Here is a 230,686-nt window from a genome sequence, read left to right as displayed (position 1 = left end):
ACAGGATCAAACGGTTCCAGGCTCAGCGACATCCTTCAGTATGGTGCAAGATAAAGCTCCGGAAGAGAATCAAGCCCAAAGTGACCAGGACGCTTCTTAATTCAGACAAATTTTTTTATAAAATAGGCATTAATCATTTGGGTTAATGCCTATTTTATTGATTTAAAGCTTTATATTTGTATTATGCAGACTTGGGTTGATCGATAAAAAACTTATAGAAAACCAGACTCAGTGCGGTGATTGCTGCACAAAGCAGATAGGTAAAACTATAACCTTGATGGGCAATGACAATCCCTAACAAGATTGAACCAATAGCGATACCAATATCGTAAAAGGTAAAAAAGGTGGAGGTGGCATGTCCAATGCGGTCTTTGGGTGAGTGCTGAATGGAAATGGTTTGTAAGCAGGGTTGAGCTGAACCAAATCCCATACCGACAAAAACTGCAGCCAGCATTAATCCAGTCACTGTATTAACTTGGCTTAAAACCATCAGCCCAATAGCAAATAAGGCAATAGCGGGATAAACCACGTAATTTGCACCTTTTCGATCATAAATTTTACCAGTAATAGGACGTAAGCTCATCATCGAAATGGCAAAGATCACAAAGAATAAACTTGCATAAGCTAGTAAATTTTTTGACTCTGCAAAGGTCGAAATGAACGACATAATGCTGGCATAAGAAAAAGAGATGATCATGGCCATAATTGAAACTGGCAAAGCTTTCTTTTCCACAAAATCATGAATGGATAATTTACGTTTCACTGTTTCAGGCTGTACTTTTGGCATTTTTTGAATTGGAATCAGGAAGCAAAAAGCAAAACCCAGACAAATGATGGCAGCCAAAATAGCAGTCACAGTTGAATAAGAAAATTGCTGAATTAGCGTCAGACCGATTAATGGGCCGAGTACAATCCCCAAATTGATTGACATGACAAAATATCCCATGCCTTCACCCTTACGCTGTGCAGGAATAAAGTCATTCGCAATAGGCACAGTGACCGTGGTTAAAATACTGAACCAGATACCATGTAATAGCCGAATGGCCAAAAGTACGTTCAGGTTATCTGCAAAAATATAGGCAAATGAAAACAGACAGAATAGCGTTTCAGAAATATAAAGTGCTTTCTTGCGTCCGATTTTTTCAATAATCAAACCGCTAAAGGGACGAACCGCAATTGAGGATGCCATAAACAGGGTCATGGCTAGACCGGCTTGCGCCAAACTGTCATGCAAGTCTTTTAAAATATAAATAGGTAAGATGGTGGTTTGGGCAAAATAAAAGATAAACAAAAATAAATTGTTAGCCAGACATAGAATAAAGGATTTATTCCATAAATTTTCAGCATTTACAGCAGAGGACATAATTTACCTAGATAATCATCAGTATTAGACGACGCAGCAGACTTAAGGTAAGAATGAGGGTGACTCAGTTTTTATAGTTATAAAGATAAGGGAGCTGGTCGAATGAATGCTCGAATTTTAGCTAATTTTAATGGAAAAGTATACCTATGTAAGAATTAATCAATAAAAAATATTTATTTTTAAATTTATTTTGTTGTTAATATCATATTGTGATTTTTTCCCTTTTTTATGAGAGATCTATGTCTTAAAAGCCATCATTTAAAATAAAAAAATCAGCCACCAAGGCTGATTTTTCTTATTTAAGGCAGTCTTACAAACCTGCTTCGTATTCACTGCTTGAAAGTAATTTTTCAACGTCTGCCATATTGTCTGGCTTAATTTTATAAATCCAGCCCTTGCCATAAGGGTCATCATTAACAAAATCAGGATCATCTTCAAGTGCTGAATTCACTTCAACTACTTCACCTGAAACAGGCGCATGAATATCAGACGCGGTTTTAACCGACTCAACTACACCAGCCTGTTCACCGGCAGTGACTTGCTGACCCACTTCTGGGGCTTCTACATAAACCAGGTCGCCCAATGCATCCTGTGCATGGTCCGAAATACCGGTAATAACCAGATCACCTTCAATTTTGACCCATTCGTGCGTACTGGCGTACTTTAATTCTGAAGGGTGATTCATGGATGACTCCTTTAAAATATTCAAATCATTTTTGCCATGTTTTATACATGTTTTTTGATGAAAACAAAAGTTTATAGATAAGGATCTTTACGCCAGTTGCTTGGGCTGCGACCACTCCAACGCTTAAAGGCCCGGCTGAAATTGGCAACATCGCTATAGCCAATTTCATCGGCAATCTGCTCCAGGGTGTAATCGGTACGTGAAAGCAGGGAAGTTGCATGCCGATAACGCACTTCATCCACCAAAGTGGAAAAGGAGGTGCCTTCAGCTGCCAGTTGGCGTTTCAGGGTGCGATCTGACATATGCAGCCGATCCGCCACATTTTCAATACTTAAATAGTGCTGTTCAGAATTGGTCAGAATGTCACGCACCCGCATGGCCAGACGGCGACGTTCACCCAGTGCAGAAAGTTCAGCTTCACACTGGTTAATCGCAATCTGGCTGGCAATTGGGTCTGCATTGACCATCTTTAGGCCCAGATATTTTTTATCAAAACTGGACAACAAATGTGGCTGTTCAAAACGGAACTGATGCGACGGAAATTTTGCCATGTAACGTTCAAAACCGGCAGGTTTGGGAAAATCAAAATCAATTTCCCCGGACAGATCTTCACAACCGGTCAGGGCTTTGGCCATGGTGATAATACCAAAGGTCAGGGCAATGGCAATTTCAGTCCTTAAAGGTTCAATGTCGAAGTCACATTGCAACTGTAAGGTTGCTTTTTCGCCAAAGGTGGAAAAATAAAGCTGTAAAAAGGGCATACGCAGCTGGATAAACCGGTTCGCCAGAATCAGGGCATCGCTAATATCACGCGCCGTCATAATGGCATAACCAATAAAGCCATGAATCGAGATACGCATCTGGGTGCCCAAATGGAAACCCAGTGTCGGCTCACCGGTTAAACGTAGTGCATGTTTGACCAGTTCATTGGCAACGGGTGTGGGAATACGAAAGTTGGGGTCTGCCAGCTGTTCACTGTTTAAATGAAACGGGGTAAAGAGCGCTTCAGCAGTATAGCCCCAGCGGGAAACTACATCTAAAAGCAGCAGTCCATAAACACCCGGTATGCCTTGATCCTGTCTTGGAGAAATCGTTTTCATGCGCCATCCATTGCATTCATTCGTTTTTCTAGTTGTAAGTGCCATATTGGCACGAATGGGAAGACTATCCTGTTAAAATTGTTGGACAATATTTTTAAAGCCTGAAAATTATTCAGGCTGCATGTCTTTTTTAAAGACCACAATTTTAGTGGTGGAAATAAGTAACATATCATGATTCTGATTGAATGCCTGGGTCACATAACTGACTATAGCGCGGTCATTTTTACTTTTTGATGGCGTAATTGCCACAATTTCGACCTCGACATGAATCTTATCGCCAGGACGGGTCGGACGCGGCCAGCGCAGACTGGACTCTGAACCAATCAGGCCGTAAGCGACCGGAAAACACTCAGTCCATAAACGCATGGTGACTGCACAGGTGTGCCAACCACTGGCAGCAATGCCCTGAAAAACAGGATGTGCCTGGGCTTCATGTTCATCGGTATGAAAAACTTGAGGATCATAAGCATGTGCAAACTGTTTAATTTCTTCTAAGGTCATTTCATATTCGCGGCTAATGAAACGATCACCTACTTTTATATCTTCTAAATACAGCATCAATGCATATCCTTTTTCTTTAATGCTTGTTGTTCTATCAAAAAACTGCCCGTCTGTCTTTGCCACAAATGTGCATAAATACCGCCCAGCGCGACCAGTTCATCATGCGTACCTTGCTCGGCAATGTGACCTTCATCCAGCACAATCAAGCGGTCCATTTGTGCAATGGTAGAGAGGCGGTGCGCGATGGCAATCACGGTTTTGCCTTCCATCAATTCATCCAGACTGGATTGAATTGCCGCTTCCACTTCAGAATCTAAGGCACTGGTGGCTTCGTCTAAAATCAGGATTGGCGCATCTTTTAAAAACACCCGGGCAATGGCGATACGCTGACGCTGACCCCCAGACAGTTTGACGCCACGTTCACCCACATAGGCTTCATATCCAGTTTTGCCACGTAAGTCTGTGAGCTGTGGAATAAAATCTTCCGCCTTGGCTTTGCGTACGGCTTCAAACATCTCTTCATCTGTTGCATCGGGTCGGCCATATTTAATATTTTCGGCCACGGTACGGTGTAACAAAGAGGTATCCTGAGTGACAAAAGCAATATTTTTTCGCAAACTGTCCTGAGTCACATCTTGAATATTTTGACCATCGATCGAAATACGACCTTGGTTGATATTGTAAAAATGCAATAACAGTTGAATCAGGGTTGATTTTCCTGCACCAGAACGGCCGACAATGCCAATTTTTTCACCCGGTTTAATGGTCAAATTAAAATGATCAATCACATTTTTATTTTGATAAGCAAAACTGACATCTTCAAACTTGATTTCTCCATGCCGTACCTGCAAGGGTTGCGCATCCGGTTTGTCCTGAATATGAATCGGACGTCCCATAGTTTTCATGCCGTCCTGGATGGTACCGACATTTTCAAACAGAGCGGATGACTGCCACATCATAAATTCGGCAATACTGTTGAGTTTTAAGATCATAGCTGTTGTGGCAGCAATAATACCGAGTTCAGCCTGGCCGTTAATCCAGAGCCAGATAGCCGTACCTAAGACCCCACCATATAAAACCACACTGAGTAAATTGATGCTGATCTCATACTGTGCACCCAGGCGCATTTGCTTATATACCGTGACCATGAAGTCTTGCATGGACGCTTTGGCATACTTGCTTTCACGGCCGGCATGGGCAAATAGTTTCACGGTTTGAATATTGGTATAGGCATCCGTAACACGACCGGTCATGACTGCACGGGCATCGGCCTGCTTACTTGAAATCTGGCTTAAACGGGGAATAAAAAAGCAGGCAGCGCAAATAAACAGCACCAGCCAAAGCAAGAGCGGCACAATCAGCAGAGGGGAAATTGCCGCCAGGACCAGACTAATGGTGGTAAAGTAGATGAGAACATAGGCCACCATATCCCCTAAAATCACCCAGAATTCACGTACTGCAAGCGAGGTCTGCATCACTTTGGCAGATAGACGTCCGGCAAAGTCGTTGTGAAAAAAGTCCAGGCTTTGCTGTAACAGTAAATTATGGAAACGCCAGCGTAAACGCATGGGAAAAGTACTGTATAAAATTTGATGCTTGATAATCGATTGCAGGCTGGCAAATAGAATGTTGGCCAGCAGAATGCAGCTCAGGATTGTAAGATTCTGGCTATGTTGAGCCAAAAAAGTCTCAGGTTGGCTTTTGCTTAGCCAGTTGACCAGATCGCCGATTTTAGAATAAAGAAAGGCTTCAAAACTTGCAGCAGCTGCGGTAAACAGCACCAGCAACAATAAATAAGGCCGCACACCTTGGGCGGCTTGCCAGACAAAAGGGAAAAAACGGGTAGGCAGGGGTTCGTTTAAACCTTTGGATGGATAAGGATCGACGAGTTTTTCAAACCACTGCAACATGCGGATTTCCTTGAGTAAACGTGAATCAGAACGAATTTTTTGCAACTTTGATAGTATAAATAATAATTTAACCAATATCTAAAAGCTTGTTGGAATTGGTGAAACATTTCATTTGAACTGTAAACCTGTTATCTCAGTGAGCACAAATAAAGTGGAGAAAGGCTATCGAGTATAGGACTGGAGATAGAAAGTTCCGTAAGATATCAGAAAGAAAATTCATTTACTGTAACAGTAAAACTCAAGATCTTAATTTTCAGTTTCATAAACTATTGATAATTCATTAAATAAGTCGAGCATTGAAATATTCTAAGGGGCTGATTTTTAAAATTTAAAATGAGGATATTAAGATGTGTTTTGAATTCTGGGTTTACTAAAAAATTGCTGTAATTAAAAATGACTTATAAAAGTCGTTTAATGCATAAAATTAAAATTTCAACATATATCTTTAATTTTTGATTAAAAAACATATAATATTGCAAGGTATTTTAGAATATTAATCAACATTTTTATAAAAATAATAAATAGGCTTATTTTATAATTGTTCACACTCCCCCTTTATTTTCTTCCATAGGGAGAAATAAAGGGATTTATTAAAGAAATCTAATAGCCTCATTAATGATTTTAAAGTTATATCGGGTTTATTTTATCAGTCAATTTTTATTGGTCAATTAAAATTATTTAACCTTAAATATATATTTAAATACATATGTATATATAAATTTAACACCCTTCAGCGGTATTTTTCTATATTTTGTTAAACTTAATCATAATAAGAGCGAAAAAATGCCTAAAATTCTGATTCTAAAAGAAGTGTCTGCAAAGAGTGAATGTGGCACTAAGATAATTGTTGAGCAGATTTTTGAAAAGATTTTAAATCAGGAAGGTTTAATCTGGTTGCGATTACCTAAAATAGTCATAACTAAAAAGATTATTGATTTAAATGAAAACAATGCTTTTACGCATCCTGCAACAGGAAAGGTTTTTGAGGTGATGAAAGAAAAAGAACTATTCAAGTTTAAAAAGAGAACTCAATCTTTATATTGAGCTTAATTTTAAAAATATTGAAGAAAACAAGCATTTAATAAGACTAAATTACCTTATTCATAATGCTTTATCCTATGAATAAATAGCAATTACTGGTCTTTTCTTCTATAAAAAAGAGCCTAAATCTGCTTAATTCTTTGATCAGGCAAATTTTATTTTAAAATACCAGTTGAAACCCCGATTTGGGATTCGCTCCGGAACATTAAAGCAACTTTCAGCCGAAATGAGCTGTAAGTTGCAGTGTTTTCAGCTTTTTTGAGCAGGGTAGCTTTAAAATATTGCTCAAGTCAGATCGTCTTAAAAACCTCTATGGCACGTTTGCGCGATGAATTTAAATCCACTATTGCACGTGGGTAATTTAATTTTCGCACCTGTGCAAAAGCATAAGGATCATGAATTTTTTTAGCATCCAGATGCGCCAGCTCCGGTACCCAAGTGCGAATATAATCGCCATCTTTATCAAACTTTTGCGATTGAGTTATGGGATTGAAAATTCGAAAATAGGGTACGGCATCGGTTCCAGTCGAAGCACACCATTGCCAGCCACCATTATTCGCTGCCAGATTGCCATCAATTAAGTGCTGCATAAACCATTTTTCACCCAGCCGCCAGTCAATCAGCAGGTTCTTGGTCAAAAACATTGCCGTAATCATACGTACCCGATTATGCATCCATCCAGTTTGCAGCAACTGACGCATACCTGCATCTACAATGGGAATTCCGGTCTGACCTTGTTTCCAGGCAAGCAGGTCTTGATCAGTATTACGCCATTTAATCTTTAAAGTATTGTTTTTAAAAGGTTGATGTTTGGAAACGGCAGGGAATTGATAAAGTATATGTTGATAAAACTCTCGCCACAACAATTCATCCAGCCAGGTTTGTTGTCCTGCATTGTCTATATGGAAATGGCCGTTTTGCTTTCTAAACACCGCTTGCAAGCACTGCCGGATGGAAACCGCACCAATATTTAAATACGGAGACAGTTGACTGGTCGAATTGAGGTGAGGGAAATCACGCTCCTGTTGATAGTGTTCCAGTTTAGTGTCAATAAAGTGATCTAAAATAGTCAATGCATAGTTTTCCGTCACAGGCCAAAGCTGCTGTAACTGATCTGATGCAGAGCTTTGCATATAGGTTAATGCACTGATTTTTGTATTTTCTGATTCCAGGTTCAGCTCTATTTTTTCCTGCTTTGCGACTGCTGGATAACATTGCGGTAGGCCAATGCTAAGGAGTTCATAACAGCGCTTTTTAAAAGCACTAAACACTTGATAAGGTTGATTGGATTTATTACAGATTGAACCGACAGGAAAAATTGTCTGATCATGATAAAGCTCAAACGGGATTTGATGCTTCTCCAGTTTTTCTTGCATCTGAGCATCGCGTTTTAATTCATTCACGCCAATTTCAATATTGGCATGCACAGCGTCAATACCCAATCGCTGACAAAGCTGCAGCATTTCATGCGGGACATCTTTCCATAAAGGAATATGTTTAGTCAGCAGGGGGATGTTCAGCTGATGAAGCTGTGATTTGAGCGTTTCCAGTTGGCGTAAATAAAATATTTGTTTGGCAGGACTGTCATCATGCTGTTGCCATTGCTCCGGTGAGAGAATCACCAGGGCAACACAGTTTCCAGACCGAGTTGCATGCCAAAGCGCAGCATGATCTTGTATACGCAAATCCTGTCTAAACCATATCAATTGCATGAACGGGGGATGCCTTATTTTCAGTTAAACGCTTCAAGTATAAATAAAAACAACAGTAATATGCTTTAAAGATTGCATCACCCGCCAAGTTTTAAATTTCGGCCTGATTTGCCGAACGTGCCGTGAATTGCCTGAAATCAGCACCGGAGGGCGCCTGATAAACGCTTAAACCGAATTCCGGAACAATAGCAAGTAAATGATCAAAGATATCAGACTGTATCGCTTCATAATCCTTCCATACGGTGGTATTTGCAAAAGCATAAATTTCCAGGGGTAAACCTTCACTGGTCGGTTGTAACTGTCGAATAATCAGCGATTGATTTTGCGCAATGCCGGAATGCTGTTTTAAGTAAAATTCAACATAGGCACGGAAGGTACCTAAATTGGTTAAACGGCGCTGATTGTATAAAGATTGGTTCGAGAGTTGCTGATTAAAGCGTTCCAGCTCATCATGTTTGCTATTTAAATATTGATCCAGCAATAAAAATTCTTTCAGCTTTTGCTGTTCAGTCAGGGTCATAAAATGCACGCTGCTTTGATCGATAAAGATTGATCTTTTAATCCGCCGGACTCCCGCATAAGCCATACCACGCCAGTTTTTAAAAGTATCGGTCACCAGCTTGTTGGTGGGAATAGTAGTTAAGGTCTTGTCAAAATTCTGAACGGTAATGGTATGTAATGACATGTCAATGACATCGCCGTCAGCATTCAGTGACGGCATCTCTATCCAGTCACCAATTCGCACCATGTCATAAGATGAAATTTGTACTGATGCGACCAAAGAAAGAATGGTATTTTGGAAAACCAACATCAATACTGCTGCCATGGCACCAAAACCTGCCAGCAAGGTAAACACATCTTTTTTAAGGAAAGTACCTAAAATCATCAAGCCACAGACAATAAAGATAATCAGCTTAACCAACTGTAAATAACCTTTAATCGGTTTGTTTTTTGATTTGGGATTACGTTGATAAACCAGATTGAAAATGCTTAAAAATTCACTGATGGCCAAAGCAAGGGTGAGAAAAATAAACGCCTGTGCCGCCATCTGGATAAAAACAGTTACTTTTTCTGAAAGATGCGGAACAGTGACAATACCGTTCATAATCACAATGGCTGGCACAATGTTGGAAACCCGGCGAATAACATTGTGCTGGGTAAAAATGTCCTGATTGAAAAATTTCATCTTGGAAATCAGTTGGCGGATACCGCGAACCACGACTTGCTTGGCAATAAAATTTGCCAGGAGGGCCAGTAAAATTAAAATACTAAGAGAGGTAAGCATTTCTAGCCAGGGATATTGATCTGACCAGTCCCGAATATTTTGTATAAATGCCAATTGTTCCAAAAACTTAACCTTAAATTTTAAAATTATGGAATAGTGTATAGCGTTATTTTTTTATTATTATAAAGATAACGTTTTACATACATGAACTAAAACAAAATTCACCAGCTGGCCTGATGCTCGAATGGCTTAATTTTTTCTTATTATTCTATTCTTGTAGTCTATGCCAATACGAATACTGGCATAGGGAATTCCTTTAACTGTTGATGAACCGGGCTTACCACATTAAATCATCAGGAATGACGTAAGCTGCATATGGATCGTCTTCATCTGTAGTCTGTTCATTTTTTTCAGAATTGTTGACAATAATAAAGCCTTCCATTTTTTGATTAATTCGCTCTGCCAAGGCCTTAGGTAAAACAGCATAACCCTCGGTTTCTTTGGCAATAATGAGTGAACCTGCAACCAGGGCATTATAAATCTGCTGATTGAGATAAATCTTTTTGACTTTATTGTCATCAATAAACTGGTAGGCCATTTCGCCATCGGTATCTTTAATTTTGTGCTGGTTGATCATTTGAACAATAGCAGCTTTTAATTCTTTACCCTGTAACAGGCGTTTTTTCTCTAAATCCAGTGCCTGATCGCGAGCCAGTTTTTCCTGCTGGTCTTGGGCAATTTTGGCCTTTAATTCAGCTTCGTTGCTTTGTCCGGTACGTTGCTCATGGACTGCCTGTTTTGACAGTTTTTTAGCCTTTTTATTATCGACTAAACCCGCTTTTAGCAATTGAGCCTGTAATGCATTTTTGACCATAATAAATTCCGATATTACTCTTGAGTCTGCCGATAACGATAATAAATTACCCAATAAATCGAGCTAAGTGTCCAGCTTAATATTGCTGGGACGAGGTAGGCATTCAATTTTAAATAAGGATAAATCATGCTGGCAAGTAAACCACCAATGAAAAATCCAAATAAAATGAGCAAGTGCAGAATAATGCGTCTACGTTCTACCTTTAGTCCCCGTAACCTGTAGCCTAAAGCCAAGCCCAAATCGGTCAAAACACCCGATAAGTGCGTGGTCCGAATAATGGTACCTTTATAATGGCTGACCATAGCATTCTGGATACCCATGGCAGCACATGCCCAAAGTAAGGCATAACGCGGGAAATAGGGAAGTAAAAGCCAACACAACAGGATAAAAAAAGCCACCAGGCTTAAAGGCAAACCGTAGCGGCTTCCCAACTTGAACTGGCTATTGCCCAGAATAAATCCACTATAAAATGAACCAATTACATAGCATAGAATAACCAGAATCAAGTAAAGGATGGTTTCAGGTTGCCACTTGAGTAAGGCCATGGCCAACATGCTGACATTTCCGGTCATATGGGAAACGGACTGATGCAGCACGGTCACCAGTCCGAGAACGTTAATCATCCCTGCATTAACTGCAAGAAAAAAAGCCCCTAATTGAACCCACAGCGGTAAAGTTTGAAAAGGCATAACGTCACAAAAAAATACTTAATAATGACTATCTTAATCCAAACCGCGGTCAACGGCAGCAGTAAATAGCACATCTGTTGAAGAATTTAATGCAGTTTCGGTCGAATCCTGCAATACGCTAATCACCATACCAATGGCTACCACTTGCATGGCAATATCCGAACTGATCCCAAACAGGCCACAAGCAACAGGAATCAGCAATAAAGATCCGCCGGCTACTCCGGAAGCACCACAGGCTGAAATGGTTGCCAGTACCGATAAAACCAGCATGGTGGTGAAATCAACCGAAATACCCAAAGTATTTACAGTGGCTAGGGTGAGCACGGTAATGGTAACAGCAGCCCCTGCCATATTAATCGTTGCTCCTAAAGGAATGGCAACGCTGGCTGTAGATTCATTCACACCTAAGCGTTTGGCCAAATCCAGGTTAACCGGAATATTGGCTGCCGAACTACGGGTAAAGAAGGCGGTAATGCCACTTTCGCGCAGGCACTGAAAAACCAGTGGGTACGGGTTGGTGCGAGTAACAAAGGCCACCATCATGGGATTGACCACCAAGGCTACAAAGAACATGGTACCAATCAATACGGCTAACAATTGTGCATAGCTTTCAAGCGTACTTAAACCTGCTTCAGCAAAAGTCACGGCGACCAGGCCAAAAATACCGACAGGGGCGAAGTTAATGACCAGACGAATCACCTGGTTTACTGCAGTGGCAGCATCGGTTAAAAAGGTTTTGGTGCTGTCCGATGCATGACGGAAGGCAGCCCCCAAAGCAACAGCCCAGGCCAAAATACCAATAAAGTTGGCTTCGCTAATCGCAACCACAGGGTTTGCTACAAAGCTGAGCAGCAGATTTTTTAAAATCTGTACCAGGCTACCCGGTGCTTGCAGGTCAGCTTGTGCAGGGACATCCAAAAATAACGTACTTGGGAACAGCATACTGGCAACCACGGCACTTAATGCGGCCAAAAGCATACCAACTGCATACATCAGCATAATGGGCTTGATTTTCGCACTATGTCCGACTTTAAAATTAGCAATGGAAGATAAAACCAGGACAAAAACTAAAACGGGTGCAACAGATTTAAGTGCTTTAATAAACAAGTCACCCAACAGGCTTAAATAAGGAGCCAGATTCGGGAACAAAACAGCAACACCAATACCTAAAATAATGGCGATAATAATTCGGGAGACTAAACTCAAACGCATTAAAGCAGAAAACATAAAGATGCCTTGTTACAAATACGAGGGCTAAAAAAATCACAGAGATAGGTGGCATTTTATACCTAAAAGTGTTATTGCTAAAAAATAATTTCCATATAAAAACTAACTGTTTATTTTTAAAGTCGATATTCTCAGTTTTTAATCAAATTGGTGCATTTTTTTAAATATTCAAATAATACAGATACTTCTGATCATTCTGCTCAGTTTTATACTGTTAAGCCATTCTTTTTTAGTTTTTAATTCAAACATCACCGGCTATTTTTAAATAGCACCCCCGAAATTGAGGGTGGCCATATTTATCCAATTTATCTTAAAAAACTTCCGGGGAAAGTTCTTGCATGGCCTGAAAATGGGACAGATAAATCCGGCCACTTAAATGATTCAGCAGTTTTGAATGCCGTAGTTTATCCATCACTGGACCCTTAATTTCGGAAAAGTGCAGTTTAATGTCCAGTTTATTGAGCTCGGCATTCAGGTCTTCTAGCATTTCCAGCGCACTTAGATCAATGGCGCTGATACTGGAACAGTTAATGACCACATGCTCTAAATCCGCGTACTGACTCATGACATTAATCAGAAAACCTTTAAAAGTATTGGCATTTAAAAAGGTCAGGTTTTCATCTATACGCATGGAAAGGACTTTGTTTGACGTTAGCACATGATGGCGCTGAATGTTTCTAAAATGCTGGGTTCCTTCGACCAGACCAATGACGGCAATATGCGGACGGCTGATCCGCCACAGCAGCAGAATAAAGGTTGAAACAATGCCCAGTAGCAAACCGGTAGAAATATCGATGCAGAGCACGCCAAAGAAGGTAATCCACATGGCAATGCCATCTGCTTTGGAATAACGCCAGGTTTCAATAAATGGCTTAAAATCAACCAGTTTCCAGATTGAGACGATGATGGTGGCTGCCAAAATGGCCAAAGGCAGGTCACGGAAAAAACCGGTAAAATAAAGGCTGACCACCACAATAAGCAGGGATGAAATGACCCCTGCCAGCGGTGTCTTGGCACCGGCATCTGCATTGACCACCGTGCGCGATAGGCTTCCGGTGACCGGAAATGCTGAACTGAGGCCAGCACTTAAATTGGATAATCCTAACGCGACCAGTTCCTGGTTGCTATTTAAATGACTGCGCTGCTGTAAGGCAGTCGCTTGAGCAATAGATAAAGACTCGACAAAGCTGATCATGGCAATCATGGCTGCACCGGGAAACAGGGTGATGACCAGATCCAGATTCCAGTAGGGCATACTCAGCGGTGGAAAACCGGAAGGGATTTCTCCTACCGTTTTAATGCCTACGGCTTTTAAGTCCAGAAAATACACCGCAGCAATCGAAATCACCACCAAACTTAAAGGCAAGGCTTTGGTCAGAAATGCCGTCGAACCTATTCGACTTTGCACTGCATTGGACTGTAAAACTTTAGGAAGATAAATCAGAAAAATGAGCGCAAGCAGGCCAAAGATTAAAGATGCCGAATTGCTATACCTGATATATTGCCAAACGCTGAGTACAAACTCAGGAATATTATTGGCCTTTAAAGGCACATCGACCAGAAATTTGAATTGGCCCAAAGCAATCAGCAAGGCAGAGGCAATAATAAAACTTTTGATGACCGGATGACTAATCAGCTGTATCAGAAATCCAAATCGAAAGACGCCTAATAAAAGTGAAATAACACCCACCATCACGGCAAGCAGACAGGCAGCCTGGATGTAAACGGGCGAGCCGACCTCAAACAAGGGATTGAGGGTCGCGAAGGTCATCATGGATATAATTGCGACCGGGCCAATAGAAAGCGTCGGGCTGCTTCCGGCCATGGCATAAATAATCATGGGCAGAATACTGGCATACAGTCCCATAATGGGCGGTAGTCCGGCCAGTATGGCATAGGCCATGCCTTGCGGAACCAGCATGGCAATGACAATAAGAGCGGAAAGAAGGTCAGATTTAAACTTGTCTGGACTGTAGGTGCGTAACCAGCGCCAAGCGGGTAATAGCGTCGTTAATCGAGAATTTAAATCTGACATATCTAAAGCTAAATCACTATTTTAGATATATTATGCATAAAAAATGCTAAGAAGTCTTATCTGGACGGTGATCTCGACTCAATTTTCTTTTATTTATAGGATTAAATTAAATTTTTAGGACAATACAGTTGATAGAGGGTATTGAGCACCTGAACTAGTTTATCATCTTTAATGGAATAAAAAATCTGTTTGCCTTCGCGGCGTGTGGTCACCACATCGCTTTTACGGAGCATCATCAGTTGCTGTGATAAGGTAGGCTGGCTTATTTGTGTCATCTGTTCTATTTGCGAGACATTTAATTCCTGTTTGGCAAGATGACATAAAATAAGTAAACGATCTGGATTGGCTAATGATTTTAATATTGTGACAACAAGATCAATAGACTCATGCATAGAAGCAATTTCAAGATCGGTATTCATACAGCATTTCCATACTACGCAACAGTAACCTAGGCAGTATACTGCCTGATTAATCTCATATAGGATGAAAATGTAACATTTTCAATGGTTTTTAATGAAGGTAATTATCAGATATTCTTATATCCATTGAAATAAGGCATTTAATCTAAATTAAATGCTTTATAAGGGTACAAAAGATGTCTTTCATAAATCAAAAAATGTTCAATATTAGAATTTTTAAATCAGCACGGCCTCATTTAACTGATTTAATNAAGGGTACAAAAGATGTCTTTCATAAATCAAAAAATGTTCAATATTAGAATTTTTAAATCAGCACGGCCTCATTTAACTGATTTAATTTTTTTACCTTCTCGTAGGCAATCTCTCTACTTTTGAAAGGTCAAAAGTAGACAAAAACCTTTTGTTTCCCATACACGACATCCTTGTCGTGATGGGAAACGTGTGGCATCCATGCCACACTCATGAATCTAATATCGACTAAAAATTTATTTACAATTTCAGCTTTATGAACAATTTTTAGTTTCTAAAATGATTTATGTAGGAAGTTTAAAATAAAGCCTATTAATTTTTATGGCTTTGTTTAAATCCTTTTAATTCTTTTTCATTAAAATGAACTGCTTCAGTAATGGCTTGGCGTGTTTCAGGATCATACCAGTTAAAAATGGCAGACATTTTTTCTTCAAAATCATCACTAATGACAAAATGATTTTCTTGAGTACTGAGCAGACCATTTTCTTTAAGAATAGCAATAAAGCTTTTCAAGGTGGCGCTGTCAAAATAATAACCGGCCTGAATCTTTTTGGTTTGCGACAGCTTGTTCAGTACTGCCTTACCCATCTTCTCCAGTTCTTTCAGGCTCAGTGCTTGCAGCGGAGCATAGTGCTGAAGTAATGTAGCAATCATGGTCATGTTATTCAGGCTGGAAGCAGACAAATGTGCCAATGTGACAAGCTGGTTTTGCATGTGTTCATCGGCTGGAATAGAAAGAATTTGCTCCTGATGAACAATCCAGCCTAAATGTTCTAAACTGCCTATAATGATGGTGATTTCTTTTTCTAATTCATCCATAGACCATTTTAAGAAAAATTCTTCCTTAAAATAAGGGTAAATATTTTTAAGGGTATCGGTTAAATAATGGATAGAAATTTTTTTATACGAATGCACCAGCATTGCAATGAGTGCCGGCAGAATAAAACAGTGCAGAATATTATTACTAAAATAACTTAACAGAATTTTTTGACTTTCAGCAACGCGCACCCAGTTTTGATCATTTTGGCTAAAGATCTCAACCTGTTTTAATTTTGCAGCATATTGAATAATCTCTGCACTCGATAATTCCGTCATGATCATTTTTGCATCATATTTCGTTGTTTTTAATACATGACGATATTGATCAATTTTGGCAATTAAATCATGTTCAGTTAAAGCATGATGTTCAGCATTCAATAAGATCAGTGAGATTAAAGAGATCGGATTAATCACTACGGCTTTATTAATATTTTCCAGGATTGAATTGGCCACCTGATTGACGGTTTGAATCACCGGTTGAGGTAATTCATCATGAATATTGAGTTTAATTTGCTTGGCCTGATGCTCAGCTAGAACCTGATCGAGAAAAACCGGTTCACCAAAATTGACATGTACCTGGCCAAAAACTTTTTCAATTTTACGGACTGAACTCAAGATGCCCCAGATCGATTCGGCTTCTTTCGGTTTGCCATTCAGTTCATTTAAATAAGAGGTGCCTTCAATCAGCTTTTCATAACCAAAATAGGTGGGAATAAAGGCAATTGGCTTGGTTGCACCACGCAAATGACTTTGGACCGTCATCGACAGCATGCCTTTTTTCGGAGGCAACAGCAGACCGGTACGTGAACGGCCGCCTTCAATAAAGTATTCCAAAGGGGTGTTGCGAGATAATAAACTGTGGAGATATTCTTTAAAAACAGAAGTATAGAGTTCATTTCCGCTAAAGGTACGACGGATGAAATAGGCGCCGCCACCACGCATGATCTGACCGACCACAGGTAAGTTGAGGTTAATGCCTGCGGCAATATGCGGCACCATCAAGCCACGGTTAAAAATCACATAGGACAGCAATAAATAGTCAATATGACTGCGATGGCAAGGGGTATAGACAATTTCGTAATCTTTGGCCAGCTCGCGCACGGTATCGAAATTATGTACTTCAATTCCATCATAAAGTTGCGTCCAGAGTTTGGTCAGCGCCAGTTCGGCAAAACGCAGGGTAGAATAGGAAAAGTCCGAAACCACTTCGGTTAAATAGCCCTTGGCACGGTTTTCCGCTTCAAACATGCTGATTTTGTTGTCAATACTTTCTTTGCGAATGGCATCCTGCACCGTTTCGGTTTTCATTAACTTGTTAATGAGATTACGGCGGTCGGATAAGTCGGGACCTAAAATCGCCTCTTTATATTTATTAAAATTGCTATTGAGTTCCTTGACCACAGAATGGGCCGGAGAAAAGTTTGGATATTCAATTTTAGATTTTTCTATAGCCGTTTTTAGGGATATTGGTTTGTGAAATTCAATATAGTTTTCACGGCTATATAAAGAAATATTCAAGGCCTGCTTTAATTTGGACGGTGTTGCCCAGGCATCGGCAAACAAGGCTTTAAACCAGGAATCTTCATATTCTGGGGAGCGGCCCCATAAAACCGTTACCGGAACCAGTTCAATATCGTATTCGGGATATTTTTCCAAAGCTTCAATGAGGCGAATCAATTTTGCTGAATAATGATAGGCCTCATTTTTCGAGTTGGGCACATTTAAAGCCAGAATGGAATCATCTTCCTGATATTCCTGAATGCTTAAAGGTGCAAAAACGGAAGGCAATTGACGTGCCTTGGCTTCAGTATCAATTAAAACCGTATTACTCAGGGATGCATCTTGTAATACATAACAAATTATTTTTTTATCTAACTGATTTTTTATATTATTTTCTAATTCTTCAGTATTGCCCAAGACTTGAGGAGTCACGATTTTATCTAAAATTTTCTGTGTAAATTGTCGATAGAACCGGCTATAACTCTTATGAGACATTTGATTCCCTAAATCAGTTTTCATTTGCTGGATATTGTGTGCAATTGCATGAATAAATACAAACTTTATTGATGACAATTGCGTCATTTAAGTTGTAACGATTTGGTGGATATTACAAGCTTATGGGTTTAAAAAATATTGTTTTTTAAATTGAAATTGCACCTTAAGTTGAATAGGTCTAACAAGAGAAAAACTTATCTTGAAGGTCTAAATGGCTTATGATGAGCGCATAACTTTAAAATCAAAAGACAGCTCAAGGAGTTCAAATGAGTACTGATTCTGCTTTTCCAGCACCGAACAATTTAGGTATAGCGGTTTATGGTAATAATGCTGAAGCAATTGGCAATACCCCATTAATTCGCATCAACCGTGCCATTTCATCCGACGCAACCGTATTGGCAAAAGTTGAAAGCCGTAATCCGGCATTCTCGGTGAAGTGCCGGGTAGGTGCTGCTTTAATTGCAGATGCTGAAGAAAAAGGCTTGCTTAAACCGGGCATGCATATTGTCGAGCCAACCAGCGGCAATACCGGTATTGCTCTGGCATTTGTTGCGGCTGCCAAAGGTTATGACATTACCTTGACCATGCCGGCAAGCATGAGTGTTGAGCGCCGTAAGGTTTTAAAAGCGTTTGGTGCAAATCTGGTGCTGACAGAACCGGCCAAAGGCATGAAAGGTGCGGTAGATGAAGCGGTACGTTTAGCCACTGAACAACCGGATGTGTATTTTTTACCGCAGCAGTTTGAAAACCCGGCTAACCCGAAAATCCATGAACAGACCACAGGCCCTGAAATCTGGGAAGCGACTGGCGGTAAAGTCGATATTCTGGTGTCTGGCGTCGGTACAGGCGGTACCATTTCCGGTATTTCGCGTTATTTTGAGCAGGTAAAAAATCAGCCGCTGTATTCGGTTGCTGTGGAACCTGCGGAATCACCGATTATTGGCCAAGCGAAACGGGGTGAGCCATTGACACCGGGACCGCATAAAATCCAGGGCATTGGCGCCAACTTTATTCCTAAAAACTTGGACCTGGATTTAGTGGATGAAGTGATTGCCATTGAAAGTGCTACGGCTATTGAATGGGCACGCAAAACAGCCACCCATGACGGTATTCTGGTCGGTATTTCAAGTGGGGCAGCCATGGCAGCTGCCGCTCAACTGGCAGCACGTCCTGAAAATGCGGGTAAAAACATTGTGGTGATTTTACCGGATGCGGGTGAGCGTTATTTATCTTCAGTGTTATTTGAAGATATTTCAGCAGAATAATTGTTCATACCTTAAGGTTTGACTTGAATTTGAAGCGTTCAGGTTTAAGTCAAACCGTTTGATTGATGTGTTTCTTTAGACTTCTTCCATCCATCCCTTTGATTTTTCTTATACAGACTTGAAATACATTTCAAGTCTGCTCAGGGAGAAAAATAAAGAGGGTGCAAACAATAATGAAAGCGGTCTTTTGTGTTATTTTGATTTTTATTGATAGAATTTATTTTATAGGCTTCAGCTGAAGCGTATCCGCATGACAGGCTATTTTCGGTATAAATGGACATTGGAAATAGCCCGTAAAAGGCAGATGATATATTGCCTCTACAAATTGAAGATTTAGGGATTTGAATCGGTGTTTGAGCTCGACTGTAAATTACTCAGTGTTTTTCTTTATATTTATAAATATAAAAGTGTTTCTGTCGCGGCTGAATATCTGGCCATGAGCCAGCCCACGGTCAGCAATATCCTGAATAAAATCCGTCAGCATTATAATGACCCGCTTTTTTTGAGAATCGGCAATGAAATGGTGCCGACTGAACTGTCGAAACAGCTGTTTCCACTGGTCAGTGAAGCCTTAAGCAAAGTTGAAATCATTAATAATTTTACCGTTGATTTTGACCAGACCACCTCACAGCAAAAATTCACCATTGCCATGACCGATGTGTCGCACTTGGTTTTATTGCCGAAGATTTCCCAATATTTAAAACAGCATGCTTCGCATATCCGTTTAAATGTCCGGGCCATTACTTCTGAAACCAGTTATCAAATGGCCAATGGGGAAATTGATCTGGCGATCGGTTTTCTGCCCAATCTGGAAAACGGTTTTTATCAGCAGAAACTGTTTGAGCAATATTATGTGGTGATTGCCGCCAAAAATCATCCGCGGCTCAGCGAAAACAGCTTAACCACCGAACAATATATCAATGAACCCCATATCGATATTGATGCCGGAATGGGGCATTACCATATTGAGAATGAACTGTTAAATTTAGAACTGAAACGTAATATCTTGATGCGCTTGCCGAGTTATCTGGGCGTTGGACTGGTGGTTCAGGAAACCGATGCCATTGCCACCGTACCTTATTATTTAAGTGAAGTGTTATTGTCGCGCGGCAATTTGCAGATTTTTGACGCACCGATTACTTTTCCCACTTACGCCGTCAAGCAATATTGGCATATGTCCTGCCATCATAAGACCAGCCATCAGTGGCTGCGGCAGATGTGTTACGAGTTGTTCTCGAAAATGAATGACCTGGATGACCCTATGCATAAAATCATTCATCAATAACTGATTTATTGAAACCCGGATATCAAGAAATTTTATCCGGGGTCATTAAGGCCTGGTTGATATACAGCTTGATCAGGCGTTCACGTGAACCAATGGCTTTCTGGTAGTGGGTCGAATTGAGCAATAATGAAGCGCCATAAGTGACGGTCCAGATATAAGACAAATAATCGCGAATCGACATGGCACTATTAAAGGACTTCAGATAATCATCGGTCATGTCTTTAATTTCGATAATCCGTTCTTCACGGACTTTATAGAGTTGTTCAAATAATTCTTTTAGCTTGCGTTCATTATTGGTTAAGCGTTCTTCAATTACATGCAATAAAATGGTCCGGTTGGAATTTAACATGTTGTAGAGCATGTACTGTGAAACATAGGTTTTAATATTATTTTTATATTTTTTCGAAATTTCCAATAATCTTTTTTCATTCAAAATAATGAGTTCTAAATAGAGCTGATTCTTGCTTTTAAAATGTTTATAAATGGTGCCTTTGGCAATATCCAGTTCAGACGCCAGTTCTGCCAAGGTAATGTCCTGATTATTATCCAGTAACAGTGTTTCTGCCATGGCTAAAATTTTCTCTTTGCGTAATTGAAAATTTTGTTGGCGTACCGTATTCATCGTAAGTCCCAGAAAGACATAAAAAAAGCCAATTCAACATATACCGATCTTATGCATATGACAACTCAACTAATGTCTGATATGAGCTAAAAAACAAAGCACTGCTTTGTTTTTAGCGCAAGAGAATAATAAAAAGCACTGCTTTGTTTTTGACGTAAGAAATTAACAAAGCGCTTTTTTGTTTTAGTACAAGAGAGACAATATAGACTGAAGGTCAACGAAGCGCATTCAATCAGCTTAGATTTGCAATGGCATAGCCAAAAATAAAAGTCAATCTGGCAGAACCTGAGAGGTCAATAATCATCAATAAAATTCCAATTAACGCATAATTATTTTATTGTCTTTTTACGTTGAAAAAAGGGACTAGCCCATAAAACGCAAAGAGCAGATATGCTGATTTAACCGTATTCCATTCATGTATTTAAGCTTCGGTTTGAGGGTGGATGGTTCAGTTTAAAGTGATTTACAGAAACCATGTTTTATTCATTGCTCATTGGAGTAATGATGAATAGATTCTTAATATTCGAGCTGATGAGTAAAGTATTTTAACCTGATTTTCGCTACGTTCATTTCTCCTCATGGATGCTGAAAACCACGGAAATACCCGGAATTTGCTTAGAAAGATGGACGTTGGAATAAATCCGTTATTTCAGTATAGGTTCTTACAACTTTAAAAAGCACTTCACTATTTTTAATGCGAAGTCTTCACATAAGGAAAGCAACATGCCTATTTATAACGCCCCCCTTAAAGACATGGAATTTATTTTAAATGATGTATTTAAGGCAGATGAATTCTGGCAGGGGAATGAAAACCTCGCTCATTTAGATATGGCAACGGCTAATGCGATTTTAGAGGAAATGGCCAAGTTTTCTAAAAACGTCATCCTGGATTTAAACCGCAGCAGTGATGAAGAAGGTGGCGCACAGTTCAATAATGGTGTGGTGACTACACCTAAAGGTTTTAAAGAAGCATTTAAACAGTTTGCCGAAGGTGGCTGGGTTGGCCTGGGCGCGCCTGAAGAATGGGGCGGTCAGGGCATGCCTAAAATGCTGACGGTACTGGCGGATGAAATGATCTGGAGTACCAACCCGTCATTTATGCTGTATCCCTTACTGACTGTGGGTGCAGGCATGGCGATTAATGACCGTGCTTCCCAAGAACAAAAAGAGACGTATCTGCCAAAATTCTACACTGGTGAATGGTCAGGTACCATGTGCCTGACAGAACCACATTCTGGTACCGATTTGGGCATCATTAAAACCAAGGCGGAACCGAATGAAGATGGTTCTTTTAACATCACCGGGACAAAAATCTTTATTACCAGCGGTGAACATGATCTGTGTGAAAACATCATCCACCTGGTTTTGGCAAAAACACCGAATGCACCGGCTGGCTCACGCGGTATTTCCTTATTCATCGTGCCGAAATTCCATGTCAATGCAGATGGCTCGGTGGGTGAGCGCAATGCCGTGTCTGCAGGTTCCATTGAACACAAGATGGGGATCAAGGGTTCTGCGACTTGCGTAATGAACTTTGACGGTGCCAAAGGTTATATCGTGGGGAAAGAAAACGAAGGCCTGGCCGCCATGTTCGTGATGATGAACTACGAACGTTTATCCATGGGTATTCAAGGCATTGGTGCGGCTGAATTTGCCTACCAGAATGCTGCACAATATGCCACAGACCGTTTGCAAGGCCGTGCCGCAACTGGTGCAAAATCGCCTGAAAAACCGGCAGATTCCATTTTAGTGCATGGTGATGTGCGCCGCATGTTGCTGAATGTCCGCGCCAACAACGAGGCATCGCGTGCCTTTGCGGTCTATGTAGGTCAACAGCTCGACATTACCAAATACTCAACCGATGCTGAAGCAGTACGTAAAGCCAATGACCGTGTGGCATTGTTAACACCAATTGCTAAAGCATACCTTACCGATAAAGCTTTGGATTCGGCTTTAGAAGCCCAAATGTGCTTTGGTGGTCATGGTTATATTCGTGAATGGGGCATGGAACAGTGTATTCGTGACTTGCGTATTTCCCAAATTTACGAAGGCACGAACGGCGTTCAGGCCATTGACCTGATTGGCCGTAAGACCATCAAATGTGGTGGAACATACATAGGTGAATACATTGCAGAAATTCGTGAATTTGCACAAGGTCTGGATGATGGCTTGAGCATTAAAGCCGCTGTACTGGATGTCTGCACACAGGTTGAAGACATTACTGCCTTCATTGTGGATCAGGCAAAAACAGCCCCTGATTTCTCCAATGCCGTGGCAGTGGATTACTTGCATGTGGTGGGATTACTCAGCTTTGTCTATATGTATGCACGTATCAGCCAGGCCGCCCAACCGAAAGCTGAAGCGTTCTTCCAGAACAAACTGGTGTTGGCGCAGTATTATGTAGCCAAGGTTTTACCTGACCTGGCAGCACGTGTACAACGTATTCAAGCCGGTGCCGATGTAGTGATGCAGTTACCCGAGGAATATTTTACTGCCCAATCTTAAGTTTGGCACATAGCTTTAATACAGGTTGAACAAAGATGGAAATGACATGAGCTGAGGGTATAAGTTCATGTCACACAACAAAATTCATAAATTAGGATGAAAAAAATGATTGTTATTGTAAATGGTGTTCGTACCGCAATGGGTGGCTTCCAGGGCTCACTTTCTTCATGTACAGCGCCAGAACTAGGTGCAGCAGCCATTAAAGAAGCTGTAGCGCGTTCAGGTTTGCAACCCACAGATATTGATGAAGTCATTTTTGGCTGCGTTCTTCCAGCCGGCTTAAAACAGGGACCGGCGCGTCAGGCCATGCGTCAGGCAGGTTTACCTGACAGCACGGGTGCAACCACCATTAATAAAATCTGCGGTTCGGGCATGAAAGCAGTGATGCAGGCTGCCGATGCAGTGAAAACAGGCTCAGCAGAGATTGTCGTCGCAGGCGGCATGGAGTCGATGAGTAATGCGCCTTATTTGCTGGATAAAGCACGTGCCGGTCACCGTATGGGACATGGCAAAATCACCGACCATATGTTTCAGGAAGGTCTGGAAGATGCTGAAACCGGTCTTTCCATGGGTATCCTTGCCCAAGAAATGGCCGATAAAAAAGGCTATACCCGCGAACAGCAAGATAACTTTGCAATCAGCTCGTTGAATAAAGCAGTAACAGCCATCAACAATGGCTATTTTAAAGAAGAAATCGTGCCTGTAACCGTGTCTTCACGTAAGGGGGATGTGGTAATTGAGCAAGATGAACAACCACTGAATGCCAAGGTCGACAAAATTGCTACTTTACGTCCGGCCTTTAAAAAAGATGGCACCATTACTGCTGCCAATTCCAGCTCTATTTCAGATGGAGCTTCTGCTTTAGTCATTACTTCAGAGGAAATTGCTGCAGAGCGCGGTTTGGCGCCAGTGGCGAAAATTGTGGCTTATGCATCTCATTCACAGCACCCGACAGAGTTCAGCATTGCGCCAGTCGGAGCGATTGAAAAAGTGTTGAAAAAAGCCGGTTGGGATGCACAAGAGGTTGATCTTTGGGAAATCAATGAAGCCTTTGCCATGGTGGCTATGGCGGCTATGGATGCTTTCAATTTAGATGAAGCAAAAGTGAACATTAACGGTGGTGCTTGTGCACTCGGCCATCCTTTGGGTTCATCAGGCTCACGCATTATTGTGACTTTATTGCATGCTTTAAAACGCACCGGCGGCAAAAAAGGCATTGCCAGCTTATGTATTGGTGGTGGTGAAGCAACTGCGGTTGCAGTTGAACTGATCTAAGACGTTTCCGTATAGCAGAACAATAAGCGACGAATTGGAATTCGACAAGCAATAAAAGCCACCTTTTTAGCAGGCTGGGAGGGTGGCAACCAATAAGTTTATTTTTGAGATTTTTATTATGAATGGTTTAGATCGCATTCGCTTAGTCTCCCTTCGCGACAAAGTTATGTCAGCTGAACAGGCGATTGAATTGATTCAAGACGGTGCTGTAGTGGGTTTAAGTGGTTTTGGCGGTGCAGGTGAAGCAAAAACGGTACCGCTGGCCCTGGCTGAACATGCCAAACAACATCCCTTAAAGATTACCCTGGCGACAGGTGCAAGCCTGGGCAACAAGATTGATGGCCGTCTTAATGAAGCCCATGCGATTGTGCGCCGTTATCCTTATCAGGCTGATCCGGGCCTGCGTAAAGCGATCAATGCGGGTGAGGTGATGTATATCGATCAGCATTTATCGGAAATGGCAGATAATATCCGTCATCACAACTTGCCGCGAATTAATGTTGCCGTGATTGCAGCAACAGCGATTACTGAAGATGGTCAGATTATTCCCACCGGTTCATGTGGTAACTCCGCCAACTTTGTGGAAATGGCAGATCATGTAATTATCGAAATTGACAACACCATCCATCCAATCCTCGAAGGGGTACATGATATTTATGTGCCTAAAGCCCGTCCAAACCGCGCACCGATTCCCTTGATTCATGCAGGAGAACGGATTGGGACACTCGGCATTCAGGTCAGTCCGGAAAAGATTTCTGCCATTGTCCTGAACGACCTTCCCGACACTTCATTCAATATGGATGAACCGGACCAGGATACGTTGGCGATTGCCAAACACCTGATTCAATTTTTTGAAGCTGAAGTGGCAGCAGGGCATTTACCGCAAAATCTGGGTCCCTTGCAGTCTGGAGTCGGTTCAATTGCGAATGCCGTTTTTTCAGGTTTTGAACATTCCAATTTTCATCATCTGGAAATGTATTCCGAAGTTCTACAGGACTGTACGTTTGACTTGATTGATTCGGGTAAAATGACATTTGCTTCGGGTTGTTCCATGACCTTGTCCGATTCTTGTGCACAACGGGTGATGCAGAATTTTGAGCAATACAAAGACAAGATTGTGCTGCGTCCGCAGGAAATTTCCAATAATCCTGAAATCATTCGCCGTCTGGGGATTATTGCCATCAATACCGCACTGGAGTTTGATATTTACGGCAACGTGAATTCTACTCATGTGAGCGGAACCAAAATGATGAACGGAATTGGCGGTTCGGGCGACTTTACCCGCCATGCACATATAGCGATTTTTGTGAGCAAATCGGTGGCCAAAGGTGGAGCCATTTCATCTGTAGTCCCGATGGTCAGCCATACTGACCATACCGAACACGACATTGATGTTTTGGTGACAGAAAACGGTCTGGCGGATTTACGCGGTCTGGCTCCGCGTGAGCGTGCCCGCAAGATTATCGATTTATGTGCGCATCCGGATTATCGCGATGAACTGAATGATTATTTTGAACGCGCTTGCCAGCGTGGCGGGCAAACCCCGCATCTTCTTGAAGAAGCCTTGTCCTGGCATGCGAAATTTGAAGAGACCGGAAACATGCATAAAACTGCATAAATACCGCGGATTGTGTAGAACAAAACCCATCTCATGATGTAATGCTGATCAGTTAAGGAGTTTAGAAATAAACTCCTTAATTTTTAGTGAGTCATGGCGGAGTCTTCCCATTTTTAATCAAACTCTTGCAGCTCATTTGTTACTTTGGTTTCGCCCAAAGTAACCAAAGGCATTTGTCATCCGCAAAACTCGTCAGCCACTATCTACTAGCAAATTTATCGCAGAAACAATCATTTTTTAATGTAGTCCTGCCTCAAACAGTTGCGGATGACTTTCCCACATATCAAATACAGGCATGAATTTAAAAAAGAAAATGTCAGTCAATTTCTTAACTGACTGGCATTAATCTCATGATGGGTTTTTAAATTGCCAATTTCAGTTTTTATGGATGAAATGTGGATATAAATTTCAAAAAATGACGAAAGCAAAACAGAGACCGTACTGCCGAAACGCTTTGCCTACAACAAGCCCCTTAATCAGCAGCGTGTTCTTTTTATAATGGCCGCGTCGTAACATTCAAGGTCTTAGTTTTGAAATATCTTCAATATTTTTCAGCAATCTCACTATTACTATTATTAACGGCTTGTACCAAGGAAGCACCGGATTATCAGGGAACCTGGAAAAATACCGTGGAAAATCCAAAACTTGAAAATTCTCTGGTGATTGCCAAAAATGGTGACCATTATTTCATTACCAATACTTTAAAAGATAAAGAGACAGGTAAAATTGAAAAGAAAAATCCTGTTCCTGCTTCAGTGGGTGAAAATGGTTTTCTTGAGGTGAATGCAGGTGCCGGTGTGGTTGATTTTGCGATTGACGAAAAAACCGGAAATCTGGTGGGTTCTGGCTCTATCTATAAGAAAGCAAAATAATCATAGACACATACATCTACAGAAGATGTCATGAATGCGTATGATTCATGACATTTTTTGCTGAAAAAGCGAATAAGGTCGCATCATCTTCAAACCAATAATCGACTTTCGCTCGAATTTTCTTTATTTTATATGCTGAATCTTGATTATAGATCAATGATAGCGATGCTTATGTCATGGTGAAAGGGGAAATGGTGAAAATGGATTTAGGCGATGTAATATATTTAGCGTCATCGTTGAGAGCAGAATGACATTGCCGTTTGACATAACCGATTAAGCCAGCATTTTGCGATCGCAGATTTCTGGCCAAACCATCGTCAAAATTATCCGTGTGACCTTTAATGAACCAGATCAGGTCAAAAATCTGCAAGACCAGAAGCTAAGGAAACAACTTGGTGCAATAGCCTGACATCAAGATATAAGATTTAATTCAAATATAGATGGATTCCACTGAAAAGCCTCATATTTTAATTTGGGGCTTTTTTATTTTGCAGAAATCATTCATTTTGTTTTTTTGGCATAGTTTCTGCTTTATATAAATTACCAAATAAACAGAGGAGAGCCATTCATTTGATCACTCAAAAACAATCATCGGTCAATTCCGTATGTATAAAAAAAACCGTACATGCGCTATAAAATGAAAGACCTTGATGAATCCATCAAACTTAGTTTAAAGCAAGTTTCAAACAGCCCCAAGTTAAGCGCTAGGGGCTTTTTTTCTGTATCTCATTTTTATTCTTATTTATCTCAACAATCTGAAAATCTTCCCAGCTGAATGTAACAGAATGGGTCTTCGTTATTTCTTATGATCATTGCTAACAGCTTTTATTATGCAAATGTATAAAATCAGTGAGATAGGATATTCAAACTGAAAAATATAATTAATCTGAAACAGAAGTAAACCGTAAAACTAGAGCATTGATAGGCTTGTTTGAGGAGAAAAATGATGACAGATAATCAAAATCGCGAAAAATTATGGAAATTGATTAAAGAAGTACGCTTTTCCATGATCAGTCATATTACTGAAACGCAGGAAATCCATTCCCAACCCATGACCATGCTCAACTCTAAGCAGATGGATGAACACCAGAATCTGTATTTTATCTTGCGAGATAGCAATGATCTGGTGAATGCGATTGAGTCGGGCAGGAATCATATTGGGCTCTCCTTTGCCAAGCCTTCAGATGAGATTTATGTGTCGATTAGTGCGCATGCACAAATCAGTACAGACCCTAGCTTGATTGATGAACTCTGGAATCCATGGGCTGAAAACTGGTTTAAAGGAAAGGATGATCCGAGTGTACGGGTTTTAGTGGCAAGAGCCATTAGCGCAGAATACTGGAATGTCACTGACAATAAAATCACTCATCTGTTTAAGGTGGTAAAAGGAAGTATCACGGGTAAAACTGATGAACCGGATGCAGACCATCAAAAAATGAATCTGTAACACTTTAACCTTGCTTGATTGAAAATCATTAGCCTAAAAAATAAATCAAAATACTGGTATTTAAAAAATGAGCTCTGTAGCTATAAAACCTATAGAGCTTTTTTTATCGAATCATCGATATAATTGAATAATCATTTTACTTTTCAAAGGAAAGGTGAAAGAAGGTTATTCACCGATAAAACTTGGTCGATGTGAGTATTAAAAAATGAGCTAAAGCTGTGTTCATGCCTGCAGCTAGAGAGGCTTACCATAAAATTAAGATATTGAATCTTCGGGTGATTTTAGGATTAAGTCTTATATTCTATAAAATAAATATAAAAAATAGTGATGAACAACAAATTTAAATTTAGTTTTTCTTCTAAATAATGGCCATAAAATTCTGTGAGAAAATCAGGAAAATTTTTGGAATAATTTTTATAGTAATTTCAATCACCTTATGAGATGGATAAAAAATTAAAAAATATAAAACATTGTTTTATTTAAATTATCTTAATTTTAATTAAAGCTTTTAGTTTATTTATCGCCTAACGCTATGAGCTGATTATATCTCCATGTCAGTTACAAAATATTTTTTAAAATGGCTAAAAAATAGGATTGATTTGTTCTTTTTTTGTGTATAATTTCGCCAAATTAAAGCCCTTGTAAATTTATAGAAAATATCTATAAGTCTGCAGGGGTTTTTCTCTGGGAATTATCCTGAAAAGGGACGGCCAAAAAACCTATTTCTTGTGGTGGCACACATATGTTTTTAACTAAAACAGCACATCTGGATCATGCAGCTCAGCACTCTGCACAGCGTTTATCGACTTTACTAAGCTTCTTTAGTTTAGGTCTGAGTACCGCAGCATGGGCTCCGCTTATTCCTTATGCGCAGCAGCGACTTCACCTGAATCATGCCGATTTTGGTACTTTATTGCTATGTATCGGTGCAGGTTCCATGCTGGCAATGCCTGCAACAGGTTTACTGATCCAGAAAGTGGGGTGTCGTGCCATTATTTCCGTAGCCGTTTTATTGTTGCTCATGGTTTTACCCACCTTTGCCTTAAGCAGTAGTATTTTGATCATGGCCATTGCTTTGTTCCTGTTTGGTACAGCTGCGGGTAGCCTGGGTGTGGCAATTAATTTACAAGCTGTGATTGTGGAAAAAAACAGTGCCAAAAGCATGATGTCGCAGTTTCATGGCATGTGTAGTTTAGGTGGTCTGGCCGGAGTCATGACTGTTACTGCCTTACTTGCAGCGGGTGTGAGCCCCTTGATGAGTGCTTTGGCAATTTGTCTTTTATTGATGGTTTTGAGCGTCATGGCTGTGCCTAACAGTTTAGCGGTCATTGAAAAGGAAGCAAAAAACGATACTACTGAAGTTGAAAGCAAGACCAAAAAATTCCCCAGTCCGTTAATCATTTTAATGGGTCTGGTGTGTTTTATTGCTTTTCTTTCAGAAGGTTCGGCAATGGATTGGAGCGGAATTTATCTGATCAATGAATACGGCGTAAAACCTGCTTTAGCTGGTCTGGCGTATACCTGCTTTGCAATTGCCATGACTTCGGGGCGTTTTGCAGGTCATTATTTAATTAAGGCTCTGGGTGAAAAAAATATCATCATCTACAGTGCAGTTTGTGCAGCGCTTGGACTGTTTACGGTGGTGGTTGCTCCACACTGGATTGTGGTTTTATTAGGCTATGCTTTACTGGGCTTGGGTTGTTCGAATATTGTTCCGGTGATGTTTTCACGTGTGGGCCGTCAAAGTGTCATGTCTAAAGCAGCCGCATTGTCATGTGTTTCTACCATGGCGTATACAGGCTCTTTATTGGGACCTGCTTTGGTTGGGATTAGCAGTGAAATGATGGGCTTGTCTGTGGTTTTTGGGTTTATTGCGACATTACTGTTAACCATTGCTTTCTTGAACCATTTTACTCAAGTTAAAACAGCCTGATGTTTTAATTGACCTTGTTAAATTGAACGAGCATATCCAAATGGATATGCTCGTTTTTTTACAGGTCAAATATAAAATTTTCTTTTTCGATAATTTAATAATTTGCAATTTTAGAAAGGAATTTTTTAGTGACAGGCGGGAGGATATTCACTTTTTCAACGCCTTTCAGGTCGGCTAAAAATGCATTACGCCAGTCATTGATATCAAAGCTTTTTAAACCATTCATCAATTGCTGATAACGTTCCAAGCGTTCAGATTTTGCCATGGTTAAAGCTTTTTTTAATGCCTGAATCATGCTGTTGCAATTTTCAGGATCGACGATTAATGCTTCAGACATCTGCGCTGCTGCACCCGTGTATTTTGAAAGAATCAATACCCCGGGATTTTCAGGATCCTGTGCGGCGATAAATTCTTTAGCCACCAGATTCATCCCGTCACGCAAAGAATTTACCCAGCAAATATTGGCCTGCCGATAAATTTTCATTAATACATCATGTGAAATGGTAGCATGGGTACAGTTGATCGGTAACCAGTCATCTTGTGAAAATTCCTGATTAATCCAATCCACCTTGGATTGTAAATGCTCAAATAAATCTTTATATGCAGCAATTTCCATACGGCAGGGACAGGCAATCTGGATGTCGGTAAGATGCTTATGATATTCAGGATTGCTCTGTAGAAATGCTTCCAGGGCATTAAACCGTTCGATTAACCCTTTGGAATAATCAATGCGATCGACACTAATAATGGTTTGCTGATCATTTAGGTTCTCAAACTCAAATACGGCAGCAGTATTTTCATCTTTTTGCCCGGCGACTTTTTGAATCAGTTCAGGGTTAACCCCGATGGGATAGCATTGCACAGTAACCTGATGATGATTAAAGTTTAACATGTGGGTATTGATAGGCTGGGTAGCCAGGTAATGACTACACACTTGCATACACTGCTGTTGGTCATGTTCAGTTTGCAGACCTACCACATCATACTGGCAAAGGTCCTGAATCAAGGAAAGGGCCGTTGGAATTAAACTCCAGATTTTTAAGCCGGCAAAAGGGATATGCAAGAAAAACCCAATTCTATTTTTCATGCCCATTTCACGACAATAACGCGCCACACTTAAAAAATGATAATCATGCACCCAGATTAAATCGTCGGGTTCGGCCATTTGTTTGAGCTGTCTGGCAAATAGCTGATTAACCTGTTGATAGGTCGTATATTGCTGAGCCTGGTATTCAATTAAATCGGCGCGATCATGCATTGCCGGCCATAAAGTATTATTGGCAAAACCGCAATAATAATTTTGGTACTGTTCTTCGGTTAAAGGACATGTAACGTATTCCACACCTTTATATTCGGTTTGATTAAAGTGCGGATCTTGATGATTGGCAATTTTTTCACCATTCCAGCCCAACCAGATTCCACCAATATCTGCAAGTGCATCCTGCAATGCCACTGCTAATCCGCCAGCGGTAGACTTATCGGGATGGGGTAAACTGACACGATTCGATAATACGATTAATCTAGACATGCTTTTTCTCCATCTGATACTTGAGACAGTCTCAAACAATGTGTTTTTAAGAATTGTGAAAATAAGTCAAGAAAATCAGCAACATCTTCAACATTTTTCAGTCGGTAATGTGCCTGGGTAGGTTCTGGTCCAACTTTTATACTGATCCCTTTCAAATGATTGATTACCTTGAAACCGGATTCGTCGGTTTTGTCATCCCCAATGAAAACAGGTAAAACATCCTCAAAATTTAAATATTCCAATAGCGTTTGAATCGCTTGGCCTTTATCTGCCTGTTTGGGCAGCAATTCAAATACACATTTGCCTTCATTTATTTTTAGTCCAGGATGGGTATTTAGGACCTCTTCAGCAATTTGTCTTGCAATATCGGCCAGTTCAGGATATTGACGATAATGAATGGCAACAGAATAAGTCTTGTTTTCAATCAACAGTTGAGGGTAGGGACGACAACGTTTCTGAACATCATGTTGCAGTGAAGAAAAATGAATGGCATCTGTCGCAATGCTGAATTGAGTGTAGTCATCGATTTTTATTTCCAGACCATGCGTACCCGCAATAGGCATTTGTAAAGGAGACAGGAGTTCTGAGGCAGCCTGGACTGAACGGCCCGTAAGGAAGATGACCGAAACATTCGAATCACTTAACTGCTGTAAAGTGTTTAAGGTGGTGAATGGAATAAAGCTTTGAGCGGGATCAGGATGAAATTCTGATAATGTTCCATCAATATCCAGAAATAAACAGTACTTTTTATCACGGGATAAATAAGGGATTATAAACTGTAACAAGTTATGAGAATAATATTGATCAGGGGGGTAATAATTACTTGAGCTACACATATTAACTGTCTATTAATTGTTCGATTAATTTATAAATATCATTAAAAAAATGATTGAGGGATAAAATTATTATTAAAGCTACATAAAATAAATAAATTTTACATAATTTATTCTTATTTTATTTTTATCGAATTTTGCATCTGTGCCCGATTAAAGGTTGAAAAATTTTAAATTTTAAGGTGTTAAAGAGTGAAAGTGTAGATTAGGTCTCATTCTAATTATTTTATTAGATTTGAAATTCGATTAAAAATACTTGCAAAATTCGCAAGAAAACAAATTGTAAGCTTTGATATTTAATGAATATATAGTTGAAAAATAAAGTATTAAACTTTCCATTTAAATATTGTTCTATTACATAGTTACATTCTATATAACTTTGATTACAAGAATGTACATTGACGCATATTTGTCACAATGCAATATTTTTGCAATGAAAATATATTGAAATATTAAATGCATCATTGAATTGGATATAAAACTGCTTTCATAAATTCCCTTTAATTCTTCCTATGGTAAAAATAAGGAGAGTGTAAACAATTATGAAAGAGATTATTATCTTTAAGCTTTTAACTGGTGTTATTTTGAAATAATTTTTCAAAATATTAGGAATGTCTTCGGCTTGATTATAAATTTTAATTAAAAAATCATTACCATTTTTAGGAGGAAGTTAAAATTTATTGTTCTTAATTATTTTCGTGAGCAGATGCTTATTTATTTGGTTTTCATTTTAATTTATAGAAATTTTGACCATGATTACTTTAGAAAAAATATTGTTATGGGATTTATCCTGTTTAATTTGCAATTTGGTTAAATCTGAATGTGAGACAAATAATATTTATGAAGATCAAGCTGAGTACTTCACCAGATGTTTAATAAAATATACAGAAATAAAAGGCTACCAATATTTAATTGTTAAAACACATTTAACTATAACATTGATCATTAATGAATTTAAATTTACTTTCTGGGTTGTCGAAATTCCTGAAATTCAATCATGGAGATTATTTAAAAAATACGTTTTTAAAGAACTCAAATATAATTTCTATAAAATCTAGTTAAATCAATCTAAACATATTTACACAGGCGATAAGCATGAATATGCAAAATGAATTATGTACTCTGGAACAAATCTATAATTTTTTACTTATGCGTCCTTATTTTCATAAGCACAGCCAGTTTGAGAAGTTAAAAGAATTTTTTTATGAAATCCATGAAATGAATGGCGGTTTTTTTGAAGTTAAAAATTCTTATAGCTTTTTAGGGACATTTAACGGTAAGCAAAAAGTCATAGATTCAACTCATTCTCCTGATTTTCTTGATAAAAAAATATTTTTACAATGGGTGATCAAACAGATCAATTAAAAATGGGACAAAAAGCATTTTATGCTCTCTAGCTTGGAAATGTGATGGATGGAATAAATATGGTCAAAAAATATATAGGCTTGGTTGCAATCGCACTCCTTGGATTAGGGGGATGTCAAACGCATAATATGGATAACCCCCCTTTGGTTACGATTACAAAATCATTAGGAACCAAACAGTGTTCGGGAGTGAATGCCGATAATCAGCTTCAGCAACTGAAGCGTGAATTAGAACAGGCAAATATTAAAGTTTTTGCTGCTGAAATCGGTACGGATCAAATGTCGCATATTGCTTTATGTGGTGCAGACGACGGTAAAATAGCGATTTTCAAAATTAGACAAAAATCAGTCATTAGCGCTGAAAACATGGGTTATAAAATAGCGAATGAATAATGATTGCCGATTTAATTTTATTGAAATGACAAGTCAACAAGCTTAGGGAAAGATAGGAGTACGGCTTTTAGGAGAGCTGTTTCAGAAAGATTGTGTGATTTGCAATGAAAAGCGACTGATGAAAGTCGCTTTTATTTGATTCAATCTCATGCCGTTAATGAATACGTACCCAGGTCTGGCTTCGACCTAGGGCAGATACGCCAATATAGCCACGGCCATTTAAGGTTTTGCCATCTTCCGAGAGTCTGGCATTAAAGCTATAAGTTTTACCATTTTTAGGATCGGTAATTTTTCCGCCATCATAGCTATTGTTTCCGGCCTTTTTCAGTCCGGATACAATCTGTACGCCTTGAAGCGGTTTATTAAAAAATTTCCCCTTGCACTTGGTACATTTTTCTCCTTCAGTGCCTTCCAATACATCTACAATCTTTGCTGAAAGCACGCCCTTGGATGTTTCAGTAAATTGAACCACAGATAATGGTTTCTTGGTCACATCATCAATCGTTTTCCATTTGGTTCCATGTAATGGATCGGCAGCCAGAGCCAGTGTGGAAACGAGCGACAGTCCGATTATGCTTAGCGTTGTTTTTATCATCATTTGACCTCAACTGATTTGAGTAAACTTTTTTTGTAGAAATGCTTGAAGTCAGGGTTCGAGTTCAGACTTCAACAGGCACAAAATGCAGGCTTGCAGTTTGTAGCTCAAATCTTATTGAAAGATTTGGTATCTATTGTGGAAATTTTTATGCGCTTGTGTGTTGAACCCTTTAATTGGATGTAATTTTTATTTTCTTTTTCTACATAATTTGATTGAAATTTACTTTATTTCACAATTCATGCTGAAGCTCCACATCATGTCCAGTCATGGTTTATGCCTGAGTAAGACTTATAAGACCTATATATAGTAAAGGGTCTGGAAATATTGTCTTGATACTGCTTGCTCTAAATTGTCCTGTTTTAAGCATTTCTCATCAATAGGCGAGAACAGCAGACAAAAGTTATCAATCAGGCAAAATCCCTCTATAATACCGTCCATCATTTCTAGGGTCGGTCGTTTACTCTGCTATACGAATGGCACTAGTCACACTATTTTTTTAAGCCAGTTTCCTGTCTGTGATTCGGCTTATATTTTATTTTCTGATTTTTATGTGTTGCACTGACACATAAGAATATTTAGGTGCCCGCATGGAAATTAAGGTCAATTATCTTGACAACCTTCGACAAGAAGCCAAGTTCGATGATTTCACGGTAATCGCCGATCAGCCCATCCGCTATAAAGGGGACGGTTCAGCGCCAGGTCCCTTCGACTATTTTCTCGCCTCATCAGCCTTATGTGCCGCTTACTTTGTAAAGGTGTACTGTGCGGCGCGTGACATTCCAACCGATAACATCCGTTTGTCGCAAAACAATATTGTAGATCCGGAAAACCGTTACAAGCAGATTTTTAAAATTCAGGTTGAATTACCGGCTGATATTTCCGAAAAAGACCGCCAGGGTATTTTGCGTTCCATTGATCGCTGTACGGTAAAGAAAGTGATTCAAACTGGTCCGGAATTCGTGATCGAAGAAGTGGAAAGCATTGATGCCGATGCTCAAGCTTTGCTGATGCCGAGCTTGACTTCGGAAAGCAGTACCTATATTCCGGGTAAAGACTTGCCATTAGAAGAAACCATCGCCAATATGTCCGGTATTATGGCGAACCTGGGGATGAAAATTGAAATCGCATCATGGCGCAACATTGTACCGAATGTGTGGTCTTTACATATTCGTGATGCCCAATCGCCAATGTGCTTTACCAACGGCAAAGGCTCGACCAAAGAAAGTGCCTTGGCTTCAGCTTTGGGTGAATTCATTGAGCGTTTGAACTGCAACTTCTTTTATAACGACCAGTTCTGGGGGCAAGATATTGCCAATGCTGAATTTGTTCATTACCCGGATGAAAAATGGTTCCAGCCAGGTTCAAATGGGGAATTGCCAAAAGAAATTCTGGATGAATACACTTTAGAAATTTATAACCCTGAAGATGAACTGCTGGGCACACATTTGTATGATACCAACTCGGGTAATACTATGCGCGGAATCTGTTCATTGCCATTTGTGCGTCATTCTGATGGTGAAACGGTTTATTTCCCATCCAACCTGATCGAAAACCTGTATCTTTCCAATGGTATGAGTGCGGGGAATACCTTGGCCGAAGCCCAGGTCCAGTGTTTATCTGAAATTTTTGAGCGTGCGGTAAAACGTGAAATTTTAGAAGGTGAGCTTGCACTTCCGGATGTGCCTGAACATGTACTGGCAAAATATCCAAAAATTGTTGAAGGGATCAAAGGTCTGGAAGAGCAAGGCTTTCCGGTACTGGTGAAAGATGCTTCTTTAGGCGGCCAGTATCCGGTAATGTGCGTGACCCTGATGAACCCGCGTACGGGCGGTGTATTTGCCTCTTTTGGTGCACATCCGAACTTTGAAGTGGCCCTGGAGCGCAGCCTCACTGAACTGCTGCAAGGCCGCAGTTTTGAAGGCTTAAATGATCTGCCTAAACCGACATTCAGCAGCAACGCTGTCACCGAGCCGAATAACTTTGTCGAGCACTTTATCGATTCCAGCGGTGTAGTGTCATGGCGTTTCTTTAGCGCCCAGTCTGACTACACGTTTATGGAGTGGGACTTTACCAACCAGGGTCAAAACTCCAATGCTGAAGAAGCGGCAATGCTGTTCGGCATTCTGGAAGATATGGGCAAGGAAGTATACATGGCCGTGTATGAGCATTTAGGTGCAACCGCTTGCCGTATTTTGGTACCGGGTTATTCGGAAATTTATCTGGTTGAAGATTTAATCTGGGATAACACCAACAAAGCCTTATTGTTCCGTGAAGATATCCTGAACTTGCACCGTTTGGATGAAGACCAGCTGGTCGCTCTGGTGGAACGTCTGGAAGATGTTGAAGTAGATGATTACACTGAAATTAGCACCTTGATTGGTATCGAGTTTGACGACAATACGGTATGGGGCCAGCTCACCATTCTGGAATTAAAACTGCTGATTTATATTGCTTTGCAAGAGTTTGAAGAAGCCAAAGAGCTGGTGGAAACTTTCCTGCAATACAATACCAATACCGTCGAGCGTGGCTTGTTCTATCAGTGCATGAATGTGGTGCTCGAAGTAGAACTTGACGATGACATGGACCTGAATGATTACGAAATCAATTTCCGCCGTATGTTTGGTGATGAGCGTATGGATGCGGTAATCGGCTCGATGGACGGCAGTATCCGCTTCTATGGTTTGACTGAGACCAGCATGAAGCTTGAAGGGTTGGACCGTCATTTACGTCTGATTGATAGCTACAAAAAACTGCACGCAGCGCGAGGCAAAGCTGTGTCGAAGTAAACTCTTATTGAGGAGGACTCGGGTTTTCCTCTAATAACGAATATCCGCAAAAAACGGCTTGTTCATAATGAATAAGCCGTTTTTATTTTCGAAGCCGTTTTAATTATTTCCTGATGTTCTTTAAAAATTAACTTTATGAGGTTGAGAGGTGTAGAGGATTGAATGCTAAATTCTATTCAAATTTTGTTCCAGATACGACAAACCCACATTTAATAACTGGAACCTTGTGTTTTATACATTTCTGAACAGTAAAAATTCTTTTTCTATACATCTCTTTGCAGTCTGATCTTTCAATATAGAAAAGGCACAGCAGCCCAAAAATTTAAAACAATATTTACACCTTCCCGTCTACTGCACAATAAAACCAAGAGGAATAAATCATGCGCGCACTTACCTATCATGGTAAACATGATGTCCGAGTTGAGTCGGTTCCCGATCCTGTAATTCAGGAGCCGGATGATGTCATTCTAAGGGTGACGGCTACGGCGATCTGCGGTTCAGATCTGCATCTGTATCGGGGAAAAATTCCTGCGACCGAAGAAGGGGATATTTTTGGTCATGAATTTATGGGAATTGTGGAAGAAGTAGGGCCAGCAGTAACAGAAGTCAAAAAAGGGGATCGGGTGATTATTCCTTTTGTGATTGCCTGCGGCCAGTGCTTTTTTTGCGAGCACGAGTTGACTGCTTCCTGTGAAAATACCAATACCGGTCGTGGTGCCATTTTAAACAAGAAACAGATACCACCGGGTGCCGCCCTGTTTGGCTATAGTCATCTATATGGCGGAGTTCCAGGCGGGCAGGCCGAATATGTACGGGTACCGAAAGGAAATGTAGGACCGTTTAAAGTACCGGGATCTTTATCGGATGAAAAAGTCCTGTTCCTGACCGACATTTTACCGACGGCCTGGCAGGCAGTGACCAATGCTCATGTAACTAAAGGCTCTACAGTGGCTATTTATGGCGCAGGTCCGGTGGGTCTGCTTTCAGCGGCATGTGCACAAATGTTGGGTGCTGAGCAAATTTTTATCGTAGATCATAACCATTACCGACTGGAATATGCTCGAAATACTTATAGGGCAATTCCTGTGAATTTTGACAAGGTGGATGCAGCAGAGTTTATTATCGGCAATACGCCGGGTCATCGCGGTGTAGATGCGGTCATTGATGCCATTGGCTTTGAAGCCAAAGGCAGTACGCTGGAAACCGTACTCACCAATCTGAAGATTGAAGGTTCAAGTGGAGCTGCTTTACGGCAATGTATTGCAGCGGTTCGTCGTGGTGGTGTAGTGAGTGTACCGGGTGTTTATGCTGGGCCGATTCATGGTTTTCTGTTTGGCGATGCCTTTGACAAAGGACTGACCTTTAAAATGGGGCAGACCCATGTGCATAGATTTTTGCCGCAACTTTTAGAGCATATTGAAAATGGAGACTTGTCTCCAGAAATCATTATTACCCATCGCATGAATCTTTCCGATGCGGCTGAAGGTTACCGTATTTTCGATCAGCGAGAGCAGGAATGCCGTAAAGTGATTTTAACTCCTTAAAACCTTAAGATTGCCAAGCAGACCTGAAATGACAGCCCTGCCTGGATAAAACTGTTTAGGCAAAGCGGTTGCTTTCAGGTCATCATAGGCAAGTTTTATCTATTCAATACAGATGCATCCTTATATTTTCAGCTCACGTTTCAAGTCTGGAATAAGTGCTTTGATTGAAAGTGTTCAGCCGCTGCAAATAAATTTTAGCAACTTGGGAAGGCTGTAAATAGTAAGTAAACATATGAATTTTTTTTGGTATTAATTATAAGCCTGATACGCTGTGTAAGATTAAATTTTTGAAGCTGAAAATAGCCAGTGCTTAATATTTTTTTATGGTTCAGGGTATCAAACCAAACTTTGCGCTATCAAAGCCCATCCCATTTTTAATTAGTCATGCCTTCGGCTAGAGCATAGAATGAGTTCACTTTTGTTGTAATGGCGCTAGGCATATGGCAGTGAGCTGGATTTTCTTCACTTTAATGGCAGCATTTATGCAGGCCTGGCGTAATGCCTTTCAAAAACAGCTGAGTACCACGGTGGATGTCTGGGGAGTCACACTGGCTCGGTTTATTTTTGGATTGCCATTTGCTGCTCTTTACCTCAGCAGTCTGTATTATTTCAATCCGGTTGAAAATATAGTCCACTTCACGCCAAAGTTCTGGGTCTATATTGTGATTGCAGCTTCCAGCCAGATTTTAGCCACTGCACTGATGGTGCAACTGTTTAAGCAAAAAAATTACGCGATTGGGGTAGGACTGGCTAAAAGTGAAGCAATACTGGCAGCGATTATTGGGGTAACTTTCCTGGCGGATCATTTGTCTTTTTTGGCCTGGGTCGGGGTGGCACTGGGGGGTTATGCGGTATTTTTGCTGAGTAAAGGCCAGCAGATGACCGGTTTTTCAGCCAAAACGCTGGCAATTGGCATCGGAAGCGGTTTAAGTTTTGCTATTACCTCACTGCTGGTACGGGAAGCCAGTCTGGAGCTCACAAATTTACCAAATTTATACCGTGCAGGCTGGGTATTACTGCTGGTGATCAGTTTCCAGTGTATCAGCATGCTGCTTTATCTGGGGCTGTTTAGTCGCAGCACTTTAATTGCCATGTGGCAACGTCTGGGTCTAACCTTTCAGGTAAGTGTATGCAGTTTTATGGCATCGCTGGGCTGGTTTACTGCCATGAGCATAATGAATGTACCGGTGGTCAAAACCTTAGGCCAAATCGAGATTCTGTTTAGTATGCTGATTTCTGCTTATTTCTTTAAGGAAAAACTGGCCCGTGCCGAGCATTGGGGATTGGCCCTGGTAGTGATTGCGGCAATTTTAGTGATTTGGGCCTGATGCGAGAAAAGATTGAAAAGGTAAAAAGCCACTTCGAAAAGTGGCTTTTTTGCTCTTGCTCTGTGCTTTTTAAGCTGCAATAAATTTTTGCACCGCCTGATTAAAGGCTTCAGGTTGCTCTACATTGGAAATATGTGAAGCATTGATTTCAAACAGCTGGCTATGGGTAATGCGTTCTTGCATGAACTGGCCATCAACCACTGTGGTTACCGGATCTTGTTGACCTGCAATTACCAGTACCGGCACCTTAATATCTTTCAGCTGTTCACGTAAATCCGCTTTAGCCAAAGCTTCACAACAGCTTGCATAACCTTCGGTGCTGCCAGCTTCCAAGTCGTTTTGAAGATTTTCAACTACTGTTGGGTTGCTTTGGATAAAGGGTTCGGTAAACCAGCGTGATGCTGCAGTAGACGCAATTGGTAGTAGACCTTGCTGACGTACCAATGCGGCACGCTCATTCCAAGCCTGTTCCTGACCAATTTTGGCTGCCGTGTTGCAGACAATCACATGGCTAAAACGTTCGGGTTTATTAATCGCTAACCATTGACCGGTTAAACCACCCATTGAAATACCACAGAACGCAGCTTTTTCAATTTTTAAATGATCAAGCAGGTTGATAACATCTTGACCCAGCTGATCAAGGCTATACGGACCTTGTGGTGCAGATGAAGCCCCATGACCACGGGTGTCATAGCAAATCACAAAATAATCCTGTTTGAAGTGATTAAACTGTTTTTGCCACATACCGTAATTGGTGCCGAGTGAATTAGAAAAAATCAAGGCTGGCTTGGATGCATCACCAAAGGTCTGGTAATTGATCTGGGCATCGTTAGATGTAAAAGTTGGCATTTTTTTAGAATCCTTAATCCTCCCTCGATCCCTCCTTTACGAAAGGAGGATCGAGCGAGCATTTAATAATTAAACACGTTCAATAATCAAAGCGATGCCTTGACCGACACCAATGCACATAGAGCATAGTGCGTATTTACCACCAGTCTGTTCCAGCTGGTTCAGTGCAGTTGTCACCAGACGAGCGCCTGAAGCACCGAGTGGATGACCTAAAGCAATCGCACCGCCGTTTGGATTCACTTTCTCTGAACCATCTTCAATGCCTAAGTCACGGGTACAGGCCAGTGCTTGTGCAGCAAAAGCTTCGTTCAGTTCAATCACGTCCATCTGCTCTAAAGTCAGTCCGGTTTGCGCCAATAGTTTCTTGATGGCCGGTGCAGGACCAAAGCCCATAATACGTGGCTCAACGCCGACTACTGTCGAACCGATAATTTTGGCACGCGGTTTTAAACCGTGTTGAGCAACAGCTTCGTCAGATGCAATGAGTAGGGCAGCCGCACCATCATTGATCCCGGAAGCATTACCTGCCGTTACCGTACCATCGGCTTTCACCACAGGTTTCAGTTTTGCCAAAGCTTCTGTCGTGGTCGCACGTGGATGTTCGTCTTTATCAACGATAACAGCATCACCTTTACGCTGCGGAATCACCACAGGAATAATTTCTTTATCAAAGAAACCACGTGCTTGGGCAGCAGCGGTACGTTGCTGGCTGGTCAAGGCAAACTGGTCCTGATCGGCACGGTTGATGTTGAACTGTTCCGCCAGGTTTTCAGCGGTTTGCGGCATGGTTTCCACGCCGTACATTTCTTTCAGTTTCGGGTTAATGAAACGCCAGCCCATGGTGGTGTCTTCAATTTTTTGGCTACGACCATAGGCAGATTCAGATTTACCCATTACAAATGGCGCACGGCTCATTGACTCGACACCACCGGCAATAATCAGTTCAGCTTCGCCCGCTTTGATGGTACGTGCTGCCATGGCAATCGCATCCAGTGATGAACCGCAAAGGCGGTTAATCGTCGTTGCTGGTACTTGGTACGGTAAACCCGCTAAAAGAGCCGACATGCGACCCACGTTACGGTTATCTTCACCGGCCTGGTTGGCACAGCCGTAAATCACGTCATCGACCTGTTCCCAGTTCACTGATGGATTGCGTTCCATCAAGGCCTTGATCGGCAATGCTCCCAGGTCATCGGTACGTACAGGAGCGAGGCCACCGGCATAACGGCCGAATGGGGTACGGATGGCATCGATGATATATGCGTTTTTCATGGAGTATTCTCTTCTTTATAAAGTTCCCTCTCCTTTGAAGGAGAGGGTTAGGGAGAGGATGTCTGGAAATTCCCCTCATCCTAGCCTTCTCCCAGAGGGAGAAGGAACGTTCAATCTCTATTCAATGCGTCGTTTAAAAATAGTGATGTCTGTCTATTTATACTCATTGAGTCGCATCAATCAGTTTGGCACCGGTCATTGACTGTAATTCTTCAAATGACAGACCTTCAACTTTCTCAATCACTTTCATGCCTTCAGGGGTGACATCAATCACGCAGAGGTCAGTGTAGATACGGTCGACACATTTCAGGCCAGTCGCAGGGTAAGACAGCTCAGCCACGATTTTTGGCTCGCCTTTTTTGGTCACGTGATCGGTGGTGATAAAGACTTTTTTGGCACCAACAGCCAAGTCCATTGCACCGCCTACTGCAGGAATCGCATCCGGTGCACCGGTATGCCAGTTGGCCAGGTCACCATTTTCAGCGACCTGGAAAGCACCGAGTACGGCAATGTCCAGGTGACCGCCACGCATCATGGCGAATGAATCACCGTGATGGAAGAAAGAACCACCGGTCAGCATCGTGACAAATTCTTTCCCGGCATTGATCAGCTCTGGATCACGGTCTTCTTCAGCAGGAGGAGGACCAAAAGCCAATAAACCATTTTCAGAATGCAAAAACACGTCTTTATCGCTTGGCAGGTAGCTGGAAATTTTGGTCGGTAAGCCAATGCCGAGGTTGACATAGGCACCATCAGGAATGTCTTGTGCCACACGTTCAGCGATCTGGTCACGGGTCAGTTTGCTATAGCTCATCTTTTTATCCTCGCGTGATTAAGCAGATTGCTCAAGTTGTTTAGTGCCAACAGCAACAACATGCTGTACAAAAATTCCCGGGGTAATGATGTGTTCAGGATCAAGCACACCCAGTTCAACAACTTCAGACACCTGGGCAATGGTCACGTCAGCTGCCATTGCCATGATCGGACCGAAGTTACGCGCAGATTTACGGTACACCAGGTTGCCCCAACGGTCGCCTTGATGTGCTTTAATCAAAGCAAAATCCGCCTTGATCGGGTTTTCCAGCACGTAGTCTTTGCCTTCATAGTTCAGGGTCGGTTTGCCTTCAGCCAGCAATGTTCCGAAACCAGTAGGCGTGTAGATTGGACCCAAGCCCATACCCGCAGCCTGAATACGGCACGCCAGGTTGCCTTGAGGGACCAGTTCCAGTTCGATTTTTCCGGCACGGTAAAGTTCGTCAAACACCCAGGAATCCGACTGACGCGGGAAAGAGCAGATGATTTTACGGACTGCGCCAGCCTTAAGCAGTTTCGCCAGGCCGTAATCGCCATTACCAGCGTTATTGTTGACAATCACCAGATCCTTGATGCCCAGCTCAATCAGGCCATCAATCAGCTCTGCCGGCTGACCCGCTGTACCAAAACCGCCAATCATGATGGTTGAACCATCTTTAATTTGAGAGAGGACTTCCGTTAATGAAGCCACGCTTTTATCGATCATAATCGTTCCTAACGCTAAAATTATTTAGTTTCAGTTTGGGAGAGGGAAACAGTGTTTGACACTGTCGGACCTGTTTGGGGTTTGCTTAATAAAAGATGGGCGACGAGACCGATACAAATGCCCCAAAACACCGAACTCAATCCAAGGAAATGCATACCGGATGCCGTGGCTAAAAAAGTGATTAAGGCTGCATCACGTTCGCTTTCATCTTTCATGGCTACTGAAACATTGGTGGCAATGGCACCCAACAGGGCAAGGCCTGCAAGCGCTGCAACCAGTTCTTTCGGCAGCAGGCTAAACAGCATCACGATGCTGCCGGCAAATAATCCACCTAAAATGTAAAACACACCATTGGCAATGCCTGCAATGTAACGTTTATCTTTCAGCTCATGTGCATCCTTACCCATGCATAATGCAGCGGTAATGGATGCCAAGACAATGGTGATGCCACCCACGCAAGCCACAGCAAGCGATGCAATACTGGTGGTGGTGATAATCGGTTTTGCAGGTGTGTCATAACCGCTGAGTTTTATAATGGCCATGCCGGGCAAAAACTGTCCGGTAAGACTGACCAGGATTAGTGGAATCGCCAGATTCAGCATGCCATTCATCGACCATTCAGGGCTAATCCACTGCGGAATGGCAAGGCTGAAATCAACAGTGACAGGATTCATTTTGCCGAGGACTAAACTGAGTAAAACCCCTGCAAGCAGTACCCAAACCATGCTGTAGCGTGGATTTATGCGCTTGGATACTAAAAAAACCAGCACCATGCCAAACACGATCAGGGGCATGCTGTTTGTAGCGGTAAACAGTCCCAGGCCAAATTGAAATAGAATCCCGGCCATCATGCCCGCCGCAATGGATTGGGGAATCCACTTCAGCAGCTTGTCGAAATAGCCTGTCAAACCAATAACAAGAATTACCAAAGCGGCCGTGATATAGATAGGCAGCGACCGCTTCATTTAAAGAAATATTGGGAAATAACGTGACCAAAAGTGCCGTGCCGGGCGCTGACCAGGCAGTGATAACCGGGACTTTGTACTTGATTGATAAAAAAATCCCTGCAACTGCTGCACCAATGGAGATTCCCCAGATCCATGAAATCATCATGCTGGGGTCAACATTGGCTTTTTGTGCCGCCTGGAAAAAGATGATCAACGGCCCGGAATAGGAAATCAGCACGGCTAAAAATCCTGCAACCGTTGCTGACACAGACCAGTCATCTTTTAAGCTTTTAAACAGGGTCGTCATTGCTACTGCCTCCATGCTGATAAATCAATGATCCTGTACCACGTTTATGATCGGGGGGTTAGCCCTGATCACCACCACCAACAGGAACCACTGTTCCCGTCATATAAGACGATTCGTCAGATGCCAGGAAAGTGATGGCATTCACTTGTTCCTGAATCGTGCCATAACGTCCCAGGAAAGTACGGTCAATGGTTTGATCGACTACCTGCTGCATCCACTCTTTTTCTGATTCAGAAAGTGGGTTGGCATTGCGCGGCACTTTACGCGGCGGGGCTTCTGTTCCACCGGTTGCCACTGCATTGACACGAATACCGTCTTTGGCATGTTCAAAGGCGAGGGAAGCGGTTAAACCGTTCACGCCACCTTTCGATGCCGAATAAGGCACACGGTTAATGCCGCGTGTGGCAATAGAAGATACGTTGACAATGGTACCTTTCTGGTTCTTGATCATTTCAGGCAACACGGCACGGCAGCACCACATGGTCGGGAACAATGAACGGTTCACTTCCTTGATGATTTCCTCTTCAGAAAATTCCTGGAAAGGTTTCATCCAGATCGCGCCACCGACGTTGTTGATCAGCACATCGACACGGCCATAGGTCTCAATCGCTTTGGCAACCACAGATTCTGCACCTGCAAAAGTTTCCAGATTGGCTTTCACCGTAATTGCATCACCGCCTGTGGCTTTAATTTCAGCCAGAACTTCTTCCACATAAGGAGAAAGGTCAGCCATCACCACTTGAGCACCTTCACTGGCGACTTGCAGCGCGACACCGCGACCGATGCCTTGAGCGGCACCGGTCACGATCACAACTTTGTTTTCAAATCTTTGACGATTAGACATTGAAAAATCTCCTTGAATTAATTTGCAGAGAATTTTTCAAACAGGAAGCTTGCAGGTTTAACACCCTCTGCTTCTAACCAGCCGCGCACCGCTTCCACCATAAGTACTGGACCACATAAGTAGATGTCTACGTCACCACCATTGAGCCATTCATTTTCGATGTGACCTGTCACATAACCTTTACGCTCATGTGCAGATTCCGGGTTAGCCACAACAGTGCGATACTCGAACCACGGGAATTTTTCTTGCAATTCGTTCAGCTTTTCAATAGCCACCAGATCGAAGTCATTGGTCACACCAAATACCAGACGTACAGGCTGCTCTGAACCTTTTTCTTCCAGTACTTGCAGCATAGACATAAACGGTGCGATACCAGTACCGCCTGCCAGCATCAAGACAGGGCGAGCCACAGGACGCAGGTAGAAGCTGCCAAATGGACCGGTAAAGGTTATTTTGTCACCAGCTTTGGCATTGGCACTCAAGAATTCGCTCATTTTACCGTTTGGCACGTTACGTACCACAAAGCTGGTTAAGCGGTTACCCGGTTTAGAGCTGAATGAATAAGAACGGGTTTCAGTTGTACCTGGAATGCCGACATTGACATATTGACCTGCCAGGAAGTGAATGTCCGGTTGACCTTCATCAAGCTGAATGTCAAAAGTAATGGTCGAGTCAGACAGGTTTTCGACGCGAGCCAAAGTACCCTGGAATTCATGAATTTCAGTTTTACATACTTCAGAAGAAGCTTGAATCTGGAATACGGCGTCTGAAGTCGGTTTACATTGACATGCAAGAATGTAGCCTTCAGCTGCTTCTTCAGGAGTCAGTGCATCTTCAATATAAGTTTCTTCAGGCATGTCATACGAACCTGATTCACAAAACGCACGGCACGTTCCACATGCACCGTCACGGCAGTCCAAAGGAATATTGATCTTTTGACGGTAAGCTGCATCTGACAGGGTTTCACCTTGTGCAACAGAAATAAAACGTGTAACGCCATCTTCAAATTGAAGTGCAACATTGTGGTTTGACATGGCTGAATATCCTATATAAATCTTTAAAACTAGACCTTTCAGCCAAATTTCCATATGGCTGAAAGGTTTTACCTTGCTGTAGAACAGTCTTAGAGGTGATAAATATCAATGACTTGGTTGATATAATCGTTTTTCAGCACCACGTACTTGCTTAAAATTTGTGGTTTGTCGCCAGAAAAATCGATCACATAACGTGACATACCGAAGTAGCTGTAGTTGGTTTTGTAACGGAAACTCAAGGTGTTCCAGTTAAAACGAACCGTTACTTTGTCACCATCACGCTCAACAATTTCAATGTTGTTGATGTTGTGGCTGGTACGGGTATCTGGCATGGTTGCAGACGAGCGTTCAGTCTTGATACGGAACACGCGGTCCTCCAAACCTTGACGGTCCGGGTAATAAATCAAAGAGATTTCAGACTGCGGATCTGTGGTCAGTTTGTCGTCATCATCCCAAGCCGGCATCCAGAAAGAGGCGGTAGGGGCATAGCACTGTAACCAGTCATCCCATTGCTCATCATCTAGAAAGCGAGCTTCCTGATAAAGGAATTGAGCAATATTTTCTAAAGTGATGTCGCTCATGCGTTTTCTCCTTCAGTAGATGCCGCAATTTCTTTCTCAGTCGCAATGCCTTTCTTGATCAGTTCTAACCAGTACTGGTGCTGAGCCAGGTATAAACCTTCGTCTTCCGTTTTAATACCAGACAGTTTTGGTTTTAAACCGATTTCGTTGGCAGCATCATCCGGACCTTGGATCCAGTGTTTAGAACCACGGCACATGTCGTTCCATTCAAGCGCGATACCTGCGTAACCCGCCTGACAGGCACGGAATTCTTCCAGGTCGTCTGGAGTAGCCATACCTGAAGCATTAAAGAAGTCTTCGTACTGGCGGATACGGCGTGCGCGAGCTTCTGGCTCTTCACCTTTAGGCGCGATACAGTAAATGGTCACTTCAGTCTTATCGACAGAAAGTGGACGCAATACGCGAATTTGTGAACCGAACTGGTCCATGAAATATACGTTTGGATAGAGGCACAGGTTACGTGAACGTTCGATCATCCATTTCGCCATAGCTTCACCGTATTGCTCGGTGTATTCATCTTTCTTGGCAAAGTTTGGACGGTCTTCCGGGTTGGCCCATTGTGTCCATAGCAACATGTGACCGTGTTCAAAGCCGTAAGAACCGCCACCTTGTTTGCCCCATGAACCTGCGCTCATGGCACGGATGTTGTCACCGGCTTCTTTCTCTTTACGTTGCTGAGTTGTTGCAGCGTAGTTCCAGTGTACGGCAGACACGTGGTAACCATCGGCACCGTTTTCGGCAGTCAACTTCCAGTTACCTTCATAGGTATAAGTCGAAGAACCGCGTAAAACTTCCAGCCCTTGCTCTGACTGGCCTACAATCATGTCGATGATTTTGGTCGCTTCGCCCAGGTATTCTTCCAGTGAAGGAACGTCCGGATTCAAGCTGCCGAACAGGAAGCCTTTATAGCTTTCAAAACGCGCAACTTTTTTCAGGTCGTGTGAACCGTCTTTGTTGAAGCAGTCTGAATAACCTGCTTCGCTTGGATCTTTCACTTTTAACAACTTGCCAGAGTTGTTGAATGTCCAGCCGTGGAATGGGCAGGTATAAGTCGCTTTGTTTCCTTTCTTGTTACGGCACAATTGTGCGCCACGGTGAGAACAGGCATTAATCATGGCATTCAGTTCGCCATTACGGTTACGCGCAATGATGATTGGCTGACGGCCAATATAAGTGGTATAGAAATCGTTGTTGTTTGGAATCTGGCTTTCATGGGCCAGATAAACCCAGTTGCCTTCAAAGATGTATTTCATCTCCAGGTCAAACAGGGCTTGATCTGTAAATACAGAACGGTGAAGCTTAAATTCGCCACTTTCAAAATCGTCAACTAAAAGTTCATCAATACGATCAAGATGGCTGGTGTTAATTACTGGGATACGAGGCATGTCCGTTCTCCGACTGTCCAACTTTGGGCAAGTCACCGAGATGTCATGAAACTGACATCTCGATTTCCTATCATAAGGTCATTAAGCGCTTGCGCGACGACGTTCAACTTCAGTAGAAGGAGCACCAGCTTTGTCTTTCTGAAGTACTACATCGAACTGGATGTGTTTGAAAGGACCTTTCAGGCCACGACGTGCGATTTCAGCTTCATCAGTTACGTCCACAGCAGTTGCAACCAGACCTTCACGTGTACCGAATGCGAAGTCATCCCAAAGGTACTTGTCGCCTTCGATGTTGAACTGGGTGGTTAGCTTACGGTAGCCCGGTGCAGAGATGAAATAGTGCACGTGAGCAGGGCGCTGACCATGACGGGAGATCATGTTAAGCACACCTTGAAGCGGACCTTCAGGATTCAGGCCATAACCTACCGGCATGGTAGTAAGGGCAGTGTATTGGCCTTTTTCATCTGCAAAGATTGAGCGACGCAGGTTAAAGTGGCTTTGTGATTTGTCAAAGAATGAATAGTTACCGTGACTGTTGGCATGCCAAACTTCAACTTTAGCACCAGGAATGATGTTGCCTTCTGTATCAGTTACAGTACCGTCGATGATTAATGTCGGGATTTTGCCTTCTTCAGAACCATCATCCATACGGGCAAAACCTGTAGACTCAGGTGCACCAGCAACATACAAAGGACCTTCAATTGTACGTGGCGTACCACCCGTTAAGCCTGCTTTCGCATCAGCTTCATCAGCACGCAGGTCAAGGAAGTGTTCCAGACCGACTGCAGATCCCATCAATGCAAACTCATCAGCTTTTGCGATATCAATAATGGTTTCAATACCTTTCCAAACTTCAGACTGGCTGAGATCCAGGTCTTCAATCGCTTGGAACAAATCTGTAACCAAACGCACCAGTACCTGTTGTACACGTGCATTTACTGGACCTTCAGAAGTGTCTACGTTACAAGCTTTAACTACATTTTCAATGGTTTGACGATCCATTTTGTTACTCCTTGGAAGTATGTTTTTGGGTGGCTCATTTCTCAATATTTGTTGTGAGAGTACTGGCTGCCCCATTCCTTGTTTGAATTACGTTTTGCTTTACAGAAAAGGAATAAATTTACCTTCCTTTTCCAGTTTATTGATCAGCTGTCATCGTCACGAACTGAAGAGGGGTGACGATTTAAAGCCATCACTTCGATATTCATGTATGGATAAAGTGGAAGACCCTGCAAAATGTTGTGCAGTTCTTCATTACTCTCCACATCAAAAATACTGATGTTGGAATACTGACCAGTGATGCGCCAGATATGTCGCCATTTACCCTGGCGCTGTAAATCTTGTGAATAAGCCTTTTCAACTGCTTTAATTTCATTGGCTTTTTCCGCTGGCATATCCAGTGGAATGTTCACGTCCATACGTACCTGAAAAAGCATGTGAAACTCCTTTCTCTTCAATTAGTGACGACGTAAGTTATCAATCTTGTCTTCATCCAGCTCGATACCCAAACCAGCACCTTTAGGAAGGGCAAGCTGAAAATTCTGATATTGAAGCGGGGTCTTTAAAATTTGTTCAGTAAGTAGCAGAGGGCCAAACAGCTCTGTGCCATACGCCAGGTTTTCAAAAGTCGAGAACACGTGTGCAGATGCAATCGTGCCCACAGGACCTTCCAGCATGGTGCCGCCATACAGGTCAATTCCAGCCAATTGGGCAATTTTGCCCACCACGCAGCCTTCCATCAGTCCACCAGACTGCGCAACTTTGACGGCAAATACCGATGCCGCGTTGCACTTGGCAAGCTGGTATGCACTTTGTGGTCCCATCAGCGATTCATCGGCCATAATGGCAATGTCAAATTTACGGGTCAGACGCTGCATGGCATCAATGTTGTCAATTGCACAAGGTTGCTCAATCAGGTCAACACCGCCATCCTGCAACAGCTGAATGCCTTTAACCGCTTGTAGCTCTGACCAGGCACGGTTCACATCTACACGAATAGAAATGTCTTTGCCTAGCGCCTTTTTAATGGCCAGTACATGTTCAACATCGGCTTCGACCGCACGTGAACCGATTTTTAACTTGAAAATGTTATGGCGTTTGGCCTCAATCATTTTCTTCGCTTCAGCAATATCTTTATCGGTATCGCCAGAAGCCAATACCCAAAGTACCGGCACGCTGTCACGTAAACGACCGCCCAGCAGTTCACTTACTGGAATACCGAGACGCTGTGCCTGAATATCCAGTAAAGCTGTTTGAATGGCACATTTGGCAAAACGGTTGCCATTGATATGCTTTTTTAAAGTCTGTACAGTTTGCGCAACATTTAGCCCTGTTAAACTTTTTAATAGAGGCGCAAAATAAGTGTCGATATTGGTTTTGATGCTCTCCGGGCTTTCGTCACCGTAGCCTAGTCCACCAATGGTTGTTGCTTCGCCCCAACCCACAAAACCATCTTCTGTGCTGATTTTGACCAGTACCAGTGTTTGGGTCTGCATCGTCGCCACCGCCATCTTGTGTGGGCGAATGGTAGGAATTTCGACAAGCAACGTTTCTATGGATTTATACATCTTTGATCTTCTCAATCTTGCTTTGTGTATCTCTTGTGATATACCTTAAAAGAATAGATACTCACTGTCTAAGATCAATTTTGCATTTTAGTATGCTTTAAAGGTATGGAATATCATGGAACTGAGACATTTACGCTACTTTGTAGCCGTCGTAGAAGAGCAGAGTTTCACCAAGGCGGCGGAAAAACTGTTTATTGCTCAACCACCTTTAAGCCGGCAGATACAGAACCTTGAATCAGAGCTGGGAATCCAGCTTTTTGAGCGGGGTAGCCGACCATTATTAACCACTGAAGCCGGGCAATTCTTTTATCAGCATGCGGTTAAACTTTTGTCTAATGCAGAAGAAATTAAAGCCATGACCCAGCGGGTAGGAATGGTAGAAAAGACCATTACCATGGGTTTTGTGGGTTCTTTGCTCTATGGCTTATTACCCAAAATTGTCTATCTATTCCGCCAGCAGCAGCCGCATTTAAAAATCGAACTGATTGAAATGAGCACCAAAGACCAGATTCAGGCCTTGAAAGAAGGGCGGATTGATGTCGGTTTTGGTCGTCTCAGAATTTCCGACCCGGCGGTTCGGCGCATCCTGTTGCGTGAAGAGCCGCTGATGGTCGCCATGCATTCCAGCCATCCACTTGTACAACATAAAAAGGGAATTTTCCTGACAGATATTGTTGACGAAAACCTGTTTCTGTATCCGAGCCATCCCAAACCGAATTTTTCTACCCAGGTCAGATCGCTGTTTTCAGAATATAGCCTGGACCCGAAAAACTTGAAGGAAGTGCGTGAAATCCAGCTGGCTCTGGGGCTGGTGGCTGCCGGGGAAGGGATTTGTATTGTCCCGGAAAGCGCCAAAACCATTCAGTTACCGCATTTGCATTATATTCCCTTACTAGATGATGCCGCGGTCAGTCCCATCTTTCTGGCGATTCGCAGCATGGATGAAAGCGAACATATCCGTTCGCTGTTTGACTGTATTTATCAGGTTTATGACCTGGAAGCGATTGCTTATGACCGCAGTGTAATCTGAACCTCGGCTGTCATTCATCGTAAATTCGGGCTGGATTAACTCAAAATTTTCAGCGGTATCCAATTATGCAGACGCATCCTCAAGGGGGTGAGGGTTCTGTATTTTTTTAAAAAAAAGAATGACTAAAGCAGCACTCAGGCTGAATTAGACCTTGTGAAGATATCTTTAAAGTATTGCACCCACTCCAAACAATGGGCATTCAACTTTTAAGGTATGAATATATATGCAATCGGTTTTGGACATTTTTTCGCATTTTCTGCATTGTGATGGCACAAACAGGACTTCACAGAAAGGAGGTGAAGCATGTCCAATAAGATAAATATCAATACACTCATTGATGAAGCAAAATTTACACCATTTCATTGGGGCGTCTTATTCTGGTGCCTGATGATCATTATCTTTGACGGTTATGATCTGGTGATTTATGGCGTGGCGCTACCCTTGCTCATGCAGGAATGGGCGCTCAATACCGTACAGGCGGGTTTACTGGCCAGTACCGCATTGTTTGGCATGATGTTCGGTGCCATGAGTTTCGGAACCCTGTCCGATAAAATTGGCCGTAAAAAAACCATTATGATCTGTGTAACACTGTTCAGTGGCTTTACCTTTTTAGGTGCTTTTGCCAGCAACCCGACTGAGTTCGGTATTCTGCGCTTCCTGGCCGGTTTGGGAATTGGCGGCGTGATGCCAAACGTGGTCGCCCTCATGACCGAATATGCACCAAAACGTATCCGCAGCACGCTGGTTGCCCTGATGTTTAGTGGTTATGCGATTGGTGGAATGTCCTCTGCATTATTGGGTGCATGGTTGGTACCGCAGTTTGGCTGGAAAATCATGTTCCTTCTTGCCGGTACGCCATTATTACTTTTGCCGGTAATCTGGATGTTCCTGCCTGAATCGTTGATGTATTTAACTGCGAAAAATGAGACTGCAAAATCGCATGGCATTATCCAGAAAATCGCACCTCAACTCAGCATTCAACAGGGTACGCAATTTGTTCTGAATGACGTGTTAAAAGGCGACGAAGCTCCACTTAAAGCATTATTCCAGCAAGGCCGTAGTTTCAGTACCTTCATGTTCTGGATCGCATTCTTCATGTGCCTGTTGATGGTGTATGCCCTAGGCAGCTGGTTACCAAAACTCATGATCCAGGCCGGCTATTCACTCGGTGCCAGTATGATCTTCCTGTTTGCCCTCAATATTGGCGGCATGATTGGCGCGATTGGTGGCGGTGCCTTGGCAGATCGCTTCCACATTAAAAAAGTACTGACCATTATGTTTTTATGTGGTGCAGCAGCGTTAATTTTACTCGGATTTAACAGCCCGCAGTTTGTGCTCTACAGCTTGATTGCTGTGGCAGGTGCAGCGACCATTGGTTCCCAGATTTTACTGTATACCTTTGTAGCACAGTATTATCCAACCACAGTACGTTCAACCGGTATGGGATGGGCGTCAGGTATCGGTCGTATCGGTGCAATCGTTGGACCGGTATTGACAGGTGCATTATTAACCATGAATTTACCGCACCAAATGAACTTCTTTGCTATTGCGATTCCCGGTGTAATTGCAGCGTTAGCAATCTTCATGGTGAACCTGAAAGCTTCTGTAGATGCGAAAGCGCTTACAGCGTCTAATGTGAACAACAATTCAGTTGCACAAAAATCAACTCAATAATTTATTTACCTTTTCATTAACTTACTGTCATCAATGATATAGATTGCCATCGTAAGCGATGGTGATCTGTTGCTAGAATTTGATTGCAAAATAACAAGCGAGTTTAGGATGAACGCGAAAACTTTAACCCCAACAACTGATTTACAAACAACAACGGTTCGACCGAATATGCAGCGTACGCTCATGATGAGCATGATTGCATTAAGCATGGGCGGTATGAGTGTGGCAGCGCAAGCACAAACCAAGCAGCAAAATGAAATTGAACAACTTAGACAGGAAGTTCAGGCTTTGCGCAGTTTGGTTGAGCAACAAAAAGTACAAAATGCACAAACCGCGACTGCAATTGCTAACGTACAACGTACTGCAGCAACTGTGCCAGCAAACCCTGTATTGAAAACTGCCAAAGGCGCCGAGTTTAATTTATACGGTAATGTGCGTTTAGATGCCTCTTATCAGGTAGAAGGCGGCGCTAAAGATATGCCATATAACCAGATTAACAGTGTACCGCTTGAAGGCAATGCAGAACAAAGTGACCGTTTAAGATCGACACTTTCTGCAACACGTTTAGGTTTAGATTTCAAAAGCCCGGTGGGTGATCAAGACGTCAAAGGTAAAATCGAAGTGGATTTCCTGGGTGGCGCTAACCTCGATAACTTACGTATTCGTCATGCCTACTTAAATTATGGCAACTGGTTAATGGGTCAAACATGGTCAAACTTTGCCATTCCAGATTATATGCCAGAAACGATTGATGCTTTAGCGTTTGTCGGTGGTGCTGTAAAACGTACACCGCAAGTTCGTTATACTGCCAAATTTAATCCAAAAACCAATTTAGTCGTGGCTGCCGAAGATCCTAAAGACAGCACAGTGAGCCAGCGTTTACCTGCACTCACTGCACGTTTAAATCACCAGTTTGCAGATAACTTCAATGTCAGTGTACGTGCCATGGGCCATGAAAAACGGATCAATTCTGAAGAAGAAATGGCATGGGGCGTAGGTGCGGGTGCCAAGTATGATGTGCTGCCAGGAACAACCCTAAAAGCCGATTACTATCATGTGAAAGGGGACAGCAGCTTTGTATCATTTACCAATACTGGTGTAATTGCTCGGACAGATGGTAGTCTGGTTCAAAATGAATTTGACTCAATTATGCTTGGTGTGACTCAAAAATTTGGTGACAAACTCCACGGTACACTAGGCTATGGCTATATGAGTTTTGATGAAGACCAAAACTATATTAATGCGCTCGCAGATAAAACCAAAGCCAACAAAGAGCTTTGGCAAGCATGGGCAAATATTTTCTATAGCCCAACCAAGCCTTTAAGTTTTGGTCTTGAATATGTTTATGGTGAACGTGAGGCATTTGGGGCTGCACCAAATGGCAGTAAAACTGGTGAAGATAATCGTTTAAATGCAGTTGCAATCTACAATTTCTAACAGTCGGTAAATCAAAAAGGCCTTACTATATAATAGCTTATAGTAAGGCCTTTATTTTTGTATTTAATTTTTCCTGAATAAGCATCCATGCCATAACTGGTATGATAAGAAAATCCCATCAATGGTAATAACGGTTTATTTTGAATAGTTCTACCGGTTCGGGTTGATGCAGCCAGGCCAAGCCTTAATAAAATGGCCAACACCCGCAATCTTTAAAACCCAGCCCATCCTCTTCATCTTAAATTGCTGACCGTATTCAAGATCAAGATAAGTAGATGCTTTACCCTGACCGGCTCGCAAGGCAGCTTGAAAGCAATAATTTCACTGTAGGACATCCTACTGTTTTTTTTAGATGTTTTCTCTTTGCAAAAAAAGCATGGACGAAATTTGTCCAGTCTGGAATTTTGATGGTTATTCGGCTTATGATAAATTATTTTATCAATTTAAAAAAGAAGCCAAGAATGCAGGTATAAGCAGAGCAATTTTTCGTTTATTTTATCCGGCTCATTCGGATAATCATTCGAATTAGACAATTTACCATGAACAGACCACGACCAAAGTTTAATAGTTTAAATTCATCAGGCTTTTCAAAAAAATATTATTGTTAATAACAGGTTGAAGCATACAATTCTACAGAGCAACAGTACTTGCTGTTAGATGTACCAAGCTCTTAAGCTGAACTGGAGAGATTCATTGCGCGTTGTTCGCTATAAATTTGTGCTGATTATCCTGCTGCTCATACTTGCAGTAGCTTATGCTCTGTTTCGATGGTGGCAGGGACCGCTATTGCCAGCCTATACCTTGACATACAGGCCGCTGGTGCAAAATGTGGTCGCGACCGGCCGTGTAGCGACCGTATCACGTGCCCAGGTGGGTAGTGAAATTACCGGTATTGTTCTCGAGCGGCTTGTACAGGAAGGGGATCAGGTCGTTCCGGGGGATTTGCTGCTCGTCCTGAAATCGGATGAACTGCTTGCACAGGTACGACAAGCCGAAGTGGCACTGACCGAACTCGCAACCAGTCGGCGTCCCCAGGCAATGGCAGAACTGGCCACTGCCAAAGCCCAGCTTGAACAGGCCAGTCGGGAAGCGGCACGCAGGCGTAATCTAGAAGCAGGCATACTCTCAGCAGAAGAAATAGAACAGGCCGTGGAAGCGGAAAGGGTCGCCCGCAATAATTTTGAAACAGTCCGACTAAAAACGGCAGCATTGGCACCCGGTCAAGTCGAGGAAGCCAAGCTTCGTGAGCAACTTGCTGTGGCCCAGGCCCAACTGGCCAAAACTAAAATTCGCTCTACAGTCACAGGTACGGTACTCACACTGGATGTGGAACCGGGCGATCTGATCCAGCCGGGCCAAACCTTATTTACTATTGCATTGAAGGGCAATACAGAAATTCGGGTGCCTTTAGATGAGCGAAATTTACCGCAACTTGATTTACAGCAAAAGGCTACCGTCATTTCCGATGCCTATCCGGATCAACCTTTTCCGGCCCGGATCAATTTCATTGCACCCAGCATAGACCCGCAGCGTGGTACGGTAGAGGTTCGCTTAGCCGTCGATCCGGTGCCTGATTTTCTGCGTCAGGATATGACGGTGTCGGTAAATGTCGAGACCAACAGGCGAGAACGGGCATTGGCTATACCAAACGATGCTTTAAGCGGTATTAAAGGCAATAAGGCCGTTGTGCTATTGGTACGTGATGAAAAGATACAGCGTCGTCAAGTTACTTTAGGTTTACGTGGGCTGGCGATGTCGGAAGTGGTTTCGGGTTTGCAGGATGGTGATCAGGTGCTGGCCGATGCCGAATCCTCCTTGGCAGAGGGTGCGCGGGTACGCTTAAAACAGCAAAACACACCCTTGAATCATCAGGCTGATGATACAGATAGCAAAAATGAATTACCGGTGAAATTCGATTGAAAAACTTTTTCGGGCGGCTCTGGACAGAATGGACAATCGCAATCAGCTTTTTGCGTGAAGGTCGTGCACAGTCCATCATGATTACTGTGGGTGTCGCAGTGGGGGTGGCTGTCATCATTTTTATCAGTGCTTTAATTCAAGGATTGCAGTCGAATATTGTCGAACGTACTTTGGGTACTCAGGCCCATATCCGTTTGCTGTCACCGGATGAGGTCAACCAGATTGTGCAGCCTGCTGCAGGAACGGTGCAATTATTGCAGGAAGACAAGCGGGCACAGCGGTTGCGCTCGATCAACAACTGGCAGCAGATTACCGAAACCCTGGATCAGTTGCCGGTATTGACCGCCGTATCTCCGGTGGTATCCGGGCCGGCCTTTGTGCAACGCGGCGATGCCATTCAATCAGTTGCCTTGGTGGGCATTAATCTGGAGCGTTATCAACAGATCATTCCGCTGAAAGAATATCTGCTGAGTGGCCAGCTGCGCATCGGTGCAGACGATGTAATGATTGGCAGCCAGCTTGCCAAAGATCTGGGGGTGCAGGTGGGAAGCAAGTTGCGGCTGGATACGGGGCGGGAGAACAGTGCACTGGTCAATGTGGCCGGGATCTTTGAACTTGGGGTACGCGAACTGGATGCGCGCTATGTGTACCTGGACTTGAAACAGGCGCAGTCCTTACTCAGTTTGCCTGGCGGCGTTACCGTGATTGACCTGACCATCGCGGATATTTTTGAGGCAGACAATATTGCTGCACAGATAGGACGCCTGACCTCACTAAAAGCCGAAAGCTGGATTAAAACCAATGCCCAGCTGATGAATGCGATTACCGCTCAGAGCCTGTCGACCAATATGATTATTATCTTTGTGGCAATTTCGGTGGCATTTGGAATTGCCAGCGTCATGTCAGTCAGCGTGGTGCAGCGTACCCGGGAAATCGGTATTTTACGTGCGACGGGCGCGACCCAGTTGCAAATTTTACGAATTTTCCTGTTTCAGGGCGCAATATTTGGCCTGCTGGGTTCGATTTTAGGCAGTGCGGTCAGTTATGGACTGGTGTGGATATTCAACACCTTTGGCCCCGGTCTGTTTTACATTCCGCTTTCGATCAATCTGGTGATACTGGCCTTGTTGCTGGCGACGCTGACTGGCGTACTGGCTGCTGCGATACCCTCGCGCCGGGCAGCAGCACTGGACCCTGTGGAGGCAATTCGTCATGTCTGATCAGTCTCAGGAAGTACTGCGCCTGGAAGCGCTGCGTAAATCCTATAATATTGGCCAGCCCAATGAAGTTGAAGTATTGCATGGAATTGATTTGCGTATTGAACGCAATGATTTTGCTGCGCTGATTGGTCCTTCCGGTTCCGGCAAAAGTACCTTATTGAATATTTTAGGTTTGCTGGATAAACCCAGCAGCGGTGAGCTGTATTTGCTGGGTCAGCCGACCAGTGGCATGGATGATGCGGGACGAACGGCGCTACGCGGCAACAGTATCGGTTTCGTGTTTCAGTTTCACCATCTTATTCAGGCTTTTACGGCCTTAAACAATGTACTCATGCCATTGATGCTGACACATGGCAAGCCGGACAAACAGGCACTGGAGCGGGCGCGTGAACTGCTTGCTGCGGTCGGTTTGGAACAGTTTGCTGACCGTAAACCGAATGAGCTTTCGGGCGGTCAGCAACAGCGGGTGGCGATTGCCCGTGCGCTGATTACGGAACCGGCACTATTATTGGCCGATGAACCGACAGGGAATCTGGATACCCAGACGGCTGCAGACATGTTTCAATTATTCCGTAAAGTACATCGTGAACGGGATTGTGCGGTACTGCTGGTGACGCATGATCCGCGTCTGTCTGCCACCTGTGATCGCACCATCAATCTGGTCGATGGCCGTATTCAAAGTGATTCTAGAGCGCAGGTGATAGAGACAGTATCTGACAGATAGCTATCTATAAGAAGAGGAAGCTTTCATTTGGGTAGTGTTCAAAAATCTGTGTCATTTCAATAAACTGAATCAAACAGGAAATGACACATCATGGCAAACAACTTTGATTTCGAAGCAGCTTTAAAACAATTACAGTCAGGACAACCCCTCACTGGTGAAAACGGTATCCTGACACCACTAATCAAACAGCTGACAGAAGCGGCTTTAAATGCTGAAATTGAAAACTATCTGGAAGAAAATCCTAAACCATCCAATCGCAGGAATGGTTACTCTCGCAAGACCGTAAAATCATCCTCCGGTTCATTTGAACTGGAAACACCTCGTGATCGCACTGGTGATTTTGAGCCTCAACTCGTCAAGAAAAATCAAACCAAACTCTCTGAAGAGATCGACAGTAAAGTCATCTCACTGTTTGCGCTCGGCATGAGCTACCGTGATATTCAAAAACATATTGCCGATATGTATGCACTGGATATTTCCGAGGGTGCCATTACCAATATTACAGACAAGCTAATTCCCCAATTACGTGCCTGGCAACAGAGGCCGCTTGATGCCGTATATCCCTTTGTGTGGCTCGATGCCATCCATTACAAGATCAAGGATGAAGGCCGTTATGTCAACAAAGCCGTTTATACCGTACTGGGATTAAATACCGAAGGCCATAAAGAACTGCTGGGTCTTTACCTATCAGAAAGTGAAGGTGCTAATTATTGGCTCAGCGTACTCACAGATTTGCAGAACCGTGGCATACAAGACATTCTGATCGCCTGCGTTGATGGGCTTAAAGGCTTCCCTGAAGCAATTGCTGCGATATTTCCGCAGACAGAAGTGCAGTTATGTATTATTCACCAAATCCGCAATAGCTTGCGTTATGTGGCCAGTAAGGATCAAAAAGCCTTTATGGCTGATCTGAAGCCTGTTTACCGAGCAGATACCAAGCAGGCAGCTGAAATGGCGCTAGATGAGCTGGAAGCCAAATGGGGGGATAAATACGAGAAAGTCATTCGTTCATGGCGTGAAAAATGGCATTTACTCAGTGCCTATTTCAAATATCCGAAAGCGGTTAGGAAGCCAATTTATACCACCAATGCGGTTGAAGCAGTACATCGCCAATTCAGAAAACTGACCAAAACCAAGGGGGCTTTCCCGAATGAAAATAGCCTGCTGAAATTGCTGTATATTGGCATTCAACAGGCTTCTGAAAAATGGACAATGCCGGTGACAAACTGGGGGCAAACCATCACACAGTTATCGATTTACTTTGAAGGCAGGCTCGATGATATAATTAAACTCTAGCCAATTCGGCTGACACAGAATTTTGAACGCTCTCTTCATTTGTTCCTCAGATGAATCAACTCATTCAAAACTATAGATTCTGATCCTCTTCATCCTGATGCTCCTGACGGATTTGGTCTCGTTTTATCTGTGGGTCTTTGTCTACGCCTAACTGACCACGCTGAATTTCACGATCCTGCTTTTCTTGCGGGTCTAATTCCTCTTCTGGAAACTCTTCATTTACTTCTTCATCTGTTTCTTTATCTGGATTAATCATAAGCATTTACCTTTTTAAATGTTGATAGCCCATGTTTTCAGTTGAGCCTCTGCCTCAATATTCTTGTTATTGTATTGCAGGACTGTGATTACACTGTTGTATTTATAACCTGCTTGATTCTATAAATTGTGGCTTGTGTTAAATGTATGTGCTGGATCTTCTTCATAACCTGTTGAGATAGTCAGTTTTGATGACCAGGTTTATTCAACATAGAGGGTTTGGGTCTCCTTATATCCAGCTGTTTGGATATAATTAGGCAGGATGAATATGTTGATACTTTCTCATCTTAAAATGAGTTAAATTCAATATTGTTGCTTTTATGGACGTGATGCAATAAGTGTTGTCACTTATTTAAACAACAGCATATAAATGCCTTATAGAGAAATTTTTCTGTCCCCTAGAGAATTCAATTGATGGGCTTTCAAGTCAATTTTTTTGAGCGCACATGCGCCCTGTTTTGATAGATATATTTTATTAAGATGTTGTAATTTATAATTTTTTAATTATTTAAACAGACGAATTTTAAATTCTTATTTTCCAGCATTTTATATAGATTGAATTGACTTAAACTATCCAAGATAGAGCAGTCATTTTGCTTCGCTTATTTCTCTTGCCAATACCCTAAAATCTTTAAAGTGAATTTCTCTCAGTTTGTAATTAGATTAAATCATTTTTATTCATGTTTTGATTCCAGTATAAATGACTGCATACAGAAATTTTGATTTTATTGAAAAAATTAGGGCAGTGAATCTCCATGAGTAATAAATTTGCATGTTCAATTAAGCGCATCCGTTTTGACGAGAACTATCAGCCAGCAGACAACACACGTTTAACGACAAACTTTGCCAATTTGGCACGTGGCGAAAGCCGTCAAGAGAATCTTCGCAGAACTTTAGCGATGATCAATAACCGTTTTAACAGTCTGGCCAGCTGTGATAATCCGAAAGGTGACCGATATTCACTTGAAATCGATATCATCTCTGCTGAACTAGACGTTGAAGGCAAAGGGCAAACTTTCCCGTTCATTGAAATGCTGAAAAGTACCATTACCGACCATAAGACCAATGAACGTATTGAAGGCATGATTGGGAACAGCTTCTCATCTTATGTACGTGATTATGATTTCAGTGTGGTATTACCGTCACTCGGCTGTAAAACAGATGAAAAACCTGAAAATTTTGGCGATTTGCACGGTAAATTGTATCAGCATCTCGTCCATTCAGCAGCCTTCAAAGCCGAGTTTAAAAAGCAGCCTGTGATTTGTCTCAGTGTTTCGACCACTAAAACCTATTACCGCACAGCCCATGTGCATCCAGTGTTAGGCGTGGAATACAAAAATGACGAATATTCACGTACCGATGATTATTTTAAAAAAATGGGCTTAACAGTTCGTTACTTCAAACCTGAACATGGCAATGCACCTTTGGCATTTTATTTTGCAGGCGACTTGCTCCGTGACTACACCGATTTTGAGCTCATCAGTGCCATCAGCACCATGGAAAGTTTTCAAAAAATTTATCGTCCTGAAATCTACAACACCAATTCACCGGCAGGTTTGGTGTATCAGCCAAGCTTAAACTATCAGGATTTTTCATTGACGCAAATTGTCTACGACCGTGTTGAGCGTGGTCAATTGGCCGTCAAACAGGGTAAATGGACGGAAGAAAACTTCATCAAGCCTTATAAAGACATTCTGGATGCGTGGGCGGCGAACTTTAGGGTTGCAAACGCAGATCAAGCGCAGGCTGCCTGATTCACAGCATCAATTCACGAATTTAGAGAAAGAAGATTACACATGGCGCTTTTACAACCCAAAACTCTGCTCCCGACCTCAACCGCTGGCAGCTTACCGAAACCTTCCTGGCTGGCTGAACCTGAGAAACTTTGGTCACCCTGGAAACTAGAAGGTGAGGAGTTGCTACAAGCAAAACGGGATGCCTTAAGTCTGTCATTGCATGAGCAACTGCAAACCGGTATTGATATTGTCAGCGATGGTGAACAGACCCGTCAGCACTTCGTCACGACCTTTATTGAACACCTTGAAGGTGTGGACTTTGAAAAGCGGGAAACAGTTCAAATCCGTAAGCGTTACGATGCCAGCGTGCCATCTGTGGTAGGTGCGGTATCTCGCAAACAGCCTGTGTTTGTAGAAGATGCAAAATTTTTACGCAGTCAAACCAACCAAGCTATTAAATGGGCGCTGCCGGGTCCAATGACCATGATTGATACCCTATACGATGGTCATTATAAGAGTCGTGAAAAACTGGCTTGGGAATTTGCCAAAATTCTGAACCAGGAAGCCCTTGAGCTTGAAGCAGCAGGGGTGGACATCATCCAGTTTGATGAACCTGCATTTAACGTTTTCTTTGATGAAGTCAATGATTGGGGGGTAGCGACTTTAGAGCGCGCGCTTGAAGGTCTGAAATGTGAAACTGCAGTACACATTTGCTATGGCTATGGCATTAAAGCCAATACCGACTGGAAAAAAACATTGGGTTCGGAATGGCGGCAATACGAATCAGTTTTCCCGAAATTACAACAGTCTAAAATTGATATCGTATCGCTTGAATGTCAAAACTCACGTGTACCGATGGATTTGATTGAAATGATTCGTGGCAAGAAAGTGATGGTGGGTGCAATTGATGTGGCGACCAATCAGATCGAAACGCCTGAAGAAGTGGCAGATACCTTACGTAAAGCGTTGCAGTTTGTCGATGCCGACAAACTTTACCCTTCAACCAACTGCGGTATGGCGCCACTCTCTCGTCAAGTTGCGCAAGGCAAGCTGAATGCATTAAGTGCAGGTGCCGCTATTGTGCGTCAAGAACTGACAGCTTAATTGCGGGCTGTCTCAAAATAAGGAAAGGGCGCGCTATTTTTCGGTTAAATCATTCAGATCAATCGAATAATCAAGCGCCTTGCCTCCAGCTAGAGATAAGCAAAATTCAAATTTGAGATTTACGAGATGATTGAAGCAACCGATTTTCGAAATGCAATGTCTTTGCTAACCACTGCAGTGAATGTAATCACGACAGAGGGCGTAGCAGGCATGCATGGATTTACTGCATCGGCGGTATGCAGTGTAACCGATACACCACCGACCTTGTTGGTCTGCATGAATCAATCATCTCGCTCACATGCACATTTTATTCAGAATAAAATTCTGTCTGTAAATGTTTTAGGCGCACAGCATGAAAACCTTTCCAATGCATTTGCTTCCAGCAAATTCAGCTCTGAAGAACGATTTAAGCTGGGGTCTTGGACAACGCTGGAAACGGGTTCTCCTGTTCTGAAAGATGCATTAGCGAGTTTTGATTGTGAAATTGAGCAGATTCAACAGATGGGAACGCATAGTATTTTTATCTGCAAAGTGGTGGCGATTCAACAAAGCCAGCAAGAAGAAAGTTTGGTGTACTTTAATCGCGCTTATCACCATGTAGGGCAAGTGGAAATTGTTTAAATTTTTATTGAATATCAAAGTCTTAACTAAGTAATTATATCGTGGAATTAATCATTTTTTTAGTCATCGGCGCCGTGGCTGGATTTGCTGCCGGGCTCTTTGGTGTGGGTGGAGGTACTATCATTGTGCCATTGCTGTATATTGTCTTTAGTCAAATGGACTATAGCCCTGATGTGATTATGCACTTGGCCTTAGGCACTTCATTGGCCACTATTATCGTGACCTCTATCAGCTCTTTAATGGCACATCATAAAAATGATGCCGTGATTTGGCCTGTCTTTAAAAATCTGGCACTGCCAATGGCAATCGGCTGTTTTGCAGGCGCAGGCATTGCAGGCTGGCTCTCAGGTCTACATTTGCAGATCATTGTTGGCATTTTTTTACTTTGGGTTGCTTACAGCATGTTTAAGGGGGCAAAGAAAGCAGTTGATCCCAGTAAAACATTACCATCTACAGGCAAGCAAATTGCTGCGGGTTCAGGCATCGGTGTGGCATCAGCTATCTTTGGGATTGGCGGCGGAAGCATTACCGTGCCGTATTTAACGGCAAATGGCGTAGTGATGCAAAAAGCTGTCGGAACATCTGCGGCATGCGGTTTACCAATTGCGATTGCCGGTGCATTAGGCTTTATGTTCTTTGGCATGCAGCAGCATGTTGAGATTCCAAACACCATTGGCTTTATTCATGTTTATGCTTTTCTGGGTATTAGCATAATGAGTTTCTTTACCGCAAGTTTAGGTGCCAAAGCTGCACATGCATTATCACCCAGCATGCTCAAAAAATGTTTTGCAGGATTGTTATTGATTGTAGGATGTTTTTTTGTTGTTAAGGGATTATTTTGAGATATGGTAGATGTCTGAGAATCAGACATCTTTTAAGTCTGCGACACGCCACTGTGCGTATCCTCGCCTATTGTTTCGGCAGAAATTTGCCATATGAAGCGAATACTTTTTCAGTAAGAATGAAAGGCTGGTCATCTCTGTTTAGCTTGATCTTGGAATTAATGAGAACACGAGAAGACAGGAAGCGCCTTTCTGGAGAGGGCAAGGTATTTTCTAAGCATTTTATTTACATATTCAGGGAGAAATTTTACTAAACAGCAACAAGAATTATGGGGTGTGTCATTTAAAAGGATGTCGTATTTTTTTTCATCCTTCACCTTGGCGTTTACCCATCAAAGATGTCGTTACCTTGTACGTAATTTAGAGTAATTTAAGCTCCGATTGTTGGTTTGCGGATGCCTGATTTTTTACTTAATAAATCAGTAAAAACAAAATGTTAAATGATAAAAATAGGATCATTGAGATTTAAATTACCCGTTTAAAAAAAGATAAGCGCTGATTTCGAGAGGCATAATCAACTTTAATTTGACCCTCATTCATTTTCTCTAGCTCAACTTATTAAGCCTGAAATTGCTTAAAAATACGCCTTCGATAGTGTTAAGTGTTTTTTAAGTTTACAGGCCTAATGTGATCACCAAGCTGTTTATGTGTGGTGAAAAGAGAATGAGGAAATTCAATTTGGATGATCGTTCATTTAGTAAAACCTACTATCTGGATCGCAATATTCATCCATTAAAATTTAAAAAAAACATCAATAATCAAAAACTTTTAGAACAAAAAAATCATCCTGCTTTTCCTGTTGTGGTCTTAAAAAATTCATCACTTCGCCTCATGGTGAAAACCGTGCAACGAAGCGAGATCCCTGAACGAAACATATTGGAAAACTTTATTCGTGAGAAATACCGCCAAGTCCATCAGGCCTCGGTCTGTGAGTTTTCTTCGACCCTGTTTGCCGGTTATGCGGGGGCAGAGATGCAGGTCGTGATCGGCATGGAGCATTTAAGCGCGGTCGATGCTTTTCTTGAACGGTATCTGGATGCGCCGATTGAACAGATACTCACGCAATTAAGTAATGTACCGGTGCAAAGATCGCAGATTGTTGAAATTGGCAATTTGGCAGCTTTGGATATGGAAAAAGCCAAACTGATGGTGGCTTTTCTGGTGTTTCATCTATCGAAAAAAAATATTGATTGGGCTGTGTGTACCGGAACCGCAGCAGTTCGTTATGTATTGCAAAAAATGGGGTTGCAGTTTCATGTCATTGAAAAAGCTGACCCGGAAGTGTTGGGCAAAGCGAAATTTCAATGGGGCAGCTATTACCAGCAGAAACCTTATGTGCTTGCCATTGATGTAGCTGCAGCATTGCAGGTTACTCAGCAGTTTTACATTTTTTCTGAATCAATTGATCAGTAGTTCGTCTTTGTAGATATACGGAATTTTAAAATGATGAGTCATTTGTTTAAGGCCATTTCAGCCTATGCCCAGCAGGATCCGGGACGTGAAGCGATTGTTACTGATAGGGATAGGCTTAACTATGTCGAGCTGAAAAATCAGCTTGAACAGCTTCATGCCGAGTTAATGCAGCTAAAGATTCAACGCCTGGCACTCTGGGGTGTGAATAGTGTGGATTGGATTATCATTGATCTCGCTGCCCAGTTAGCTGGTGTAACTGTAATTCCTATTCCCTTGTTTTTTACTCCAGAACAGGTTCTTCATCTGCTACAAGACAGTCAGGCAGATCTGCTTTGCTTGGCAAGTGAAAAGACAGGGGATACGCCGCAGTGGCTAATGGAGTTAGTTGATGCAATAGGCAAGCATGAGGTTTCTGTATCTGTCGATATGCATGCTCAGTTTTTTCGTTTAGCTCAGTCTCAAACACCGCACCATAGCTTACTTCCTTGCCAATCCCGGCAGCTGGCAAAAATTACCTATACCTCGGGCAGTACTGGAACGCCGAAAGGGGTATGTCTGGCAGAAGACACTATTGAGTCGATTACTCATTCACTGAGTCAGGCACTGGCCAGCAGCCAGCTTGGACGGCATCTGTGCCTGATTCCATTTGCCACTTTACTGGAAAATATTGCCGGCATTTATGTTGCACTAAGCATGGGACGCGCCGTAGTGGTAGGTGAGGTGAGCCAGTTTGGTCTGGTCTCTAATCATATTTTTGATGTACAGCGTTTTGTGAATGCTGTACAGACTTATCAAATTGAAAGTGTGATTTTACTGCCGCAAATGTTGAAAGCTGTTGCGGAATATAGCGCTAAATACGGCAGTACAGGTTTCAGTACGCTGAAATTTATTGCCGTCGGTGGCGGGAAAGTATCTGCTAATTTGCTTCAACAGTGCCAGCAGCTAAAACTCCCGGTCTATGAGGGGTATGGCCTGTCCGAGTGTGCCTCGGTGGTTAGTCTGAATCTGCCGGGTGCACGGCGGATTGGTAGTGTGGGTCGTGTTCTGCCGCATGTCGAGGTTGAGATTGCGGCTAACAGCGAAGTGGTGGTCAAAGGCAATGCCATGCTGGGTTATGTCAATGATTTGGTAGCCACTCCCTATATTCATACCGGCGATGCCGGCTATTTTGATGAAGATGGCTATTTATACATTACCGGGCGCATCAAGCAGATCATTGTCAGCAGTTTTGGACGCAATATTTCCCCGGAATGGGTGGAGTCCAACAGTCTCACCGAACCGGAAATCCAGCAGATTGCCATTTTCGGGGAGGCACAGCCATATCTGTCGGCCGTGATTTATGCCGCCGATTCTACACCCGACCAGCAGCTGGCAGCAGCAATTCAGCGGGCCAACACCCGCATGCCGGATTATGCCCAGATCAAACACTGGTGTCGTGCTCCCGAGCCATTTTCCCTGAGTAACCAAATGCTGACCGATAACGGCAAGCTGCGCAGGCAGCAGATCCAGCTGCATTTTCAGGCTGCTTTAGCACAACATTAACCGAAATTTTTTTGTCCATGCAAATCTAAAATATGGACTTAATATACAAAATTAGAGAGCAAAACCCATGAATATGGCACAACAACAGGTTTTAAGTACTACGCATTCACAGATCAAACAGCGTCTGATAGAACAGGGTTGGGTCTTGTTGAGACATGAACACTATGACGTGACATCTTTTAGTGAACTCATGAATGGTTTATGCCAGCGTCTGACCTATGATCCTGCACGCGAAAACATCACCCGTCAGTCGCAGAAAGTTGATGCCGGCACCCAGGCCATGGGGCTGCATATTGAAAATGGCAGCACCCCGCTACCACCTGACATCATCGCCTTTTTCAGTGAAAAAAGTGCTTCACGCGGTTCACAGACCACCTTATGTGATGGGCATGAAGTCTGGAAAAATCTGCCAGACTCCCTCAAGCAGAAATTTGCCGAGCCGATGACCATCAGCCGTTATTTACCCAAGCCGATCTGGCAGCAGTATGTGGCTACAGCCTTGAATATTGAAAATGCAGAGCAGGTCGGACAGCAGGAACTGGAGCGCTTTATCCAGATGGTTCCTGGACAGCGCATTAGCCCCGCACATGATGAAGGCGTGCAATACCATTTAAGCATGAATATGGTCCGTCATGACAATCTCAAGGGGATTCCGGCCTTTGCCAACACATTGCTGGGACCTTCTTATAATTACGAAAAACCCCGTTTTTATTTTGCTGATGGTTCAGAAATCAGCCCCGATTTACTGGTTGAACTGGCCGAACGCTGTGAAGCCCAGACCTCGGAAATTGACTGGCAGGATGGTGATCTGGTGATTATCGACAACAAACGTTTTATGCACGGCCGACGTGAAATAATGGTGCCACTTGAGGAACGTAAACTGTATATCTGTATGGGGCTGAGTCTCAATCCTGCTTTTTAAAACCAATATGAACTCACATTAAAAACTTAATAAAAAGAGAAATGATCTATGGCTAATTTAACAGCAGTTATTCTAGGCGCAACTGGTGGCATCGGTCAGGCCATTGCCAATATTCTTGGACAAAACGGGCTGAATCTGGTTCTGATCGGTCGCAATGAGCAGGCTTTGCACAAATTGCGCGATAATCTGGCACAGCGCTATCCGCAGTTGCAACTGCAGTTAATCCGCTGTGACCTGGCCGAGCAGCACAGCCGCGACGAGCTGATTCATGCGCTGGCCGCGCTGAATACTCCGATTCACTACTATATCAACAATGCCGGCATTAACGATTTCAGCCTGTTCTCTCAGCAGTCACAAGACACCATGGAACAGATGATGCTGATCAATGTGGTCTATCCATTACAATTGGTCCAAGGCATCATTCCGTTGATGTCGAAAACTCAGCCGAGCCAGATCATTCATATCGGTTCAACCTTTGGCAGCATTGGTTACCCGGGCTATGTCAGCTACTGTGCCAGTAAGTTTGCTCTGCGCGGCGCGACTGAAGCACTGGCACGGGAATACACCAACACTCCGCTCAAATTCCGCTATTTCTCGCCGCGGGCCACCAATACCGAAATGAACAATCCTGATGTGGTTGAAATGAATATCCGGCTGGGTACAAAGATTGATACACCAGAATTTGTAGCACAGGAATTTTATCAATTCCTGCAGAAAGACTGTCAGTCCTATCAGGTCGGCTATCCCGAGAAAATCTTCGTCAAGGTCAATCAAGTCCTGCCAAATATCGTGGCCAATTCTCTTTATAAAGATCTGGATACTATTTGCCAATATGCAGACAAACAAAAAGGGGGATGAGGTTTTAATGCCGTTGGATATGAAGTCTTTATTTCGGCTCTCTTGGTGTACGGTCACAGGCTTGATTTAAAGCCTGCTTAAATTTTGGTTTGGGATTAGACGACTTAATATTCAACTTTGACCAGCTGTGTTGACTGATGAGTGAGGTTAAAGCAGGGACCAAAAGTATGATGCAGTAGGTGTTGGAATATATCAGTTAGACTGATTGCAAAACGCTCCGGACAAAAGTGGACAGGTTATACTCATTGACAGCAGATATGCTGACAGGAGGCAAGCATTCAATCCATGGTTTTTGTGTGCTGGTCTAGAGCGGTTTAAAAATGTGAACAAGATGTTTTTGGGTTTCACATAAAATTCACTTTGAAATCACTATGATCAAACCCGAAATGTAATATTTCGAAGATACGAAAATACTGAATCAATCTTAATTTAGATATGACAAATCTTTTATTTTTGATGAACAGTGTTTTTACTGACTCTTAAAATTTAATTGGATGAATCAGTGGTGATACAATTTGTTTCTAAATCTAAATTACCGACTGCTTTCGGTAATTTTGAGATTATAGCATTTCAAGATCAAACGACGGGTGAAGAACATATTGCTCTTGCTCAAGGATTAGAAACGGTTCCTGTAAAACCTGTATTAGTCAGAATGCATTCTGAGTGTCTCACAGGGGACGCTTTTGGTTCATTAAAATGTGATTGTGGCCCACAATTACATGCAACCATGAAAATGATTAATGATGCAGGGCAAGGGGTAATCTTGTATCTACGTCAGGAAGGTCGGGGCATAGGATTGACCAATAAAATTCGTGCATATGCACTGCAAGATCAAGGTCATGATACGCTTGATGCCAATCTGTTGTTAAACTTACCAGCAGATGCACGGCAGTATGACATGTGTAGTATTATGCTGGATTACCTACAAATTAAAGATGTCCGGTTGATTACAAATAATCCACTTAAAATCAGGGCATTGACCGATTTAGGCATTAATGTGGTTAACCGCGTTCCCTTGACGGTAGGCTTAAATCATTTTAATCAGGCGTATTTAGAAACAAAACAGAAGCGTATGGCGCATCTGTATGAAAACAGTGATTTTTAGCCTAACTTAGGCCTCTCAATTCTTCTTGTCGTCTTGTGCAAATTCGATGAGGATTACATAAATTCTGATTTTGACTGTATTCGAGGAAGCTTTGCCTAGACAAAGCTTTCAGCAACCACAGCTTAGCACTTATATGAATGATTCATCCGTTTATCCCCTTTTGGGTACAAGGTATAGATATAAACAGGGATATCTAGATCTGCTAAGTGTGTATAGATGAGTGGGCGTCCATCTTCCCCATCTAAACTGCCAGCTTCTGTGGCAAGGCGAGGTAATGCCAGACTTTCAATTTTCTCTTGTTCAATTAAATCTTTTAAGTTTTTTAGGCTACGGTTTACATATTCGATAGACGCCTTGCCTGGTTTTAAACCGTTGTCATAAGCTGCTTCTTGTGTCATCAAGTTTACGATACGTTGACCTTCAGCATTCACCCATGTCGATTGCAAATATGGCAGTAGTTACGGAAGTCTTTATACAAGGCCGGCCAGTGCTCACGCAGACTTAAAACAAGACCTGTAGCGAAGTTATCATTGGGGGCAACACCGTAAGCAATCGCATGTGCATCACTGAGTAAAATATCTCCAGATACTTCATAAATCATAGATGTGACTCCTGTTTTAATGGACTGGACTGCTCCTAGTATCCTAGACAAAGCAGAATCTAATCCTCCAGGCGTGATTTGGGTAGTCTAGCATTTAGCTAGAACATGCTTATGCAATTGCTCAACCATTAAATAAAACGTTGACCATGAGATGCTCGTAATCGCTTAAGCTGTGTTTCAGAAAGCTGTTTTGAGTCGATGTATTTCATCTAAAAATTATGCATGAATGTTAAAAATTCTACGGTACAAATAATCAACAACAAGTAGCTTAATTTTTGATTTATGAAAGAGATCTTTTATATATCACCTCTTCTAAAATTTTATTTTATGGAAATAAGGCGGTTACGAAACCTTGCTGATTGGTTTAAATTCTGAAATCTATATTTATAAGGTATTATCTTTAACCCGAATCTCGGATAAGAAATTGACTTGAAAAAAAGATGACTAGAGCCATCAGTTGAGTTACCACACCAAACTCACAACTCTAGTCACCATGTTTGATTTTATTACTTTATTCTGAGCAATTGATGATTTCTTTCAAAAATTTGAATCAACTTATTGGAATTTTCTAAAACAAGGAAAAAAACGCTTAAGAGTGCGCTCATCCGTATTGAGCCTTTCTGAAATCGTCTTTATTGCCATTTGGTATAAATGTTCACATTTCAACAACTTTAAAGCATTCTTTGCATCTTTAAGACAAGATAATAGTCATTTATTTAAAAGCCTACCTTGTTACCAACGCATGATTCATCTGATTCAATCACATCAATTAGCATTACATGCTTTGCATTTTGCTTTGATGAAAGATCAGCAAAACGCTTATTTATGGGTTGATTCAACCACACTGCCAGTATGTAAAAATCAACGCATTCAGCGACATAAATCTTTAGCTAAAATTGCATCTAGAGGCAAGAGCTCTATGGGCTGGTTCTATGGCTGTAAGCTGCATTTAATCATGAATCAACCAGGAGATATTGTCCGTACAGCTTTATCCAATGGGCATACAGCAGATATTAAAATGGTTGAACAGTTGGTAGACGGATTAAAAGCAAAACTCTATGCGGATCGTGGATACATCAGTCACGAATTGAAATCCAAGTTGAAGAACAAAGGTGTTGATTTAATTACATATCATCGTAAAAACATGCAAGCTGTTGGTTTATCCAAAGCAGATGAATACAATTTAAAGCAGCGGAATAAAATAGAAACTTTATTTAGTTTACTGAAAGGTCAATATCATTTAGTGACGACTAAAGCGAGAAGCCTTGAAGGCTATTTGGCAGGTATTTATGCAACTTTGTGTGCTTATCAGCTCTGCCATAAAAATAAGCCAATGATCAAAGTTAGTGAAGCATTGGCTTAAACAGGATTCGGGTTATCTTTAGTTTAAAAGTTTAAAAGTTTAAAATTAAAAAGATAGCCTCTTCATCTGAACGCTAGCTTAAAATCTCATACATTGACAAGACAATGGATAATATAAAAATAATGGATCATGGATTTTTAATTTAGTAAATAAAATTAATGTATAAGATGTGAAAGGCTAAAAGCTTGCTATAGTGTGCTGAATTTAGCTTTTTATATAGACTAATGTTAAATAATACTTATATTTTCTTTGGGGCAGTTTTAGGTTTAACGATTGCAAATGCGGCAGGAGCTGCAACTATAAGCATGAAGAATGATCGGTTGGGCTATTTAATACAACAGGTAGATTATCAGCATATAAATGACTCTCTTGAAAAATCTGAAAATCGGTTATTGGGGCGTGCAAGCTGGGATATTCAATGCTGGGTAAAGAGTAGTGAAAATACTAAAATTTGCACAATGCGTAAAAACCATATTACGGTAATGCGTATGAACGATTCTTACAGCTTAAGTGTTGGCATAAACCATGCCAAAAATTCTATTACACTACTTAAAGTAGACAATAATAGTGTTTTGCAGGCACGTGAGGGTTTATACCGTGACGCTCAAGCGATTATAGATCAGTTCAAGCGTGGCTTTGAGGTAAAAACCGAGTTTAATGTATCTCATAGTGCTAAACCTATTGTAAATGAAGTTTCATTAATTGGTTTTTCTGATGCATTTAATGATATGCAGCAGCAGTATAGTAAGCTGAATCATTTAGATTTACAGCGCAGGCTTTAAAAAACGAATAGCCTGTTATCTTTGAATAAAAGGCACAGGCTAAGCAATACCGTCCTTGTGATTTAATGCCAGGTCCAATCAAAACACAATCAATAGAAAAAAAGGCCAAAATCAAACTTGGCCCGAGGCGATTCAGTGTTCTCAAATCAGGTCTCAGGTATATGCAGGTATGGCGGTATTCAATCAGCTAAAATGAGGTAGACCTTTCACCCAAGTCGCGGCTTAAATTTGAATAATGGGAAGATAAACCCAACCCAGAAATCCTGATATAAAAAGCCGTATCGGAACCATAATAAAAAAATCTCGGATATGTGGTAGAAATGCTTGTTCAATCTGAGAAAATTGTGAATACTCATGCCCGCAAAATGCATGCTGCAAGATTATCTTTTGGGGTTGGACAACTACTGTGAAAACGTATTCATTTTCTCATTTACATAAAGCATTACTCACTGCAGGTTCATTTTCATGTCTAGGCTTAAGCCCGGTGTGGGTATATGCTGCAAATGGGAATGAGATCCCACAACTGGCAACGCTCACAGTGACGGCTGAAACGGCCTATGACCAACCCCAGGTCAATTTATACGGTTTTAGCCAGCAAAACCTGGCTGAAATTCCTGCATCAATCAGCACAATCACAGCCGAACATATTGCCGATCAGCATGCGAAAACCCTGACGGATGTGGTTAAAAATGATGCTGCAGTAGGGGATGGCTATGCCCCGATTGGCTATTATCCGAACTTTATCATGCGCGGTTTTGCCTTAAATCTGGGGTCGAGCTATTTAGTCAATGGTCATTTGCTGCGCGGTGAGCAAAATGTGGCGCTTGAAAACAAAGAGCAAGTCGAAATTTTAAAAGGCATCAGTGCACTTCAAAGTGGCATTGCAACCCCGGGTGGTGTGGTGAACTATGTGACCAAACGTCCTCAAGACATGCGCTCAATTACTGTTGAAGCCGACAGTCATGGCGGCAACCGTGTGGCAACGGACTTGGGTGGCTGGCTAGGTGAAGATCAGCAGTTTGGCTATCGCGTCAATTTGGCGCATGAAGAGATTCATCCTTATGTGGAACATGCCGATGGCAAGCGCGTGTTTGGTGCTTTGGCTTTAGACTGGAAAATCTCGGATCGTTCAAAACTGGAATTTGATATCGAATCACAGCGCCAACGTCAGCGCTCCGTACCCGGCTATCAGTTGCTGGATGGTAAAACAGTACCCACTGGCGTTGAATGGGACCGTTTGCTGGGTTATCAGAGCTGGAGCCAACCGGTGACCAATGAAAGTTTGAATACCGGTTTAAAATATATTCACCAGCTCAATGACAACTGGACAGCCAATCTGGCTGCTTCGCAAAGCCGTGTGGTGGTGGATGATTATTCAGCATTCCCGTGGGGTTGTTATAGCAGCATCTGCCAATACTCAGGTTTAGGCAATAGCTTTGACCAAAATGGTAACTATGATATTTATGATTTCCGAAGTCCGAATGACAGCTATCTGACCAATCAGTTTAAAGCAGGATTAAATGGTCAGTTCAACACTGGCGCATGGCAACATAAGCTTAATCTGGAACTGTCACAGACCTACAAACGTCATGCACAACATGATGCCATCAACCTGCCTGTAACAGATAATCTTGAATCGACAGGAAATATTTATAGTGACCCGATTACCTACACACCAAGTGATAAGACTTTAGGCAATCATTACAAATCATTGGATAGCCAGCACACGGCCTTGAACTTACTCGACCAGATTGATTTCAATGAGGCATGGTCCGTGTTGGTGGGTGGCAAACTCTTGCATGTCAATGAAAGTGCTTATAATGCCAATGGCAACAACATCCGGGATACCGATTTGAACCGCTTCCTGCCGCAGCTGGCCTTAATGTATCAGCCGGGGGAACATACCCATCTGTATGCTTCCTATGCCAAAGGTTTAAGTGACGGTGGACAGGCTCCGTGGTATGCCAACAATGCTTTTGCAACTTTAGCCCCCCTACATTCCACCCAGTATGAATTGGGCATTAAGCAGCAGTGGCAGAAGCTACTCTTTACCGCGGCAGTGTTTGATTTAACCCAAGACAACCAATATACCAATGCTGCAAGTGACTATGTCTCGGATGGTGAACAGCATAATCTAGGTCTGGAACTGGGTCTACAAGGGCGCGTAGGTCAGCATCTAGATGTGATGTCCAGTTTGGCGCTCACCCGTTCACGTCTCACAGGAATACAAACAGCTGAGTATCAGGGTCATCAAACTCAAAATGTACCTACTGTCCGCTTCGCCAGCCATCTGTCTTATCAAGTGCCGCAAGTGGAAGGATGGCGTTTATTGGCCGGCATGCAGTACAGCAGCAGTAAATATGCCAACAAAACAGGCACTGTAAAAGTACCTGGTTATACCGTATTTGATGCAGGTACAAGCTATAACTTCCGGGCTTATGGCTATGACAATATGCTGCGCTTTAACATTGATAACCTGTTCAATAAGAAATACTGGCGAGATGCGGGCAGTTTCTTCGGCGATGACTATTTATTCCTTGGGGCACCACGTACAGCGCAGCTGTCCTGGACTGTAAATTTCTAATTTGGCCTTAGATTTTGCTATAGAAAACTGTCTGAGTGTTTCGCTCAGGCAGTTTTTTTATTTTGGTTATCTTTTGCTACTCGTCAGAAGTTCATTAACTGTATGTATCCGGTAAAACCGGTTTGAGTCAAACCTGCTGCCATTTATGAGGTAAAGCTGACTATGACCTGATCCACTCTCTAGACATGAGACAGCTCTACTGGAAAGCGGCATCAAATGATTGTGGACTTAGGTTATCAGGTGAATGCTATAAACTCATATATTTCATATTGCGAATATCCGTATATTCATATATAAAGCTAGGATTCATTTATAGGGGAAAGTTCATGAATCAAATGCCCAAAGTCCAGATTTATCATAACCCGGCCTGTGGCACGTCAAGGAATACACTGGCGTTAATTCGCAATGCAGGCATTGAGCCAGAAGTGATCGAATATCTGGTGAACCCACCTTCGAAAGAGCAGCTGGTCAACATGATTCAGGACGCCGGTTTAACGGTTCGTGAAGTCTTGCGTAAAAATGTCGATCCCTATACTGAGCTGAACCTGGATGATGCCAGCTGGAGCGATGAGAAACTGCTTGATGCCATGTTAGAGCATCCGATTCTGATCAACCGCCCGTTGGTGGTGACGGAGCTTGGAACCCGCTTATGCCGTCCCTCAGAAGTGGTGCTGGATATTCTGCCTTTACCGCAATTAAAAGCCTTTGCCAAAGAAGATGGTGAAGTGATTATTGATGAGCAGGGCAACCGGCTGAAATAAAGCCCTCCTCAATATAAAAAACATTGACGATGATCAATATAATTTACATACTGAATGCAATAGGTCCTTGATGCATAAGAGAATTAGATCATCAGTAGGCAGTTTCCCCGTATCCGGTTTTAACGGATATCAGCTATCTTCATCTCTTGCAGATGCGACAGTGCGGGGAATGTTGTGCCGGTGAACTGCTCAAAAATCTGTGAATGAGTCCATCGGCCTGACTTCATTCCAGGCGCTATTTTCCCGCCCAAACCAGGAGCTTTGAATGGAAAGCATAATTGCGATTTTTGCCTGGCTCAATGATGTGTTGCTTAAAATGACCTGGCTCTCGGATGGGGTGCGCTGGCTGGTTGAAAATGTCTTCGGTCTATCGGTCGCGACCCGCCTCGGTGGCAGTATTCACTTCTTTATCTATGATGTCATCAAGATTTTTATTCTGCTCTCGGTCCTGATTTATACACTGTCTTATATCCAGAGTTATTTTCCGCCTGAACGTACCCGACAGATTTTAGGCCGGATGACCGGAATCAAAGCCAATATCATGGGGGCCTTACTCGGCACCATTACGCCATTTTGTTCCTGTTCTTCCATTCCGCTGTTTATTGGTTTTACCCGTGCCGGACTGCCTGTGGGGGTGACCTTTTCATTTCTGATTTCATCTCCATTAGTCGATCTGGCTTCGATTATTTTATTGGCCAGTATTTTTAACTGGAAAATCGCCATAGTGTATGTACTGCTTGGTTTGGTACTGGCAGTATTGGGTGGCTCCTTGATTAGCTACCTGAAAATGGAAAAGTATGTGGCGGAATTTGTGACCCAACATCAGGCGATTCAGGGAGAAGACGAAGATTTCAGTATGACCGCGAAAGAACGGCGTACATTTGCCTGGGAACAGGTGGTGGAAATTTTCAGCAAGGTCTGGATGTATGTATTGATTGGCGTAGGGATTGGCGCGGCGATTCATAACTGGATTCCTGCACAGTGGATTAGTGCCTTGCTTGGTCAGGAGCATTGGTATTCTGTGCTGATTGCTACAATCGTAGGCATACCGATGTACGCAGATATCTTTGGCACCCTGCCGATTGCAGAAGCTTTGGTGGCGAAAGGCGTGGGTCTAGGTACGGTATTGGCCTTTATGATGGCCGTCACCGCACTTTCCCTGCCATCTCTGATCCTGTTAAAGCAAGTGGTCAAAACCCGCTTATTGAGCCTGTTTGTTGCGATCATTTTTGTGGGTATCTTGATTATTGGCTATAGCCTGAACACTTTGGGTAACTGGTTTTTATAAAACGTGTGGAGAATAAAATATGCAAATTAAAGTTTTAGGTACAGGTTGCCGTAAATGTAAAGCACTGTTGGCTGCAACTGAAGAAGCGGTGAAAAGCAGCGGTGTGCAAGCAGACATTGAGTATGTTACGGATATGATGCAGATTGCTGAGACAGGACTATTAAGCACTCCGGGGCTAATAATTGACAATAAAATCGTTTCGAGTGGTAAGGTTCTGGAAGCGCAAGCCATAGCAGAACTGATCGAGAAAAATAAATAGTTTCAAAATTGCAGCTGTAGGAAGAAAACCGGTGGTTTAAGTCACAGGTTTTCTTCTAGCCTGGAAAAAGTGGGCATTTTTTTAAATTTAATGTTTTCTGGTCGCTCGATGCCGATTTGGCGACAATTTTTGACAGGTCGTCTTTACTGTATATATGGATATGTGTATATTTGAATAATAGAATTGGAGCAACTATGGACCACGTTCAGTTTTTTAAATGTTTATCGGATGAAACGCGTCTCAGTATTGTCCTGCTGATTGCAGAAAACAAAGAGCAGTGTGTCTGCGATCTGACCGATAAACTCCAGTTAAGCCAACCGAAAATTTCACGGCACCTGGCCTTGTTACGGTCTTGCGGTTTGCTCAACGATCGCCGGCAAAGCCAGTGGGTGTATTACAGCATCAATCCGCAATTACCGGCCTGGTGTTTTGAAATTCTGGACGTGCTGAAACGTAGTGAAGTTCCGGTTTTATTTAATTCTACCACGCTAACGATTCAGAGCCATTGCGAGTAAATTTTCATGAAATTTTTGTTTTTATGCACGGGCAACAGTTGCCGCAGCATTCTGTCTGAAGTTTTGTTCAATAGTCGTGCGCCTGAAGGCTGGGTCGCTTACAGTGCCGGCAGCAAACCTTCCGGTCAGGTACATCCATTGACGCTGGAAACCTTACACAATCTGGGCTTATCGACTGATGGCCTGTCCAGCAAAACCATTGCTGCCTGTGAACAGTACCAGCCAGACGTCGTGATTACCGTGTGTGATGCGGCGGCACAGGAAGCGTGTCCATTGTATCTGGGTGGAGCGATCAAGGCACACTGGGGCTTGTCTGATCCTTCACATCTGGATTTACCCAAAGAAGAAAAATTACAGGCCTTCCTGACCACGGTGGATCACATCAATAAATGCCTGGATGCCTTATTTGCCTTGGATACCGAAAAAATGAGTCGTCCGGAGCTCATTGCCAGCATCAATCAAATTTCCCATCTTTAATCGAGCCGATCATGTCTAAATCCGGATTGTCCTTTTTAGATCGTAACCTGACTCTGTGGATCTTTGTAGCCATGGCTTTGGGGGTTGCGATTGGGGTGGTGTTTCCACAAGCATCAACGGCGCTGGATGCCATGAGCGTCAATTCGGTCAATTTGCCGATTGCAATTGGCCTGATCCTGATGATGTATCCGCCGTTGGCGAAAGTGGACTACGCAACATTGCCGCAAGTGTTTCAGGATAAAAAAACCCTGGCCTTGTCCTTGATCCAGAACTGGCTGATTGCCCCGGTCCTGATGTTTGTGCTGGCAATTGTATTCCTGAGCGATTATCCGGAATATATGACCGGCCTGATCCTGATCGGTTTGGCGCGCTGTATTGCCATGGTGCTGATCTGGAACGGTCTGGCATGTGGGGATAGCCAGTATGGTGCGGCACTGGTGGCGTTTAACAGTATTTTCCAGATTCTGTTCTTTAGTAGTTATGCCTGGTTCTTCCTGACTTATTTGCCGCCATTTTTTGGGGTAGAAGGTCATGTGATTAATGTGGATTTCTGGACCATTGCCAATGCCGTCCTCATCTACTTGGGCATTCCTTTCCTGATGGGCTTCCTGACCCGTCTGTCTTTAGTCAAAGCCAAAGGGCTGGACTGGTATCAAACCCGGTTTTTACCGAAAATTGGCCCGCTCAGCTTACTGGCCTTACTGTTCACCATTGTAGCCATGTTTAGCTTGAAAGGCGGTGATGTGCTGAGTTTGCCGATGGATGTGCTGCGCATCGCGATTCCATTGACGGTTTATTTTGTGCTGATGTTCTTTGTCAGCTTCTTTATGAGCAAATGGATGGGCAATGATTACCCGAAAACCACCGCAATTTCTTTTACCGCAGCGGGCAATAACTTTGAGCTGGCCCTGGCGGTCGCGATTGCTACCTTTGGTCTGGCTTCGCCCATCGCTTTTACCACCATTATTGGGCCTTTGGTGGAAGTGCCGGTGCTGATTGCGCTGGTCAGCGTATCCTTGTGGCTGAAGAAAAAATATTACCCTAATTCTTAAGAGGCAGAGATGATCCTCCCAAATCTTGAATCTGATCTTTTACCGACGCCGACCTTTGCCGAGGTACAGGCTAAAGAACTCGACCATCCACCACGGATGTTATTGCTGTATGGCTCGAACCGCGAGCGCTCGTACAGCCGTCTGGCGGTGATGGAAGCCGGCCGTATTCTGGAACGATTTGGCTGTGAGGTCAAAATCTTTCATCCCAAAGGTTTACCTTTGCCTGAAGATAGCGATCTGCAACATCCTAAAGTCAAGGAACTGCATGAACTGCTGGCCTGGTCCGAAGGCATGGTCTGGTGTTCACCGGAGCGGCACGGTTCGATGAGTTCAATCTTTAAGGCACAGATTGACTGGATTCCACTGGCGGCGGGGGCCATTCGTGCCACGCAGGGCAAAACCCTGGCACTGATGCAGGTCAGCGGCGGCTCGCAATCTTTTAATAGCGTGAACCAGATGCGGATTCTGGGGCGCTGGATGCGCATGATCACGATTCCGAACCAGTCTTCCATTCCCAAGGCCTTTTTGGAATTTGATGAAGAGGGGCGAATGAAACCGTCATCTTTATATGACCGGATTGTCGATGTGATGGAAGAGCTTTATAAGTTTACCTTGCTGACCCGTGGACAAAGTGCTTATCTGACCAACCGTTATTCGGAACGCAAGGAATCTGCTGAAGAGCTCTCCAAACGGGTCAATCAGCGCAGTTTGTAAAACAGAGTTCGTTTTGATTGATGCTGTCCTATCAATAAGATAAAGAGGCTGGAACCTGCTGCAAAAGCGGGATTCGGCCTGAAGAACACCAGAAAAATGCAAGGGGAAAAGCTTTTGGACGCAACACAGACTGTAACGGAAGTGATCATCATTGGTGCTGGACAAGCCGGTTTGTCCATGGCTTATTTTTTAAAGCGCAAGAACATTCCGTTTATCCTGCTGGATGATCAGTCCCAGCCCGGAGGTGCCTGGCGGCATGCCTGGGAGTCCTTGCGTCTTTTCTCCCCGAACAGCTGGAGTTCGCTGTCGGGCTGGATGATGCCGGCGACCGAACAGACCTATCCGACGCGTAACGAAGTAATCGATTATTTGACGGCTTATGAACAGCGCTATCACTTTCCCGTGGTCCGTCCCGTGCATGTGGATCGTGTAGAAAACAAGGACCAGTATTTAGAGGTCTATGCCGGAGAACGATGCTGGAAAGCCAAAGCAGTGGTGAGCGCCACGGGAACATGGAGCCAACCCTTTATTCCCGAATATGCCGGTCGTGAACATTTTCAGGGTATGCAACTGCATTCGGCAGATTATCTGAATGCCGAACCCTTCAAGGGCAAAAAAGTCATGGTGGTGGGCGGCGGAAATTCTGGTGCACAAATCCTGGCAGAAGTATCTTTGGTTGCCGAAACGCTGTGGATTACCCAGACACCACCGCAGTTTCTGGCGGATGATGTCGACGGCCGTGTCCTGTTCTTAAGGGCAACCGAGCGCCTGAAAGCCCAGCAGGAAGGAAGAAGCATCGAGCAGCCGGTTGGTGGGCTGGGCGATATTGTCATGATTGATTCAGTCAAAGATGCGCGTGAGCGAGGCGTTTTACAGAGCAAGCGTCCATTTTCGGCGTTTACAGAACATGGCGTGATTTGGGACGATGGATCTGCTCAACAGGTGGATGCAGTGATCTGGTGTACCGGATTTAAGGCGGCACTGAATCATCTGAACAGCCTTGGGATTATTCAGCAGGACCAGACCATTGCTGTTCATAATGGCCGTTCGGTTCAGGTGCCGAATTTATGGCTGCTGGGCTATGGGGAATGGACCGGTGCTGCTTCGGCAACGCTGGTCGGGGTTTCCCGTACAGCGAGGGCGGTAGCGGAAGATATTGCTGTATTTCTAGCCTAAGATATTCGTTCCTGTCCCAAAGTAGAGCAGATTGGGTACATATAAAATCTGCCTACTATCAGCCCTAAACAATTAATCAGCCTGGTATAAGGATCTGTCCCAAAAAAACCAGCTTGCCGTAAATTTTTCAGCACCAAAATCACCGCTTAAACAAGCTCGTTGATTTACCTTCCTTTAGAGAGTCTAGCAGTCTTGCCTTTAGGCCTTTTGGGATAATCCCCAACTCTTTGCAGAGAGCAGAAATTCATAGTTTAAAGCCATGAGAATGCTCTGCATGTTAAAGCTGTTGCGGTCTTCAGGTAACTGTATCAAAAGCGGTAAACGCGTTACGCCATTTTCACCATTGGCAAAGGCATAATGTCGTACTTTAGAGTCAATCACCGGAATTAAATTCTTCGCTTCCAGATAAACACTCTCTTGAGCGGCCAGTTTTTGAATAGCAATAATCTTAAGATAGCAATGATCTCGAACTTCGATCAGATTCTGTTTTAATTGATTGATCTTCAATTCATGATGTTCAGATTTTTTAAACAGCCGTTTAAGAAAACTGCTGTTTTCGGCATTTTGCATTTCGCGCTCTAACTGGCGTATGTGCTGCTGGATCTGGCGGGTTTGTTCCATCGCGCTATTGAGCAGTTCCCTGATTTCCTGAGTGGGGGCGGAAACTGCTTGTAGCTGTTGCTGATAGAGAAATTCATCGTGAAAGATCACAAAGATTTGGGCACGACGTTGTTCCAGTAATTTTAAATAGGCAATTAAGCGATATTTAAACAAACGCGCATGCTGATTAAACTGCAGCATCGGTTGCTGCGACAAAATTTCCAGTTGATGCAGAAACTCATTGATTAACCTTAAAATATTTAAATAGCAATATTCCAGTTCGTCGGTATGTTGCACACTGTTTTTTAAACCTTTTAGGAAAGGTTCGAGAATATTCAAGGATAAATCTTTTTCCAAGATTTCCAGATGCTCTTTCACCAGGTGGTCGACGGAAAAACTTTGAATATTTAAAACTTCTTTTAAACTTGGAATGAGATTTTGCTGATTATATTCATGTAGGGATTCAACCAGTTCTACAATATGCGGATTCATTTTGCGCTGAATACCAATGATCCGGTTCATCAGCTGTTTAAAATTTGCAAAATAATCTGCTTGATCCAGCTGTTGCGGGTCAAGAACCAGACCACTGATATAGAATCGATTTTCTTTACCAAAGTTTTCTTCGGTTAAAAAACGGCGAATTGAATAGGCAGAAACAGAACTGTCGTAAGTGCTGCTCAGGACAAAATAATATTGAAAGGTTTGGATAATTTCAAAGTCGCGAACATGTTGTTGCTGAATAAAATAATCCTGAAAAATGGCCAGTTCCTGCTCGGCATATTCACTCGGCAAAATATGAGCAAACCAGCTTCCCAGAATTTCACTTTTCATGAAGATTTCAAAGATAAAAGTTCGAACCTGCTCAATATCCAAATGCCGGTGATTTTCAGAAACAGTAAAATCCAAGTCACGAATAATCAGGGCGGCGTCATACAGAAAGGCTTTTTTGATCAGTTGCTGTGCCTGAATATCTGCTGGATGTTCCAGATCAATCTGGTTAATTTCACGCACAATACTTTCCAGGTAATCTGCAATCTGAAAGTCGGTCTGATAGCCTTGCAGATAGCTGAATGTGCTCTTTATTCTGTGCGCAAGTTGCAGCAATTCGGAGTTTTGCGTTTCAAGCTGAAGATTTTTCAGGCCAGAATGACCTTTAAACTCAAAGGCCTGGGTCAGGTAATTCCACGCGATATTCTTGGCTTTCAGGTATTGGTCTTCTATTTTCTGATGCAATGCCTGCGGTGTCGTCGAGAGGATGGACTGTAGTTGTTGTTGCCAATGCTTATCCAGAACAGGATCAATTTGTTTTAATTTTACCCGCAGCTGATAAGGAATATATGTTTGCATGGAAATCCAAAAACCTTGTAATAAGTTCAAACTTTTAGGGAAAATAAGTCGTGTGATTTATATCACAAAACTAAGGGTTAATTGGCAATATGACATAAAAAAATTCGATATCAGCGCTGTTCATTGCTGGTTAAATGATCTAAGCCTGTGCTGAGATTAAAAATGCAGGAACCCCGAGATTTCCCTTAATCTGGTACACGGTATGTTCAGGCACATTTTCCCGGAATCATCAGCTCAGGCAGAAACAGCAATGAATACTCAGAACATACTTCGGCACGCATTGACATTCCTTCAGGACCATATTCAAGGCGCATTGGTTCAACGCTCGGTAAAACAAATAGGGTCGGGAAAATTGACGGCCATTTCAGGGTGATTTGATTCATATAGATGTTGTTGAAATAAACCGTGTTTTTTCATTATTTTGTGATATAAGTATCATAAATAATAACTTGGAATTACCCTATTGAGACAGGTTTTACTGGCGCCTCGTTTAAATCTGCGCAGCTTAATCTTACTTTTAACGGTTTTAAGCGTAACCTGTCTGTTTGTCTTTGCCTTATTTTTTGTTAACTATACCGTGAAAGAGCGACTGATCGACAACTCTCTGGCCTTGAATGCCGAATATTCTTCCAGGATTGCTAAGCATACCAACTATCAGTTTGAAGAAATTTTAAAAAATTTAAGATTTAGCGCCAATGTATTGGGAAAAAACTTTTTTAATGAAAACTTGAGGAGCAATGAAGTATTAAGACTAAAAAGCCAGTCAGGAAATTTTAACAGTGTTTTTCTGGCTGATGGGGAAGGGCATATCATTTCATTTTTCCCGACCACCTTAAAGATTGATTCTAAACAGATTTATAAAACTTATGGCATCACCGAGTCAATCAAACGCAAGCAAACTTATATTTCTTCTCCATACTGGTCTTCAACCAAAAGACTGATAGTCATTGTTTCTGAACCGATCTTTAATGCCCAAGGGCAATACTTGGGCTTTATCGCCGGTACGATTTATCTACAGAGCAAGAATCTGGTCAGTGAAATGCTGGCATCCAAATATGGTTACAAGAAAAATTATACCTATGTGATGGATGACCAGAAACGCATCATTTTCCATGCCGATGCTCGAAAAATTGGCCAGAAAGTCCAGGTCAGCGATGGCTTAACCTCGATGCTTCAGCAACAGGATGGGGCTTTCCGTCTGATGAACAGCCAAGGCATAGATAGTCTGGTCGGTTTCTCACATATTCCCAGTGTGAACTGGATTGTGGTATCGCAGCAGCCGATAGACGAGCTGTTTGCTCAAGCCAACATTATTATTATCAACGTCTCCATCGGAATTACCCTGTTCTATTTTTTCATTTTCTTCGTGGTCTGGCGTTTATCGGGTTTGATTGCACTGCCTCTAAACCATTTGGCGAAAATGGCCAGTATGCTCAGTCGGCCGGAGGTTCAGGAAAAAATTAACAAAATTGCCCCCGTATATTTTGAGGTTGATCAGTTCAAAAATTCCCTGATGCTCAGCTCTCAAAATTTTAATGAAAAAATTGATGAGCTGAATCAGTCGGTGAATACCGATCCGCTGACCGGTTTATACAATCGCCGTGGGATGAAGCTGTTTCTTGAAGAATTTGTGCGTATGCGTACCGAATTTGCGGTGCTGGCAGTGGATATCGATTTTTTTAAAAAGGTAAATGACAGCTATGGCCATGACAAAGGCGATATTGTTTTACAAAGACTGGCCAGACTGATGAAATATCATTTTCGTGATAATGACATCTGCTGCCGTTCAGGGGGAGAGGAATTTATTATTTTAGTGGCTGCTTCAGACCCGGTCACCGTTTTTCAGGCGGCAGAACGGCTAAGAAAAGCGGTTGAAATCACCGAAATGGATAACATGGGAAGGGTGACCATTTCAATTGGTATCGCTTACTGGCCGCATAGTTCTGAGGATGTGGAGGAGGTACTGAAACTGGCAGATCAGCAGCTGTATCAGGCCAAGCGTGAGGGACGTAACTGCACGCGTTAATTTCAAGTATCTAACTGATGCAAACACGACGGAGAGAGTTGAGGTATTTGATATATAAAATTAGCTGTAGGCAGCTCTCATGCAAGGTATTCACGGATTATTTACACTGGCCTAATGTTATAATAAACATGTGAATTTTCAGACAATACAAAACTTTAAACAGCGCTATGACATAAGGCCATTTTCGAACTTTATTGGGGAACTTTATGCCTAAATCATCTCGTGACTTGTTTTCACCGGATGTATTCGACCTCAAGTCGTTTATTTCTCCTTATATGATGATCATTCCTCCGACGATTTTTGCCTTGCTGATCTGGTGGACCAATCAAAGTTTTGGCTTCCTGTTTACCCATACCGTGGCGGAACTGATTTCCATCATTATCGCGCTTACGGCGCTGATAGTGACTGTAGTATCGCGGCATTTTACTAAAAATTATTTTGTAGTTTTCATTGCGATTGCCATTGGTTGGTGTGGATTTATTGATCTGTTCCATACCTTGCTTTACAAAGGCATGCAGATTCTCCCGGTGGACAGTGCCAACCAGGCCACGCAATTATGGATTGGCGCCCGCCTGTTGCAGGCCTTTGCCATGCTTGCCGCACCGTTCATGCTGACACGGGCCATCAAGCCTGTCCCGCTTAATCTGTTTTTTGGCCTGCTCAGTGCCGGGATTGTAACTGCGGTCATGCTGGGTTTCTTCCCCACGGCCTTTGTTGATGGGCAGGGCCTGACCCCTTTTAAAATTTACAGTGAATATCTGATTATTGTGGTGCTGACACTGGCGCTGATACTGGTCTGGCACCGCCGCGAATATTTATCGACCCAACTGACGTTTGGGGTCAGCCTTTCCATGCTGACCATGATGGCCTCTGAATTTACCCTTACTCAATATGTGTCCGTATATGCCGATGCCAATCTGCTGGGGCATATCCTGAAAGTCTATTCCTACTGGTTCATTTATATGGCACTGGTCGAGTCGACCATCAAAGAGCCTTTTAGCATGCTGTCCAAGGCGGCCAGTACTTATGACACCATTCCGGATCCGACCTATATTGTCAGTTCCAGCCAGACCATTCAGCAGGTCAATCTGGCGGCAGCCCGGCTGCACGGTATTGCTGCGGCACAATTGACCGGACGTTCAGTGCACGAACTGGTGCATGATCCTCGCGTAAAGGCCGAGGATTGTCCGGTCTGTTCCAGACTGCAGCAGGCACCACAAGAGTTTTTAACCCAGCTGAGCTTGCCGGACCGCAAAACGGTCGAGTGTCATGTCGCACCTTTTGCGGAACGCCTGGGCCAAAAACCGGTCTGGGTTATGGTAGTGCACGATATTACCGACCGCCAGCTTTTGCTGCAGGATGTACAAAAACGGGTTAAAGAAGTACGTTGTCTGAACCAGATTAACCAGCTCTGCAATAACACGCATACAGGCATGACCGAGCTGTTGCAGAAAGCCATGGAAATCATTCCTTCCGGATTTTCCTCTCCGGAAAGGATTCATCTGAGAATTGACAGTGACTGGGGCATTTTTGGTACCGAGCTTTCGGCCCAGACGCCCTGTCTGCAGTCGGTATTTGGCAATGATGCCCAGAAATTTGGAAGCCTAACAATCTGGTATGCTGAGGCACCGGATATGCCCGCTTTTCTGGATGAAGAGCAGAGTTTAATCGATCATATTACCAGTCAGATTACCGATGTTTATATCCGCTTACAGTCACAGGCACGGGTCGCCCGTTTAACCTATCTGTACCAGCTGCTCAGTGAAACCAACCGGGTGATTGCGCATAGCCAGAACCAGAAGCAGTTGCTCACCGAGTTGCAGCAGGTACTGCTGAAGCTGGGTGGTTTTGCCAAAATTCTGATTGCGCTGAAAGCTGATGATCAGGCGGACAGTCCACTGGTGCTCCAGTTCCATCATAATATTAGCGCCAATATCTTGCCAGCCTTGCAGATCGTTTTACAGCAGGATCAGAATCCTCCGTTGAAGCATGTGAAAAATACCAGCCCGGACGTGGATGTTTATAGCTATACATTGGTAAATGATCCTGATAAGAGTGTTTCTCCAGAATACCGGACCTGGATACACTATTTAAAACAGGAGCAGATCCGTCAAGCGGCATTAACTCCATTGCTGTTACAAGGCCATTTCTGGGGACTGGTCGGGCTGTATACCACGGGCCAGGTGGAATTTGACCAGGAGCAAATTCAGCTACTGCAAAATCTCTCCAGAGATATTTCATTTGCGCTGGAGCGTTTTGCAGCGGAGCAGCGGCGTCAAACAGCCGAAACCTATTCACAGCAGATGGAACAGCGTTTCCAGCAGGTGTTTTTACAGTCACCTGTACCCATGCATATTATTTCCATGCAGGATGAACGTATTCTTGCAGTCAATCTGGCCTATGAAAAATGGCTGGGATACAGTCTGGATGATTTTCAGAATCGGGAAGCCTGGCTGAAAAAAGTGGCACCGGATGCAGAGCAAAGACAGTTGATGCAACAAAACTGGCAAGCGGCCTTGCAGCTGGCGAAACAGGGCAAACAGGTGCAGTTTCCTGAAATTACCCTGCTGGCAAAAGACGGTAGTCAGCGGATTGCGCAGCGCACGCTGGCGATTGTCGGCAATGATGCGATTCTGGCCTGGACGGATCTGACTGCTATCCGGCAAACCGAGCAGGCATTAAGGGACAGTGAGCAGCGTTTCCGTGGCATGGTGGAACACACCGTGGTCGGGATGTATGTGATCAGAGGTCATCACTACTTATATGTCAATCCAAGTTATTCTAAAATGCTGGGCTGGTCTGCCGAAGAGTTAATTGGCCATAGCCTGCAGGAGTTTCATGACATCAGCGCAGAAAAAATTCAACTGGAAGAAGGAAAATTACTGGGAACAGACCATCCGACGCTTTCCTATACGGTTCCTGCGCGGCACAAAAATGGCCAGATACGAGAATTTGCTTTGCATGCCCGTAGCATTATTTGGGATGATGGCTTGCCTGCAGCGATTGTCATGGCACAGGATATCACCGAGCAAAAGCAGGCACAGGAACAGATTGCTAAACATGTTAAACAGCTGGAAGCCACCATGTACGGGACCTTGCAGGCGGTCGCCACTATGGTGGAAATGCGTGATCCGTATACAGGCGGACATGAACGCCGTGTCGGCTTGATTGCCAGTGCCATTGCCAAAGAAATGGGTTGGGATGAAAAGCGCTGCATGCAAATGGAAGAAATTGGACTGGTACATGACATTGGAAAAATCTCTATTCCTTCCGAGATTCTGACCAAACCTACTCGTCTGACCTATCTGGAAATGGAAATGATGAAAGGCCATGCACAGGCCGGTTATGACATTCTCAAGGATGTTCCTTTCAATATTCCGATTGCTGAAATCATTGGCCAGCATCACGAACGGATGGACGGTACCGGCTATCCTAAAGGATTAAAAGGGGATGAGATCCATCCTGAGGCACGTATTCTGACCGTGGCAGACGTGATTGAATCCATGGCTTCGCATCGTCCTTATCGTGCGGCTTTGGGGGTTGAGGTGGCCCTGGCAGAAATCTTACGTGGACGAGGGACGATTTATGATGCGGAAGTTTGTGATGCAGCAGTACGTTTAATTAATGAAAAGGGATATGTCCTGCCCAGTTAAACAGACTGGATAATCATCAGGTGAATAGCAGCTAAAACGCTATTCACTCTTTAAGCTTAATGGAAATTGGGAAGACTGATATTTTCAAATGCTTTAAATTGAAGTGCTAGTAACCTTATGTTATTTATAACTCAATAGAAGATTAATATTTGGAGTTTCACCGATGTCATACCAGAATATTTTAGTACCCGTCGATGGTTCAAAAATTTCATTCTCAGCGGTAAAACATGCGGTCGAAATTGCTCAGGTCTTCAATAGCAGGTTGACCTTAATTAGTCTGGTTTCAGAAGATCCATTTACAGATGCAGATTTCTATTACTATTATGTATCTGCTCCAATGAAAGAACACTTTATCCAAGCCTATGCAAATGCAGAAGCGGTATTAAAACAGGCAAGTGAAATTGCATATGCGGCGGGCGTTCAGGTAGAAACAAAAGTCCTAAAAAGCGTAATGCCGGAAGAAAGTATTGTTGAAACGACCAAACAGCTTAAAACTGATCTCATTGTGATGGGATCGCATGGTCGTAAAGGTTTTAAAAAATGGCTACTCGGAAGTGTCGCCACAGCTGTACTTTGCTCCACGGAATTGCCAGTCATGATCATAAAATCTTAATGTCTATATAGCATATATAATTAAAATGTAAGGAGTCTTAAAAATGGCGAGTTCTAAAAAAGAATCTAAAGCGGTGAAAATTGATATTGGTATCTCTCATAGTGATCGTGCCAAAATTGTTGAAGGCTTATCCAAACTGCTAGCGGATAGCTATACCTTGTATTTGATGACCCATAACTTTCATTGGAACGTGACTGGGCCACAATTCAATAGTTTACATAACATGTTTATGACTCAATACACGGAGCAATGGAATGCCCTGGATATTATTGCCGAGCGAATTCGGGCATTGGGATTTCCTGCGCCAGGAACCTATAAACAGTTTGTAAAATTAACTGCAATTAAAGAAGTAGAAGGTGTTCCTAAGGCCGAGGAAATGGTCAGCCTGCTGGTGAATGCACATGAAACTGTTGCACGCACTGCTCGAAGCCTTTTTCCCATCGTGGATGAAGTTAATGACCAGCCTACAGCGGATCTGATCACACAAAGACTTGAAGTTCATGAAAAAACAGCCTGGATGTTAAGAAGCCTGTTAGAAGAGTAACAATCTAGAATTAGTCTGCCAATTTTTATACAAATTGGCAGATAGACCATTGTTCATTTAAGAAAGTAATTTTGCTTTGCTGATTAAATTTATTTCAATAAAGATTAACAAAGCGTATCCATTTAGGCTTGAGCCTGATGCAGAACAGGCGGTGGTTTTAAATAAGCTCTTTGACTCTACACGTCTGTTTGGAATCAGATTTTAGCGATGTCATTTGAGATGTTTGCGAAGAACAAGTTTCTTAGAGCAACCAGCTTAGTGAATCAATTTACCGATCTAAAAAGAATCCTGAATACACTGCTGTCCCACAATTTGAATTTTATTTCAGCACAGAATCAATATCAGGATATTTTAAATTTAAGTATTTGATATTTATTTTTTTCACAGCCTTGTCTTTTCTTTAAAATTTTAAGTCTCTTTGTGTAGGCTGAACCCTACTTTTGACAGACTAAAATGAGAACTCAAAATATATCTTGAGTTCGCAAGAAAAGTCTTTATTCCCCATACACGACGTCCTGAGCCAGTTTTAAGCACTGCTTTAAAACGCAGCGCAAGGATGGGGAATGTGTGGCATCCTTGCCACACTCACATATCTAACACCTGGAATTCAACTATGGGACAGCAGAATCCTGAATATACTTTTTTAGCCACCCGCTCAAATGCTGTGTCGCCACAACTACGGTTTTGTTATCTTGCTGAATAGTCTAAACATTTTAATGACCAGACACGCCAAATGGTCTGTGGAGGGGCGTTAAAGGTCGCCCAGTGAAACAGAAAGCAAGTGAAATCCATGAGCAAATCAACTAAAGGCTTTTGCTTTTAGAATCCCTGAAAAACCTGTTTGGCCAGGAGTGATCTGAAAGTGGGGGAATTATGTCAATCACAATCCTGGCTGCAGTACACTTCATATAGGGTCTGCATGATTTTTAGCACCCGTGTATCGCTGAACTGATAAAAAATCTGTTTGCCTTCCCGTCGTGTCGATACGATCTGGCTGTTTCTTAATACGGTCAGCTGTTGTGACAAGGTAGGTTGATGGATACCCGTACGTTGTTCTATGTGCTGTACATTCAGCTCGCCATCGACCAAGACACAGAGAATTTTAAGACGGTCAGGGTTGGATAAAACTTTCAGACAATCACTGACCAAATCAACTTGTGAAAAGTCCATTTGTGCTTTTAACGGTGCAGCGTTCATGTAGGTGTCCTGATAAGCAATGATGGGATACAAAAAAATCAGCATTTCCGCTTGAATATTTTTATTTATTATATAATATAAAAATATATATTGTAAATGAGCAGATTTACTATGCATGATTTTCTCATCGCATTTATCGGTGGACTATTACTGGGCGTAGCGGTAGTCGGCTATCTCTATGTGCATGGCCGTATCGCAGGGATCAGCGGATTGATTGGACAGGTACTGAATCCACACACAGTGTTTAAAACCCCTGCAATCTGGTTTATGTCAGGGTTGATCGTCACGCCCTTTATTTATGGATTATTTGTCCAGCCCGAGATCGAATTGAATGCAAGTCCGCTGATGATGATCATCGCGGGTCTGCTGGTTGGCTTTGGTACGCGCCTGGGTTCAGGATGTACCAGTGGTCATGGAATTTGCGGGATGAGCCGTTTATCGAAGCGTTCTATCCTGGCCACCATGAGCTTTATGTTTGCCGGTTTTGTTACGGTTTATATCATTCGCCATATCACAGGAGCTTTCTAAATGAAGAATATTCTGGCTTTTATTTTCGGCGGTTTGTTCTCTGTGGGGCTGATGGTCTCCGGAATGTCGAATCCGGAAAAAGTGCTCGACTTTCTGGATCTGTTTGGCGACTGGGATGCCAGCCTGGCCTTTGTGATGATGGGTGCAATTGCTGTGGCATTTATTCCCTTTCAGAAAGCGCTACGCAGTCAGGCACCGAAAACGATCTTTAATGAACCGATCGATTTGCCAAAGAATAACAAGATTGATCCTAAACTGATTTCGGGCAGCCTGCTTTTTGGTATCGGTTGGGGGATTGCCGGAATCTGTCCTGCCCCAAGTTTTACCCTGATTGGTCTCGGGCATTATCAGGTCCTGTATTTTATTGTCGCGATGTTTGCAGGCGTGGTGATTCACCGTAAGTGGGTAGGAGTTTAAGCATGTCAAATTTCCCAGTTGTAAAAGACTTTTTCCATGAAGATACCAATACGTTCAGTTATGTGGTGAGTGATCCTTCAACCAAAGCCTGTGCAATTATTGACAGTGTACTGGATTATGATGCTGCATCTGCCAGCACCTCGACCACACATGCCGATCAGATCATTGCCTATGTCAAGGCGCAGGGTTTAACCGTCGAGTGGATTCTGGAAACCCATGTCCATGCTGATCACTTGACTGCAGCGCAGTATCTCAAAGCTGCGCTCGGGGGCAAGACTGCCATGAGCCAAAAAATTGCGCTAGTCCAGGAAACCTTTGCTGCGATCTATCATCTGGATATCAAGCAATGGAATGCCCAGCAGCTGTTTGACTACCTGTTTGAGGATGATGAGAAATTCCAGATTGGTTCCATCGAGGCATATAACATTCCCACCCCTGGACATACGCCGGCCTGCCTGAGTTATGTCATCGGTGATGCCGTGTTTGTGGGCGATACCTTGTTTATGCCGGATTATGGCACGGCACGCTGTGACTTTCCGCGCGGCAGTGCAGCCATGCTGTTTGATTCGGTACAACGCCTGTTTCAATTGCCGGAAAGTACTCGGGTATTTCTATGCCATGACTATTTGCCAGAAACGCGTGATCGCTATGTGTGTGAGACGGATATCCAGACACAAAAAAACCGCAATATTCATATTCATCAGGGCACGAGCAAAGCTGAATTTGTTGAGATGCGTAACAAGCGCGATGCAGGTTTGAGTATGCCCAAACTGATTCTGCCTTCAATTCAGATCAACATGAAAGCAGGACAGTTTCCTGAACCGGAAGAGAATGGGGTTTCTTATTTAAAGCTTCCGCTGAATTACTTCAAATAGGCAAGTTTCAGGATTAAACCGGCAGGTTCTTTTGTTGAACCACTGGAGTCAAGAGAGGTATAGGGGTGATGTGGTTGATACTGGAAGGGCTGGCCATCGGTGGCTTGCTGGGTTTAACCGGTGCGGGTGGCGGTATTCTGGCTGTACCGGCACTGATGGCAAGTCAGGGCTGGACGGTAGCACAGGCTGCACCTGTAGGCTTGCTGGCAGTGACCCTATCAGCACTGGTTGGAACATTTGAAGGTTTGTCCAAGCGCATCGTGCGTTATCGTGCCGCGCTCTGGATTGCGCTGATCAGTATTCCTTCAGCACGTTATGGCGTGCATCTGGCTGGAATTATTTCTCCCGTATGGCTCACGCTGGCTTTCAGTCTGGTGATGCTGATCATCGCTTACCGGATCTTCTTTAATAAAGTCCATGATCATGTAAATGCACCGTGCAAGGTGAATCAAACGACTGGTCGTCTGATCTGGAATATGAAAACAGCATTGTCTCTCGGCGCTATTGGTGTCGTGGCAGGTCTGCTGACCGGTTTGCTTGGAGTAGGCGGGGGATTCGTGATTGTTCCGGCACTGCGTAAAGTGACTGACCTGGATATGCGCAGCATCGTTGCAACTTCGCTGATGATTATTTTCCTGATTGGCGGTGTCAGTATTTCTGCACACGTACTGGATGGCTTTCAATACCCTGTTTCGGTCACACTGACTTTCGTTCTGGCCTGTATTGTGGGTATGTTAATAGGACGTCGTGCGATGCACCGGATAGACAGTCATCAGGTGCAGAGAATTTTTGCCACGACCGTGATTGGGGTAGCGATATATTTAATCTATTCAGCACTCATGGGCTAAAACAGCGGGTTGGGAATTTAAACTAAAACCGCCTTTAATCTACCTGATCATAGTTTATAAAATATAAATATGATTTTAATGGCTGAGGAACAATGAAAATGATGAAAACTGCAGAACAATTGATCCAGAATGCAAAAAGCCGGATTCAGGAAGTGAGCGTAGATGAACTGTTTGAGGCGATGAAAAACCATAAAACCATTCTGATTGATGTTCGGGAACCGGATGAATTTCAGGCGGCAGCGATAGACCGCGCGGTGAATTATCCTCGTGGTGTTCTAGAAATGAGAATTCACCAGCATCCTGTAGCGAGCCATCATTGCGATACCCTGCAGGCACTGGAACATCTTAAAGATCAGCCGATCTATCTGATCTGTGGCACGGGTGGACGCTCAGCATTGGCAACCGATACCTTACAGAATATGGGTTTTACCCAGGTCAAGTCTGTGCAGGGTGGTTATCAGGCCTGGCTGCAACAGGGCTATCCGGTAGAAAAATAAGCTATGGAATAGGTGAACAACCTTATAGTTGATTGTTGAATGCGAGAGGCAGTGATGAAATACAAAGAATTAACCCAGAACATTTCAGGCAGTTTAAGAACCCTAACTCAGGATTCACCTGATTTAATGAAAAGTTTTAATCAGTTGTCCCAGACGGCTATGCGCGACGGCGTGATTGATCCCAAAACCAAGGAAATGATTGCTCTGGGGATTGGTGTTGCATCGCGTTGTGATGGTTGTATCGGTTTTCATGTCAGAACCCTGGTTAAAATGGGGATGACCCTGCAGGAGCTGGAAGAGCTTTTAGGTGTGGCTGTATATATGGGTGGCGGACCGTCATTGATGTATGCCGCAAATGCACTGGATGCCTTTAAAGAGTTTTCCAGCTGATTGGATATGGGTCCAAGGGAAGGCTGGCGATCCTGCCGAGCATAGAATGAAGCTCATGCAATAACAGCTGGATAAATCACAAAAAGCTGATGATTGGGGCTTCCTGGTATTGATCTTGATACTATTTCCTCATGCTAAAAGTGCGCTTCAACAAGCGCACTTTTTTTGGCTGTATCTTAAAACTTAACCGACCACTTCTTGAGCAGGTTTACTGATCCGGTTGCTGCATATGCTATTTTGATGAATCTGAACAGATCCTCTGCATCTCCCCTCAAAACGACATATTGATAAGAGCTTGTTTCTACACCTGACTTGACTCTATTGGAGTAATTTTAGCAGTGCTTCTGCGGTTGCGGCAGAAGAAGCCGGGTTTTGTCCGGTAATCAGCAAGCCGTCTTGCTGTACATGCACCTGCCAATCCTCAGCTTTAGAATAATGCCCGCCATTTTCCCGGAGCATGTCTTCGACCAGAAAGGGAACAATTTCGGTCAGGCCAACCGCTGCTTCTTCAGTATTGCTAAAACCTGTCACTGATTTGCCTTTTACAATAGGCTGGTCATCAGTGCTTTTTACATGACGGAGTACACCGGGTGCATGACACACCAAGGCCACCGGTTTATTCGCTTGCAGGGTTTGCTCAATCAGGGAAATCGAGGTCTGGTCTTCGGCCAGATCCCATAGTGGACCATGACCACCCGGATAAAATACCGCATCAAAATCGGCAATAGAGATTTCACTTAGTTTCCGGGTATTCGCCAAGGCTTGCATGGCCGATGAATCTGCTTCAAAACGCCGGGTAGTTTCGGTTTGGGCATCTTTTTCATTACTTTTCGGATCTAACGGGGGCTGGCCGCCTTTTGGAGAGGCCAAGGTGACTTCTGCACCGGCATCCACAAAGGTGTAGTAAGGCGCAGCGAGTTCTTCCAGCCAGAAGCCGGTTTTCTTACCGGTCGTGCCCAACGTGTCATGTGAAGTCAAAACCATCAGAATGTTCATATTATTTTCCTGTCTTTTTTAACGTTTATATGCATCATCGCAAGTTAATTTAACAATTCGCGGGCATGTAGATTGTTGTGATCCGTTCATTTGCTGTATCGGGATGTTGTTATTGAAATTGATGCAAGCTGTGATTTATCTGCCCATTAACAGTCCTTGCTGAACATCGGCCTGTTTACGCAAAAAATCCCACACTAACTTAATTCTAGGCTCATGTTGTAAATCAACTAGGGTGAGCATCCAGAAAGTATGGGTAAAGCTCAGCTGATCGCCCAGAACTTCTTCCAGTTCGCTTTTATCATGCACTAGAAATCGCGGCAAAATGGCCAGTCCGGCACCTGCACGCACTGCAATCTCCTGCGCCAGAATGCTGTTACTGCGAAAACAGGCGCTGACTTGCAGAGGCAGACGTTCCAGCGAATACAGCGCCGCGCTATAAACCAGGTCATCAATATAATCGACAAAACGGTGCTGTTTCAGATCCTCCAGTTTTTGAATGGGCGGATTTTGTTGTAAATAATGTTTACTGCCATACAGCTTTAGACAGTAATTGGACAGCCGGGTAATGATATACGGTCCGGATTTGGGCCGGTCGATGGAAATGACGATATCCGCTTCACGATGCGAGAGCTTGATGGTTTTCGGCACCGGAATCAGGTCAATGGTCAGCAACGGATAATGCTGGGAAAATTCTGCCAGCAGACCTGCCAGAAATGCCGTGCCGAAGCCTTCCGGCGCGCCGATACGCACCCGACCTTGCAAGGGGTCATGGCGCTTGTCAATCTGGATAAAAGACTGTTCCATCTGTTCCACACGCGGTACCAGTGCCAGACCTTCCGAAGTCAGCTCATAACCTGTTGCTTCGCGCTTAAACAGCTGCGTACCAAGGGTATTTTCCAGTGCCTGAATGCGCCGTGCCACGGTGCTGTGTTCGACCCCGATCAGGCGGGCTGCGTTGGTGAGCGTTTTAGCACGCGCCAAAACCAAAAAAAAGCGTAAATGATCCCAATCTACTTTCATCTTCTATTTAACATCCTGTTAAATCCTGTGCATATTTGCACAACCATCGTGCATCAATTTCTATTGGTGGTCAAAGTGTTCTTTGTTAGTCTGCTGAAACAGCGTAAAAAAATACGTTAAAAAAAGCCAGTAAAGGCAGAGACAACGACAATAACAAACCAGCACGGAGCGACCATGAACGCTATTCATCATCCACAGCAAAGTACCGGATTCACCACGGCCAAATTATTGATTAATGGTGAATTTGTCGAATCCAAAACCAGCCATTGGCAAGATATTGTCAATCCTGCGACTCAGGAAGTTTTGGGTCAGGTCCCATTCGCAACCCCTGAAGAAGTCAATGCTGCGATTGCGGCTGCGCAAAATGCCTTGGCCAGCTGGCGCCAGACCCCAATTCAGGCTCGTATGCGCATTATGCTGAAACTGCAGGACCTGATCCGCAGTAACTTGAAAAGCATTGCCCAGGTCTTGACTGCTGAACAGGGCAAAACCCTGGCCGATGCCGAGGGGGATATCCAGCGTGGCCTGGAAGTAGTGGAGCATGCCTGTTCTATCGGTACGCTGCAAATGGGGGAGTATGTGGAAGGCGTGGCACGTGGGGTCGATACCTATACCTTGCAGCAGCCGCTGGGTGTCTGTGCCGGCATTACCCCGTTTAACTTCCCGGCAATGATCCCACTTTGGATGTTTCCGATGGCGATTGTTTGCGGTAATACCTTTGTATTAAAGCCTTCGGAACAGGATCCCCTGTCGACCATGATGCTGGTTGAGCTGGCGATTCAGGCCGGTATCCCTGCTGGTGTGCTGAATGTGGTGCATGGTGGTAAAGAGGTGGTCGATCTGCTGTGTACCCATCGTGATATCAAAGCCATCTCTTTTGTCGGTTCAACCGCAGTCGGTACGCATGTGTATAACCTGGCAGGCCAGCATGGCAAACGTGTGCAGTCGATGATGGGCGCCAAAAACCACGTGGTGGTGATGCCGGATGCCAATAAAGAACAGACCCTGAATGCCTTGGTCGGTGCAGCTTTTGGTGCAGCAGGTCAGCGTTGCATGGCACTTTCGGTGGCGGTGATGGTCGGTGAAACCAAGCACTGGGTCGATGAACTGGTCAATAAAACCAAGACCTTAAAGGTGAATGCCGGACATGAACCGAATACCGATGTGGGACCGGTGATTTCAACCCGTGCCAAAGCTCGTGTAATCGATTTGATTAACAGTGGTGTTGAACAGGGCGCAGAACTGCTGCTGGATGGCCGTAATGTAAAGGTTCCAGGTTATGAGCAGGGTAATTTTGTTGGACCAACGATTTTTAATCAGGTCACGACCGAGATGCGCATTTACAAGGAAGAAGTGTTTGGTCCGGTACTGGCCATCATGCATGTCGATACTTTGGAACAGGCGATTGCACTAATTAATGCCAATCCCTTCGGTAATGGCGTTGGACTGTTTACCCAAAATGGCAATACGGCGCGCACTTTCCAAAACCAGATTGATATCGGTCAGGTCGGTATTAACATTCCAATTCCGGTACCTGTGCCTTTCTTCAGCTTTACCGGATCACGCGGTTCAAAACTCGGCGATTTGGGTCCTTATGGCAAACAGGCAGTGCAGTTCTATACCCAGACCAAAACCATTACCAGTCGCTGGTTTGAAGATGACCAGGAAACCACTGGTGTGAATACCACCATTAGTCTGCGTTAAGGGGCATCAGCATGAAAATTGCATTTATTGGTCTAGGTAATATGGGCGGCTCGATGGCGCAGAACCTGCTCAAGTCGGGACATCAGGTGCTGGGTTATGACCTGAGTGAAACAGCGCTACAGCAGTTTGCAGCAGCCGGTGGCATTGTCTGTGACAGTCCGCAAGCTGCCGCCAAACAGGCAGAGGTCGTAGTCAGCATGCTGCCTGCCGCCAAGCATGTCCGTGAAGTTTATCTGGGTGAAAATGGCATTCTGGATGTGCTTCAAGCCGGCAGCCTGTGTATCGACAGTAGCACCATCGACCCGCAAACCATTCAGGACATTGCCGCAGCAGCGCAGGTCAAACAGGTTCGCGTCTGTGATGCACCGGTATCCGGCGGCACTTTAGGGGCCAAAGACGGCACTTTGACCTTTATGGTCGGTGCCGATGATGCCACCTTTGAAGCCGTCAAACCGGTCCTGAGCTGTATGGGTAAAAATCTGGTGCATTGTGGTGCTGTCGGAACAGGACAGGTGGCCAAAATCTGTAATAACCTGATTCTGGGCATTTCCATGACTGCCGTTGCAGAAGGGATGGCGCTCGGGGCCAAGCTGGGCATTGATCCGCAGGCACTGGCTGGCGTGATCAACAGCTCCACCGGTCGTTGCTGGAGTTCTGAAATCTATAATCCCTGGCCGGATATCTGTGCCAATGCACCATCATCACGGGGGTATACCGACGGTTTTGCCGCACAACTGATGCTGAAAGATCTGGGCCTGGCGGTCGATGCCGCAGAGCAGGCCGGGCAGCCGGTGGTTTTGGGCAGCATGGTACAAAAACTTTACCAACAGCTGTGTCAGGACGGTCATGCCCATCTGGATTTCTCCAGCATTATGCATCAATACACCACACAAGCTTAAAAACTTAGTAATCCAATGGAGCAAGGATTCGCTTCATCAATAATACCTTGTCAGTAATAACGATAAATTCAGGCTGAGGTTGAACATGTTAGATTATCAAAAAACGGTTGAAAATTTTGATTTAGATGCGGTGGCAAAGCAGTATTTGTCCGGTTCAATGCAGGCGGTGAATGCCTGTTATGAATGCTGTGACCGGCATGCCGATTCCGATGCGATTGCCTTGTACTGGTATGGCAAAGATGGCCGCAAAGAAAAATACAGCTTCCGCGAACTGAAGAAGTATTCCATTCAGTTTGCCAACTTTTTAAAGTCACAGGGCATTGGCAAAGGCGACCGCGTTTCCGGCTTGTTGCCGCGCACCCCGGAACTGATCATCACCATTCTGGCAACATGGCGCATTGGTGCAGTCTATCAGCCTTTATTTACCGCCTTTGGTCCCAAAGCCATTGAACATCGCATCCAGCTAGCGCAAAGCAAGCTGGTAGTCACAGACCTGGCCAATCGGGAAAAATTATCCGAGATTAGCCACTGCCCCCCGATTGTGACGGTACAGGCTGAACTGCAGGCCGAAGTCTATCCGCAGGATCTCAGCTTCTGGAGGGTGCTGAACCGGCAAGCGGAAAACTGTGAACTGGAAATGCTGGGTATCGATGAGCCATTTTTATTGATGTTTACCTCGGGTACCACCGGCCCGGCCAAACCGTTAAAGGTTCCGCTGAAAGCGCTGATTGCTTTTGCTGGCTATATGCACAATGCCATCGGTCTCACTAAGGATGACGCCTTCTGGAATATTGCCGATCCAGGCTGGGCCTATGGTTTGTACTATGCGATTACCGGGCCTTTACTGCTCGGACACTCGACCCTGTTTTATGAAGGCGGTTTTAATGCTGAAAGTGTCTGCGATATTGTCCAGGAATATGGCATCACCAATCTGGCTGGTGCACCAACCGCTTACCGTATGATGATGGCAGCGGACCCTGCGCAGATGGCCCAGCTGCGCGGCAAGTTGCGCGTGGTCAGTAGTGCCGGAGAACCGTTAAATCCGGAAGTGATCCGCTGGTTTAAAGAGGTGCTGGATGTGCCGATTTATGACCATTATGGCCAGACCGAAGTCGGGATGGTGGTGTGTAACCATCATGCGCTGGAACATCCGGTGCGTTCAGGTTCGGCAGGCTTTGCCAGCCCGGGTTACCGGATTGCCGTCGTCGATGAACAGGGCCATGAATTAGCTTTTGACACGCCGGGTATTCTGGCGGTGGATATCAGCCAGTCGCCAATGATGTGGTTCTCGGGCTATGAAGAAAGCCGCAAATCACCTTTTGTCGGACACTACTATTTAACCGGAGATACTGCGGAAATTCATGCCGATGGCAGTATGAGTTTTGTCGGGCGTAGTGATGATGTCATTACAACGTCAGGCTATCGGGTCGGGCCGTTTGATGTGGAAAGTGCTTTGCTGGAGCATGACGCGGTGATCGAAGCGGCGGTGATTGGCGTACCCGATCCAGAGCGGACCGAAATCATTAAAGCTTTTGTGGTTCTGGCCAGCCATTCTCCTGCAACTGCCGAGCTGCAACAGGAACTGGGACAGTTTGTGAAAAAGCGTCTGTCTGCGCATGCCTATCCGCGCCTGATTGAGTTCGTCACTGAATTGCCGAAAACCCCGAGTGGCAAGATTCAGCGCTTTTTACTGCGCAATCAGGAAATCAACAAGCAGCAGGCCAAGACAGCATAAGCAGCCAAATTCAGCAGCTTGAATAAAAGACCGAATTAAAGAGATTGAAGGAAGAATCGATGCAATTTACGGAAGAACAACAACTGATTCAGGATATGGCAAAAAGCTTTGCCCAGGAACAAATTAAACCGCATGCCGGTGAATGGGATCAAAAAGGCATTTTTCCTAAAGATGCCTTGGCTCAAATGGGAGAACTGGGTTTTCTGGGCATGCTGATTCCAGAAGAATGGGGCGGTTCAGGCACAGGCACGCTGGCCTATGTGCTGGCCTTGGAAGAAATTGCCGCAGCCGATGGCGCCACCTCTGCCATTATGAGCGTGCACAACTCAGTCGGTTGTGTGCCGATTCTCAAGTTCGGGACAGAGCAGCAAAAGCAGCAATTTTTAAAACCTTTGGCCCAAGGGGAAATGATAGGGGCCTTTGCCCTGACCGAACCGCATACTGGCTCGGATGCTGCCGCCATTAAAACCCGTGCGGTCAAGGACGGCGATCACTACATCATCAATGGTGCCAAACAGTTTATTACCTCCGGGAATAATGCCGGGATGATTATTGTCTTTGCCGTAACCGATCCGGCTGCGGGCAAAAAAGGCATGAGTGCATTTTTAGTGCCGCGTGATACCCCAGGTTATGAAGTAATCCGTGTAGAAGAGAAACTGGGCCTGCACGCTTCGGATACCTGCCAGATTGCCTTAACCGATGTACGCATTCATGAAAGCCTAAGACTCGGTGCAGAAGGTGAAGGCTTAAAAATCGCTCTGGCCAATCTAGAAGGTGGCCGGATCGGTATTGCGGCACAGGCGGTGGGACTGGCTCGCGCTGCTTTAGAAGAAGCCAGCAAATATGCACATGATCGTGTGGCCTTTGGCAAGCCAATCTTTGAACAACAGGCGATTTCTTTCCGGCTGGCCAGCATGGCCACCGAAATTGAAGCTGCGCGACAACTGGTCCATTTTGCGGCCCGTAAAAAAGAAGCCGGTGAAAACTGTTTGACTGAAGCCTCCATGGCCAAGCTCTTTGCTTCGGAAATGGCAGAACGTGTCTGCTCCAAAGCCTTACAGATTTTTGGTGGCTATGGCTATCTGAAAGATTTTCCAATCGAACGCATCTATCGCGATGCACGGATTTGTCAGATCTATGAAGGCACCAGCGATATTCAGCGTCTGGTGATTGCACGCAGTTTATAAGGAATTACAAAGGATTTTTATCATGCAATGGCAAACCATTTTACTCGAACAACGTAACGGTGTAGGACTGATTACCTTAAACCGTCCTCAGGCGTTGAATGCACTGAATAACCAGCTGATTGTCGAGGTCAATCAGGCCCTGGATCAGCTGGAAAAAGACCCGGCCATCGGCTGTATCGTGATTACCGGTTCGGAAAAAGCTTTTGCTGCTGGTGCCGATATTAAGGAAATGGCAGATTTAACTTTTCCGCAAATTTATCTGGATGATTTTTTCAGTCTGGCTGACCGGATTGCCCAGCGCCGTAAGCCTTTGATTGCCGCGGTGAGTGGCTATGCCTTGGGCGGTGGTTGCGAGTTGGCCTTAATGTGCGACTTTATTTATTGCGCCGACAATGCAAAATTTGGTCTGCCTGAAGTTACCTTGGGCGTGCTGCCCGGCATTGGCGGGACCCAGCGGTTAACCCTGGCCATCGGCAAGGCCAAAGCCATGGAAATGTGCCTGACTGCACGGCAGATGGGGGCGCAGGAAGCCGAGCAAAGCGGTCTGGTGGCACGGGTATTTGCCAAGGAAGAACTGCTAGAGCAAACCCTGCAAGCCGCGGAAAAGATTGCCGAGAAATCCTTGCCGGCAGTGATGATGATTAAAGAGACGATTAACCGCGCCTTTGAAGTCAGCCTGGCCGAAGGTCTGCGCTTTGAACGCCGGGTTTTCCATTCCATTTTTGCCGGTGCAGACCAGAAAGAAGGCATGCAGGCCTTTGTGGAAAAACGCCCAGCCCAATTTACCCATCAATAAAAATCATAATAGGAAAAAATAATGAGTGATGAAAATAATTTAGCGATTCGGGTTGCAGGAGGTTTGGGCATCATCAGCCTGGACCGCAGCAGCCATTTAAATGCCTTAACCCTGCCGATGATTCAGGGCATTCAGGCACACCTCGATCAATGGCGTCATGACCCGCAGGTGCAAGCCGTGCTGATCAATTCCAACAGTCCGAAAGCGTTCTGTGCCGGAGGCGATATCCGTTATCTGTATGACAGCTATCAGGCCGGAAATACCCGATACCAGGATTTTTTCGCCACTGAATATGCCATGCTGAGCACATTACGTCAGTTCCCCAAACCCGTGGTCGCGATGATGGATGGTTATGTCCTGGGTGGCGGCTTTGGACTGGCTCAGGCCTGTCATATCCAGGTCACCAGTGAAAAATCACGCTTCGCCATGCCAGAAACCGCGATAGGCTTTTTCCCTGATGTCGGTGCGACCCATTTCCTGTCCCGACTCGATGAAGTCGGTGTATATATGGCACTGACCGGTGAGCAGATCAGCAGCAGTGATGCGCTGTATCTGGATTTGGTCGACTATCATGTTCCGGGTGAACGTTTTGCTGAGTTAGAAGCGGCATTGAGCGCTGCGCATATTTTAAACCCGGTGGAAATCCGCAAAATCATCAGTGCGTTTATCACCCATCCGCAAGAAAGCGAATTACAAAAACGTATCGACCTGATTAACCAGCATTTTTCCTATCCACATCTGGACGAAATTGAACACAGTCTGGCCCATGCCAGCGATGCCCTCAATCAGGACTGGGCCAAGAAAATGTTGGCCATCTTGCAGCAACGTCCGCTGATGGCAAAACAGGTCAGTCTGAAATTGCAGCAGACCGGTCAGAACCTGTCGCTGGAAAAATGTATGCAGTTAGAACGGGATTTGCAGGATATCTGGTTAGATCAGGGTGATTTCATTGAGGGTGTACGGGCACTGATCATTGATAAAGACAAAAATCCGCAGTGGCAAACAGACAATGCAGAATTTGAAAAAACGCTGGAAAAATGCTGGCCCGTCTGGACCAGGCAACATATAGATTCGCTTTGTTATAAATAATCGGAGTTTATTTTAAATAACAAAGTGGGTCACGGATGACGCAGCTCAAAAAAATATAAGAGGGATAGATATGAAACCTGTACAAGAATTACATGTTCAAGCTAAAAAGCCTTCACACCGTTTGGCCGGTATATCCAGTATGGTAGGTACCACCATTGAATGGTACGATTTTTTTATTTACGGTGCCGCGGCCGCATTAATTTTCAATAAACTCTTTTTTCCTCATCTAGATCCATTGATGGGTGTAATGGCTGCATTTGCCACTTATGCCGTTGGCTTTATTGGTCGGCCTCTGGGAGGCATTGTGTTTGGTCATTTTGGAGACAAAATTGGCCGTAAAGCCATGTTGTTGACTACCCTGATTATGATGGGTATTCCCACCGTGCTTATTGGTTTATTGCCGACCTATGAAAGTATCGGCTATTGGGCGACCGTGTGTCTGGTCATTCTGCGTTTTATTCAGGGCATGGCCATGGGAGGAGAATGGGGCGGTGCCGTTTTAATGGCAGTTGAGCATGCACCTGAAGGAGGCAAAGGGTTTTGGGGCAGCTTACCTCAGGCCAGTGCGGGTGGCGGCCTGATGCTCGCATCAATTGCTCTGGGGTTGGTGTCCATGCTGCCAGAAGCCAGTCTATTCAGTTGGGGGTGGCGAATTCCATTCCTTGCCAGTATTGTCTTACTGGGCGTTGGCTGGTACATACGGGTCAAAGTGCCAGAATCCCCCGATTTTGAAAAAGTGAAAGACCAGGCGCAAGAGATTAAAGTACCGGCTTTGCAAGTTTTCAAAAACCATCCTCGAGAGCTTTTAACCATTATTTTTGCTCGTGCCGCCGAGAATGCATGGTTCTATATTGCATCCACTTTCGCACTGGCCTATACCACCACAAAACTGGGGATTCCCCGTCAAAACATTCTGTTTGCCACGATTTGTGGAGGTGGCTTGATTATGATTATGACGCCTTTATTTGGACATCTTTCAGATAAGGTGGGTCAAAGAAATATGTTTATGTTTGGTCTGCTGGTCCTTGCACTTTATTGCTATCCATTTTTTAGTATGTTGGACACAAAAGATCCGCTATTGGTCTGGACGGCAATCGTATTGGCGATTGGTGTGGTTTTCCCGCTGATGTATGCACCGCAATCCCAGTTGTTTGCCCGACAGTTTCCGACTGAAATTCGCTATAGCGGCATTTCAATTTCTGTGCAGTTTGCCGGAGTCATTGGCGGAGGATTAGCTCCCCTGATTGCAACCAAGCTTTTGAGTGTGGGTGGGGGGAGTCCTCATTTGATTATTGCCTACATTGTAGGCATAGCTATATTTGCAATCTTCTGTACATGTTTTATGAAACGTGACAAGTTCAATACTCACCATTCCACAGTGACGGTAAAAAATGCAGCAGAAACCGATTTATCCAGTCTTTAATATCTCTTAAATATCTTAGACTCTGAAATGAAGTGCAACAGAGCATAATTTACTGGGAGGAAGCAAGATGAGCCAGCATCTTGCTTCCAACTGGCCAAAGTCAAAGTTGTACAATCAACTACATTCATCTTGGTCAAGAAGAAAAAGATCAGATTTATCAGCTAGCCATGCTTTAATTAAAACTACTTTTTTTACAGACTTTTATTCAACTGATTTGTTATGCTGTCAAAGGATTGATGGGCATCGTAAAAAACCTGAAAAACATGGATAGCAATCATAAAAAACCTAAACATTCAATTGTATGGCGGGATCAGCTAGAAGCGCAGGATTATCCTGCCGCGAGTTCTGATTTATGTTTATTGTTGCATTCTCCTTCACCGATTGAAAAACTGCTGAACCGGTTACAAGCCGAAACCATCCTTCCGTTTAAAGCCAAAGATATTTTTCATGTGGCACGTGATTTAGGACGGCATCAATTAATTATCGCCGATGGTGATCACCACTTTATGCGTTGTATCTGCAGAATGAAGATGCCCTCATTCCTTGCCAGATGCTTTCACTGACTGTACAAGATTTGGCTAGTGTATGACGGCTGCTAAAAAACTCCCGATTTTTGATGTGATTGCAGGTTTATCTATTGCAGGTTTACTGCTGCCTGAAGCGGTCGCCTATTCCAATATGGTCGGGTTGCCACCGCAAAGTGGTCTGGTGGCACTGGTGCTGGGTTTAGTGCTGTATGGTCTGATCGGAAATAGCCGTTTTGCGATTGTTTCTGCAACCTCATCTTCTGCCGCGGTCATGAGTTCAGGACTGGCAACCATGGTCATGTTTTCTTCACCGGAACGGGCAGGTCTGGCTTACGCCCTGGTATTTCTGTCGGGCATTTTACTGGTCATCGCGGGGTTGTTTAAGCTTGGAGATGTGACTCATTTTATTGCCAAGCCTGTGCTGAAGGGTTTTTCCTTTGGTCTGGCACTCAGCATTGTGGTGAAACAGCTTCCTTCAGTATTACAGGTGCATCCCGTACACAGTGATTTTTTCCGCCAGTTGTGGGAAATGTTGCAAGCCTATTCAAGCTGGAACTGGCATGCCTTAAGCATGGGACTCGGTGTCTTTTTCACCTTACACTTCACCCAGCGCTATAAAACCATTCCAGTGGCTTTATTGCTGATTATTTTAGGTATCAGTTTCAATGTGATGGGCTATACCCAGGCATGGGGAGTCCGTTCTGTTGGGCATTTTGAGCTGGTTTTACCGAGTATTCACTTGCCTCAGTTGAGTATGAATAGCTGGTTGCAACTGGTAGAACTTTCAATGGCCGTTGCACTGATTATTTATGCCGAATCTTATGCTTCCATTCGTACCTCGGCACTAAAACACCATGATGCAATCCAGCCAAACCGTGACCTGATTGCATTGGGCGTGAGCAATATCTGCTCAGGACTGTTTAAGGGAATGGCGGTTGGCGCAGGCTATTCCGCAACTTCAGCCAATGAGTCTGCAGGGGCAAAGAGCAAAAAATCAGCCTGGGTCGCAGCACTGGCCGTGGTGATTTTTTTGCTGTTTTTTCGCCAGTATATCGCCAATATTCCTGAGCCTGTTTTGGCGAGTATTGTGATATATGCAGTCAGTGGACATATTCGTTTTGCCCCATTTAAACAGTATTTTATCTGGCATAAAGATCGCTTGCTGTCGATTGTTGCAATTTGGGCCGTGATTATTTTTGGTGTGCTCAATGGGTTGCTGATTGCAGTGCTGGTGAGCGTTTTAATGTTGTTGAAAAGCTACGCTGTTCCTCGAATTGCCTGGCTTGGACGTCTCAATGGCGGGCATGATTTTGTTGATATCAACCGTTTTCCTGAAGCTGTAGCACCAGATGCTATTTTAATTGCACGACCTGATCATCCACTGTTTTTTGCCAATGCAGAAAAAATCTGTCATGCGATTCTAAAGAAGGTTTCTGAGCAAAATTATCAGTATGTGATTTTAAGTCTTGAAGAATGTCCCAGCCTGGATAGTACCAGTATTGAAGCCTTGTTATTGCTGGCTGAACATTTGCAGGAGGAGGGGATTGAGCTGAAATTGGCGCGCGTACGCCGTTCAGTCGCAGAAACTTTATTGTATGTGAATAGTCCTTTATTCCCCCGCTCGAGTTATGATGCACAAAGTGTCGATGATGCCGTGAGCCAGATAGAAAATCATCGTTCGACAGCAACTTAAGCGCACGGCGTAAACCACGCGTACGATACAACTCTGTAAGAAATCGATCGAGAGTACACCTATACCTGATCGTCCAGTTACAATCAGCAAAATGCGAATCTTGCTGGATGGAAAACAATACACTGATACTTATGGGCAGAACATTTTGCTGTCAGCACACATGCAGTATTTAAAGTATATACTTGTTCAAAGCTGATCCTGACAGTGTGCTATTTTTATTATATCTGTCAGGTTATATCGGGCAATTGATCAAGAGCAATGACATAAAATAATTTACAAGTTTATTAAAAATTTTGCACTTCTTACTTTACTTTAAAATGATGTTTCTCAGGAATAAGTTTGATTTTTATTTTTTTATAAAGTCGTTCTTCGGCATTTTCTGCTGATTTGGTCACTTTATCCGCAAATTTCTGATCAGACATAAGCATGGCATACGTTTTATAGCCTATTTCAAGCGCTTGCGTTTTATTGCCTGCCTGTTCAAACTGTTCAATTAATTTGTTGATTTTTTTAACACTGATATCGTTCATGTAACTGACTCATTCCCTCTTGATTTTTACTTTAGGATTTGATTGTTACAATTTGGTTAAAATGAATTTAAATCACTACAAGTGATTGTCGTTTATACAATAACTTGCAAATTTCCGTTAAAAAATCTGATTCATTAATTGTTGCTGGGCAATGTACACTGCCTGTCCATTACTCGGCTGGCATTGGATCCAGGTTCCATCGGCTTGTAATTCCCATGCACGCCGATTATCTTTGAGATAATTATTCAATCCATCTTCAAGAATTTGTTTGCGAATTTTTTTATTCTCGATCGGGAAACAGGTTTCGATGCGAGAAAATAAATTACGTCCCATCCAATCCGCACTGGCGCAATACAGTTTGCTGTCACCATCATTATAAAAATAATACACTCTGGTATGTTCTAGATAACGTCCGACGATTGATCGTACACGAATATTGTCGGAAAGACCTGCAACTTGTGGTCGTAAGCAACAAATTGAACGAACGATTAAATCGATCTGTACACCCGCTTGGGATGCTTTATACAGTTCATGAATCAGTTGCGGTTCAGTTAATGCATTGACCTTAATAATGATCTGCGCTTTTTTTCCTGCCTTACTGTTTTTAATTTCCTGCTGTATGAGTTCAAGCAATTGTGAATGCAGGGTAAATGGCGCGTGAAACAGTTTTTCCAGTTTTATGGTTTTTCCCATACCGGTTAATTCTTGAAAGATTTTATGGACATCTTCACAAATATCAGCATCACTGGTGAGTAAGCCATAATCGGTATAGATTTTGGCATTGGTCGCATGATAGTTCCCTGTGCCTAAATGAACATAACGTTTAATTTTGTCTATTTCACGACGCACAATCAGAATCATTTTGGCATGAGTTTTATAGCCGACAATCCCATATACAACAACCGCCCCAGCTTCTTGTAGCAGATTGGCAACTTCGATATTTGACTCTTCATCAAAGCGAGCACGTAATTCAATCACTGCTGTGACTTCCTTGCCATTTCGTGCTGCTTCAACAAGGACTTGCACAATTTCAGAATCTACACCGCTGCGATAAAGGGTTTGTTTTATGGCCAACACATGTGGATCACGCGCTGCCTCTTTCAGCAACTTAATGACCGGAGCGAAAGAATGAAAAGGGTGGTGTAATAAAACATCTTCGGTTTTTAATACCTCAAATATGGATTTGTTGCCATACAACGCTTTTGGCAATTTTTGTACATAGGGAGGGAAACGTAACTCTGGCAAATTAAAGTTCGATATAAAGCGGGCCAGGTTAACAGGGCCATTCACCAGATAGAGCTGGTCTTGATCAAGATCAAATTGTTCAAGTAAATAATCGGTAATCATTTCTGGACAATCTTTATTCACTTCAAGTCTGACAGCACGACCAAAACGCCGGGATGAGAGTTCTCCTTTTAAAGCGATTGCTAAATCTTCTACATCCTCTGATACGGTGAGGTCAGCATTTCGCGTCACCCGGAATTGATAACACCCCGTGGTGGTCACCCCGGGAAATAATTCATGAATATGTTGCTGAATGATCGCGGAAAGTAAAATGTAGTGCTCAGCCTCACCAGAAACATGGGTAGGCAATTTAACTAATCTTGGCAATGACCGGGGTGCAGGAACAATCGCTAAATCAATTTTTCGTCCAAAGGCATCGTTGCCTTCCAAAGTGACAATAAAGTTTAGGCTTTTATTGGCTAAACGGGGAAAAGGATGTGCGGGGTCCAGACTGATGGGAGTGACAACAGGTTGAACTTCATGATGAAAATAATCTTTAATCCATGCTTTATGTTTTTGAAGGATATCGCCATGCTGAATAAAATTAACCCCATTTGCTTGAAGTTGCGGCAGGATATTATAGTTCAGTATTTTATACTGTTCCTCGACTGCCTCATGGGCAAGCTTAGAAATTGTCGCCAGTATTTCTGAGATGAATAAATTATCCGGACGGGTCTTGTTATTGCTGGACAGCTCAAATTGCTGTATCAAACTCGCGACACGTATTTCAAAAAATTCATCGAGATTTCGTGAAAAAATAATTAAAAAATTGAGCCGTTCAAGTAAAGGGTATTCCGTATCTTTCGCCTGTGCCAATACTCGCTTATGAAATTCAAGTAAGGAAAGATCCCGATTAATATAAGTTTTTAATGTATGTAGGGGAGAAGTTGAAGGCACATTCAAAGCAGTCATTTATGGCTCTTATATCATTAGATAACAAGGTTCAAATCAATTGAATAAACATTGCTAAAACCCTTAGATGAGACAAATTGATTTTCAGTAGGTTTAAAGAAAATTATTGTATTAATAAAAGGTTAGAATGGAATTCTATGCAATTTAGTATTTTGCGGATATTAAATTACAGATTTGTGAAATTGCCTGTTATTTATTATTTAAGTGTATGTTATTTATACTTTTAGGGAATATATTGCACTATTTATCTAGTTTTTTTAGAGTTACTTAAACCTAGAGCCATTTACATTTGTTCATAAAAAAATCAGTCGCCTGTAATCGAGCCTTAACATAGAAAGGGTTAATTTAAGTCCAGATTCCAAGGAATCTTTGTGAATTCACTCAACCATTTTTCGATTTGCTAAAGGTAAAGATATGTCCGAAAGAAAAGTCGCATTTGTGACAGGGGCACTCGGTGGTATTGGTAGTGAGATTTGTCGTCAGCTGGTGAAGGCAAATTATAAAGTGATTGCAACGGTTGTGCCTCGAGAGGAAGACCGTGAAAAGCAGTGGTTAAAAAGTGAGGGGTTCCAACACGAAGACGTCCGTTTTGTCCTAACCGATCTCACCCATCATGCTGATGCGACGAGCGCGATCCAGGAGGCGATAGAGGCTGAAGGTCGTGTAGATGTGTTGGTGAATAATGCAGGTATCACGCGCGATGCAACATTCAAGAAAATGTCATTCGAACAGTGGTCACAGGTCATCGATACCAATTTAAAGACACTATTTACCGTGACCCATCCAGTCTTTAATCAAATGCTGGAGCAAAAGCAGGGACGCATTGTCAATATTAGTTCGGTCAATGGTCTGAAAGGACAGTTTGGTCAAGCGAATTATTCAGCCGCAAAAGCGGGCATGATCGGTTTTACCAAGGCCCTGGCTCAGGAAGGTGCACGTTCCAATGTTTGCGTGAATGTTGTAGCCCCGGGCTATACGGCAACACCGATGGTGACTGCCATGCGGGAAGAGGTCGTAAAAAGTATTGAAGACCAGATTCCTTTGCAGCGTCTTGCCCAGCCTGAAGAAATTGCAGCGGCAGTCATGTATCTGGTCGGTGAGTATGGCACCTATATTACGGGTGAAACCTTATCGATCAATGGCGGTTTATACATGCAATAAGTCCTGTGCTCACTGAGCCAGTTTTTTTCATTTATTTTAACAATAACTAAATTTTAAACACTATAAATCAATGGAGTAATACCACATGCTATACGGTGATATCTTTGCAAACATGAACACTCAGTACAAAAATATGTTTGAACCTTATGCAAAATTTAACAGTCTGGTGGCAAAAAACTTTGCAGATCTGACCAATTTACAACTCAATGCTGCACGTCATTATGCCGATATTACGTTATCGCAAGTGTTTGCCAACAGTGAAGTCAAAGACATGCAAAGCATGATGAATTGTGGCATGAAGCAAGTGGAAACCATGAGCAAACTCAGCCAGCAAATGATTGATGATGGCCAAAAACTGGCGAGCTTGGCCACTGAATTTAAAGCCGAGTTTGACAAGTTAGTTAGCGAATCGATGCCGAACAATAAATAACGGTTAACACTTTAATGAAGATTGAAGACTAGCGAGCGGGGAAGTGGAGATCACTTCCCCGTTTTTTGATTCCATTCCTGATAGGAAAGTGAGGAATGACCCAGTATGCGGAGTGGTGCAATGCAGCAGAATCTTTTTCAGTTTAATCAGAACGTCCAGCGTTTTTTCGATGTGCATGAAGAAATCTGGAAAAAAGTGCAAGAATTTTACTATGGCGATAATCCGCTCAATGATGCATTAAGCAAAGTCAACAGTGAAGATATGAACCTGTTCTTTCAGGCATTAACCAAAAATCCGGCACGCTTGATCGAGATGCAGAGCAAATGGTGGATCGGTCAGATGCAGATTTACCAGAATATCATGCTGCGCAGTGTGAACAAGGATATCCAACCGCTCGTGAAACCTGAACCGGGTGATCGCCGTTTCAAAGATACACTTTGGCAAGAACCGAATTACGATCTTTTGACCCAGTCTTATCTGCATTTCAGTCAGTTGGTGCAAGAAATGCTCGACGAGGTGGAAGGCATTCCGGATAAAGTCCGCCAGCGGATTCACTTTTTTACCCGGCAAATGGTGAATGCCTTTTCACCCGGCAATTTTTTGTGGACCAATCCGGAAGTCATTCACCAGACTGTAGAGGAAAACGGGCAAAACCTAGTGCGTGGCATGGAAATTTTCCATGACGATATTATGAACAGTAGCAAATATCTGTCCGTACGCATGGTCAATAATGACTCTTTCCGATTGGGAAAAGATCTGGCCTATACTCCCGGTGCTGTAGTCTTTGAAAATCCGGTTTTTCAATTGTTACAGTACGAGGCGACCACCGAAACTGTATATCAGACGCCTATTTTGCTTATCCCGCCCTTTATTAATAAATACTATATTCTGGATTTACGTGAACAGAATTCTTTTGTGAACTGGTTACGTCAGCAAGGGCACAGCGTATTTTTAATGTCCTGGCGTAATCCGGGGGCTGAGCAAAAGGACATGCGCTTTGAGGACCTGATTACGTCCGGTACGGTTGAGGCGATGCGTGTCATTGAGGAAATGACCGGAGAAAAAGAGGTCAATGCCATTGGTTACTGTATCGGCGGAGCAGTGCTTGCTGCGACGCAGGCGTACTATGTAGCGAAACGCTTGAAGAATCCCGTCAAGAGTGCAACCTACCTGGCAACAATGTTGGACTTTGACAACCCAGGCAGTTTGGGTGCCTTTATTAATGAGCCGGTCATTCAAGGTATTGAAACTTTGAATCAACAGGTGGGCTATTTTGATGGCCGTATGTTGGCGGTGACATTTAGTCTGTTACGTGAAAATACCCTGTACTGGAACTATTACATTGAAAACTACCTGAAGGGCAATCATCCATCTGACTTTGATATTTTGTACTGGAATAGTGATGGCACCAACATTGCCGCACATGTGCACAATTTCTTAGTGCGCAATCTGTACTTGAATAATGAACTGATTCAGCCGAATAAGGTCAAGGTCAATGGTGTGGGTTTAAACTTGTCGAAAGTAAAAACACCAAACTTTTTTATTTCGACCCAGGAAGATCATATTGCACTGTGGGATATGTGCTTTAAAAGTTCTACCTATCTGGGTGGGGAAAGCACACTGGTACTCGGCGAATCTGGACATGTAGCAGGCATTGTCAATCCGCCAAACCGCAACAAATATGGCTGTTATACCAATAGTGTACCCTATGAAAACCCGAAACAGTGGCTAGCAGATGCCCAGTTCCATCCAGAATCCTGGTGGTTACGCTGGCAGGAATGGATAGCACCTTATACTGGAGATCAGGTTCCAGCACGTACATTAGGCAGTGCAACCTATCCTGTCAAGGAAGCTGCACCAGGCAGTTATGTTCAGGTCAGTCTATTTTAGCATTTAGGGATTCTCACTGCCGGTCTATAGTATCGAGGCGGGAGTATCAAGCAAGATGTAAGTTAAAAAATAGGAAATAAAAATGAAAGAAGTAGTGATTGTTGCCGCAAAACGTACTGCGATTGGAAGTTTTTTGGGTGGCCTGGCTAGCGTCAGTGCACCGCAGTTAGGAAAGGTGGTGATTGGTGCGGTATTAGACGCTGCCGGAGTGAAGCCAGAACAGGTAGATCAGGTCATTATGGGGAATGTATTGACTGCAGGTGTGGGACAGAATCCGGCACGACAGGCGGCAATTGCTGCGGGTATTCCGGTTTCAGTACCCGCTTCAACCTTGAATGTGGTATGTGGTTCGGGACTGCGCGCTGTTCATTTGGCCGCACAGGCCATTGCTACTGGTGAAGCCGATATTGTCGTGGCAGGTGGTCAGGAGTCGATGTCACAAAGTGCTCATATTATCCAGATGCGTAATGGACAGAAGATGGGCAATGCGCAGTTGGTGGATAGCATGGTCTATGATGGTCTGACCGATGTGTATAACCAGTATCACATGGGAATGACCGCTGAGAATATTGTGGAAAAACTGTCGATTAGCCGTGAATATCAGGATGCTTTGGCACTATCGTCTCAGCAGCGTGCAGTCAAAGCACAGGTAGAAGGGAAATTTGATGCGGAAATTGTGCCGGTTCAAGTGCCACAACGTAAAGGTGATCCCTTAGTTTTTGACCGTGATGAATATATCAAGGCCGAAACGAATGAACAGAGTCTAGCCAAGCTGCGCCCAGCCTTTAAAAAGGATGGCACTGTGACTGCAGGTAATGCCTCGGGGATTAATGATGGCGCAGCAGCCGTATTGGTGATGAGTGCCGATAAAGCAGCAGAGCTCGGTTTACAGCCACTAGCTAAAATTAAAGCTTATAGCATGTCGGGTATTGAACCGGAAGTGATGGGACTCGGTCCTGTAAATGCTGTGAGAAAGACGCTGGAAAAAGCAAGCTGGTCTTTGGATGAGGTTGATCTGGTTGAAGCCAATGAAGCCTTTGCCGCACAAGCTTTAGGGGTTGCGAAAGAACTGGGCCTGAATATGGACAAGGTCAATGTCAACGGCGGTGCCATTGCCTTAGGCCATCCGATTGGAGCCTCAGGCTGCCGAATTCTGGTCACGCTGTTACATGAAATGCAACGCAGTGAAAAGAAAAAAGGACTGGCGACCTTATGTATTGGTGGTGGAATGGGCGTTGCATTAGCAGTTGAGCGGCCTTAAACATTATTTCTGATTGCGAGAAACTTTGTTGCATAAAGATTTTCAAACCTACATATAAAAGCAGAGGGCGGCTTTCGATGTTAACGTTCGGCCAGCACCTTGGATAATCTTTTGGTATGGGCGATTAATCGGTCGAGCCAGCGTTTTGCAGCCAGCAGTTTTAAACTTCTGGCTGCACTCAACCGGTTCAATGTGGCATATTGCATCACTTCCTCACGTAAGGCAGCACGATGCTCATCGCTCCACTGTTTAAGATTGGCGACTTCCTGCTTGAAATTTTCAATCTTTTCAGCATTTTCTAAAAAATCCGGACGGGTGACATAATGCTCGAGAAGATTTAAAAAATCTAAAGCCACTTGATAAATCTGGGGTTGGGTGCGAATAGCCAGTGCATAGGGAACACCTTCCAGATCACTACGCAGAACCCGAATATAAACCATCATGCGTAATAAAGAGGTCAAGCGCTGTTTATCTTGTTGATACTCTGGCACCACAATTTTCTCTAAATAAAATTCAAGATGCTCGATTTCATCATCTAATTGCGGTAATTCTTTTGGGCTCAAATTGACCCCATCCTGAAAAGCACGACGTAATATCTCAAACATCTGCATCAGGATTTGATAGGCAACTTTTTCTGCAGCAATGATGGCCACGCTTGGCATCTCCAGATTGGATTCATCCAGAATTTCGAGCACACCGGACTTTTTCTGAGGCAAAAACTTGCATATGAGCTGATTAAAGGGATGGATCAAGGGCATAAAAATACATGCGCCCAGCAGGCTAAACAGGGTATGGAATGCCGCCACAATCACGACATCATCCCATGCCGCAATATATTGAACATGACGGTAGGCCCAGTTCAATAAGGGAATCAGCAAAAAGAAAGCAAATACGGCACTGATGAGGTTAAAAATCACATGCACCGCTGCAGTCCGTTTGGCATTTACTGAGCCGCCAATCACGGCCAGTACTGCAGTGGCAACTGTCCCGATATTTTGCCCGATCACCAGGAACAAGGCCTGCTGCAGGTCAATCGCACTACTGGCTAAAGCAGCCAAAGTCGCGGTAATGGCGGCACTGGAAGACTGCAGCAACACCGTCATGATCAGTCCGATCCAGACCAGAAACAGCTTCTGTCCAAATGAATCATAGTGAAAAATGGACAAATCAACTTGTTGAGCAAGACCTGACATCGCAAACTGTAATTGCTCAATCCCAAAGAAAATCAGGCCAAAACCTGCAAGCACAAAACCGGATAATGCCAAACGGCCATGCGTTAACAATTTGAGCAACGCGCCTACAGCAATCATGGGTAAGGCAAAAGTGGCGATAGAAAACTTCACCCCCAGCAAAGCCACCATCCAGCCGGTACTGGTTGTTCCGATATTGGCGCCAATAATCACTCCAATCGCCTGGGTAAAACTCAATACTCCAGCTCCGACAAAACCGATCGTCGCAAGTGTGGTGGCTGTAGAGGACTGGACAATCAGGGTCAGGCCAATACCGGAACAGAGTGATTTCAACGGCGTTCCGGTAAATTTGGTCAACCATACCCTTAAGGTTTCACCAGCCATATCTTTTAGGCTGTCGGTCATTAAAATCATGCCAATCAAGAACAAACCAATCCCGCCACAGAGCTGAGCAATAATTTCGAGCACAATTTCCCCAAGGTGTTTTTTAGCATCAGCATACCGTCTGCTACAGGGGATGTCATTAACATCGACCTGGGGTATAGGCTTTGGTAGTAGGTGCTTGGAGCACAGGTTGATCCCGAAAGCCATACAGGACTAAAAGAAAATAGAATCCCTAAAAATCACAAAATATTCATCTCCAGTTTTTTAGGATTAGGATGAATTTGGCCAGTTTCATCTGACCAAGACACGCAGAGAGATAAATTTAAATCTTATCTCTTAAATTTTATTTAAAGAATGAAAACAATCAGGGGCCTGTGGTGCGTCGAGTAATTGAATATGTGGGAGCGGACCTATCACGGATTATTGAAATGGCTTGGGAAGATCGAACCCCATTTGAAGCCATTCAACGTGAATTCGGTTTGAATGAAGCGGCGGTAATCCGCTTGATGCGGCAAAATATGAAACCCAGTAGCTTTAAAATGTGGCGTGAACGCGTGACTGGTCGAAAAACCAAGCATCTGCAGCTGCGTTCACCCGATGTGATCCGGGCCTATTGTTCACGGCAATACAAGCGTTTCTAAGCGTTTGATTTTGGCCGCCGTCTGGACTCACGTTTACATCGTTCAGAACAGTATCGTACTTCCTCCCAGCAGCGTTGCCATTTTTTGCGCCAGGTAAAAGGGCGTAAGCAGTGGATACATATTTTTTCAGGGAGATGCTGTTTTTTCATCGTTTATAACTCATCAATCCGGCTAAGAAGCTGCTGGGCATGGCTGATGATCTGCTGCCGATCTTTAAGTTTATCCAGCTGCCGATAGATCATACCCATACGTGGATGGGTACGGAATTTCACCTCGTGCCGGATCATGAAATACCAGTACAGGCTGTTGAACGGACAGCTGTCTGGCTCGGTACGGGTTTTGACATTGTAGCTACAGTGTTTGCAGTAATCTGACATCTTATGGATGTAATTGCCCGAAGCGGCATAGGGTTTGCTGGCCATCAAGCCGCCATCGGCATGCATCACCATGCCCAGCGTATTCGGCAGTTCTACCCATGCATAGGCATCGGCATAGACTGCCAGATACCACTCGCTGATCTGCTGCGGGTCTATACCAGTTAATAAGGCAAAATTGCCAGTCACCATCAAACGCTGGATATGATGTGCATAGGCATGCTGAAAGGTATTACCGAAACACTCCGCCATACAGTTCATCCGGGTACGGCCAGTCCAGTAAAATTGTGGCAGCGGTGCTGAGTGCTGTAGTGCATTGCGGCTGGCATATTCCGGCATGTACAGCCAGTAAATTCCGCGGACATATTCGCGCCAGCCGAGAATCTGCCGGATAAAACCTTCCACTGCATTCAGTGGTGCATGACCGGCATGGTAGGCAGCTTCTGCCGCATCACAGACTTCTCGGGGCAGCAGCAGTCCACAGTTCAGATAAGGCGAGAGCAGACTGTGAAACACCATGTCTGCGCCCTGAACCATGGCATCCTGATAATCGCCAAAATACGGCAAACTGTGGACAATGAAATGTTCCAATGCAAGCAGGGCATTGCTGCGCGTGGTGGCCCAGCGGAAATCGGCAAGGCTTCCAAGGTGATGGGAAAACTCGCGTTCAACCAGTTCCAGTACATCCAGATCAATCTGATCGCGTTCAAAGTGGAGTGGTATCGGCAATGGAGGATTGCCTGACCAGGCCTTGCGATTGGCACTGTCATAGTTCCATTGTTGTCCAAGCGGCTGTTGTCCCTGCATCAAGTAGCCGGTCTGTTTGCGCATTTCCCGATAAAAATATTCCATGCGCAGCGTCTGGTAGCGGCTGGCCCAGTGTCGGAACTGCTCCGGACTGCAGAAAAAACGCTCATCATTCAGGCACTGTACCGGCAGTTGCAGATGCTGGCTCCAGTGCTGTTCAATCTGCTGCTGCAGGCGGTATTCTCCGCATTGGGTCATGACCAGTTCTGTGACGGGGAACAGCTGTTGCTGTGCCTGCACAAAATCCAGCAGGCTACGAATCGGACTGCCGGACTGAAAAGCATGGTAACGTACACGCCAGCCTTCTGCCTTGAGCTCTTTGGCAAAATGACGCATGGCGCTAAAAATCAGGGCAATTTTCTGCGGATGATGGGCGACATAAGTCGCTTCCTCAACCACTTCGGCCATCAGGATCACATCCCGGGTACGGTCCAGCGCTTTGAGCGTAGCAAGCTGATGATGAAGCTGGTCACCCAGAATTAAACCGAAACGCATACCGATCTCAGAACCAGGGAAAGTGAACGCAGTGTAAATCCAGACAGTTCAATTTTTTGTGAAAATAAAGATCAACCCGCATGTTGAGTCAATTCAACTCTGCCAATTGAGCCGCTGGCATTGTACAGTAATCATGATTACTGCAATAACAGACCGTTCATCCCTATAACGCCAATGCCCGTTGATGAAACTCACTTCGCATGATTCCTTAATGCATATGCAGTGTGAAAATTATGTGATTTTAATCAAAAAGATACAAATTATTATGGTTGTAATTCAGGCAGCTTGCGCCTAGTATCTGGCTAGAAGTTACTCCATGTAAGCTTCCTTAGTTTTGTCCCATACACCCCTCTGTATGGGATTTTTTTTAATCAGGGAATTGTCATGAGCATGCATTCAAAAGCGTATATTTTTAGACAGCAGCAATTACTGGTGGATGAGCATTTTCAGTTGCCGCAGGTAGCCAGACTGCAACACGACCTGAACCTGACGGAAAATGGCGAGGTCATTGCTCGTGACCTGAAAGAAGACGAACCGGTGCCGCAAGGTTATCAGCTGGTTCCGATTAGACAACTGGTGCAAGTCTGGAGCAGACCGCAGTTTGAACAGGCCAGCCGTGCGGTACAATTACTGGAATGGCGCCGTAACCACCGCTTTTGCAGTAAATGCGGTCACGCCACCCAGCAGCACGTCAGCCAGTATGCCATGGTCTGTCCATCCTGTGGCTATAACCAGTATCCGCGGGTGAACCCCTGTGTGATTACCATCATTACCCGGGGTGCAAATGAAATTCTGCTGGCAAAAAATGCCCGCAACAAAACCCAGATGTACAGCCTGATTGCCGGCTTTGTTGAAGTCGGGGAAACCCTGGAAGAGGCAGTCCGCCGTGAAACGCTGGAAGAAGTGGGGCTGCAGATCAAGAATATTCAATATCTGGCCAGCCAGCCATGGCCGTTTCCCAGCAACCTGATGATGGCTTTCAAGGCGGAATATCATGCAGGGGACATCCAGATTCAGGAAAATGAACTCAGCGATGCGCAGTTTTTCAAATTTGATCAGTTACCCGAAATTCCGTTCAAGGGCAGTATCGCCTATGCCATGATTCAGCATGTGATGCATGGAACGCCTGTTGCAGATGACAGCAAAGAGTGGCTTTGAAACAGCAATCCTGTTTGGGGCTCTCAAATAAACTGCGCTAACGCACTGGGTCCTGAATATTCAGATGGCATTTCCTGACCAATAGACCCTGAATCGCAGCATTTGATCTTCACAGTTTGTTCACATCTAGCTGGGTTATCTTAAGGTTGTAATCAAACAAGGCTAAAAAATGAACATTCTATTCAAGTCTGTTTTTGCAGCGACGGTACTGGCCATCATCAGCTTAAGTACCACGACCCGAGCAGAAACTGCTGCGCCTCAGGCAGTCGATCAGGTGGATATCCAGCAGTATGCAGGCAAGTGGTATGAAATTGCGCATTTACCGATGTATTTTCAGCGTAAATGCGTCTCGGATATCACGGCGCAATATCGCCTCAATGCCGATCAGACCATGCGGGTCTTGAATAGTTGCCGGATTGGCAACGGTGAGATGATCAGTTCTGAAGGAGTTGCCTATCCGCAAAATGCGGGCAACAGCAAACTGAAGGTCAGTTTTTTGCCGCAAGGCTTAAGATGGATGCCATTTAGCAAAGGTCATTACTGGGTATTACGAGTAGACCCAGAATATAAAGTGGCACTGGTAGGTGGGCCAAGTAACAAATACCTGTGGATCTTGTCGCGTGAACCGCAACTGGATGAAGCCACTTATCAATCCTATCTGGAAACTGCAAAACATTATGGTTATGACGTGACAAAACTGATCAAATTGCCGCATTAATCTGTTACCCTTTTGCCGAACTGACCACGCTCTCTACACAGTTCGGCTTTTTTTTATTTACTTCACATAAAATTCATATCTGACTGATTACACTCATCAAATAGAATAAAGACAATCGCTTGAAAGTAGGATGAGTCCATGTTGAAAAGTCTGATGCGATGGATAGACAGCTGGTCTACACCCACACAGCCCAAAACACTGACAACTGAAAACAGTAAGATTCAGTGGCTGAGGATTTTACCCTTTATTCTATTACATCTGGCCTGTCTCGCCGTGTTCTGGGTGGGAGTGTCTTGGTTTGCGCTGGGATTTATGCTGCTGTTCTACCTGATCCGCATGTTTTCCATCACGGCGTTTTTTCATCGCTATCTGTCGCATAAAACCTTTCAGACCTCGCGCCCGGTACAGTTCCTGTTTGTATTACTGGGCACCATGAGTGCACAGCGTGGTCCACTATGGTGGGCGGCGCATCACCGTTATCACCACCGCTATACCGATACCTTGCAAGACCCGCATTCATCCACGCATGGTTTTTGGTATAGCCATGTCGGCTGGTTTCTGAATGAATATAATTTTGCTACGCGTAAAGAGGTGGTCAAGGACTGGCTGAAATATCCAGAACTGATCTGGCTGGACCGTTTCAGTTTGATTGTGGTACTGCTGACTGCGGGCGGGATTTATGCACTAGGCGAATGGCTGGCCATGGCTTTACCACAACTCGGCACCTCCGGCCTGCAATTGCTGGTCTGGGGCTTTGTGGTCTCCACCGTATTGCTGATCCATGCCACCTTATGTATTAACTCACTGGCGCATCATTACGGCAGCCGTGATTTTGATACGGACGATCACAGCCGCAACAATTTATTCCTGTCCATCATTACCTTGGGCGAAGGCTGGCATAACAACCATCATTACTATGCCGGTAGTACCCGGCAGGGTTTTTACTGGTGGCAGATTGATGTGACCTATTACCTGCTGAAACTCATGTCTTTGTTCGGGCTGGTCTGGGGACTAAAGCCGATTCCGGCACGGGTCTATGAAGCCAGTAAAATTGCCCAGGCTCGGAAACAGAAAAAAGCCGCTACGGCAGACACTCACACGATTCAATCGAAGGAATCACCATGAAAATTGCGATTATTGGTTCAGGTATTTCCGGTCTGTATGCCGCCTGGAAACTCAGCAAAGTGCATGACGTCACGGTGTTTGAAAAGAATAATTACTTTGGCGGTCATACCGATACCCATCAGTTCAACATAGACGGTGAACAGGTCGCAGTGGACAGTGGCTTTATTGTGTTTAACGAGCATAACTATCCGCTGTTCTGCGCCATGCTGAAAGAACTCGGGATTCAATCGCAAAGCAGTGACATGGGCTTTTCGGTGAACAATCAGGTCACGGGCTTGCAGTACAATCCATCGAAAAAATTCTCGCTGCTGTTTAGACCGCAAAACTTTTTAAAGGCTGATTTTCGCGCGATGTTGTCGGATCTGTTCCGCTTCTATGCGGCTAATAAAGATCTGGATGTGGAGCAGCTTGATGCACAGCTCAGTATTGATGAGTATCTGAATCAGCATGGCTATTCTGAAGCCTTCCGTCAGGAACATCTCTATCCGATGTGCGGGGCACTGTGGTCCTGTCCGGTGGAGCAAGCCGGACAGATTCCCTATAAGTTTGTGGTGAGCTTTTTCCAGCATCATCGCATGTTGCAACTAAAAGACCGTCCTTTGTGGCTTACGGTCAAGGGGGGATCAGCTCGCTACGTTCGTGCGATTCAGTCCCAGGCGAATATTACCTTCCGCAAGATGGGTGTTCTGCATGTATCCCGCAGTGCCAATGATGTACTAGTTGAAACAGCACAGGGCACCGAACGTTTTGACTGGGTCGTGTTTGCCAGCCATGCTGATGATAGTCTGAAATTACTGAAAGACCCTTCTGCGCAGGAACTGGATGTACTCGGTAAGTTCCGCTATCAGGATAACCGTATGGTGGTGCATTCCGATACCCGCATCATGCCCAAATCCAGACGCCAGTGGGCCAGCTGGCATGTGCATGTGACGCCGAGTCAGGCTGCTGAACATACCCCATTCCAGCACAGCGGCATTCATTATGGTTTTAGTTACTGGATGAACCAGCTGCAGAACCTGAAATGCAAAACCCAGGTCTTTGCCACCCTGAATCCTAATTTTGCCCTGGATCCGAAAAAAGTCTGGGTAGAGCGGTATTACCGCCATCCGGTGTTTGATGCCCCGGCGATTGAAGCACAACAACGCTGGAGCGAGGTCAATGCCCAGAACCGCACCTCATACTGTGGCGCCTACTGGGGCTGGGGCTTTCACGAAGATGGGGCGCGCAGCGCAGCCTGGGTGGTCGATCAGCTATTGCAGCAGACTGAGCAGGTGGCCTAGGAGCACATGATGCAGATCTATCCACTGGCGATCGCCGCTGCCGAAATTCGGCATCGCCGTTATTTGCCCAAAGCCCATGCTTTTGAGACCCAGCTGACCTATTTATGGTTTGATCCGGATCAACTCTCGACCTTTACCCGAAAATCCTGGCTGTGGTCCTCTAGCCGCTGGAATTTCCTGACCCTGGATGAGCGTGACTTTCTGACCATGGAATGTGGTTCGATTCGGCAGAAGGTCGCACGCCTGCTGATCAAGCGGGAAAACTATCTGTTATCGCATGCCGCTTCCATCCGGGTGCTGGCTTTGCCGCGCACACTCGGCTTTCGCTTTAATTCCGTGGTGTTTTATCTGGTCTTTGGTGCCACCGATCAACTGCTCTTTGTCCTCAGCGAAATCACCAACACACCGTGGAATGAACGTCAGGTCTATATCCACGACTGCCGGAACAATACAGCTGAACATGCTCCGTACCAGAGCCACCAGTTTGATTTTAAAAAGGCTTTCCATGTATCGCCGTTCATGCCGATGACACTGGATTACCGCTGGCGCTTCAGCTTCTCCGATCAGCAGAACGTGATTCATATGCAGCTGTTTGAGCAGGACGTGCTGCAATTTGACGCCACCCTGAAATTTTCCCTGCAGGCCATCACGGTTCCTTCACAGCAGCATCGCTATGCTGTGCTGAAAGTTCTTGAACCCTTCAGGATGGTCAGCGGAATTTATTTGCATGCCTTTCGTTTATGGAAAAAGAAAATTCCGTTTTACCGGCATCCTAAAAAAGAAAAAGGAAACACATTGCAATGAAAACACTATTCATGGGAGAACAAAGCACACTGCCGGTGGTATTACGGCATTTGCTGAAATTACGGCATGGTCAGCTGATTTTTAAAGGCGTCTGGAACGGGCCGGTCGGGGAAAACAGCGATCTGCAGGCCGTGATTCAGGTGCATGATGCCCGTCTGATGGAACTGTTGTTCCGTAATGGTGTGCTTGGTGCAGCAGAGGGTTTTATCCGCGGTTACTGGAGCAGTGAAGATCTGGTGGATGTGATCCGCATTCTGGCACGAAACCGCGATGTACTGGACCGGATGAACCAGAATGCCGTGGCCAAGGCCAGCCAGTTGCTGTTAAAGCTCTGGTACCAATCGCGCAAGAACTCGATTGATGGCAGCCGCAAAAATATTGCCGAACATTATGACCTGAGCAATGACTTTTTCAAGCTGTTCCTGGATAGCAGCATGATGTATTCCAGTGCGGTGTTTAAAGAGCCGGGCATGAGCCTGGAACAGGCTTCGGATTATAAAAAAGAGCTGATCTGCCAGAAACTCAAGCTGAAACCGATGGATCATTTGGTCGAAATTGGCAGTGGCTGGGGCGGTTTTGCCATTTATGCCGCACAGCAGTATGGCTGTAAAGTCACCACCATCACCATTTCCAAGGCACAGTACGATGAAGCCGTAGCTCGGGTCGCTGCTGCCGGACTGTCACATCGCGTCACTGTCCAGCTGAAAGATTACCGTCTACTGGAAGGCAAATACGACAAGCTGGTGTCGATTGAAATGATCGAGGCCGTGGGTGAGCAGTATTTGCCGACCTATTTCCGCAAATGCCGTGAATTGCTAAAGCCGAATGGTCTAGCGCTGATTCAGGCCATCACCATTGAAGATGCCCGCTATGCCAAAGCCCTGAATACCGTGGACTACATCAAGCGCTATATCTTCCCGGGCAGTTTTATTCCTTGCATCAGTGTCATGACCCAGGCCGCGTCCGAGCAAAAACTGCGTCTCAAGCATCTGGAAGATATCGGTCTGAGCTATGCCCAAACCTTGAACTGCTGGCGTCAGCGTTTTCTGGAGCAGCGTGATCAGGTACGGGCGCTTGGCTTTGATGAGCGCTTTATCCGCATGTGGGATTTTTATTTGTGTTATTGCGAAGGTGGCTTCCGCGAAGGCGTGATCAGTGATGTGCATCTGCTGTTCGAAGCCAGTGCTTACTAAGCCGAGATGAAACAGGAGGGCGAACATGCTGCTGAATTTACTGGTGCTGAATGTCTTTATCATGTTCTGTAGCTGGCTGCTGGTGACCTATAACCAGCGTGCAGGACTGGTCGATGTGGCCTGGAGTTTTAGTATTGCACTCAACGTCATTATCGCGGCCTGGGTGATGGAAACTGCACCGCTGCTGGTTCGGGTATTTCTGGGCGTGTTTAGCGGCATCTGGTTTTTACGCCTGACCTGGCATCTGCTGCGCCGTTATGCCAATGAAACCAAGGAAGACACCCGCTATGCCAATATGCGCCGGGCCATGGGCAGTTATCAGCATCTCGGTTTTCTGGCTTTTTTTCTGTTTCAGGCCGGGCTGGTGGTGCTGTTTTCCTATCCGATGCTGGAGCTGCTCAGCATTCCGGTCCAGCAATGGAATGACTGGACTCCCTATGCCGTACTGATAGCAGGCCTGATTATGCTGCTGGCACTGATCGGGGAAAGCACGGCCGACCAGCAGCTCTACCGTTTCAAGCTCGATCCGCAAAACCGGGGCAGAACCCTGGATCGGGGACTGTGGAAATATTCACGCCATCCAAACTATTTTTTTGAATGGCTGCACTGGTTTGCCTATCCGGTTCTCGGTCTGGCGGCAGGTGTGTATGGATTATGGCTGTATCCGCTGCTGATGTGGCTGTTTCTGTACTACATCACCGGTATTCCCTTTAGTGAACAACAGGCGCTGGCCCATCGCGGCGACAACTATAAAGACTATCAACGACGAACTTCAATGTTCATTCCGTGGCCACCCAAAGAGTAGGTAAATACATGGACTTTATGATTCAACAATCTTTAAAACTGGTCGAAAGTGGCAAACTGCCCGATCCGGTGATTCGGGCCGGCATTCGCAGCTTAAGCAAAAAACGTCTGGCACAGGAAGGACGCTTCGACCCGGCACTGGCAGCCCGGCGCTATATGGATGTGCTGCATATGCTGAAAAACAGCGAGATTGCCATCGAGACCGACAAAGCTAATGAACAGCATTATGAACTGCCCACCGCATTTTTCCAGGCGGTGCTGGGCAAGCGTCTGAAATACAGCGCCAGCCTGTTTGAACATGCGCATACCACGCTGGATCAGGCGGAAGAAGCCGCGCTGGCCAGCTATTGCCAGCGTGCACAGCTGCAGGATGGACAGGATATTCTGGAAATAGGCTGTGGCTGGGGTTCTTTCAGTCTGTACATGGCCGAGCACTATCCCAAGGCCCGCATTACCGTGGTGTCGAACTCCTCGACCCAACGCCAGTACATTCAAGAACAGGCCAATCTGAAAAAACTAGAAAACCTGACGGTGATGACCTGCGACGTCAATGTACTGCAACTGGAAGCTGCTGCTTTCGACCGTGTGGTTTCGGTGGAAATGTTTGAACATGTACGTAATTACCAAAAACTGTTTGAAAATATCAGCACCTGGCTGAAAGCAGATGGCTTGCTGTGGTGCCATATTTTCTGTCACCGTTTCCTGCATTATCCGTTTGAAGTGAAAAATGAATTTGACTGGATGTCAAAATATTTCTTTAGTGGCGGTCTGATGCCTGCAGCCTCAACCTTCCTGCATTTCCAGCAGCATTTGCAGCTGGAACAGCACTGGCAATGGGCAGGCACCCAATATGAACGCACCGCAAATGCCTGGCTGGAGAATATGGACCAAAAGCAGGCCGAACTGCAGCCCTTGTTTGAACAGACCTATGGTGCAGATGCTGCAATCTGGTGGCAGCGCTGGCGAATTTTCTTTATGGCCTGTGCCGAACTATTTGGTTATGACCATGGTCGTGAATGGGTGATCGGCCACTTTCTGTTTAAGAAAAAAGTCATATAATTGAACGATGAATCGGATGGGCCAGCGGGGAATAGACCAATGTTAAGGCTGTTTAGGGACAAACGCGATCATCCGCTGGGTGAGGTGTTTAACCGCTACTACTGGCTGCAAATCGGATTCATTGCCCTGTCTGTAGTGATCGGGATAGGCTGTAGTGCCTGGGTAATCAAGGGTTCCTTGCTCAGAACTGCGCTGGAACAGGAAATGTCACACTACTGGCAGCGGCTGGAACGTAATCCAGCTGCTGAACTGCCCGACACCAAAAACCTGTATGGTTACCGCTGGAACGATGTGCCGCCGGTCCAATTTCGCCACATGCAGCTTGAGCAAGGGGTGAACCGGCATTTTGTCGATGGCAAGGAGCGCATGACCGTTTATGGTGAAAAAGACGGACAGCATGTGCTGCTGGTGTTTGGCGAAAGCAACGTCAACAAGCTGGTCTGGCTGTTTGGTCTAGCACCGCTGATGGTCAGCCTGTTTGTGCTGTATAGTGTGCTGTGGTGGTGGAACCGCCGTGCGCGGCGCTATTTTTCCCCCATTACCCGCCTGGCCAATGCACTGGAGCATATTGACTGGGAACACCAAAAAAATCAGGCTTCGCCGTTTCAGGACATCCGTACCGACTCCAATCTGGAAGCGGAATATCTGAAACAGGCGCTGGAAAAATACCATCAGGTGCTTAGTGAGTTTATTCATCGTGAACGCGAATTTACCGGTGATGTCAGCCATGAACTGCGCACGCCACTGACCATTTTAAAGGGCAATGTGCAGCTGTGTCAGGCACGCTATGGCGACAACAAGTCCTTTACCCGCCTGCATAATACCATTGAGGACATGCAGCTATTGGTCGATACTTTGCTGGCGATTGCCCGCAATACTACTAATACCTTAACCGCTGAACCGACCATGCTTTCAGAATGTCTGGACAATCTGGTGCAGGATCTGGACAGTGTCAGTCATAACAAAGGCATACAGATTGAGCTGCAAAAAGATCTCGATGAACAGCCGCGTAAACTTTATCCGTCGATGACCAAAATGGTGTTTGGCAATATTCTGCGCAATGCGCTGAACTATTCACAAGGCACAGAAATTGATGTGATTCTGCAAAAAAATAAAGTGCTGATTGCTGACAATGGGGTCGGCATTCCTTTACCAAATAACGCCAAAGTCCAGGAGCTTTCCGGGCAGCAGCTGCAACTGGAAATCAAGGGACATGGCATTGGCCTGCAACTGGTACAGAAGCTGTGCAAGCAGTTGGGCTGGCGGGTGGAGCTGTTTGACCGGCAGTATTATCTCGGCACCCATCAGGATGTCGATCTGGCGATGACCACCGGACTGATTGTGGTGGTGTATTTAAACGAGGTTTCCGCCTGAACAGTTTAAGGCTCTAAAGCAATCTTTAAACCGACACCGGATATGGTATGAATCAGCTTCTGCTCAAAAGGCTTGTCGACCATCTTACGCAGATTATAGATATGACTGCGTAAAGCATCACTTTCCGGCTCTTCATCGCCCCAAAGCTCCATCATGATTTCCTGTTTGGTCAGCACTTTAGGTGAATGGCGCATCAGCAATTTTAGCAGTTTAAACTGAATTGGAGGCAGCTCAATGCTCTGACCAGCCCGGGTCAACTGCTGTCTGGCCGGGTCCAGAACCAAATCGTGAATTTGCAGACGGCTACTAGAAACTTCACCCAGCGAACGCTTGATCAGGGCTCTGACCCGCACCACCAGCTCGTTAAAGTCAAAGGGCTTGACCAGGTAATCATCCGTGCCGGAATTGAAGCCTTTGAGCTTGTCATCCAGGGTATCCCGGGCAGTCAGCATCAGCACCGGCAGGTCCAGACCTTCTTCATGACGCAGCCATTCACACAGTTCATAACCGGAACCGTCCGGCAGGTTAATATCCAGCAGCAAGATATGATAGCGCTGCTGTTTCAGTAACTGGCGCGCAGCATTCAGATTCCGTGCATGATCCACCACAAAATCATGTTCTTCCAGAAACTCGCATAAGGTAGAAGCCAGTTCATAATGGTCTTCAACCATCAGGATAAAATGTTTGGACATAGTCGCGGATACTAATTTAATAATTGCTGTTTTAATTTAGCACTAAATGGCTGCGGACCAAGCCATATATTAAAATATTGCTGGGCCAGCGGATGCTGCAGCTGTCCTAAATTTTTCCGGTTGAGGGATAAACTCAGGGTTTGCGTGACATGGCTGTATTTCAAGCGGTACAGATCACCTGATCTGACCGGACGATACAAATCGCTGATCGGCTTGAAAATGACCTGGATGTTGGGGTCTTTGACGTTACGCTTGAGCAGATGCGTGGCGGCACGCTTGAATGCCCATTCCGGAATATTCTGGGTATAGGCAAAGTCCATCTGGATGGTCTGCTCTTGCCAGGACTGGCTACAGTTTTGGGCAAAATAACTGGCCATACCAACCTGTTTTTGACCCACCATCAGCGGACCATTGCCACATTCATTCAAGTTTTGTGCCTGCGCCCATGGACTGAAGCTACATCCCAGCAGTAACGCCGTGCTGACCGCTATTTTTTGAAAGGCAGTAGCCATGAATAGACCCCTCCGACATAAGGCAGGGAACGGTACAGGCCATTCGCAGGGTCCCAGAAATCCTGCTGGAAAATAATCTTGTTGTCCGCGTTGACCTTAATTTCGCTGATGCCAAAAGAATCCATGCTGCGGGTCGTGCCGAACATCTTAAAATCATAGGCCATATGCCAGTGCACATAGGCAGAATCCTGATGATAAGAGGTGTTTAACAGCTTGACACTGACATTGCTGACCCGTTTGTTCATACCCTGAAAATGCTGGACCAGATTTTGCTTGGATGAAAACTGCGACAGGGTATCGTTAATGAACAGTTTATCGGCATACAGCGAGCCGGCTCGTTCCACAAAGGCCGGTGTGCCCAAAGTATTAAATGCTGAGGTAAACCGGGTGCCAATATCCAGCGCTTTTTCCCCATCCAGGGCTACCCCCTGAACAGCGCTTCTGGATTTTGCATAATCGGCTGAATAACTGGAAATACTTTGACATCCGGTCAAAGATAGTAGCGGTAAGGACAAGGCCGCTGCCATTATTTTCTTAACATGTTTCATCATCACTGTCCGGCTTAAATTTATGTATTCACTCTAGATAAAGAGTCGTGAACAGAATGTGAAGAGGAAAGCTGTCCCTATTGTTAGGATAGGGAGATTCCAACCTTTGCTTCTAACAAAGATGGGCTTAAAAATAATGCATCATTGCGCATGATGAAAGAGAGCTAAAAATGGCGCTGTACGTTCTGCTATCGTTGCACTGTGTCCATTGATTCATGTTCGGATTTGAACTTTTTCACATCGATCTTATTTTAAATTCAACTTAATAAAAGACCACAAATCAAGTAAAATAAAAGTTAGATCAATACTTTATGGGATGCTTGCCGACAAGAAATTTTAAATGCTGTAAATGACCTGTTGTTCAACCTATTCCATACACATATTTGAGATACGCTTTTCTATGGATCAATTACATCCCACTAAAAATTCTCAAAATGCAGCACTGATCGAAATAGACGAGGGCATTCGGCTACATATCGCCTGGGCGCAAAAAGTATTTCAATATCTCGTTTTAAAAACACCTGCCGAGCCACAATTTTCCGCGAAAGAAAGCCATTTATTGTGTCATTTTGGCAAATGGTTTCAATCCAATCGCGCCAAGTTTGAAAAAATCAATCCTGATAAAACCCAGGAACTGGAGCAGGCGCATTATTTTGTGCATCATCATTTGCATCATATATTTTCCAGGCTCAGTGACAATCAATCCGTAGAGGCAGTCTTAGTCAGTCAATATCAAAAAAGCCAGAGTGATCTACTGGAACTGCTGATTTATTTTAGAACCCAGTTTATTACCCAGTCATTGCAGTATGATCCTTTAACCGGTTTGGCTTTAAGATATGGAATGGAGAATCAATTCAGTGCCTTGCGTCAGAGTGCTGAAAAAAACCAGAAAATATTGGCGCTCGGTTTACTGGATCTGGATCATTTTAAAGTGGTCAATGATCAATATGGACATCAGGCGGGTGATGAAGTTCTTGCCCATACGGCGCAGTTACTGCGAGATTCTCTTCGAGATACGGACAACATTTTTCGCTTTGGTGGCGAGGAATTTTTAATCTTTCTGGAAGTGGATAATGCTGATTCTCTGCATGAGATTATCGACAGAATTTTTCAGTCATTGCATAGCAATCCGACCCGATTAAAAAGTGGTGAAGTGATCTATATCACCGCCACGGTCGGTATTATCCACGTCGAGGCTGATGAAAGCATGGAAAAAGCCATTGCAAGAGCAGACCAGGCGATGTACTTAGGAAAGCAGCAGGGAAGAGACCGGGCGGTCTTTACATGACGAGATATTTTGCAGGTTGCTTGTCTGCTTGGTATCTCAATCATAGATATAGCGAAGTTACGCTACGCAGGCTTGCCGGTGATAAAATTTTTCCCATTTATAACATGCGGGTTACGATTGATTAGAATTAAATCAAAATAGGGGGATAAATCTGATTGATGCATTACGTTTTTGGGGAATTATGACGGGCTTTTGTAATCATGTTTTCTATTTTTTATTTAGCTGATTACTTAGGAATAATAAAGTTGGTTGATTACTTGAGAGATAAATGATTGATAAGAAGCAAAGAGCTGTTTTTATTTGGCAAGGAATGCTTGTTGGTTTCTTATTGGGTTCGGGTTTAGTTATGGCAGTATTAAATAAATTTACGGAATTAGTCCGACCTCATACCTAAATTGTCACTTAAACATGAGTAGACTCGGGTAGCTATAATCTTTAAATCTTTGTGCAACAAAGCCATGATAAATTATAAAATATTACGCAGTTCTCGAGCTGTTTCTTGGAGTAAAGGTAGAATATTTTGAACCAAATATTCCTTGGTTGTTCGCATGGTGGGGGAGACAATATTTAAGGCTGCGATCACTTTAGACCTATGGTCATAAATAGGAACAGCAAGCGCATGCACACCTAGCTCATGTTCTTCACATGAATAACACCAGTCAAATTCCTTGATCTCATGTAAAAGTTCTAGAAACTCCTCATTTTCAGTATGCGTATATTTGGTTAATCGTTGTAAAGGATACTTCTCTAGCCATTCAAGCTGTTCATTTAATTCTAAATGTGCCAATAGAATTTTTCCTGCAGAAGTTGCATGTGCGGGCAAACGATTACCAAGATGCAGGCCGTAAGGATTAACTCGGTCGGTTTGTTGATGGGCTGCACTGCGAGCAATTGTAATAGCCTCATATCCATCCAGTACCATAACTGAAAAGATCAAAGATGTCTGATTGGTCAACAAATTGAGTAAGGGTTGAGAAATTTTAGGAAGCTGAGCGCCCCCAAGATAAGAACCTGAAAATTTTAAAATTTTAGGGGTTAGGTAGAAATAATGACCATCAGATTCTAAATAACCTAAATATTCAAGGGTAAGCAAGTGACGCCGTGCAGCAGCCCGTGTCATGCCTGTTCGTTCTGCTGCCATAGAAATATTTAAACGATGTCGGTCAGTACCAAAGCTGTCCAGAATCGCCATACCTTTACTGATACCGGCCACAAAATCTTCATGTCGAATGGTTTTTTTATTGTCTTTATTTAGAAGTAGCTTTTCAGTTTTTCTCAATTTCTCATTCATACTTAATATCCTGCATATTTTTTGTTTCTCTCTTAGTTTTTACTATAGCGTGAAATCAGACTAAAAAAATCAGGTTTTGTACGATAAGCAATAAAGTTGTTCGATAATCGAACGAAAACTAAACTTACCAACTAGCCTAAAACATAGAAATTATAAAAAATGAACATATAAGGAAATCGAACTAAAAAACTAGGGAATGTCGTTTTAGCTGAATCGTCCTCCAGTACAAGTTAGTTTTCCGCGCCTTTTCAAATTTGCATGATGCACAATGGAGTTATCTAATGATAGATAAAAGTGCGGCATCCCTCGAGGAAGTGCTCTCCCAAATCACCGACGGCTCAACCATCATGATTGGTGGTTTTGGTACAGCAGGACAACCTGCTGAACTAATTGATGGCTTAATTCAACTCGGTATTAAAGACCTCACCATCGTTAGCAACAATGCAGGCAATGGTGACTATGGTCTGGCAAAGCTGCTGAAAGCTGGTGCAGTAAAAAAAGTCATCTGTTCGTTCCCGCGTCAGTCCGATTCTTGGGTTTTCGACGAACTCTATCGTGCAGGAAAAATCGAATTGGAATTGGTGCCACAAGGCAATCTGGCCTGTCGTATTCAAGCAGCTGGTATGGGACTTGGTGCAGTTTTCACCCCAACAGGCTACGGCACCTTATTGGCCGAAGGCAAAGAAACCCGTCATATCGACGGTAAAGATTATGTGTTGGAATATCCAATCAAAGCCGACTTTGCTCTGATTAAAGCACAGCAAGGCGACCGTTGGGGCAATCTGGTTTACCGCAAATCGGCACGTAACTTCGGCCCGATTATGGCAATGGCAGCAGGCGTGACCATTGCACAAGTCTCTGAAGTGGTGGACTTAGGAGCTTTAGACCCTGAGCACATCATCACCGCAGGTATTTTTGTTCAACACGTGGTGCAGGTTCAACCTGAACCTGTTGCTGTGTAATCGGGAGAACATCATGAGCTATCAAAAACTCAGCCGTAACCAAATTGCAGAACGTGTGGCACAAGATATCCCCGATGGTGCGTATGTCAATCTCGGTATTGGCTTACCGACCAAGATTGCCAGCTACCTGCCTTCAGACAAAGACGTGTTCCTGCATTCTGAAAATGGTTTATTGGCTTTTGGTCCACCACCAGAAAAAGGCCAAGAAGACCCTGAACTGATCAACGCAGGCAAAGAATATGTAACCATGCTGCAAGGCGGCAGCTTTTTCCATCATGGTGATTCTTTTGCCATGATGCGTGGTGGGCATTTGGATATTGCAGTACTCGGTGCCTTTCAAGTGGCGGCGAATGGTGATTTGGCGAATTGGCATACCGGTGCACCAGATGCGATTCCTGCGGTGGGCGGTGCGATGGATTTAGCTGTAGGTGCCAAAAAAGTATTCATCACCACCGATCATGTCACCAAACAAGGTGAGCCAAAGATTGTGGCAGAGCTGACTTATCCAGCAACAGGGCTGAAATGTGTTGACCGTATTTACACAGATCTGTGTGTGATTGATGTTACGTCCGAAGGTTTAAAAGTGATTGAGAAAGTGGATGGCTTAAGCTTTGCAGAATTGCAGGCAATGACGGGTGCTTCGCTGATTGATGCGACACAACAGAATTAACGGATGAAATCTCCTTAAATCCCTCTTCAGTGCTTCTCACCCTTTTATAAAGGGAAGAGCTACACGGAACGGATTGAAGAAATGAATGAATACCCCCTGAGAAAGTCCCCCTTGATTAAAAGGGGATTTAGGGGGATTCAAAGGGAAAATGAAATATGAAAAATGCGTATATTATCGATGCTATCCGCACCCCATTTGGTCGTTATGCTGGGGGTTTAGCCCCAGTCCGTGCTGATGACTTAGGTGCATTACCTATTCAAGCCTTGATGCAACGTAATCCCAGCGTGGACTGGAAACAGGTGGATGATGTGATCTACGGCTGTACCAACCAAGCCGGTGAAGATAACCGTAATGTGGGTCGTATGTCGGCACTATTGGCAGGTTTACCGGTCGAAGTCCCAGCAACCACCATCAACCGTCTATGTGGTTCATCGCTGGATGCGATTGCCATGGCAGCTCGTGCGATTAAAGCCGGCGAAGCAGATTTAATCATCGCAGGAGGCGTCGAAAGTATGTCTCGTGCACCTTTTGTTATGGGTAAATCAGAAAGCGCTTATGGCCGTAGTCAGAAGATTGAAGACACCACCATGGGCTGGCGTTTTATCAATCCAAAGCTGAAAGCCATGTATGGTGTAGACACCATGCCGCAGACGGCTGAAAACGTGGCGCAACAATTTAATATTGGTCGAGCAGATCAAGATCAGTTTGCCTTGACAAGTCAACAGCGTACAGCAGCCGCTCAGGCCCAAGGCTTTTTTAAACATGAGATCGTCCCTGTGAATATTCCACAGCGTAAGGGTGATCCGATTGTGATCGATACCGATGAACATCCACGTGCATCGACCACCTTAGAAGGTTTGGCAAAACTGAAGCCAGTCGTCACAGCAGAAGGCACTGTCACTGCGGGGAATGCATCAGGCATCAATGACGGTGCAGCTGCTGTACTGATTGCTTCAGAACACGCGATTCAAGAGTACCAGCTTAAACCACGTGCCAAAATCATTGCTTCAACAGCAGTGGGTGTAGAACCACGTATTATGGGCTTTGCACCTGCACCTGCCATCAAAAAGTTACTGAAACAAGCCAATCTGACATTAGAGCAGATGGATGTGATTGAGCTGAATGAAGCGTTTGCGGCACAAGCACTGGCCGTTACCCGTGACCTAGGTCTGGCTGACGATACGACTCAAGTGAATCCAAATGGCGGTGCGATTGCGATTGGTCATCCACTGGGTGCATCGGGTGCACGTTTAGTCACCACAGCATTAAATCAATTGGAACAAACGGGTGGAAGCTATGCGCTATGTTCGATGTGTATTGGTGTCGGTCAAGGTATTGCAATGATTATTCAGCGGGTTTAAAGCAGAGTTAAGGATAGCGATCATGAGCCAGTTATATGCCAGCTTATTTTACCAAAATGAGGTGACTGAAATTTTCAGTGATCACGCGTTGGTGTCTTACATGATTGAGGCGGAAGTTGCCTTGGCACAAGCGCAGGCTCAAGTCGGTGTTATTCCAGAATCTGCCGCAACCGCAATTTCCAACATTGCAGCAACTGCACTCGATCAGATTGACTTTGATGCTTTAGCTGTTGCTACAGGCTTGGCGGGCAATATCGCGATTCCTTTTGTGAAGCAATTAACTGCAATTGTGAAACAAAACGATGAAGATGCTGCACGTTATGTACATTGGGGTGCAACCAGTCAAGACATTTTAGATACAGCCTGCATTTTGCAATGCCGTGCGGCAATGACGCAGGTTGAAGCTTTAATTCAGCAATGTTATCGCACCACAATGACCCAAGCGGAACAGTATCGCTCGCAAGTCATGATTGGGCGCACGTGGTTGCAGCAAGGTTTACCCATTACCTTAGGTCATAAATTAGCGCGTTGGGCTTCGGCCTTTCATCGTGATTTGGCCCGTATTGAAGCCATGAAAACGCGTGTGTTTACTGCTCAATTGGGTGGTGCAGTCGGTTCATTGGCATCTTTGCAGCATCAAGGTACAGCCGTCGTTCAAGCCTTTGCAGCGCAGTTACAACTTTCTGTTCCAAGCTGTACTTGGCATGGTGAGCGCGACCGTATTGTCGAAGTGGCAAGTGTTCTCGCAATAGTGACAGGTAGCTTGGGCAAGATGGCACGTGACTGGTCTTTGATGATGCAAACTGAAATTGCTGAAGTGTTTGAGCCAACCGCAAAAGGTCGTGGTGGCTCATCCACTATGCCACATAAGCGCAATCCTGTCGCGGCGGCATCTGTATTGGCCGCAGCCAATCGTGTCCCTGTGTTGATGTCGAGTTTGTATCAAAGCATGGTGCAAGAACATGAGCGCAGTCTAGGGGGATGGCATGCGGAATGGCTAGCATTGCCTGAAATTTTTCAACTCTGTGCAGGTGCTTTAGAGCGAACTTTGGATGTTTTACAAGGGATGCAAGTTAGTGCAGAGAACATGCAGCGCAATTTGGAATGTACTCAAGGCTTAATTATGGCAGAAGCGGTGATGATGGCATTGGCGCCACACATCGGACGTTTACAGGCTCATCATCTGGTAGAGGATGCGTGTAAAACAGCTGTTGCAAAAGGCGTGCATTTAAGAGATGTGATTGCTGAATTGGATGAAGTTAAAGACTTATTCAGCGTAGCTCAGGTTTTAGAAATTTTTAAACCCGAATCTTATCTTGGCAATATTCATGACCAGATTAATGCGGTGTTGCAAGAAGCAAAAGGAGAGGCAAAGTGAATATCACGATGACCAATCGTCAAGGCAAGACTTTAGCCGTTGCGATCAGTGGGCAAGACAATGCGCCTGTGATTGTATTTTCAAACTCGTTAGGTACAGATAAAAGCATGTGGCAGCCACAAGTTGCTGCTTTTGAACAGCAGTTCAAAGTGGTGACTTATGACACGCGTGGTCATGGGCAAAGCGATGTGATTGAGCAAACCACTGTACAAAATCTTGCAGAAGATGTGATTGATATTCTTGATGGTTTAAACATTGAAAAAGCGCATTTTTGTGGAATTTCGATGGGCGGCATGACGGCTTTGTGGCTCGGTATTCATCATGCAGATCGTTTTCATAGCATAACTGTGGCGAACTCAGCAGCTAAAATTTGGACTGAAGAAGGTTGGAATGCGCGTGCAGATGCAGTGACAGCCAATGGCTTAGCAGATTTGGTCAAAACTACGCATACCCGTTGGTTCAGCGAACAGTTTGATTATCAACATGATGCTTTGGCACAGCGCACCATTCAGTCTTTAGCGACTACGCCAGCAATGGGTTATGCAGAATCTTGCCGTGCATTGGTGCAAGCAGATTTGAGCGAAGAAATTCAACAGATTCAGATTCCTACTTTATTGATTGCAGGCGCATTTGATCCAGTCACGACAGTGGCAGATGGCGTCTTTATGCAACAACAGATTCAAAAGAGTGAACTTGCGGTGATTGATGCATCGCATCTTTCCAATATTGAGCAACCTGAGCTGTTTACCCAAACCCTCAGCCAGTTTATTGGATCGATTCAATAGTTTAAGGATTTTAAAAGGACTTTCAGCCCAAGGAGGCAGGTATGGCGTCTCAGGAATACGCTACTCAAAAAACGAGTATAGACGCACAAGCACTGATTAATGATGCACCGATTAGCAAATATCAGTGGCTTATCGCAATTGTATGTTTTCTCATTGTTTTTGTTGACGGTATTGATACTGCGGCAATGGGTTTTATTGCTCCCGCTTTAGCACAAGACTGGGGGATAGACCGTTCGCAACTGGGTCCAGTCATGAGCGCGGCTTTAGGCGGCATGATTATTGGTGCGTTGGTGTCTGGTCCAACCGCTGACCGCTTTGGGCGCAAGATTGTTTTAAGTGTTTCGATGCTGATTTTTGGTGGTTTTACTCTGGCATCGGCATTATGCAACTGACTTAAACACTTTAGTGGTACTGCGCTTTTTAACGGGTATTGGTTTGGGCGCAGCCATGCCAAATGCAACCACGCTATTTTCTGAATATTGCCCGCAGCGCTCCCGCTCATTACTCGTGACCTGCATGTTCTGTGGTTACAACCTGGGTATGGCGACGGGTGGTTTCATCAGCAGTTGGTTAATCCCAACCTTTGGTTGGCATAGCCTGTTTTTACTGGGCGGTTGGTCGCCATTGATCTTGATGATCTTGGTGATTTTCTTCCTCCCAGAGTCTTACCGTTTCCTGATTGTAAAAGGTCGTGATAATGCCAAAGTCCATCAAATTTTGACGCATATTGCACCTGAAAAGGTACAAGGTGTCACTGAGTTTCATGTGCCAGAGGAAAAAGCGGAAGGTGCAGAGAAGAAAGGCGTGTTTGGCATGCTGTTCTCTCAGAAATATGTCAAAGGTACAGTTTTATTGTGGCTGACCTATTTCATGGGTTTGGTGATGATTTACCTGCTCACCAGTTGGTTACCAACCTTAATGCGTGAAACAGGGGCTTCTTTAGAGCGTGCAGCATTCATCGGTGGTTTGTTCCAATTTGGCGGTGTACTCAGCGCTTTATTTATTGGCTGGGCAATGGATCGCTTCAATCCGAACCGTATTATTGCAGGTTTCTATTTTGTCGCTGGAATCTTTGCCTTCGCTGTGGGGCAGAGCTTAGCAAACCCGACATTACTTGCCATTTTAGTGCTTTGCGCAGGTGTTGCAATTAATGGTGCACAGTCGGCTATGCCAGCACTCAGCGCTCGTTTTTACCCGACGCAATGCCGTGCAACAGGTGTGGCTTGGATGTCTGGAATTGGTCGTTTCGGTGCGGTATTTGGTGCTTGGATTGGTGCGGTATTACTCGGCAATGACTGGTCGTTTACTGCAATTTTGAGCTTACTCATGATTCCTGCAACGGCAGCGGCTGTCGCAATTTTTGTTAAATCACTTGTTGCACATACTGACGCAACTTAATTGAGGATTCTCCCATGAATGATGAACAACGCTATGAACAAGGGATCAAAGTCCGAACTGAAGTGCTAGGTGAAAAGCATGTGAATCGTTCGATCGAGAACCTGAATGATTTCAACGCAGATTTTCAAAACTTTATCAGCCGTTTTGCATGGGGTGAAGTGTGGTCTAGACCAGGTTTGCCCCGCCACACCCGCAGTTTAGTGACGATTGCAATTTTATTGTCTCTAGGTCGTGAAGACGAATTACGTATGCATTTACGTGCTTGTTTTAACAATGGTGTGACTAAGGATGAGTTAAAAGAATTGATTCTGCACTGCTCACTCTATGCAGGTCTACCGGCAGCCAATGCAGCCATGCATATGGCAGAAGAGGTATTTGCAGATTTGGGCATTGCACCAAAAAAACTCAGTGAACTGCAATCTGATTCAGAACAAACCAATCAAGAGTAATGGAACAAGATTAAGAGGGACGTCACATGTCGCAACTTATTTTAGGTGCATACGCACAACGCAATACCGATGATCATCCGCCAGCATACGCACCTGGCTACAAAACCAGTGTATTACGCTCGCCTAAAAATGCATTGATCTCAATTGCAGAAACTTTAACTGAAGTGACCGCACCGCATTTCAGTGCAGACCAGTTTGGTCCTAAAGATAATGATTTGATCTTGAACTATGCCAAAGAAGGTTTGCCGATTGGCGAGCGCATTATTGTGCATGGTTATGTCCGTGATCAGTTTGGTCGCCCAGTCAAAAATGCTTTGCTCGAAGTGTGGCAAGCCAATGCTTCAGGGCGCTACCGTCATCCAAATGACCAATTTATTGGTGCAATGGATCCGAACTTTGGCGGCTGTGGTCGCATGATGACTGATGCCAATGGTTATTTTGTATTCCGTACCATTAAACCGGGTCCGTATCCTTGGCGTAACCGTATTAATGAATGGCGTCCTGCACACATTCATTTCTCTTTGATTGCTGATGGTTGGGCGCAACGTCTCATTTCGCAATTCTACTTTGAAGGCGATACGCTCATTGATTCGTGTCCAATTATTAAAACCATTCCTTCGGAAGAACAACGTCGTGCATTGATTGCTTTAGAAGACAAGAGCAACTTCATTGAAGCAGACAGCCGTTGTTACCGCTTTGACATCACTTTACGTGGTCGTCGTGCGACTTATTTCGAAAATGATTTGACTTAATTCAGGGAGAACAACATGAACAATTGGAACTTTCAAGAATTGCATGAAACTCCATCTCAAACAGGTGGACCATATGTTCACATTGGCTTGTTGCCACAACAAGCCAACATTGAAGTCTTTGAAAACAACTTCAACAATCAGTTAGTCCAAGAAAAAACCTTCGGCGAACGTATCCGCTTGGAAGGTCAAGTATTTGACGGTTTGGGCTTACCGCTTCGTGATGTATTGGTTGAAATCTGGCAAGCTGATGCCAATGGTGTCTATCCAAGTGATGCCGATACTCAGGATAAACAAGCAGACCCTAATTTCCTTGGTTGGGGACGTACAGGCGCAGACTTCGAAACAGGTTTCTGGAGTTTTAATACCATTAAGCCGGGTGCTGTTCCAGGCCGTAAAGGCACAACTCAAGCCCCCCATATTGCACTGATCATCTTTGCTCGCGGGATTAACATGGGTTTGAATACCCGTGTGTATTTCGAAGATGAAGCTGAAGCCAATGCACAAGATCCAGTATTGAAAGGGATTGAATGGGCACCTCGTCGTCAAACCCTCATTGCTAAGCGTGAAGAGCGTGATAGTGAAGTGGTGTATCGCTTTGATATCCGTATTCAAGGTGAAGATGAAACTGTTTTCTTAGATATCTAATTGTCGGAATTGGCAAGAGCAGCTAGTTCATTATTGCTCTTGTTGAAATGAATCAAGTTTATGCGTGGTGATGGTATGACCCATTTCATCCATCCCACGTATATTTGCCGTTTACGACAGAAGTCAGGCAATAAGTTTGTAAATACAAGGAAATGTAATGATTAAGATTAAAAAAATTGCGATGCAACTTTGCTTAAGCAGTGCAGTTATCGCAGCAATGCCAGCGACATTTGCAGCTGAAACAGCTCAATCTCATGTACAACACTATATGGTCAAAAACGTCAATATTGGTGATTTGCCTGTTAAAACCATTGTACCCATTACTGCAAAAACGGCTGAACAAGCACTTGCACAAGCCAAAGTAATTGCCAGTAATCCCAATGCAGATGTGGCTGAGTTTCGCATCGACTTACTGGAATTTTCTGCCGACACGAAAAAAGTGATTGCACTGGGTCAGCAGCTGAATCAAATCCTAAAAAATAAACCGTTGATTGCCACCATTCGTACCCATAACGAAGGCGGAAAAATGACGGTGTCTGACCAAGACTATGAAAAGATTTATCGTGAATACCTGAAAAAGCCATTTATGCAATTGCTAGATATCGAGATGTTCCGCAATGCTGGAAGTGTAGCGAAATTAACGAAGTTGGCACATGACAAGAAAGTGTTGGTGATCATGTCAAATCATGATTTTTCCAAGACACCCGATCAACAAGACATAGAAAGCCGCTTATTGAAACAAGATCAGATGGGCGCAGACATTCTCAAAATTGCGGTAATGCCGAAGTCAAAACAAGATGTCTTTACCCTCATGAATGCCACTTTAGCAGTCAGTCAAAAAAGTCAAAAACCACTGCTGACTATGTCTATGGGACAGTTGGGCACGATTTCACGTGTGGCAACTGCCAATATGGGCGGCAGTCTAAGTTTCGGTATGATTGGTGAAGCGTCTGCGCCAGGTCAAATTGATGTGACTCAATTGAAGCAGTTGCTGAAAACAGTACAGCCAACCCCTTAATGCACTGCGATATTCATCTTCAAGGATAGAAAAGGATTTAAAATATGAAACCATCAACTTTACGTTTGACCACATTGGTTTTTAGTTTAGCGGCATCAGGTTTGGCCAGTGCAGAAACTTATATTGTGGATCGTTATCAGGACGATAGTGCAAAAGGTTCACTGCGTTGGGCGATTGAACAATCGAATGCCAATGCGACGCAGGAAAATGAAATTCACATCCAAGCTGTGGGGCAAGCCCCCTATGCAATTAAACTAAATCAGCCTTTGCCGCCAATTAAGTCTTCAGTGAAGATCATCGGGATGCAATGGGACAAAACAGGCGAGTTTATTGCGATTGATGGTTCAAATTATATTAAAGGTGAGGGTGCGAAAGCGTGTCCGGGGGCAAACCCTGAACAGTACGGCACCAATGTCCGTACCACGACTTTGCCCGGTCTGGTTCTGCAAGATGTAAATGGCGTGACTTTAAAAGGTCTTGATATTCATCGTTTCTGTATTGGTGTTTTAGTGAACCGCTCAAGCAACAACCTGATTCAACATAACCGTATCAGTAATAACTACGGTGGTTCAGGTGTGATGCTGACTGGTGATGATGGCAAGGGCAATCCAACCTCAACCACCACCAATAACAACAAAGTTTTGAACAACCTGTTTGTGGATAATGGGGATGGTCTTGAGCTCACCCGTGGTGCGGCATTTAACCTTGTGGCCAATAACTTGTTTACTTCAACCAAAGCTAATCCAGAGCCATCTCAGGGTATTGAAATCCTGTGGGGTAATGACAATGCAGTAGTCGGGAATAAATTTGAAAATTACTCTGATGGTTTGCAAATCAACTGGGGTAAGCGCAACTACATCGCTTATAACGAACTGACCAACAACTCAATTGGCTTTAACCTCACTGGTGATGGCAACATTTTTGACAGCAATAAAGTTCATGCTAATCGTCTTGGCATTGCCATTCGTTCAGAAAAAGATGCCAATGCTCGCACAACCTTGACCAAAAACTTAATTTGGGACAATGGCAAAGACATTAAACGCTGTGAAGCAGGTGGTTCATGTGTGCCAGATCAACGTTTGGGTGCCATTGTATTTGCAGTGCCTGCACTAGAACATGCTGGCTTTGTCGGTTCTCGTGGTGGTGGTGTGGTGATTGAAGCAGCAAAACTGCAAAAAACCTGTACACAGTCGAATGAACAAGGCTGTAATGCGATGCCAAACCAAAACATTCAAGCGCCACGTTTAAGCTATAGCAAAGCACGAATTACCGCGACAGTCCAAGGGCAACCAAATCAACGCTACCACGTTGAATTCTTTGCCAACCGTCGAGCGAATGCTCAAGAAGCTGAACAGTATTTAGGAATGCAAGTTTTAACAACCAATGCACAAGGTCAGGGTCAAGTCACTTGGAAGGCACTGAGTGGTGCTGCAAGTGTGACGGCGAATGTCACAGACCACTTGGGCGCAACTTCTGAACTAAGTCCAGCCGTTCGGATTAAATAATAAAAACCGCATGGAAAGCTCACCTGAGTTGAGCTTTCCTCACAGAAAAGGATGTTTGGTATGCAACAACTATTAAAACTAGGCACATTATCTTTGGCACTTTTAACTTGCCAATTGGCTTCAGCCAATGAGTTTTATTCGGCAGACCGCCAATGGTTATTGGGTGATTGGAACGGTGAACGGAAGCAACTGGAAGATCAAGGTTATAAATTTACCGCTGCAATTATGAGTCAGGCAGCAACCAATTTGGCTGGTGGCTATAACGATGACAATAGTTTTGACAATGCCGCGCAGCTCACACTGGGTGCCAATTTTGATTTAAATAAAATTGCAGGTTGGGAAAACACCACCGCAGGTTTAATGATTACCAAACGTGATGGTAATTCTTTAACTCTAGAACGGATTAAAGATCCGCGTGCCAGCACATTAGGCAATACCCAAGAAATTTACGGGCGTGGAAAAATCTGGCGCCTCACCCAAGCATGGATCAAAACGGGATTTGACGACAATAAAGTCCAATTCAAGATTGGTCGTATGGGGATGTCGGATGACTTTAACAGCTCACAATGTGAATTCCAGAACTTGCTGCTTTGTGGTGGTCAGTTAGGTAAATCCATTGGCTCGATCTGGTACAACTGGCCTGTAGGACTCTGGGGTACCAATCTTAAATACCAATTTGCACCTGCATGGTCACTTGGTCTGGGTGTGTATGAAGTCAACCCAGACAATGTCAAAACAGACTCAGACAGTGATGGTTTTAACCTTGATATGGACAATGTTGAGGGTGCCACCATTCCTGTAGAGTTGGCTTGGAAACCAAAGTTAGCCGCGTTTAATAGCTTGCCTGGTGAATATAAAGTAGGTGCACTGTATTCCACTGCCGAAGCAAAAGATATACGCAGTGGCGAAATGCAAGATGGTAAATACAGTTTTTGGTTGAATGCGCAACAGCAACTCACACAGCATGGGGCAGATCCGAAGCGTGGTTTATACATTAGCTTTAATGGCGTCGTGAATGATAAGGCCACAACATTTGTAGAAAGTACACAACAACTCGCGCTTTGGTACAAAGGTCCTTTTGATAGCCGTCCAAATGATTCCATCGGTTTTGGCTTAGCCAATTATGTCGTGAATGATCGTGCGACGGACAAGCAAATCGCCACCAATGAAGGTCGTGGTTATTACAGTTACGATGCCATTGCCAGCGACTACGTTCCGATTCAACGTGACGAGCTGAATGTCGAGCTGAATTACACCTACCAATGGTCACCAGCGGTCATGCTCAGACCAAACTTGCAATACATCTACCAACCAACAGGGGTTAAAGAAGTAGAGGACGCGTGGGTCGCAGGTTTAAGTATGAAAGTTAATTTTTAACAGCACTTAGATTGTGAAAATGATTAAAATATAAACAGTAGTGCTGTTTTGTTTAAACACTTAAGTCATGGCTTTCGTAACCCAGTTGCGAAAGCACGAGAATTTATTCGTGAAGATAAATGATACTCAAAGGAGAGAGGGAGTGGTCATTTAAACGCACGGCACTTGGAGTAAGATGTATGTCTGAAGCTCAATCTAAGCCAGGAGCCATATTTAAAATATGGTGCTTTATCCTAGGTTTGGCCTTATTGTTAACAGGTCTATTTTATTTAATTGGTGGCGGAAAGCTCATCAGTTTAGGTGGCTCTTGGTACTTCTTTATTGCAGGCTTAGTGACGATCGTTTCAGCGATTTTCATTTTTCGAAAAAAAGCCCTTGGGGTCGGATTATTCTGTTTAGTCTTTATTGGTACTGTCATTTGGGCATTGATTGATACTGGCTTTGAATTCTGGCCACTACATTCACGCTTAATGTTCCCCGCAGGCTTATTTGCTGCTGTGTTATTCACATTGCCATCCATTCGTAAATACCAGCAACAGACAGCAATGTCAGCACCAGCTTATGTGGTGGGGGGATTGACTGTTTTGGGTATGTTCGGTGGTTTATACGGTATGTTCATTCCACATCCAACCGTTCAAGCATCGGGTGAGGAATTGCCACTTGTACCTGTGGAACCAGGTAAACAGCAAGTGAATTGGGATCATTACGGTAGTGATGCAGGCGGTAGCCGTTTCGCTGCACTCGACCAAATTAACCGTAATAACGTATCTAAGTTAAAAGAAGCTTGGCGTTTCCAAACGGGGGATATGACCACAGGTTCGGGTAATGGTGCAGAAGATCAAATGACACCATTACAGGTCGGCAATAAAGTCTTTTTATGTACCCCGCATAACAACATGATTGCTTTGGATGCGGACACAGGTAAACAAATCTGGAAAGCCGAAGTCAACTCTAAAGCCGATGCTTGGGAGCGTTGCCGTGGCGTTGCTTATTTTGATTCGACGCAAGCATTGGTACAGCCAACCTTGGCAGGCGCAACCGCCGTAACCGCAGTCGCGACCAATACAGCTTGCCCTCGTCGTGTATATACCAATACACCTGATGGTCGTTTAATTGCAGTCAATGCCGATACAGGTGAGCGTTGTAAAGACTTTGGTATCGATGGTACGGTAAATTTACTTGAAGGCTTAGGTGATGGCACCAAAGCACCACGTTTTGAAGTGACTTCGGCACCGACCATTGCAGGTACGTCGATTGTCATTGGCAGCCGTATTGCCGATAACGTAGGTGCAGACATGCCGGGTGGTGTAATTCGTGCATATGATGTCATTACAGGTAAACTACGTTGGGCGTTCGATCCGCGTAATCCAGATCCGAACTATGTGTTAAAACCAGGTGAAACTTATAAACGTAGTTCAGCCAACTCATGGGCGGCAATGTCTTATGATCCTCAAATGAATACGGTGTTCTTACCAATGGGAAGTTCATCAGTTGACCTTTGGGGTGCAAACCGTCAACCATTGGATCATAAATACAATACTTCGGTATTGGCACTTGATGCGACCACAGGTAAAGAAAAGTGGGTCTATCAAACAGTACATAATGATTTATGGGACTTTGACTTGCCAATGCAACCAAGTTTAGTCGATTTTCCACTGAAAGATGGTTCGACTAAACCTGCTGTAGTCATTGGTACGAAGTCTGGTCAGTTCTTTGTGCTTGACCGTGTTACAGGTAAACCATTAACCAAAGTCGTTGAACAGCCTGTGAAAGCTGCAGATATTCCAAATGAACAATACAGTTTGACCCAACCACGTTCTATTGAAATGCCACAAATTGGTAATCAAACGCTGACTGAATCAGATATGTGGGGTGCTACACCATTTGATCAATTGATGTGTCGTATTAATTTTAAATCGATGCGTTACGAAGGTCTATTTACTGCACCAGGTACGGATGTGTCATTAAGCTTCCCAGGTTCGTTGGGTGGCATGAACTGGGGTTCTATTGCTTTCGATCCAACGCATCGATATATGTTTGTGAATGACATGCGTTTAGGGCTTTGGATTCAGTTGATCAAACAGACTCCTGAAGACTTGGCGATTCAAGCCAATGGCGGTGAGAAAGTAAATACGGGTATGGGTGCAGTACCAATGAAAGGTACCCCATACAAAGTCAACAAAAACCGTTTCTGGTCAGCGTTAAGCATTCCTTGTCAAAAACCACCATTTGGTACCATGACTGCAATTGATATGAAAACTCGTCAAATTGCATGGCAGGTTCCGTTGGGTACAGTCGAAGATACAGGTCCAATGGGCATCAAAATGGGCTTAAAAGCACCGATTGGTATGCCAACCATTGGCGGTCCAATGGCAACACAAGGTGGTTTGGTGTTCTTCGCAGCGACACAGGATTACTACTTACGCGCCTTCAATTCATCCAATGGTGAAGAATTGTGGAAAGCCCGTTTACCTGTGGGTAGCCAGGGTACGCCAATCAGCTACATTTCACCAAAAACAGGTAAGCAATATGTAGTGATTTCCGCAGGCGGTGCGCGTCAGTCACCTGATCATGGCGATTATGTGATTGCGTATAGCTTAGGCGAATAATCAACAAGAAGACACAGAAAGCCCTTCGGTACTAGAGGGGCTTTTTACACTCTACCAGATGATAAGAAAAGAATATCTTGTGAGATTACTGAATATGACTCCATTTCCCTTTCAATATGCATTATTGACTGCTGTGATATTGCAGTCGATGGCACTACATGCCCAAGACACTACCGAATACCAGCAACTTCCTGTAATTAAAGTGCAAGCGGTGCGTACTGATAGTGAATTGTTACAGACCCCAGCCACTATACAGAAAATTCAAGTACCGCAGATGCAAGAAAATACCAATGTAAATCTTTCTGAACTACTGCAAGGTGTCGTGGGCTTACAAATCAATAATCGTGAAAATTACGCGCAAGATTTGCAAATTTCCATGCGTGGCTTTGGGGCTCGTTCTACTTTTGGTGTGCGGGGCATACGCCTGTATGTCGATGGCATTCCTGCCACCATGCCCGACGGTCAGGGGCAAAGTTCCAATATTGACTTAGACAGCTTGGACAACATTGAAGTTTTGACAGGTCCATTTTCTTCCATTTATGGTAACTCATCGGGTGGAACCATTCTAATCGAAACCAGAGAAGGACAAGGGAAAGACTCGATTCAAGTGGGTCTAAATGCAGGCAGCCACCATAAACAACAAGCCAATATCCAAGTGCAAGGTGGTTCAGACCAAGCCCATCAGCCCGCTTATGTGATTAGTTCTTCCTATTTTGATACGGATGGTTTTCGTGATCATAGCGCTGCGAAGAAAGTGTTGAATAATGCCAAGCTCACTTGGAATCTGGAGGATGGTAGTAAGATTAATTGGCTGATGAACCGTACAAAAATTGAGGCCGATGATCCTCAAGGCTTAAACCGTGCGCAATGGCAAGCCAATCCGAAACAGGTCAATGACAGCCAGAATATTTATGATGTGCGTAAAGAAATTGAACAAACCCAAACAGGGCTGATATGGAACAAACCCCTGAATGATCAGCAAGAGTTGTATGGCATGGTCTATTTTGGCAATAGACAGGTTGTGCAATATCAGTCGATCTCGAGCAGTGCACAAAAAAATCCACGTCATGCTGGTGGCATGATCGATTTTAATCGGGACTATTATGGTGCAGACTTCCGTTGGACGGGGAAAGAGCTCTTGCCGAATACTACATTTATTGCAGGTTTGGCATTTGACCAAATGCGGGAAGATCGTCAGGGGTATGAAAACTTTGATGCGACAGGGCGTTATGGTTTGAAAGGTGAGTCACGTCGTAATGAAATCAATACCTTGTGGAATCTCGATCCTTACGTCCAAGCCTCATGGCAGTTTTTACCACAATGGCATTTAGATGCAGGTTTACGTTATAGCAATGTCAATTATGAGTCTGCAGATCATTACATCACCACAGGCAATGGTGACGACAGTGGTTCAATAGATTATCAAAAGTTACTTCCAACTGTCGCTTTAGGTTGGGAAATTTTACCCGAGCTTTACGCCTATACCAGTTATGGCAAAGGCTTCGAAACACCAACCTTTACCGAGATGGCTTATCCTACAGTAGGGACTTCAGGCATTAACTTTAATTTAAAACCTGCGACCAGTGATACCACAGAACTTGGATTAAAATCGCAGAATAGCTTAGGGCTGTTTACTTTTGCTGTATTTCATACTGAAACTAAAAATGACATTGTGCCTGACGATGCCAATGGCGGGCGTAGCACATTTCGCAATGCAGAAAGAACCTTACGTAAAGGTTTAGAGTTATCGTGGCAAAAACAGCTCTGGCAAGCACTCAATGTTCGAACCAGCTATAGTTATTTAGATGCGACTTTTGATGCTGATATTCCAGCGACCACAACCAAACCGCTGATACAAAAAGGAACATACATTCCTGGTATTGCCAAGAATCAAGCTTTTGTAGGCTTGGCATGGCAACCTGGGCAGGGCTTTCATGCAGGCTTGGAAGCACGTTATATGGACAAAATTTATGTCGATGATATCAATTCCGATACTGCACCAAGTTATACCGTTGTTGCAGCAAATGTTGGCTATTTGTGGGTCAATAAAGACTGGAAAGTAAATACTTATGCACGAGTCGATAATTTGTTTGACCGTAACTATATTGGCTCAGTAATTGTAAATGATAGCAATAGCCGTTTCTTTGAGCCCGCAGATCGAAGGAATTTTAATGTGGGGCTATTGATAAAGAAAGTATTCTAACATAGCAGTAAATGGATTAATGCACCTGTAAGTCAGTGGACAATAAGATACATCACTGGAGAGATTAATATTGTTGTGAATCTCTCCAGTGAAGTTGCGCCAACGGCTGAGTTATGTAGGGCGCAATCTTGGATATCCTATTTAACTTATGTTCACCTATAATATAGTTCACAATTAAATTTATCTTTAATAAACAACAAATTTAATTACTTAGAGTACTAAAGTTATAACTGGTAAAATATTTGGTTCATGAACCTAGCTATGAATAGATATTTTCCTACTAAAAAGGTCTTAAGAATAGACTAAATTTGTCTAGAAGAGTGGGGGCTATTCACACCTCATTGAAACCCCTTTAAGAAAGGGGATGCCGATCCTCTATATCACCAACGGTGGATGAAGCTTGTCAGCATTCTTAAATATTTATCGTCACCATCACGGCATAGACGTGCGCTTATGGTAAGTCACACTTACATAACTTAGACTTAGAAGATTTGGTGGCTTTAACTATTAAAGCTGTAGTAATGGCATGGGTACACCATCCAGCGACAAACTGGGTGTCAAAGCTAGGTAAGTGAATTACTAGACTTCACTGTAGTTAGTTCTCAATTTTAAATTTTATTAAAGGAAGTATGAAAGTCATACTTCCTTTTCAATCTTCTACACAATAAAACTTTAGAGTTGAAGCCAAAAATAATATTTAAATTAGGTTTGAAAAATAATTACGGTGGGCGCTATCTTGTGGTAAGAGTTCTAATAAGCGTTGTATTGCATCAATTCGATCATGTGTTTGCCCAATAATTCGTAATAATTGATCGATATCCTTTATTTGATAGATCAACTGGCTTAAACGGGCATCAAAACAATGTCTCCATGTGCTGAGTAATGGGCTTTCTGATTTAGATAAAAAGCTACCTTTATATAGCGAGAATGTACTGGATATAAGATTTGCATTTAATGATTGTTCAGCACGTAAAAAATCACATTGAACTTCACAGCTAAGCCTATAAATGCGAGCCTCAATTGAATGGGGTAATAAGCTACGAAGTTGTGAAAGCTCAGCCTTTAGGGTTTTTAGGCTGACACTACGCTCACCATAAAGGGCATAGTGTAACTCTTCTAAACAAATGCCATGGGGATACAAAGCTAAAATGCATAGTATTTCAATTTGACGGTGAGTCAAGTTCAATGTATGCCCATTAAATTGAACCCAAGGCGAGCCTAGTGCCTTAATGTATAAAAAATTTTGCTGTTCAAGTTTTATGGCGCGTTGTATTAAATCTGCACAGCGTTCAACTGCAAGCAGCCCTAAAGGCGTATGTTTTTTATATTTTGTGGAAAGGTTAATAATGCCATGAAATTGACCTGATGCTGGATCCCAGATCGGTGCGGCATAACAAACCCAATCACGAACACTGTCCATTTGGTTTTCATGAGAATAGACGCAACTTGAAATTTGGCTGTTCAAGGTCATACCAATCGCATTGGTTCCAACTGCCTGTGTAGACCAATGTCCGCCCTCAATAAAATGTACCTGTTCAGCAGAAGAAAGCATGGCTGAACTACTCCATGTCCATAAGAGAGTCCCGTGATGATCTGTAAGACCAATCGCCATATCTGAATCATCCGCTATTTTGAGTAAGTCAGCATAATTATGTTGAATAGAGCGGCGGAATAAAGACGTTTGATCTTCTTGAGGCAATGCTAAAACAGGGGCAGCATGCACAGTAGTTTGATTAATTAAATGGGTTGTTTGCAGCTTTTTTGCAGGTGGTGTATTGAACAGGTTCATATCATATTCCTTTATGATGAGACTGTAATATTTTTAAACTTTAGAAATGAGCTTCCAAATTTATAGTCATTTACGTCATTTCTTCTTGCTTCGATTTTAAATGCTTTTATCTTTGCTTGGTTAAATCATATCTTTTGGCTTTACCAGTCCTTGAGTTACTTTAAAAGTGTTCGTATGAGCTGAAAATGACTATTTCCATCTGAAATGTTAATAAACGTAAATAGGATAAAAATTCATTCGCTCATGTAAGGGTTAGGCACAGCCTCACCATGATACTGACGATCGGCAAAATAACTTGATCGTACCAATGGCGCACTCCAAATATTTTTAAACGCTAAGCGCTCTCCATGTGTTTGATAGTGCTTAAACTCTTGCAACGTAACAAAACGATGAATTGGCGCATGAGACTTAGATGGCTGTAAGTATTGACCGATAGTGACATAGTCAACGTGGTAATCTTTCAAATCATTCAATAACACAATAACCTCAGCCTCAACTTCACCTAAACCGACCATCAAACCACATTTGGTTGGGATGTCAGGACAGTAGTGTTTAAATTTTTTGAGCAAATCCAATGAATGCTGGTAGTTAGAGCCTGGTCGCATGGCTTTATACAGACGTGGAACGGTTTCAATATTATGATTAAAAACATCGGGTGGGTTTTGGCTCAGAATCTTCAGGGCAATATCTGCACGACCACGAAAATCAGGAACCAAAATTTCAATCAAAGTATTTGGGCTAATCTCACGAATTTCTCGAATGCAATCGGCAAAATGCTGTGCGCCACCATCTTTTAAGTCGTCTCGATCAACCGAAGTAATCACAACATACTTTAAGTTTAAATTCTTGACTGTTTCAGCCAAATGCTTTGGCTCATTAATATCTAAAACATGAGGACGACCATGAGCGACATCACAGAATGGACAGCGTCGAGTACAGATATCTCCCATAATCATAAATGTTGCTGTTCCACTGCCGAAACATTGCGGCAAGTTAGGACAAGCTGCTTCTTCGCAAACCGTATGTAGTTTTTGTTGCCTTAATAAATCCTTAATGATTTGGACTTCCTCAGGTTGACTAATTTTAGTCCGAATCCATTCTGGCTTTTTCGGTGTCGTTTCCGTTGGAACAACTTTAATTGGAATACGTGCCATTTTTTCAGCGCCACGTAACTTCTTTCCTGTTAATACTGTGTTATTTAAATCCATTTCAAACACTCCGTCGTTTAAAATAATTAATATAGACCCTGATATTAAATAAGCTGCTTTAAATGCATTAATAATATTAAAACAGAGCAAAAAACTTATCATATAAAACAAAGGTTGGTTAAAGGTTTGTTTTTGTATGTGATTGAACTATTGTAAAATTTTACAAAAATTTTTAATTTCATAACCTTCTGTTTTTAATATTTATCTCATCTTTTTATGCATTATATTTTTTTAGTCTAATATGAAATTAAATAAAAATATTCTTATATAAATATACGATTTAAAAATCCAATTATTCAATTTTGGGTTTTCTTTTAAGCGTAGTGAATAAGGAACAAATATATGCAATTAACGGAAGAGCAATTGCTAGCAGCATACAAAAGAATGCGCGACATTCGTGAATTTGAGGATCGACTTCACGATGAAAACAATACAGGTGATATCCCTGGTTTCATCCATCTCTATAGCGGTGAGGAAGCTGTTGCCGTAGGGATTTGTGAAAATTTAACAGACAAGGACTTCATTACATCAACACATCGTGGTCACGGACATTGTATTGCTAAGGGCTGTGACATTCACGCCATGATGCTAGAAATTTTTGGCAAAGATGATGGTTTGTGTCGTGGTAAAGGTGGCTCAATGCACATTGCAGACTTAGATAAAGGCATGCTTGGTGCAAACGGTATTGTGGGCGGTGGCCCACCTTTAGCGATTGGTGCTGCTTTAAGTGCCAAAACACTCAAGAATAGTGGTATTGGTCTGTCATTTACTGGTGATGGTGGGTCAAATCAGGGCTTAACTTTTGAAGCCATGAATATGGCTGTGGTGTTAAAGCTTCCTGTCATTTTTGTTTTTGAAAATAACGGTTTTGGTGAAGGTACTGCACATGATTATGCAGTAGGCAGTAAAGACATTGCAGGCCGAGCAGCAGGTTTTGGCTTACCCGCTGAAAAAGTAGATGGAACAGACTTTTTTGCTGTGTATGAAGTTGCACAAAAAGCCATTGAACGTGCCCGCCGTGGTGAAGGTCCGAGTGTGATTGAAACGGTAACCAACCGATTTTATGGACATTTTGAAGGTGATCCGGGGCTTATCCGTTCTAAAGAGGAACTGGATTATGTCAAAGAACATAAAGACCCATTGAAAATATTCCGTGAAAAAGTCAAAGGCAAAATTGACGAAGCCAAACTGGATGCGATTGATGCTCAGTCTAAAGCCAATGTAGACGATGCCGTTGCAAAAGCACGCGCAGCTAAGTACCCAGAAGTCTCTCAGTTACTTACTGATGTTTACGTCTCTTACTAAAGGAATAGTAGAAAAATGCCAAATAAAAGTTATCGAAATGCGATTAAAGAAGCAATTGAATTAGAAATGCGCCGAGACCCAAGTGTCATTGTGGTCGGTGAAGATGTTCGTGGTGGGCATGGTGGCAAAAATACCGATGACAATAAACTGGAAGGTTTTGGCGGTGTACTTGGTGTAACCAAAGGCTTATGGACTGAATTTGGTTCTGAACGAGTCATTGATACGCCAATTACAGAATCAGCGATTATTGGTATGGCGGCAGGTGCTGCTGCAACGGGTTTAAGACCTGTGGCAGATTTAATGTTTATGGATTTTTACGGCGTGTGTTATGACATGCTGTATAACCAAGCAGCTAAATTTCGCTACATGTTTGGCGGCAAAGCCAAAGCGCCACTCGTTGTACGAGGCATGATCGGTGCAGGTTTTTCTGCCGCAGCACAGCATTCTCAGTCGCCATATAACGTGTTTGCCTCAGTACCTGGCTTAAAAGTGGTGGTGCCTTCGAGCGCCTATGATGTGAAAGGGTTATTGATTCAAGCCATTCGAGATGATGACCCAGTAGTCTTTTGTGAACACAAGTTATTGTACGACATTAAGGGCGAAGTACCAGATGAGGCCTACACTATTCCTTTTGGTGTCGCAAATTACACACGTGAAGGTACTGATATCACCATTATTGCCTTAAGCCTGATGGTGCATCGTGCCAATGAAGTTGCTGACAAGCTCGCAAAAGAAGGCATTTCGGTTGAAGTGGTTGACCCTCGAACCATTTCTCCATTAGACGAAGATGGCATTTTAGAGTCAGTGGCTTCAACAGGTCGCGTAGTTATTGTGGATGAATCAGCAGCGCGTTGTGGTTTCGGACATGATGTGGCTGCCCTCATTGCACAGAAGGGCTTTCATTATCTTAAAGCACCAATCGAGTTAGTCACTCCACCACACTCACCCGTACCATTTTCACCAGTACTAGAAAAAGAATGGCTACCAAGTGTAGAACGCATCGAACAGGCTGTACGCAAGACGTTGGAGGCTTAGGATGAGCGAAATTAAAACTTTAGAAATCCCAAAATGGGGTTTGTCCATGGAAGAGGGCACGATTGCCCAATGGCTGATTCAGGAAGGTACGCAATTTAGTAAAGGACAGGAAATTTGTGAAATTGAAACCACAAAAATCGTCAATGTTCTAGAAGCGCCTTTCGATGGCTTGCTACGAAAAATTATTGCTAAAGATGGTGACACACTGGTCGTAGGTGGAATCATTGCAATTTGTGCAGACGCTCAAGTTTCCGATGCAGAAGTTGAAGCATTTGCACAGTCTTTAGGTGGAACACCTGCTGTAACTGAAAATAAAGCGGTAGCAGCGGTTCCTGAAAAAGTCGATGTGGCTCAAGTTGAAACCAAAGTACAAGCTGCTCCTAAACAGAACAGTGTTGGTAATGGATCAAAAGCGGTGACTCATCAGGGCGGATATTCTATTCCTGCTGCGTTACAAGGCTACCAACAAAGCGATGATATTTTTGCAACGCCACATGCCTTGAAATTGGCTGAAAAGCATAATGTAAATTTGGCTCAGATTACGGGTTCTGGACGTGAAGGCCGTATCAGCGTTCAAGATATTCAGGCCGCAGTTCAAGCTGCTGGTGGTTCTTGGCCAGATGTACGTCATCAAGCCAGCACGAAAGCCGCGAAATCTAAAGCAGATGACAGTGATGTTCTGGCGACACCTGTTGCCCGCCGTTTGGCAAAACAATGGGGCATTAATTTGCATGATTGTCGTGCATCGGGTTCACGTGGACGAGTCTGTAAGGAAGATGTTGAAGCTGTATATCAACGGGAAAATCCTGTACAAGCTCAACATACTGAGTATACGCATCCAACAGAGTCTGCAAAATTCACCACCGTAGCTATGAATGGTATGCGTAAAGCAATCGCTGCACGGCTACAAGCGGCAAAACGCAATGCACCACATTTTCGCTTAACGATAGACTTAAATGTTGAGTCTGTTCAGGCTTTGCGTCAGCAAATTAACAGTACTGTACCGCAAGTCAAACTGTCCATTAACGATATGCTGATTAAAGCTGCTGCTGCTGCACTGATTAAAGTTCCACAAGTTAATGTTCAGTTTGATGAAGAGAATCAGCAGATTTTACAGTTTGAACAGGCTGATATTTCGGTTGCTGTAGCCATCGAAAATGGACTGATCACGCCAATTATTAAAGCAGCGAACCGTAAATCTTTGGCGCAAATTTCCAATGATATGCGTGATCTCGCGACACGTGCCAAAACTGGAAAATTGGCACCTAATGAGTTTCAAGGGGGCAGTTTCAGTATTTCCAATTTGGGCATGCTTGGTATTCCACAGTTTGATGCCATTATTAACCCGCCTCAAGGTGCAATTCTAGCCTTAGGTGCAGCAGAGAAACGTGCTGTCGTTGAAAATGATGAGATTGTTGTTCGTGAAATGGTGACCGCAACATTGTCTTGTGATCATCGTGTCATTGATGGTGCGTTGGGTGCTCAATTCTTATCGGCATTGAAGCAGTTTGTCGAAAATCCTGCATTAATTTTGGTGTAGGAGGAATAGCCATGTCAGATACACAATTTGATCTTGTGGTTATTGGTGCTGGTCCTGGAGGATATGTCGCTGCGATTCGCGCAGCGCAACTGGGATTAAAAACGGCAATCGTTGAAAAACAACACTTAGGTGGAGTGTGTCTTAATTGGGGATGCATTCCAACCAAGGCTTTATTGAGCGGAGCTGCGCTTGCGCAGCAGTTCAAACATGCTGGGCAGTTTGGCTTTACGCTTAACGCGATTGATTTTGACATTCAAAAACTGGTCCATCATAGCAGACAGGTTTCTGAGCAACTCGTGCAAGGTATCGGTCAACTATTGAAAAAAAATCAAATCACTGTTTTTAACGCAGCAGCTCAGTTTATTGCCAAAGAGCAATTAGAGCTTACAGATGCGAATGGTCAAAAACAGCAGATTTCTGCACCGCATATTATTGTCGCAACAGGCGCACGTGCGGCCAATTTGCCTCATATTCCTGTAGATGGCCATCAGGTCTGGAGTTATAAAGAGGCTTTAGTTCCGGAACAATTACCAAAATCTTTACTGGTCATTGGTTCGGGGGCTATAGGCAGTGAGTTTGCAAGCCTATACCAAGACTTAGGCTGCCAAGTTACCTTGGTTGATATTGCAAAACAGATTCTCCCAAGCGAAGACATTGAAGTTGCGAAGTATGTACAAAAGCAATTTGAACAGCAGGGTATGCAGGTTTTAACCGAAGCGACTGTAAAAAAAATAGAAACTGATCAGGCTCAAGTACATTGTCATATTCAAACTGCCACAGGTGTGCAAATCATTACTGTTGAAAAGGTGCTTTCAGCTATTGGCGTGAAACCGAATGCTGAAAATCTTGGCCTAGAAGCTTTGGGAGTTGAATTTGAGAATGGTTTTATTAAAGTCGACTCATGGTGTAAAACCAATGTAGTGGGCATTTATGCAATTGGTGATGTCGCAGGTGCACCGTGTTTGGCACACAAAGCCAGTCATGAAGCCATTCTTTGTGTGGAGAAAATTGCAGGCCTAAGTCATGTACATGCTTTAGATCGTACACAAATTCCGGGCTGTATCTTTACCCATCCACAAGTGGCCAGTATTGGTTTGACAGAACAGAAAGCGAAAGCTACGGGCTTGAATATCAATGTGGGTAAGTTTCCTTTACAAGCGAATGGTAAAGCATTGGCTTTAGGCGATAGCGCAGGATTTATTAAAACCATTTTTAGTCAGGAAACGGGTGAATTGTTGGGTGCTCACATGGTTGGACATGAAGTCACCGAACACATTCAAGGTTTTGCCATCGCGAAATACCTAGAAGCTACAGATGAAAGCTTAGCGCAGGTCATTTTCCCTCATCCTACTTTGTCTGAGGCGATGCATGAGTCGGTCTTGTCGGCGATGCAACGTGCAATCCATATTTAAGGAGTCGCAACATGCCTAGAGGTTTAAACAACAAAGTTGCTTTAATTACGGGTGCGGCACAAGGCATTGGACGTGGTATTGCCTTACGTTTAGCACAAGAAGGTGTTCATATTGCCTTGGTCGATCTTCATCAAGAAAAGTTAAATAGTGTTCAAAAAGAGGTTGAAGCCTTTGGCGTAAAAGCCTCCACATTTATTGCGGATATTTCAGATCCAATACAAATCAGTGACGCTATTAATCATGCAGAATCGACACTTAATGGTTTTGATATCATGATTAATAATGCAGGTATTGCACAAGTCAAAGCTTTGGCAGAAGTAACGCCGAGTGAATTTACCCAAGTTATGAATATCAATGTCGGTGGTGTACTTTGGGGGATTCAAGCCGCAGCAAATAAATTTAAACAACGCCAACAGGCTGGAAAAATTATTAATGCATGCTCAATAGCAGGTCATGAAGGTTTTGCTTTGCTCGGTGTTTATTCGGCAACTAAATTTGCAGTTCGTGCATTGACGCAAGCTGCGGCTAAAGAATATGCCAGTGCTAAAATTACTGTAAATAGTTATTGTCCGGGTGTTGTGGGTACAGACATGTGGGTCGAAATAGATCAGCGGTTCTCTGAAATTACAGGTGCACCAATTGGTCAAACGTATAAAAAATTTGTAGATAGTATTGCTTTAGGACGTGCTGAAACACCAGATGACGTGGCTGCATTAGTTGCATTTTTAGCCAGTGAGGATGCAAACTACATTACAGGTCAGTCTATTTTGACAGATGGTGGAATGGTTTACCGTTAATATCAACATAAGGAATACAAAATGAAAGCAGCTCGTTTTTATGACCGAGGGGATATTCGAATTGAAGATATCCCTGAACCGAAAGTACTTCCAGGCACAGTTGGAATTCAAGTTGCGTGGTGTGGTATTTGCGGTACAGATTTACATGAATTCATGGAAGGTCCTATTTTTATTCCACCTTGTGGTCATCCACATCCAATTTCGGGAGAATCTGCACCTGTAACAATGGGACATGAATTTTCAGGCGTAGTTTATGCAGTTGGTGAGGGTGTAGACGATATCCAAATTGGACAACATGTCGTAGTTGAACCCTATATTATTGCGGATGATGTCCCGACTGGCCCCAATGATAAGTATCATTTATCAAAAAATATGAACTTTATTGGTTTAGGCGGACGCGGTGGTGGTCTTTCTGAAAAAATTGCAGTTCAGCGGCGTTGGGTACATCCTATTTCAAATGATATTCCTTTAGACCAAGCAGCATTGATAGAACCTTTATCTGTCGGTCATCATGCCTATGTCAGAAGTGGCGCAAAAGCTGGCGATATCGCACTGGTTGGTGGAGCAGGCCCAATAGGCTTACTTTTATCTGCTATTTTAAAGGCTAAAGGTCTCACGGTCATCATTACTGAACTGAGTGCAAAACGTAAAGAAAAAGCGATAGAAGCGGGTGTTGCCGATTATGTACTAGACCCATCTAAGGTTGATGTAGTTGCTGAGGTAATGAAAATTACAGAAGACCGCGGTGTAGATGTCGCTTTTGAATGTAGTAGTGTCAATAAAGTCATGGATACACTCGTTGCAGCAATGAAACCAACTGGTGTAGTCGTTATCGTTTCTATTTGGAGCCATCCTGCCACAATTAATGTGCATAGTGTGGTCATGAAAGAGCTCGATATTCGTGGAACGATTGCTTATGTCAATGACCATCAGGAAACCATCCGTTTAGTCGAGCAAGGTAAGATTAATCTAGAACCTTTTATTACCCAACGTATTGCATTAGATGATCTTGTTTCTAAAGGCTTTGAAACGCTGATTCATAATAATGAGTCTGCTGTAAAAATTATTGTTCATCCATAGTAAAGCCTAATTTGAATAAGCTAGAAATAAACTCTATGTAGCTATTTCTAATATCTTTATCGATAGAGAATGAGTCTGTACGTACAGATTCATTCTCAAATTTACAGTGTTGAGTGCCAGTATGATTTTGATCATAGAGCCTAGTAAAGATAGAAAATAAGTTTTTAAATAAACCATAGGGATATAGACTAAATTTTGCCAGGAGAGTGGTGGCAGTCCACCACTAATTAAAAGGTGTCTACAAAATCATTGGCTATTCAAAACTTTCATTGAGAACAACATCGGATAAAGACATGGGCAAGAAGAATCAACATCAAACAATAGAATCAATTGATTCTTATTTGAAACTTTTTTTGTTAAATGAACTGTTTTTAAAGCAAACATAGTAAAGTTTATGAAGTATTCGTTATGTCAACATATCATAATTCATAATAAAAAGAATACTATTCTAAGTTATTGAATTACAGTGATAGCAAAAGAAGTATGAAGTTATTGTTAGGTGTATCGGATTTAACATAATAGTTACGTTATGCGACATTCGTCAGAGCAAAAAGAAGGGCCTATAAAAGGCCCTTTATTTTTTATAATTCTAATAATCTGGATCAATATAAATAATTAATCGTCTTTTTTAAGAACTTCACTTCTATACCTAAGTACTTCTTCTGCTGTTAGATTTTTCAGATGATATTTGATCAAAGCGTGGATCACATCCGTTTCTTTCATGATGGTTTTTTTATTCACAACAAATTTCATCAAGGCTTCTTTTACTTCCTCAACTTCATCAGTTCGTAATTTATAGACTTTGCTCATAACTAAGTTACCAAGTAGATTTTTTTCATATTAACAATATTTAAAGGTTGACAAGTTTACTTTAAACAAATGATAATTCTTTAAACAAAGTTAAAAAGTAACTTTTGCATGAATAACTATCATTTTAATAGTCCTCAAGATTTCACCCAAGCAGCCTTTAACCGAGTTGCTGAACTGGTGTCTCAACATGGCCAATGCGCTTTAGAGAACTTTGTCCCTGCTTTCTCCACAGAGCAGTGCTTAGAGCATTTGGCTTTGGTTGCTAGTGAAATGGCTTATGACTATTCATACATTGATGCTTATGCAGATCTCTATAAGAAAACAAATGCTGAATTAAAAGAAGAAATGGGGGATTGCTGATTATGCTTCGTTCTCCTCTCATATTTGTTCTTCTAGTTGTTTTTATCATCGTTGTTTCATTTGGCGTTGTTGCTACTTCATTTTTTATGAGGTCTTACTAAATGAAAATTAATTCAGTTCACCAGATCGACCTGGCTGAATGTCCTCGCTGTCATTCAATCATGATTAGAAATCTTATTTCATTTCATTTAACGCGTTGCTTGGGGTAGTTGTTATGCATATGCCTTCTTACGCTCTCGGTGTTGTTTTGGGTTTTATCTCTGGCTTTTCAGTTGCTATTGAGTGGTTCTAATTATGAAAAAAATTACTGATCAAAAAACCATCAAAACCCGTAAAAACACGGGAGGAAGCATCCTAAATAAGCAATTCCATAGTCCTGAGTCTAGTCTCCTGACTGATTTTTCCACCCCCATTTATAACATGCGGGTTACGATTGACTAAATTTGAATCAAAATAGGGGTGTTTTATTAAAATTTTAACTATTCCAATACCTGAAGATATTGCATCAAAAACAATTTCATTCATGCAGGATCATATTGAATTTCTTCTGAAAGAATCTGATTTAGGTGTTTCTGAATGCCAGAGGCTTATTTCATTGGTCCAGCAGGGTGAGATTTCTTATGGGCCAGCTTCAACTTTAAGAATGTATTTGGAGTTTAGAAAAAGACAATTAATTCTTACTGGTGATCATTCGTATCGGGTTAAAAATAATATTGCTGAATTAAATGTATTAATTGATTTTTATGACAGCTCACGGATTTCGGCATAACGTATATTATGTTCATTAAGGTACTCAGCATCGTGAATATAATTTTGCAGATTCACGATGCTGAGCTGTGGCAACAACTGAGGTTGCATAGGCCACAGTCTTGGATATCTTATTTAACATAATAGTTACGTTATGCGACATTCGTCAGAGCAAAAAGAAGGGCCTATAAAAGGCCCTTTATTTTTTATAATTCTAATAATCTGGATCAATATAAATAATTAATCGTCTTTTNTATACATTATACGAAATGTTATAAATTAAACCTTTAATACTTAAGGGTTTTTCTTAGGTACTGGCTTAACACTGAAAATTTGCATCTGTGCACCAAACTTGGTTTGTTGCTCTACAAACTGAATTTCTACTTCTTGTGCATTGTCTGCACATTCTTCTAATACAGCTTGAATCTGTTCAACTGGCATAACTCCAGCCGTTGGCGTTAAGTTATATTTTTGTGGTGAAAATACCGTAGTTGATAAATATGCTTTTTCCTTACCGTCTTTTTCAGTACGGTAAACAGATGGCAAAATGGTACGTGTATTAAATTGAACTTGCATGGTAAAAGCCTCCTCAGGCAACTAAATGTAAGCCCTTACTTGGGCTGTATTGTGAAACTGGAATTTGATAGTCAGATGGCTGCTGATCGCACATCTTAAGTTCAAGCAAACGAACGAATGGAATGACTTTGCCGTTTGGATTTTTATTTAAATTCTGTAGGTGTGATTTGCTAATATCGCAGTCTAAAAGTGAATTAACGCACTTATAAAATTGTGCTTCGCTATAAAGGTCTTTAGTAGCCTTTAAACCCATTTGACGAACCAATGAATAAAACTTCATTGCGTTAGTAGCTTTGGTATAACTTGGTTTACCAGTCTTGGTATAAGTAACTAACTTGGACTTAAGCAAATCCAAGATTTCTCCATCAGATGAAAAATTCATATATTTGCCCTTCATTGTGTCTAAGATCGGGTCGAAAGCTACGTGCCAGAGTCGTAGCAATAATTCTGGCTGTTCATGTTGCAGCTTGATTAGCTGAAATAAATTTGACGGATAACCGTTTTTAGTTAGATAGGTTTTACAAATACGTCCTTCTAAACGCAGAACGGCATTGGCAAAAGGCAAAGCATCATGCATAGCCATAACAAGTGATTTAGAGCGCATACAGCCCTTGTCTGCTTGTTTCTGAATCTTGTTTAACTGGCTTTTTACTTCTTCAAATTTGCCATAGGCTTTAGGACGGACACTGGCACCATCATTACCCCAGGTAATATAATTATCATATTTAACTTGGCGAGCTTTACGATGCCCAGATGCAAGGTTAGCCATGTAATCTAAAACAGGTTGAACCATGTTCTGATGTGGCAATCTGAATAAATATGTTGTGTCGAGGCAAAGGACTTCTGTTTTCTCTACATCAAGAATTGATGACAATTTCGGGAACGCTTCAAAAAACATTCCAAGCATATGAAATGCGCCCAGTTCTATAGACTCAAAACCAAAAACATTGTGACCCTGTAAAAGCTTAAGTGGAGAAGCTTTCAATTCAACGTAAGGCACAGTGTTCATCGTATTTGTATAAAACTTAACAGCCATATCTGTGTAATCACTAGGGAGAGCTTCATAAGGGTGATACAAGTCCCCTGTTATGGTCTGTCCGTCATCTGTCTTACTTACATGTCGAGTTGCTGCTGGAACTCCATAATCACGAATATCACCATTAAATTGATGGTGATTATCAAAACTACGAACATGCGTAGGAATGATTGGAATCGCTAAACGGAGGAAATCGAGCATAATTATAAAACGATATATCGTTTGTTTAATACATTAATTCGTTTTATAAAACAATTTATCGTTTAAATCAACGAAATAATTCAATATTTCGTTTTAAATACGTCTAAAGTTATAGATAACAGAGTTTTTAAAACGGAATATCAGTTTAAATGAGCGTTTCAGCAAACATTAAGCGCATAATGAAGGAGTTAAACTTAAATCAAAAAGAATTAGCAAAACTCGCTTCATTATCTCCAAGCACAATCAGCAGCGCATTAAAAGATGATAGTGACCCAAGAGCATCTACAATAAAAAATATTGTAATTGCACTAGGTATAAGCTCGGATATGCTTCTGTTCGATGATGAGGAATTAGGAGTAAATGGAGATTTGAAAATACTATTCAGAGAAGTAGAACGCTTTGAAGGTAAAGAAAGAGAACAGTTAAAAGATATGCTAAAGATGATGATTGTACATAACAAAAGCAAGGAACTTATGCGGAACTAAAAAGGATAATAAATAACCAAAAATAAGATCAAATGCGAAACGTTATTAATAACTCTGAAAGCTCCGTTATATATAGCTCATAGAGCGAATTGCAAAAAACTTTCGAGAGTCAGGCACACTATTAGACAGCAGTGTGCCTCCTCTAAAACGTCTAATTTCTAGGCGGTGCGTTCTGCGAGCCCTCGACCCGCCACCGCCTAGAAAACGACTAATTTCGTATAATGCAGATTGATGTTAAATGCACTTCTCTGCCCTCTACGATCCTAGCAACATTGACAAATAAAAAGCCCACTGGAGAGATTTACCAATGGGCTTTTTATTTGTAGCAATGTGAAGTGCAAATAACATAATCGTGGCTACATTATACGAAATCAAATATCTTCGGAAAATCCCCAGTATTACTGACTACTACTTACTTGTTGCTTGGACAACTTCAATTTATTTATTGAATGAATACACTACAGCAGCTGCAAATGAACAACTATAACTGTTATATAAATATTTCACTTTTTTGTATCTATAGATGTTCTATTACATCGTCAATAATCAATCTAACAGATAGACAAATTGAGACAGTCTGATGAACAATCAAGAGCCAAAAAAGCAGCAAAAATACGCTGACAGTGAAATTTCAGATAAGGCTTTCAAACGAGCCATTATTTGGTTTGGAATTTACGCTTTATTGTTCTGTATTGGTGTGGCATTTGTGGTTGGTGCAGATAACTCATATCTTCCCTAATTCCTCTATCACTAAATTTATGATCAAGCAGCATATTTAATGAAAACATGCTGCTTTTTAGTTCAATGATATTGAATTTTAGTTTGCATATATTCACCATAAACTGAAAGCTTTTCAAAAATATGTTCTGAATAAAACATATCATCTATCAGCAATTGCGCTTGGTCAAAGCTATATAAATTTAAAATTTTCAGCAACTTGGCATTAATTTTTGAAAACTTTGTACAAAGCTGGATATATTCATCATTTTTATTCTTAAATAATAGTTGTAACATATTGATTTTATTTATATCTAAGTATTCAGATTGTTGTTCCAGCGCAATGACCTGTATTTGTACATGTAAAAAATAAGCAATGAAATCAATCAGTTCCAGATTAACATTTAAACGTGTAATACAGATTATTCTCGATACTTTTGAATTACATAAACTATTGATTAAATTTAGATAAAATGAATCTTCAGTTGTCATTTCTTCATCATTTAATTGTAAAGACAATCCCAGACTGTCCAATAATTCATCAAAGTTAAAGCTAAGGTTGTTATGGTTCGCCTGATAATAACGCGACAAAATGCTCAAACTTTGTTTATTTTTGACTGTGTGATAAATCACCTTCTGGTTCAGATTCGCCAATATAAAGGGTGAGAATAAATAGGCTAAATCTTCAAGCTGCTCTGTAATAGGGTCTTGCAGGATCACGATCTGCCCTGCTTTCTCTATCTCTCTGAGTTTTTTTGCTCTTACTAATGTGGCTTCAACATTTACATATTTTTGCTTGAGTAAGCTTTTAACCTGCGAAGAAATTTCGTATCCTGCCAGCAACTGATTGATCAAATTAAGTTGCGATATTTCAAACATTTGTTACTCCATTTCAACCTTTTACACACCTTCATCACACGTTTGCATGAAGTGTTCGCCAGTATCGCAAATTTTTTTAAACTTCATAGATACAGCATTAATCATAAAATTTATAACAGATCAGTATTTTTAAAAAAATCTGTTATAAAAATACTTTAATATTAATTAAATATCGCTATATTTATATACAGTCACTTTTCATCAGTCATCTTTCAATATGTATAAGTCAGAACAGCTTGCTCATCAATTAAGACAATTGATAGAAAGTGGCACACTGAAAGCCCATGAAAAACTTCCTTCTTTACGTGAACAAGTACAGCTTTCCGGTTTTAGCCTGATAACCGTGATGAATGCTTATCAAGAGCTTGAATCTAGAGGCTTGATTTATGCGAAAGAAAAATCTGGCTACTACATTGCAAATACATATGCCGAGCATGACTACAATGCACCTTTAATTGTTTCTCTCAATTCCAATATTGAAATCAATTCATTAATTTTTAAATATCTGAAATCCATTCAAGGCGAACACATCGTTCCTTTTGGTTCAGCATTTCCCTCCAGGGATTTGGTCTACTCCAAAAAACTGACCCAGATTATGGGACAAATTGCGCGTAATAAAAAAAGCTATGATGCCATTGATAACTTGCCACCGGGAAATTTTGCCTTACGCAAACTGATTGCGCAACGCTATTGCATGCAAGGTATACCCACTGATCCTGATGACATTGTCATTACATCGGGTGCTATGGATGCGCTGAATTTGGCTTTACAGGCGATTGCCAAACCGGGTGACTATATAATCCTGCAGCAAAATATTTTTTATGGCGCCTGGCAAGCAGCCGAACGCTTAGGCCTGAAAGTGGTGACTATTCCTGAACATCCCAAACATGGATTTGATCTGGACGCTTTTGAACATATCTTAAAAACCTATCCGGTGAAACTCTGCTGGTTCATGCTGAATAGCCATAATCCGGTAGGTTTTACCGTTTCAGAGGATATAAAGTTTCAAATTTCAAAATTATTGCATCAATATCAAGTTCATATGATTGAAGATGATGTATATGAGGAAATGTATTTTGGGCATAAAAAGCCTTTGCCCATGACCTATTATGATCAAAATAATTTAGTTCTACACTGCTCTTCTTTTTCGAAAACCCTGGGTGCGACGTTTCGGGTGGGTTGGGTGCATGCCGGAAAATATTCACAGCATATTCAGCACCTGCAATTAATGAGCACGATCTCGGTCAACTCTTTACTACAAACCGCATTAGTGGAATTTTTGTCCAACTTTCATTATGAAAAACATCTGCGCAATCTACGAAAAAACTTACAGCATAATAAATTATTATTTTATAGATATTTAGAGTTAAATTTACCCCCTGAGTGTAAAATCGAATATCACCCGAGCGGCTATTTTTTATGGCTAAAACTGCCCAAAAATATAGATAGCATGCCTATTTATGAAAGCCTGATCCAGCAGAAAATTGGCATTGCACCAGGACAACTTTTTAATATTACCGCACAAAAACAGCATTATTTAAGAATAAACTGTTCATTTGAGTGGTCAGACTCAGTTCAGCATTCACTTGATCAGGTAATTGTTACGCTGCAAAAATTTATAAGAGATGAATAGTTTAAATTGACAGCGAGTATTGTCATGACTATGTTGTAAAATGATTTTGATCGGCATGGTTTTGTTATGCTGATCGCTATTAAGACAAAATGAAAAACAAAAAATATAGGAAAATACAGGATTATCACGAAATGGAATCGCAAAATTCTAAACGTATTCATGCATTTGATAATGATGTCATGTCAGATCTAGATGCCGTAGGTATCGCACAATTGATTCGCAACAAACAGGCTTCTGTACAAGAAGTCACCGCAGCGGCTATTGCACGTGCACAACGTGTCAATCCGCATCTCAATGCAATTCAGCTTGAATGTTTTGAGCGTGCTTTAGCAAAGCCACATTTCAATCAAACGGGAATTTTTGCCGGTGTTCCCTTCTTTTTTAAAGACAATACCGATTATCAGGGCTTGACAACCAATCATGGCTCTAAAGCTGTAAATGGTAAAACCGTATTAATTAATCCCAAGATCAGTCAACAATTTTTAGATCAGGGCTTTGTGGTTTTAGGCAAAACGACCCTGCCAGAATTTGGTTTAAATGCCACCACCGAGTTTCAGGATGGCAGTGCGACTTTCAATCCATGGCATACTGACTATTCTTGCGGTGCATCTTCGGGTGGTTCGGCTGCCCTGGTTGCCTCAGGTGTCGTACCGATTGCCCATGCCAATGATGGTGGCGGTTCAATTCGCATCCCTGCTGCCTGTTGTGGCCTGATTGGTCTTAAACCGAGTCGCGGTCGTACTTTTGACAGTGATGCCGCACGTTCTTTGCCGATTAATATTATCAGTGAAGGTGTGGTTACCCGTAGTGTCCGGGATACGGCTTATTTTTATGCAGGTATGGAACAAAGATTCCATAATAAAAAACTGCCTAAAATCGGTTTAATTGAACACTCTAACCAGCGCCGTTTACGTATTGGCCTGGTTACCCAATCCATCACCGGTCAAATTGATCAGGAAACTTCATTCACCCTCAACCAGACTGCAAAGTTACTTTCAGATTTGGGACATCATGTTGAAGAATTCCAGTTGCCTATCTCCATTAGCTTTGTTGATGATTTTAGTGAATATTGGGGCTTTTTGTCCTTCATGCTGCAAACTTTTGGAAAAAAGGCTTTTGGTGCCGGATTTAATGCCAAGCAGCTGGATAACTTAACCGTGGGGCTTGCCGGACTCTATAAGAAGAATTTTTACAAAACGCCATTATTTTTATACCGTTTAAAAAGAATGCAGCAACAGTATCAAGACATTTTTAACCAGTATGACGTGCTCCTTTCACCCGTATTAGCCCATACAACGCCACAAATTGGTTATCTATCGCCTCGGCTTCCCTTTGACCAATTATTTGACCGGATTCAAAATTACGTTACTTTTACTCCTATTCAGAATGTGGTGGGTGCTCCAGGAATGTCGATTCCGATGGGACAAACGCAAGTGGATGGCCTGCCAATTAGCATGCAACTTTCTGCCAATATTGGGGATGAAAAAACTTTAATTGAATTGGCCTATGAAATTGAACAGGCAAAACCCTGGCGTAGAATTCAAGATGCTTGATCATAAAAACAAATAAGGAAGCTGCTCACTTCCTTATTCTATATAGGATTAAATGCAATGATTTAGCGTCTTTCATCATTATTGACCCCCTCTTTATTTTTCTCTTGCTCTTGATTTTAAAACACTGCTTAAAACCAGGCTCAGGGAGAAATAAAAAAACTTATGAAAGACATCTATTGAACCTCAAACTCAATACGACGGTTTTTCCGACGTCCCTCAGCAGTGATATTGTCAGCAACAGGTTGGTTTGAACCAAAACCTTCTGCGGTTAAATTTTCAGCTGCAATATTTTTCCCAATTAAATAGTTTTTAACTGCTGCTGCACGCTGTTGGCTCAAAGTCAGGTTTTTATCTGCATCACCAGAGCTATCCGTGTGACCAATCACCTTCACTTTCTTGCCACCGACTTTATTCAATTCTATTGCCATTTCATCTAAAATCTGTTGACCGGAGGCAGTTAAGGTGGCACTTCCAGATTCAAATTCAATAATACGGTGCTTTAATGCAGCATCAATCATTTGCTGCTCAGCTTGGTTTACAGATAACTGTGCATTCAAGCGATAAGGAGCAGATACCAGACTTTGAAATTTTGCAGTCATTGGCTGAATGGTGTTTGCATTATTGAGTTTGCCGGATAAATCCATCTGCGTACCGCGTACCTTCAGTTTACCCTGTTTGACTTTTTTTAAATCCTCGGTAATGACATGACTGATCGCATTACTCCAGCCATTCGGAGCTGTTACAGCACGGACTTGAATCCTGTCAATGATATTTTCCTGACCATACATGATGTACATTTTATTTAAAATTTCTTGTTTACTGGCTTCATTGGGGACCGCACCTTCAATGACAACTGGTGCCGCATGAGTCACTATAAATAAATTCACAATTAAAAAAGCGCCCTGAAAAATATTTTTAATGCATTTTTTTTTCATAATATTATATTCATTAATAAAGGTTTTTCTAAAAATTTTCATGTCTTGGGTGGTGCTAAGCTGCTTTTTATTCATTATGGTATAGCTCCAGCACTATTCGTTGTATTTGTTTTAACCACGGTTACAGGTACAGGAGCTGTCTGTGCCGAAACAACACGAACCGATTTATCATTTACGACCTGATTCACCAGTTGCATGCCGGCGTACCCCCGATTCGAACCAATATAGCCTGAATTGCCACTAATCAATCGGAAATTTACTTTCACAGCCAAACCAGGGTTTTGCTGGTCTTTCCAGATCATTTCAAAATAATTTCCCCGTTGGGTACGTTGGGCATGATCAATGAGGCGGTTAATGCCATATTCCCCCGGTTCATCAAAAATGGTATGCGTTTGCCCTTGCAAATCTACTGCGGTAATACGTGCACCAGGCATAGCTCCCTGATTTGGCCAGACAAAATTAACCCATTGTTGAACACCATTTTCATAAACCATTCTTTGGCCATCAATATCAATGGTATAAGAAAGCAGTTGTGGATTCTCTAAGGGATAAAACTGGAAATTTGATGGATTGACTGTGGCCGTTCCTGTGGTTTGGTTCAACTCACCGGTGGCCATGCCATTATTAGGGGCAACATAACTTTGGAAATTCATCACAAATTGTGGATTCAGGTTAATTCCCAAATCTTTCCAGGTTTTAGACGTTAATAGATAGCCTCGACGAATGACCAGTGGATCAAGATTGTCTTTGACAAACCGTGCAATACTGCCGTTTTCACCCAAAATTTGACTGATTTCCTGACGGGTTGCTTGCAAAGTCGCAGAAGCAGTGAATGGATATTTTTGGCTTAAGTTAGCCATAAATGGCTGATTGGCCTGTATCATCCATAATTTATTTATTTCATGTTGTGCGGGAATCAGTAAACCCTCAAAGGATTGGGTTAATGGACTCATCAATAATTTCTGCAAAACTTGTTGATCCCGCTCATTCAGGCCAACCGTCATTTTTTCATCAATCATTTTTTGGCTATGATTAAACGCAGAGTTCTGATCATTAATCGTTTGCCTGACCAGAATGATGGCTGCAGGACCAATTTCCCCTGCACTTTTAAGATCATTGAACTTGCTCCTCACCCGAGCCAATGATTGCATGTATTCATCTAATAAAGATTGGTTTTGTTGGTCATCACGTTTACGCACCAGTTGGTAGAACATCTGGAATTCTTTTGAAATGGTGCCCTGTGCCTGACTCGATGCCTCTTGTACGACTCTAGGTTCATTCCGGTTTAAAACTCTAGTTTTAAACCACGCCATGAAGCCCGTTTTGGGTGTAGCCAGTTCAGCCTGAATGACTGGATTATCCCAACTGGTTTCTTTAGCCACCTGCTGGACAATGGCTCGAATGGGTGAATTTTCTGGTTCGCCCAAGATTTCAATATTTTTTGCTTGCTGGTTAAAATCGTTGGCTTTTGCATAGTAAATACCATTTAAAAATTTGTGCCATTCAGCGATATATTGCTGTTTATATAATGCGGTTAATTGCTTACGAATCTGGTCTGAACTGCCACTCAACGTCAGATCATCCGATTGGGTGATATTTAATACCCAGTCTTTGCTATCGGTTGGGCGATTTGCCGCATCATCAATGGCTTTTCCTACATATTCGTTCCAGGCTTTATATGTAAACATGCCAGGTAAGGCATAACTTCCCAGTACGGTATTTTGATTATTTTCCCCAACGATCTGTTTTATCGTTACAGCAGGATAACGCACTGCAGCGCGCATTTTGATTTCGTTATACACACGATCCCGTGCAGGCATCCCCCGAATGACAGCCAACAAGACCTGACGGGTCTGATCCACCAGCAAAGGGTCAGCTTCAAGTATGGGAAATTTTTGATCGTTTGCCAGCGCAAGGCTATAGGATAATATCTGCTCGGCTTTCTGGATTATTTCACCCCGTGGCATTTGCCCCCGGTTTGCATCCAGCCAAGGACGCCAGAAACGGGTCAACTGATCGCCTATATGGCTTGAATCCATATATTGAGGATTACTCAGCATCAAATAAGCCTTTAAAGCATTGTAAGCATCCTGAGGATTGGTTTCAGAAGGTTCCAAATATTGCTGATTTTTAACGCCCTGATTTATTGCCACATTGACATGTTTGGCTTTTAAAGTGGCTTCATTCGTTTTTATACGTTGTAAATACTGCGCAATATTTTGCTGGGTCGGCTGCAAAAGCAGCTGTCTAATTCCCGTCAAATATTCGCTTTGTAATTTTTCTCGCAATGTATCACCTTGATACAGACCAAAGCCAAACCGTATAGGCTGATTTTGTTCAAACTGATCAAGCTGCTGCATGCGCTCCTGCAAAATGAGCAACGCATCCAGTTGTGTAGAGAGCTGTTGGCCGGATTGCTTTTGCAAATGAACCACCTTGTCTAAATCGGCCTGAACATCGGCAATCAGCTGTTGATTATTGCGATATGACCAAATCCACAAGCTCAATATTATGGAGATTCCCAGCAAGGCAGCCATAAAGGCAACATGACGTTGTTTCTTGCGTTTAGGATTAATATGCTGTTTAACCAGATGCTGGTCCTTTAAAATCACATCCGAAAACAGAGCTTTCAGAAAGTAACCACGGTTCTGTGAAACTGAATGACCCGGTACAGTATTTTCACTCTTTAAGCTTGCTGATAAATGAAAATCCTGCACCATCTGTTCGGTCATTGGGCTTTCAGTGATTCCCTGTTGTAAGGCACTGGTAAAATAGAAGCCACGAAATACGGGTTTAAACTGGTAGGGATTGTCTTCAAACAAAGTCGCTATAAAAGTTTTCAGCACCGGTTTTAAGTTTTTAAATTCTAAGGGAAATGTGATTACACTGGGTGAAATATTCTGGCTATGACGTCGGCTAAGATGCGTGTTACTTAATCCTTTTAAACCCTCAGATAAAACAGCATAATGCTGTTCAAACAGTGCCATTATATCCTGTACAGAATCTGGTTCGTATTTTAAGGTCGCGCCCCATACCTGATTCAATTCATCGACCTCATAACATTCAAAAAAATCGGTAAAGCCTGCAATCAAGTCCATTTTGGAAAACACCACATATACGGGTGCAAATATCTCTAAACGTTCAGTAATGTCTTGAATACGTGTTCTTAAATTCTTAGCCAGTTTTATAGATTGTTCAGGGCTTTGGCTCGCCAGTTCTGTAATACTGACCATCACAATTAAACCGTTAACAGGTGCTTGAGTACGGCTTTTCTTTAACAGATTTAAAAATCCCAACCATTCAGGATGATCTTCAGCATAAGCTGAATAACGTCCGGCAGTATCCAGCAATACCCCTTCCGTAGAGAAAAACCAGTCACAGTTTTTTGTCCCGCTGAGGCCAGAAGAAATACTTTTTTGATGGGAATTTTCAAAGGGAAATTTTAGCCCTGAATGATAAATAGCTGAACTTTTACCTGCGGCAGGATTCCCAATCAGCATATACCAGGGTAATTCATATAATGCCGTGTTGCCTTTTTTGTTCCCCAACTTTGATTTGCGAATCAGTTGGATTGATTTTTTCATTTGCAGGCTGATGAGCTGTAATTCTTGCGTTTCTTTTGGTTGGCCATATTCTGCATTTCTATCCTGCTCAATTGCTTCTGCAAGCACTGTGCCCTGTTGAGCAGGACGATTTTTTTGAACCCGTCTATAGATGCCATAGCCGATGATTGTAAAAACATAAGCTGCAACTAAGGTCCAAAAAATATTTCGCGGAATAGCCGGGTAAGAAGAAACCAGTAACACTAAAATAGAGAGTGCAATAATGGCTTTGGGATGGGTTACATATTGCCAGACATAATTTAAAATAGTGTAAAACATGTGATTCTCATTATTTTATTTATATTTAAATGTTTTGTTTTTAGAATTAATTTAATACTACATGGGTTTAAAAAAAGCATAGGTTAAAGCCTGGTCAGCACTGTATATCATGCTGGTCAACTCTTCAGGCAGATGCATACCCAACATAAAACCAAAAATTTTTGCGAGTTGTTGTGTATGGCCCAAAATTGGTTTTGTATAGATACAATGGTGGGGTTCAATTAAAGCGGGTAAAAATGTCTGATTATTTTTTTTAATGCTTTTGATATTCATTGCATCATCTAAAACCAGTACAAAAGGTCGTTCCTGGTGGGACTGATTTGCATGCTCAGGCATCACCTGATTGAGGCAAGTCAATAAATTGTCTACGTTGCTTGCAACTTTAAGCTGCTTGATTGCGTAAATATCATTGATCTTCACATCTTCAGCCGCCAAACACCAACTGGATGCAAATTCTGCTGGCAAATAATCATTCATCAGCCACATTTTTTCATCCAGAAATGTCTGGTCAACTTCAGAATCTACATTAATGATGAATGTAAATTCCTCACTTTGTTTTGATATTTGATGCAATAACTTAAGCCAGTCGTCGTAAGCACTTTGCTGGGCAATATAATGATGTTGCAGATGGACTTGCTGCGAAATTATTCCCAACGATTGCATAAAATTAAGCAATGTTTCCCGGCTTGAATATTCATCCCAAACATGTAATACATGGTTCGATAATAAAATATGAACATTGATTCGATTTAGACGTGACACCTGTTCAATGGAGATGTTTTGATTATCAGCAGTGTCTGGAGCATCCGAATTACTCCAGGCAGGATGCATTCGGTATTGGTAGGCCAGTTCTCTATCATAAAATAATGCTGACCGCTTTAAATGCTCAGCCACTTTCATTAAGGTTTCAGTCTGTTGTTCTAATTGTTGTTGAATTAAAGCCTTTATACGTGCTAAGCGACCTGCTTCATCTTTTTCATTCTGCTCATCATCTTCTGGCTCAAACGCTAATATATGATCAAGCGTTTGAATCCTGTAGGATAAAATAGCTAAGCCATAACTGTTTTCCAAATTATAATCTAATTCCGGCGATTTAAATTTTTTTAACCCATCAATTATTGACGCATTTTCTCCCCATGCATGGCACACGGAGGATGAAAAAACATTCAAATTGAACCATTGAATCCCTTCAACTTTTGATTCGTTACTTGTCTGTGCTTTATTTAATTGTTGTTCTAATAAGGCTTGATTTTGCTGTTTTTTACGCCGTATATGTGCCCGATAAGCCTGATAAATAAAATATGGCGCAAGTATTATTAAAGATAAAAGAATGGGTAAAATAAAAAAATATGAAACTAAATCTAGAGCCGAAGGTTCATATTGAATATCACGCCAATAATAAATAATGACTATACTTAACAATAGAAACATACTGCTGAAAATCCACAGCATCAGCTTATTCATTGTATGACTCCCAATAAGCTATAACAGGTCTCTGCATGATTTTCTGTATGTCTAGCCATTAAAAAAGCCCCTTGGGCCAAGCCATGTTCTGATTTTGAATCCAGGCAAAGCGCCTGTATATTTTCTTTTTTTAATATTAAGCGTACATCTACCATTATTGTGGGACTACACCAAGTTGAAAGTATTTTCTTTAACTTCTCACTCATTTTTTGCTTGGGTAAAAAGCTGAGATAATCCATTCTAGATAATGGACCAATCTGAATCTCTATTTTTCCGCCCAGTTGCCGAATATTTTCCCCACAAAAGGTATTTCTTCCAAGTAAACTGCCATTTAAACTTCCTAAAGTTGTTCGTTGTGCCTCTTGCAATTTGAATTTTTCGTCTACCCACTGTTTTATTGTAAATTCAGTTTTGAAAATACAGTTAAGCATGGTTTTTAAAGCGTATGCGGTATTATTTTGTCCCTGCATTAAACCTGAAAATTCAGCAAAATAATCATCTAAGTCAGTCTGATTCTGTTGTGTTCTGACATAACCATTTAAAGCATGCAGGATATCCAGATAATCATTTTCCTTTTCAATTTCATACCGTATGGGTAAATGATAGTTCAAACTTGCATCAACATATTGTGCGGTCAGCTTGTGATTAAATAAGCTTAGAAAACTTAGAGTTTCTTGTCTTTGCTGACGACGGCTTTGCTTAATTTTATAAGTATAGCTATAAGGCAAAGCACCTTGTATACCGGTGATCCCCATCATAAGATTAGTGATCTGTATGTACTTGTTTTCAAAAGTTAGCGATTCTATCTCAGTCACTGGAAAATGAAGATTTAAAGAACTCTGGAATTTAAAATCATTCGCCCAGTATTGGGTGATAGTTGAATGTGGCATATGGCGCAACAAACGTGTCGCCTGAATAAACTCATAAGCTGTAGGGGTGGTAAAGAGATCTTCTATTACAGAAGTTTCTTGCCACCAACGTTCTGTACGCATTGGTATAACTCCTGTTGAGTATTTGAATCACTGACCACAAGATCAACATAACTATTCATTTGAACTTTTAAATTAAAAATATGGCTTAAAATTTGGCTAAAAATATACAGGCTATGGCCTTTAAAAATTTGTGAATCTATAGCTAAATTCACTTTAATTCCACGGACAAATAAGGGAAAAGGTTGCGCTTCCACCAATTTTTGTGTCAAAGAAAAATCAATCCTTTTAATGGCTTCAATAACGAGCTGGTTTTCTTTCAATTTAGGCAAGTTATAAAGCACTAAAAGCTCTTTAATATGGCTGAGGGCATCCCCTTTCATCAGGGACAAGGTATTTAAGGATAAATGAGAGATAATGCGCCATTGTTCATTTTTATTTTGCGCAAAGTAATACGGCTTGAACGGTCGCTTTAACATAAATGCACGCCGTGCAAGGTGGTTTCCATTCAAATGCAGAACATTATTGGCCTGACTTAAAACTTCATGGGGTAAATCCCCATTACAACAGAGTAGTTGTGTACTGATAAAATCAGACTTGGTGCTATGAGGTGATAAATGTTTGGAAACAATGGAATAACGGGTTTCACCCAGATTATTCTGCAATTGTGTAGAATTCAAGCTATAAAAATAGTGCTCATTATGCTGATGATAATGGCTCATGGAAAAAAATGGAAAAATAGGAACTGTAGTCTGATCCTGATTACTTTTTTCCCGAATCATATTCATCTCGACTATTGAATAAAGCTGATAAAATTCAGGATGATGGATATCGGTGAGTAATGGATATTCTAATTGTTTATGATTTATTTTTTGCGGTTCAGCCTGCTTATAAAATAGGTTCACTACAGGCGTTGAAAACAGTTTAAAGTTTGCAACATTCAGCTCAGTATAGTTACGGATACAGGCCTGATCATTTAAATTGATCTTTAAATGAATCAATATTTCAAATTCTGTATCTTCGCCTATTAAATGTTTTAAGAAATTTAAATTAAGATTGAGATAATTAAATTTTTCAGGAAAACAAAAGTATTCCAGCAGTAAACAGTAAGCATGATGGGTATGTTGATCAATCGGTAATAGACTTTCAGATTCAGCAAAGCCTATGACTGCAAATGGATTAGCAATTTCAATAATGCGATTGCCCGTGTTTAATGAAAATCCTGTACTGGCATGAAATATATTGTCCAAAACCTGCAAAGGGAAATTTGCAATCGCATCCAGATAAATCGGTAAATTTTCATTGATTAACAGCTTTTGGCTTTGTTGATAAATTTCAAAGCCTAAACTGAGCGTCGCATTCTGATTTAAATGCATGTGAGCACGAGGATGGGTTTTAAAATTTAGGCTCTTTAAAGCGATGGGTAATAATCGTACAGGCTGGGTGGTACTAAATTCACACTGTATGCCTTTAAAACTGCGTGACTTTAGCGAAGTCGCTTTAGGAATTTCATGTACTTCAGTCAGCTTTTTTATTTTATTTAAATCTTCAAAACTGACGACTGAACATGCGGGAAATGGCTTGAGATACTGAGGAAACATGACCTGGAATAATGAACGGGTAAAGACCTCATAACTGTCTGCCAGTTTTTTATCAATACGCGCAGCGACGAGCGAAAAAGCCTGAATCAGGCGTTCAATATGCGGATCGTCAATTTGTTCTTGATTGAGCGATAGACGTTGAGCAATTTTCGGATATTTCTGTGCAAATTCACGCGATTGTTGCCCAAATTCTTGTAATTGCTTTTCATAATACGGTAACAGTTCTTCAATCACAGCGAACCCACTTAAGATCTTGCAGAAATAACATAGTGTTGCGTTGTTGGTTTCAATAAAACGTCCAGAATGACCGGCTCAAATAAAGGCTGTATGTTTAAATAAGCTTGAACACTTAAAGATAATGCTCCCATGTTATGACCATCGCTTAGCATGGTGACCTTAATTTGCTTAAGTCGGGGTTCATGGGCAATAATCGATTGTTGAATAGATTGACAAATTTTGTCCCGATCTGTGGGATTGGCCGTTGACAACCCCACAAAGTCAATAATCCCAAATTGCATAACAGACTGTTTTACTAAAGGAAAATCATCAATGACTCCATCCAGTAGCGACATGCGGCTATTTAATAAATCCTCCAGATCCGAGGCTACAGATTCTCGTAATTTTTGAAGTGAAATTCCACGCTCATTCTGTTCAGAATCCGCTAATAGCCGCTCAAATAAAGTGGTTTTAAAACCGTAAGGATATAATTGGTCTAAGTTCATTTTTTATTATTTAATGATGAAAAAAATTATTCATAGCGACCAACGGCAGTTGGCCACTATTTGGGTCAGTACACTATGCAGCGTAAGAAGCTGTATTATTGGAAAGTGACCATTTCTTTGTTACCGCACCTTTTTGTGTACCGTTAATATCCTGCTGATTATAAGTCCACTCTACTGCAGCATATTTCAAACCAAAAGATTCGGTCGGAACCCCTTCTTCATTGACGTTTGGGGTAACGCTTGAAACAAGCACATGCTTTAACTTGATTTGAAGATATTTAATCCGCTTGTCACCATTGGCACGGTAAAAATCGATTTGAACTTCGTCAAAGGTATATCCAGCTGAACATGCTTCCCAAAGTTTTGGACTGGTTGCATCTAAATCCTTTACAAACAGCATATCTGAATGTTCGACACGTTCGGCAGTATGGCCACCTACACTTGAAGATGTCGCTGATTTAGGTTGACGGATATTGTGTGCCCAAGAATTTACTTCTAGCCAGTCTTTGTGTTCGGAGTCGCGAGATTCACCATCAACTTTATATTTGCCACGAAATTGGACGTATATATCTTTCATTTTTTTAATTTTCCTGTTTTATTTTTAAATTATTATAAAATTGCGCTCTAATTAAATTAATTAGAGGACTGAGGTAACTCAGTAACAAGTCTCAAAGAAACCGACAACTCATCCAACTGAAAATGTGGCCGTAAAAAAACCACAGATTTGTAGTGCCCAGGTTGAGCTGGGTTCTCTACAACTTTTACCGAAGCTTCGCGAAGCGGATACTGTGCTTTCGCCTCTTGCGAGGCACCATCATCTAACAAAACATATTGCGACAGCCATTCATTTAAAAATGCTTCCACATTGCCGGCAGAGGCAAAGCTCCCCACTTTGTCGCGCATCATGGCTTTTAAATAATGCGCAATGCGTGAAACAGCCATAATGTATTGAATCTGACTCGATAACGCAGAATTGGCATTTGCACTATCGCTGTCATATTTTTTCGGTTTTTGAGTCGATTGTGCACCAAAGAAAACGGCATAATCGGTATTTTTGCAGTGCACTAAAGGGATAAATCCTAAATCACTGAGTTCTTTTTCACGACGGTCAGTAATGGCAATCTCAGTGGGACATTTGAATACCACTTCTCCATCATTGGTCTTGAACGTATGCACTGGCAAACCTTCAACCAGGCCTCCTCCTTCCACGCCACGAATGGCAGCACACCAGCCATACATATCAAAAGCATTGGTTAAACGCGTCGCAAATGCATAAGCTGAGTTCATCCATAAATATTCAGCATGATTCTGACCAGTCACTTCTTCTATAAAGTTAAAACCTTCAGTAACCGTTCCATCTTTGGGATGATATGGCAGACGTCCTAATACACGCGGCATAGTCAATGCAACATAACGCGCATCATCGCTTTCGCGGAATGAACGCCACTGCACATATTCAGCAGTTTCAAAAATTTTAGAAACATCACGCGGGCGATCAATATCGGTAAAAGACTCTAGCCCCAGCATGCTAGAGCTGGCTGCAGAAATAAAAGGTGCATGTGCCGCTGCAGCAACATGGGAAATTTGTTCCAATAAATACAAATCCGTTGGCGTACGGTCGAATTCAAAGTCACCGACTAATGTGGCATAAGGTGCACCACCAAAGGAGCCATATTCTTCCTCGTATATTTTTTTAAATAAAGTGCTTTGATCAAAATCTGTTGAACCTTGAAAATCTTTAACCAGTTCTTTTTTACTGGTATTCAGCATTCGAATTTTAATTAAAGAATGAGATGGTGTTTCCTGGCAGAAATAGTACAAGCCACGCCAGGTGGATTCAATTTTTTGAAATTGCTCATGATGAATAACTTTGCTTAACTGTTTTGAAATTAAGGCATCAATTTCTGCAATTCGCTTATCGATTGACAAGGTCATATTTTCGGAAACGGTTATGGTTCCAGTCATGACTTCTTTGGCCAATTCACCAATCAGGCTTTTTGCGCGTTCATGTTCTTCATCATTACGGGCTATACGGCTTTGCTCAACAATTGAATCCAGTAAGGTAAATTCTTTCACATCTGTAGAGATGGCAGCAGCATGTAAATTATTCATGTTCTGCCTCCATGCTTAACTTCCGAACCTGGTCTGTATTTTTTAAAATTTCTTCCAGCAAATCTTCAAGACGTTCATTATTTGAAATCTTGTTACGCAAATCGGTTAAACGCTCTCGTGCTTCAACCAATTTCCGTAAGGGATCGACTTGTTGTACGATATTTTCTGGACGAAAATCTTGCATTGAATTAAAGGTTAAATCTACGGACATGTGTCCACCTTCTTCGGTCAAGGTATTCTCAACCTGAAAAGCCGCACGAGGTGCCAGCGATTGCATCACCTCATCAATGTTGTCCAAATCCACATTGATAAATTTTTTATCTTTTAATTTGGTCTTTTCTAATTCGGAGGCAGCTGAAAAGTCACCTAATACCCCAATCACAAAAGGTAACTCTTTGATTTCTTTGCCATCGCCAACTTCAACATCATAAGTCAGTTGTACACGTGGCGGACGAATACGTTGTAATTTCTTTTGTACACTTTCACGTTTAGCCATGAAGACTATCCTATTTTAGTTCTTATTAAATGAAGCAAATGGGCTTGAACCCAAAGTTATGGAGTTGTTACTTTGAAGTTTTGTGGTGGCGGTTGTATTTCGTGCAGATGCTTTTGTGACTCTGCTCTGCAAATTGACGTGACGGCTTAACGAGCTGGTTTTTCCAGCGGTACGATTCGATAAACCATTACGTTTCATCCGTTGTTTTAACCTGATCGTGTTGACAGTGACAGCTTTAGAATTGGATGTATCAGGTTCAGGTAATGCGATCTGAATATGATCAGACAATTTTTTTGCTGCAGGATACGTACTTTCCGCATTCAGATAACGCATTTCATGATTACGCATATACTGTAAATTACTTTCGGCAATCCCTACCCCGGCCAGAAAAGCAACATCAGTCAACTCTCTACGCTGAAAATTTTGTTGACGCAACTCCTCGACCCATTGCAAAGCTTTCAGATTTTTACCCATGGCTTGAAATCTTTGGGCAGCCTGAATTGATAATTCATTTTTTAATTGCATATTTTTCTTACTTTTTCTATCGCATAGTTGACGATAAATATTGAGTAAGTCTGGATCGGTTTCGTCACGAACCACAGGATAATCCTGAATGCAGGATTTTTTGAGTTCAAGAATTTTTTCGCTCGCGAAAGTGAATGGACTGACCGATAGCATGACCAGCAAAGGTACAAAAAAATTATATTTATTCAAAAGATGCCTCTAATTGTTCTAGTTATAAATGTAATTATTAGTATATGTTTAAGTAAATTAAATGATTTTAAAATTTTTAATTCATTATTTTGACTTTTTATCCATGCGCAGATTTAACAAAAAACAACCATCAAAAGTCAACAGTGATTAAATATAAAACAATACTTTTTATTGTTATTTAATGTAAAAAATACAAAAAACAGCATATATTTTTTTAATTTTATAAAAAATATGTGTATGATGTGCTCATTGCTTTTATATAAAACAATAACAAACCATTGTTTTTAAAAAATAAAAATACAAAATATAAAAAACAGGAAATTTCAGTAGATAAGTAAAAATAAAAACTGAAGTTCTTTTATAGATGTTGAGTTTGATATGAATAATTTAAAAATTTTGATTACAAAGTTATCTTCTTGTGCCCGTATAGCCCTGGAAAAATCAGCCAATAGCTGCATAGCTCAACAAAATTATGAAATTGAAATTGAACACATATTTTTAGAAATTCTACACAATCACGCAACGCATGATATTCAGCTGTTATTGGAAAACTACAAAATATCGCGCCATGAACTAATAAATGATTTAAAGAAAAGTATTACACAATTACCTAAAGGTAATACACGTACTCCTATTTTCGCAAAATCAATTGTGCGTTTATTGGAACAGGCCTGGTTATTAGCGTCGGCAGCACAAAAGCCCCAGATTCGAACGGGTCACCTCCTTGTAGCATTATTAACTGCTTCCGATCTTTATCAAATCGCTGTCCGTGCTTCTTGCTTATTTGAATTTTTTCCAATAAATCAGATGAAACATACATTTTTAGAAGTATGTACACAGAGTATTGAACAAGTATGGGAACAAAATTCCGCTTCTTCCCTAGATACCATAAAAACTGTACAGCTATCTGAACAGAGACTCAAAACACCAGCTTTAGATCAGTACACCATTGATTTAACTGAAAAGGCAAAAAAAGGTGCAATTGATCCAGTGATTGGCCGTGAGTTTGAAATTCGCTTAATGCTGGATATTTTAATGCGCCGTCGTCAAAACAATCCCATTCTAACGGGTGATCCCGGGGTCGGTAAAACTGCTGTAGTAGAAGGTTTGGCAGTTAAAATTGCCAATGATCAGGTTCCAGATGCTTTAAAAAATGTTCATTTACATATGCTGGATATGGGGCTTTTACAGGCAGGTGCCAGTGTCAAAGGTGAATTTGAAAACCGACTGAAACAGGTCATTCAGGAAGTTCAAAATTCTAGTCACCCCATTATTTTATTTATTGATGAAGCACATAGCTTAATTGGTGCAGGTGGTCAGGCTGGACAAAACGATGCAGCGAATCTACTTAAACCAGCGCTTGCACGTGGTGAATTACGTACCATTGCAGCTACAACTTGGACTGAATATAAACAGTTTTTCGAAAAAGATGCGGCCCTGAGCCGTCGCTTTCAGGTGGTTAAGGTGGAAGAACCCACAGAGGCAGTGGCAATTGATATGCTTCGCGCCATGATTCCTGTAATGACCCAACATTTTAATGTACAAATTGATGATGAAGCCATTGTCACAGCAGTACATAGTTCTCATCGATATATCAGTGGGCGTCAACTTCCAGATAAAGCCATCAGTGTGCTGGATACGGCAGCTGCCCGAGTGGCTTTAACTCAAAATGCCCAGCCTGTTAAGTTAGATCAGTTACAGGCACAATGGCATAACCTGAATCTGGAACAGGATATCTTGGAAAAAGAACAGCAAAATATGCCTATTCATCATGAGCGAATCTTGCAGTTAAAAGCAGAAATTTCTGAATTAGCCGGGAAAATCAGTGATACGCAAGCCCAGTGGCAAAATGAACTGCAACTGGTAAACAGGATTAAAGAACGAGAACAACAAAATGTTACAAGTCAGTCACATACAGATATTGCTCAATATCGTGAAGCACTGGCTCAGCTTCAAGGCACAACTCCGCTTGTTTTTGAACGGGTAAATGCGCAGATGATTCATGAAATTATTTCTGACTGGACCGGAATTCCTGTAGGAAAAATGGCCAATGATGAAATTAAGCAAATTTTGACTTTAAAAGATAAGCTTTCTTTGAGAGTTATGGGTCAGGAGGATGCCTTAAACCAGCTGGTTCAGGGGATCAAAACCTCTAAAGCAAAACTGGGAGATCCGAATAAACCTCAGGGCGTATTTTTAATGGTCGGTCCAAGCGGTGTCGGTAAAACAGAAACAGCTTTGGCACTTGCTAATGAATTATATGGTGGAGAATCTCATCTAATTACTATTAACATGTCTGAATACCAGGAAGCTCATACGGTTTCTGCATTGAAAGGTGCTCCTCCCGGCTATGTGGGATATGGTCAAGGCGGGATTCTAACTGAAGCAGTACGACGAAATCCTTATAGTGTGGTCTTGCTCGATGAGATTGAAAAGGCACATGGCGATGTCCAGGAATTGTTTTATCAGGTCTTTGATAAAGGCATGCTTGAAGATGGCGAAGGTCGTTTAATTGATTTTAAAAATACCACGATCCTGTTGACGTCCAATGTCGGCTCCAATGTCATTATGCAAGCCTGCTTAAACTCTACAGTGGAGACCTGGCCCACAGCAGAACAATTAACAGAACACTTAAAGCCAAGTTTATATCAACATTTTAAACCAGCATTTTTAGGTCGTATGCGTATTGTGCCGTACTTACCTCTGCATGATGAATTACTGCTACGCATCATCAGACATAAATTGGACAAAATTACTGCACGTCTAGAACAACAATACACCACTACAGTTAGCTATAGTGAAGGCTTGATTGAACTATTGCTCAGCCGTTGTACCGAAGTTGATAGTGGTGCACGTAATGTGGATAACATCCTCAATTCATCAATATTGCCAGCTTTGGCCACACAAATTTTGCTCGGTTTGGCGGAACAAAAAATACCACGACACATCTTGATAGATGTTCAAGAGGATGACATATCTTATCAAATCGATCCGGTAATCAAAGCCGTAAAAAAACGTAATAAAAAGCTCCGTTTTAATGAAGCATAATTAAAAAAACCAGAAGGCAAAACATGAGTTTAGAACTAGAAAAATTATTAAGAGCAATTTCAGAAGCCGTCCCATGCGGGATGGATTGTTCTTTTTCCAATGAGTTTCATGCCATTAAAAAAGCACGAACTCAGGATGATTTACTTTTAGAACAAGGTGATTGGATTGCAGAACCGAAACTAGCCGATTGGAGTTTTGTAAATGAAAAATCCACTGAACTACTGACGGAAAAAACGAAAGATATTCGGTTATATACCTGGCTCGTTGAAGCCTGGTCCCATCTGTACGGGTTTGACGGAGTAGCCAAAGGTTTAGAATTAACCCAACGTAGCTTAAGCAATTTCTGGTTATTTTTATACCCGAAAATTGAAGAGGATGATTTAGATCAACGTCTGGGCCTGTTGCAAGGACTGATTAATCAACTGCCCAAGTTGATTAAGAATATACCCATGATAAATATTTCACCTTTTTATTCTTTAATTGACTATGAGGGTTTATTACATCAACAGAATTTACACCGTATGCATAGCGAAGAAAACAGCGATGTTGATCCTGCTGCCACACTGGAGCAATTGGAACAGGCATTATTAAGCACACCAAAATCTTTGCAATATCAAAATTATCAGGCTTTTTTAGAAATTTTGAATCAGTGGAATATTTTAAAGGAAGTGTTAGATAGCTTAATGGGTTTGGATGCTCCAAGTTTTGCAGCTATTGACGCTCAACTGGAATCTATTCATGGCAGCCTGAAAAAGGTTTACAAAACAGATGCTTTGGGTTCAGTACTCATGACGGGTCCATCAACTTCTATAACTGGCATGATCGCTTCACCTAAAACCTTACACACAGCAATTGATCCCACAATAGCCATAACCAGTGCACAAAAATTTCAGCCACACGCGCAGAGTCATTTAGCAAATCGTGAACAAGCCATGCAGCTTTTACAAGATATTTCCGATTATTTCCAGATGAATGAACCGCATAGTCCAGTCAGCTATCTGCTACAAAAAACGATTAAATGGAGTCAGATGCCTTTACACGAATGGCTGAGTCAGGTGATTAAAAACGACAATCCTTTAGAAACAGTACATGAACTTTTGGGTGTGCAAAAACAATCCTCATAACACAAATAATAATGAGTAAATTTAATGTTTAAAGCAGAAAAAATTCTTTGGGGCGAAGGCTTATTTTTACGTCCACAACATTTTCAGTTACAAGATGCCTATCATGAACAGCGCTTGAATCACACCATCCGTTCTACCATTCCGTTTGCTTATGGCATTCAATCTATTCAATTTGATGAGGTGCAATTAAGTACTCATGTTCTGGCTTTAGAAAAAGTGGACATGCTTTGGCAAGATGGCGAAATTTACCAGGCACCGGCACGTGACTTATTACCAGAGCCCATTCAACTGGATGATTTAAATTTACGGGGAGAGATGACAGTCTATTTGGCCTTGCCGATGATTCAGCCCAATAAACGAAATGTCTCTTTTGAGGAAAGTAGCCAGCCTAGCCGTTATCACTCACACTTTACTGAAACGCATGATTTATTTACCGATGCTACAGCCGCAGATATTACTTTATTAAGACGCCGTGCAGAATTTAAATTACTCGAATCTGGCACAGACCCCAATCATGACCTGGATGGATTTCTGTATTTAGCAGTAGCAAAAGTTAAACGGCAAAGTTCGGAAAATTTTGAATTTGATTGCAAGTTTATTCCACCGATCTTGCATATTGAGGCATCTGCGAGCCTGATGTCAGGTTTAAAACGTAGCCTGAATATCATTAAAGCGAAAATTAAGGCCATTCAAAGCAACAATCGTGAAAATGAGCAAAAACTCATAGAGTTCCGTTCCGGTGATATTGTTTCTTTCTGGCTAGTGAATGCCTTAAACACCGCACATGCCTCCCTGAATCATCTTTTACAATATCCACATATTCATCCTGAACGATTGTTTTTTGAATTACTGCGTTTAACTGGATCACTGCTGACCTTTTCTACAGCCTATGCAGTGGATCAGTTACCTCATTATAAACATCATCATTTACAGGAAAGCTTTTCACAGCTCGATGCCATTCTGCGCGATTTACTCGATACCATTATTTCAAATCGCTATATCAGCATTGCCTTAAAAGAGGCACGTCCCTCCTATTGGATTGGAAGTCTGGAATCCGACAAAATTACGCGTGACACGCGACTGTATATTGCCGTTTCGAGTGGTCTAATGCAAAGCCATGAGCTGGTTCATTTGGTACCCCTTCGTTTTAAAGTAGGTAATTCTGTGGATGTCGAACAGCGTGTTGTAGCTGCCCTTCCCGTCATTCCATTACATCATCTCATGCAGGTTCCCACTGCAATTCCAGTACGTTCTGGTGTCAGTTATTTTGAAGTTGAGCCTAACAATGAATTATATCAACGCATGTTGGATGCTGAATCCATGTGTATTTATATCCCAGCCGGCTTTCAGGATATTTCGGTTGATGTCATTGCAGTGATGAATAGCTAAGGAATCCGTATATGAATAATCAAGTGCCTTCACTATTTGAGAATGATCAAACGGGTTGGAGTTTAGACTCAACGACAACTCCATCTAAAGTCACGAGTGCAACAAATCTTGTTGATTTATTACATGAGGGTTTCTATGTGATTTTTCTATTGAAGAATCAATATATTCCAGTCAATCCAGATGAGTTTCGGGAGAAAATTTTAACCCTGTTAAATCATTTTGAGAATCAGGCGCGAAAACTGCACTTTTCAGCAGCGGATATTCATGATGCAAAATATGCTTATTGCGCATTGCTCGATGAAACCATTATAACTCAACAAGATGTACAATTTTTTGATTTACAGAACTACTGGATGGTCAGCCCTTTACAGTTAAGCCTTTTTGGCTCGCAACTTGCTGGCTATCGTTTTTTTGAAATTCTGGAATCACTACGTAGTCTGGGTAAAGAACGTCTCGCAGCCCTAGAAGTCTTTCATTACTGCATGCTACTTGGCTTTCATGGCAAATTTCGAATTGAATCCCTACAAAGTTTGAATCACCTGGTGGCTCGGGTTGGCGATGAAATTGATTTCTTAAAAGGCAAAAAAACAGCTTTTTCGCCCTTTTCTGCTTTGCCTGACCAAATTAGGCATGTCATTCATCGAGAATTACCTTTTTTCTGGATTTTAATCTTTTTGGCATTTTTTACTTTAATATCATTTGCATGCTTGAATTTTATGCTTTTAAATCAAAATCATAAATCATTATCTATTTATCAGAACATTATCATTCAGCCCGCCGAGCAAGCCTATATCACCATTCATTTACCCTAAAATTTAAAAAAGAAAATTTGAACATGTCCGCCCTAACACCAAAATTTTTAAGAATATTTCAGCCTGCAAAAGAGCCACATCGTTTAGCCGTTCCCTCTAGACGTTCAGGATTTTGTTCTGGCGATATTTTAAATGCTACTGTGGGTTATATTTATTTAAACAGTTTAGATCATCAGAAAATTCAAGGTCATTCTGTATTTAGCAGTATGGATCTGTCCAGGCAAGAGGTTTTAGAATATAAGAAAAATAGGGACCAAACATACTCATCCCATAATAACAGTGTGGCTCAAATGGCGACAAAAAGTATAATCGCCACCTCTATCGCAAAAATAAGACTTGTGAATCAACCCGTCAGCTCTAGAAAAAATCCGGCAAAAGATTTTGAACCGGAGGAATTGTCACAAGCTGCTATAAAAATTTCTGAGGCTAAAACACTCTTCATACTCGCAGAAACCGCCGTATCTCCATGACGATTACTATTTTTACTGGTTTTATTATATTGGCGTGCAGTCTGGCCTGGTTATTTTCCTCTGATTTACGCCTTAAAGCACAAGACTTTTTTTTCGTTCTTATTCTGCAAAGTAAGAAACAATTCTATTCTGCCCGGGAATTTGCTCAGCAGTTCAATGATGCAGCTGCACCTAAACAACTCCAGTCATATTGGCATTTACAACAATGGTGGATACTGGTTGCGGGTCTTTCACTATTTTCCAGCATCTTGATTTTTGCTTTTACCCGTCCCGTAACTCCCACTAAAATTGAAACAGATTATTTAAGGTCAGTTGATCCTCAAATTTATGCATTGCTCGATGGGCAAATACTTGCACCGCCTCCTGAAGTAGAACAATCCTTGATTGAAGAAGCCATTATTTCTGCACGTCATATTGAGGCTAGTCAGTTCAGTGTTCAGGCAAAAACATTTAACTCCAATATAGAAAGTTTAGCGACTTCACATTTACATGGTGATCTCGTATCCGCCGATCGTAAATGGCATAAAATGAATCCACGTTATAAACAACGTTTATTGATGGTATTTAAAATCATGCAACAACGTTATGGCTATGAAATGGTTTTACTAGAAGGTTACCGTAGTCCAGAGCGCCAGAATGCCTTGGCTGGCAACAGTCATATTACCCGTGCCAAAGGCTTTCAAAGTTATCACCAATTTGGCCTGGCTGCCGATATTGCATTTAAACGGAATGGTAAAGTGGTTATTTCAGAACGTGATCCTTGGGCAATGCAAGGTTATCGGTTATATGGAACAGTTGCAGAATCAGTCGGTTTAACTTGGGGTGGCCGTTGGACATCCATTCAAGATTATGGTCATAGTGAGTATCGTATGCCCGGACTCAAAAAAACAGCCGCAATGGCTGAACAGTTAACTGCGGACAGTCAACTGTTGGCCAATCATCTACATGACGCTTTTGAATAACAGCAAATCTATTTGATATCTAAACTTAATTTAGATATTGATTCATTTCATCCAGAACCTGTTGCGTTTTTTCAGCGTGCAGCCAGTGTCCCGCATCTTCTATCACTGCTATTTTGGCATGGGGAAATTGCTGCTGGATTGCAGCAAAATGCTCATCCTTGCTTATATAGGCGGATTTTCCCCCGCGAATAAACAGGGCCTCTTTTGGCCATGGCTGGATCGTCTTCCAATTCAGGATTTCTGAATAATGATGGAATAAAGCATCGACATTAAATAACCATTGTCCCTTATTAAAGGATTTCATTAGAAATTGGATCACCATTTCTTCATGTAAATACTCACGCATAATTTGGGTCGCCTGTTGCCGACTTTCAATCTGGGCATTTTTGACGGCAAATAAAGCTTTAAAAATTTGCTCATGATGACTTTCCTGATAGGCAAATGGTGCCATATCCAGAACAATCAATTGTTCTAATCGCTGCCCTGCCTGACTTGCCAATTGCATGGCAATTTTTCCACCCATGGAATGACCAATAGCAGAAAATTTTTGAATATTTAAAGAATCTAGTGTTTCCAGAATATCTGCTGCCATGACAGCATAATTCATTTCTGTTGCATGTGCTGAATGACCATGATTGCGGACATCAATTTGAATGACTGAATGAAAGTCATAATATGCACGTGCCAGCATGCCTAAATTAGTTAAACTGCCAAAGAGACCATGAATAAATACCAGCGTATTTTTTGCTGTAGCGACTTCGTTAAGATGTATTTGGTGATTTAAAATCATGGACGTTTTTCATTACTTTTTAGATGAAATTATTTTTGAGTAAATCAGGAATTTAATCAACTGCCAATTTTTTAAAATATTTTTTTGCTTAGGCTATTTATGGAGGTAAAAAATGAGTAATTTGTGTTGTTTGGGCAAGCAGTTCAAAAGAACATTGAAGTAAAATTTTAAGATGACAAAATCAGGCTCAATGTTCTTTTTAAGCCTAATGTTTACTCTAAATTTAATTATTTAAAATAATTCAGAGGCAATTTTAAATAGCGGATACCGTTGGCTTCAGGTGCAGGCAACCGCCCTCCATCCATATTGATTTGAATTGCAGGTAAAATCAGTTTAGGCATGGACAAAGTCGCATCACGGCGGTTACGCATCTCAACAAAACCCGTTTTTGTTGTATTTTCATTTAGGAAAATATTTCTTGTATAGCGCGTTATTCTTTTCTAACTTGAGGTTAATAATCGTGACAACATGACAAAGAAAAAACCCGGAGTTGATTATTCAACTGATAAATTTTTGAATGGAGTTGAATCAAGTAACTGTACTGCCCTTTTATAAGAATTACACAATAATTGGTATGGAAATAAACTTCAAAAAGTCATTTTGCTTAGGCTATTTTAATGTGCATACTCTATGATTAAATCAGCCTGCATTGTTTTTCTTGTTGCTGACGGCGCATCATAATCCACTATATTGTCATACCTGCTCTGGATCATTTTTTATTATTCTATAAATTCTTTGAGTACTTTTTCTGCAAACCACCACGGTAACTGTTGAACTTCCGGATTCATTTTCAATGTTTCGGCCGATTCAATTTCAGCAATAAAAGCCGCTTTTTCACCGTTAGAAGAGTTATCAAACAAATAGGTACGATCACTGGCATCAATCGCCTGCATAAGCAAATCCATACTGCGGTAATAACGCTCCACAATCTTTTGCTCTGGAACAGAATGTCCACCCACACTCACCCGGTATTTCACCCGCGCAATATTAATTCGTGGGTCAACCGTAGAAACATAATATAAATAGGTTTTAAAACCCTGCAGCTGCGCTTGTTGTAAAAACTCAACCTTAGAGATATGCGACATTACCGTTTCAAAGGTAAAACTGATTTTTAAGCGCAAAAATTCCAGGCGGATATAGTCAATAATCCGTGCACAAAGATAAGAATCGATTTCGGATTCATGAAACTGGATATTCGATTCATCAACTACCCAAGGCTCTTGTTGCAGTAAAGGAATGAGTTGCCCGGATTGAGGGCGTTTTTTCTGCTTAAGGAAAGCAATCAAAGCTTGGGCCGTTAATGCGGGATGATAGGTCTTTAAATCCAGGCGTTGACTCAAGCGAAGATTCTGTTCCAGTTCATCGGCATTTAAATAAGCCCCAATATGATGGGGCAATAAATATTCCTTGACTGTGCTCTTTCCAGACCCATTCGGACCGGCAAACATCCTTATTCTTGGTGGAGGCATTCAGTTATACAGCTGCCTCTTGTTTTCTCTTGCGTTTTAAAACTTTAGGAAGATCATTCACATTTGTATATGCCTGATGCAAGTCCGCAATCACGGTTTCCTGTCCATTTACTTCGCGTTGTAACAGTTGCTGTTCTTTTGCATACACGACCGTTGCTGCCGTACATGCTTTGTTAAAGGCATGACGGAAAGCATGTATGGCAAGTTTAGGAATCATCTCATCCTCATATTTGCCTGCTTTCATGATGGTATAAGCTGTCATGGAACAACTCCCGTTACACAAGGTGTATTTGCTTATTATATTAACATAGCCGCAATAATTGTCTATAAATACACCAACATAGAAATGTAACGCTTTGCAGTGAATCTGATCCGAAACTACTGATTCAGCGGCTCATGCATCATTGATCTTCTTTCCACACATCTTCATAGTCTTCACGATCAATCATAAAACGGAAACCTTCAGCCAAAGCCAGGTATGGGAGCGCTTCAGGTAAAATATCCTGTAACTCGCGAACCGTCATGGTCTGGAAAAAGTCTTCTCCTTCTTCCAGCTCGCCACCGTAAATAAACCAGCCAATATTTTCATCTGTTTCAGGCTTTTTACGAATCCCGACAATGGGTTCTTTATTTAAGGTTTGAACTGCAACGGCGACAACATCATCACCACTGACCTGGATATAGGCAGAATCAAATTCTTCACACAATAACTTTTGTTCTGCAATCAGTTCTTCTAAGGGTGAAAGTTGTGGGGATTTTTTTGACATTGCATTTCTCTGGCATATAAAACCGAATAGCGACAGTTTAACTTAGAACGATTTAGCATGGCTAAACTTTTTATTTGCAGGATTTTTTGTTAAACTTGAAAAAGTTACAAAATCAAAAAAGATTAAAATGAAACTTCAAGATACAACAGAATTCGCAAGCAGCACTGGGCATGGTCACGGCGGTAGACGTAAAAATTCCGGCCGCAAAACCCAGTATCAGGAAAAAACCGTGGTGATGCGCGTACCCGAGTCTAAAGTATCTGAAATCAAGGCATGGTTAAAGCCCAAACCTGCCGATGACCGTAGTCAAAAGATCGAACTGCATCCTATACAGATTCAAACCCGACTCGATATTCCCTATCCGCTGGAATCGGTTGCTGCCGGTTTTCCCTCTCCGGCTCAGGATTACACTGAAGATGTCATCGATTTGAACCAATACCTGGTGCATAACCCCTCAAGTACTTTTGTATTACGGGTCAATTCATTGTCGATGAAAAATGCAGGCATAGACATTGATGACCAGATTCTAATTGACCGTAGCTTGAAACCAGAACACGGCGATATCGTTTTGGCCTTAATCAATAATGAATTTACCGTTAAACGGCTGATGAAAGAGAAACAGAAAAATGGGGAACTGAAAATCTGGCTAAAAGCAGAAAACCCTGAATACCCGGATATTTATTTACGCAGCGAAGAACAGCTGACGATCTGGGGTGTAGTGACCTGTATTTTAAAAAAATTACGCTAATAAATTTTATGAGTGGGTATATAACCGGAACAGATCAAAATTTTACTTTTAACATAAATAGACAGATAAAAGCCCCAAGTAAACTTGAGGCTTCATCATAAATCCTAAGCAAGCTTTAGGATTATTTTTGCTGTTGAGGGTTTTTTTGCTGCTGTTGGCGTTGATTGCCCTGGTTTTGCTGACGTTGATTGTCTTGCTGCTGCTGTTGCTGTTGATGCTTTTGATTTTCGCTTTGCTGATTCGATTGTTGTTGATTAGCCATTTTCATATCCATCCTTTCGATTGATTACTAGCGTGGAGTGCTAGGGATATGCCGTATGTATTACGACTCTTATTAATCTAGCGGATATTTCCCGTTAACCAACCCGCAAACTGTATCGACTTAATTCATTGTAATGATCAAAATATTAATTTACTGATTTTTAGTGCATCGACAAATCTCATCTTTACGCTATTAACGCTAATTACACTGAACCTTACATGCTGCTCAAGCTCTTTATCGAATGGACTCTTGATTCTCTGCATTTTTAAAATTTGAAATTTATAAACGATTTTATTATCCTTACTTGAAAACGTTACAATTTTAAGAACAAAAAATGAACCAGAAACTTTTTGCCTTAATTGATATCAATAATTGCTATGTCAGCTGTGAACGGGTATTTAATCCCCTTCTAAATGGCCAGCCTGTGGTTGTACTCTCCAACAACGACGGCTGTGTGGTTTCCCGAAGTAATGAAGCCAAGGCCTTAAATATCGGCATGGCCGTGCCTTGGTATGAGGTCGAGCAACAGGCTTTGGCAGCAGGTGTAAAAGTATTTTCCAGTAATTACGCTTTATATGCAGATATGTCACGGCGCTTTTTTTCGATTCTAGAACAGCATTTCCATCCGGATGACCTGGAACCTTATTCGATTGATGAGTGCTTTATCCAGCTCGGCAGTTATGCAGAATATTTTGATGTAGAGCAATATTGCCGGGATTTAATTCAGCGCATTGAGCAATGGTTGGGTTTGCCTTGCTGCATAGGCGTTGGCACAACCAAGACCCTAGCCAAACTGGCCAATTATTTTGCAAAGAAAAGAAGCGGCTTTCAGTCGCTCTGTTATTTACCGCATGTAGATTTATGCAGTTATGAAAGCCTGCTCTTAGAGACACCGGCTAGCGAGATTTGGGGGATTGGTCGTAAAATCAGCAAACAGCTTCAAGACTATGAAATTTATAGTTGCTATGACTTAACTTTTGCCAATGAACATCATCTTGGCAAACAATTTTCGGTGATGATTGCACGGACGATTCGTGAACTAAAAGGTCAATCGTGTATTGCGCTCAATGACCCTGCAACACCGGCAAAAAACATCCTTTCATCACGAAGTTTTGCTTCTGCATTAACAGAAAAATCAATCATCAAACAGGCGGTCATTTTTCATGTCAACCGTGCCCATAAACGCTTAACCCAACAGCGACAACTTTGTGCCTGCATACATGTTTCACTCTATGAAAAAATATCCGTCCCACCCTATAAAAAGAAGCTTTCTTATGCGCTAGGCCTGGAATATGCAAGCGATGACTTACTTGCCTTAAATGGCGCAGCATTAAAGCAAATAGATGTTTTATTTAAAGAAAACAAGAAATATATTAAAGTTGAAATCATGTTGAGTGCCTTGCATATTAAACAGCACTATATTCATGACTTATGGCAACCTTTAGCCCTGATTCAACAACGGGATAATTTAATGAACACCCTGTTGAAAATGCAACAACGCTATGGCTCGGATTGTATTCAGGTAGGCTATCATTCTGCCAATCCGGCCTGGCAGATGAAACAGCAGCACCGCTCTCCACGCTACACCACCTGCTGGAAGGAACTGCTTACAATTCATGACTCTGCCCTGACTGTTACACAAAATAAATGAACTGTTTTGGTCAATTTAGCTTACAATGTAAGAAATAGTAATAATTATAAAAAATGTCATTTTTTAACATTGCCAATTACCTGCAAAGTTCTCATTATATAGCTCAGTTCTGACACATAGCTCTCGTATCAATTTAAACAACTTATAATAGAAATACGGGAATATATGCCATAATACGCAAACTTTGCTGACATCTTGCAAGGTATATTTGCAAACTTATAATTGGAGCAAGCTGAATGAGCTTAACCATTTTGGTTATTCATGGACCGAATCTAAATTTACTCGGTATGCGTGAACCTGAGGTTTATGGAAACCTTACTCTAGACAATATAAATCAAAAGCTCATCGCTCAAGCTCAAAATGCATCTCTTTCCCTAGATACTTTTCAAAGCAACTGGGAAGGTGCAATTGTCGACCGAATTCATCAGGCACAAAAAGAAGGCGTTCAATTCATCATTATCAATCCTGCAGCTTTAACCCATACCTCTGTTGCAGTCCGTGATGCGCTTCTTGGTGTTGCCATTCCCTTTATTGAAGTTCATTTGTCCAATGTACACGCACGTGAAGCATTCCGACATCATTCATATTTATCCGATAAAGCCGTTGGCGTGATTTGTGGTTTAGGTGCAAAAGGTTATAGCGCTGCACTGGACTTCGCCATCGATAAAATTCAACTCTCTACGCAATCATAATTAGGAATACTGTCTCATGGATATCCGTAAAATCAAGAAACTCATCGACCTGATGATTGAATCTGACTTACAAGCGATCGAAGTTAAAGAAGGTGATCAATCCATCGCCCTCACCCGTCGCAATCCTGTGGTAGCAGCAGCTGTTCCTGCAATGCCTGCAGCTGCACCTGCCGCACCTGCTGCAAAAACACCGCGCGGCGCAGTTGAAACTTCTCCTATGGTTGGTGTGTTCTATGCAGCACCAAACCCGGGTGAAGCACCATTCGTCAAAGTGGGCCAAACCGTTTCTGCAGGCGAAACCCTAGGTATTATTGAAGCCATGAAAATCATGAACCCGATTGAAGCGACTCAAAGTGGCGTGATTGAAGAAATTCTGGTGAAAAATGGTGAAGTAATTCAATTCGGTCAACCATTGTTCCGCTATCGCGCCTAAAACCACGGGGACTCACAATGTTGCAAAAAGTTTTAATTGCAAACCGGGGTGAAATTGCTTTACGCATTACCCGAGCTTGCAGAACTTTAGGAATTAAAACCGTAGGTATTTATTCCGATGCCGATAAAGACCTGATGCATTTACGCTTTTGTGATGAAGCCGTATGTATCGGTCCGGGCGCAAGTAGCGAAAGCTATTTAAACATCCCGGCAATTATTACTGCTGCTGAAATTACCGGTGCAGATGCCATCCATCCTGGTTATGGCTTTTTGTCGGAAAATGCCGAGTTTGCAGAAATTGTTGAAAATTCTGGTTTTATCTTTATTGGTCCACGTCCAGAACATATTCGCTTAATGGGGAACAAAGTTTCCGCCATTATTGCCATGAAAAAAGCCGGTGTACCAACCGTACCGGGCTGTGACCATGCAGTGACTATTCACAATGCTCTTGCAGAAGCCAAAGAAATTGGCTTTCCACTGATTGTTAAAGCCGCTTCCGGTGGTGGTGGTCGTGGTATGCGTATTGTTGAACGTGTCGACACCCTGCTTGAGTCGGTTCAGGCGGCACAGCGTGATGCTGAAATGTGGTTTGGTGATGATACGGTTTATATGGAACGCTTCCTGCAAAAACCGCGTCACGTCGAAGTTCAGGTTTTGGCAGATGGTAATGGCCATGCCATTCACTTGTATGATCGTGACTGCTCACTACAGCGTCGCCATCAAAAAGTACTGGAAGAAGCTCCTGCTCCGGGTTTACCTGAAGAAGCACGTGCTGAAATTTTAGAAGCCTGCGTTAATGCATGTAAACTCATGCAATACCGTGGTGCCGGTACATTCGAATTCCTGTTTGAAGATGGTGAATTCTTCTTCATTGAAATGAATACCCGTGTTCAGGTTGAACATCCGGTAACCGAAATGGTGACGGGTATCGATATCATTGAGCAACAATTACGTATTGCTGGCGGTCTCGGTCTTGAAATCCAACAAGATCAAGTGGAAGTACGTGGTCATGCCATAGAATGTCGTATCAATGCGGAAGATCCAACTACATTCCTTCCATCTCCGGGCAAAATTGAAAATTATTATGCCCCAGGTGGTGCCGGTATCCGTATGGATTCGCATATTTACCCAGGCTACAGCATTCCACCTTACTATGATTCAATGATTGCAAAACTCATTGCCCATGGTAAAGATCGTGAAACGACTATTGCCCGCATGAAACAGGCATTAGAAGAAACCATCCTGACTGGAGTTAAAACCAACATTCCTTTGCATAGGGATTTAATTCTGGAAGATGAGAATTTCTGTAAAGAAGCGATGGATATTCATTATCTGGAAAAACACTTGTTGAAAAAGCTGGAAGCTTATCAAGAAGCATCTTAAATAAAGCATTAAGACTAAAAAACCGCTCTTTATGAGCGGTTTTTTATATTTATGAGCATATATTTATAAAATCATGAACAATGATTAAGGCAATACACGGCGCAAGGTGGCAAAACATTGCTCGGCCTTTTCATTACTGCAGAAATTGATGGTCGAGGCATTTTTCCACTGCACGAAATATTGGGAAATCTCTCCAGTCTGATCTTCCTGCAAACCGGAACAATCCTTTTCATTATTGTCATACTTTACTTGCAAAACCAATGCAGACAATAAAGAACGTTCCTCTTGAGCCGGCTGAAAGTCATAAATTCCGGATGACCACTCCTGCCCACTTTTAATAATGACATTGTTATTCGCTTTAAAATTATAATATTCAATGCATTTATTATTGTTGGCCACTTGCATCCCCCATAAGCCCAAAATTTCTGGACGAGTCACAATACGAATGGTATTCGAATTTTCAGCTCGATCCGTTTCTTCTGTTGCCACTACCGCTTGATTGTCATTTGCCATCGCAACAGATGCGCACAATGTAAGTAAAATTGTAAGATATGTTTTTTTCATGCATTCATTCAGTGCTAAAAATCCTTTGCTATAACTTAGCATATTTTTATGAAAAACCAGTATTTATCACCATATTATAACAATATAATTTCGTACTCTAACTGCACAGGAAAGCAAGTGGCTAAGTTGAAAAGAATCAATGCTTTTGGGAGATACTGAAGCAAGCCTCCCACTAATGATGCAGCGGCATCATCAATGTTCATTCGTCTTGAAAATATTTCTATTTAATCGTGAATATAGCAAAATAATTTTTTTAATACTTCTGACTAAGTCACCATCTTAGAGTGACAAGGATGTGATCTTGCATATTGTGCTGACTTCATCTAAATCATTTTCCATACAGCAACAGGTGAATGCCTTTTTTATCCTGGGTGCGGTGGTCCTGATTTGCTGTTTATGCGGGATTTTATCCAGGCCTGTCACCTTTTTAGCCTATCTATGGCCAGCAAATGCGGTTTTGCTAGGTCTATTTTTACGCTTTAAGCATTTAAACATCTGGGGTGGATGGTTAGGTGCATTTAGCGCTTACATGCTGGCAGATTTAATGACGGGCAGTTCTTTGCAACTGACCTTTATTCTTAGCCTCGCAAATCTGATGAATGTCACGGTTTCATTGTTTCTTATCAACTTCTGGACATTGAATTATCGCAATTACAATCAGGGCTTTACCTTCTTATATTTATTTATCATTTGTGCTTTAGGAGGCAGCCTGGTCAGTGCCCTGTTTGCCATAGCTACAGTTCCTTATCTTTCTGATACTTTCATGTCCACGCAACGTCTTGGGGTGGACTTTGGCATGTGGTGGGCCGGTGAAATTGTCAATTATATTACCATTTTGCCAATTATTTTATTTTTTCCCACCCTGAATGAAATGGGTAAAAAATTTAAAAATATAAAGCTAAAACAGTTCCGGTTAACTAAACTGCTCCCGCTGGTTGCCATTGTGATTTCCGTGACTTTCACCCATATTTTCTTTGGACCGGGTGCCTTGCTTTATCCTCTGGCTGCATTAATCTGGGCGGCCTTAAGTTATCCCATTTTTAGCGTTGCCCTGATCAACAGCATTGTCTGTTTAGTGACCTATCATAGTCTGACTTATTTTTACTTATCGGAGTCATCATCGGCATATTTAACCACCACCATTTCGGTACGTATTGGTCTATGTATGCTCGGTTTAGCCCCACTCATTCTTTGCATTATTACAAGTAATCGCCGTGAACTTTACAAAAAAGTGTTACATCTAGCCAATCATGACAGCTTGACCAATACCATAAACAGACGTCATCTTTTTGAAAAAGGTGAAAGATATCTAAGTGAGGCTAAAAGCCATACGGTTTCATTGATTATGCTCGATCTGGATCATTTTAAAAGAATGAACGACCAGTATGGACATCATATCGGGGATTTGGTGCTCAAACATTTTTCGCAACTGGTGGAAGACAATATCCGGACCAATGAACTTTTTGCCCGTATAGGAGGTGAAGAATTTCTAATTCTCCTCATGAATACGACTTTACAGGAAACCCAAACTATTGCTGAAAGAATCCGGATTAAAACCGAGCTAACCCCGATGCAACTGCCTGATGGAGATTTATTGTTTATTACCACCAGCATTGGTATTGCCCATCAAAGCTTGCCTACCGAGCTGAGCTTGCAACATATTATTAATCAGGCAGATCACGCCCTGTATCGCTCAAAAGCTTTGGGACGCAATCAGATCACCATTGCTTCTTGATAAAACCGGTTGCATACTGCCCAGAACCATAGCACAGCAGCAATCTTGTCATTGACCCCGTAGAATGCTGACTTTTCTTTACGGCTTTTTTTTAGCTTTGCTGGATATCTTTCGGTAGCCAGCGCACAAACAGCAAACCAACAGCTGTTGAAAGCCCAGCCAGAACAAAAACCATTTCGCCAGAGATGACTTGCCAATATCTTCCTGCCAAAATGCTTCCTAAAGCCACACCTAAACCCCACATGGTGCTGTACATAGCCTGACCACGACCTTGCTGACCGGCAGAAAAGTTTTGAAAGATAATGCGCATGGCAATCATATGAAACAGGCCAAAACTAAAAGCGTGAATACTCTGGGCTAAAAACTGTGCCATAAATAAATGAGGCAATAGTCCCACAACAATCCAGCGTGCACCGGTCAGGACCAGACAAACACTGACCAGACTGCGCCATGAAAAACGGGTTAAAAAAATATGCGCAAAAGCAAACATAATAATTTCCGCAACCACCCCCACTGACCACAACAGGCCAATTTCAGTGGTCGAAAAACCTGTTTGATGCAAGTAGTTACTATAGAAACTATAAAATGGAGCATGGGAAAATAATAAAACAAATTCAATAGCAAAAAATGCAGCAACTACAGGTCGTTTTAATATCGGCATTAATGGTTCTAGTTTTTGTTGTGATCGCGGCGCTGTGCTGGGTTCTTTAATGCTAAAAGACCAAAGAAAAGCCAAAAATGCAATACACAACAACATTAGCGGCAGCATGGAAATAGGGACAATTTCAAGTAAGGCACCAATACCGAAAACGCCCACAATAAAACCTACCGAGCCCCATTTTCTTACTTTCCCATACAGCTGAGTACGCTTTTCAGCCAGCCAGAACAGCGTAACCCCTTCAAATTGCGCTAAAATGGCATTCTGAAAAAAGCTGAAAATCAGCATCAGCAATGCCACAGACTGGAAGGTATTTGGAATCAGAAAAATCATGAACCAGATACAGGCTTCCATCCAGGTGGCTATACGGACCAACAGCATTCTTTTGCCCGATTTATCGGCAATCCATCCCCAAATGAACGGCGCGAAAAAGCGGGTAATGATTGCGATTGAGGATAACAATCCGATTTCTTGATAATTAAAGCCCTGATCTTCCAGATACAAATTCCAAAAAGGCATGAACGTACCGACTATGGAATAGTAGAAAAAGTAGAATCCTGCCAGTCTATGCTGAATTGAAATAGGCTGCATTACATTGCATATCCTTGCATTATCAATAATTTAGATTCATTTAGGGTTGCATATATTTGCATATAACTGTCTATGCCTGTACTTTAACATTATAAAAAGTCATTAATTTTTAATATTTTATCACCAAGTACAGTACAGGTGAAAAATTAAAAAAGTTGCAACATCATATAAAAAACCGCCCTTTCAGACGGTCTATTTTATATAAGTAAATTATATTTCTGCTGTGGCATCCTTTTCAGTTCAAACAAGCGCAGAAATGGTTTGAACAACGAAAAAAATCAGGACAAAAAACTGGAAAAGTTTAGACCTTAACAGCAATGGTCAAATATATGATTGCTTGCCGGGTGGACATGCGAAGAAATGTCTAAAGCAGAAAAAATAGGACTGAAAGCATGGAAATAAATTTAAGTCAGCCCGAATGAGGGTCTCGCTTTTAAAAAGTAATTTATAGATGTAAGAGATTAAAGCCAAATATAGCATGGTATCTGCCTATTTTTATTTAATTTACAAACTTTGTTAATAGTTCATTCAGAAAGACAAGTAAAAACTGGTACATTAAAAATGGTATTATAAAAAAGAAGGATGGTGCAAGTGATGAAAATTAAAGACCTTGTTCTCAAACTGACGGTGAGCTGCCTATGTTTAGGTTCAACATACGCAATTGCCTCTCCTGAACTTTCCAATAACAGTAAAATTCAAATATCAAATCTTTCCGCTAAAACACCCGGCACCCTATTATCCATACAGGCACAAAATACCGACCTATTTCCGAATGCATCACAACGCTTCCTAATTACCTATCGCAGCCGCGGAATACAGTCGGAACCAATTGTAGCTTCCGGATTTATTTTACTGCCTAAAGGAAAAGCACCAAAAGAAGGTTGGCCTATTTTAGCCTGGGCGCATGGTACAACAGGTGTTGCCGATACTTGTGCCCCATCGAGTGATTATGTGGGTGGACCTGTTCATATATATCAACAAATAGCAGCAAAAGCCTTGAATGCCTGGCTTGCTCGTGGATATGCGGTGGTCGCACCAGACTATCAGGGCTTAGGTACACCAAGCGGACATCCCTATATGAATGCTCAAAGCCAATTGCATACTGTAGTGGATGCTGTAAGGACGACACACCATTTAAAACCTTACAAATTTAATAAAAATTGGTATGTCATGGGGCATAGTCAAGGAGGGGCTGCATCTCTTGCTGTTGCAGCGTATGGACAAAAAGATGCATCCGAACTTAATTTGCGCGGGGCAATTGCCCTTGCTCCAGGCGGTTATCAATATGAAGGAATTGCAGAATATGTAGCAACCCACTCTCAAATTGACACCAGTGTTGCAGCATTTTTTCCAATCGTTCTTCTGGGAGCGGAAGCTGCAGACCCTAGCCTCGCTCCAGCAAATTTAGTTAGCCCGGAAATGGTGAAAATTCTTAATCAGGCACGTAGCCGCTGTTTATCCGAATTACAATCTGATCTGAAGCAAGCACCTAAAACTGTCTTTAAACCGAATGTAAATCTGACACCTTTGACCACTTATCTAAAGAAGCAGTCTATTGAGAATATGATCCCCACTGTGCCAGTTATGGTTGTTCAAGGTGAGAAAGATCAGTTAGTGGATTCACGCGGTACTTATGCCTACTATCAACAAATCTGCAAGATGGAAAAACCTATTGCGTTTTATCCTTTGAAAGAAGGCGACCATCGGGACTCCTTAAGACAAAGTGAATTTTTAATTGGAAATTTTATAAACTCAATTGAAAATAAAAAAAGCTTAAGCACTTGCAGTGCAAAATAGCTTAGATGCAATCTTAAGAATCAAGGTTATACGGGTTATTTATGGAATTCATAGACAGCATTTTGAATATAATGGATGTCTATGAACAGAGAAATTCAACAAAGATTCCTATAGGTCAAATTATTTGAAGAAACCAATAATGCTGGATGAGTTTGTCGGAGATGTGGTATTTCCAGACAGCTTTTACGCAAATGATGGAAACCATATACTGAACAAGGCATTGATGAATTAAATATCCTGCGTAAACGCCGTTAAAATCTTCTAATATCAAGTCAATGAACTGACGGTCTTCATATTAGAAATGCATTGGGCTAGAAATCTTGGGCTCGACCTTTACAAACAGAATGGATGAGGCTTCATGGAATCTCGCTGGCTTTAAAGACCATCCCTAAAGTCTTATCTCCCCCTCAAGTCAAAACGATTAGAAAATTCGTCCTAAAAATGAACGCATTCAAAACATCCCTTACAAAAGGATTTAAAGACCGCTAAATTGAAACGATCTATATGAATCATACACAATTTTTAAATTAACTTAATTGAAAGTTAATTATTTTAAAATCACGCTTTCCAGTTGACTATGATACCTGCAATTGCATGATTTGAAATGCATAATGTCAAAGACCTTAATGCTCTATTGCATTTTTAAAAATCAGTACAGATATAAACGGACTCACTTAAAAATTGCTGTTTCGTTTGAAAAATCCATGTTTATTTTTCGATCAGTTTATGTGGATTATTCGTTAATAATCAAATGAATTGAGAAATTTTTTATAAAATTATCATGTGTTGTTTGTCTCACAATTATCTTTTAGGTAAATCAATTGGAGAAAGCAAATGTTAAATAAAACGATGATCGCAAGCAGCTTCGCTGTCTCTATAGTTTTGGCAGGTTGTACGTCCTCAATGCTGAATCCTTCTACCGAAAGAAATTTAGCGAAATTGCAAAATAAAAACTGGGTGATGACCGAAATTAATCAAATGAATTATAAAGCCGACCCTACCTTATCCGCAGTTCCAACGCTTAGTTTTGGTCACAGCCAACTCAGCGGCAGTGATGGCTGTAACCAATTTATGGGTGGGTATGCCATAAAAGGCAACCAGATTAAATTTTCAAATTTGGTCACTACCGAAAAAGCCTGTTTAAATCCAACCGATTTACCGCAAAAATTTTCACAGGCGTTAAACCAGGTGGTCAGCTATGATGCGACCGATAGTGAATTAAAGCTCTTGGATAACAATCGTCGCGTGGTACTTAAGTTTAAGAACCTTAAATAGAGAATACGGATAAAACTTAGCCCTCATCAGAGGGCTTTTATTGATCAATCCTATTACCTGAATCATTCAAAAAACGCATTCCGCTTAAGAACAGAACAACATGTTATTTATGTTGTTTTTGCGGATTGTTTTGTTGATTAGGTTGTTGCTGCACATTGGACTGCTGGTTTTGCTGATTACCTTGCCGATTCTCTTGTTTTTCCTTTTGTTTGTCGCGATCGCGCTCTTGATTATGCTGGCTCATTTGAAGAGGTTGTTGATTAATCATTTGCATGTCCTTCCTCAATTTAGAATCTACATGAGCTAATCTACTATTTAATCTTTTTTATCCAATCTTAACTTTGTGTCAATTTCATTCAATGTAATTTAGATGCATCTATATGATTGATCTGCAACAAGGCTGTTTTAACCCTCTTAACATTTCTTTATGATATGACCGTTTTATCTAAGACAAAATCTATTCCTCTCCAATCAAATTGGAGTAAGTTAAACTATTCAGAACTGTCATTTTCGCTTGAGTTAACCGCTAAAATGCCTTAGTCATTTTTACCGCATTTTCGACATTCCTGGACGTAGCCGTGCTTGTGATCCCAATTGAATTCATAAACATGAATACAAAAAAGTTTACGAAATGTATTAAGCATATCTTTCACCTCACCTGCCGGTTCAGAAAAAGGATTAATACTTAATAATATGGGTATAATCAGCATAACTTTCAAATAATAAGATCAAAATTTCAGAGCAAGATACTAAATAATTTGGCAATTTTGGACTTTACTGATCTTTATCCATGGAATGAGGAGTGGTGGTTTTATCTTGCTGCGTCGTATCATTATCCTGTTTTTGACAGGCACTTAGACCTAGCATAAGCACTACTCCTATAAATAGCATTTTTTTCATCATCAATCCTTATATTCTTTCTATCAAAATTAAGAATAGAAGAGTTACTGAATTACACGGTTCAATTTTTACAGCAAAAATGTAAAAACGGCTTATTCATTCAATTTTTATTTACGGCTTTTTGAGTAAAAAATCACTCAGGATAGGAAAATTTTTATAATAACTGCCAATATTTCTCTCGATGCTCCACTGTTGATTCGGACCATGAGAATATTTTTTTAAGCGAGAAAATTTAGATCAAAATTTCCCATAAGATCGAATTTTCTGAAGTTTCAACAAAGCCGATTACTTCATCATTTTCATTCAGCTTGGGAATAAACTGATGATTATCCATATCATAATAACCAGCATGATCTTGTGCCTGAGCCAAGGTGACTTCATCGCCTAAAACCTTGTTAATCATTCGTTCTTCGCCTGAATTGGGGTTTCTAATTTTAATCATAACCATTGATCTTCATTTATATTTTGATCTTTATCATAAGAAATTAGAGCTTAAAGTGTGAATTAATTTGTTAGCTTGAATGTAAACTGGTTTAGCTTTTTAGTTTCCAATCTAAAGAGAAAAAAATAAAAAGAAATATCCAAGTGTATCGTTGATAACTTTTTATACATTATGTTATTTAATGTTTGCCTCATCTAAATTCATCTTCTAAAGCTTCTAATATGTTTTAAGCATTTAAAAAAATAGTGAAGCAGAATATGAACAAATATCCTAAAAGCCCATCCATTGAAGTCCAAGCCCATCAACCGGGTATTCAATCGCAAATGCATCCCCAGCCCGAAGTCATCAAACCCAACTATCAGGGAAGCAATAAATTAAAAGACAAAGTTGCCCTGATTACGGGGGGTGATAGCGGCATTGGCAGATCAATCGCCGTGCTGTTTGCACGCGAAGGTGCAGATGTTGCCATATGCTATCTGGAAGAAGATGGAGATGCGGAAGAAACCAAGAAAATGGTAGAACAAGAAGGTCGCCGTTGCCTGCTGTTGAAATGCGATTTGCAACATCACGATGAAATAAGCAAGATAGTTGAAAGAACGCTGCAAAAATTTCAAACCATCAATATTTTAATTAACAATGCCGGCGTTCAGTACCCGCAAAAACATATTACAGATATCAATACCCAGCAACTTTTTAAAACCTTTGAAATCAATATACTGGCTATGTTTTATCTGACCCAAATGGTGATTCCGTATATGAAACAAGGCGATGCAATCATCAACACCAGCAGCATCACCAGTTATCATGGCCATGATCTACTCATCGATTATGCAAGCACCAAAGGTGCAATTACCTCATTTACCCGAAGTCTATCCACAAATTTATTGAAAAATAAAACCGGAATTAGAGTCAATGCAGTCGCTCCCGGACCGATCTGGACACCGTTAATACCAAGCAGTTTTGATGAAGAACAGTTAAAAGATTTTGGTAAGACCACGCCGATGGGACGCATGGGACAACCCAGTGAAGTGGCTCCTGCTTACTTGTTTCTAGCCTCGGATGAAGCAAGTTATATATCAGGACAAGTCATTCATGTTAATGGCGGTAGCATTATTAATGGCTAAAGCATTTAAAATTACCGGTTGGAATTTTATTTAACCATTTAGCCTGTAAGAATAATTTGAATCATGATGAATCAAATCCACACCAAACCTTGACATATTATTACCCACCATTCATTTTTTTTTGCTTAAATGAATGAAGCTGTAAATTCAAAGAGGGATTCATTATGCCTAGAGGCGATAAATCATCTTATACTGCCAAACAGAAACGGCAAGCCAAACATATTGAGGAAAGTGAAAAAGAGCGTGGGCTTTCCGAGGAGGATGCTGAACGCATTGCTTGGGCTACCGTAAATAAGCAGGATGGTGGTGGCAAGAAAAAAAGACACCATTAATAGTTATTTATAGTTTTATAAAGCTCTTTCATCAGAGCTTTATTTAATTGACCCACCTATCATCAAGCTATTTTACCATTTGTCGGATAATGTCATTACAAAAATAATATAACAGCATGATTATTATTAGCTTTAGAAAATATATGCGTCTGCTGTTCACAATTTTTAAAGATTCCCATGAATCTACTCCTTTAAAATTCTAATTTACCCGTCAAAGGGGTGATACAGATGACACTCTATTGCATTAAAAAGAATCAGCATTTTCTCGCTTATCGAGATCAATTTGATGACTGCCATAATTGGCAAATGTCTGACCTGGATTTAGCCTTAGCAAGCCCATGGTACTGGACGACCGATAAAAATGTAGCAAAAATTTTTATCACACAAACTGAAGCAGAAGTTTTTCTAAATACCTATTATGGAGAGTCTTTTATCCAGGCAGAAATAAACTTGTACAGATATGAATACGATGAACTTTAATTTGTCCCCCTATCTATGATCTGCCCGACAATTTTATTTAAATAGCTGTTTATTGATCAAAATAGCCGGGCAGCTAGAACTTATCATCAACGACATTACAGGTTTGAATACCAATAGTGCTAAATTTGTAAGAATGAGGAAGCCAGCCCATGTTTTTTGCTGTAATGAGGATCAATAAAAATAGGAACTGACCTATGTGCGCAAATTTTGAAGCAATTAAAAAAAATAGAGCATTTCTTCTCGGTCTTTCCGAGCCACAGTTCCAATATCCTGACCATATTTATCCCTTATATGATGCCCCAATTTTAATTCATGGTGCAGATCGGCCAGAATGGGACCTTGCCAAATTTGGCTTGATTCCTTCGTGGGCAAAAGAATTAAAATATGGTCGTCATACCTACAATGCACGAACTGAAACCGTGTCTAGTAAGCCCAGTTTTCGTCATGCCTAGCATAAAAATCAGTTTGCTCTTGTACCTGTCGATGCGATCTATGAACCCAAATATATAGATGGCAAACCGCACTGGTACGCCATTTTTCGTAAAGATGAACTGCCCTTTACCCTCGCTGCCATATATGAAAATGCAGTAATTGAAAACAGGCAAGTTCGCTCCATGAGCCTTCTGACCATCATCCCTTTATGCGTCAATTTCACACACCCAAAGATGAAAAGCGCTCAGTCATTGTTATTCCCGAAAATGCGAGAATGGACTGGTTGAATTGCCAATATAATGAAGCGAGTCAATTTTTCTTTGAAATGCAGAATGAATATGTTGCTGTCCCTAAAAATCGCGCAGTCATGACTCGACTTTAATGTTCACTATTGATCGTAAGTCATCATTACATTCATTTTAAATGATAAAAATCAGGCCTATTTAATTTAAAAATTTTTCTCAATCATTATTTTCTTCAACTTAAAATGATCAAAAAGAGAGAACATCGAATACTGAGTTTCGCTATAAATTTTAATAAGACATAAATTTTTTTCTAAAGCTTGATATTTATGCACTAAGGTAAAGTTGCTTAAAGATTTGTTCCCTTTTGCATATATATGGCGCGAAAGATGAGAGAATGTCTTAAATTAGAAGGTGCAAGATTACCGCTATATAGGAGAGGTATGAAATGACTACTATGAACGTAAATGACATTACCAAACATGCAGATGTAATTGCTTCAGATGGTCAAAAAGTAGGAACAGTAGATCACCTTCAAGGTACAGATCAAATTAAGTTAACAAGAAATGAAGAAGGTAGTCATCACCTTATTCCACTTTCATGGGTAAGTGAAATTAAAGAAAATCAAGTGATGCTTAATGTGGATGCCGAAGAAGTCAAAAGTCATTGGATTACTGCTTAAACAGTTTAGAACACCTTGATATAAGCCCTTTCTTCGCTCTGGAGGGCTTATTTAAATTTGATCCCTTAAAATTTAACAATATTAAAACAGCTTGAGCTGACCAGCTCTATTTAATTATACTAAAGCTTAAAATATTATTTTTCTGATTTTAATGTTTTTAATAGCCTTTTTTATTCTATAAATTTCTTTATATTTTATATTTAAAAATCAGTTTTTCATAAAATTAAACCTATTTTTATTTAAAATTATCTTTACATACCCAAACTTCACCATCTATACGTACTCGGTCCGGTCCAATCAAATCCAATCTATGACCATAATAATTGGTCAGATTGAGAAAATTTCCATTCTTGTCGTAATTCGCCCATACACCTCGTTGAATATCCGGGCTATCGAGTTTATAAAATGTAATGAGTTTCTGTGGATATGTAGTTACTATATTATTCATTTTACCTGACCTTGTTAATTAGCAAAATAAGGTACATCCTCTTCAATAAAGAATACCTCACCTGTAGAATTCAAAATCCATTGATTGGTGCCCATCATTTTTGTCAATTGTTCTTGGGATGAATCATATACATTCATCAAATGATTCTCCTCATCATATTCCCCCGTATAAATTACGGTGGGTGATGTATCGAAATCCTCATTCATTTTATGGGCTTTTACAGGTCTGATATTCATGATTAACTCCTTTTATGTTTAAAGGGGCTTCGCTCCCTTTAAACTTCAATGACCATAGCAATGACTCCTGTTTTATTTTTCATTTTGAGACTGCTTTTCAGTATCTTTCTGCTGATTATGCTTATGGTCTTGCTGTGGTAAATGATGGGGTTGTTTTATCGGTTGATTCCTTTGATTCATATCTGTTTGATTTTGAGATTTTGACTTAGACATAACACTATTCCTTCTTGTCATTATTTGATGCCAATCGATTAACAACAATTAACGGCCTAATTATTTATCACTCTATCAGCATATACCCAAGTTAACTGAATAAAAACAATGATGATGTATCAAAATATAATATTACAATAGTAATACATTAATAATATTAAACATCCTGACTAAACAAAAAAATTACTCAATTACTAAATAAATTATTAATACATTATTTTTAATAGTAATCCACATACAATTCCAACACATACATAAAATTCAATATTTTATATAGATTTTAAATAATATTTATTTCACAAAATCTAAAACAATACATAAATAAACATGCAAACAAAACCTCTATATTCATCAGTTTATTGATAATAAATTCTATTATTTGATTAAAAAAATAGAATGTGTAATTAAATTATTAAAAGCCCCTAATGACTCATCCTTAATTCCTTGGCTAGACCATAGAAAAACACTAGCAAGTCAATTTTTACAAAGGATGTGCACTAAAAAACCCATCGTGAAGATGGGTGTTTTATGAAAGATAAATGCGAAAATATCATGATTTAAGCTGGTACAGTGTCGGCAATAGCTTCACGCGACCACACCCGATGATGACGAATCAGGGTTTTAAACTGTTCCTGTACAGCGGTAAAATCCTCTGCATTTAAAGTCCCTTCGTCATGCGGCAATTTCAGCTCATGTAAAAGTTTTTGTTTGTCGCCCAACAATACAATCGGTTTCAGGTGCTTATAGGCCTCCAGCAGATAATGTTTTGTTACCCCATCTTTTAAAGCTTGCGGGTAATTATCACCATCTACAAGGACGACAGCATCATAGGCAATGGAAGGCTCAGCTTTTTGCATGCCATCTGATGCAACGGGAGACTGCTGTTGATTAAGCACAGGGCCCGGCGTTGGGGTCAATATATGCGCAACAGCTTTTTCAGCCTTAGCCCATTGCTGAATCGCGTTAATATTGGCTTGACTCACTCCATCATGAACCAATACGGCTATTTTTTTAGCTTGAATATCTTCAGGAATAAACGCCGTCATAGTAAGACGCGCCGATTTTTCTACTGAAGAAGTTTTTGCCGGATTTTGTGGGGCAGTGACTTCTATACCCAGGTTTTTACCCACCTGTTGAGCCAGATCCAGATCTATATTGGCCAACACTTCCTGCACTTCGCGTTGGCGGATATGTGGACGTTGTACCTTACTCAATTCGAAGGTGTATGCATCCACCACATGTTTTTGTTCATGCGGCGCCAAGCTTTGATAATAGAGACGTGCTTGCGAGAAATGATCTGAAAATGATTCACTGCGCTGACGAATTTTTTTACCGTCTATGCGTTCCTGATAGCTCTCGAAACCGCCTTCCTGGGCAGCAGGCGGAGTTTCGGTTGGCCAGTTGTTATCAATCGAATTGGGTTGGTAGGATGCCTGACCGCGATGAATAAAGCTTTGATGCATGGCATCACGCTGGTTGTTATGAAATGGACAAACCGGTTTATTAATGGGCAATTGATGAAAGTTTGGCCCACCTAAGCGACTCAGCTGGGTGTCGGTATAAGAAAATAAACGTGCCTGTAGCAAAGGATCATTGGTGAAATCTATACCGGGTACAATATGGGCCGGGCAAAATGCCACCTGTTCAATTTCTGCAAAAAAATTATCGACATTACGGTTCAGTACAAACTTGCCAATTGGCGTGACCGGAACCAGTTCTTCCGGAATGATTTTTGTTGGATCAAGCAAATCGAAATCAAACTTCATTTCATCTTCTTCAGCGACAATTTGAATACCGAGTTCCCACTCCGGATAATTCCCCGACTCAATCGCTTCATATAAATCCCGACGGTGAAAATCCGGGTCTTTCCCTGACAGCTTTTGCGCTTCATCCCACAGCAGCTGGCTTAAACCCTGTTTTGGTGTCCAGTGGAATTTGACAAATATGGCTTTACCTTCAGCATTGATCATACGGAAAGTATGGACACCAAAACCTTGAATCGAGCGCAAATTACGGGGAATGGCCCGGTCCGACATCGCCCACATCACGGTATGGGCAGACTCTGGTACCAGGGAGACAAAATCCCAGAAAGTATCATGGGCTGACCCGCCGGTTGGCATTTCAGTATGCGGTTCCGGTTTGACTGCATGTACAAAGTCTGGAAATTTAATACCATCCTGCACAAAGAAAACTGGAGCATTATTGCCGACCAAATCGTAATTGCCTTCCTGCGTATAAAATTTAATCGCAAAACCGCGAATATCCCGCACGGTATCGGCAGAACCGCGTGGGCCTTGTACGGTAGAAAAACGTACAAAAATGGGGGTCTGTATATTGGAATCGGTCAGGAAGCCCGCTTTGGTATATTGTTCATTGCCCGGATAAGCCTGAAAATAACCATGTGCCCCTACACCACGCGCATGCACAATTCGCTCAGGGATACGTTCGTGATCAAAATGGGTGATTTTTTCCCTTAGGATAAAATCTTCCAGTAAGGTCGAACCTCGTACACCTGCCTTTAAACTGTTTTGATTATCTGCAATCTTTACGCCCTGATTGGTGGTCAGTGCATGATCAGTAGCATCACTGCGTGAAGCATCTAACTGCTGGGTTTTTGCACTTTCATTCTTTTTGTCTAAAGCATCGGTGCCTGCAACTTCACTTTGCTTAGCTTTATGATTCATATTTACGCCTCTTTTCTATTCCATTAAACATGTGTTTGATAAAATGAATGCGATGATCAATAGACATTCGCCTTTATGATTGAAGTTAATGAGTAAACTTCTGATTGCTTAAAAAGGGAAACAGGTAATCGGCAAAACGTTGGGTACACCAGAGACCTGTTTCATGATGATGGGCATGAGGAGCTAAATAAGGCAGCAGTTTATTGATCTTCATGGCCAAATTGCCGGTTTCATAAATCTGGTGCTGAATATCTTCCAGTTCCCCATCGGATAAAAAACTGAACATAAAATCAGTTTGATCTTCCTGTTCAAGTTGGATTCTCCGAGCATTTAAATCAGCATCTGGAGCAGATTCACCGGCAATCCAGTCATAAATGATCTGCTTTTCAGTAGCCGTAAATACGCCAAACATTTTTCCATCTTCCTGGCTAATCAGCTTCCAGAAGCGGCTTTCTTCTGGATTTCTACCCAGCCTGATCCATTTTTTATCAATGAGTACATCAACAAATTCTTCCACTGACTCGGGTGATGCAAGCCAAGAATTAATGGTTTTGTTATTAAAGGTGCATTTATCATTGTGAATGACATTACCGACCAGGGCTTTGCGTTTTAAAATCTTAATCACCAAAGTGTCTAGATTTAGGTTCTTGATAATTTGCCTTGAGGACAAGCCCTTATCACTCAAAGCAAAACCGGCCTTCATTTTTTCTATAAAAGACCGCTTATCATTGAATTTACTGTAAATTTTTTCAAATGCTTTAATGGATAAATTTGCATGTCCATTATCAATATTGTCGATGGTAATATGCAGATTGAAATATTTTGAATCTATACCTAATTCTTGCAGTTCATAGTTGGTGATCAGCAGATGTAACGGAAGTTGCTCATAGGCCAGATTAAAGCCAATGATTTCCGGAATGAACTCGGGGGGCGCATAAGCCAGCGCGAGTTGAATTGCAGCTTGATGATAATATTCATCCTCCAGATCCAGTACAAAATGTTCCAGTCCTAAATTGATAATAAGATCATTAAATAAGCACACATGATTAGATTTGGCTAAGCCCAAACCCAGCTCTTCCAGATAAATCTGTATTAGATCCCTGAAAACGGGATCATTCCAGTAATGGGTAATGCTAAATAACCAGGAACCGTCTACTTGCTTTACAGGCGCAACTTTAATCAGAAACTCGAATGCCTGCCCCACATTTTTAAAATATTCTCGCCCTGCCCCGCTATTTCTTCTTTCTAAATAGGCTTGGTATTCAGCACATTGAAGCTTATTATTCTTTAGAATCCAGTCTTGGATTTTACTGACATCAGCGGGAAAATCGATGGAATTATAATTTAGATTTTGAATTTCTTTTTTTAAAAAATATGAGGATTTTCTTTCCTTTTCCTGAACAGGAACATCTCCATTAAGAAAAAAATTAACCAAATCAAAATAATTCTGATGATTTTTATCTACTGATTCTAGCGGCTGTTTTTTTACTGCTACTGGCATTTTTATTCTCCAAGCGGTAATTAGCATATAACCTTAATCTACTTGCGATTCATGAAAAAACCCTATAATTGTTATTCATTCGTTTAATTTATGTTGGTTCAATAGCAATCAAATCTGATTAATCAAACAGTTAAAATTATAATCATGCTTTAAAATGAGAAATGGTTCTCTTTTTAAAATATTTTATTGTTAATATTTTATTTATTATCTAAAATAAAAATATGATATTAAAATAAAGTGAAGAAATATGACTACTCAATGCTGTAAATTACTGGCTAAAAAAAAATTAAAAGTGACTTTCATTGAAAGTGCTTCAGCAGGTTATTTGGCTTACCGTTTTTCACTCACCCCATTTTCTGGCGAAATCTTAAATGGAGCTCTGGTATGTTATGATTTAAAAGTCAAAGAAAAAGTACTTAAGATATCTCCCAAGCTCATAAAAAAATATACTGCAGAATCTATTGAAATTACTGAAGAATTAGTAAAAAAAGCAAAGAATATATTTACCTCGGATATATATGTTGGATGTACTGGATTACTCAAACCCGGCGGTTCTGAAACTCCAGAAAAACCTGTAGGAACTTTTTTTTATTCAATTTTATACAAAAACAAAATATATAATTACCGATGTTTATGTAAAGGAAAGAAAACAGAAAAATTAAACAAGCTTATTCAATCCATATGTAAAAGCCTCATTAAAATTATTAAAAAAATTTAAATTAATATAATTAAAATTTAAATTTGTAAATATGAGGCTTTCCAATAAACCATATATTTCATGGATATAATATATAAACGAATCATTATAATTACATTTCAAACATTATGTAACATCCCTTTTATTTTTTAATGAAATATTCATGCTAATAATAATTATATCTGGTTAAACAGATGTTATTAAAAAATATATATGAGGTGTAGAGATGACTAATCCAAATCAACCCCAACAACAAAATGATCAGCAACGCCAACAGCAACAACAGAATGATCAGCAACGCCAACAGCCTGGTCAGCAGCAAGGCAACATGCCACAACAGCAACAGCAGAATGATCAGCAACGTCAACAGCCTGGTCAGCAGCAGGGCAACATGCCACAACAGCAACAACAAAATGATCAGCAACGTCAACAGCCTGGTCAGCAGCAACAACCTAACCAACAGCAACAGCAAAATAACCCGCAGCGCCAACAAACTGGTCAGCAGCAAGATAACCTGCAACAACAGCAGCAAAATGATCAGCAACGTCAGCAAACAGGTCAACAGCAAAATTTTAGACAAAATCAGAATGACCAAAACAATCAACAGCAATAATGCGTTGATTGAACATTCACTTTCACATTTTAGATTGTGAAATTGTCTTTCATTGCTTGGCTATTGATTCAAAAATGAGGAGCTACACAGAATGACTGATCCCACTTTAGAAAATCAAAACCGTACGTCAAATAGTGAATCTGATCGGTATTGGCGTGAAAATTATACCAGTCGACCTTATTATCAAGATTTACAGCGTGATATTCCCGATATTGATTATGACAAGGATTTATCCTCTGCTTATGAATTTGGAAAACATTCACGTTCTGAATACGGCGAAAATGCCCGTTTTGAAGACTCGGAAAATGATCTTCAAAGTAAATGGGAGCAGTTTAAAGCGAACTCTCGCTTAAAGTGGCAACAAGCGAAACATGCCGTAAAAGATGCATGGGATAGAATGTAAAGGAATGAAAAATTTCCATTTAAATTCTACTCGTTAAAAAAGCACCCTCGGGTGCTTTTTTGTGCAATACTTTTCTGATTAATTAAACATTTGTCCAAATGCATAGATTACAAACATCAGCATCAGTGCAGATGATGAAGTTACAAGGAGTTCTATTGTTTTCATAACCCACTCTCACTTCCTTATCGTGGAACACTCTTTATACACTGAGATTTTTTGTCAGACAATAACAATTATTGACATAAATGTATCAAAAAATACTAAAAATATAAATATCACATTTTAAAATCTACACTTTCTCTTATCACAAATACAAAAATTCATTGCAAAATATGTCTCTTGTTTTTACAGCAGTTTATTTATTTAATATATATCTATTTTTCAATGATTTAAAATTTAAGAATTTAACTTTTTCAACTTTTTTATTTACATTCAAATATTCAGATCCCCCTATATAATTGAACTTTCCTGTTAATTTTTGCTACTCATTTTTAAGGGTTTTAGAATCGGATTTAAATTTTTTTACAACTTGTAGACTTTCGCTCTTCTTCACTTACTGCTGCCTAAAGGTCCATCGAGCAAACATTTCCCGATTTGTTCAACAGTCAAGCTCAAGTAAAATTTTCAGGCATTAAAAAACCGCCTTGAAGACGGTTTTGGTATTGTTCTCACTCTTACACGGCATTTACATGGGCATTAAGCCGGAACATTTCATTTACGCCCGTATAGAAACTGCGGCCATCAAGATTCAACTCAATTTCAATACCGGATTCAAGCAAGACTTTTTTGCCTACTTCAACCCATTTAAAGCCATCACGGGTATTTTGCATTTTTTTCAAAGGAATCAGCGATACAACAATTTCACGGCCATTTACAGATTTTGCAACTAAATTTTCAGTTTTATTCAACATTTACACCAATTTTTTAATACAGATAGAAAAGCCACCATTGGCATTTCAAAATAACAACCTTAACTTGGGATCACTCAAATGAGCGGAGATTACTCGTTTACTAATTTTGAACGAGAACATTTTCATGTCAGTTTTATTGTTGAAATTATTATAACAGAAATATTGATTTAAGATACATTAATATATCAGTGTTATGAATTACAATTGTATTTAAATATTTCAGGTTTTTTAGCCCTCACTATCCTTAGAAACCGAGAAATGCAGGAAGTTATTGATATACCCTTAAATAGTCTGCAATCAAACGTGATGCCCAAGATTCCGGTTGTTTAAAACCTTCGTAAAAAATACAGTGGCTACCTTTTTTAGTGGTCACAACGACAATATTCGGCATCTTCTGAAGGGTTTCCTTATAAGGTTCCAGATTCCGGATATGACACACAGGATCATCTTCCGCATTTAAAATCATCAACGGAATTTTGACATTTTCGAATACATGAATCGGATTGGTAGCCTGATTATAGTCTTCAAAACTGCTATAGCCTGCCAGTTCAAAATAATGAGATTGAAACTCCAATAAATTCCTGGAAGCCAGCACTTTGGGCAAGGAAGCGGTTTGTTGCCATGTTTCGCTATAAGGATGAATAAAGGATTCAAATAGTTTTTTCGTCATCACTTTACTATAGAAAGGATGCACATTTTGAAAACCCAGTTCAGTGTCATAACCGGGACACAATGCAAATGCTGCCTTGAACGGTGTTTGCTCGCCTTGTTCTCCTAAATAGCGGACCAATAATCCGGTGCCCGCAGATGAGCCAACCGCATACAAGGTGGAATCTGGAAATTTGCTTTGAATATACTGAATCTGTTCACGCAAATCATCGGTCGAACCAAACATGGAAATTTTGGGAACAGGCAGCGGTAAATTAGCATGGCCACGGCGCAAACATAAGGCTACACGCCATCCAGTATGTCGATGCAAGTCACGGACCAGTTCGGCCATACTTTCCGGTGTACCCGTCAAGGTAGGCATCAGCACAATGGTGGGCGTATCTGCAGCAACATGAAGGCCATACCAGGCAATGGCGGTGACCCCACCATCAGGCATCTTGAGATGTTCGATCACATCATATTGGAGTTGCACCGCTTTTTTTTTGATTAAGTCAAAATAGATCAGATGCAGATGTGTATTGGACAACCACGGGGTTGGGCGGTATTTCTGTTTGAGTTGGGGCAAAATTTCAAGCATCTGCCCTGCTTCACCTTGTGGATCATAGTACAGGGTAGGTAATTCAGCCCCTGTCACCTGATCGACAATTTCTTGCACCAACTGACTGATTTTATTGAGCACAAACTTCATATTCGGTTTACCTCAAAAATGATGTAACGCAAAATACTTAGTACATGTCACTCCATTAACAGCATATATCTTTACTATACTCTTTATACTTTTGGTATAAAAGCAGCCATACGTTGCCCCATCTGTGCCGCCAATGCTTCCAGACCACTCTTCGGACGCAGCATCACTTCAAAATCAATAATTTGACCTTGTTCATTCAACTGAATCATGTCGATGCCTTTAAGTTTTTTCTCACCGACATTCGCAGAAAACTCCAGTACCACATTCATGCCATCTTCGGTATAGAATTCGCGGTGGTACCTAAAGTTTTCAAAGATCTGAATGACATTACTCAGAATAAAAAACACCACCTGTTTGCCCGGATAAGGTTGATAGGCGACTGGTGAACGGAACACCACATCTTCAGCCAGTAATTCATTTAAAATAGACATGTCACGTGTTTGCAGCATGGCGTGCCAACGTTTAATGGCCTGTTTTGTTGTTTGAATGGTCATTGAGGCTTCCTTTTTTGTTGTGTATTTAAAAAACTCCTCCCTGAGCAAGTTTTAAAGCATTGCCTTAAAACGAAGCGCAAGGAAGATTGGGAAGGATTAATTTTTAGCATTCATTGATAAGAATCCCTCTAAATCCCCCTTTTATAAAGGGGGACTTCATTGAAAGAAATTAAATCACTGCCGCCAAATCTGCACCCTGACGAATGGCACGCTTGGCATCCAGTTCGCCGGCTTCTTTGGCCCCCCCAATCAAATGCACATTTTTACCATCGGCTTTCAGTTGATTGAACATTGCGGTGAAAGGTTCCTGACCGGCACAGATCACGACATTATCAACTTCTAAAACAGTCGGCTGACCATTCACTACAATATGCAAGCCCTGATCATCCACCTTTTCATAGCTGACACCTGCCAGCATTTTTACTTCCCGGTGTTTCAATCCGGTACGGTGAATCCAGCCCGTCGTTTTACCCAGACCTGCGCCCACTGAACTTGCCTTACGCTGCAATAAGTAAATTTCACGATTGGACTGTTCTACTTGTGCGTTCTTCAATCCCCCGACATTTTCATAACGGGTGTCAATACCCCATTCATTATAGAATTTTTCAGGGTTCAGGCTGGCACTATCTCCTTCATGGGTTAAATATTCCGCGGTATCAAAGCCGATACCGCCCGCCCCAATAATCGCGACACGTTGCCCTACTGGCTTGCGTTCTTTTAATACTTCGAGATAAGTCAGTACTTTCGGATGGTCAATACCTTCAATTTCTAACTGACGCGGAGTGACACCGGTCGCTACAACAATCTCGTCAAAATCAGAATGGCTTAATGCTTCATAGGTCGCCAGATGATTTAAAAGCAGCTTAATATTGGGCTGTAATTCAATTTTACGTTTGAAGTAACGCAAGGTTTCATAAAACTCTTCTTTACCCGGAATGGTTTTGGCAATATTGAACTGCCCCCCAATTTGATTGGCGGCTTCAAAAAGAGTGACCTGATGTCCACGTTCAGCCGCATAAGTGGCAAAGCTTAAGCCTGCCGGTCCTGCACCAATCACGGCGATCTTTTTCGTTTGCGACGTTTCTTTAAAAATCAGCTCCGTTTCATAGCAGGCACGCGGATTGACCAGACAGGATGCAATTTTCATCGAGAAAATATGGTCCAGACAGGCCTGGTTACAGCCAATACAGGTATTGATTTCATCACTGCGGCCCTGTTCTGCTTTTTGCACAAAGAAGGCATCGGCAAGCATGGGACGCGCCATGGAAATCATGTCGGCATGACCCGAAGCCAACACATGTTCTGCCATTTCCGGGGTATTGATACGGTTTGAAGTAATGAGAGGAACCTTGACCAAACCCTTGAGTTTTTCTGTAACCCAGGTAAATGCTGCACGTGGCACCTTGGTGGCAATGGTCGGAATGCGCGCTTCATGCCAGCCAATCCCGGTATTGATAATGGTGGCACCGGCTTTTTCAATTTCCTTGGCCAGTTGCACCACTTCTTCAAAAGTAGATCCGCCATCGACCAGATCCAGCATCGATAATCGGTAGATGATGATAAAGTTTTCACCTACCGCTTCACGGGTACGGCGTACGATTTCAATCGGGAAACGGATACGGTTTTCATAGCTGCCGCCCCATTCATCATCACGATGGTTGGTCCGTGCCGCAATAAACTCATTAATCAGATAGCCTTCCGAACCCATGATTTCTACGCCATCATATCCGGCATATTGCGCCAGTTTTGCACATTGGGCAAAGTCAGCAATCGTTTGTTGTACTTCTGCGCTGGTTAAGGCATGCGGTTTAGTCGGGTTGATCGGTGCCTGAATAGCAGATGGTGCAACCAAGTCGGCCTGATAGGAATAACGCCCGGTATGTAAAATCTGCATGGCAATTTTACCCCCGGCATCATGCACCGCCTGGGTAATCACCTTATGTTTTTCCGCTTCTTGTATAGAGTCTAATTTCGCTCCGCCCGCGAAAGTCAGGCCTGCATCATTCGGTGCAATCCCGCCCGTCACAATCAGCCCGACACCCCCTTGTGCACGTTCTGCATAAAATGCCGCCATACGCTCATAACCACGTGGAGCTTCTTCCAGACCGACATGCATGGATCCCATCAGAACGCGGTTTTTAAGTGTGGTAAAGCCTAAATCTAAAGGCGCTAATAAATGCGGGTAATTAGACATACAATCTCCTTGGCGTGCTTTCTCAGCTGGCAAATATCTTTTAATGCAACTTGTTGCATAACTTATATTCCAGATTTGTTTTTTATGCAACATGTTGCATAATGAACTTGTAAAGATTTATTGACTGAGCCGTTTATGTCCTTAGCCCATGTTTTATTGACCAGCCTGATTGAAAAACCCAGTACCGGTATTGATTTGGCTCGTCGCTTTGACCGCTCCATGGGATTTTTCTGGAATGCAACCCATCAGCAGATTTACCGTGAACTCAGCGCCATGCAACAAAAGAACTGGATCTCCACGCTTGAAGATCACAATTCCAATACCCGCAAAAAGACCTATCAGGTTGAAGCATTGGGGCGCGCCGAACTGGCCGACTGGATGGTCAAACAAAGTCCACCTGCGCAATTGCGTGACGACTTAATGGTGCGTTTGCGTGCCGAAGCTCAACTCGGTGGCAATACGGTGTTGCCTGAACTGGAAAGGCACCTGATCTTGCATCAACAAAATTTGAAAATTTACCAAACGATTTTCGCCAAGGATTTTGCCGATGCACAGGATCAGGACCGGACCCTGTTTATTCATAAAATGATTCTGCAACTAGGGATTGACCTAGAAATAGGCTGGATCAAGTGGTTAGAGACCATGATTCCACAGTTAAAAGCATTTGAACATAAGAACTAAAAAAGGACACACGCATGCCACATTACCTGATGCCTGATAATGAACAACTGTTTGTTCGCGAGTTTGGACAAGGACAACCAGTCTTGGTCATGTCAGGTCTGGGGATGCAAAGCTGGCAATGGCTTCCGTTTCTTTACCGGCATGCTAAAACGCATCGCTTTATTATTCCGGACTGGCGCGGTTTTGGAGGTTCACAAGGGTGTGCCATTCCCGAACTGGATGCGATTTCCAGTCACTGGCGTGATATTGACAGCCTGATTGAACAGCTTCATTTAAATGATCTTGTAGTGATCGCCTATTCCATGGGTGCAACCACGGCCATGCATGGCATGCAATATGGCAACTTTTCCGAACAGATCGCAGCCTATTTACATATTGACCAGACCCCTAAAATTTCGGTAGATGATATCTGGGATTATGGCTTATTTGGTCCACAGCATCAGCTGTTTATTTCTATTCTGACCGAGCTGTCGCAGTTGCTGGCTCAGCATCAAGACATTCAATATATAAAAGACCTGAATAGCCAAGCCCGCGGACAGCTTGCCAAGCTCTGGCTAGAGTTTATTGGCCTGCAAAATAGCAATAGATACAGTTTAAAGGCCTTTGAATGGGTACTCAACCAGTCGCGATTGCAAAGCTTATTACTGCCATCTCACCGGGTCGACTACATGACCTGGTATATCAACAACTATCTGTACCATCAGGAAGATTACCGCAAAGCCCTGCAAAAGCTGCAATGTCCGGTAACTTTTCTCAGTGGCACGCAATCCAGGCTTTATCCGGTGAAAGGTCAAACCTTGATTGCACAAAGCATTGCCCATGCCAAACAAGTCCGTTTTGAAAAATCTGGACATACCCCCTTGCTTAGCGAACCGCTAAAGTTTGCGCGAGAAATTAGCGCATTCTTGAAAGCCAATGCAGCTCATCAACCTTAAACTGCTGAATCAAGTCAGGAGCCAAAATGAAAAAACTGGTGGTCTTTTCCGGTGCTGGCATGAGTGCCGAAAGTGGCATCAACACTTTTCGGGACAGTGATGGCTTATGGGAGCAGTACCGAATCGAAGACGTCGCCACACCTGAAGCCTGGAAACGTGATCCGGAACTGGTCCAGCGTTTCTATAACCAACGGCGCAAACATATTCTCTCTGCCAAGCCCAATGCCGCCCATCTACTGATTGCCGAACTTGAAGAGTTTTTTGATGTGCATGTCATTACCCAAAACATTGACGACCTGCATGAACGCGCTGGAAGCAGCCAGGTCATTCATCTGCATGGCAATATTCGGCTGGCGAAAAGCTCCGGTCCAAACGCTGAGTACAGCACTGAATTCTATCCGGTCGAAGGCTCTGAGCTGGATTTGAGTAAACACTTCTGCAAGGATGGCTATCCTTTACGTCCACATGTGGTCTGGTTTGGCGAGGCTGTGCCTGCTTATGCCGATGCACAAGACTGCGTACAGGATGCGGATATTTTTATCGTGATTGGCACCAGCCTGCAGGTTTATCCCGTGGCAGGCTTAATTCATGAAATTCCAGCGAATTGTAGCGCTTACTATATTGACCCCAAGGGGGACCGGCAGCAGCTTCCACCACAATTCCAGAAAATTGTGATGACCGCTACTCAAGGCATGCAACATCTAAAAGAATGGTTAGGACAACAACACTAAACTATTCAGTTCAATCGCAAAATGACACAGCAGCCATTGACATAATGCAACAATAAACTTTTAATCTGCTTATTGTTGCATAAATGGAATTCTTAAATGCTGTCCGATCTCGATGATTTTTATTGCTTTGCCTTGGTGGTGGAACATGGAGGGTTTAGCGCAGCAGAACGCGCAACCGATATTCCAAAATCAAAATTAAGCCGCCGCGTTTACAATCTGGAAGAACATTTAGGCGTGCGGCTGATCCAGCGCAGTTCCCGCCATTTTGCCGTAACCGACATTGGCATGAATATTTACCGCCATGCCCAGGTCATGATGAATGCGGCCCAAGCGGCCCACGATCTGGTCGACCATCTCAGCATTCAGCCACGCGGTGTGATTAAGGTCAGCCTGCCTGTTTCAATTGCGCAAAATGAAATTGCCAAGATTTTACCGAAATTCCTGAAAACCTATCCTGAAATTAAGGTACAGCTCATTGTCAGTAACCGCCGTGTCGATATCATCAATGAAGGCATTGATGTGGCACTCCGGGTACGTTCCAATCTGGATGATGACCCGAATCTGGTTTTACGCAAATTTGAAAATATCGAACAGCACCTGTTTGCCAGCCAGGCCTATCTGAATGAATTTGGCGACTTAAAACAGCCGGAAGATTTAAGCGATCATCAAATTCTCAGCATGTCGGATGAACATTTAGACCAGTATATTATTGTACATGATCATAAAAAACAGCAGAAGAAAATCAAGGTCAATCCCGTGGTGATGGGGTCTGACCTGATGATGCTGGCACAACTGGCACGACAAAATTGCGGCATTGTGCTATTGCCTGACAGCATTGTTCAGGACTATGTTCAAAGTGGTGAACTGGTACGTGTACTACCGGACTGGAAAGCACCGCATGGTATTTTTCATGCAGTCTATCCTTCACGCCGTGGCTTGCTCCCGGCGGTCCGTGTCTTTATCGACTATTTGGTGGAACAGCTCAGCAAGTATTAATACCTATACCTCTGCTTGTAAAAACAATCTTGGAAAACAATCAGGTTTATCTTCAAGCCAGCGGACAATGCCTTTGAGTTGTTAATTGCACACTATAAACAGCTAGCCTGATCACAAAAAAGTAAAATTCACTTGAGTAATACAAAATTTTAGGCAAAAAAAAGCTTATCCGAGGTGGATAAGCTTATAAACTTTAAATAAGGAAAAATAAGAAACTACAGCTAGAATCTATAGTTGTATAGTACAAAGAAAAAATATATAAATCTAATATATAAAATATATTACAAAATAATAATAAAAATAATTTTATTATATAAATTAACAACTTAAATTAAAATTAATAGATTTTAAAACTTTATTTGAACATAAAATCAACAATTCTATACCAAAGTATAAAACAATCTATTTCATTTTATCTTTCTCGTTTAAATTTCAGGATATGTACCGGTACCTTCTGGCCAAGGAGATAAAAGCTCAAAACCGGTATCTGTTACAGCAACCATGTGTTCCCATTGGGCGGTTAAGGAACGGTCAGCAGTCACTACGGTCCAACCATCTTTAAGCTCTTTGACACGCGCCTTGCCTGCATTGACCATCGGTTCAATGGTAAAAACCATGCCCTTTTTAAGGATCAGACCTTGACCAGGCTGCCCATAATGCAGCACATTCGGCTGTTCATGATAAACCTTGCCAATGCCATGACCGCAATACTCACGGACAATGCTATAACCTTCACGATGAGCCACCGATTGAATGGCAAAACCGATATCGCCTAAAGTTGCGCCCGGTTTCACCGCATGAATGCCGGCCACCATGGCTTCATAGGTGGTTTCAACCAGTTTTTTCGCTTCCGGTTTTACATTTCCGACATAATACATCCGGCTGGTATCGCCAAAATAACCATCTTTAATGATTGCCACATCAATATTGATAATGTCACCATCCTGCAAAATGGTGTTTGGCGATGGGATACCGTGACACACCACTTCATTTGGAGAGATACAGGTGGTTTTGGTGTAGCCATAATAGCCTACATTGGCCGGAATTACTTTTAAGGTATTCACAATAAAATCATTACAGATATCATCCAGATACTCCGTACTTACTCCAGGCTTGACATACTTCCCTATCATCTCCAAAACCTGAGCAGCCAAACGTCCGGAAATACGGAGTTTCTCTAAATCTTGCTCAGTTTTAATGGTAATAGTGGAAGCTTTCATTGCATCATCCTCAGGAATAAGGCTTATGATTATAGTCCTTTTACATTAATTTTGTTTAATATGAGCAGATAAACAGTGGAGTTTTGAACCTTTTTAGCCAACTGTGTGATTAATTTATATACATTTAAATAACCCTAACCGAAAATTAAAAAATTACTTAAATAATTAAAAAAGAATAATATTTTATATTTTTTTATTTTTTACCCATTAATCAAATATATAAATAGACTTAAATTTTCCCAGTTGCTCATTTTAGTGGATGATTAAATTACTAAAATTTATAAGTCTCATAAAAGGAACTATAAAAAAGCGCGGATATCCTCTAAAATCGCTTTTTTTTTAATTCCTCTCCCCATTTATGACAAATCTCCGTACAAGGGATATTATTGCCTTGGGTTTTATGACTTTTGCACTTTTTATTGGTGCGGGCAATATTATCTTTCCACCAATTGTCGCTCAACAAGCGGGTGAACATGTATGGTTAGCTGCTTTAGGTTTTCTGATTACCGCAGTTGGTCTGCCTGTTATCACCATTATGGCACTGTCACGTGTAGAAGGATCAATCCAGAATTTAAGTTCGCCTTTAGGTAAAGTCGCCAGTCTGATTTTAACCATTGTATGTTATCTAGCTGTTGGTCCTTTATTTGCAACGCCTCGTACAGCCACGGTTTCCTATGAAATCGGTTTTTCTTCTTATTTTGGAACATCAAGTAGCAGTCTGCTCATTTATAGTGCAATTTATTTTGCAGTCGTCACTGCTATTTCCTTATACCCCAATAAACTGCTCGACACTGTCGGTCATTTCCTGGCACCTTTAAAGATTATTTCTTTGGCGGTATTAGGTATCGCCGCATTTGTCATTCCTGCCGGATTCATTCCACCTGCAATTAACAATTATGTTGCTGCCCCGGTTTCTGAAGGTTTTGTCAATGGCTACTTAACCATGGACACTTTGGGTGCATTGGTTTTCGGTATTGTCATTATTCACGCGATTCATTCACGTGGCGTAACGGATAAAAAACTGGTCACCAAGTATGCCGTGATTGCCAGCCTGATTTCTGGTGTAGGTTTAACTCTGGTTTATTTAAGCCTGTTCAAGCTCGGTTTAGGCAGCCATGAAGTCGCGCCAAATGCAGCCAATGGTGCAGTGATCCTGCATGCCTATGTGCAGCATGCTTTTGGTGATATTGGCTCGGTGTTCCTGACCGGCATGATTTTCCTGGCCTGTATGGTCACAGCGATTGGTTTAACCTGTGCATGTGCAGAATACTTCTCGGAACTGACCAAAGTTCCTTATAAAATTTTGGTTTTCATTTTAGTGGGATTCTCTTTCATCATTTCAAACCTCGGTTTAACCAAACTGATTGCAGTATCTGTGCCTGTTTTAAGTGCCATTTATCCACCGGCAATTGTGGTGATTCTACTGAGCTTCTTGTGGAAATTTTTCAACAAGCCCGCTTATGTGGTTGCACCCGTCACTGCAGTGGCTTTGCTATTCGGTATTTTTGACGGCCTGAAAGTTGCAGGACTCGAAGCATACTTACCGGGTTTCATTCAAAATTTACCTTTAAATGCACAAAATTTAGCCTGGCTGATTCCCTCTATTATTGTGCTGATTATTGCCATCGTCATCGACAAAGTTAGAAAATAACCGCTGTTGATAGGATTAAAATCTCGTTTTACCCAAACCAGATTTTAACCGTGATCAATAAAATGCCATGTTTTACCCAAACTGGGTTTTATTGTTTACATTCTCATCGCCCCAATACGGTTTGTTAAAAATATAAAATCAGCCCTACCAGGCAAATTATCCCTGTAATCTCCTTTCAGACATTGATGCACTTCCAGACTGGCATCAATATTGCTTCTTTATATTCACTATTGTTGTAACTTTAATGGTTTTTCATTCACAAGCAGATGATAAGCATAGATATATGCTTAAAAATAGCCAATATTCATGTGAATAAAGTCATCATGTTCATTTATGCATTAACATGCTTTTATTACAAAATAATGACATTTGCTATTGAAATGAAATGAAATAACAAGTACAACATTAGAAACTAATCTGACTAAAACAATTAGGTTTAGGTCAATAAACAACCGGAGGGGTGGAGATGTTATCATTACATTTCAATAAAGAAATCTTCATTAACGCTCTAAAAGCAAATAAGAATATGGTCACTTATCTGAGTACCACTGCTGCTCTGCTTGTGACGCTCATTATTCATGGTTTAATTCAAGGCAATTTAAAGCCTGAATTCTTCATATATGCTTTTATTGTATCGGTAGCTTTCTATGTGTGGGCTATAGTCGATCAGAAATATCGTTACCAGAAGCAGAATACATCTACAGAATAAAAGATGGGTGAACTATCACCCATCTTAAAAAGAACTAAAAAGATTAATGATCAAATACTTAAAATAAAAAACAAACCATCAAATTAAAATCTTGCCCAAGCCCATCATTGTACCCAGCAATAATCCTGCTGTAGCCCCCAATTCCCCGATGATCAGCAAAATCATTGCACTGCTCAGCATCCATTTCGGTAAATGCCAACGTCCC

At 42.3% G+C, this 230,686-nt stretch carries 209 protein-coding genes and 6 pseudogenes (2 of these 215 cut by a window edge); 131 read left to right on the top strand and 84 right to left on the bottom strand.

From position 1 onward, the window contains the following. Nucleotides 1-100 carry the end of a PilT/PilU family type 4a pilus ATPase gene (locus tag H4I94_RS04475; protein WP_314732912.1) on the top strand. The gene continues 1,097 nt to the left of window position 1, outside the view, so the window shows 100 of its 1,197 coding nt (coding positions 1,098-1,197); its start codon lies beyond the left edge, outside the window; its stop codon occupies nt 98-100. Between the two features lie 81 nt (nt 101-181). Here H4I94_RS04475 and H4I94_RS04470 read toward each other — a convergent pair whose 3' ends face one another. The 5 genes from H4I94_RS04470 to H4I94_RS04450 all read right to left on the bottom strand — a co-directional run bounded on the left by H4I94_RS04470 (nt 182) and on the right by H4I94_RS04450 (nt 5,559). Continuing rightward, the gene (locus H4I94_RS04470; protein WP_261181859.1) at nt 182-1,363 is read right to left on the bottom strand and encodes an MFS transporter; all 1,182 of its coding nucleotides are present in this window, start codon (nt 1,361-1,363) and stop codon (nt 182-184) included. 310 nt (nt 1,364-1,673) lie between these two features. Then, on the bottom strand, nt 1,674-2,048 hold the full coding sequence (gene gcvH / locus H4I94_RS04465; protein ID WP_092819635.1) for a glycine cleavage system protein GcvH: 375 nt from the start codon (nt 2,046-2,048) through the stop codon (nt 1,674-1,676). 71 nt (nt 2,049-2,119) lie between these two features. Continuing rightward, nucleotides 2,120-3,148 carry a helix-turn-helix transcriptional regulator gene (locus H4I94_RS04460; protein ID WP_261181852.1) on the bottom strand — a complete coding sequence of 343 codons (1,029 nt, stop codon included), beginning with the start codon at nt 3,146-3,148 and terminating at the stop codon, nt 2,120-2,122. 108 nt (nt 3,149-3,256) lie between these two features. Then, the gene (locus H4I94_RS04455; RefSeq protein ID WP_261181846.1) at nt 3,257-3,706 is read right to left on the bottom strand and encodes a MaoC family dehydratase; all 450 of its coding nucleotides are present in this window, start codon (nt 3,704-3,706) and stop codon (nt 3,257-3,259) included. Continuing rightward, complete coding sequence (locus tag H4I94_RS04450; RefSeq protein ID WP_131272781.1) at nt 3,706-5,559, bottom strand: ABC transporter ATP-binding protein; 1,854 nt, start codon at nt 5,557-5,559, stop codon at nt 3,706-3,708. Before H4I94_RS04450 ends, H4I94_RS04455 begins: the two co-directional genes overlap by 1 nt. A 783-nt stretch (nt 5,560-6,342) precedes the next feature. Between H4I94_RS04450 and H4I94_RS04445 the strand changes: the two genes are divergently transcribed. Beyond that, nucleotides 6,343-6,603 (top strand): hypothetical protein, encoded by a 261-nt coding sequence (locus tag H4I94_RS04445; protein ID WP_261181842.1) that lies wholly within the window; start codon nt 6,343-6,345, stop codon nt 6,601-6,603. Nucleotides 6,604-6,890: 287 nt separating this feature from the next. On the opposite strand, the gene H4I94_RS04440 is transcribed toward H4I94_RS04445, so the two are convergent. From H4I94_RS04440 to plsB, 8 genes are all read right to left on the bottom strand, one after another. Beyond that, nucleotides 6,891-8,312, bottom strand: coding sequence for a cryptochrome/photolyase family protein (locus H4I94_RS04440; RefSeq protein WP_261181840.1), 1,422 nt, complete (start codon nt 8,310-8,312; stop codon nt 6,891-6,893). Between the two features lie 91 nt (nt 8,313-8,403). After that, nucleotides 8,404-9,660, bottom strand: a complete 1,257-nt coding sequence (locus tag H4I94_RS04435) for a mechanosensitive ion channel family protein (protein WP_261181838.1) — start codon at nt 9,658-9,660, stop codon at nt 8,404-8,406. Between the two features lie 214 nt (nt 9,661-9,874). Further along, nucleotides 9,875-10,411, bottom strand: a complete 537-nt coding sequence (locus H4I94_RS04430; RefSeq protein ID WP_092819629.1) for a DUF2058 domain-containing protein — start codon at nt 10,409-10,411, stop codon at nt 9,875-9,877. Between the two features lie 14 nt (nt 10,412-10,425). Continuing rightward, nucleotides 10,426-11,100: a YoaK family protein gene (locus H4I94_RS04425; RefSeq protein WP_261181826.1), complete on the bottom strand. Its 675-nt coding sequence runs from the start codon at nt 11,098-11,100 to the stop codon at nt 10,426-10,428. A gap of 33 nt (nt 11,101-11,133) precedes the next feature. Continuing rightward, on the bottom strand, nt 11,134-12,327 hold the full coding sequence (gene sstT, locus H4I94_RS04420) for a serine/threonine transporter SstT (protein WP_261181821.1): 1,194 nt from the start codon (nt 12,325-12,327) through the stop codon (nt 11,134-11,136). A 310-nt stretch (nt 12,328-12,637) separates the two neighbouring features. Next, nucleotides 12,638-14,362 (bottom strand): SulP family inorganic anion transporter, encoded by a 1,725-nt coding sequence (locus tag H4I94_RS04415; protein ID WP_261181816.1) that lies wholly within the window; start codon nt 14,360-14,362, stop codon nt 12,638-12,640. Between the two features lie 101 nt (nt 14,363-14,463). Then, complete coding sequence (locus H4I94_RS04410; RefSeq protein WP_131272774.1) at nt 14,464-14,781, bottom strand: ArsR/SmtB family transcription factor; 318 nt, start codon at nt 14,779-14,781, stop codon at nt 14,464-14,466. Between the two features lie 561 nt (nt 14,782-15,342). After that, a complete protein-coding gene (gene plsB / locus H4I94_RS04405) occupies nt 15,343-17,844 on the bottom strand; it encodes a glycerol-3-phosphate 1-O-acyltransferase PlsB (RefSeq protein WP_261181798.1) in 2,502 nt (833 codons plus the stop codon). A gap of 266 nt (nt 17,845-18,110) precedes the next feature. Here plsB and cysK point away from each other — a divergent pair, with 266 nt between their 5' ends. Continuing rightward, a complete protein-coding gene (gene cysK / locus H4I94_RS04400) occupies nt 18,111-19,109 on the top strand; it encodes a cysteine synthase A (RefSeq protein WP_092819624.1) in 999 nt (332 codons plus the stop codon). A 349-nt stretch (nt 19,110-19,458) separates the two neighbouring features. Beyond that, the gene (locus tag H4I94_RS04395) at nt 19,459-20,394 is read left to right on the top strand and encodes a LysR substrate-binding domain-containing protein (RefSeq protein WP_092819623.1); all 936 of its coding nucleotides are present in this window, start codon (nt 19,459-19,461) and stop codon (nt 20,392-20,394) included. Between the two features lie 22 nt (nt 20,395-20,416). On the opposite strand, the gene H4I94_RS04390 is transcribed toward H4I94_RS04395, so the two are convergent. Continuing rightward, nucleotides 20,417-21,016, bottom strand: coding sequence for a TetR/AcrR family transcriptional regulator (locus tag H4I94_RS04390; RefSeq protein WP_092819622.1), 600 nt, complete (start codon nt 21,014-21,016; stop codon nt 20,417-20,419). Nucleotides 21,017-21,739: 723 nt separating this feature from the next. Here H4I94_RS04390 and H4I94_RS04385 point away from each other — a divergent pair. The 6 genes from H4I94_RS04385 (at nt 21,740) to H4I94_RS04360 (ending at nt 30,666) form a co-directional block, all read left to right on the top strand. Continuing rightward, nucleotides 21,740-23,521 carry an acyl-CoA dehydrogenase C-terminal domain-containing protein gene (locus H4I94_RS04385; RefSeq protein ID WP_261181783.1) on the top strand — a complete coding sequence of 594 codons (1,782 nt, stop codon included), beginning with the start codon at nt 21,740-21,742 and terminating at the stop codon, nt 23,519-23,521. A gap of 105 nt (nt 23,522-23,626) precedes the next feature. Further along, complete coding sequence (locus H4I94_RS04380) at nt 23,627-24,796, top strand: thiolase family protein (protein ID WP_131272769.1); 1,170 nt, start codon at nt 23,627-23,629, stop codon at nt 24,794-24,796. A 118-nt stretch (nt 24,797-24,914) separates the two neighbouring features. Beyond that, entirely contained in the window at nt 24,915-26,414 is a 1,500-nt protein-coding gene (locus H4I94_RS04375; protein ID WP_261181774.1) for a succinate CoA transferase, read from the top strand. 530 nt (nt 26,415-26,944) lie between these two features. Next, nucleotides 26,945-27,286 carry a hypothetical protein gene (locus H4I94_RS04370; protein WP_092819619.1) on the top strand — a complete coding sequence of 114 codons (342 nt, stop codon included), beginning with the start codon at nt 26,945-26,947 and terminating at the stop codon, nt 27,284-27,286. A 946-nt stretch (nt 27,287-28,232) separates the two neighbouring features. After that, the gene (locus H4I94_RS04365; protein WP_131275055.1) at nt 28,233-28,733 is read left to right on the top strand and encodes a pyridoxamine 5'-phosphate oxidase family protein; all 501 of its coding nucleotides are present in this window, start codon (nt 28,233-28,235) and stop codon (nt 28,731-28,733) included. A 742-nt stretch (nt 28,734-29,475) separates the two neighbouring features. Further along, a complete protein-coding gene (locus H4I94_RS04360) occupies nt 29,476-30,666 on the top strand; it encodes an MFS transporter (RefSeq protein ID WP_261181763.1) in 1,191 nt (396 codons plus the stop codon). 94 nt (nt 30,667-30,760) lie between these two features. On the opposite strand, the gene H4I94_RS04355 is transcribed toward H4I94_RS04360, so the two are convergent. Then, nucleotides 30,761-32,194 carry a trehalose-6-phosphate synthase gene (locus H4I94_RS04355; protein WP_314732911.1) on the bottom strand — a complete coding sequence of 478 codons (1,434 nt, stop codon included), beginning with the start codon at nt 32,192-32,194 and terminating at the stop codon, nt 30,761-30,763. Next, on the bottom strand, nt 32,182-32,979 hold the full coding sequence (gene otsB / locus H4I94_RS04350; protein ID WP_261181756.1) for a trehalose-phosphatase: 798 nt from the start codon (nt 32,977-32,979) through the stop codon (nt 32,182-32,184). Before otsB ends, H4I94_RS04355 begins: the two co-directional genes overlap by 13 nt. A gap of 1,143 nt (nt 32,980-34,122) precedes the next feature. Here otsB and H4I94_RS04345 point away from each other — a divergent pair. Further along, nucleotides 34,123-34,392, top strand: a complete 270-nt coding sequence (locus H4I94_RS04345) for a hypothetical protein (protein ID WP_092819613.1) — start codon at nt 34,123-34,125, stop codon at nt 34,390-34,392. 44 nt (nt 34,393-34,436) lie between these two features. Next, entirely contained in the window at nt 34,437-34,784 is a 348-nt protein-coding gene (locus tag H4I94_RS04340; RefSeq protein WP_261181746.1) for a hypothetical protein, read from the top strand. 154 nt (nt 34,785-34,938) lie between these two features. On the opposite strand, the gene H4I94_RS04335 is transcribed toward H4I94_RS04340, so the two are convergent. Beyond that, nucleotides 34,939-35,379 (bottom strand): DUF2147 domain-containing protein, encoded by a 441-nt coding sequence (locus H4I94_RS04335; protein WP_261181994.1) that lies wholly within the window; start codon nt 35,377-35,379, stop codon nt 34,939-34,941. Between the two features lie 590 nt (nt 35,380-35,969). On the opposite strand from H4I94_RS04335, the gene H4I94_RS04330 reads away from it, so the two are divergent. From H4I94_RS04330 to H4I94_RS04320, 3 genes are all read left to right on the top strand, one after another. Next, entirely contained in the window at nt 35,970-38,168 is a 2,199-nt protein-coding gene (locus H4I94_RS04330) for an OsmC domain/YcaO domain-containing protein (protein ID WP_261181742.1), read from the top strand. Between the two features lie 380 nt (nt 38,169-38,548). Continuing rightward, nucleotides 38,549-39,712 carry a zinc-dependent alcohol dehydrogenase gene (locus H4I94_RS04325; protein WP_092819610.1) on the top strand — a complete coding sequence of 388 codons (1,164 nt, stop codon included), beginning with the start codon at nt 38,549-38,551 and terminating at the stop codon, nt 39,710-39,712. A gap of 440 nt (nt 39,713-40,152) precedes the next feature. Continuing rightward, a complete protein-coding gene (locus H4I94_RS04320) occupies nt 40,153-41,040 on the top strand; it encodes a DMT family transporter (RefSeq protein WP_261181722.1) in 888 nt (295 codons plus the stop codon). A gap of 69 nt (nt 41,041-41,109) precedes the next feature. On the opposite strand, the gene pcaD (H4I94_RS04315) is transcribed toward H4I94_RS04320, so the two are convergent. The 12 genes and pseudogenes from pcaD (H4I94_RS04315) to H4I94_RS04260 form a co-directional block, all read right to left on the bottom strand. Continuing rightward, nucleotides 41,110-41,889 (bottom strand): 3-oxoadipate enol-lactonase, encoded by a 780-nt coding sequence (pcaD, locus tag H4I94_RS04315; RefSeq protein ID WP_261181718.1) that lies wholly within the window; start codon nt 41,887-41,889, stop codon nt 41,110-41,112. Nucleotides 41,890-41,958: 69 nt separating this feature from the next. Next, nucleotides 41,959-43,161, bottom strand: coding sequence for a 3-oxoadipyl-CoA thiolase (gene pcaF, locus H4I94_RS04310; protein ID WP_261181708.1), 1,203 nt, complete (start codon nt 43,159-43,161; stop codon nt 41,959-41,961). A 163-nt stretch (nt 43,162-43,324) separates the two neighbouring features. Then, complete coding sequence (locus H4I94_RS04305; RefSeq protein WP_261181703.1) at nt 43,325-43,975, bottom strand: 3-oxoacid CoA-transferase subunit B; 651 nt, start codon at nt 43,973-43,975, stop codon at nt 43,325-43,327. A gap of 18 nt (nt 43,976-43,993) precedes the next feature. After that, a complete protein-coding gene (locus H4I94_RS04300; RefSeq protein WP_261181701.1) occupies nt 43,994-44,680 on the bottom strand; it encodes a 3-oxoacid CoA-transferase subunit A in 687 nt (228 codons plus the stop codon). Nucleotides 44,681-44,700: 20 nt separating this feature from the next. Continuing rightward, a pseudogene (benE, locus tag H4I94_RS04295) lies at nt 44,701-45,934 on the bottom strand (benzoate/H(+) symporter BenE). A 58-nt stretch (nt 45,935-45,992) separates the two neighbouring features. Further along, nucleotides 45,993-46,778: a benzoate diol dehydrogenase BenD gene (benD, locus tag H4I94_RS04290; RefSeq protein ID WP_261181685.1), complete on the bottom strand. Its 786-nt coding sequence runs from the start codon at nt 46,776-46,778 to the stop codon at nt 45,993-45,995. 17 nt (nt 46,779-46,795) lie between these two features. After that, entirely contained in the window at nt 46,796-47,812 is a 1,017-nt protein-coding gene (gene benC / locus H4I94_RS04285) for a benzoate 1,2-dioxygenase electron transfer component BenC (RefSeq protein ID WP_261181678.1), read from the bottom strand. A gap of 89 nt (nt 47,813-47,901) precedes the next feature. After that, the gene (gene benB, locus H4I94_RS04280) at nt 47,902-48,393 is read right to left on the bottom strand and encodes a benzoate 1,2-dioxygenase small subunit (RefSeq protein ID WP_092819601.1); all 492 of its coding nucleotides are present in this window, start codon (nt 48,391-48,393) and stop codon (nt 47,902-47,904) included. Beyond that, on the bottom strand, nt 48,390-49,778 hold the full coding sequence (gene benA / locus H4I94_RS04275; RefSeq protein WP_131273826.1) for a benzoate 1,2-dioxygenase large subunit: 1,389 nt from the start codon (nt 49,776-49,778) through the stop codon (nt 48,390-48,392). Before benA ends, benB begins: the two co-directional genes overlap by 4 nt. A gap of 81 nt (nt 49,779-49,859) precedes the next feature. Beyond that, complete coding sequence (gene catA, locus H4I94_RS04270) at nt 49,860-50,780, bottom strand: catechol 1,2-dioxygenase (RefSeq protein WP_092819599.1); 921 nt, start codon at nt 50,778-50,780, stop codon at nt 49,860-49,862. 143 nt (nt 50,781-50,923) lie between these two features. Then, the gene (gene catC, locus H4I94_RS04265; protein ID WP_086175661.1) at nt 50,924-51,214 is read right to left on the bottom strand and encodes a muconolactone Delta-isomerase; all 291 of its coding nucleotides are present in this window, start codon (nt 51,212-51,214) and stop codon (nt 50,924-50,926) included. 21 nt (nt 51,215-51,235) lie between these two features. Then, on the bottom strand, nt 51,236-52,345 hold the full coding sequence (locus tag H4I94_RS04260) for a muconate/chloromuconate family cycloisomerase (protein WP_261181656.1): 1,110 nt from the start codon (nt 52,343-52,345) through the stop codon (nt 51,236-51,238). Between the two features lie 115 nt (nt 52,346-52,460). On the opposite strand from H4I94_RS04260, the gene H4I94_RS04255 reads away from it, so the two are divergent. The 7 genes from H4I94_RS04255 to H4I94_RS04225 all read left to right on the top strand — a co-directional run bounded on the left by H4I94_RS04255 (nt 52,461) and on the right by H4I94_RS04225 (nt 61,646). Then, entirely contained in the window at nt 52,461-53,375 is a 915-nt protein-coding gene (locus tag H4I94_RS04255) for a LysR family transcriptional regulator (protein WP_261181650.1), read from the top strand. Between the two features lie 303 nt (nt 53,376-53,678). Then, the gene (locus tag H4I94_RS04250) at nt 53,679-55,049 is read left to right on the top strand and encodes an aromatic acid/H+ symport family MFS transporter (RefSeq protein WP_261181648.1); all 1,371 of its coding nucleotides are present in this window, start codon (nt 53,679-53,681) and stop codon (nt 55,047-55,049) included. A 168-nt stretch (nt 55,050-55,217) separates the two neighbouring features. Then, complete coding sequence (locus H4I94_RS04245) at nt 55,218-56,486, top strand: DcaP family trimeric outer membrane transporter (protein WP_409976741.1); 1,269 nt, start codon at nt 55,218-55,220, stop codon at nt 56,484-56,486. 693 nt (nt 56,487-57,179) lie between these two features. Beyond that, the gene (locus tag H4I94_RS04240; protein ID WP_261181631.1) at nt 57,180-58,406 is read left to right on the top strand and encodes an efflux RND transporter periplasmic adaptor subunit; all 1,227 of its coding nucleotides are present in this window, start codon (nt 57,180-57,182) and stop codon (nt 58,404-58,406) included. Beyond that, entirely contained in the window at nt 58,403-59,626 is a 1,224-nt protein-coding gene (locus H4I94_RS04235; protein WP_261181620.1) for an ABC transporter permease, read from the top strand. Before H4I94_RS04240 ends, H4I94_RS04235 begins: the two co-directional genes overlap by 4 nt. Then, a complete protein-coding gene (locus H4I94_RS04230) occupies nt 59,619-60,350 on the top strand; it encodes an ABC transporter ATP-binding protein (RefSeq protein ID WP_261181613.1) in 732 nt (243 codons plus the stop codon). The genes H4I94_RS04235 and H4I94_RS04230 overlap by 8 nt, the downstream gene beginning before the upstream one ends. A 90-nt stretch (nt 60,351-60,440) precedes the next feature. Next, nucleotides 60,441-61,646: an IS256 family transposase gene (locus H4I94_RS04225; RefSeq protein WP_261181611.1), complete on the top strand. Its 1,206-nt coding sequence runs from the start codon at nt 60,441-60,443 to the stop codon at nt 61,644-61,646. Between the two features lie 70 nt (nt 61,647-61,716). Here the strand turns inward: H4I94_RS04225 and H4I94_RS04220 are convergent, their stop codons facing one another. After that, a complete protein-coding gene (locus H4I94_RS04220; protein WP_092819592.1) occupies nt 61,717-61,902 on the bottom strand; it encodes a hypothetical protein in 186 nt (61 codons plus the stop codon). Between the two features lie 754 nt (nt 61,903-62,656). Here H4I94_RS04220 and H4I94_RS04215 point away from each other — a divergent pair. From H4I94_RS04215 to ribA, 9 genes are all read left to right on the top strand, one after another. Next, the gene (locus H4I94_RS04215; protein WP_261181604.1) at nt 62,657-63,655 is read left to right on the top strand and encodes a DUF1852 domain-containing protein; all 999 of its coding nucleotides are present in this window, start codon (nt 62,657-62,659) and stop codon (nt 63,653-63,655) included. A gap of 42 nt (nt 63,656-63,697) precedes the next feature. Beyond that, on the top strand, nt 63,698-64,741 hold the full coding sequence (locus H4I94_RS04210; protein WP_261181593.1) for a methionine synthase: 1,044 nt from the start codon (nt 63,698-63,700) through the stop codon (nt 64,739-64,741). A 126-nt stretch (nt 64,742-64,867) separates the two neighbouring features. Further along, nucleotides 64,868-65,362 carry a flavin reductase gene (locus tag H4I94_RS04205; protein WP_261181586.1) on the top strand — a complete coding sequence of 165 codons (495 nt, stop codon included), beginning with the start codon at nt 64,868-64,870 and terminating at the stop codon, nt 65,360-65,362. A gap of 41 nt (nt 65,363-65,403) precedes the next feature. Then, nucleotides 65,404-66,204 carry a sulfite exporter TauE/SafE family protein gene (locus tag H4I94_RS04200; RefSeq protein ID WP_092819588.1) on the top strand — a complete coding sequence of 267 codons (801 nt, stop codon included), beginning with the start codon at nt 65,404-65,406 and terminating at the stop codon, nt 66,202-66,204. Between the two features lie 678 nt (nt 66,205-66,882). Continuing rightward, entirely contained in the window at nt 66,883-67,617 is a 735-nt protein-coding gene (locus tag H4I94_RS04195; RefSeq protein ID WP_261181577.1) for a thermostable hemolysin, read from the top strand. Between the two features lie 30 nt (nt 67,618-67,647). After that, nucleotides 67,648-69,159: an AMP-binding protein gene (locus H4I94_RS04190; RefSeq protein ID WP_261181575.1), complete on the top strand. Its 1,512-nt coding sequence runs from the start codon at nt 67,648-67,650 to the stop codon at nt 69,157-69,159. Between the two features lie 67 nt (nt 69,160-69,226). Then, entirely contained in the window at nt 69,227-70,081 is an 855-nt protein-coding gene (locus tag H4I94_RS04185) for a TauD/TfdA family dioxygenase (protein WP_261181568.1), read from the top strand. Nucleotides 70,082-70,129: 48 nt separating this feature from the next. Beyond that, nucleotides 70,130-70,939, top strand: a complete 810-nt coding sequence (locus H4I94_RS04180; RefSeq protein WP_261181567.1) for an SDR family oxidoreductase — start codon at nt 70,130-70,132, stop codon at nt 70,937-70,939. Between the two features lie 502 nt (nt 70,940-71,441). After that, nucleotides 71,442-72,044: a GTP cyclohydrolase II gene (ribA, locus tag H4I94_RS04175; protein WP_261181566.1), complete on the top strand. Its 603-nt coding sequence runs from the start codon at nt 71,442-71,444 to the stop codon at nt 72,042-72,044. A 122-nt stretch (nt 72,045-72,166) separates the two neighbouring features. Here ribA and H4I94_RS04170 read toward each other — a convergent pair whose 3' ends face one another. After that, the gene (locus H4I94_RS04170) at nt 72,167-72,490 is read right to left on the bottom strand and encodes a hypothetical protein (protein ID WP_252152004.1); all 324 of its coding nucleotides are present in this window, start codon (nt 72,488-72,490) and stop codon (nt 72,167-72,169) included. After that, the gene (locus H4I94_RS04165) at nt 72,472-72,645 is read right to left on the bottom strand and encodes a hypothetical protein (protein ID WP_261181565.1); all 174 of its coding nucleotides are present in this window, start codon (nt 72,643-72,645) and stop codon (nt 72,472-72,474) included. The genes H4I94_RS04170 and H4I94_RS04165 overlap by 19 nt, the downstream gene beginning before the upstream one ends. A 523-nt stretch (nt 72,646-73,168) precedes the next feature. Between H4I94_RS04165 and H4I94_RS04160 the strand changes: the two genes are divergently transcribed. The 11 genes from H4I94_RS04160 (at nt 73,169) to H4I94_RS04110 (ending at nt 83,616) form a co-directional block, all read left to right on the top strand. Then, nucleotides 73,169-74,008 (top strand): IS982 family transposase, encoded by an 840-nt coding sequence (locus tag H4I94_RS04160; protein ID WP_261181993.1) that lies wholly within the window; start codon nt 73,169-73,171, stop codon nt 74,006-74,008. Nucleotides 74,009-74,232: 224 nt separating this feature from the next. Continuing rightward, a complete protein-coding gene (locus H4I94_RS04155; protein WP_261181564.1) occupies nt 74,233-74,790 on the top strand; it encodes a hypothetical protein in 558 nt (185 codons plus the stop codon). A 406-nt stretch (nt 74,791-75,196) separates the two neighbouring features. Continuing rightward, a complete protein-coding gene (locus H4I94_RS04150; RefSeq protein WP_261181563.1) occupies nt 75,197-77,374 on the top strand; it encodes a TonB-dependent siderophore receptor in 2,178 nt (725 codons plus the stop codon). Between the two features lie 326 nt (nt 77,375-77,700). Beyond that, nucleotides 77,701-78,135, top strand: a complete 435-nt coding sequence (gene arsC, locus H4I94_RS04145) for an arsenate reductase (glutaredoxin) (RefSeq protein ID WP_092819579.1) — start codon at nt 77,701-77,703, stop codon at nt 78,133-78,135. 265 nt (nt 78,136-78,400) lie between these two features. Continuing rightward, on the top strand, nt 78,401-79,423 hold the full coding sequence (locus H4I94_RS04140) for a permease (protein ID WP_261181562.1): 1,023 nt from the start codon (nt 78,401-78,403) through the stop codon (nt 79,421-79,423). 19 nt (nt 79,424-79,442) lie between these two features. After that, nucleotides 79,443-79,682 (top strand): thioredoxin family protein, encoded by a 240-nt coding sequence (locus tag H4I94_RS04135; protein ID WP_092819577.1) that lies wholly within the window; start codon nt 79,443-79,445, stop codon nt 79,680-79,682. A gap of 194 nt (nt 79,683-79,876) precedes the next feature. Next, nucleotides 79,877-80,197, top strand: a complete 321-nt coding sequence (locus H4I94_RS04130) for a metalloregulator ArsR/SmtB family transcription factor (protein ID WP_131273805.1) — start codon at nt 79,877-79,879, stop codon at nt 80,195-80,197. Between the two features lie 6 nt (nt 80,198-80,203). After that, complete coding sequence (locus H4I94_RS04125) at nt 80,204-80,674, top strand: arsenate reductase ArsC (RefSeq protein WP_261181560.1); 471 nt, start codon at nt 80,204-80,206, stop codon at nt 80,672-80,674. Nucleotides 80,675-80,685: 11 nt separating this feature from the next. Beyond that, the gene (gene arsB / locus H4I94_RS04120; RefSeq protein WP_261181559.1) at nt 80,686-81,726 is read left to right on the top strand and encodes an ACR3 family arsenite efflux transporter; all 1,041 of its coding nucleotides are present in this window, start codon (nt 80,686-80,688) and stop codon (nt 81,724-81,726) included. A 9-nt stretch (nt 81,727-81,735) separates the two neighbouring features. Beyond that, on the top strand, nt 81,736-82,440 hold the full coding sequence (arsH, locus tag H4I94_RS04115) for an arsenical resistance protein ArsH (protein WP_261181558.1): 705 nt from the start codon (nt 81,736-81,738) through the stop codon (nt 82,438-82,440). Nucleotides 82,441-82,536: 96 nt separating this feature from the next. Further along, a complete protein-coding gene (locus tag H4I94_RS04110) occupies nt 82,537-83,616 on the top strand; it encodes an ArsO family NAD(P)H-dependent flavin-containing monooxygenase (RefSeq protein ID WP_261181557.1) in 1,080 nt (359 codons plus the stop codon). Between the two features lie 198 nt (nt 83,617-83,814). Here the strand turns inward: H4I94_RS04110 and H4I94_RS04105 are convergent, their stop codons facing one another. Both H4I94_RS04105 and H4I94_RS04100 read right to left on the bottom strand, forming a co-directional pair. Further along, the gene (locus H4I94_RS04105; RefSeq protein ID WP_092819571.1) at nt 83,815-85,563 is read right to left on the bottom strand and encodes a hypothetical protein; all 1,749 of its coding nucleotides are present in this window, start codon (nt 85,561-85,563) and stop codon (nt 83,815-83,817) included. A gap of 206 nt (nt 85,564-85,769) precedes the next feature. Continuing rightward, nucleotides 85,770-85,946 carry a hypothetical protein gene (locus H4I94_RS04100; protein WP_165493303.1) on the bottom strand — a complete coding sequence of 59 codons (177 nt, stop codon included), beginning with the start codon at nt 85,944-85,946 and terminating at the stop codon, nt 85,770-85,772. Nucleotides 85,947-86,026: 80 nt separating this feature from the next. Here H4I94_RS04100 and H4I94_RS04095 point away from each other — a divergent pair, with 80 nt between their 5' ends. The 5 genes and pseudogenes from H4I94_RS04095 to H4I94_RS16285 form a co-directional block, all read left to right on the top strand. After that, nucleotides 86,027-87,589 (top strand): sensor domain-containing diguanylate cyclase, encoded by a 1,563-nt coding sequence (locus H4I94_RS04095; protein WP_261181556.1) that lies wholly within the window; start codon nt 86,027-86,029, stop codon nt 87,587-87,589. Between the two features lie 206 nt (nt 87,590-87,795). After that, nucleotides 87,796-91,242, top strand: a complete 3,447-nt coding sequence (locus H4I94_RS04090) for an MASE3 domain-containing protein (protein WP_261181555.1) — start codon at nt 87,796-87,798, stop codon at nt 91,240-91,242. A gap of 163 nt (nt 91,243-91,405) precedes the next feature. Next, entirely contained in the window at nt 91,406-91,855 is a 450-nt protein-coding gene (locus H4I94_RS04085; protein ID WP_092819568.1) for a universal stress protein, read from the top strand. Nucleotides 91,856-91,898: 43 nt separating this feature from the next. Then, a complete protein-coding gene (locus H4I94_RS04080) occupies nt 91,899-92,399 on the top strand; it encodes a Dps family protein (protein ID WP_086194901.1) in 501 nt (166 codons plus the stop codon). 97 nt (nt 92,400-92,496) lie between these two features. Beyond that, nucleotides 92,497-92,634: pseudogene (locus tag H4I94_RS16285) on the top strand (helix-turn-helix domain-containing protein); the annotation flags it as partial. 641 nt (nt 92,635-93,275) lie between these two features. Here the strand turns inward: H4I94_RS16285 and H4I94_RS04075 are convergent. Next, nucleotides 93,276-93,596, bottom strand: coding sequence for an ArsR/SmtB family transcription factor (locus tag H4I94_RS04075; protein WP_092819567.1), 321 nt, complete (start codon nt 93,594-93,596; stop codon nt 93,276-93,278). A gap of 111 nt (nt 93,597-93,707) precedes the next feature. On the opposite strand from H4I94_RS04075, the gene H4I94_RS04070 reads away from it, so the two are divergent. From H4I94_RS04070 to H4I94_RS04045, 6 genes are all read left to right on the top strand, one after another. After that, nucleotides 93,708-94,124, top strand: coding sequence for a YeeE/YedE family protein (locus H4I94_RS04070; RefSeq protein ID WP_261181554.1), 417 nt, complete (start codon nt 93,708-93,710; stop codon nt 94,122-94,124). Continuing rightward, nucleotides 94,125-94,541, top strand: a complete 417-nt coding sequence (locus H4I94_RS04065; protein ID WP_261181553.1) for a DUF6691 family protein — start codon at nt 94,125-94,127, stop codon at nt 94,539-94,541. A gap of 2 nt (nt 94,542-94,543) precedes the next feature. After that, on the top strand, nt 94,544-95,416 hold the full coding sequence (locus H4I94_RS04060) for an MBL fold metallo-hydrolase (protein WP_261181552.1): 873 nt from the start codon (nt 94,544-94,546) through the stop codon (nt 95,414-95,416). Nucleotides 95,417-95,484: 68 nt separating this feature from the next. Continuing rightward, entirely contained in the window at nt 95,485-96,264 is a 780-nt protein-coding gene (locus H4I94_RS04055; RefSeq protein ID WP_261181551.1) for a sulfite exporter TauE/SafE family protein, read from the top strand. Nucleotides 96,265-96,365: 101 nt separating this feature from the next. After that, a complete protein-coding gene (locus H4I94_RS04050) occupies nt 96,366-96,761 on the top strand; it encodes a rhodanese-like domain-containing protein (RefSeq protein WP_261181992.1) in 396 nt (131 codons plus the stop codon). A gap of 54 nt (nt 96,762-96,815) precedes the next feature. Continuing rightward, complete coding sequence (locus H4I94_RS04045) at nt 96,816-97,151, top strand: carboxymuconolactone decarboxylase family protein (RefSeq protein WP_092819707.1); 336 nt, start codon at nt 96,816-96,818, stop codon at nt 97,149-97,151. A gap of 318 nt (nt 97,152-97,469) precedes the next feature. Here the strand turns inward: H4I94_RS04045 and H4I94_RS04040 are convergent, their stop codons facing one another. Next, nucleotides 97,470-98,147 carry a type 1 glutamine amidotransferase domain-containing protein gene (locus tag H4I94_RS04040; protein WP_092819561.1) on the bottom strand — a complete coding sequence of 226 codons (678 nt, stop codon included), beginning with the start codon at nt 98,145-98,147 and terminating at the stop codon, nt 97,470-97,472. Between the two features lie 135 nt (nt 98,148-98,282). Next, nucleotides 98,283-99,167 (bottom strand): LysR family transcriptional regulator, encoded by an 885-nt coding sequence (locus H4I94_RS04035; RefSeq protein ID WP_092819560.1) that lies wholly within the window; start codon nt 99,165-99,167, stop codon nt 98,283-98,285. 174 nt (nt 99,168-99,341) lie between these two features. Here H4I94_RS04035 and H4I94_RS04030 point away from each other — a divergent pair, with 174 nt between their 5' ends. The 9 genes from H4I94_RS04030 (at nt 99,342) to H4I94_RS03990 (ending at nt 110,220) form a co-directional block, all read left to right on the top strand. Beyond that, nucleotides 99,342-100,871 carry a CoA-acylating methylmalonate-semialdehyde dehydrogenase gene (locus H4I94_RS04030; protein WP_261181550.1) on the top strand — a complete coding sequence of 510 codons (1,530 nt, stop codon included), beginning with the start codon at nt 99,342-99,344 and terminating at the stop codon, nt 100,869-100,871. 11 nt (nt 100,872-100,882) lie between these two features. Next, complete coding sequence (gene mmsB, locus H4I94_RS04025) at nt 100,883-101,770, top strand: 3-hydroxyisobutyrate dehydrogenase (RefSeq protein ID WP_261181549.1); 888 nt, start codon at nt 100,883-100,885, stop codon at nt 101,768-101,770. Between the two features lie 85 nt (nt 101,771-101,855). Continuing rightward, a complete protein-coding gene (locus tag H4I94_RS04020) occupies nt 101,856-103,505 on the top strand; it encodes an AMP-binding protein (RefSeq protein WP_261181548.1) in 1,650 nt (549 codons plus the stop codon). A 59-nt stretch (nt 103,506-103,564) separates the two neighbouring features. Beyond that, on the top strand, nt 103,565-104,692 hold the full coding sequence (locus tag H4I94_RS04015; RefSeq protein WP_261181547.1) for an acyl-CoA dehydrogenase family protein: 1,128 nt from the start codon (nt 103,565-103,567) through the stop codon (nt 104,690-104,692). A gap of 22 nt (nt 104,693-104,714) precedes the next feature. After that, nucleotides 104,715-105,488: an enoyl-CoA hydratase gene (locus tag H4I94_RS04010; protein WP_261181546.1), complete on the top strand. Its 774-nt coding sequence runs from the start codon at nt 104,715-104,717 to the stop codon at nt 105,486-105,488. A 21-nt stretch (nt 105,489-105,509) separates the two neighbouring features. Continuing rightward, complete coding sequence (locus tag H4I94_RS04005) at nt 105,510-106,577, top strand: enoyl-CoA hydratase/isomerase family protein (protein WP_261181545.1); 1,068 nt, start codon at nt 105,510-105,512, stop codon at nt 106,575-106,577. A gap of 70 nt (nt 106,578-106,647) precedes the next feature. Next, nucleotides 106,648-108,000 carry an MFS transporter gene (locus tag H4I94_RS04000; protein WP_261181544.1) on the top strand — a complete coding sequence of 451 codons (1,353 nt, stop codon included), beginning with the start codon at nt 106,648-106,650 and terminating at the stop codon, nt 107,998-108,000. A 236-nt stretch (nt 108,001-108,236) separates the two neighbouring features. Then, nucleotides 108,237-108,563 carry a hypothetical protein gene (locus tag H4I94_RS03995; RefSeq protein WP_261181543.1) on the top strand — a complete coding sequence of 109 codons (327 nt, stop codon included), beginning with the start codon at nt 108,237-108,239 and terminating at the stop codon, nt 108,561-108,563. Between the two features lie 22 nt (nt 108,564-108,585). Continuing rightward, complete coding sequence (locus H4I94_RS03990) at nt 108,586-110,220, top strand: SulP family inorganic anion transporter (RefSeq protein ID WP_261181542.1); 1,635 nt, start codon at nt 108,586-108,588, stop codon at nt 110,218-110,220. A 302-nt stretch (nt 110,221-110,522) separates the two neighbouring features. On the opposite strand, the gene H4I94_RS03985 is transcribed toward H4I94_RS03990, so the two are convergent. After that, the gene (locus H4I94_RS03985; RefSeq protein WP_092819550.1) at nt 110,523-110,750 is read right to left on the bottom strand and encodes a hypothetical protein; all 228 of its coding nucleotides are present in this window, start codon (nt 110,748-110,750) and stop codon (nt 110,523-110,525) included. 117 nt (nt 110,751-110,867) lie between these two features. Continuing rightward, the gene (gene ppk1, locus H4I94_RS03980; protein ID WP_261181541.1) at nt 110,868-112,946 is read right to left on the bottom strand and encodes a polyphosphate kinase 1; all 2,079 of its coding nucleotides are present in this window, start codon (nt 112,944-112,946) and stop codon (nt 110,868-110,870) included. Between the two features lie 414 nt (nt 112,947-113,360). Between ppk1 and H4I94_RS03975 the strand changes: the two genes are divergently transcribed. The 4 genes from H4I94_RS03975 to H4I94_RS03960 all read left to right on the top strand — a co-directional run bounded on the left by H4I94_RS03975 (nt 113,361) and on the right by H4I94_RS03960 (nt 117,688). Continuing rightward, nucleotides 113,361-114,107 (top strand): beta-ketoacyl-ACP reductase, encoded by a 747-nt coding sequence (locus tag H4I94_RS03975; protein ID WP_261181540.1) that lies wholly within the window; start codon nt 113,361-113,363, stop codon nt 114,105-114,107. Nucleotides 114,108-114,192: 85 nt separating this feature from the next. Continuing rightward, nucleotides 114,193-114,537, top strand: a complete 345-nt coding sequence (locus H4I94_RS03970; protein ID WP_131273786.1) for a phasin family protein — start codon at nt 114,193-114,195, stop codon at nt 114,535-114,537. A gap of 120 nt (nt 114,538-114,657) precedes the next feature. Then, a complete protein-coding gene (phaC, locus tag H4I94_RS03965; RefSeq protein WP_261181539.1) occupies nt 114,658-116,427 on the top strand; it encodes a class I poly(R)-hydroxyalkanoic acid synthase in 1,770 nt (589 codons plus the stop codon). A gap of 82 nt (nt 116,428-116,509) precedes the next feature. Beyond that, the gene (locus H4I94_RS03960) at nt 116,510-117,688 is read left to right on the top strand and encodes an acetyl-CoA C-acetyltransferase (RefSeq protein WP_261181538.1); all 1,179 of its coding nucleotides are present in this window, start codon (nt 116,510-116,512) and stop codon (nt 117,686-117,688) included. Nucleotides 117,689-117,768: 80 nt separating this feature from the next. On the opposite strand, the gene H4I94_RS03955 is transcribed toward H4I94_RS03960, so the two are convergent. After that, on the bottom strand, nt 117,769-119,346 hold the full coding sequence (locus H4I94_RS03955) for a Na/Pi cotransporter family protein (RefSeq protein WP_131273783.1): 1,578 nt from the start codon (nt 119,344-119,346) through the stop codon (nt 117,769-117,771). 305 nt (nt 119,347-119,651) lie between these two features. Between H4I94_RS03955 and H4I94_RS03950 the strand changes: the two genes are divergently transcribed. Further along, complete coding sequence (locus H4I94_RS03950) at nt 119,652-119,903, top strand: TIGR03643 family protein (protein ID WP_409976742.1); 252 nt, start codon at nt 119,652-119,654, stop codon at nt 119,901-119,903. On the opposite strand, the gene H4I94_RS03945 is transcribed toward H4I94_RS03950, so the two are convergent. Together H4I94_RS03945 and H4I94_RS03940 are read right to left on the bottom strand one after the other, a co-directional pair. After that, nucleotides 119,900-120,052 carry a DUF2256 domain-containing protein gene (locus H4I94_RS03945; RefSeq protein WP_131273782.1) on the bottom strand — a complete coding sequence of 51 codons (153 nt, stop codon included), beginning with the start codon at nt 120,050-120,052 and terminating at the stop codon, nt 119,900-119,902. The two genes, H4I94_RS03950 and H4I94_RS03945, sit on opposite strands and share 4 nt — an antisense overlap. A 3-nt stretch (nt 120,053-120,055) precedes the next feature. Then, nucleotides 120,056-121,579: a cryptochrome/photolyase family protein gene (locus H4I94_RS03940; RefSeq protein ID WP_261181537.1), complete on the bottom strand. Its 1,524-nt coding sequence runs from the start codon at nt 121,577-121,579 to the stop codon at nt 120,056-120,058. 384 nt (nt 121,580-121,963) lie between these two features. Between H4I94_RS03940 and nudC the strand changes: the two genes are divergently transcribed. From nudC to H4I94_RS03895, 9 genes are all read left to right on the top strand, one after another. Continuing rightward, a complete protein-coding gene (nudC, locus tag H4I94_RS03935) occupies nt 121,964-122,737 on the top strand; it encodes an NAD(+) diphosphatase (protein WP_261181536.1) in 774 nt (257 codons plus the stop codon). A gap of 169 nt (nt 122,738-122,906) precedes the next feature. Continuing rightward, a complete protein-coding gene (locus H4I94_RS03930) occupies nt 122,907-123,455 on the top strand; it encodes a lipocalin family protein (RefSeq protein ID WP_261181535.1) in 549 nt (182 codons plus the stop codon). 138 nt (nt 123,456-123,593) lie between these two features. Further along, entirely contained in the window at nt 123,594-124,580 is a 987-nt protein-coding gene (locus H4I94_RS03925; protein WP_261181534.1) for an acyl-CoA desaturase, read from the top strand. Next, on the top strand, nt 124,577-125,860 hold the full coding sequence (locus tag H4I94_RS03920; RefSeq protein ID WP_261181533.1) for an NAD(P)/FAD-dependent oxidoreductase: 1,284 nt from the start codon (nt 124,577-124,579) through the stop codon (nt 125,858-125,860). The genes H4I94_RS03925 and H4I94_RS03920 overlap by 4 nt, the downstream gene beginning before the upstream one ends. A gap of 9 nt (nt 125,861-125,869) precedes the next feature. Continuing rightward, nucleotides 125,870-126,664 (top strand): DUF1365 domain-containing protein, encoded by a 795-nt coding sequence (locus tag H4I94_RS03915; protein WP_261181532.1) that lies wholly within the window; start codon nt 125,870-125,872, stop codon nt 126,662-126,664. Beyond that, nucleotides 126,661-127,857, top strand: a complete 1,197-nt coding sequence (locus H4I94_RS03910) for an SAM-dependent methyltransferase (RefSeq protein WP_261181531.1) — start codon at nt 126,661-126,663, stop codon at nt 127,855-127,857. The genes H4I94_RS03915 and H4I94_RS03910 overlap by 4 nt, the downstream gene beginning before the upstream one ends. Nucleotides 127,858-127,882: 25 nt before the next feature. After that, the gene (locus H4I94_RS03905; RefSeq protein WP_261181530.1) at nt 127,883-128,662 is read left to right on the top strand and encodes a DUF1295 domain-containing protein; all 780 of its coding nucleotides are present in this window, start codon (nt 127,883-127,885) and stop codon (nt 128,660-128,662) included. 8 nt (nt 128,663-128,670) lie between these two features. After that, entirely contained in the window at nt 128,671-129,720 is a 1,050-nt protein-coding gene (locus H4I94_RS03900) for an SAM-dependent methyltransferase (protein ID WP_261181529.1), read from the top strand. A 39-nt stretch (nt 129,721-129,759) separates the two neighbouring features. Next, nucleotides 129,760-131,094, top strand: coding sequence for a sensor histidine kinase (locus H4I94_RS03895; protein ID WP_092819533.1), 1,335 nt, complete (start codon nt 129,760-129,762; stop codon nt 131,092-131,094). 5 nt (nt 131,095-131,099) lie between these two features. Here the strand turns inward: H4I94_RS03895 and H4I94_RS03890 are convergent, their stop codons facing one another. Genes H4I94_RS03890 through H4I94_RS03880 form a run of 3 tightly spaced genes read right to left on the bottom strand, consistent with a single transcriptional unit; the run spans nt 131,100 to nt 132,846 of the window. Next, on the bottom strand, nt 131,100-131,786 hold the full coding sequence (locus H4I94_RS03890; protein WP_131273775.1) for a response regulator transcription factor: 687 nt from the start codon (nt 131,784-131,786) through the stop codon (nt 131,100-131,102). Nucleotides 131,787-131,797: 11 nt separating this feature from the next. After that, entirely contained in the window at nt 131,798-132,298 is a 501-nt protein-coding gene (locus H4I94_RS03885; RefSeq protein ID WP_261181528.1) for a chalcone isomerase family protein, read from the bottom strand. Continuing rightward, on the bottom strand, nt 132,274-132,846 hold the full coding sequence (locus tag H4I94_RS03880; RefSeq protein WP_261181990.1) for a nuclear transport factor 2 family protein: 573 nt from the start codon (nt 132,844-132,846) through the stop codon (nt 132,274-132,276). The genes H4I94_RS03885 and H4I94_RS03880 overlap by 25 nt, the downstream gene beginning before the upstream one ends. A 400-nt stretch (nt 132,847-133,246) precedes the next feature. Between H4I94_RS03880 and H4I94_RS03875 the strand changes: the two genes are divergently transcribed. Then, on the top strand, nt 133,247-134,134 hold the full coding sequence (locus tag H4I94_RS03875; protein WP_261181527.1) for a diguanylate cyclase: 888 nt from the start codon (nt 133,247-133,249) through the stop codon (nt 134,132-134,134). Between the two features lie 466 nt (nt 134,135-134,600). Here the strand turns inward: H4I94_RS03875 and pcaU are convergent, their stop codons facing one another. Further along, nucleotides 134,601-135,425: an IclR family transcriptional regulator PcaU gene (pcaU, locus tag H4I94_RS03870; protein ID WP_143002180.1), complete on the bottom strand. Its 825-nt coding sequence runs from the start codon at nt 135,423-135,425 to the stop codon at nt 134,601-134,603. 281 nt (nt 135,426-135,706) lie between these two features. On the opposite strand from pcaU, the gene H4I94_RS03865 reads away from it, so the two are divergent. The 14 genes and pseudogenes from H4I94_RS03865 to H4I94_RS03800 all read left to right on the top strand — a co-directional run bounded on the left by H4I94_RS03865 (nt 135,707) and on the right by H4I94_RS03800 (nt 152,537). Further along, nucleotides 135,707-136,387 (top strand): 3-oxoacid CoA-transferase subunit A, encoded by a 681-nt coding sequence (locus H4I94_RS03865; RefSeq protein ID WP_092819527.1) that lies wholly within the window; start codon nt 135,707-135,709, stop codon nt 136,385-136,387. 13 nt (nt 136,388-136,400) lie between these two features. Continuing rightward, entirely contained in the window at nt 136,401-137,057 is a 657-nt protein-coding gene (locus H4I94_RS03860) for a 3-oxoacid CoA-transferase subunit B (protein ID WP_261181526.1), read from the top strand. A 155-nt stretch (nt 137,058-137,212) separates the two neighbouring features. Further along, nucleotides 137,213-138,418: a 3-oxoadipyl-CoA thiolase gene (gene pcaF, locus H4I94_RS03855; RefSeq protein ID WP_261181525.1), complete on the top strand. Its 1,206-nt coding sequence runs from the start codon at nt 137,213-137,215 to the stop codon at nt 138,416-138,418. Between the two features lie 22 nt (nt 138,419-138,440). Continuing rightward, nucleotides 138,441-139,796, top strand: a complete 1,356-nt coding sequence (gene pcaB / locus H4I94_RS03850; protein WP_261181524.1) for a 3-carboxy-cis,cis-muconate cycloisomerase — start codon at nt 138,441-138,443, stop codon at nt 139,794-139,796. An 8-nt stretch (nt 139,797-139,804) separates the two neighbouring features. After that, nucleotides 139,805-140,581, top strand: a complete 777-nt coding sequence (gene pcaD / locus H4I94_RS03845; RefSeq protein ID WP_409976743.1) for a 3-oxoadipate enol-lactonase — start codon at nt 139,805-139,807, stop codon at nt 140,579-140,581. Between the two features lie 41 nt (nt 140,582-140,622). Next, a pseudogene (locus H4I94_RS03840) lies at nt 140,623-141,979 on the top strand (MFS transporter). Between the two features lie 14 nt (nt 141,980-141,993). Continuing rightward, complete coding sequence (pcaC, locus tag H4I94_RS03835; RefSeq protein ID WP_044740783.1) at nt 141,994-142,428, top strand: 4-carboxymuconolactone decarboxylase; 435 nt, start codon at nt 141,994-141,996, stop codon at nt 142,426-142,428. 26 nt (nt 142,429-142,454) lie between these two features. Next, on the top strand, nt 142,455-143,180 hold the full coding sequence (pcaH, locus tag H4I94_RS03830; RefSeq protein ID WP_016167603.1) for a protocatechuate 3,4-dioxygenase subunit beta: 726 nt from the start codon (nt 142,455-142,457) through the stop codon (nt 143,178-143,180). Nucleotides 143,181-143,195: 15 nt separating this feature from the next. Then, the gene (gene pcaG / locus H4I94_RS03825) at nt 143,196-143,825 is read left to right on the top strand and encodes a protocatechuate 3,4-dioxygenase subunit alpha (RefSeq protein WP_261181522.1); all 630 of its coding nucleotides are present in this window, start codon (nt 143,196-143,198) and stop codon (nt 143,823-143,825) included. A gap of 157 nt (nt 143,826-143,982) precedes the next feature. After that, on the top strand, nt 143,983-144,843 hold the full coding sequence (aroD, locus tag H4I94_RS03820; RefSeq protein WP_261181521.1) for a type I 3-dehydroquinate dehydratase: 861 nt from the start codon (nt 143,983-143,985) through the stop codon (nt 144,841-144,843). A gap of 44 nt (nt 144,844-144,887) precedes the next feature. After that, on the top strand, nt 144,888-146,348 hold the full coding sequence (locus H4I94_RS03815; protein WP_261181520.1) for a NosD domain-containing protein: 1,461 nt from the start codon (nt 144,888-144,890) through the stop codon (nt 146,346-146,348). Nucleotides 146,349-146,408: 60 nt separating this feature from the next. Beyond that, nucleotides 146,409-147,725, top strand: coding sequence for a carbohydrate porin (locus H4I94_RS03810; protein ID WP_261181519.1), 1,317 nt, complete (start codon nt 146,409-146,411; stop codon nt 147,723-147,725). Nucleotides 147,726-147,904: 179 nt separating this feature from the next. After that, nucleotides 147,905-150,334 (top strand): glucose/quinate/shikimate family membrane-bound PQQ-dependent dehydrogenase, encoded by a 2,430-nt coding sequence (locus tag H4I94_RS03805; protein WP_261181518.1) that lies wholly within the window; start codon nt 147,905-147,907, stop codon nt 150,332-150,334. Nucleotides 150,335-150,428: 94 nt separating this feature from the next. Next, nucleotides 150,429-152,537, top strand: a complete 2,109-nt coding sequence (locus H4I94_RS03800; RefSeq protein ID WP_261181517.1) for a TonB-dependent receptor — start codon at nt 150,429-150,431, stop codon at nt 152,535-152,537. 697 nt (nt 152,538-153,234) lie between these two features. On the opposite strand, the gene H4I94_RS03795 is transcribed toward H4I94_RS03800, so the two are convergent. Both H4I94_RS03795 and lipA read right to left on the bottom strand, forming a co-directional pair. Further along, nucleotides 153,235-154,326, bottom strand: coding sequence for a helix-turn-helix domain-containing protein (locus H4I94_RS03795; protein ID WP_131273762.1), 1,092 nt, complete (start codon nt 154,324-154,326; stop codon nt 153,235-153,237). A gap of 233 nt (nt 154,327-154,559) precedes the next feature. Continuing rightward, nucleotides 154,560-155,534 carry a lipoyl synthase gene (gene lipA, locus H4I94_RS03790; RefSeq protein ID WP_131273761.1) on the bottom strand — a complete coding sequence of 325 codons (975 nt, stop codon included), beginning with the start codon at nt 155,532-155,534 and terminating at the stop codon, nt 154,560-154,562. A gap of 342 nt (nt 155,535-155,876) precedes the next feature. On the opposite strand from lipA, the gene H4I94_RS03785 reads away from it, so the two are divergent. The 6 genes from H4I94_RS03785 to H4I94_RS03760 are packed head-to-tail and all read left to right on the top strand — an operon-like array spanning nt 155,877 to nt 162,703. Then, nucleotides 155,877-156,839 carry a thiamine pyrophosphate-dependent dehydrogenase E1 component subunit alpha gene (locus tag H4I94_RS03785; protein ID WP_180160264.1) on the top strand — a complete coding sequence of 321 codons (963 nt, stop codon included), beginning with the start codon at nt 155,877-155,879 and terminating at the stop codon, nt 156,837-156,839. Between the two features lie 15 nt (nt 156,840-156,854). Then, the gene (locus H4I94_RS03780) at nt 156,855-157,874 is read left to right on the top strand and encodes an alpha-ketoacid dehydrogenase subunit beta (protein ID WP_004979604.1); all 1,020 of its coding nucleotides are present in this window, start codon (nt 156,855-156,857) and stop codon (nt 157,872-157,874) included. Nucleotide 157,875: 1 nt separating this feature from the next. Then, nucleotides 157,876-159,414: a 2-oxo acid dehydrogenase subunit E2 gene (locus H4I94_RS03775; protein WP_261181516.1), complete on the top strand. Its 1,539-nt coding sequence runs from the start codon at nt 157,876-157,878 to the stop codon at nt 159,412-159,414. 11 nt (nt 159,415-159,425) lie between these two features. Continuing rightward, on the top strand, nt 159,426-160,826 hold the full coding sequence (gene lpdA / locus H4I94_RS03770; RefSeq protein ID WP_261181515.1) for a dihydrolipoyl dehydrogenase: 1,401 nt from the start codon (nt 159,426-159,428) through the stop codon (nt 160,824-160,826). A gap of 11 nt (nt 160,827-160,837) precedes the next feature. Beyond that, nucleotides 160,838-161,623, top strand: coding sequence for an acetoin reductase (locus H4I94_RS03765; protein ID WP_261181514.1), 786 nt, complete (start codon nt 160,838-160,840; stop codon nt 161,621-161,623). A 21-nt stretch (nt 161,624-161,644) separates the two neighbouring features. Further along, the gene (locus H4I94_RS03760; RefSeq protein WP_004281883.1) at nt 161,645-162,703 is read left to right on the top strand and encodes a 2,3-butanediol dehydrogenase; all 1,059 of its coding nucleotides are present in this window, start codon (nt 161,645-161,647) and stop codon (nt 162,701-162,703) included. A gap of 249 nt (nt 162,704-162,952) precedes the next feature. Here the strand turns inward: H4I94_RS03760 and H4I94_RS16245 are convergent. Together H4I94_RS16245 and H4I94_RS03755 are read right to left on the bottom strand one after the other, a co-directional pair. Beyond that, nucleotides 162,953-163,087 (bottom strand): annotated as a pseudogene (locus H4I94_RS16245) (site-specific integrase); the annotation flags it as partial. Nucleotides 163,088-163,318: 231 nt separating this feature from the next. After that, nucleotides 163,319-163,513 (bottom strand): hypothetical protein, encoded by a 195-nt coding sequence (locus tag H4I94_RS03755; protein ID WP_261181513.1) that lies wholly within the window; start codon nt 163,511-163,513, stop codon nt 163,319-163,321. A gap of 108 nt (nt 163,514-163,621) precedes the next feature. Between H4I94_RS03755 and H4I94_RS03750 the strand changes: the two genes are divergently transcribed. Together H4I94_RS03750 and H4I94_RS03745 are read left to right on the top strand one after the other, a co-directional pair. Next, entirely contained in the window at nt 163,622-163,873 is a 252-nt protein-coding gene (locus tag H4I94_RS03750; protein WP_261181512.1) for a hypothetical protein, read from the top strand. Nucleotides 163,874-164,396: 523 nt separating this feature from the next. Next, nucleotides 164,397-164,642 carry a hypothetical protein gene (locus H4I94_RS03745; RefSeq protein ID WP_261181511.1) on the top strand — a complete coding sequence of 82 codons (246 nt, stop codon included), beginning with the start codon at nt 164,397-164,399 and terminating at the stop codon, nt 164,640-164,642. Between the two features lie 272 nt (nt 164,643-164,914). Here the strand turns inward: H4I94_RS03745 and H4I94_RS03740 are convergent, their stop codons facing one another. Next, entirely contained in the window at nt 164,915-165,196 is a 282-nt protein-coding gene (locus tag H4I94_RS03740; RefSeq protein WP_261181510.1) for a hypothetical protein, read from the bottom strand. 13 nt (nt 165,197-165,209) lie between these two features. Further along, nucleotides 165,210-166,433, bottom strand: coding sequence for a phage/plasmid replication protein, II/X family (locus H4I94_RS03735; protein WP_261181509.1), 1,224 nt, complete (start codon nt 166,431-166,433; stop codon nt 165,210-165,212). Between the two features lie 149 nt (nt 166,434-166,582). Here H4I94_RS03735 and H4I94_RS03730 point away from each other — a divergent pair, with 149 nt between their 5' ends. Together H4I94_RS03730 and H4I94_RS03725 are read left to right on the top strand one after the other, a co-directional pair. Next, nucleotides 166,583-166,918: a helix-turn-helix domain-containing protein gene (locus tag H4I94_RS03730; protein WP_261181508.1), complete on the top strand. Its 336-nt coding sequence runs from the start codon at nt 166,583-166,585 to the stop codon at nt 166,916-166,918. 580 nt (nt 166,919-167,498) lie between these two features. Further along, nucleotides 167,499-167,657 carry a hypothetical protein gene (locus H4I94_RS03725; protein WP_165493301.1) on the top strand — a complete coding sequence of 53 codons (159 nt, stop codon included), beginning with the start codon at nt 167,499-167,501 and terminating at the stop codon, nt 167,655-167,657. 62 nt (nt 167,658-167,719) lie between these two features. On the opposite strand, the gene H4I94_RS03720 is transcribed toward H4I94_RS03725, so the two are convergent. Continuing rightward, a complete protein-coding gene (locus H4I94_RS03720; RefSeq protein WP_261181507.1) occupies nt 167,720-168,514 on the bottom strand; it encodes a hypothetical protein in 795 nt (264 codons plus the stop codon). Nucleotides 168,515-168,731: 217 nt separating this feature from the next. Here H4I94_RS03720 and H4I94_RS03715 point away from each other — a divergent pair, with 217 nt between their 5' ends. Further along, a complete protein-coding gene (locus tag H4I94_RS03715; protein ID WP_131273731.1) occupies nt 168,732-170,147 on the top strand; it encodes a PLP-dependent aminotransferase family protein in 1,416 nt (471 codons plus the stop codon). Nucleotides 170,148-170,278: 131 nt separating this feature from the next. Beyond that, nucleotides 170,279-171,700 (top strand): amidase, encoded by a 1,422-nt coding sequence (locus H4I94_RS03710; RefSeq protein ID WP_261181506.1) that lies wholly within the window; start codon nt 170,279-170,281, stop codon nt 171,698-171,700. A gap of 173 nt (nt 171,701-171,873) precedes the next feature. On the opposite strand, the gene H4I94_RS03705 is transcribed toward H4I94_RS03710, so the two are convergent. The 10 genes from H4I94_RS03705 to H4I94_RS03660 all read right to left on the bottom strand — a co-directional run bounded on the left by H4I94_RS03705 (nt 171,874) and on the right by H4I94_RS03660 (nt 184,554). Next, nucleotides 171,874-172,635: an OmpA family protein gene (locus H4I94_RS03705; RefSeq protein WP_261181505.1), complete on the bottom strand. Its 762-nt coding sequence runs from the start codon at nt 172,633-172,635 to the stop codon at nt 171,874-171,876. A gap of 74 nt (nt 172,636-172,709) precedes the next feature. Further along, nucleotides 172,710-176,516, bottom strand: a complete 3,807-nt coding sequence (tssM, locus tag H4I94_RS03700; RefSeq protein ID WP_261181504.1) for a type VI secretion system membrane subunit TssM — start codon at nt 176,514-176,516, stop codon at nt 172,710-172,712. 57 nt (nt 176,517-176,573) lie between these two features. After that, entirely contained in the window at nt 176,574-177,980 is a 1,407-nt protein-coding gene (locus tag H4I94_RS03695; RefSeq protein WP_261181503.1) for a hypothetical protein, read from the bottom strand. After that, complete coding sequence (tssG, locus tag H4I94_RS03690; RefSeq protein ID WP_261181502.1) at nt 177,977-178,972, bottom strand: type VI secretion system baseplate subunit TssG; 996 nt, start codon at nt 178,970-178,972, stop codon at nt 177,977-177,979. The genes H4I94_RS03695 and tssG overlap by 4 nt, the downstream gene beginning before the upstream one ends. Further along, nucleotides 178,936-180,744, bottom strand: coding sequence for a type VI secretion system baseplate subunit TssF (gene tssF, locus H4I94_RS03685; RefSeq protein WP_261181501.1), 1,809 nt, complete (start codon nt 180,742-180,744; stop codon nt 178,936-178,938). The genes tssG and tssF overlap by 37 nt, the downstream gene beginning before the upstream one ends. Nucleotides 180,745-180,755: 11 nt before the next feature. Continuing rightward, nucleotides 180,756-181,232 (bottom strand): type VI secretion system baseplate subunit TssE, encoded by a 477-nt coding sequence (gene tssE / locus H4I94_RS03680; RefSeq protein ID WP_261181500.1) that lies wholly within the window; start codon nt 181,230-181,232, stop codon nt 180,756-180,758. 73 nt (nt 181,233-181,305) lie between these two features. Next, nucleotides 181,306-181,809, bottom strand: coding sequence for an Hcp family type VI secretion system effector (locus tag H4I94_RS03675; protein ID WP_131273722.1), 504 nt, complete (start codon nt 181,807-181,809; stop codon nt 181,306-181,308). A gap of 56 nt (nt 181,810-181,865) precedes the next feature. Continuing rightward, complete coding sequence (gene tssC / locus H4I94_RS03670) at nt 181,866-183,344, bottom strand: type VI secretion system contractile sheath large subunit (protein WP_261181499.1); 1,479 nt, start codon at nt 183,342-183,344, stop codon at nt 181,866-181,868. After that, nucleotides 183,337-183,840, bottom strand: a complete 504-nt coding sequence (tssB, locus tag H4I94_RS03665) for a type VI secretion system contractile sheath small subunit (protein ID WP_092818121.1) — start codon at nt 183,838-183,840, stop codon at nt 183,337-183,339. Before tssB ends, tssC begins: the two co-directional genes overlap by 8 nt. 15 nt (nt 183,841-183,855) lie before the next feature. Then, the gene (locus H4I94_RS03660) at nt 183,856-184,554 is read right to left on the bottom strand and encodes a hypothetical protein (RefSeq protein ID WP_261181498.1); all 699 of its coding nucleotides are present in this window, start codon (nt 184,552-184,554) and stop codon (nt 183,856-183,858) included. 378 nt (nt 184,555-184,932) lie between these two features. Between H4I94_RS03660 and tssH the strand changes: the two genes are divergently transcribed. The 6 genes from tssH to H4I94_RS03630 are packed head-to-tail and all read left to right on the top strand — an operon-like array spanning nt 184,933 to nt 192,359. Continuing rightward, nucleotides 184,933-187,602, top strand: a complete 2,670-nt coding sequence (gene tssH, locus H4I94_RS03655) for a type VI secretion system ATPase TssH (protein WP_261181497.1) — start codon at nt 184,933-184,935, stop codon at nt 187,600-187,602. Nucleotides 187,603-187,625: 23 nt separating this feature from the next. Further along, nucleotides 187,626-188,726, top strand: a complete 1,101-nt coding sequence (gene tssA / locus H4I94_RS03650) for a type VI secretion system protein TssA (protein WP_261181496.1) — start codon at nt 187,626-187,628, stop codon at nt 188,724-188,726. 24 nt (nt 188,727-188,750) lie between these two features. Then, a complete protein-coding gene (tssK, locus tag H4I94_RS03645) occupies nt 188,751-190,115 on the top strand; it encodes a type VI secretion system baseplate subunit TssK (protein ID WP_261181495.1) in 1,365 nt (454 codons plus the stop codon). An 11-nt stretch (nt 190,116-190,126) separates the two neighbouring features. After that, nucleotides 190,127-190,927 carry a DotU family type IV/VI secretion system protein gene (locus H4I94_RS03640; protein WP_092818126.1) on the top strand — a complete coding sequence of 267 codons (801 nt, stop codon included), beginning with the start codon at nt 190,127-190,129 and terminating at the stop codon, nt 190,925-190,927. Nucleotides 190,928-190,950: 23 nt separating this feature from the next. Further along, entirely contained in the window at nt 190,951-191,397 is a 447-nt protein-coding gene (locus tag H4I94_RS03635) for a hypothetical protein (RefSeq protein WP_261181494.1), read from the top strand. After that, the gene (locus tag H4I94_RS03630; RefSeq protein ID WP_261181493.1) at nt 191,394-192,359 is read left to right on the top strand and encodes a M15 family metallopeptidase; all 966 of its coding nucleotides are present in this window, start codon (nt 191,394-191,396) and stop codon (nt 192,357-192,359) included. Before H4I94_RS03635 ends, H4I94_RS03630 begins: the two co-directional genes overlap by 4 nt. A gap of 25 nt (nt 192,360-192,384) precedes the next feature. Here the strand turns inward: H4I94_RS03630 and H4I94_RS03625 are convergent, their stop codons facing one another. From H4I94_RS03625 to H4I94_RS03605, 5 genes and pseudogenes are all read right to left on the bottom strand, one after another. Next, nucleotides 192,385-193,149 (bottom strand): alpha/beta fold hydrolase, encoded by a 765-nt coding sequence (locus tag H4I94_RS03625; protein WP_261181492.1) that lies wholly within the window; start codon nt 193,147-193,149, stop codon nt 192,385-192,387. Nucleotides 193,150-193,376: 227 nt separating this feature from the next. After that, nucleotides 193,377-193,580: pseudogene (locus H4I94_RS03620) on the bottom strand (MBL fold metallo-hydrolase); the annotation flags it as partial. A 288-nt stretch (nt 193,581-193,868) separates the two neighbouring features. After that, nucleotides 193,869-194,618, bottom strand: a complete 750-nt coding sequence (locus tag H4I94_RS03615) for a zeta toxin (RefSeq protein ID WP_131273712.1) — start codon at nt 194,616-194,618, stop codon at nt 193,869-193,871. 4 nt (nt 194,619-194,622) lie between these two features. Beyond that, complete coding sequence (locus H4I94_RS03610) at nt 194,623-194,880, bottom strand: hypothetical protein (RefSeq protein WP_261181491.1); 258 nt, start codon at nt 194,878-194,880, stop codon at nt 194,623-194,625. Nucleotides 194,881-195,019: 139 nt separating this feature from the next. Then, nucleotides 195,020-195,385, bottom strand: a complete 366-nt coding sequence (locus tag H4I94_RS03605; protein WP_092818132.1) for a hypothetical protein — start codon at nt 195,383-195,385, stop codon at nt 195,020-195,022. 127 nt (nt 195,386-195,512) lie between these two features. On the opposite strand from H4I94_RS03605, the gene H4I94_RS03600 reads away from it, so the two are divergent. After that, nucleotides 195,513-196,133, top strand: coding sequence for a LexA family protein (locus H4I94_RS03600; protein ID WP_092818133.1), 621 nt, complete (start codon nt 195,513-195,515; stop codon nt 196,131-196,133). A 121-nt stretch (nt 196,134-196,254) separates the two neighbouring features. Here the strand turns inward: H4I94_RS03600 and H4I94_RS03595 are convergent, their stop codons facing one another. Then, the gene (locus H4I94_RS03595) at nt 196,255-196,395 is read right to left on the bottom strand and encodes a hypothetical protein (protein ID WP_165493300.1); all 141 of its coding nucleotides are present in this window, start codon (nt 196,393-196,395) and stop codon (nt 196,255-196,257) included. 334 nt (nt 196,396-196,729) lie between these two features. Between H4I94_RS03595 and H4I94_RS03590 the strand changes: the two genes are divergently transcribed. From H4I94_RS03590 to accC, 4 genes are all read left to right on the top strand, one after another. Beyond that, a complete protein-coding gene (locus tag H4I94_RS03590; protein WP_261181490.1) occupies nt 196,730-198,046 on the top strand; it encodes a Y-family DNA polymerase in 1,317 nt (438 codons plus the stop codon). A gap of 236 nt (nt 198,047-198,282) precedes the next feature. Next, entirely contained in the window at nt 198,283-198,738 is a 456-nt protein-coding gene (aroQ, locus tag H4I94_RS03585; RefSeq protein ID WP_092818135.1) for a type II 3-dehydroquinate dehydratase, read from the top strand. 16 nt (nt 198,739-198,754) lie between these two features. Then, complete coding sequence (locus H4I94_RS03580; RefSeq protein WP_131273708.1) at nt 198,755-199,171, top strand: acetyl-CoA carboxylase biotin carboxyl carrier protein; 417 nt, start codon at nt 198,755-198,757, stop codon at nt 199,169-199,171. Nucleotides 199,172-199,188: 17 nt separating this feature from the next. Further along, a complete protein-coding gene (gene accC / locus H4I94_RS03575) occupies nt 199,189-200,553 on the top strand; it encodes an acetyl-CoA carboxylase biotin carboxylase subunit (RefSeq protein ID WP_092818137.1) in 1,365 nt (454 codons plus the stop codon). 84 nt (nt 200,554-200,637) lie between these two features. Here the strand turns inward: accC and H4I94_RS03570 are convergent, their stop codons facing one another. Continuing rightward, complete coding sequence (locus H4I94_RS03570; protein ID WP_261181489.1) at nt 200,638-201,117, bottom strand: hypothetical protein; 480 nt, start codon at nt 201,115-201,117, stop codon at nt 200,638-200,640. Between the two features lie 301 nt (nt 201,118-201,418). Here H4I94_RS03570 and H4I94_RS03565 point away from each other — a divergent pair, with 301 nt between their 5' ends. Beyond that, a complete protein-coding gene (locus H4I94_RS03565) occupies nt 201,419-202,852 on the top strand; it encodes a diguanylate cyclase (protein ID WP_409976744.1) in 1,434 nt (477 codons plus the stop codon). Between the two features lie 91 nt (nt 202,853-202,943). Here H4I94_RS03565 and H4I94_RS03560 read toward each other — a convergent pair whose 3' ends face one another. Continuing rightward, nucleotides 202,944-204,101 carry an MFS transporter gene (locus tag H4I94_RS03560; protein WP_261181488.1) on the bottom strand — a complete coding sequence of 386 codons (1,158 nt, stop codon included), beginning with the start codon at nt 204,099-204,101 and terminating at the stop codon, nt 202,944-202,946. Between the two features lie 591 nt (nt 204,102-204,692). Between H4I94_RS03560 and H4I94_RS03555 the strand changes: the two genes are divergently transcribed. Both H4I94_RS03555 and H4I94_RS03550 read left to right on the top strand, forming a co-directional pair. Then, on the top strand, nt 204,693-205,898 hold the full coding sequence (locus tag H4I94_RS03555) for an alpha/beta fold hydrolase (RefSeq protein WP_261181487.1): 1,206 nt from the start codon (nt 204,693-204,695) through the stop codon (nt 205,896-205,898). 834 nt (nt 205,899-206,732) lie between these two features. Continuing rightward, the gene (locus H4I94_RS03550) at nt 206,733-207,173 is read left to right on the top strand and encodes an META domain-containing protein (RefSeq protein ID WP_092818141.1); all 441 of its coding nucleotides are present in this window, start codon (nt 206,733-206,735) and stop codon (nt 207,171-207,173) included. Nucleotides 207,174-207,276: 103 nt separating this feature from the next. Here the strand turns inward: H4I94_RS03550 and H4I94_RS03545 are convergent, their stop codons facing one another. The 3 genes from H4I94_RS03545 to H4I94_RS03540 all read right to left on the bottom strand — a co-directional run bounded on the left by H4I94_RS03545 (nt 207,277) and on the right by H4I94_RS03540 (nt 208,515). Further along, on the bottom strand, nt 207,277-207,441 hold the full coding sequence (locus H4I94_RS03545; protein WP_171259612.1) for a hypothetical protein: 165 nt from the start codon (nt 207,439-207,441) through the stop codon (nt 207,277-207,279). Nucleotides 207,442-207,947: 506 nt separating this feature from the next. Then, a complete protein-coding gene (locus tag H4I94_RS16280; protein ID WP_409976746.1) occupies nt 207,948-208,064 on the bottom strand; it encodes a hypothetical protein in 117 nt (38 codons plus the stop codon). Between the two features lie 241 nt (nt 208,065-208,305). Then, entirely contained in the window at nt 208,306-208,515 is a 210-nt protein-coding gene (locus H4I94_RS03540) for a hypothetical protein (RefSeq protein ID WP_131274402.1), read from the bottom strand. A gap of 257 nt (nt 208,516-208,772) precedes the next feature. Between H4I94_RS03540 and H4I94_RS03535 the strand changes: the two genes are divergently transcribed. The 5 genes and pseudogenes from H4I94_RS03535 (at nt 208,773) to H4I94_RS03515 (ending at nt 211,807) form a co-directional block, all read left to right on the top strand. Continuing rightward, nucleotides 208,773-209,639 carry a glucose 1-dehydrogenase gene (locus tag H4I94_RS03535; RefSeq protein WP_092818143.1) on the top strand — a complete coding sequence of 289 codons (867 nt, stop codon included), beginning with the start codon at nt 208,773-208,775 and terminating at the stop codon, nt 209,637-209,639. 164 nt (nt 209,640-209,803) lie between these two features. Continuing rightward, nucleotides 209,804-209,971: a hypothetical protein gene (locus tag H4I94_RS03530; protein WP_092818144.1), complete on the top strand. Its 168-nt coding sequence runs from the start codon at nt 209,804-209,806 to the stop codon at nt 209,969-209,971. 228 nt (nt 209,972-210,199) lie between these two features. Beyond that, nucleotides 210,200-210,451 carry a hypothetical protein gene (locus H4I94_RS03525; RefSeq protein WP_092818145.1) on the top strand — a complete coding sequence of 84 codons (252 nt, stop codon included), beginning with the start codon at nt 210,200-210,202 and terminating at the stop codon, nt 210,449-210,451. Between the two features lie 194 nt (nt 210,452-210,645). Next, a pseudogene (locus tag H4I94_RS03520) lies at nt 210,646-211,265 on the top strand (SOS response-associated peptidase). A 308-nt stretch (nt 211,266-211,573) separates the two neighbouring features. Continuing rightward, nucleotides 211,574-211,807, top strand: a complete 234-nt coding sequence (locus H4I94_RS03515; protein WP_092818147.1) for a DUF2171 domain-containing protein — start codon at nt 211,574-211,576, stop codon at nt 211,805-211,807. A 462-nt stretch (nt 211,808-212,269) separates the two neighbouring features. Here H4I94_RS03515 and H4I94_RS03510 read toward each other — a convergent pair whose 3' ends face one another. From H4I94_RS03510 to H4I94_RS03495, 4 genes are all read right to left on the bottom strand, one after another. Continuing rightward, on the bottom strand, nt 212,270-212,491 hold the full coding sequence (locus H4I94_RS03510; protein ID WP_092818148.1) for a hypothetical protein: 222 nt from the start codon (nt 212,489-212,491) through the stop codon (nt 212,270-212,272). 72 nt (nt 212,492-212,563) lie between these two features. Then, nucleotides 212,564-212,704: a hypothetical protein gene (locus H4I94_RS03505; RefSeq protein WP_165493318.1), complete on the bottom strand. Its 141-nt coding sequence runs from the start codon at nt 212,702-212,704 to the stop codon at nt 212,564-212,566. Nucleotides 212,705-213,261: 557 nt separating this feature from the next. Beyond that, nucleotides 213,262-215,388 (bottom strand): catalase HPII, encoded by a 2,127-nt coding sequence (gene katE / locus H4I94_RS03500; RefSeq protein ID WP_261181486.1) that lies wholly within the window; start codon nt 215,386-215,388, stop codon nt 213,262-213,264. An 85-nt stretch (nt 215,389-215,473) separates the two neighbouring features. Then, nucleotides 215,474-216,889, bottom strand: a complete 1,416-nt coding sequence (locus H4I94_RS03495; protein WP_261181485.1) for an iron-containing redox enzyme family protein — start codon at nt 216,887-216,889, stop codon at nt 215,474-215,476. 247 nt (nt 216,890-217,136) lie between these two features. Between H4I94_RS03495 and H4I94_RS03490 the strand changes: the two genes are divergently transcribed. The 3 genes from H4I94_RS03490 (at nt 217,137) to H4I94_RS03480 (ending at nt 218,602) form a co-directional block, all read left to right on the top strand. Continuing rightward, nucleotides 217,137-217,607 carry a CinA family protein gene (locus tag H4I94_RS03490; RefSeq protein WP_092818152.1) on the top strand — a complete coding sequence of 157 codons (471 nt, stop codon included), beginning with the start codon at nt 217,137-217,139 and terminating at the stop codon, nt 217,605-217,607. 205 nt (nt 217,608-217,812) lie between these two features. Next, the gene (locus tag H4I94_RS03485; RefSeq protein WP_261181484.1) at nt 217,813-218,199 is read left to right on the top strand and encodes a hypothetical protein; all 387 of its coding nucleotides are present in this window, start codon (nt 217,813-217,815) and stop codon (nt 218,197-218,199) included. A gap of 91 nt (nt 218,200-218,290) precedes the next feature. Then, nucleotides 218,291-218,602, top strand: coding sequence for a hypothetical protein (locus H4I94_RS03480; protein WP_092818153.1), 312 nt, complete (start codon nt 218,291-218,293; stop codon nt 218,600-218,602). 674 nt (nt 218,603-219,276) lie between these two features. Here H4I94_RS03480 and H4I94_RS03475 read toward each other — a convergent pair. From H4I94_RS03475 to H4I94_RS03460, 4 genes are all read right to left on the bottom strand, one after another. Continuing rightward, on the bottom strand, nt 219,277-219,510 hold the full coding sequence (locus H4I94_RS03475) for a hypothetical protein (RefSeq protein ID WP_092818936.1): 234 nt from the start codon (nt 219,508-219,510) through the stop codon (nt 219,277-219,279). 271 nt (nt 219,511-219,781) lie between these two features. Next, on the bottom strand, nt 219,782-220,870 hold the full coding sequence (locus H4I94_RS03470; RefSeq protein ID WP_261181483.1) for a YheT family hydrolase: 1,089 nt from the start codon (nt 220,868-220,870) through the stop codon (nt 219,782-219,784). Between the two features lie 83 nt (nt 220,871-220,953). Beyond that, nucleotides 220,954-221,364: a nuclear transport factor 2 family protein gene (locus tag H4I94_RS03465; RefSeq protein ID WP_261181482.1), complete on the bottom strand. Its 411-nt coding sequence runs from the start codon at nt 221,362-221,364 to the stop codon at nt 220,954-220,956. Between the two features lie 169 nt (nt 221,365-221,533). Further along, the gene (locus H4I94_RS03460; protein WP_261181481.1) at nt 221,534-223,558 is read right to left on the bottom strand and encodes an NADPH-dependent 2,4-dienoyl-CoA reductase; all 2,025 of its coding nucleotides are present in this window, start codon (nt 223,556-223,558) and stop codon (nt 221,534-221,536) included. 135 nt (nt 223,559-223,693) lie between these two features. Here H4I94_RS03460 and H4I94_RS03455 point away from each other — a divergent pair, with 135 nt between their 5' ends. From H4I94_RS03455 to H4I94_RS03440, 4 genes are all read left to right on the top strand, one after another. Then, nucleotides 223,694-224,239 carry a PadR family transcriptional regulator gene (locus H4I94_RS03455; protein WP_261181480.1) on the top strand — a complete coding sequence of 182 codons (546 nt, stop codon included), beginning with the start codon at nt 223,694-223,696 and terminating at the stop codon, nt 224,237-224,239. A 14-nt stretch (nt 224,240-224,253) separates the two neighbouring features. After that, entirely contained in the window at nt 224,254-225,174 is a 921-nt protein-coding gene (locus H4I94_RS03450; RefSeq protein WP_261181479.1) for an alpha/beta fold hydrolase, read from the top strand. Nucleotides 225,175-225,200: 26 nt separating this feature from the next. Further along, nucleotides 225,201-225,905: an SIR2 family NAD-dependent protein deacylase gene (locus H4I94_RS03445; RefSeq protein WP_261181478.1), complete on the top strand. Its 705-nt coding sequence runs from the start codon at nt 225,201-225,203 to the stop codon at nt 225,903-225,905. Between the two features lie 96 nt (nt 225,906-226,001). Continuing rightward, nucleotides 226,002-226,901, top strand: a complete 900-nt coding sequence (locus tag H4I94_RS03440) for a LysR substrate-binding domain-containing protein (protein WP_261181477.1) — start codon at nt 226,002-226,004, stop codon at nt 226,899-226,901. Nucleotides 226,902-227,326: 425 nt separating this feature from the next. On the opposite strand, the gene map is transcribed toward H4I94_RS03440, so the two are convergent. Continuing rightward, nucleotides 227,327-228,121 (bottom strand): type I methionyl aminopeptidase, encoded by a 795-nt coding sequence (map, locus tag H4I94_RS03435; RefSeq protein ID WP_092818161.1) that lies wholly within the window; start codon nt 228,119-228,121, stop codon nt 227,327-227,329. Between the two features lie 358 nt (nt 228,122-228,479). Here map and brnQ point away from each other — a divergent pair, with 358 nt between their 5' ends. Both brnQ and H4I94_RS03425 read left to right on the top strand, forming a co-directional pair. Continuing rightward, nucleotides 228,480-229,772, top strand: coding sequence for a branched-chain amino acid transport system II carrier protein (gene brnQ / locus H4I94_RS03430; protein ID WP_092818162.1), 1,293 nt, complete (start codon nt 228,480-228,482; stop codon nt 229,770-229,772). A gap of 466 nt (nt 229,773-230,238) precedes the next feature. Then, nucleotides 230,239-230,481, top strand: coding sequence for a hypothetical protein (locus H4I94_RS03425; RefSeq protein WP_092818163.1), 243 nt, complete (start codon nt 230,239-230,241; stop codon nt 230,479-230,481). 78 nt (nt 230,482-230,559) lie between these two features. Here the strand turns inward: H4I94_RS03425 and H4I94_RS03420 are convergent, their stop codons facing one another. After that, nucleotides 230,560-230,686, bottom strand: partial view of a hypothetical protein gene (locus H4I94_RS03420; protein WP_261181476.1) — the 3' portion only. The gene runs 344 nt beyond the window's last position; 127 of the gene's 471 nt are visible here — the last part of the coding sequence; its start codon lies beyond the right edge, outside the window; its stop codon occupies nt 230,560-230,562.

This window comes from Acinetobacter sp. T_3_1, assembly GCF_025377055.1.
Lineage (GTDB): Bacteria > Pseudomonadota > Gammaproteobacteria > Pseudomonadales > Moraxellaceae > Acinetobacter > Acinetobacter kookii.
This window is presented reverse-complemented; position numbering and strand designations above follow the sequence as displayed.

Excerpts from the sequence above, each read along its gene's own strand:
- H4I94_RS03445 (WP_261181478.1), top strand. The coding sequence starts at position 225,201 with ATGAAAAAACTGGTGGTCTTTTCCGGTGCTGGCATGAGTGCCGAAAGT.
- catC (WP_086175661.1), bottom strand. The coding sequence starts at position 51,214 with ATGCTTTTTCAGGTACGTATGGACGTGAACATTCCACTGGATATGCCA.
- pcaC (WP_044740783.1), top strand. The coding sequence starts at position 141,994 with ATGAATGATGAACAACGCTATGAACAAGGGATCAAAGTCCGAACTGAA.
- lipA (WP_131273761.1), bottom strand. The coding sequence starts at position 155,534 with ATGGATTTAAATAACACAGTATTAACAGGAAAGAAGTTACGTGGCGCT.
- H4I94_RS04050 (WP_261181992.1), top strand. The coding sequence starts at position 96,366 with ATGAAAACTGCAGAACAATTGATCCAGAATGCAAAAAGCCGGATTCAG.
- H4I94_RS03640 (WP_092818126.1), top strand. The coding sequence starts at position 190,127 with ATGAATAATCAAGTGCCTTCACTATTTGAGAATGATCAAACGGGTTGG.
- tssE (WP_261181500.1), bottom strand. The coding sequence starts at position 181,232 with ATGAACTTAGACCAATTATATCCTTACGGTTTTAAAACCACTTTATTT.
- brnQ (WP_092818162.1), top strand. The coding sequence starts at position 228,480 with ATGACAAATCTCCGTACAAGGGATATTATTGCCTTGGGTTTTATGACT.
- H4I94_RS03625 (WP_261181492.1), bottom strand. The coding sequence starts at position 193,149 with ATGATTTTAAATCACCAAATACATCTTAACGAAGTCGCTACAGCAAAA.
- H4I94_RS04215 (WP_261181604.1), top strand. The coding sequence starts at position 62,657 with ATGAGTAATAAATTTGCATGTTCAATTAAGCGCATCCGTTTTGACGAG.
- H4I94_RS04415 (WP_261181816.1), bottom strand. The coding sequence starts at position 14,362 with ATGTCAGATTTAAATTCTCGATTAACGACGCTATTACCCGCTTGGCGC.
- H4I94_RS04410 (WP_131272774.1), bottom strand. The coding sequence starts at position 14,781 with ATGAATACCGATCTTGAAATTGCTTCTATGCATGAGTCTATTGATCTT.
- H4I94_RS04445 (WP_261181842.1), top strand. The coding sequence starts at position 6,343 with ATGCCTAAAATTCTGATTCTAAAAGAAGTGTCTGCAAAGAGTGAATGT.
- H4I94_RS04110 (WP_261181557.1), top strand. The coding sequence starts at position 82,537 with ATGCAAGGGGAAAAGCTTTTGGACGCAACACAGACTGTAACGGAAGTG.
- tssK (WP_261181495.1), top strand. The coding sequence starts at position 188,751 with ATGTTTAAAGCAGAAAAAATTCTTTGGGGCGAAGGCTTATTTTTACGT.
- H4I94_RS04425 (WP_261181826.1), bottom strand. The coding sequence starts at position 11,100 with ATGCCTTTTCAAACTTTACCGCTGTGGGTTCAATTAGGGGCTTTTTTT.
- H4I94_RS04455 (WP_261181846.1), bottom strand. The coding sequence starts at position 3,706 with ATGCTGTATTTAGAAGATATAAAAGTAGGTGATCGTTTCATTAGCCGC.
- H4I94_RS04105 (WP_092819571.1), bottom strand. The coding sequence starts at position 85,563 with ATGCAAACATATATTCCTTATCAGCTGCGGGTAAAATTAAAACAAATT.
- H4I94_RS03920 (WP_261181533.1), top strand. The coding sequence starts at position 124,577 with ATGAAAATTGCGATTATTGGTTCAGGTATTTCCGGTCTGTATGCCGCC.
- H4I94_RS03800 (WP_261181517.1), top strand. The coding sequence starts at position 150,429 with ATGACTCCATTTCCCTTTCAATATGCATTATTGACTGCTGTGATATTG.
- H4I94_RS03710 (WP_261181506.1), top strand. The coding sequence starts at position 170,279 with ATGGAATCGCAAAATTCTAAACGTATTCATGCATTTGATAATGATGTC.
- aroQ (WP_092818135.1), top strand. The coding sequence starts at position 198,283 with ATGAGCTTAACCATTTTGGTTATTCATGGACCGAATCTAAATTTACTC.
- H4I94_RS03990 (WP_261181542.1), top strand. The coding sequence starts at position 108,586 with ATGACGGCTGCTAAAAAACTCCCGATTTTTGATGTGATTGCAGGTTTA.
- pcaD (WP_409976743.1), top strand. The coding sequence starts at position 139,805 with ATGACCAATCGTCAAGGCAAGACTTTAGCCGTTGCGATCAGTGGGCAA.
- tssM (WP_261181504.1), bottom strand. The coding sequence starts at position 176,516 with ATGTTTTACACTATTTTAAATTATGTCTGGCAATATGTAACCCATCCC.
- H4I94_RS04205 (WP_261181586.1), top strand. The coding sequence starts at position 64,868 with ATGATTGAAGCAACCGATTTTCGAAATGCAATGTCTTTGCTAACCACT.
- phaC (WP_261181539.1), top strand. The coding sequence starts at position 114,658 with ATGCAGCAGAATCTTTTTCAGTTTAATCAGAACGTCCAGCGTTTTTTC.
- H4I94_RS03450 (WP_261181479.1), top strand. The coding sequence starts at position 224,254 with ATGCCACATTACCTGATGCCTGATAATGAACAACTGTTTGTTCGCGAG.
- H4I94_RS03580 (WP_131273708.1), top strand. The coding sequence starts at position 198,755 with ATGGATATCCGTAAAATCAAGAAACTCATCGACCTGATGATTGAATCT.
- H4I94_RS04365 (WP_131275055.1), top strand. The coding sequence starts at position 28,233 with ATGACAGATAATCAAAATCGCGAAAAATTATGGAAATTGATTAAAGAA.
- H4I94_RS03535 (WP_092818143.1), top strand. The coding sequence starts at position 208,773 with ATGAACAAATATCCTAAAAGCCCATCCATTGAAGTCCAAGCCCATCAA.
- H4I94_RS04035 (WP_092819560.1), bottom strand. The coding sequence starts at position 99,167 with ATGAAAGTAGATTGGGATCATTTACGCTTTTTTTTGGTTTTGGCGCGT.
- H4I94_RS03605 (WP_092818132.1), bottom strand. The coding sequence starts at position 195,385 with ATGTCAAAAAAATCCCCACAACTTTCACCCTTAGAAGAACTGATTGCA.
- H4I94_RS03590 (WP_261181490.1), top strand. The coding sequence starts at position 196,730 with ATGAACCAGAAACTTTTTGCCTTAATTGATATCAATAATTGCTATGTC.
- pcaH (WP_016167603.1), top strand. The coding sequence starts at position 142,455 with ATGTCGCAACTTATTTTAGGTGCATACGCACAACGCAATACCGATGAT.
- H4I94_RS04000 (WP_261181544.1), top strand. The coding sequence starts at position 106,648 with ATGAAACCTGTACAAGAATTACATGTTCAAGCTAAAAAGCCTTCACAC.
- H4I94_RS03635 (WP_261181494.1), top strand. The coding sequence starts at position 190,951 with ATGTCCGCCCTAACACCAAAATTTTTAAGAATATTTCAGCCTGCAAAA.
- H4I94_RS04470 (WP_261181859.1), bottom strand. The coding sequence starts at position 1,363 with ATGTCCTCTGCTGTAAATGCTGAAAATTTATGGAATAAATCCTTTATT.
- H4I94_RS03785 (WP_180160264.1), top strand. The coding sequence starts at position 155,877 with ATGCAATTAACGGAAGAGCAATTGCTAGCAGCATACAAAAGAATGCGC.
- H4I94_RS04070 (WP_261181554.1), top strand. The coding sequence starts at position 93,708 with ATGCATGATTTTCTCATCGCATTTATCGGTGGACTATTACTGGGCGTA.
- H4I94_RS04325 (WP_092819610.1), top strand. The coding sequence starts at position 38,549 with ATGCGCGCACTTACCTATCATGGTAAACATGATGTCCGAGTTGAGTCG.
- H4I94_RS04210 (WP_261181593.1), top strand. The coding sequence starts at position 63,698 with ATGGCGCTTTTACAACCCAAAACTCTGCTCCCGACCTCAACCGCTGGC.
- H4I94_RS03705 (WP_261181505.1), bottom strand. The coding sequence starts at position 172,635 with ATGAAAAAAAAATGCATTAAAAATATTTTTCAGGGCGCTTTTTTAATT.
- H4I94_RS03455 (WP_261181480.1), top strand. The coding sequence starts at position 223,694 with ATGTCCTTAGCCCATGTTTTATTGACCAGCCTGATTGAAAAACCCAGT.
- pcaF (WP_261181525.1), top strand. The coding sequence starts at position 137,213 with ATGAAAAATGCGTATATTATCGATGCTATCCGCACCCCATTTGGTCGT.
- H4I94_RS03545 (WP_171259612.1), bottom strand. The coding sequence starts at position 207,441 with ATGATTAATCAACAACCTCTTCAAATGAGCCAGCATAATCAAGAGCGC.
- H4I94_RS04005 (WP_261181545.1), top strand. The coding sequence starts at position 105,510 with ATGAGTGATGAAAATAATTTAGCGATTCGGGTTGCAGGAGGTTTGGGC.
- pcaU (WP_143002180.1), bottom strand. The coding sequence starts at position 135,425 with ATGAATGAGAAATTGAGAAAAACTGAAAAGCTACTTCTAAATAAAGAC.
- H4I94_RS04180 (WP_261181567.1), top strand. The coding sequence starts at position 70,130 with ATGGCTAATTTAACAGCAGTTATTCTAGGCGCAACTGGTGGCATCGGT.
- H4I94_RS03925 (WP_261181534.1), top strand. The coding sequence starts at position 123,594 with ATGTTGAAAAGTCTGATGCGATGGATAGACAGCTGGTCTACACCCACA.
- H4I94_RS03530 (WP_092818144.1), top strand. The coding sequence starts at position 209,804 with ATGCCTAGAGGCGATAAATCATCTTATACTGCCAAACAGAAACGGCAA.
- H4I94_RS03460 (WP_261181481.1), bottom strand. The coding sequence starts at position 223,558 with ATGTCTAATTACCCGCATTTATTAGCGCCTTTAGATTTAGGCTTTACC.
- benA (WP_131273826.1), bottom strand. The coding sequence starts at position 49,778 with ATGCCTCGTATCCCAGTAATTAACACCAGCCATCTTGATCGTATTGAT.
- H4I94_RS04220 (WP_092819592.1), bottom strand. The coding sequence starts at position 61,902 with ATGATTAATCCAGATAAAGAAACAGATGAAGAAGTAAATGAAGAGTTT.
- H4I94_RS04360 (WP_261181763.1), top strand. The coding sequence starts at position 29,476 with ATGTTTTTAACTAAAACAGCACATCTGGATCATGCAGCTCAGCACTCT.
- H4I94_RS03775 (WP_261181516.1), top strand. The coding sequence starts at position 157,876 with ATGAGCGAAATTAAAACTTTAGAAATCCCAAAATGGGGTTTGTCCATG.
- H4I94_RS03730 (WP_261181508.1), top strand. The coding sequence starts at position 166,583 with ATGAGCGTTTCAGCAAACATTAAGCGCATAATGAAGGAGTTAAACTTA.
- H4I94_RS03780 (WP_004979604.1), top strand. The coding sequence starts at position 156,855 with ATGCCAAATAAAAGTTATCGAAATGCGATTAAAGAAGCAATTGAATTA.
- H4I94_RS03480 (WP_092818153.1), top strand. The coding sequence starts at position 218,291 with ATGACTGATCCCACTTTAGAAAATCAAAACCGTACGTCAAATAGTGAA.
- H4I94_RS03725 (WP_165493301.1), top strand. The coding sequence starts at position 167,499 with ATGAACAATCAAGAGCCAAAAAAGCAGCAAAAATACGCTGACAGTGAA.
- H4I94_RS04300 (WP_261181701.1), bottom strand. The coding sequence starts at position 44,680 with ATGATCGATAAAAGCGTGGCTTCATTAACGGAAGTCCTCTCTCAAATT.
- H4I94_RS04460 (WP_261181852.1), bottom strand. The coding sequence starts at position 3,148 with ATGAAAACGATTTCTCCAAGACAGGATCAAGGCATACCGGGTGTTTAT.
- H4I94_RS04250 (WP_261181648.1), top strand. The coding sequence starts at position 53,679 with ATGTCCAATAAGATAAATATCAATACACTCATTGATGAAGCAAAATTT.
- H4I94_RS03615 (WP_131273712.1), bottom strand. The coding sequence starts at position 194,618 with ATGCCTCCACCAAGAATAAGGATGTTTGCCGGTCCGAATGGGTCTGGA.
- H4I94_RS03750 (WP_261181512.1), top strand. The coding sequence starts at position 163,622 with ATGAATAACTATCATTTTAATAGTCCTCAAGATTTCACCCAAGCAGCC.
- tssC (WP_261181499.1), bottom strand. The coding sequence starts at position 183,344 with ATGAATAATTTACATGCTGCTGCCATCTCTACAGATGTGAAAGAATTT.
- aroD (WP_261181521.1), top strand. The coding sequence starts at position 143,983 with ATGATTAAGATTAAAAAAATTGCGATGCAACTTTGCTTAAGCAGTGCA.
- H4I94_RS03915 (WP_261181532.1), top strand. The coding sequence starts at position 125,870 with ATGCAGATCTATCCACTGGCGATCGCCGCTGCCGAAATTCGGCATCGC.
- H4I94_RS03550 (WP_092818141.1), top strand. The coding sequence starts at position 206,733 with ATGTTAAATAAAACGATGATCGCAAGCAGCTTCGCTGTCTCTATAGTT.
- mmsB (WP_261181549.1), top strand. The coding sequence starts at position 100,883 with ATGAAAATTGCATTTATTGGTCTAGGTAATATGGGCGGCTCGATGGCG.
- H4I94_RS04165 (WP_261181565.1), bottom strand. The coding sequence starts at position 72,645 with ATGATTTATGAAGTATCTGGAGATATTTTACTCAGTGATGCACATGCG.
- H4I94_RS03505 (WP_165493318.1), bottom strand. The coding sequence starts at position 212,704 with ATGTCTAAGTCAAAATCTCAAAATCAAACAGATATGAATCAAAGGAAT.
- H4I94_RS04020 (WP_261181548.1), top strand. The coding sequence starts at position 101,856 with ATGTTAGATTATCAAAAAACGGTTGAAAATTTTGATTTAGATGCGGTG.
- H4I94_RS03755 (WP_261181513.1), bottom strand. The coding sequence starts at position 163,513 with ATGAGCAAAGTCTATAAATTACGAACTGATGAAGTTGAGGAAGTAAAA.
- H4I94_RS03865 (WP_092819527.1), top strand. The coding sequence starts at position 135,707 with ATGATAGATAAAAGTGCGGCATCCCTCGAGGAAGTGCTCTCCCAAATC.
- tssG (WP_261181502.1), bottom strand. The coding sequence starts at position 178,972 with ATGCGTACAGAACGTTGGTGGCAAGAAACTTCTGTAATAGAAGATCTC.
- H4I94_RS03805 (WP_261181518.1), top strand. The coding sequence starts at position 147,905 with ATGTCTGAAGCTCAATCTAAGCCAGGAGCCATATTTAAAATATGGTGC.
- H4I94_RS04340 (WP_261181746.1), top strand. The coding sequence starts at position 34,437 with ATGGATGGAATAAATATGGTCAAAAAATATATAGGCTTGGTTGCAATC.
- H4I94_RS03895 (WP_092819533.1), top strand. The coding sequence starts at position 129,760 with ATGTTAAGGCTGTTTAGGGACAAACGCGATCATCCGCTGGGTGAGGTG.
- pcaD (WP_261181718.1), bottom strand. The coding sequence starts at position 41,889 with ATGCCAACTTTTACATCTAACGATGCCCAGATCAATTACCAGACCTTT.
- H4I94_RS03540 (WP_131274402.1), bottom strand. The coding sequence starts at position 208,515 with ATGATTAAAATTAGAAACCCCAATTCAGGCGAAGAACGAATGATTAAC.
- H4I94_RS03760 (WP_004281883.1), top strand. The coding sequence starts at position 161,645 with ATGAAAGCAGCTCGTTTTTATGACCGAGGGGATATTCGAATTGAAGAT.
- H4I94_RS04375 (WP_261181774.1), top strand. The coding sequence starts at position 24,915 with ATGAATGGTTTAGATCGCATTCGCTTAGTCTCCCTTCGCGACAAAGTT.
- arsC (WP_092819579.1), top strand. The coding sequence starts at position 77,701 with ATGAATCAAATGCCCAAAGTCCAGATTTATCATAACCCGGCCTGTGGC.
- H4I94_RS04130 (WP_131273805.1), top strand. The coding sequence starts at position 79,877 with ATGGACCACGTTCAGTTTTTTAAATGTTTATCGGATGAAACGCGTCTC.
- H4I94_RS03425 (WP_092818163.1), top strand. The coding sequence starts at position 230,239 with ATGTTATCATTACATTTCAATAAAGAAATCTTCATTAACGCTCTAAAA.
- H4I94_RS04155 (WP_261181564.1), top strand. The coding sequence starts at position 74,233 with ATGTTAAATAATACTTATATTTTCTTTGGGGCAGTTTTAGGTTTAACG.
- H4I94_RS04080 (WP_086194901.1), top strand. The coding sequence starts at position 91,899 with ATGGCGAGTTCTAAAAAAGAATCTAAAGCGGTGAAAATTGATATTGGT.
- benC (WP_261181678.1), bottom strand. The coding sequence starts at position 47,812 with ATGTCAAACCACAATGTTGCACTTCAATTTGAAGATGGCGTTACACGT.
- H4I94_RS03890 (WP_131273775.1), bottom strand. The coding sequence starts at position 131,786 with ATGTCCAAACATTTTATCCTGATGGTTGAAGACCATTATGAACTGGCT.
- H4I94_RS03985 (WP_092819550.1), bottom strand. The coding sequence starts at position 110,750 with ATGAACGATATCAGTGTTAAAAAAATCAACAAATTAATTGAACAGTTT.
- H4I94_RS03595 (WP_165493300.1), bottom strand. The coding sequence starts at position 196,395 with ATGGCTAATCAACAACAATCGAATCAGCAAAGCGAAAATCAAAAGCAT.
- map (WP_092818161.1), bottom strand. The coding sequence starts at position 228,121 with ATGAAAGCTTCCACTATTACCATTAAAACTGAGCAAGATTTAGAGAAA.
- H4I94_RS04065 (WP_261181553.1), top strand. The coding sequence starts at position 94,125 with ATGAAGAATATTCTGGCTTTTATTTTCGGCGGTTTGTTCTCTGTGGGG.
- H4I94_RS03735 (WP_261181509.1), bottom strand. The coding sequence starts at position 166,433 with ATGCTCGATTTCCTCCGTTTAGCGATTCCAATCATTCCTACGCATGTT.
- H4I94_RS04075 (WP_092819567.1), bottom strand. The coding sequence starts at position 93,596 with ATGAACGCTGCACCGTTAAAAGCACAAATGGACTTTTCACAAGTTGAT.
- H4I94_RS03695 (WP_261181503.1), bottom strand. The coding sequence starts at position 177,980 with ATGAATAAGCTGATGCTGTGGATTTTCAGCAGTATGTTTCTATTGTTA.
- H4I94_RS04135 (WP_092819577.1), top strand. The coding sequence starts at position 79,443 with ATGCAAATTAAAGTTTTAGGTACAGGTTGCCGTAAATGTAAAGCACTG.
- H4I94_RS03975 (WP_261181540.1), top strand. The coding sequence starts at position 113,361 with ATGTCCGAAAGAAAAGTCGCATTTGTGACAGGGGCACTCGGTGGTATT.
- katE (WP_261181486.1), bottom strand. The coding sequence starts at position 215,388 with ATGAATCATAAAGCTAAGCAAAGTGAAGTTGCAGGCACCGATGCTTTA.
- H4I94_RS03940 (WP_261181537.1), bottom strand. The coding sequence starts at position 121,579 with ATGCGTTTCGGTTTAATTCTGGGTGACCAGCTTCATCATCAGCTTGCT.
- H4I94_RS03960 (WP_261181538.1), top strand. The coding sequence starts at position 116,510 with ATGAAAGAAGTAGTGATTGTTGCCGCAAAACGTACTGCGATTGGAAGT.
- H4I94_RS04330 (WP_261181742.1), top strand. The coding sequence starts at position 35,970 with ATGGAAATTAAGGTCAATTATCTTGACAACCTTCGACAAGAAGCCAAG.
- H4I94_RS04100 (WP_165493303.1), bottom strand. The coding sequence starts at position 85,946 with ATGAATCAAATCACCCTGAAATGGCCGTCAATTTTCCCGACCCTATTT.
- H4I94_RS03675 (WP_131273722.1), bottom strand. The coding sequence starts at position 181,809 with ATGAAAGATATATACGTCCAATTTCGTGGCAAATATAAAGTTGATGGT.
- nudC (WP_261181536.1), top strand. The coding sequence starts at position 121,964 with ATGAGCATGCATTCAAAAGCGTATATTTTTAGACAGCAGCAATTACTG.
- H4I94_RS04355 (WP_314732911.1), bottom strand. The coding sequence starts at position 32,194 with ATGTCTAGATTAATCGTATTATCGAATCGTGTCAGTTTACCCCATCCC.
- H4I94_RS03740 (WP_261181510.1), bottom strand. The coding sequence starts at position 165,196 with ATGCAAGTTCAATTTAATACACGTACCATTTTGCCATCTGTTTACCGT.
- H4I94_RS03970 (WP_131273786.1), top strand. The coding sequence starts at position 114,193 with ATGCTATACGGTGATATCTTTGCAAACATGAACACTCAGTACAAAAAT.
- H4I94_RS04015 (WP_261181547.1), top strand. The coding sequence starts at position 103,565 with ATGCAATTTACGGAAGAACAACAACTGATTCAGGATATGGCAAAAAGC.
- H4I94_RS03490 (WP_092818152.1), top strand. The coding sequence starts at position 217,137 with ATGACTACTCAATGCTGTAAATTACTGGCTAAAAAAAAATTAAAAGTG.
- pcaF (WP_261181708.1), bottom strand. The coding sequence starts at position 43,161 with ATGAAAAACGCATATATCATCGATGCCATCCGTACCCCATTCGGCCGT.
- H4I94_RS03745 (WP_261181511.1), top strand. The coding sequence starts at position 164,397 with ATGCAGGATCATATTGAATTTCTTCTGAAAGAATCTGATTTAGGTGTT.
- tssA (WP_261181496.1), top strand. The coding sequence starts at position 187,626 with ATGAGTTTAGAACTAGAAAAATTATTAAGAGCAATTTCAGAAGCCGTC.
- benB (WP_092819601.1), bottom strand. The coding sequence starts at position 48,393 with ATGAGCGACATCACTTTAGAAAATATTGCTCAATTCCTTTATCAGGAA.
- H4I94_RS03610 (WP_261181491.1), bottom strand. The coding sequence starts at position 194,880 with ATGACAGCTTATACCATCATGAAAGCAGGCAAATATGAGGATGAGATG.
- catA (WP_092819599.1), bottom strand. The coding sequence starts at position 50,780 with ATGGATCGTCAAACCATTGAAAATGTAGTTAAAGCTTGTAACGTAGAC.
- H4I94_RS03795 (WP_131273762.1), bottom strand. The coding sequence starts at position 154,326 with ATGAACCTGTTCAATACACCACCTGCAAAAAAGCTGCAAACAACCCAT.
- benD (WP_261181685.1), bottom strand. The coding sequence starts at position 46,778 with ATGTCTAATCGTCAAAGATTTGAAAACAAAGTTGTGATCGTGACCGGT.
- H4I94_RS03860 (WP_261181526.1), top strand. The coding sequence starts at position 136,401 with ATGAGCTATCAAAAACTCAGCCGTAACCAAATTGCAGAACGTGTGGCA.
- H4I94_RS04190 (WP_261181575.1), top strand. The coding sequence starts at position 67,648 with ATGATGAGTCATTTGTTTAAGGCCATTTCAGCCTATGCCCAGCAGGAT.
- H4I94_RS03560 (WP_261181488.1), bottom strand. The coding sequence starts at position 204,101 with ATGCAGCCTATTTCAATTCAGCATAGACTGGCAGGATTCTACTTTTTC.
- gcvH (WP_092819635.1), bottom strand. The coding sequence starts at position 2,048 with ATGAATCACCCTTCAGAATTAAAGTACGCCAGTACGCACGAATGGGTC.
- lpdA (WP_261181515.1), top strand. The coding sequence starts at position 159,426 with ATGTCAGATACACAATTTGATCTTGTGGTTATTGGTGCTGGTCCTGGA.
- arsB (WP_261181559.1), top strand. The coding sequence starts at position 80,686 with ATGTCTAAATCCGGATTGTCCTTTTTAGATCGTAACCTGACTCTGTGG.
- H4I94_RS04390 (WP_092819622.1), bottom strand. The coding sequence starts at position 21,016 with ATGAATACGGTACGCCAACAAAATTTTCAATTACGCAAAGAGAAAATT.
- H4I94_RS04260 (WP_261181656.1), bottom strand. The coding sequence starts at position 52,345 with ATGTATAAATCCATAGAAACGTTGCTTGTCGAAATTCCTACCATTCGC.
- H4I94_RS04125 (WP_261181560.1), top strand. The coding sequence starts at position 80,204 with ATGAAATTTTTGTTTTTATGCACGGGCAACAGTTGCCGCAGCATTCTG.
- pcaB (WP_261181524.1), top strand. The coding sequence starts at position 138,441 with ATGAGCCAGTTATATGCCAGCTTATTTTACCAAAATGAGGTGACTGAA.
- H4I94_RS03440 (WP_261181477.1), top strand. The coding sequence starts at position 226,002 with ATGCTGTCCGATCTCGATGATTTTTATTGCTTTGCCTTGGTGGTGGAA.
- ppk1 (WP_261181541.1), bottom strand. The coding sequence starts at position 112,946 with ATGACTGCTTTGAATGTGCCTTCAACTTCTCCCCTACATACATTAAAA.
- H4I94_RS04245 (WP_409976741.1), top strand. The coding sequence starts at position 55,218 with ATGCAGCGTACGCTCATGATGAGCATGATTGCATTAAGCATGGGCGGT.
- H4I94_RS04030 (WP_261181550.1), top strand. The coding sequence starts at position 99,342 with ATGAACGCTATTCATCATCCACAGCAAAGTACCGGATTCACCACGGCC.
- plsB (WP_261181798.1), bottom strand. The coding sequence starts at position 17,844 with ATGTCTCATAAGAGTTATAGCCGGTTCTATCGACAATTTACACAGAAA.
- H4I94_RS04335 (WP_261181994.1), bottom strand. The coding sequence starts at position 35,379 with ATGATAAAAACAACGCTAAGCATAATCGGACTGTCGCTCGTTTCCACA.
- H4I94_RS04450 (WP_131272781.1), bottom strand. The coding sequence starts at position 5,559 with ATGTTGCAGTGGTTTGAAAAACTCGTCGATCCTTATCCATCCAAAGGT.
- tssH (WP_261181497.1), top strand. The coding sequence starts at position 184,933 with ATGAATAATTTAAAAATTTTGATTACAAAGTTATCTTCTTGTGCCCGT.
- H4I94_RS04055 (WP_261181551.1), top strand. The coding sequence starts at position 95,485 with ATGTGGTTGATACTGGAAGGGCTGGCCATCGGTGGCTTGCTGGGTTTA.
- H4I94_RS04140 (WP_261181562.1), top strand. The coding sequence starts at position 78,401 with ATGGAAAGCATAATTGCGATTTTTGCCTGGCTCAATGATGTGTTGCTT.
- H4I94_RS04090 (WP_261181555.1), top strand. The coding sequence starts at position 87,796 with ATGCCTAAATCATCTCGTGACTTGTTTTCACCGGATGTATTCGACCTC.
- H4I94_RS04040 (WP_092819561.1), bottom strand. The coding sequence starts at position 98,147 with ATGAACATTCTGATGGTTTTGACTTCACATGACACGTTGGGCACGACC.
- tssB (WP_092818121.1), bottom strand. The coding sequence starts at position 183,840 with ATGGCTAAACGTGAAAGTGTACAAAAGAAATTACAACGTATTCGTCCG.
- H4I94_RS03465 (WP_261181482.1), bottom strand. The coding sequence starts at position 221,364 with ATGACCATTCAAACAACAAAACAGGCCATTAAACGTTGGCACGCCATG.
- H4I94_RS04385 (WP_261181783.1), top strand. The coding sequence starts at position 21,740 with ATGCCTATTTATAACGCCCCCCTTAAAGACATGGAATTTATTTTAAAT.
- H4I94_RS03485 (WP_261181484.1), top strand. The coding sequence starts at position 217,813 with ATGACTAATCCAAATCAACCCCAACAACAAAATGATCAGCAACGCCAA.
- H4I94_RS04060 (WP_261181552.1), top strand. The coding sequence starts at position 94,544 with ATGTCAAATTTCCCAGTTGTAAAAGACTTTTTCCATGAAGATACCAAT.
- H4I94_RS03600 (WP_092818133.1), top strand. The coding sequence starts at position 195,513 with ATGAAACTTCAAGATACAACAGAATTCGCAAGCAGCACTGGGCATGGT.
- arsH (WP_261181558.1), top strand. The coding sequence starts at position 81,736 with ATGATCCTCCCAAATCTTGAATCTGATCTTTTACCGACGCCGACCTTT.
- H4I94_RS04185 (WP_261181568.1), top strand. The coding sequence starts at position 69,227 with ATGAATATGGCACAACAACAGGTTTTAAGTACTACGCATTCACAGATC.
- H4I94_RS03510 (WP_092818148.1), bottom strand. The coding sequence starts at position 212,491 with ATGAATATCAGACCTGTAAAAGCCCATAAAATGAATGAGGATTTCGAT.
- H4I94_RS03885 (WP_261181528.1), bottom strand. The coding sequence starts at position 132,298 with ATGGCTACTGCCTTTCAAAAAATAGCGGTCAGCACGGCGTTACTGCTG.
- H4I94_RS03815 (WP_261181520.1), top strand. The coding sequence starts at position 144,888 with ATGAAACCATCAACTTTACGTTTGACCACATTGGTTTTTAGTTTAGCG.
- H4I94_RS03630 (WP_261181493.1), top strand. The coding sequence starts at position 191,394 with ATGACGATTACTATTTTTACTGGTTTTATTATATTGGCGTGCAGTCTG.
- H4I94_RS03515 (WP_092818147.1), top strand. The coding sequence starts at position 211,574 with ATGACTACTATGAACGTAAATGACATTACCAAACATGCAGATGTAATT.
- accC (WP_092818137.1), top strand. The coding sequence starts at position 199,189 with ATGTTGCAAAAAGTTTTAATTGCAAACCGGGGTGAAATTGCTTTACGC.
- H4I94_RS04230 (WP_261181613.1), top strand. The coding sequence starts at position 59,619 with ATGTCTGATCAGTCTCAGGAAGTACTGCGCCTGGAAGCGCTGCGTAAA.
- H4I94_RS03945 (WP_131273782.1), bottom strand. The coding sequence starts at position 120,052 with ATGAAAAAACAGCATCTCCCTGAAAAAATATGTATCCACTGCTTACGC.
- H4I94_RS04255 (WP_261181650.1), top strand. The coding sequence starts at position 52,461 with ATGGAACTGAGACATTTACGCTACTTTGTAGCCGTCGTAGAAGAGCAG.
- H4I94_RS04085 (WP_092819568.1), top strand. The coding sequence starts at position 91,406 with ATGTCATACCAGAATATTTTAGTACCCGTCGATGGTTCAAAAATTTCA.
- H4I94_RS03525 (WP_092818145.1), top strand. The coding sequence starts at position 210,200 with ATGACACTCTATTGCATTAAAAAGAATCAGCATTTTCTCGCTTATCGA.
- H4I94_RS03720 (WP_261181507.1), bottom strand. The coding sequence starts at position 168,514 with ATGTTTGAAATATCGCAACTTAATTTGATCAATCAGTTGCTGGCAGGA.
- cysK (WP_092819624.1), top strand. The coding sequence starts at position 18,111 with ATGAGTACTGATTCTGCTTTTCCAGCACCGAACAATTTAGGTATAGCG.
- H4I94_RS04345 (WP_092819613.1), top strand. The coding sequence starts at position 34,123 with ATGAATATGCAAAATGAATTATGTACTCTGGAACAAATCTATAATTTT.
- H4I94_RS04440 (WP_261181840.1), bottom strand. The coding sequence starts at position 8,312 with ATGCAATTGATATGGTTTAGACAGGATTTGCGTATACAAGATCATGCT.
- H4I94_RS04225 (WP_261181611.1), top strand. The coding sequence starts at position 60,441 with ATGGCAAACAACTTTGATTTCGAAGCAGCTTTAAAACAATTACAGTCA.
- H4I94_RS04305 (WP_261181703.1), bottom strand. The coding sequence starts at position 43,975 with ATGAGCTATAGCAAACTGACCCGTGACCAGATCGCTGAACGTGTGGCA.
- H4I94_RS03765 (WP_261181514.1), top strand. The coding sequence starts at position 160,838 with ATGCCTAGAGGTTTAAACAACAAAGTTGCTTTAATTACGGGTGCGGCA.
- H4I94_RS03900 (WP_261181529.1), top strand. The coding sequence starts at position 128,671 with ATGGACTTTATGATTCAACAATCTTTAAAACTGGTCGAAAGTGGCAAA.
- H4I94_RS03875 (WP_261181527.1), top strand. The coding sequence starts at position 133,247 with ATGGATCAATTACATCCCACTAAAAATTCTCAAAATGCAGCACTGATC.
- H4I94_RS03570 (WP_261181489.1), bottom strand. The coding sequence starts at position 201,117 with ATGAAAAAAACATATCTTACAATTTTACTTACATTGTGCGCATCTGTT.
- H4I94_RS04380 (WP_131272769.1), top strand. The coding sequence starts at position 23,627 with ATGATTGTTATTGTAAATGGTGTTCGTACCGCAATGGGTGGCTTCCAG.
- H4I94_RS04045 (WP_092819707.1), top strand. The coding sequence starts at position 96,816 with ATGAAATACAAAGAATTAACCCAGAACATTTCAGGCAGTTTAAGAACC.
- pcaG (WP_261181522.1), top strand. The coding sequence starts at position 143,196 with ATGAACAATTGGAACTTTCAAGAATTGCATGAAACTCCATCTCAAACA.
- H4I94_RS04010 (WP_261181546.1), top strand. The coding sequence starts at position 104,715 with ATGCAATGGCAAACCATTTTACTCGAACAACGTAACGGTGTAGGACTG.
- H4I94_RS03905 (WP_261181530.1), top strand. The coding sequence starts at position 127,883 with ATGCTGCTGAATTTACTGGTGCTGAATGTCTTTATCATGTTCTGTAGC.
- H4I94_RS03995 (WP_261181543.1), top strand. The coding sequence starts at position 108,237 with ATGGGCATCGTAAAAAACCTGAAAAACATGGATAGCAATCATAAAAAA.
- H4I94_RS03715 (WP_131273731.1), top strand. The coding sequence starts at position 168,732 with ATGTATAAGTCAGAACAGCTTGCTCATCAATTAAGACAATTGATAGAA.
- H4I94_RS04320 (WP_261181722.1), top strand. The coding sequence starts at position 40,153 with ATGGCAGTGAGCTGGATTTTCTTCACTTTAATGGCAGCATTTATGCAG.
- H4I94_RS03470 (WP_261181483.1), bottom strand. The coding sequence starts at position 220,870 with ATGAAGTTTGTGCTCAATAAAATCAGTCAGTTGGTGCAAGAAATTGTC.
- H4I94_RS03910 (WP_261181531.1), top strand. The coding sequence starts at position 126,661 with ATGAAAACACTATTCATGGGAGAACAAAGCACACTGCCGGTGGTATTA.
- H4I94_RS16280 (WP_409976746.1), bottom strand. The coding sequence starts at position 208,064 with ATGCTATTTATAGGAGTAGTGCTTATGCTAGGTCTAAGTGCCTGTCAA.
- H4I94_RS03495 (WP_261181485.1), bottom strand. The coding sequence starts at position 216,889 with ATGCCAGTAGCAGTAAAAAAACAGCCGCTAGAATCAGTAGATAAAAAT.
- H4I94_RS03930 (WP_261181535.1), top strand. The coding sequence starts at position 122,907 with ATGAACATTCTATTCAAGTCTGTTTTTGCAGCGACGGTACTGGCCATC.
- H4I94_RS03880 (WP_261181990.1), bottom strand. The coding sequence starts at position 132,846 with ATGAAACATGTTAAGAAAATAATGGCAGCGGCCTTGTCCTTACCGCTA.
- sstT (WP_261181821.1), bottom strand. The coding sequence starts at position 12,327 with ATGTTTTCTGCTTTAATGCGTTTGAGTTTAGTCTCCCGAATTATTATC.
- H4I94_RS03810 (WP_261181519.1), top strand. The coding sequence starts at position 146,409 with ATGCAACAACTATTAAAACTAGGCACATTATCTTTGGCACTTTTAACT.
- H4I94_RS04430 (WP_092819629.1), bottom strand. The coding sequence starts at position 10,411 with ATGGTCAAAAATGCATTACAGGCTCAATTGCTAAAAGCGGGTTTAGTC.